Source organism: Herbaspirillum sp. BH-1 (assembly GCF_002870055.1).
In the GTDB taxonomy this organism is placed as follows: domain Bacteria; phylum Pseudomonadota; class Gammaproteobacteria; order Burkholderiales; family Burkholderiaceae_D; genus Herbaspirillum; species Herbaspirillum frisingense.
The window spans coordinates 1-228,012 of record NZ_PKOI01000007.1 but is presented as its reverse complement, the minus strand read 5'-3'; the positions used below and the strand labels follow the sequence as shown (position 1 = coordinate 228,012).

Below are 228,012 nucleotides of genomic sequence, written 5' to 3'. Positions count from 1 at the left end.
CGCCGCCGATGCCGCCCGTACGCCGATCCCGGGCAGCCAGGCCGCACTGAACCGCAACCTGGCCGCCTTCAATACCCAGATCGATTCCATTTCCAGCAGCGTGTCCACTGCCAAGGCGTCCATTGGTGCGCGCCAGAATGAACTGGACAATCTCGATGCCGCCGGTGAAGTCAACAAGGAAAACTACACCCAGACCATCAACAATCTGCTGGGTCGCAACCTGTCCGACACCAGCGAGCTCATCAGTGACCTGACGCTCAAGCAGACCTACCTGTCGGCGGCGCAGAAGGTGTTCGTCACCACCAGCGGCCTGACCCTGCTGAACTACCTGAAGTAATTTCTGATGCAGACCGTCTGCCTTCGGCAGCGGTCCCCAAGCAAAAGAAAGGCGAACCCGCGGGTTCGCCTTTTTTGCTTTGGCGCTGCGCTTGCTACTGCGCTGGCGGCATGGCGGGTGGGGTTGCCCTGGCGTCGCCGCCCAGAGCCTGGTACAGCGTCATCTGGTTCTTGAGCTGGTTCAGCCGCGTCTGGGCCAGTGAAGTCTCGGCGGTACGCCGTTTGTCCTGCTGATCCAGCCAGGCCTGCAAGGTGACCGAACCGGCGCGGTAACGCAGCTCGAACAGTCGCTCGGCGGCCTGCGCCACTTCCAGGTTACGTACCAGCAGGGCCTGCTGATTGGCATATTGCTGGCGTGCCGCGAGGGCATTTTCGACATCGCTGAAGGCCGAATACAGGGTCTGGCGGAAGTTGGTGACGGCGCTGTCATAGTCGGCCTGCGAGACGCCGACCTTGAGCTTCATCTGCGTCTGCTGCAGGAAGGGCAGGGTCAGTTGGGCGCCCAGCGTAGCGATCGGATTCTGTACCAGACGCAGCAGGGCGTCACTGCTGGTGCCAAGCGTGCCGGTGAGGTTCAATTGCGGATAGAAGCCCAGTCGTGTGAGGTCCACATTGGCCAGCGCGCTGCGCAGGCGCAGCTCGGCCGCGCGCAGGTCCGGTCGGCGCCCCAGCAGGTCGGCCGGCAGTCCGGCTTCAAGCGCCGGCAGTGGCTGCTCAGGCAGGCTGGGCGGAAGCGTAAAGACCTGTCCGGGCGGGCTGTCGAAAAGAATCGCCAGGGCGTTGTCGTTTTCCACCCGCTGCCGTATCAGGTCGGTATAGCTGGACTGCTGGCTCAGCAGGTTCTGCTGCGCCGTCAGCACTTCCAGCGAAGAGACGGCGCCGGCGCCGTATTGCGTGTTGACCAGTTCCAGCGTCTTGCGGGCGTAAGCTATGCTCTGCTCGGCAGTGCGGATGCGCTGGTTCAGGAAGGCGCCGGTCCAGTAGAGGTTGGCGGTGGTGCCGACCATGGTCAGCGCGGTGGCGGCGCGATCCTGTTCGGTCGCCAGGGCCTCCCAGCGGGCTGCGTCATAGTTGGCGCCCAGGCGGCCCCAGAGATCCACTTCATAAGACAGGGTGATCGAATTCTGGCTTTGGCGCGTGGTCGAGCGGTTGTTGCCGCTCAGGGGCTTGCTGGCGCTGCTGCCGAGCTGCCCGCCGAGCGCCGGGACGAAGGCATCGTCAGCCAGGCCGGCCAACAGTTGGGCGCGTCGTACCTTGATGGTGGCGGCAGCCAGATTATTGTTCTTGCGCAGGACTTCATCGATCAGGCGCGTCAGTTCGGCATCGCCGAAACCTTGCCACCAGCGCTGGGCATCGACCGTGCCGGCCGCAGGCGCCTGCTGCCAGGCCGGCGGCGCCTGGGTCACCGGCGGCGCATAGGGTGTGCGCGTCAGGGAACTGCAGCCGCCCAGCAGGGCCAGTGCCAGCAGCAGGGGAAGTGGGGAGGGAAGAGGCTTGGACATGGCTATGGAATCATTCGCGTGCAAGGGCATCCACCGGGTTCAGGCGCGCCGCATTGCGCGCCGGCAGGAAGCCGAACACCACGCCGATCAGGGTGGAGCAGGCAAAGGCGCTGACGATGGAGGCGGTGGAATAGATCATCCGGAAGCTGCTGACGAAGTGCGCGAAGATGGCGCCGAAGGACAGCGCCAGCAAGACCCCCAGCAGCCCGCCGGCCAGGCAGACCAGCACCGCCTCGATCAGGAACTGCTGCATGATGTCGCTCTGGCGTGCGCCTACCGCCATGCGCACGCCGATCTCGCGGGTGCGCTCGGTGACCGACACCAGCATGATGTTCATCACCCCGATGCCGCCCACCACCAGCGAGATCAGCGCGATCATCGACACCAGCAGGGTGAGGGTGGCAGTGGCCTTTTCGATGGTCTGGCGGATGCTGTCGGTGTTGAAGATGTAGAAGTCCTTGGTACGGTGACGCAGCGTCATCAGGCGCGTGATGCCTTCCTCGGCGGCGGCACTGGGGACGTTGTCGCTGACCCGCACGGTGATGCCGCTCAGATAGCGTTGCCCGATCACCCGGCTCATCGCCGTGGTGTAGGGCACCCAGACATTGAGCGCACTGTTGTTGCCGAACCCGTTCTCGCGCTTTTGCGTCACACCGATCACGCGGCAGGGCACGCTGCCCAGGAAGATCACTTCGCCCAGGGCATTGCCCCCGTTGGGGAAGAGCTTCTTGTAGGTATTGGCATCGATCACCACTTCCTGCGCATAGCGGCGGATGCTTTCGCCGTTGAAGCCCATGCCCTGCGCCATCTTCAAGCCGCGCACGCGGAAATACTGCTCACCCACGCCGTTGATGGTGGCGGTCACCGAGATGTTGCCGTAGCGCGCCGAGGAGGCCGTGGCCACGCTGGGAGTGACGCTGTCGACAAAGTTCTGCTCGGCCAGGGCGGCGGCATCGGCCGGGGTGAGGGTGCGGATGGCGGCCGACTTCATGTCGCCGAAGTCGGTGCCGGGGAAGATGTCGATGGTATTGGTGCCCATGGCACTGATGTCGGAGAGGATCTGCTCGCGCGAGCCACTGCCCAGTGCCACCACCGAGACCACCGAGGCAATGCCGATGATGATGCCCAGCATGGTCAGGAAGCTGCGCAGGCGGTGCGCATTCATGGCCAGCAGTGACATGCGCAGCGCCTCGCCCAGACGGTCCAGCGTGGCGCGCCAGGGGCTGGCCTGCTGCTGGCGGTCGCTGCGTTGGCGGGAGGGGCTGGCGCTGTCGGTGGGCGTGGTGGCATCGGTCCCGGCCGGCAGATTGCGGCGGTCGGCGATGATCACGCCATCCTTGATCTCGATGATGCGCTGGGCATTGCTGGCCACCTGCATATCGTGGGTGACGATGATGATGGTGTGGCCTTCGGCATGCAGTTCCTTGAGGATGTTCATCACCTCGTGACCGCTGTGGCTGTCCAGGGCGCCGGTGGGTTCGTCGGCGAGGATGACGTCGCCGCCATTCATCAAGGCGCGCGCAATGGACACGCGCTGCTGCTGACCACCCGACAATTGCCCCGGCTTGTGGTGGCTGCGTTCGGCCAGGCCCAGGCGGGCCAGCAGTTGCGCGGCACGCTGGCGTCGTTGCGCCGGGTCCAGGCCGGCATAGACCGAGGGCACTTCGACGTTGGAGGTGGCGTCCAGGTCCGAGAGCAGGTGGTAGCGCTGGAAGATGAAGCCGAAATGCTCGCGCCGCAATTGCGCCAGTTCGTCGGCATCGAGCTTGCCGGTCTCGCGCCCGGCCACCAGGTAGCTGCCGGCACTGGGCTTGTCCAGGCAGCCGAGGATGTTCATCAGGGTCGACTTGCCGGAGCCGGAGGCGCCGACGATGGCCACCAGCTCGCCGGCCTCGATGTCGAGGTTGACGTCATTGAGCACGGTGATGCTGTCGTCACCGGCCGGGAAATCGCGGCGCAGGCCGCGCAGCTGCAGCAAGGCTGTGGTCATGGCGGCCTTACATGCGCGGCGGCGGACCGCGGCGTTCGCTGCTGTTGCTGCTGTCGGTGGCGCCGGCCACGGCGGTGCCGGTCACGACACGCTCACCGGCCTTCAGGCCCTCGGTGATCTGTACCTGGGCATTGGTGTTGATGCCGATCTTGACGCGCCGATCATGCGCCAGGCCCTGTTCATCGAGTACGCGCACGAGGTAGCTGCCCTGGGCATCCTTCTCGCCCAGCGCGGTCGAGGGCACCAGCACGGCGTTCTTTGCTTCGGACAGGACGATGTTGACCTGGGTGGTCATGGAGATGCGCAACTTGCCTTCGGGATTGGGCACGTCCAGCAAGCCGTTGTAGTAGATCGCCGTGGACGTGGCGCTGGAGCTGCTGGTGCTCAGACTGCTGGTGGAGGTCTCGTCCTGCAGGATGGAGTCCGGTGCCGGCTCGATGGCACGCAGGGTGGTGCGGTAGCGGTGATCGGGGTCGCCCAGGATGGTGAAGTACACCGGCAGGCCCGGCTTGACGCGGACCACGTCGGCTTCGGAGATCTGCGCCTTGACGGTGACCGTATCCATGCGCGCCACCTTGATGATGGTCGGCGTGGACTGGTTGGCGTTCACGGTCTGTCCTTCCTGCGCCACGATGGCCACCACTTCGCCGTCGATGGGGGCGGTGATGCGGGTATAGCCCAGGTTGACGCGGGCATTGTCCACCTTGATGGCGCCATCCCTGATCTGCGCCTGCAGGCCGGTGATGTCGGCGCGGGTGGCATTGAGGGTGGCTTCGGCGGTCTCGAAGTTCTCGCGCGAGCTGGCGTCACCGGCCAGCATCGTCTTCTGGCGTTCGTAGGCCAGCTGCGCCTGCTTCAGGGAGGCTTCCTTGGAGCGCAGCTGGGCCTGCAGGTTCTGCAGCGTGAATTCGCTGCTGGCCAGGCTATTTGCCTGGGTCATGGAATCGATCTCGGCCACCAGCTGGCCCCTCTTGACGCGCTCGCCCAGCACCACCTTGAGCGACTTGATCTGACCCGAGACCTGGGCGCCGACGCTGACCTGCTTGTAGGCCTTGACGGTGCCGCTGGCCAGTACCACGTCCTGGATATCGGCCACGGTGGCAGTGGCGCTCAGGTAGGTGGGCGGGGGCGGTGGTGTGAGCATGCGATGGACGATGTAGCCGCCCGCGAGCAGCACGGCGAGGGTCAGGACGATGATCTTGGGACGGCGAAGAGTGGCAATATTCATGCGAAAAATGGACGCGCTGTAGTCAGTACCGGATAGCCGCCAGTGTGTGGCAAGGCGGGCCGCCGGATCGTCAGAAGAAGTAAATGTGGAGCCATCGCGCACTGGCGATCACCCCGCTCGAAGCTAAGTCGCCTGCTCACGGTTTGGGCAATGCATTGACCGGCGGCACGCTACCCAGCAGGCGTACCATCTCGATGCCATCCGAGAGAAGACGTTGCAGAGGGGTGAGCATGTAGGGCAGGGCAAAGGCGATCAAGATGAAACCCGCCAGCATGGTAATCGAAAAACCGATCCCGAACAGGTTCAATTGGGGCGCGGCGCGGGTCAGGATGCCCAGCGCGAAGTTGGTGATCAGCAGGGCGATCAGCAGTGGCAGCGACAATTGCACGCCCATGCTGAACACCTTGGCGCCCCACAGGGCAAGCTGGTGGAAGCCCTCGGTGGTGATCGGCTGACCGGTGATGGGCAGGGTGTGGAAGCTTTCGGCCATCACCTGCAGCAGCAGCAGGTGGCCGTTCAGGCTCAGGAAGACCATGGTGGCCAACAGCGACAGGACCTGGCTGATGACGGCCGTGCGGCCCTGGCTCTGGGGATCGAAGAAGGCGGCAAAGGACAGGCCCATGGTGGAACTGGTCAGTTCGCCGGCCGCTTCGACGGCGGCAAACACCACCCGCATGGCAAGGCCCATGGACAGGCCGATCAGCAACTGCTGCAGCAGGATCAGGAGGCCGGTCATCGACATCGGGTCGATCGCCGGTGGCACCGGCACGTCCGGTGCCAGCACCGCGCCGATGGCGATACCCAGCAGGACCTTCACCAGCATCGGCACGCTGGCGCTGCCGAAAGGCGGTGCAATGGACAGCAGCCCGAGGATGCGGGTGGTCGGCCAGATGAACATGGCGACCCAGGCGTAGAGTTGCTGGCTGGAGAAGGTGAGCATGAATCAGGAGTTGCCGGACACGCGGTCCTGCAAGCGCGCTACTGGACCATGGCGGGAATGCCGGTGAGCATGTTGTGCATGTAGTCCATGATGATGCTCAGCATCCAGGGACCGGCGATGATCATGGCCAGGAACACGCCCACCAGTTTGGGAATGAAGGCCAGGGTCTGTTCGTTGATCTGGGTGGCAGCCTGGAAGATGCTCACCAGCAGCCCGATGGCCAGTGCCGTGAGCAGCATCGGCGCGGCGATCAGGAGGGTGACTTCGATGGCCTGGCGGCCCATGGTCATGACGGTTTCGGGAGTCATTGTCGGTCCTTGCCGGCGGCTAGTAGAAACTCTGGGCCAGAGACCCGATCAACAACTGCCATCCATCCACCAGCACGAACAGCATCAGCTTGAAGGGCAACGAGACGATGGCCGGCGACATCATCATCATGCCCATCGACATCAGGATACTGGCCACCACCATGTCGATGATGAGGAAGGGGATGAAGATGGCAAAACCGATCTGGAAGGCCGTCTTCAATTCGCTGGTAACAAAGGCCGGTACCAGCAGGCGCAGCGGCACGTCTTCCGGTCCCTGCAGGGCCGGGCCGCGCGAGAGCTTGACGTACAGCGCCAGGTCGGACTGGCGGGTCTGCTTGAGCATGAATTCCTTGAGCGGGGCGGCACCCTTGTCGAGCGCCTCCATCATCTGGATCCGGTTTTCCGCGAAGGGCTGGTAGGCCTCGGTATAGATACGGTCGAACACCGGGCTCATGACGAAGAAGGTCAGGAACAGCGACAGGCCGATCAGCACCTGGGTGGGTGGCGTCGATTGCGTACCCAGCGCCTGGCGCAGCAGCGACAGCACGATCACGATGCGCGTGAAGCAGGTCATCATCAGCAACGCCGCCGGAATGAACGACAGCGAAGTGAGCAACAGCATGGTCTGGATCGGCAGCGAATAATTCGTGCCACCGCCCGGCGCGGGCATGCTGTTCAATGCGGGGATGCCTTGCTGGGCAGAGGCGGCCAGCGGCAGGCAGATCAGTGCCAGCCACCAGTAGCGGCTGCGCAGCAGCGTGGCCGCGCGCGCGGCCAGGATACGGAGGAGGCCTTGCGGCTTAGCTTGTGCTGCCATCATTACCTGGGCGACTGCCGTTGCCGGCGCCGCCATTACGTTTGTCCATGGTGTGCTTGAGCCAGGTGGCGAAGGCCGGTGCCCCGGTCTGGCTGCTCTGCTGCGCCGTCAGTTCCTGGCGCGGCAGGGTGGCCAGGGCGTTCACGCGTCCCGGCGCCACGCCGACCACGATCCACTGTTCGCCGACTTCGATGACCATCACGCGTTCGCGGCTCCCCACCGATACGCCACCGACCACCTTGGCGGCGGCATTGCCGCTCAGGGTCTGGCTCAGTCCGAAGCGCTTCAGGAGCCAGGCGATGCCCGCCATCACGGCCAGGACTGCCACCAGGCCGAAGAGCATCGTGAAGATGCTGCCGCCGGACGAGGGCAGGGCGCTGCCGGTGACGGCAGGGATGGTGGCAGCAGGAGCGGTTGCGACGGGAGCGGTGCTGGTCGCAGTGGCAGCGGCGGGGGCGTTGTCAGCCCAGGCCTGGGCGCAGGCGACCAGCGTGCCACCGATGAGAAGCCGGGCAGACACAAGGCCCGCCCGGTGCTGATGCAATCTGCCCGACGAGCGTGTGGCAGGTGAGGCGGGGGATGCAGCGGAAATGCGTTTCATCAAACTCAAGCCGTCCTGCCTAGCGGTTGAGCTTGCGGATGCGTTCGGCGGGCGTGATGATGTCGGTCAGGCGGATACCGAACTTGTCGTTCACCACCACCACTTCGCCCTGGGCGATCAGGCAGCCGTTGACCAGCACGTCCATCGGTTCGCCGGCCATGCCGTCCAGTTCCACCACCGAGCCCTGTGCCAGTTGCAGCAGGTTCTTGATGGCGATCTTGGTGCGACCCAGTTCCACGGTCAACTGAACCGGGATATCGAGGATGAAGTCGATATCGTTGGGGGTGTTGGTCTTGATGTCCTGGGCACTCAGGTCTTTGAAGACGGTGGCGGCAGCCGGTGCGGCCGTGATGCCCTTCTCGTCTTCCATCTGACCTTTTTTCTGTTCTTCTTCGGCCTGGGTCTGCTCGGCCATGGCCGCGCCCCACGGATCGTCTTCCGCCGCGCCTGCGCCTGCTACGTTCTCATCAGCCATTACTAATCTCCTTGAAAGCTTTCCGGTGTTTCTTGATGGGTGATGGACAGCAGTTTTTCCACGCGCAAGGCGTATTGACCATTGAACTGGCCATAGCTGCATTCCATCACCGGCACGCCATCGACCTGCGCCTCGACGGTCTCGTTGGTCTGCAGCGGGATCACGTCACCCACCTGCATGTGGAGCAGGTCGGTAAAGTTGACGCGGGCGGTGCCAAAATTGACGATCAGTTCGACTTCGGCGGTCTGGATCTGCTGCTTCATCAGGCGGATCCAGCGCTTGTCGACTTCCAGTGCCTCACCCTGCATGCTGCTGGTGAGGCGGTCACGCACCGGCTCGATCATCGAGTAGGGCGTGCAGATATGGATTTCACCGGACACCGGTCCCAGTTCAACGGTGAAGGTGGTGGAAACCACCACTTCGTTGGGGGTGGCGATGTTGGCGAACTGGGTGTTCATTTCCGAGCGGATGAACTCGAACTCGATCGGATAGATCGGTTCCCACGACTTGGAGTAGGTCTCAAACGTAATTTCGAGCACGCGCATGATGATGCGTTGCTCGGTGGGCGTGAATTCGCGGCCTTCGATGCGGGTGTGGAAGCGGCCATCGCCACCGAACATGTTGTCCACCAGCATGAACACGAACTGCGGGTCGAACACCACCAGACCGATGCCCCGGAAGGGCTTGATGTGGACCAGGTTCAGGTTGGTCGGCACCACCAGGTTGCGGATGAATTCGCTGTACTTGGACACCTTCACCGGACCGACCGAAATCTCGGCGGTACGGTGGATGAAGTTGAACAAGCCGATGCGGAACAGCCGGGCGAAGCGCTCGTTGATGATTTCGAGCGTGGGCATACGCCCGCGCACGATGCGTTCCTGCGTGGCCAGGTTGTAGGTACGTACCGTACCAGGAGCTTCTTCGACGATTTTTTCTTCGTCTTCGTCTCCCGTCACACCCTTCAAGAGGGCATCGACTTCTTCCTGTGATAGAAAATGCTCGGCCATGGTCGAAAATCTCTGACTGCGATGCGGTGTTACTGCTGTTGGATCACGAACGAGGTGTAGAACACGTCGGTGATCTGCGGACCCTTGCCCTTGCCGGAGAACGGTTCGCCCAGTTGGTCGATGATCTCGTCGGTGAGCTTGCGCTTGCCTTCACTGGTGAGCAGTTCGGACGCCTTCTTGCTGGACAATACCATCAGCAGTCGGCTGCGCACCTGGGGCATGTAAAGCTTCAGGGCTTCGGCGGTCTGGCCGTCCGGCACCTGCAGGGTCATCGCCACTTGCAGATACTGGTCGCCGCTTTCCTGCTGCAGGTTGACCACGAAGGGTTCGATGACCACGAAGGTCGGTGCCTTGGCCTCGGACTTTTCCTCGGCATGCTCCTCGCCCTTCTTGCCCTTGCCGCCCATCATGAAGAAGGCTGCGGCACCACCGATGACCAGTACCAGCACGGCACCGATGATGATGAACAGCATCTTCTTGCTGGATTTGGCCGGTGCTGCGTCTGCTTCAGCGCCCTTGGCAGGTGCTTTTCCTTTTGTTGCCATCTACTAGTCCTTTCAGTTCGTCTGCGCACAATGCGAGGATATCTGCTTATCGGCAAGGAAATCCCATTGTTGAGCCCTGCGCAAACGAAATTGCATTTTTTGTAAGCGTGACCGAAGCGGCGTGCCTCAGGCGAAGGTGTCTACCAGGCCCAGGCCGCTGGTGGTGGCGGTCGTGGTGGTGGCGTTGACGGCCAGTTCGCCTTCCTGATCCTTGCCGAAGCTGCCCGAGGCAGTTGCAGAGCGGCCCTGCTGCTGGCCGGTGTTGCCCTGCTGCTGATTGGGCATGCCGGTATTGACGGTCGCCTGACCCAGCTGGATGCCAGCCTGGTCCATCATTTCGCGCAGCTTGGGCATGGCCGCTTCCAGCGCCTGTTTCACTTCGGGCTGGGCGGTGATGAAGGTGGCGTCGGCCTGCTGGTTGTGCACATTCAGGACCACCTGCATGGGACCCAGGTCGGGCGGGTTCAGGCTCAGGGAAGCGCTTTGCATACCGGCGCTGACCATCCACGTGATCTTGCTGCCCACGGCCTGGTCCCAGCCGGCGCTGCCGACATTGGGCTGGACCTTGTCGGTGTAGCTGGCGAAGACGGCTTGCGGTTGGCTGGTGGCCAGGGTCTGTTGAATGACAGGCACGACGATCGGGGCCGGTGTCGTTTGCGGCAGGTCCTGCTTGGCGGTCGTCACGGCTTCGGCGGTGACCTTGCCAGTCTGGGCGCGAGCAGCAGCCAAGGCGCTGGCATCTTCCTTGGGAGCGGCCTTGGTGTCGCCGCCCAGGTCCAGGGCCGGCTTGTCGCTCTTGCCATTCTTGGCACTTTCCTGGCCCAACGGATTGGCTTCGGTCCCGCCGGCGTTGCGGCTCAGGTCGCGGCCTTCCTGCTTGAGCTTGTTGGCGGCCAGGGCGTCCTGCAGGCCGGCCAGGTCGATCTTGCCTTGTTTGCCGTCCGCCATCAGGGCTTGCTGGTCGGCCAGTGACAGCGTGGCGCCGCCACGCCTGGATTGGGCCAGCAGATCGGCCTCGGTGTTCTCGCTCTTGCCTTCGCCGACGGGCTTGACGGCGTTCTGGGCGATGTTGGCCACCAGCGCCAGCAGCTCGGCGGAGGCGGCAGTGGTGGTGTCGTCGCTGTCCTCGTCCTTTTCCTTGCTCTGGTCGGCAACGTCCTGCTTCGACTCGGTCTTGGTGGCAGCTGTCTGCTTGGCGGCGTCATTCTGTGCGGCCTGGTTGGTCGCGGCCGGTGGTTGCGGAGCTTGCGGCTTGGCTTGCGACTGCTGTTCCTGGTTGCGCGAGTTCACCTGGCTGCTGAGCACCTGGTTGAAGGGGGCGTCGGCCGTGAAGCTGTCGGCCGGGTTGCCGGAACGCGAACCGGTGGCGGCTTGCGAGCCGGTAATGACGTTCAACAGCGGCAGGGAAGTGTTCATGGTGGTGGCCTGTCGGTTACTTGCTACTCGGTGCTCTGCGTGCTCTTTGCGTTGCGGTCGTCGTCGGGTATTGCTTGCCTGTCATCCGTCCGATCAGCGCTTGTAGAAGCTGATGCGTGCGGCGTGCTCATCCATGGACTTCTGGTCGCGCTTGCTTTCCTTGCGCATTTCCTTGTCCCGGGCACGCGTGGCCAGGGTGTCGTAGGACATGCGCTTGCGCTCGCAGGCCTGCCAGGCGGCGCGCGCCTCGGCTACGCGCTGCTGGCTGCTCTGTACCACGTCCTGCTGGCCGTCGATGGCGTTGTCGATCTTCTCCAGGAACAACTGGAAGTTGCGATAGGCCAGCGCGGTCAAGCCATTGGTCAGGGTTTCCTGGAAACGGGCCGCGTAGTCGTCGCGGTACTGCTGCAGGATGCCCAGCTTCTGCTGTGCTTCTTCACTCACGCGAATAGCCCGGCCGAGGCGTTTGGTCGCATCGTCGGTCTCTTTGGTCGCCAATTCGATCAGCGTATCAAGTGCGGAGGGAGTAGCCATGATCGCTCCGATTATATTTTTGGCCCTGCCCGCTCAATCACCCGAATAGAGCGGTAAGTTGCCTCAAGCTCTCTGATACATCGGCCTGCTCATGGATACCTTGCTGCAAAAAGGCTTCCATTCTTGGCAATAAGGCAATGGCTTCGTCCAGAATGGGGTCGCTGCCGGCCGCGTAGGCGCCCACGCTGATGAGGTCGCGGTTACGCTGGAAGCGTGAGTACAACTGCTTCAAGTGGCGGGAGCGGCGCTGGTGATCGGCATCGGTGATGCTGTGCATGGCGCGGCTGATGGATTGCTCGATATCGATGGCCGGGTAGTGGCCGGCTTCGGCCAGTTGGCGGTTGAGCACGATGTGGCCGTCCAGGATGGCGCGGGCGGCATCGGCGATGGGGTCCTGCTGGTCATCGCCTTCGGTCAGCACGGTGTAGAAGGCGGTGATGGAGCCGCCGCCTTCGTCGCCATTGCCGGCGCGTTCCACCAGTGCCGGCAGCTTGGCGAACACGGAGGGCGGATAGCCTTTGGTGGCAGGGGGTTCGCCGATGGCCAGGGCGATCTCGCGCTGGGCCATGGCATAGCGGGTGAGCGAATCCATGATCAGCAGCACATCCTTGCCCTGGTCGCGGAAATACTCGGCAATCGAGGTGCAATAGGCCGCGCCCTGCAGGCGCATCAGCGGCGGGGTATCGGCGGGGGCGGCCACCACCACCGAACGTGCCAGGCCTTCCGGTCCCAGGATCTGTTCAATGAATTCCTTGACTTCGCGGCCGCGTTCCCCGATCAATCCGACCACGATCACATCGGCGCTGGTATAGCGCGCCATCATGCCCAGCAGCACGCTCTTGCCCACGCCTGAGCCGGCGAACAGGCCCATGCGCTGGCCACGGCCGACGGTGAGCATGGTGTTGATGGCGCGAATGCCGGTGTCGAGGATGTCGCGGATGGGTGCGCGTCCCAGCGGATTGGCGGCACGTACGCCCAGGGGCGCGGAGCTTTCAGTGTGCAGCGGGCCGAGATTGTCCAGCGGGCGGCCGGCGCCATCGAGCACGCGGCCCAGCAGTTCGTCGCCGACCGGCAGGCGCCGGCTGTGTTCGTCGATGCGGCGCGGGGTAAAGCTGATGGGGCCGGTGCGCGGGGGCGGGCGTACGGGTTCGACGGGGTAGACGCGGGTGCCGGGAACGATGCCTTCGACGTCACTCTGCGGCATCAGGAAGAGGCGATCGTCCTGGAAGCCGACGACTTCTGCCTCGATCATGGTGCCATTGGGCAGGGGCACGTTGCAGGGGCTGCCCACTGGCAGCTTCAGTCCGACCGCTTCCATCACCAGCCCGGCGACGCGGGTGATGCGGCCGGCGGTCATGGTCGGCTCGGCCATGGCAACCAGGCTGCGACAGTTGTGCAGATAGGCTTGCCACAGGCTGCTATGGGATGGCATCGGGGAGTTCATGCGGGGCTCCCGTTCAGGTCGGTATCACTTGTAAAACGTCATTCCAGCCAGTCGAGCTGCTTGGACAGCGATTCGCCCAGCCGCTTCCAGCGGGTCTCGGTGGTGGCATCTATCTGGTTGGTGCGGGTTTCGACGCGGCAACCGCCGCGGTCCATCTGGGCATCTTCGTCGATCTTCCAGCCTTGCTGGGCCAGCTCGGCACCCATGTGCTCGCGCACCAGGGCGGCGTCTTCCGGGTGCAGGGTCAGGCTGGCCGGCAGTTGCAGCACCGGCAGGGCGTGGATAGCGGCGCTGACGGTGGGCAGGACCAGCTCCGGGCGTGCGCGCAGGGCGGTCTTGAGCATGGATTTGGCCAGGTCCAGCGCCAGGTCCAGCATTTCGGGAGCCATGCGTTCGCTGCACTGGGAGACTTCTGTGCTGAAGTTGACCGCGATCTGGCGGAAGTGCTGGATGACTTCGTTGATTTCCTGCTGACCTTGCTGCAGACCGGCCATGTAGCCTTCCGAGCGACCGGCCTGCAGGCCATGCTGGCGACCTTCGGCGAAGCCTTCCTGGCGCGCTGCTTCGCGGATGGCGTCGAGCTGTTCGGCCGTCAGTTGCGGCACCGGTGGCGGTTCTTCGAGGAATTCTTCCTCTACCGGCAGCGGTTCGGGCTCCGGTTCGGGTTCGTCGTGGAAGGACGCCAGCTCCCAGCGCTGGTAGGGCGTCATCTCTTCCTTGGGAATGATCTTTGCACGCATGGCTTCTTTGACTCCTCAGGCCGGCATGCCGACAGCAAACTGCACGATGGGCATCAAGCGCATCAGATGAACGCGTCCTCGCCCTTGGCGCCCAGGACGATCTGGCCTTCGTCGGCCAGGCGGCGCACGATCTGCAGGATGGCCTTCTGCTGGGCATCCACTTCGGACAGGCGCACCGGTCCCTTGGATTCCAGGTCTTCCTTCATCATCTCGGCCGCACGTTGCGACATGTTGGCGAAGATCTTGTCGCGCAGGCCTTGCGAGGCACCCTTCAGGGCCACGATCAGCGACTCGGACTGGACTTCGCGCAGCAGCAGCTGGATGCCGCGGCCGTCGATGTCGATGATGTTCTCGAAGACGAACATCTCGTCCATGATCTTCTGCGCCATGTCCTCGTCGTAGGAGCGCAGGTTGTTCATCACCGAGGTCTCGTTCTCGCCGGACATGAAGTTGAGGATCTCGGCCGCGGTACGGATACCGCCCATCTGTTGCTTCTTCAGGCTTTCGTTGCCGGTCAGCAGCTTGGTCAGCACATCATTGAGTTCGCGCAACGCGGCTGGCTGCACGCCGTCCAGGGTTGCAATACGAAGGATGACATCGTTGCGCAAACGTTCCGTGAAATTGTTGATGATGCCGCAGGCATGGTCGCGCTCCAGGTGAACCAGGATGGTGGCGATGATCTGCGGGTGCTCGTTGCGGATGAGTTCGGCCACCGACTGGGCGTCCATCCACTTGAGGCTTTCGATACCGGAAGCGTCGCGGCCACCCAGGATGCGGTTGAGCAGGGAGGTGGCCTTGTCGTCGCCCAGGGCCTTGGTCAGGACGCTACGGATGTACTCGTCCGAATCCAGACCCAGCGAAGAGGCCTGGCCGGTCTCGGCCACGAAGGCTTCCAGCACTTCATTGATTTCCTCGAAGCTGACGTTGCGCAGGGCCGACATAGCCGCGCCCAGCTTCTGGACCTCTTTCGGGCCCAGGTACTTCATGACTTCGGCGGCCTCATCCTCGCCCAGGGCGAGCATGAGGATGGCACCTTTCTGAACGCCGTCGTTACTCATTGTTCACCCATGACTTGATGATGCTTGCCACCAGCTTCGGATCGTTCTTGGCCCACTGCTTGGCGGTTTCGAGGTTGGCCTTGTAGGCCGCGCGTTCGTCGATCTCGGGCTCGCCGGAGAGGTTGACGATGGCATCCGGATCGTCCGGATCGAAGCCGGCGGCAACCGCTGCGGCTGCTGCGGCGGCTTCGGCCTCGGCCTTTTCCTTGGCCAGGCGTTCGCGCTCTTCCCGGCCGGAGAGCTTCCAGACGATGGGGCGCAGTACGCGGAAGTAGAGGAACAGCAGGACTGCGGCCACCAGCACGTACTTGCCGATTTCCTTGGCCAGCTCGATCATGCCCGGCTGCTTCCAGAGCGGCACTTCCGGTTCCATGTCGGTGCTGAACTGGGTGTTGACCACGTTGAGCGAGTCGCCTCGGTCCTTGTTGTAGCCCATGGCTTCACGGACCAGGTCGGTGATCTGGTTGCGTTCGGCTTCGGTCAGCGGACGCATCACGATCTTGCCGGTGTTGTCCATGGTGCGCTTGTAGTTCACCACCACGGCCACCGTCAGGCGACGCACGCCACCCATGGGTTGCTGGGTGTAGCGCACGGTCTTGTCGACCTCGTAGTTGATGGTCTCGTCCTTGCGCGAATTGCCGCTGGCCGTGGGGGTGGGCGCTGCGCCATTGGGCGTGGCGGCGGTACCGTTCTGGTTGGCAGCACCATTGGCAACGGCCGGATTGACGATAGGCGCGGTGGCCGGAGCCGGCGGCTGGTTGGTCAGTGCGCCCGGGACGCCTGAGGTGCCGGAGGTCGCGCTATTGGCTTCGCTGCTCTGCTTGCTGCGAACGGCGGCGGTGTCCCTGGTCTGGTTGGGCTTGTAGGCTTCAGAAGCCTGTTCGGTACGGGAGAAGTCGACGTCGGCGGTCGCTTCGGCACGCACGTTGCCATTGCCGACGATGGGCGCGATGATCGATTCGACACGTTTGACGATGTCCTGCTGCAGGTCCTGGACATACTTCAGCTGCGTTGGGTCCAGGGTATTGGTCTGCGTCTGCTTGGTGGTGTCGGAGAGCAGGTTGCCGTTCTGGTCGACGATGGTGACCGACTTGGGAGACAGTTCGGGGACGCTGCTGGCCACCAGGTGGACGATGGCGCTGACCTGTTGCTGATCGAGGTAGCGGCCGGGATAGAGGCTCAAGACGACCGAAGCGGTGGGTTTCTGCTGGTCGCGCACAAAGACCGAGGCCTTGGGCAAGGCCAGGTGCACGCGAGCAGTCTGTACCGATGACAGGGATTGTACCGAGCGCGCCAATTCGCCTTCGAGGGCGCGCTGGAAGTTGACCTGTTCCAGGAACTGGGAGATGCCCAGCTTCTGGTTTTCCATCAGTTCGAAGCCGACATTGCCGCCCTTGGGCAGGCCTTGCGCGGCCAGCTTCAGGCGGGCGTCATGCACCATGTTCTCGGGCACCAGAATGGCCGTGCCGCCCTCGGAATACTTGTAGGGCACGTTCATCTGCTGCAGCGAGGCCACGATGGCGCCGCCGTCGCGGTCATTGAAGTTGGAGAACAGGACGCGATACTCGACCTTCTGGCTCCACAGCCAGATACCGGCCATCAGCGCCAGGGTGGCAGCTGCGGCGATGATGAGCAGGATGCGTTTGCCTTGCGGCGAGCGGGCGTAGCCAACCATGCCTCCCTGGGCGGGTTGCCCCTGGGGCATGCCCTCAGCGTTGCTGAGGTCGCCCGTGGTATTGGTTTCGCCGGTCATCGTGCCGTCGGCTGCTACCGCCATGATTTCCCCTCTGGCGTCCCCGCGATTGCCAGCTTGATAAAGACTTTATTCACTGCCTACCTTTGTGAGGTTTTTTGCTCAGTGTGGATTGTCCGTTGGAAGCGGGAATTTGATCGCCCGAACAGAATGGCAAATTCCCCGCTTATTGGTGCGATTTGTCAATGCGGCAGTGTTAAGGTGCTGCTGTAGATGGCAGGGGTGCGTGCTGCGCTCCCGTAAGGCCTGCAAGATGAACTCAAGGGGTGGGAAATGGCAATCGAAAGCGTGATTGATACCAGCAAGATCGAGGCGATGGTGGCCCAGCTGAAGGCGGCTGCGGCGCGGGCGCAGGGTGTGACCGACCCGGTCCAGAGCAGCCTGAAGGCGGAAAAGCCGGCGCAGCGCGTGGATTTTGCCGATGTGCTCAAGGGCGCGATCGATCAGGTCAACAGTTCCCAGCAGACTGCGGCCAAGATGTCGCAAGCCTTCGCTATGGGGGATGATAGCGTGAACCTTTCGGATGTGATGATTGCTTCACAGAAGGCAAGTATTTCTTTCCAGACAAGTATTCAGGTGCGCAACAAGCTGGTCTCGGCCTACCGCGACATCATGACCATGCAGCTGTGATCGATTCGCCCTGATGTTGCTTCGGCGCAGCGATTGCCGGGCCGTGGCGGTACGCTCTGCATGCAAAGACACCCCGAAACCGGTCGATCCGGTCTCGGGGTGTCTTGTTTTGTGCGGGGATGACTGTTGGGAGCGGGGTTGCAGGGCAGCCCCGTCCGGCCTTACATCATGCCGGAAGCCTTGGCGTTCTGTTCGCGTTCCAGCTTGGTGATGAAGCGCTGGATCGCCGCCAGTACGGTGCGGGGAATGTCCACGAACTGGCAGCCGAAGCGGTTGACCACCTTGCCGTTGGTCATCTTGAATTCCTTGCAGTCGCGCACCTGCAGCTTTACCGAGACCAGGGTGTTGTCACCCAGTTCCAGTTGGCAATCTTCGTAGATCACGCCCGGTGTGGCGGGGAGGATCTTCTTTTCATCGGTAATGCCCACGCCACCTGCGCTGATGTTGTTGAGCAGGGTGATCACCGTGGCGAAGGAGCCATCGGCCTGGGTGATGCGGAAGGTGCAGCGCAGCGGCTTGGCGATCGGCGTCGGGATACGGAAATACTCGCGACGTTGCAGGCGAACCAGGCTTTCCGGAATGTCGACCTTGAGGGCAGGGCGATTCTGGTATTCGATCTGGGTGGCGCCGTCGACAGCGAAGGTGATGCGGATGCTGTTGTACAGAGCTTCGAAATTGATGCGCTTGCTGGCAACGATGCTCTCATTGAGCATGGCGCTGGGCGCGGCATCGATGATCAGGGAATCCTCATCGGCATCGACTTCGAGGATGGAGGTGATCACGGACTCGGAGCCACCCTTGATCAGCAGGCTCAGGAGCTGGTTCTTTTCCATCATGCTGGTCAGCAGGGCGATGATTTCCCGCCGTGAATGAACCCGGTAGGGACTGTCGTCGTCGATCTCGTCGTGATTTGCCATCTATCTGTGCGTCTTTTGCGTCTTGTGCGTCTGAAATCAGCGAGTGGGCTCGCTTTCCCCGGGGAAATTATTGGAATAATTTAACCCATTATCATACATCACAGACTCACTTAATTGCATATTTTCAATACGATATAGCCACGCAAGCAGTTCGGCCACGGTGCGGTAGAGAGCGGGGGGGATCTGCTGGTCCAGTTCGACCTGCATCAGCAGGGAAACCAGTTCCTTGGATTCGTGCACGTAGACGCCACTCTCCTTGGCCCGCGCGATGATGGCTTCGGCCACCAGACCACGGCCCTTGGCCACGACCTGAGGCGCCCCCTGGCTGGCATTGTAGGCCAGCGCGACGGCGTTTTGCAGCGGGATATTAGGTTTCTCCATCGGCTTGCTTGACGGTGAGGGAGTCGAGGGAGGTGCCTGCGGCTGCCATGGCATTGGCAAACAGGCCGCTATGGCCACGCAGGGCGGCCGCGGCAGCTTCGTTGTCGGCCTTGACTTGTACGTGGATCTGCTGTCCGATCAGGCGGATCGAGGCGGAAACGCTGCCCAACTGGGCGAAGTTGAAGCGCACGACGCTGTGCCAGGTCGGGGCCGAGGCGTCGTCGTCGCGTCCGCCAGGGGCGGACTGGTCATGTTCCTGGCCGATTTCCCATTCCATCTGCTGCCCCGGCCAGACTTGCCCGTGCCAGACGACGCGTTGCTGCTCCAGGGCGTTGAGTTGCAGGTTGATTAACTGTCCGAGTTGGTTCTGGGCGGGATCACTCTGGCTCAGCAGATTGATGTCGCCGCCTTTCTGGGCAGCCACCTGGGCCTGCGGTTCCTTCATCAGTTCTTCGGCGGGGCGCTGGCCGGCGGCCCATGCCGAGACGTGGGATTCGTAGAAAACGCCGCTGTAGGCGATGGCGTCCTTGAGGGCGCCTGCCATCTGTTCAGTGGGGACATTGGGCTTGGTCAGCAGCGGGGCAGCTGCACTGACGTGATCGGCCATGTCGCCTTGCTGGGAGGCCTGCAGCAGGCTGCCGATGAGGCGGCCGGCATTGCTGAGCGTGGTCGTGGTGCTGGAGGGGGCGCCTGAATCTCCCTGGCCGGGGCCCTTGGCACGGGCGTCCGCGGGGACTTCCTCGTTCTGCCCGATCTGGCCGGCGCCGCTCTCGTCGCGGGTGACGAACTGCAAGGACTTCAGGTCCTTCTGCATGGCGCGGCCGGCATTGCTTAGCGCCACCGAGGCACTGTCTTCGTCGGAGCGGATGCTGCCTTCGTTGACCGAGAACGTGGGACGAGGGTCCTTCGAGACCAGGGTGAGGATCAGCGAATCGCCGACCTTGGCATTGTTGGGCAATACCATGCGCGCGGCCGTATTGGCAATGCGCACCAGGAAAGTGCCGTCGCTGAAGTTGGAGAGGATGCGGCCAGACATCTGCTGGCCAATGGCAATCTGGGCCAGGCGGCTGAAGGCCTCCTGGCGGGTATCGGCAACCGAGACGACGGCGGTAGCCGCGTCAACTGCATGGACAGGCTGGACGGCGCTGGCGATATCGGCCCGCGGCAGCATGTTCAACTACCCATGCCGTAGGTATTGAGCAGCTTCTGTTCGGTCTGGTTGCTTTGGATGAGCGCCGACAGTTTGCGCAATCCCGGTTCGGTCAGGTTGCGGATGTGGCGATCGTCTTCGAGGATCTTCTTGATGATATCGACCTTGCGGTTGCGCAAGGCCTCAGGCAGGGAGACGTGGTCCTCGCAATTGCGCAGGTTGGCGATGTGCTTGCCGCATTGCGCTTCCAGCCCGGCCAGCAGGTCCCAGTCTGCTGCCCGCGCGGCAGCCAGCATTTCGTCAGTCAATTGCGAAATCGACTCGTAAATGGCGATGACTTCGTCACCGTTCATATCAGTCAGGCCTTTGCGAAGCTGGGTTGGGAATGATCCTGGACAACTGCCATTTGCGGTGCGGACTGCACGGTGTTGGGGCCAATCTGTTCCCACGCCGAACGGATGTCATTGAGCAAACCGTGGATCTCATCGAGGATGGCAGGATTGTTGGTGGCATTGGCTTCGAACAGGCGTCGGCTCATGTACTCGTACAGCGAATCCAGGTTCAACGCCAGTTCGCCGCCGACTTCCTTGTTGAGGCTGGCGCGCAGACCGTTGTCGACGATCAGGATGGCCTTGGTGATGGATTCACCCTTGTCCTTGATATTGCCTTCGCCCATGTGCTTCTTGCCCAGCGCAATGGCAACCAGTGCGCCATCGAAGAGCATGGTGATGAGCTTGTGCGGGCTGGCGGCGACCACGCCGGTTTCCACCCCGATATTGGCGTAGGCGTTGGCCCCGCGTTTCATGCTTCCGAACATGACGTTCTCCTATGTTCGCGGATTCAGACTCAACTGCTCTTGGCCAGACTGGCCAGTTGCTGGGTCAGGTAGCTTTGCGTGGATTGCATGCTGGCCAGCGTGATGTTGAGCTGGTTGAACTGGTTGGTGTAGGCATCTTTCATGTTGGACAAACGGGTCTGCACTGCGGTCTGGCGATCCTGGTTGATCTTCAGGCTGGCCTGCAGGCCGTTGGTCTTGGTGGCGATGATGCCGGTGTCACTCAACAGGTTCGTCATCAGCGTCGTCAACTTGGTGACGATACCATTTTTGGAGGACGTGGTGTTGGTCGTATCCGGGTCGGTGCCGGCAAACAGGTTGGCGATGCCGGCAAAATTGTTGGTGGCCGCGGTCGACAATTTGGTGGCGTCCAGTGCCAGCGTGCCGTCCTTCTGGAACCCGATGCCGATGTCGGAAAGCGTGTTGATGCCATTGCCACCGTCCACCGAGGAGAACAGGGTGTTGCGCAACTGGGTCAAGATGGTCTGAACCGACGACTCGCTGGCCAGGGGGGCCGAGGTATTGGCCTGGCCCAGTGTGGTCGAAGGCGTCTGCGCGGTCATGCTGGCGATCGCCTTGGCCAGGGTATTGTAGGCGGAGACGAACGTGTTGGCCGCACTGGTCAGGCCGGTGGTGTCGTTGCTGATGTTGAGCGTGAAATCGTCTGCCGAGGTGGTGACCTTGGAGAGATTCAGGGTCACACCCGAAATCACGTTTTCCACCTTGTTGCTGGGACTGGTGACCGTCACGCCGTCGATGGACAGCTTGGCGTCCTGCGCCTTGAGCAACTGTCCCATGCCGCTGACGCTGAGACCCGAATAATCACCACTGCCCGCGAGGGAAATGGCAGCCGTGGCGTTCGCGGCGTTCGGCGTCAGTACCAGGCGGCTATTGGTGCCGTCGTTGGTGATGGAGGCGGTCACGCCGGCACCCGCACCATTGATGGCGGTCATGACCTGAGTCAGGTCGATGTCGCCACTGCCATTGGCCGTCGGGTTGATGGCGATGGTGCTGTCCCCCACTTTCAGGTTCAGCGTACCAGTGGTATAGAGCTGGCTATTGCTGACATTGGGGGTAGTGACCGTACCGCTCGGATCCGAATTGAATACGGCAAAGTCCGCGGTGCCGGTGACCTTGATGGTATTGGTGGCGCCGCTGTCCTTGGCGGTGAGCACCAGGTGGTCGTTAGTGCCGTCGCTGACGATGGTGGCGTTCACGCCGGCATCGCTGCTGTTGATGGCATCGCGAATGCCGGCCAGACTATTGGTGGACGGCTTGATGATGGTCGTCGAGCCGGTGCCGGTCTTGATGGCCAGCAGACCATTTTCAAACGTGCTGCCCGGGGTGATGCTGGCCGAGCTGAGCTTGGCGGTCTGCGCCAGTTGCGTCACGCCAACCGAATAGGTGCCCGAGGCAGCCTTGGTCGCATCGCGCGGCGCCTGGATCTGGGTGGTGGTGCTGGGCGTCGAGCTCGATGGATCGTAGGCGAAGCGGGACAGGCTGTTGTTGGCAGTGACCTTGATGGTATTGGCAGTGCCGCCGGTATTCGATTCCAGCACCAGGTGATCGCCACTGCCATCGGTGACGATGGAGGCAGTAACGCCAGCCTTGGAGGCATTGATGGCGTCGCGAACGCCTGCCAGGGTGGAGTTGGCCTTGAGCGTGATAAAGGTGGGCGAGTTGGTGCCGATCTTGATCGCCAGCGAGTCGCCAGCACTGAAGGTGGTGCCGCTGGTGACGCCCTCGGATTTGATCTTCTGCGCCAGGATCTTGGTCGAATCGTCGCTGTTGACGTCGGCGGTGAACGGATCGGTGGTCAGGTTGCTACCGGTGCCGGCATTGCTGACGCTGCTTTTCTGGGAGCTGAAGCTGGCTGCACTGAGCCCCGTGATGGCCGACTGATAGGTCGACAGCGCGCTCTTGAGGCTGCCGTACGCCGAGATCAGGGTGTTGTAGCTGCTGGCCTGGGTGGTCAGCGGAGTCAGTTGAGACTGGCTTTCCGCCGAGATCAGCTGGCTGACCAGGGTCGCGACGTCAAGCGGGCCTGCCGAGGTGGAGATAGTGCCGGTGGAAGTGGCCATGGTTCAACTCCTGAATCTTTGCGTAAGGCACAGCGCTTTAGGGGGGGGGCTGCGCGCGCGGTCAACAGGAGAGTGGCTCTCAAGTACGGCGTCGGTGCAGGAGGGACGCTGTGCGGGTGTTATGCGAATCCATTATGAACTGGGGTAGCCGAACCCGTCATGCGCCATGAATGATCATGGGCGCACGCGGTCTTTCGAGCCACTGCAGTTCGTACCAGACTCAACTTCAAATCAGACCTTGTGGTTGATCAACAGGCCTTGCATCTTGTCGATGGACTTGGCGATGGAGATCGCTTCTTCGCTGGGAATCTGGCGGATCACGGTGTCGGTCGCGGTATCCACGACTTTGACGATGGTGCGGCCGGTCTCTTCGTCCTTGGAGAAGTTCAGTGCCGAGGCGCTGGTCTTGGCGAAGTCGTTGAGTTTGCCGACGGCATCGTTGACATCGCTTTCCGTCGCGCGACGTGCTTCCGAAGTCGCTGCCGGGGCAACGGTCGATACCACGGGATCGGGCTTGACAGCGCTTTGCGGCAAGGCATACGCCGTACCGGAATCGCCAGCAGCTGTGATATTAAGTGGGGCAATCGACATGTTACTACTCCCTTCCTTAAAGGAACGTGCGGAGAATAAGGCCTATCCTCCGCACGTCATCCTACCTAGCTATCAGGCTTATTTCAACAGCGACAGGACTTGCTGCGGTGCCGAGTTGGCCTGCGACAGCATCGCGTTACCAGCCTGTTGCAGGATCTGCGCACGGGTCAGGTTGGCAGTTTCTGCAGCGTAGTCGGTATCCATGATACGGCTACGGGACGAGGTGATGTTCTCGCTCGACACTTGCAGGTTGCTGATGACGGCGCTGAAGCGGTTCTGAACGGCACCGAACTCTGCACGCTTGGACGAGATCAGGCTGATGGCCTTGTCCAGGTTGGTGATTGCCTTCTGTGCATCGCTTTGTGCGGACGGAGCAGCAACAGCCTTGTCCAGGGCCAGCTTGGCGCTGTCCACGGCCTTCTGCAGGGTCACTGCCGAAGAAGCCAGGGCGCTGGCGGTCAGGGTCGAGCCGGTAGCGAACAGGTTGTCCAGCTTGGCCTTGGCCGAGGTGTAGGTGGTTTGGGCAGTGCTCACACCGGAGGTGTCGCCCAGACCGATCAGACCCTTGGCGCTGGTGCCGATGACGTCGGCCATGGTCTTGTTGTTCGACAGGTCATCCAGGGTGATGGTGATCTGGTCGTTCAGCTTGTTGTCCTGGACGTTGGCGCCGACCTGGAACGACAGGGTCAGGGAAGCCGAAACGTTGGCCGAGCTGGAGCCCACGCCAGCCGATGCACCTTGGCCGGAGCCGGTGAACAGGTTCTGGCCGTTGAAGCTGGTGCCGTTGAGCACGCGGAACACTTCTTCCGACAGTTGCTTGTATTCGTCGTTCAGGGTCTTGCGGTCTTGCGCGCTGTTGGTGCCGTTCGAAGCTTGAACAGCCAGTTCACGCATACGCTGCAGGTTGTCGGTCACGGTGGACAGAGCGCCTTCAGCGGTCTGGGCCATCGAGATGCCGTCGTTGGCGTTACGTTGTGCAACTGCCAGACCCTTGATCTGGGAGTTCATGCGGTCGGCGATGGCCAGGCCGGCGGCGTCGTCCTTTGCGCTGTTGACGCGCAGACCGGAGGACAGACGTTGGATCGAGGTGTTGAGCGACGACTGCGACGAATTCAGATTGCGTTGCGTGTTCAGCGACGCAATGTTGGTATTGATGACTGATGCCATGTTAATTCTCCTAAGATTTGAGACCGATGATCCGAGTTTCAGTGCTTAACTTTGGTCTTCTACCCATGAGCCCCAGGCGTTTCAACCTCTGTTGATTGCTTTATCGGGCAGTCTTGGAAAAAGTTTAGGGCTTTCGCGAAAAAAATCTCTTTCAAGGCTTTCCGAACTAAAACTGCGTGCTTTGAAACTGCAAGCAAATCCTTTTTCGACGCCGATCGAGAAAACTTTAGGGAAATCTTTGTTGAAACCAAGAAATTTTCGCTCCATTGAAAAAGCCGCTCGGTGCAAGCGGCTTTTTCGGAAGGGGTGAGGGAGGGCCAGAGTCCTATTGCTGCACCTTTTCTTGTTGCAATCTGATTAACTCTTCTGCGATGCGCTTCATCACGGAGTCCCAGTCGCTGAAGGCAGGCTGGCGGAACAGGCGCATGCTCGGATACCAGGGCGAATCGTCGCGGTTCTGCAGCCAGCGCCAGTCCGGGATGTGCGGGAGCAGTACCCAGGTGGGGTGGCCCATGGCACCAGCCAGGTGCACCACCGAAGTATCCACGCTGATGACCAGGTCCAGGTTGTGGATCGCTGCGGCGGTATCGGCAAAGTCTGCGCATTGGTCACCCAGATTGTGGGCTGACCGGTCGGCGGGCAGATTCTTCAGGTCTTCCAGGGGCTTGCCCTTTTGCAGGGAGTAGAACTCGATCTTCGGGAGTCCGAACAATTGCTTGAAAGTGTCAAGGGGGATCGAACGGTGCCGATCATTGCCGTGCTCCGGATTGCCGCCCCATACCACACCGACACGTAGATGCTGTTCCGATGTTGTTATTGCGGCAATTTTCTGGCGCCATTCTTCTGCCAGCAAGGGATCGGCTGCCAGGTAGCTGGGGAAGGAGGGGATGTCTTCCACGGTATCGGTGCCTAGCGCATAGGGCAGGCTCATCATCACGTAGGCGCAGTCGCAGGGTGGCAGCGGGTCGCTTTCCCGGATCAGGGTGACTTCTGGCGTGAACGACTGGAACAGCCGATACAGCGGATTCTTCACGTGCACCGCCACCCGGGCGCCGCGGTCCATGACCAGGCGTGCATAGCGCAGAAACTGGATGCTGTCGCCAAAGCCCTGTTCGTGCATCAGGAGTATGAATTTGCCTTCCAGCGAACTCTTGCCATCCCATTTGGGGATGATCTCGAACAGTTTGTGGATGAGCTTGTAGACGTAGGCGCGCTCGCGGGTTTCCAGGCGACTCTCGTGACATTCCCAGCCTTCCTTGAGGTCGCCGTGCAACAGCAGGCTCAGGGCCAGGTTGTGCTTGGCGGTGGAATAGTTGGGACGCAATTCGAGCGCCTTGCGGAAGATCTCCACCGCCTCATGGGTGTCGCCATGGTCGTGCTTGATGGCGCCGATGTTGTTGTAGATGAGGGCTTGCTTGGGATTCAGTTCCAGCGCCTTGTTGAACATGCGCATGGCATCGTCGAAGCGATCTTCGGCGGAAAAGTAGCTGGCACCCAGCTTGAGATAGCTGTTGGAGTCCTTGGGGGCGATGTCGATGACGCGCAGCAGGTGTTCGTGGGCTTCGGTGACCTTGTTCAGTTTCAGGTAGGTATCGGCAATCTTGTTGTGCGCGTAGGTATCTTCCGGGTCCAGAAGGATTGCTGTCTTGTGGGACTCCAGGGCTTCCTTGTACATCTCCATGGCATGGAAGGCTTCGCCCAGGGCGGTGTGCGAAGGGGCGAAGTTGATCTGCAGTTCCAGTGACTTGAGGATGGTTGCGACCGCCTCGTCATAGCGCTTCGCTTCCACCAGTGCCCGCCCCAGATGGGAGAGCGGGCCGGGGGCCTCTGGCTCGCGCTTGACCGCATCCTCGAAGTAGGCGATCGAGGCATCCGGGTCGTTCTTTTCATGCAAGGCATTGGCCAGGCCGACGCGGGCCGTCCGGCTTTCCTTGTCGACTTCGATGGCGCGTTCATAGATCCTGATGGCTTCATCGATGCGATCCTGTGCCAGGAGTGCGGCTGCCAGGTTGCTCAGATACTCGGCATTCTCCGGATCAGCCGCGATGGTCTTGCGAAGATAGTGTTCGGCATCGGCGTGCAGGCCCTCCTGCATGGCGATGAGTCCGCGTGCATGGTTGGCGAACACCAGGGTGGGAGCGCGCCCCAGCACGGCAGTACACAGGGCCTTTGCTTCATCAACCTTGCGATTATCCAGAAGATCCAGGCATTTGCGGACATCCAGCAGGTCTTGCAGATGGGACTGGGTGGCGGCCTGGGCCTGGTTACCGTGCTTGTTGCTGCTCTTGCGCGTCGACATCGAAAGGGATCCTCTTGGTTGGGCGCATGCTTTGCGCCGGACATAGCTGTCCACCAGAAATAATATGCGCAAGGACCGGATGCCGAAGAGGCGAATAGAAAGCAAAAAACCTTCGTTTTAGACGAAGGTTCCTTGGGAGGGGGATCGGCGCGGTGGTGGGCGCCGATGCATCGGGAGCGGCAGGCTTGCTCCCTGCTGGTTTAATGCCAGCTGCGCAACAACCCGACGGCAAGCCCTTCAAGAGCAAACTGGTCGGCGTCCGGCTTGACGATGATGGGTTCGAATTCCGGATTTTCCGGGAAGAGCGTGATGACCGAGCCGGTCTTCTGGTAGCGCTTGACGGTGACCTCGTCGGCCAGTCGCGCCACCACGATCTGCCCGTTGCGCGCCTGGTCGGTCTTGCGGACCGCCAGCAGATCGCCATCGAGAATGCCGGCGTCGCGCATGGACATGCCGCGCACCTTCAACAGGTAATCGGGCTTGCTGGGGAACATCGCCGGATCGACCTGGTAGGTCTTCTCGACATGCTCCTGCGCCAGGATGGGCGAGCCGGCAGCCACGCGACCGATCAGGGGCAGGCTCAACTGCATCAGGGCGGGGTGGGGCAGGGCCATCTGGCGGGCGATGCCGCTTGATGCGGGTACGCCGGATTCACGCAGGCGGATGCCGCGGGAGGTGCCAGGGGATATTTCGATGGCGCCCTTGCGGGCCAGTGCCTGCAGGTGCTCTTCAGCGGCATTGGCGGAGCGGAAGCCAAGCTCGGCAGCGATCTCGGCGCGCGTGGGAGGGAAGCCGGTGTTCTCGATGGCGTTCTTGATCAGGTTCAGGATCTGTTCCTGGCGCGCGGTCAGTTTGAGCATGGGGTAGGCCTTTCTCTGGGGGAAGGCTGTTTGGATGAACAGTCTGTATTTTTATACAGGTGCAATCCTTGTGTCAACGGCAACATGCACTTTCTGGTGCTGCAAGAACGGTTTTTCCTGTCTATATATAAATAGATGAAATATCTTGTGCGGCCTATCTGCCCAGTGCGATGGCTCCGCCTGTGTCTACCTGACCTCGCCAGCGATAGTCGACATTGCTGTTATGCCAGAAACCTTGTATGATCTTGGGTTTTCCTCTTCCCACACCCGTCTTGACGCCGGGGTGGGCGTCTTCAATAAGTCCATAAGGAGTCTACATGCGTCATTATGAAATCGTATTTATCGTCCACCCGGACCAAAGCGAGCAAGTGCCGGCGATGATCGAGCGTTACAAGGGCATCGTCACCACCCGCGGCGGCAAGGTTCACCGTGTCGAAGATTGGGGCCGTCGTCAACTGGCCTACCAGATCCAGAAGCTGGCCAAGGCTCACTATGTCTGCCTGAACATCGAAGTCGACAGCGAAACGCTGGCCGAGATCGAAACCGGCTTCAAGTTCAACGACGCCGTCCTGCGCCACCTGACCGTCAAGATGAAGAAGGCCGAAACCGGTCCTTCCCCCATCCTGAAGGCAGTGCAGAAGGAAGACGCGGCCAAGAGCCGTACCGAAGCACCGGCAGCCTGATTGCGCTGCGATTCATAGCGGAGAGTGAACCAGCTTCAAGTCATCGCCAGTCTGGCCGAACGTGATGTATTGCGTTATACGCCGGCCGGTATTCCGATCGTGACTGCCAGGTTGCAGCATCAGTCGGAGCAGATGGAAGCTGGCATGCGTCGCCAGGTCGAATTCGAGATCGCGGCGATGGCAGCAGGAGAAATCTCCGGCGCGCTCAACAAGGCTGCGCTGGGTGAAGTCTTCCGCTTCACCGGCTTTCTGGCCCGCAGGAATCGCAACAGCAAGAGCGTCGTGTTTCATATCGTTGATTTTGGCGCTGTCCCGTCGGAAGACTGACGCGAGGCGGCGCTAAAAAGACCTTACCCAATTTTTAGATACAGGAGCCAAATCATGGCATTCGGTAAAAAGTTCGATAAAAGCAAGCTGAAAAACAAGCGTCAACAGCAAAACCCGCTGTTCAAGCGCAAGAAATTCTGCCGTTTCACCGCCGCTGGCGTTGAACAGGTCGATTACAAGGACGTGGACACCCTGAAGGACTTCGTCCAGGAAAACGGCAAGATCATGCCGGCACGCCTGACCGGTACCAAGGCCCACTACCAGCGTCAAGTTGACACCGCCATCAAGCGCGCGCGTTACCTGGCCCTGCTGCCGTACACCGATCTGCACAACGCGTAATCTGCGCCGAGAAATAGGAGAAAAACATGCAAGTCATTCTGTTGGAAAAAATCGTTAATCTCGGCGGTCTGGGTGATGTCGTGCGCGTCAAGGACGGTTTCGCACGTAACTTCCTGATCCCGCAACGCAAGGCCCGTCGTGCTACCGACGCTGCCATCGCCGAATTCGAAGCCAAGCGCGCCGATCTGGAAAAGGCCGCTGCCGAGAAGCTGGCTGCTGCTCAAGCACAAGGCGAAAAGCTGACTGGTGCCACCGTGGAAGTGTCGCAGAAGGCCGGCGTTGACGGTCGTCTGTTCGGTTCCGTGACCAACTTCGACATCGCTGAAGCCCTGGGCAAGAAGGGTTTCGCCGTGGAAAAGTCGCAAGTGCGTATGCCCAACGGCCCGCTGAAGATCGTTGGCGAACACCCTGTGTCGGTTGCTCTGCACACCGATGTGGTGGTCGACGTCACCATCGCTGTGAAGGGCGAGCAAGCGTAATTCGCCTGTTTGCTGCAATTCGTTTTGCAATAGAAAAGCCGGGTTCGCCTGGCTTTTTTATTGTCATTTTGCTTCGGTTCTTCCTGCCGGGAAAGCCTGTTGGCCTACCCTCCGCCGCGGATCGAACCTTGCATCTGTTCCTTGCCAGGGCCATGCGCTGCAAAAACGTCCACCTGAACCAACGGCTTCACATCAGCAGGTTATAATGCGCGCCATGAAAGAATCGTCCCGCGGCAATCCTGAATTTTTCCGCGGCCAGAAGGAGTCTTCCGATCCCCAGATCGATGCACTCCGCGTGCCGCCACACTCCATCGAGGCCGAGCAATCGGTGCTGGGCGGCCTGCTGCTGGACAACGCAGCCTGGGACCGCATCGCAGATTTCGTCAGCGCGGAAGACTTCTACCGCTACGACCACCGCATCATCTTCGAGCACATCGTCAAGCTCATCAACAGCACCAAGCCGGCGGACGTGATCACGGTCTATGAGGCCATGTCCACCAGTGGCAAGGCCGAGGAAGTCGGTGGCCTGGTCTATCTGAACGCGCTGGCACAGAACACGCCGTCGGCGGCCAATATCCGCCGCTACGCCGAGATCGTGCGTGACCGCGGCATCCTGCGCAAGCTGATCACGGTGGCCGACGAAATCTCCGGCAATGCCTTCAATCCGCAGGGCAAGGACGTCAAGTCCATGCTCGACGAAGCCGAATCGAAGATCTTCGCCATCGCCGAAGAGGGCTCGCGCGGCTCGCAGGGCTTCATGGAAATCCAGCCGCTGCTGACCCAGGTGGTGGAGCGTATCGACGAACTCTACAACCGCGACAACACCAGCGACATCACCGGCGTGCCCACCGGCTTCATGGACCTGGACAAGATGACCTCCGGCCTGCAACCGGGCGACCTGATCATCGTCGCCGGTCGTCCCTCCATGGGTAAGACGGCGTTCTCGATCAACATCGGCGAACACGTGGCGATCGAATCCGGCCTGCCGGTGGCGGTGTTTTCCATGGAAATGGGCGGCGCCCAGCTGGCCATGCGTATGCTGGGCTCGGTCGGTCGTCTGGACCAGCACCGCCTGCGTACCGGTCGCCTGCTGGACGAGGACTGGCCGCGCCTGACGCACGCCATCCAGAAGATGAACGATGCCCAGTTCTACATCGACGAAACGCCGGCGCTGTCGCCCATCGAATTGCGCGCACGCTCGCGTCGCCTGGCGCGCCAGTGCGGCAAGCTGGGCCTGATCATCATCGACTACCTGCAGCTGATGTCGGGTAACGGTGGCAGTTCCTCGGAAAACCGCGCCTCCGAAATCTCGGAAATCTCGCGTAGCCTGAAGGGCCTGGCCAAGGAGCTCAACTGCCCGGTGATTGCACTGTCGCAGCTGAACCGCTCGCTGGAACAGCGCCCCAACAAGCGCCCGGTGATGTCTGACTTGCGCGAATCCGGCGCCATCGAGCAGGATGCCGACGTCATTTTGTTCATTTACCGGGATGAAGTTTACAATCCGGACTCGCCCGACAAGGGCACTGCGGAAATCATTATCGGCAAGCAGCGTAATGGCCCCATTGGCAGCATTCGCCTGTCTTTCCTGGGGATGTATACCAAGTACGACAACTATATCGGGAATCTGGCGCAGCCCTACGGCGGCGACTGAACGGTTGGGGTGGCGGGCAGCGATGGCCGTCACTGCACGAGGATCACGGGCGGCGCATGGCCGCTCGTGTCATGTAAGGCGGATGGCTCCCGAGGCCGTCCGTGCAGGACCGGCAGGGCGGGATTCCGGCTTCCAAGGGGGCAAGCCGCAGGCCGGTTCGAAACGGCGCCCGATACGGGCGCTAACCATTGATGAGAGAGAAAAATGTTTGGACGATTGATGCCGACGGAAGGCAAATTCTTTGACCTTTTCAATCAGCATGCAGAGCTGGCGGTCAAGTGCGCGAAGGAAATGGTGGCGCTGATGACCAATTTCGATGACCTCGAAATCCGCGTGCACGCCATTGAAGCCGTCGAAAAGGAGGCCGACAAGATCACGCACAATACCATCGATCTGCTGCACAAGACCTTCATCACGCCGCTGGACCGTGATGACATCCACCAGCTGATCACCCGCATGGACGACATCCTGGACCTGCTGGAAGACGCTGCCCAGACCATCTCCCTGTACGACATCAAGGCCATCACGCCCGAAGCCAAGCGCCTGGCTGAACTGTGCCTGTCCTGTGCGGAAAAGGTGCAGGCGGCCGTCGGCCTGCTGTCGAACATGGACAATTCGCGCCAGATCCTGGCCATCTGCCAGGAAATCGACCGCCTGGAATCCGACGCCGACCACGTCATGCGCGCGGCCATGTCCAAGCTGTTCCGCGACGAGCCGGATGTGCGCACGCTCATCAAGCTCAAGGCCATCTACGAAATCCTGGAAACCGTCACCGATCGCTGCGAAGACGTGGCCAACATCATCGAAGGCATCATCGTCGAAAACGCCTGATCCCCGGCGTAGCGGCGATTCCTCCGGGGAACGCCGCTGGCTTCACACAACGGTTTCCCCATGCAAACAATCCAAATCAGCTTACATATCCTCGCGCTGTTGATCGTCCTGGCGCTGCTGTTCGACTTCATGAACGGCTTCCACGACGCCGCCAACGCGATCGCCACCGTGGTCTCCACCGGTGTGTTGCGTCCGCAGACGGCCGTGGCCATGGCGGCCTTCTTCAATCTGGCCGCGGTGTTCGTGTTCCACCAGCTGCACGTGGCCGCCTCGGTCGGCAAGGGCACCATCGAGCCGGCCATCGTCGACCAGTACGTCATCTTCGGTGCCCTGATCGGCGCCATCTTCTGGAACCTGGTGACCTGGTACTACGGTATTCCGTCCTCGTCCTCGCATGCCCTGATCGGTGGCCTGGTCGGTGCGGCCGTGGCCAAGGCCGGCACCGGCGCCCTGATCTCGGCGGGCTTGCTCAAGACGATCCTCTTCATCGTCCTGTCACCCTTGCTGGGCCTGGTATTCGGCTCGTTGATGATGCTCATGGTGTCGTGGATATTCTTCCGCTCTACGCCGCGCAAGATCGATGGCTGGTTCCGGCGGCTGCAGTTGCTGTCGGCCTCCATGTACAGCCTGGGCCATGGCGGCAACGATGCGCAGAAGACCATCGGCATCATCTGGATGCTGTTGATCGCCTCGGGCTATTCCTCGCCGGAAGCGCCGCCGATGTGGGTCATCATTTCCTGCTACTGCGCCATCAGCCTGGGGACCTTGTTCGGTGGCTGGCGCATCGTCAAGACCATGGGCCAGAAGATCACCAAGTTGAAGCCGGTCGGTGGCTTCTGTGCCGAAACCGGCGGTGCCATCACCTTGTTCATCGCAACCGCCCTGGGTATCCCGGTCTCCACCACCCACACCATCACAGGCGCCATCGTCGGCGTGGGCGCGGCACAGAAGATGTCGGCCGTGCGTTGGGGCGTGGCCAGCAACATCGTCTGGGCCTGGATCTTCACCATCCCGGCTTCGGCCTTCGTGGCCGCGATCGCCTGGTGGATCGGGGTGCACGTGCTGTAATCCATTCTGGTTCGCGTCCGCGGCGGTTGCCGGCGCGGGCGTCCAAAAGCAAAAAGCCACGTTACCGTGGCTTTTTGCTTTTCTGCGGAAGAAAACTGCTTACAGCACGTCGCTGGCGTGATCAGCCAGGCGGGAACGTTCGCCCCGCGCCAGAGTGACGTGGCCGCTGTGCGCCCAGCCCTTGAAGCGGTCGACCACATAGGTCAGGCCGCTGGAGCCTTCGGTCAGGTAGGGCGTGTCGATCTGGGCGATGTTACCCAGGCAGACGATCTTGGTGCCCGGACCCGCACGCGTGACCAGCGTCTTCATCTGTTTGGGCGTGAGGTTCTGCGCTTCATCGATGATCAAGAACTTGTTCACGAACGTACGGCCGCGCATGAAGTTCAACGACTTGATCTTGATACGCGAGCGGATCAGGTCCTGGGTCGCTGCCCGGCCCCATTCGCCGGCGTCGCCGTCAGACTTGTTGAGCACTTCGAGGTTGTCGTCGAAGGCGCCCATCCAGGGGCCCATCTTTTCTTCCTCGGTCCCTGGCAGGAAACCGATGTCTTCGCCGACCGGCACCGTCACGCGAGTGACGATGATTTCGTTGTAGAGCTTGGTTTCCAGCACCTGCGCCAGGCCAGAGGCCAGTGCCAGCAGGGTCTTGCCGGTACCGGCCTGACCCAGCAGGGTGACGAAGTCGCACTCCGGGTTCATCAGCAGGTTCAGCGCGAAGTTCTGCTCGCGGTTGCGGGCGGTGATGCCCCAGACGCTGTTCTTGGCGTGGCCGAAGTCGCGCAGGGTCTGCAGTACCGCCGTCTTGCCGTTGATCTGCGACACCTGGCCATAGAAGGCCGGTTCGCCGTTCTTGGGCTCGATGAAGACGAACTGGTTGACCAGCAGCGATGGCACGTAGGGACCGGTGACGCGGTAGTAGGTATAGCTGCTGCCATGGCGGCTTTCCTGCCACGACTCCATGCCCTTGCCGTGCTTGTTCCAGAAGTCGTCCGGCAGTTGCTGGATGCCCGAGTACAGCAGGTCGGTATCTTCCAGCACGTGGTCGTTGAAGTAGTCTTCGGCGGGCAGGCCAATGGCACGCGCCTTCAGGCGCATGTTGATGTCCTTGGACACCAGCACCACCGGACGCTCCGGATACTGCTGGTCCAGCGCCCGGACCACGCCCAGGATCTGGTTGTCGGCCTTGCCCTCGGGCAGACCTTCCGGCAGGGCGGCATTCTGCAGCTTGGTCTGGAAGTACAGGCGGCCCTTGGCATCCTTGTTGCCCAGCTTGGAGAGCGGAATGCCCAGGTCGATGGCGTCCTCGGCGATGTCGGACACCAGCGCATCCAGCGAGCGCGAGATCTGGCGCGCATTGCGGGCGACTTCGGACATGCCCTTCTTGTGGTTGTCCAGCTCCTCCAGCGTCACCATGGGCAGGTAGATGTCGTGTTCCTCGAAGCGGAACAGCGAGGTCGGATCGTGCATCAGCACGTTGGTATCCAGCACGAACAGCTTGGACTTGCCCAGCTTGTCAGCCACGCGGCTGGTGGGCGACTTGGGACGGACTTCGGCGCTCTTGGGCGCGGCTTTCGGTTTTTCGGCGACAGCAGCGGTCTTGCCGGTGATGCGCGCACGGGGTGCTGCGACCTTGGCATCGGCGACGGCGGGAGCGGCTACGGCGACTTCTTGTGGTGCGACAGCGGGAGCGGACGTTTCAACGAGAGTGATGTTCGGTTTGACAGGCTTGTTGCGATCGGCCTTGGGATAGTCCTCGGGAGACAGCATCGAAGCTGGTTTGCTCGGCATTTTGGGCAGGGGCATCAGGACCTCGGAAGTGGATGAAGAAAACTCCGCTTTGTCAGAGCGAACAGGTGAAGCAGAACAGCGAACAGCAAAGGGAAGCAGGGTGAAGCTGCGGGGCCGAGAAGTCTAATGAAACCCTTGCCGGGCAAGCTGGCAAACGGGTGCGCAAGGGCTTGATTAGAGGTGGCGGCAAATCGAAAAGTAAAAAAGCCGTTTCGGCAGGCCTGAGGCCTAAACCTGAAACGGCTTCCAGCAAACGTTTTTCTGTTTGAATTCAATGGCTTGTATCGTTTGACCGCATTTTTGTCGAACGCGTCGGAAACGCTTGCCAGACGGATCCTTCGCTGCCGGAACCAGCTGCCTTTTGGGCAACACGACAGTCGCGGCAGCGAATATCGTTCAGTTCAGGCAAGGGTGTTGATGAAGGCCAGTACCTCATCCACGTGGGCAGGAACCTTCACTCCACGCCATTCTTTCACCACTTTACCTGCGCCGTCAATCACAAACGTGCTGCGTTCCACGCCGCGAACCTGCTTGCCATACATGTTTTTCATCTTCATGACATCGAACATGGTGCACAGGGTTTCATCGGGGTCGGAGATCAGCTCGAAAGGCATGCCCAGCTTGCCTTTGAAGTTTTCATGCGACTTCAGGCTGTCGCGGCTGATACCGAAGATTTCGGTGTTGGCGGCCTGGAATTGCGGGTGCAGGTCACGGAACTGCATGCCCTCGGTGGTACAGCCCGGGGTGTTGTCCTTGGGATAGAAATACAGCACCAGGTTCTTGCCCCGGTAATCGGCCAGGTTGAAAGTCTTGCCACTGGTCATGGCGGCCGAGAACTCCGGCACGGTCTTGTTCAGGATGGATGGTCGGTCTGTCAAAATGGCGCCCCGTAGGTGAAGTCTTGTTGGTGGAAGTGATGCCGGCCAGAAGCTCGATCTGTTGCCGGGATTACATGGCCTGAACGATCATCTCGCCCGAACGCCCGGGCAATTCGCCCCAGCTGATCGGCAGGATGGGCAGGACGTCGTTGCGGATACTGTCGTAGTAGTCACCCATGGAGACCAGTTCGTATCCCTGGGCGCGCCAGCCTGCCAGCAATCGTTCGAAAATGGGGGCGAGTTTCTGCCCTTCAAGTTCGGCGTGCAAGGTGAAGACATGGTCACGCGGCTCCCTGGTCAACTGCAGCAGGAAATCGGCGGCGTTGCCCGCATCGATCAGCTTGCCGCCGATCTCGCGTCCCAGGATTTCGTCCAGCGTGGGCAGGGTGGTCGGCAATTGCACGCAGGACAGCGGCTTGCCGAATGCCGAGAGCCGATGCGGGCCGGCGTCCTGGTCGGCCAGGCGGCCATCCGCGCGCAGTTGCGAGCGACCGTCGGAGGAGTAGGCCATGCCGAACTGGTCCAGCTGCACGAAGGCATGGTCGTTCATCTGCCAGCCGGCGGCGCCGTGGGTACGCGGCGCCTCGCCGAAGATCTCGCGGTAACGGGCATGGGACTGGTGCATGGTCTCGACCGTCCACTGGGCATCGGCGGTGCGCACATCGTCCTGCCAGACGCGGTGGTCCCAGGTGTGGATGCCGCATTCGAAGCCGGCATCACGCGCCTGGCGCATGAAGCCGGCGCAGGTCTTGCCGATGTCGGGTGCCGGCAGCAGGGTGCCGTACATCAGGGTCTTGATGCCATAGTGCTCCACCACCGAGGTGCGCGACACCTTGCTGAAGAAGCCGGGACGGAAGATCTGCTTGAGCGCCCAGCCGGTGTGGTCGGGGCCCAGCGAGAACAGGAAGGTGGCGCCGGCGCCATGGCGGCGCAATTGCGCGATCAGGTTGGGGACGCCGACGCGGGTGCCGCGATAGGTGTCGGCGTCGATCTTGAGAGTGAGTTTGGGCAATTCGCTGAACCGGGAATGGGTAATGGCCGTGTCGCGCCATGGTGTGGGGCAGGCTCTGGAAGAAGACGCCAACGCCCGCCGACAAGTTGCGAGACTAGCATTGTGCGGCCGATAGAACAATATGCAGCGATGCAGCAAAATGGGGCAAACAGGCTGCAGATCGGCTCATGATGATGGTCTCTGTGACGGTTTCACGCCGGAAAAAACAAAACCGCGCCAGAAGCGCGGTTTTGCGGGCCGTGGCGGGATGGAAATCAGTCCATCAGGGCACGGGCTTCGGCGACCTGGCTGCGGTAGGCGTCGAAGATGTTGCGCAGGGTGTCGGCCATGGTGGTCTTGGGTGCCCAGTTCAGTTCTTCGCAGGTATTGGTGATCTTGGGGACGCGGTTCTGCACGTCCTGGTAACCCTTGCCGTAGTAGGCAGCGGAGGTGGTCTCGACCAGTTGCACCTGCTTGGCAGTGTCGGCGTATTCCGGATACTCCGCAGCCAGCTTCAACATCATGTCGGCCAGGTCCTTGATGGAGTAGTTGTTGACCGGGTTGCCGATGTTGTAGATCTTGCCCGTAGCCACGCCGCCTTCGTTGGCGATGATCTTCATCAGCGCGTCGATACCGTCATCGATATAGGTGAAGGCGCGCTTCTGCAGGCCGCCGTCGACCAGGGAGATGTTCTCGCCGCGCACGATGTGGCCAAAGAACTGGGTCACCACGCGGGACGAGCCTTCCTTGGGGGTATGGATCGAGTCCAGGCCGGCGCCGATCCAGTTGAACGGGCGGAACAGGGTGAAGTTCAGGCCGGCTTCCATGCCGTAGCCCCAGATCACGCGGTCCATCAGCTGCTTGGCGCAGGAGTAGATCCAGCGCGGCTTGTTGATCGGGCCGCAGATCAGCTCGGACTCTTCCGGATCGAATTCCTCGTCGTGGCACATGCCATAGACTTCCGAGGTCGAGGGGAAGACCAGGTGCTTCTTGTACTTGGCGGCCGAACGCACGATCGGCAGGTTGGCTTCGAAGTCCAGCTCGAACACGCGCAGCGGGGCGTTGACGTAGGTCGACGGGGTGGCGATGGCCACCAGCGGCAGGATCACGTCACACTTCTTGACGTGGTATTCCACCCATTCCTGGTTGATGGTGATGTCGCCCTCGAAGAAGTGCATGCGCGACTTGTAGGCCTCGTTTTCCAGAATGTCGGTGATACGGTCGGTCATCATGTCCATGCCATAGACGTGCCAGTCCGTGGTTTCCAGGATGCGCTTGGACAGGTGGTGGCCGATGAAGCCGTTGACGCCGAGAATGAGGACTTTTTTCATAATGTTGAGAGCTAGTGAATGGCCGGACTTCAGGAGGCCATGTATTTCAGGTAATTGTTGAGTGAAGCATCCTGATCATTGATCTGGATGCCCAGGATCTGGAGGAAGTTGCCATCGCCACAACGGGCGTACAACTTGCCGCCTTCGAAGAACTTGTCCTGCATGCCATGGGCCCGCTGCAGCGCAGGGTGGGCCGATGGCGGAACCAGCCGGGTTCTCGTGACCGTAATTTTATCACCCGCGATTTCCTCGAAGGCGCCGGGGTAGGGCGGCGCCACCGCGCGCACCAGATTATGGACTTCGCGGGCGGTGCGGCGCCAGTCGATGCGGCCATCCTCGGGCTTGCGGCCGCTGAAGTAGCTGCCCTTGGACAGATCGTTGGGCAGCTGCGGCGTGCGACCCGCCAGCATGGCCGGCAGGGCAGTCCACAGGGTCATCTCGGCGGCCACCACGACCTTGCCGAAGACTTCGTGCGCCGTGTCGTCGGGCAGGATGGGCACGGCCGTCTGGGCCACGATGCTGCCGGCGTCGGGCTTGACGGTCATCTCATGCAGGGTGGCGCCGGTCTCGGTCTCGCCATGCAGCACCGCCCAGTTGATCGGCACGCGGCCGCGGTACTTGGGCAACAGCGAGCCGTGCATGTTGTAGGCGCCACGCCGGGCGGTCGCCAGCACTTCCACAGGTAACATGTGGCGGTAATAGAAACTGAAGATAAAGTCAGGCTGCGCCGCCTGCACCTGGGCCAGCAATTGCGGCGACTTGGGGTCGGTCGGAGTGATGCAGGTGATGCCGTGCTCACGGCAGACCCCGGCCACGGAGCCGAACCAGATGTTCTCGGCGGCATTGTCTTCGTGCGTGACCACCAGCGAAACCTGCACGCCACGGGCGAGCAAGACTTTCAGGCAGCGCACCCCCACGTCATGGTAGGCGAATACGACGGCGTTCATAGGGCTTGCTTGTCTTCCGAAGAGGATTGCTCGAGGATGGCCTGCACCACGTAGCGGGGGCGCGCGCGCACCTGCATGTAGATGCGGCCGATGTATTCACCCAGCAGGCCGATCGAGAACAGGATCACGCCCATCAGGAAGAAGGTGATGGCGAACAGCGTGAAGACGCCGCCCACTTCCGCGCCGATCAGCAGGCGGCGCAGTACGATCAGGATGAACAGCGCCGCCGAGGCGAAGGACAGGCCGATACCCAGCAGCGAGAAGAACTGCAGCGGCACCAGCGAAAAACCGGTCACCAGGTCGAAATTGAGGCGGAGCAGGCTGTAGAAGGAGTATTTCGATTCCCCGGCCGAGCGCTCTTCATGCTCCACCACGATCTCGGTCGGATTGCGCGAGAAGGTGTAGGCCAGGGCCGGCACGAAAGTATTCACCTCGCTGCAGCGGTTGACCAGGTCGATGACGTTGCGGCCATAGGCGCGCAGCATATTGCCCTGGTCGGTCATCTTGATGCGGGTGATCTTCTCGCGCAGGCGGTTCATGGCCTTGGAGGCATAGGTGCGCCAGGCCGAATCCTGGCGCTTGCGGCGGATCGAGCCCACGTAGTCGTAGCCCTCGCGCATCTTGGCGACCAGGTTGCCGATCTCCTCGGGGGGATTCTGCAGGTCGGCGTCCAGCGTCACCACCACATCACCCCGGGTCGCCTCGAAACCGGCCATGATGGCCATGTGCTGACCGTAGTTGCCATTGAAGAGCACCACCCGCGTGACGTCCGGACGCAGCCGATACTGTTCGGCCAGGATGCCGGCCGAGCGGTCGCGGCTGCCATCGTTGACGAAGATGACTTCATAGCTGTAGCCCAGCGCGTCCAGCGCCGGGTAGAGGCGCTCGAACAGTTTGGAGAGCCCGGATTCCTCGTTGTAAACCGGGATGACGACGGACAGTTCTGGTTTCATCAAATATCGAATGCTGGAAATGCAGGTACTGAAATAAATCAAAGGCCCGATGCGCTGCGACAGTAGCGGTCGCAGCGTTCAGGCCAGCGTGTTGCACAGGTGACGAATTGCGTTGGCTGCAAATTGTGAAAATGCAAATAAATCGAATTATGCCGAAATTTTCGAACAATTCCGCAAAAATCAGCCAAGCACCGATTTTACCGTTTCAACCGCGCGCACAACGTCCTCTTTACGCATGACATTGAACATCGGCAGGGAAACGATGCGCTGGCCGACGCGTTCGGCCACCGGGAACATGCCTTCCTTGAAGCCGCGTTCACGGTAGAGCTTGAGCAGGTGAATGGCCGGGTAGTGGTAGCCGATGCCGACCTGCTTTTCCATCATCTTTTCCATGAAGGCAGCACGGGTAATGCGTTCCGGCAGCACCAGCTGGAACATGTGCCAGTTCGAGTTCTCGAAGTCGGCCACCGGCAGCTGGGCACCATAGTTGGCCTCGAAGTCGCTGCCGAAGCAGGCGAAGTAATGGCGTGCCAGCTCCTTGCGGTGGGCGGTCACTGCGTCGATATGGGCAAACTGGCCCAGGCCGATGGCGGCATTCACATCGGTCAGGTTGTACTTGCCGCCCAGCACGTCCACTTCCAGCCCGTCGAAACCGCTGCGGGTGACGCCCTGCAGGCGGTACTTCTCGGCCAGGCGCGCTTCGTCGGCATTGTTGAGCACCAGGAAGCCGCCTTCGGCGCTGGTGATGTTCTTGTTGGCCTGCAGGCTGAAGGAGACAAAGTCGCCGAACGAGCCGATGCGCTTGCCATTCCAGGTCGAACCCAGCGCCTGGGCGGCGTCTTCCACCACACGCAGCTTGTGCTTGGCGGCAATCGCATACAGGCGGTCCATGTCCACCGGCAGGCCGGACAGATAGACCGGGATGATCGCCTTGGTGCGCGGCGTGATGGCTGCGTCCAGGCGGTCCAGGTCGATATTGCGGGTGATCGGATCGATGTCGGCGAATACTGGCGTGGCACCGGTTTCCAGGATCACGTTGGCCGTCGCCACCCAGGAGATGGGGGTGGTGATGACTTCGTCACCGGGGCCGATGCCGGCGATGCGCAGCGCGATTTCCATCGTGCAGGTGCCGGAATTGAAGGTGCGCACGATGCGCCCGCCCAGGTATTCCGACAGCGCCTTTTCGAACGCCTGGACCTTGGGGCCGCTGGTGATCCAGCCCGAGCGCAGTACCTCGCCGACGGCGGCGATCGTGGCTTCATCGATGGTGGGTTTGGCGAAAGGCAGGAATGGCAGCGAAGGCAGGCTCATGGTGGAATCCGGTCAGACGATATTCAGGATGGGAGGGCCGCGCGGCGCTGGCGGGCGCCGCGCGGCGACCCGGTATTGTAAATCAGCTTCGGGTCAGCAAGACCACGCCGACAATGATCACGCCGATGGCCAGCAGGCGCTGCATGGAAATGGCCTCGCCCAGGAAATACCACGCGCCGATGGCGTTGATGATGTAACCCAGGGACAGCAGCGGATAGGCGATGGTCACGTCCACCCGCGACAGGCCGATGATCCACACGCCCACCGAGATCACGTAGCAGGACAGGCCGCCGATGATGGGTAGTTGGGTGGCCAGCTTCAGACCGGTGGAAAACCAGTTGTCCGCGGTCAGGTGGATCGCGCCCACGGCATTGGTACCGGCCTTGAGCAGGAGTTGCGCTACTGCGTTCAGGCAGATGCCGACAAAGATGAAGCCAAATGTCGCCAGGTTCATTTGCCGGCCTTTTTCTCGCCGTTGGCATGGGCAGCGGCAGGAGTGGACGCAGGCGGCGGATCATTGGCCACGATGACGCGGCGCGGATCCTGGCCGATCAGGCGCATGGGCAGTTTGCGTTCAACCAGTTGCTTGTAGATGGTCGGGTCGATGATGGCGATGTCCTTCTTGCCGGCCGCATTGTCGGCCACCCATTGGGCCACGAAGGCGTCCACCGTCGGCAGCCACAGCTGCGGTTCCTGTTTCAGGCCGAACTCCATTTCGTCGGCGTGCTGCACCAGGGTCATGGTGCGACGCAGGTAGAAGGGCAGGGCCTGTTCATAGCGGCCGACCAGGTAGATCGGGGTTTCCGGCTTGAGCTCGGCCTGCAGCGCCGGCACATAGTCGACGCCGGCCGAATAGCGGCCTTGCGGGTCATGCCCCAGCAGCAGCAACTGTCCGGCCACGAAGGCGGTCGCCGCCAGCGAGGTGACGGCCCAGTCCTTGTGCTGGCGGGCCAGGCGAATGGCGGCAATGCCGCCGACGAAGAAGATCAGCGCCGCGGCGTAGAGATAGGGTACGTGGGCTTCCACCAGCGGCAGCGAGTAGGCATCCTTGGCCATCGACGGCACGCGCGGGATGAAGGCCAGCGCCACTGCAGCGGGCAAGGCCACCAGCGAACCGGCCCAGGCCAGCGCCTTGTAATCGGCTTCTTCCAGGTAGCAGGCGATCAGCAGTGCCAGCGCGGGGAAGATCGGCAGCACATAGGAGGGCAGCTTGGAGTCCGAAATGCTGAAGAACACGAAGATGAACACCGCCCACACCAGCAACAGCCGCTTGGGCTGGAAGCGACCGCCGTTGAGGCTGTTGTAGCCCGCCGTATCGCGTTGTTCGCGGGTGCCTTTCCACAGACTCTGGAAGAACACGCCCAGCCACGGGATGATGCCCAGCACCAGGATGGGGATGAAGTAATACCACGGGCCGGTGCGGCTATGGATCTTGCTGGTGAAGCGCTGGAAGTGCTCGTGGATGAAGAAGAACTGCGGGAATTCCGGGTTGCGCAGCGACACCGCCACGAACCAGGGCGTGCAGATGGCAAAGAACAGGATCAGGCCCTTGACCAGATGCAAGCGCTTCCAGATCGCCCAGTCGCGGGCGAAGAAGGTGTAGAGCACCAGCACCGCACCCGGCAGCACGATGCCGATCAGCCCCTTGGACAGCACCGCCAGGGCCATGCCGGCCCAGCACAGCAGCATCCAGTTGCGCTGGCCCTCGCGGGAGGCGCCGTCGCGCTGGGCCATCAGCAGGGCACACAGGGCGATGGTCATCATGCCCGACAGGCCCATGTCCAGCGTATTGATATGGCCCATGCCGGCCCAGAAGAAGCTCGACGCCAGCACCAGCGCGGCATAGAAGCCCACGCGGCCGTTGAAGACGCGGCTGCCGGTGTAGCCGGCCAGACCGATGCCGAGCAGGCCGCACAGGCCCGTCCACAGGCGTGCCTGCCATTCACCCAGGCCGAACAGCTCGAAGGTGATGGCATTCATCCAGGTCTGCAGCGGCGGTTTTTCGAAATACTTGATGCCGTTCAGGCGGGTGGTGATCCAGTCCTGCGTGGCCACCATTTCGCGTGCCATCTCGGCGTAGCGGCCTTCATCGGTGGGCACCAGGACGCGAGCGCCCAGCATCCAGAACCAGACCAGCAGGAAGAGGATAAGCAGCGTCCAGACGAACGCCTTGGATTTGTACAGTTCGCGCATTGACAGCGGTTCCTTGTTGCGTGTTCTTGGGTTTCTTGTCGCGGCAAGTGCCGGTTCAGGCTTGCGGCGCGATGATCAGCGCCAGTGCCACCTTGCGTCCCTCGGCCATGAGGATGTTGTAGGTGCGGCAGGCGGCCTGGTTGTCCATGCATTCCACACCGATGCGGCGCGCCGTGAGTACGGTGGTCAGCTTGGGGTGGACGAAGCGCTGGCGCTCGCCGGTACCCAGGATGACCACGTCGGGCGCGGTGGCGTCGATCTGGTCGAAATGCTGCGGGGTGAGCGCCTCGAAGCTGTTCACCGGCCAGGGTACCGGCTCGGTTTCGGGCAGCACCAGCAAGCTGTTGGTGAAACGGATGGCATTGAGCTCGACACCGTCCTCATCGTAGGCGGTGACGGTCTGGTATTGCTTGGTCTCGGTCGTGTGGAGCTTCATCGCAGGATGGGCAGGATGGGTTGCAGGCGCCCGGTCCGGGCAGACGGCCGGGCCGGGATGTCATGGCGACATGCATCGCGGCAACGTGGTCGTAAAGTGCGCCATTGTAGCCGTTTCCGACCCCGGCGCACGCCTATTTGATTGATAAAATGCTTAGCTTTGGGCAAAATGGCCGGTTACCGGCGGGCCCTTGGGGCGCCGTCACCGGCTTCTTTGCAGGTGCTTTACATTGCACTGCAGCGGGCAGGAACATGCAGGAAAATGACGGCAAGCGTGGTAATGGAGAGGACCGCGAGGCAAAGGTTCCGGTACCGCCATGCAAGCCGAGAGACCCGATGAGATCCGATGGGGGCCAGGCTGGCCGAACCCTGCGAAACGATTAGAGGAAGAGCTGTGCGACCGATTCAGAAATCCAAGAAGCTGGCAGATGTGTGTTACGACATTCGGGGTCCCGTGCTGGAAAAGGCGCGTCAGATGGAGGAAGAGGGCCACAAGATCATCAAGCTCAACATCGGCAACCTCGCCGCCTTCGGCTTCGATGCGCCCGACGAGATCGTACAGGACATGATCCGCAACATGGGCAATGCCTCCGGCTATACCGACTCCAAGGGCCTGTTCGCCCCGCGCAAGTCGGTCATGCACTACACCCAGCAAAAGAAGATCGAAGGCGTCACCATCGATGACATCTACCTCGGCAATGGCGCCTCCGAGCTGATCGTCATGAGCGTCAACGCGCTGCTCAACACCGGCGACGAAGTGCTGGTGCCGTCCCCCGACTACCCGCTGTGGACCGCGGCCGTGAGCCTCTCCGGCGGCACCCCGGTGCATTACGTCTGCGACGAGCAGCAAGGCTGGCAGCCCGATATCGCCGACATCAAGAAGAAGATCACCCCCAACACCAAGGCCATCGTCGTCATCAACCCCAACAACCCGACCGGCGCGCTCTATTCGGTCGAGGTGCTCAAGGAAATCATCGAACTGGCACGTCAGCACCAGCTGATCATCCTGGCCGACGAGATCTACGACAAGGTGCTCTACGACGGCAACACCCACACCTCGCTGGCGTCGCTGGCCGACGATGTGCTGTTCATCACCTTCAACGGCCTGTCCAAGAACTATCGTTCCTGCGGCTATCGTGCCGGCTGGATGGTGGTCTCGGGCGAGAAGAAGCATGCCCGCGACTATATCGAAGGCCTCAACATGCTGGCCTCGATGCGCCTGTGCGCCAATGCGCCGGGCCAGTTCGCGATCCAGACCGCGCTGGGCGGCTACCAGAGCATCAATGACCTGGTCGGCCCCAACGGCCGCCTGACCAAGCAGCGCGACCTGGCGCACAAGCTCCTGACCGACATCCCGGGCGTGACCTGCGTGAAGCCCAAGTCGGCGCTGTACATGTTCCCGCGCCTGGACCCGGAGATCTATCCGATCAAGGATGACCAGGAATTCGCCTACGAACTGCTGGCCGAGGAAAAGGTGTTGATCGTGCAAGGCACCGGCTTCAACTGCCCCACGCCGGACCACTTCCGCGTGGTGTTCCTGCCCAATACCGACGACCTGACCGAATCCATGGGCCGCATCGCCCATTTCCTGGAGGGCTATCGTCGCCGCCACGGCACCGCCTGACCGTTTCTGCAGTAACCCGTCCTGCCCGCTGATGCGGACCAGGCGGTCTTTTTCATCAACCACGAAGACAATATGAAATCCATCAAAGTAGGTTTGCTCGGCATCGGCACCGTGGGTTCCGGTACTTTCAATGTTCTCAAGCGCAACCAGGAAGAGATTGCGCGCCGTGCAGGCCGGGGCATTGAAATTACCATGGTCGCCGCTCGCAATACTGCCCGCGCGACCGAACTGACCCGTGGCGAAGTCAAGGTCGTCAACGACGGCAACCTGGTGGTGAACGATCCCGAGATCGATATCGTCGTCGAACTGATCGGCGGCTACGACACCGCCCGCGACCTGGTGCTCAAGGCGATCGCCAACGGCAAGCACGTGGTCACGGCCAACAAGGCCCTGATCGCCACGCATGGCAACGAGATCTTCAAGGCCGCGCAGGAAAAGGGCGTCATGGTGGCCTTCGAGGCGGCCGTGGCCGGTGGCATTCCCATCATCAAGGCACTGCGTGAGGGCCTCACCGCCAACCGTATCCAGTGGGTGGCCGGCATCATCAACGGCACCACCAACTTCATCCTCTCCGAGATGCGCGACAAGGGGCTGGACTTCGACGTGGTCCTGAAGGAAGCGCAGCGCCTGGGCTATGCCGAGGCCGATCCGACCTTCGACATCGAAGGCGTGGACGCAGCCCACAAGCTGACCATCATGGCCTCGATCGCCTTCGGCATCCCGGTGCAGTTCGACAAGGCCCACGTGGAAGGCATCACCAAGCTGCAGGCCAGCGACATCACCTATGCCGAAAAGCTGGGCTACCGCATCAAGCTGCTGGGCATCACGCGCCAGACCGAGAAGGGCATCGAACTGCGCGTGCACCCGACGCTGATCCCGGCCTCGCGCCTGATCGCCAATGTCGAGGGTGCCATGAACGCCGTGGTGGTGCGGGGCGACGCCGTCGGCGAAGCCCTGTACTACGGCAAGGGTGCCGGTTCCGAGCCGACCGCCTCGGCCGTGATCGCCGACCTGGTCGACATCACCCGCCTGGCCACGGCCGATCCGGAACACCATGTGCCTTCGCTGGCTTTCCAGCTCAATGCCATGGCCGATACCCCGGTGCTGCCCATGAGCGAAGTGGTGACCAGCTACTACCTGCGCATCCGCGTGGCCGACCAGGCTGGCGTGCTGGCCGATGTCACCCGCATCCTGGCCGATTCGACCATCTCCATTGACGCCATGCTGCAGAAGGAGCCGGGCGAAGGTGAACAGCAGACCGACATCATCATGCTGACCCACCAGACCCAGGAAAAGAACATCGAGGCCGCCATCGCCAAGATCGAAGCCCTGTCCACCGTCGTGGGCAAGGTCACCAAGATCCGCCTGGAAGAGCTGAGCTGATCCCCGGCCGGTCAAGTCTGGCCGCCAACGAAAATCGGAGCCCGCGGGCTCCGATTTTTTTACGTCGGCTGGGCGGACCGCCGCGCCGGGCGATGGCCGTCCTGCTGTGTCCTACTTCGTCAGTTCGAAGCTGCACACCGCCTGCAGCATGGCGTCACCCACCGACATCGGCTTGGGCTTGACGAAGTCCATGCCCTTGAGCGCGTCCGAATGGTCACGCTTGTCGCCCTTGCCATCGTTCTCGGCAAAGATGATCTCGCGCACCAGCTTCATGGTGCCGGCCTTGCAGTTGTACTGGTGCAGGTCCTTGTAGGACTTCAGCGTCGGAAAGCTCTTGTCGCCATTGTTGGGACGCGCCTCCTTGAAGTTCCACAGCGACCAGGCCTCGCGCACGCCGCCGGACTCGACGATGGAGTCGGTATCGACCAGCAGTTCGGACTGGTCGGTGCCGCCCAGCGATTGCCAGTTCTCGGCGTGGGCCGGCAGACTCGCCAGGAGGGCCGCGAACAGGCCGGTCGTTGCGAGCAGGGTCTTGGTCTTGTGATTCATGCCGTTTTCCATCCTTGTTGAGTTTGAATAGGTCTTTGACGTCGCCAGCGTGCAAACATTCCGCCAATCCGGCGCTGCACACGAAGTGGCGCAGCATAGCCCGGCCATGGCCGGCTTTCAAGGGTGGTAACGTTTTATTTCAGCTTGGTGATGTTGCTGAGCAATAGTCGTGCGCGGCGCAGCTTTGCCCGGAGTGCGGCAGGGATTTCACGGTCTGGCCCCTGCTGCGCTTTTGTAGTGCGCCTTCTGGCCTTATAATCCAGGGCTTTCCTGCCAATTCATCCTCCAGCCGCCTGCCGGCGCTTCCTATCGACATGCAATACGTCTCCACTCGCGGTCACGCTGCAACTCCTTCCTTCTCCGAAATCCTGCTGGGCGGCCTGGCCCCGGACGGCGGCCTGTACCTGCCGGCGCAGTATCCGCAGGTGAGCGGCGCCGAGCTCGACCAGTGGCGCAAGCTGCCCTACGCCGACCTGGCCTTCGAGGTGCTGCGCAAGTTCGCCACCGATATCCCCGAAGCCGATCTCAAGGCGCTGGCGCACAAGACCTATACCGCCGACGTCTATCGCAACACCCGCGCCGGCGAGGATGCCGCCCAGATCACCCCGCTGCGCACGCTGGAAGAGCGCGACGGCAACAAGCTGGTACTGCAAAGCCTGTCCAACGGCCCCACGCTGGCCTTCAAGGACATGGCCATGCAACTGCTGGGCAACCTGTTCGAGTATGCCCTGGCCAAGCAGGGGGCCGAGCTCAATATCGTCGGCGCCACCTCCGGTGACACCGGCAGCGCCGCCGAATACGCCATGCGTGGCAAGAAGGGCATCCGCGTCTTCATGCTGTCCCCGCACAAGAAGATGAGCGCCTTCCAGACCGCGCAGATGTTCAGCCTGCAAGACCCCAACATCTTCAACCTGGCCGTCGAAGGCGTCTTCGACGACTGCCAGGACATCGTCAAGGCCATCTCCAATGATCTGGAATACAAGGCCGCCAAGAAGATCGGCACCGTCAATTCGATCAACTGGGCGCGCGTGGTGGCACAGGTGGTGTACTACTTCCGTGGCTACCTGGCCGCGACCACCAGCAACGAACAGAAGGTCTCCTTCACCGTCCCCTCGGGCAACTTCGGCAATATCTGCGCCGGCCACATCGCCCGCATGATGGGCCTGCCCATCGACAAGCTGGTGGTGGCCACCAACGAGAACGACGTGCTCGACGAGTTCTTCCGCACCGGCGTGTACCGCGTGCGCAAGTCCGCCGAGACCTATCACACCAGCAGCCCCAGCATGGACATCAGCAAGGCCTCCAACTTCGAGCGCTTCGTCTATGACCTGCTGGGTCGTGACAGCGCCCGCGTCAAGACCCTGTTCCACAAGGTCGAGACCGCCGGTGGCTTCGACCTGACCGGCAAGCCCGGCAGCGACGGCGATGAATTCGCCAGCGTGATCAAGTACGGTTTCGCCTCCGGCAAGTCGTCCCACGCCGACCGCCTGGACACCATCCGCTTTGCCGAAAAGACCTATGGCATCACGGTCGATACCCACACTGCCGACGGCATCAAGGTGGCGCGCGAAAACCTCACCCCGGGCGTGACCATGATCGTGCTGGAGACCGCCTTGCCGGCCAAGTTCAACGAGACCATCCGCGAAGCCCTGGGCCGCGACGCCGACCGTCCGGCCGGCTTCGAGAACATCGAGGCACTGCCGCAGCGCTTCGAGGTCATGCCGGCCGACGCCGCCCGTGTGAAGGCCTTCGTGGCCGAGCACACCGGCCTGTAAGCACCGTCGGTTCTGCCCGATCACGCCGTCCGCGCCATCGGCCCGGGCGGCGTTTTTCATGGGCCGCAGAGGGGCGGTGATTGCATTAGAATGTCGGGTCGCTGTGTTGACCGGAATTGACCAGAAAACAACGCAACTCCCGCATTCCATCCCTCAGGCCCGCCATGCAATCCACGCCCGCTCCCATTCCAGACTCCCCGGCCAAGCCCGCCCGCGCGCCCATGCAAAGTGTCGCCCAGGCGCTCGACACCCTGCTCGATGCGGCCGTGCCGGTCACCGGCAGCCAGACCATCGCCACCCTGGACGCCTGCGACCGCGTGCTGGCCGCCCCCGTGCAGGCCCACATCAACGTGCCTGGCATGGACAATTCACAGATGGACGGCTATGCCGTGCGCGCTGCCGATTGCGCCTCCGGCCAGGCGCGCCTGCGGGTGTCGCAGCGCATTCCCGCCGGTCACGTCGGCCAGCCGCTGGAAGCCGGCACGGCCGCCCGCATCTTCACCGGCGCCATGCTGCCCGAGGGCGCAGACGCCATCGTCATGCAGGAAGCCTGCGAGGTGGACGGTGAGCAGGTCGTGATCCGCCATGTGCCGACCAGCGGCGAATGGGTGCGCTATATCGGCGAAGACATCCGCCAGGGCAGCACCATCCTCGACGCCGGCACCCGTCTGCGTCCGCAGGAACTGGGGCTGGCGGCTTCGGTCGGCCAGGCCGAACTGGAGGTACTGCGCCGGGTACGGGTGGCGGTGTTCTTCACCGGCGACGAACTGACCATGCCCGGCGAGCCCCTCAAGCCCGGTGCCATCTACAACTCCAACCGCTTCCTCCTGCGTGGCCTGCTGCAAAAACTGGGTTGCGCCGTCAGCGACTACGGCATCGTTCCCGACAACCTGGCCGCCACCCGCCAGACCCTGCGCGAAGCCGCCCGTGAACATGACCTCATCATCACCAGCGGCGGTGTTTCCGTGGGCGAGGAAGACCACGTCAAGCCGGCCGTGGAAGCGGAAGGGCGCATCAACATGTGGCAGATCGCCATGAAACCCGGCAAGCCCCTGGCCTTCGGTCAGGTGCGGCGCGGAGAAGAGGGCGCGGGTGAAGCTTTCTTCATGGGCTTGCCCGGTAATCCTGTCTCTTCCTTCGTCACCTTCCTGCTGTTCGTACGACCTTTCCTGCTGCGTCTGCAGGGCCTGCCACGCGCTGCCGTGCTGCCGCAGCCAGTGAGCATGCGTGCTGACTTCGACTGGCCCCGCGCCGACCGCCGCCAGGAATTCCTGCGCGTGCGCCGCAATGTCCAGGGCGGACTGGATCTCTTCCCCAGCCAGGGCTCGGCCGTGCTGACCTCGACCGCCTGGGCCGACGGCCTGATCGACAACCCGCCCGGACAGACCATCGCCGCCGGTGACATGGTGCAGTTCCTGGCCTTCGATCATCTGCTCAACTGAACCACCAAGGAATTTCCCTTCATGAAAATCGAACTCCGTTTCTTCGCCAGCGTGCGCGAAGCCCTGCAGACCTCGCAGGAAATCATCGAGCTGCCGGACAGCGTCAAGACCGTCGGCGACGTGCGCGCCTTCCTGATGGGGCGGGGCGGCATCTGGGCCGAGGTGCTGGGGCCGGAAAAGAATCTGCGCATGGCCTATGACCATGACATGACCGAGGCCGATACCGAGATTGCCGAGGGCGGCGAAGTGGCCTTCTTCCCGCCGGTCACCGGTGGCTGACATGGGCACCCGTCGGGATCCCTCGGTCGGCACGATTGCGCACTACAGCAGCAATGCTCAGAGCTTTCGCGAAGGCACCTGGGATCATGACGTCAGCCAGAACATGGCGGCCTTGCTGGAGGCCTTGCGGACCAGAGCCGGCCAGGCCGGGCAGGGACCCTTCACGATTCTGGACTTCGGCTGTGGCCCGGGACGCGACCTGATCGAATTCACCCGGCGCGGCCATGTCGCCGTCGGGCTGGACGGCACGGCCGAGTTTGTCGAGATGGCGCGTGCGGCCAGTGGCTGCGAGGTCTGGCACCAGGACTTCCTGCAGCTGGACCTGCCGCCGCAACGCTTCGACGGCATCTTCGCCAATGCCTCGCTGTTCCATGTGCCTTCGGCTGCACTGCCGAGCGTGCTCTCCCGATTGCACGCCAGCCTCAAGCCGGGCGGCATCCTCTTCAGTTCCAATCCCCGCGGGGAAGACCTGGAAGGCTGGAGCGGTCCGCGCTATGGCGTCTGGCACAGCCTGGAGGGCTGGCGCCGTTACCTGCTGCCAGCAGGATTCGTTGAATTGCGGCATTATTACCGCCCTGACGGTTTGCCGCGTGAGCAGCAGCCGTGGTTGGCCAGCGTCTGGCAAAAGACGGAAGACCCGCGTTAAGCGGGCAAGCCCACAACATTCGGAATCCGGATTCTTTGGGAGGAGACCAGTCATGCGCCAAACATGCCTGCGGAGAGATGTAGAAGACATCGTCCATCGATGCGCATTCATCCACACCTAAGAAGGAACCATCTTGATTTCGACCCATCTGGCCGCCTGGGCGGCCCAGGACACGCAGTTGCTGCTGGTCACGCTGGCGGCATTGATCGCCATCGTGGTGCTGATCAGCTTCCTGTCCATCGCACCCTTCCTGTCCATCCTCATCGGCACCTTCATCGCCGGCATCGGTGCCGGCCTGCCGCTGGAAGACATCGCCAAGGCCTTCAGCAAGGGCGCTGGCAGCCTGTTGGGCGAGGCCGGCATCATTATCGCCCTGGGCGCCATGCTGGGCGCGCTCATGGCCGAGTCCGGCGCGGCCGACCGCATCGTCAATACCCTGCTGCGCTATGCGCGCGGCAGCATCATTCCCTGGATGATGGCGCTGGTGGCCCTGGTGGTCGGCCTGCCGCTGTTCTTCGAGGTCGGGCTGGTGATGATGGCGCCGATCATCTTCGTCATGGCACGCCGTTCGCAGTTGCCCATCATGCGTGTGGCCATTCCCGCGCTGGCCGGCATGACCACGCTGCACGCGCTCTTGCCACCGCACCCCGGCCCCTTGATTGCCGTGTCGGCCCTGCATGCCGATCTCGGTACCACCATGCTGCTGGGCTTCATTGTCGCCATTCCGGCGGTCATCATTGCTGGCCCGCTGTATGGCAACTTCCTGGCACCGCGCCTGAACCTGGCCGAACCGGACCAGATCGGCAAGCTCTTCAGTGCCCGTGAAGGGCAGTCGCAGCCGGGCTTCGTCGCCTCGCTGGTGACCATCCTGCTGCCGGTGGCGCTGATGCTGGGCCGTACCGTGGCGCGCATCTGGGTCACGCCCAAGACCGAGTTGTTTGAGATGCTCAACTTCTTCGGCGAACCCATCATCGCCCTGACCGTCACGGTGCTGTTTGCCGTGGTGGTGCTGGGCTGGGGCCAGGGCAGCAGCCGCTTCGAGGTGGGTGCCACGCTGCGCCGCGCCTTGCCGCCCATCGCCGGCCTGTTGCTGACCATCGGCGCTGGTGGCGGCCTCAAGCAGACCCTGCTGGCCGCCGGCATCAGCGACACCATCACCAAGATCGCCACCGGCACCCACATGCCGCTGATCCTCCTGGCCTGGATCATCGCCGTGGCACTGCGCCAGGCCACCGGTTCGGCCACCGTCGCCACGACCGCCACCGCCGGCATCGTCGCGCCTCTGGTGGCGGGTCTGTCGGCGACCCACAATTCGCTGATGGCCCTGGCCATCGGTGCCGGTTCGGTGTTCTTCTGCCACGTCAATGACGCCGGCTTCTGGATGGTCAAGGAATACTTCGGCCTGAACCTCAAGCAGACCCTGGCGACCTGGTCGGTGATCCAGACCCTGGTCTCGGTGATCGGCCTGGGCATGACGCTGCTGCTGTGGGGGCTGATCGTCTGATCGTCTGATCCACGTGTGCTCGCGGGCAGGGCTGCGCTGGTAGAATCGCAGCCCTGCCTTTCACTTTCCGTCCAGCCATGCCTGTCCGCGTCCAGACCGCCGATTTCGATCTCTCCGCTGAAGTGGCGCAACTGCGCCTGTCCAATCCCCGCGTAGGGGCGGTGGTGAGCTTCGTGGGCACGGTGCGCGATCTCAACGAGGGCGCGGCCGTCTCGGCCATGGAGCTGGAACACTATCCGGTCATGACCGAGCGCGCCCTGGAGCAGATCGTGGAACAGGCCAAGGCGCGCTGGCCCATCTTCGATGCGCTGGTGATCCATCGCATCGGGCCCATGCAGCCGCTGGAGCAGATCGTGCTGGTGGCCGTCACCTCGCCCCATCGCGGCGAAGCCTTCTCAGCCTGCGAATTCATCATGGATTACCTCAAGACCCAGGCGCCGTTCTGGAAGAAGGAACAGACGCCGGACGGCGCCCGCTGGGTCGATGCACGAGAGAGCGACGACACGGCACTGAGCAAGTGGAAACAATAAGGCGTCCTGCCTCGGGAGCTTGATCCCGGTGCCGGCCGCCAAGGGCGATCACAGGGGGAAACCGTCTTGCCACTGAAGTTTCAAATTCCACGTTTACCACGCATGCCGCGCATTCCCGGTCTGCCGACCACGGCGACCGCGCCATTCTGCCCGTCCGAAGTGGCGGGCTCGGTGGCTGTGCCGGCCGGTGCCTCGGTCTGGCAAAAGCTGCGCATCTACGTCGGCCCGGGCCTGCTGGTGTCGATCGGCTACATGGACCCGGGCAACTGGGCCACGTCCATCCAGGCCGGTTCGCAGTTCGGCTACCAGCTGCTGTTCGTGGTGATGCTCTCCAGCCTGGCCGCCATCGTGCTGCAATGCCTGTGCGCGCGCCTGGGCATCGCCACCGGCAAGGATCTGGCGGTGCATTCACGCGAACATTACCCGCCCGCCGTGGGCAAGGGCATGTGGGTGCTGGCCGAACTCTCCATCATCGCCTGCGACCTGGCCGAAGTGCTGGGCTGCGCGCTGGCCTTCAACCTGCTGCTGGGCGTATCGCTGCCGGTGGGCGTGCTGCTGACCGCGCTCGATACCCTGATCGTGCTGGGACTGAAGGGCAGGGGATTCCGCCAGGTGGAGGCCATCATCCTCGGACTGGTCATCACGATCGCCGCCTGCCTGCTGGGACAACTGGCCTTCGTCAAGGCCGACTGGCATGAGGTGATGCAAGGCTTCGTTCCCTCGCTGCAGGCCATCTCCAGCCGCGAGCCGCTGTATCTGGCCATCGGCATCATCGGCGCCACCGTGATGCCGCACAATCTCTACCTGCATTCTTCCATCGTGCAGACCCGCAGCGTGCGGCGCGATCCGGCCTCCCTGCTGGAGGCGGTGCGCTACACCCGGGTCGATACCACGATTTCGCTGCTGATCGCCATGGTCATCAACGCCACCATCCTGATCCTGGCCGCCACCGCCTTCCACAAGAGCGGCAATACCCAGGTCGCCGAGCTGGATGAGGCCTACCATCTGCTGGACCCCATCACCGGCTCGGCCATGGCGGCCATCCTGTTCGGCGTGGGCCTGTTCGCGTCCGGCCAGAGCTCGACCTTCACCGGCACCATCGCCGGCCAGGTCATCATGGAAGGCTTCCTGAAGCTGAAGATTCCCTGCTGGCAGCGCCGCGTCATCACCCGCGCCCTGGCGCTGGTGCCGGCGCTGATCGGCGTGCTTACCCTGGGGCCGCATTCGGTGGGCAAGCTGCTGGTGGCCAGCCAGGTGGTGCTGTCGCTGCAATTGCCCTTTGCCATGTATCCGCTGATCCGCCTGACCAGCCGAGCCGACCTGATGGGCGAGCTGGTCAACCGCTGGTGGGTCAGTGCCACGGCGTGGCTGCTGTTCGTGGCGATCTCGGCGGCCAACGTTTGGTTGGTGTGGCAGGTGTTTGCCACCTGAATACGGCTTTTTGCACATCAAACTATCATGTTTGTCCTGGATTTTATGGATATTGATGATAGTATGATGTGTATATGAAGACTTCCTGCACCCTGCAACTACATATCGACGGCACCTGGCGCGACGCGGCCGCGTTGTCCCTGACCGGCCCGGTAGAGCAGGGCATGGCGGCCTCGTCCTTCCTGGCCTATGAGGCGGCGCATGTGGTGGACTACCAGGATAGGCGCGATGCGGCTGCGGTGTCGGTCAATGTGCCGGTGAGCTTCGACGCTTTGCAAGAAAGCCGGTGGCCGGCTTTTCTGATCGATCTGTTGCCGCAGGGCTATGGTCGTGGCGAATTGCTGCGCCAGCTTGGCCTGGACGAGCGCGCCGAGGCCAGTGCCGACTGGCCGCTGCTCTGCGCCGGGGCTGGCAATCCCATCGGGAACATGCGCGTGCTCGAAGCCTGGCAATGGGCCCAGCAACGCAGCGGGCCGCTGTTGCGCGGATTCGGCATCGATGAAATCGCCGCGCGTTCGGAAGACTTCAGCGAATACCTGGCCCAACACGGATTGTTCCTGGCCGGTTCCTCAGGGGTGCAGGGGGAATGGCCGAAGATTCTGTTGACGCGCGCGCGCGACGGCCTGTTCTACCTTGACCACGCCTTGCCCGATGAACTGGCCGAACGCCACTACATCGTCAAGTTCGGGCGTGGCCCCGATCCTGATCTGGCCAACATCCTGCGACTGGAAGCCCCTTACATGCAGTTGGCCGCCAGCCTCGGCCTGAAGGTCCACGAGGCGCTGGAACTGCATGGCAAGGCCTTGTTCATCCCGCGTTTCGACCGGGAGCTGCGCCACGGCCGGGTGGTGCGTCATGCGCAGGAAAGCATCGCCTCGCTATGCGGGGTCACCGGCTTTGCCGCGACCCCGTCGCACAATGCCGCCTGTGCCCGGCTGGGCCAGGTCGCCACCGATCCAATGGGGGAGGTCATCGAATACCTCAAGCGCGACATCGCCAACATCGTCTTGCGCAACCGCGACAACCATGCCCGCAACACTGCCATCCGGCGCGACGCGCAGGGGCAGATCGGGCTCACGCCGCTGTTCGACTTCGCGCCCATGTGGTTGCATCCGGATGGCATCGCCCGCCGCATGCGCTGGGAGCACGATGACGGCGGTTCGCCGCAGTGGGCCAGCGCGATCGCGCAGGCCTGCGACGCGGCCCGACTGGAGGCAGCACCGGTGCGGGCGGCTGTGCGCGAGATGGCACAGCCGCTGGCGGGACTGCTGGAGCGCGCCCGCGATCTGCGCATCGACGCACAATTCCTCGACCCATTGACCACCACGCTGGCCCAGGTCCGTACCCAGCTGGAGGCGCTTTGAATGGACAAGCGTTTCAAGCCGCTCACTGCCATCGAGCAATTGGAAGAACGGCGTGCGCTGTTCGACGAACTGGCCGCCGATCCGACCCTGCCCATTCCCGCCGTGATCCGCAAGATCCGCACCACCTTGCGCCTGACCATTGCCGAATACGCCAAGCTGTGCGGCGTATCTGCCCGCACCTTGCAGGATATCGAACGCGGTGAGTCCAGCCCCACGCTGGCCACCGCCGACAAGCTGCTCAAGCCGGTCGGCATGAGCGTGGGTGCGGTGGCGCGCAAGCGCACATGAAAAAGGCGGCCTGATTGTGCATCAAGGCCGCCTTCCCGCTATCTCAGGCTGGTTCAGTTGCGCGCTGCCGTCTGCGACTTGCCGCTCCCCGGCTCCAAGACCACCGTGCAAGTCAGCCCCGAGGCCAGCAGTACATGTTCCGGCACCTTGTCGAGCTGGATGCGCACCGGGATGCGCTGCGCCAGCCGCACCCAGTTGAAGGTCGGGTTCACATCGGCGGTCAGTTCGCGGCTTTGCGGATTGTCGCGGTCGTAGATGCCGCGAGCGATGCTGTCGACGTGGCCTTCCAGGGTGGCGCCGTTGATCAGCTGGATCTTGGCGCGGTCACCGATGGACAGCAGCGGCAGCTTGGTTTCCTCGAAATAGGCATAGACCCAGAAGGAGTGGCTGTCGATCAGCGCGATCTTGGCCGCGCCGGCAGCCGCATAGTCGCCGCGACGCACGGCCAGGTTGGTCACATAGCCATCCACCGGGGAGAACACCTTGGTGCGCTCCAGGTTCAGCCTGGCCGTATCGCGCTGTGACAGGGCCGCCTGGTATTGCGCCTGGGCGCCTTGCAGTTGGGCCTGGGCGGCTTCCACCTGGGCTTGCGAGGCGGTGACCTGGCTGCCGGCATCTTCGCGGGCTTCCCGCGACACCACCAGCGCATCTACGTCGGCCCGGCGGCGGGCCTGGGCGCGGCGCATGGCCAGGTCGGCGCGGCGTGCCTCGACCTCGGCACGGCGCACATCCAGATCTGCCTTGCGCGCGGTGACGGCGGCCTCGGCCTGTTGCAGCGCCAGCGTGTAGCGGGCCGGGTCGATTTCCATCAGCAGGTCGCCCTTCTTGACCAGCTGGTTGTCACGCACCGGCAGGGCCACCACCTGGCCGGAGACGTCCGGCGCGACGTTGACCACTTCGGCGCGCACCCGGCCGTCGCGGGTCCAGGGGGAATGCATGTAGTGCTGCCACAGGCTCCAGGCGAGCAGGATGGCCAAGAGGAAAATGGCCGAAGTGACGAGGACGCGGAAAATCGATTTGACCGACATGGTGAACTACTCCTGATTGTTTCTTTATCTTTTCTGAAGTGATGGGTTTGGCGCAGAAGGCGGTAAAGCCGATGTCCGCTAGCGATACACGAACAGCCCCAGTAAGGCCGCCAGGCAGACGAACAGGCTCACGCGGAACAGCGCCGGGTGCCAGGTCAGTTCGTAGAAGCCCAGCCGCACCAGGACGCGGTCCGCGGCCATGGCCAGGACGGCGGCCAGCACGGCCAGCAGCAGGACCGTTGGAATGTAGGCGTCGAAGAAGGAAATCTCACGTGGCATGGCGTTCTCCGGAAGCGGGGTTGGCACCGGCGCGCATGGTATGCAGCGGCGATTGCTGATCGAGCAGGGCGGTGCGGATGAAGTGCAGGTAACTCAGGGTGCGTTGCAGGCGATGACGTTCGCTGCGTTCGCGGTAATGCGGGCCGATGGCGGTCTGGACTTCGACGATGGTGGCGTCATTGGCGTCCAGCGCCGTCTGCAGGGTCGCCGCCGACGGCCGGGCGAACAGGGCCGGGATGGCTTCACGCAGGCGGTTCAGTGCGGCATAGGCGGAGGGCGGCAGCAGGTCCGGGGTTTCGGTGCGGATGCCGTGCAGTTCGGTACGCAGTTCGATGATGGCGTGGCCCACTTCCAGGGTGGCGAACATCCAGCCCAGCGCCTTCTGGCGCAGGACCGGGCGACTGCTGGTGAGGATCGTGATCTGGTGCATCAGGTCGCGGGTGCCGCTTTCGAACTTCAGCGCCAGGCGGCCCAGCTTGCCGAAACAGGCGTCCACCACCTGCTTGCGCAATTGCTTTTCCAGCACGCGCACGGTCCAGTCGGTGGTCGGCGGCAGCAGCAGCATGAAGGCCACGGCCGTCACCAGCAAGGACACCACCAGCGCCACCGATTCGTTCAGGTAGCCGGCCGCGTTGAAGTGGGCGAAGTTGTCCGGTACCGCCAGGAAGGGAAAGAAGATGCAGATACCCAGGCCGTAACCTGCCCATTTGGGTTTCGTGGTCAGCCAGACGGCCAGCATCAGTACCGGCATGAGCGCGCTGGCCAGCATCCAGTAGCCATCCAGGCGCGGCAGGATGTGGAAGGTGTAGACATAGCCGGCCACGGCGGCGAAGAGCACGCCGATGGCGACCGTGCGCGTGGCCTTGGCCGGGTCGGGGGCGGCCGAGGTGATGGCGCAGAAAGCCGCCGCGTTGAGCACGGCCACGTCGCCGCTGGGCCAGCCACTGGCGATCCAGAACCCGGCCAGGCACAGCATCACGATGGCGGCGCGGGCACCGGCGATCAATGCCGTGGTCATGCTGGTCTTGGGGGCATAGGAATGCTCCCATTGCTCGCGCTCGTGGTGGCGCTGGTTCAGCGAGGCATAGGTCAGGGTGTAGGCATGCAGTTCTTCGACCACGCGGTACAGAAGTTCAGATGCCGTATCGAAATCCAGCATGGCGCTGTCGCTGTCGCACTGTTCGGCCAGCGTGCCACGGGTCGCGCGCACGCGGCGCGGCAGCTCGCGCTTGAAGGCGTCCAGCTTGAGGGCGGCGTCGGCGGCATCCACTGCACTCATCACCGGTTCGCCGCTGGCGCGGGTCAGCAAGGGCTGCACCTCGCGGAAATAGGGCGAGATGGCGGCGATGACCACTTGCGCATCGGGCGCGGGATTGGCGTGCAGCCGGTTCATCAGCTGGTGCAGCGCGTGGACGCGGGTGGACAGTGCCATGAATTCACTGTTCATGCGGCTCAGGCGGCCGCTGCGCAGGCGCACTTCCGGGTCTTCGAAGATGGCCGAGCTGCGCATGGCTTCCAGGCCGATGATGTCGCCCACGAAGCGGGCATTGGTGGCTTCCAGCTGCTTGCGGTCGTTGCTGCCGCCCAGGGTAGCGCTGATCAGGTCGACGAAGGCGGTAAAGCGGCCACGGATGATGCGCACCAGGCCCGGTGCGCTGGCCTGCGGAAACACCAGCGCACTGACCAGGCCCACGCAGACGATGCCGACCATGATCTCGGACACCCGTGTCATCACAGAATCGAAGGTAATGGCCGGATGCAGTGCGGCCGGCAGCCCGATCAGCGCCACCGTATAGCCGGACAGCACGAAGCCGTACGAGCGGAAGTTGCGATTGTGCGCCGAGCCCACCGTGCACAGGCCGATCCACAGGGCCGAGGCCAGCAGGAACAGTTCCGGCGTCTGCGCGAACAGACCCACGAAGACCACCACGGCGGCTGAGCCGACCAGGGTGCCGATGACCCGGTAGAAGCTCTTGGCCAGGATCATCCCGCTTTGCGGCTGCATGACGATGAAGACCGTGATCAGCGCCGAGCGCGGCGACTCCAGGTCCAGCCCGTAGCCGATGCCCAGCGCCAGCAGGCCAGCGAAGACCATCTTGAACACATAGACCCAGGTTGGGGCATCACTGCGCCACCAGTCGCGGGCAGCCTCGTGCAGTTGCGCCTTGAGCGACAGGGCGGGTGTGGTGGGCGTGGGTGTGCCGGGGGTGCTCATTGCGCGGCCACCTGCTCATCAGGCTCAGTGCCATTGTCCATGCCACCGCCCAGCGCAGTCTGCAGCGCCGCATAGGCTGCCAGGCGCTGGGCCTGCAATTGCTGCACGATCTGCTGCTGGCGCAGCCATTGGGTCTGGGTGTGCAGGATGTTGAGGTAATCGGTCAGGCCGCGCTGGTAGGCACGGGTGGCGATATCCACGTTCTTTTGCGCGGCTTGCACCGATTGCTGTGCCTGCTCCTGCTGGCGGGCCACCGATTGCAATGTCACCACCTGGTCGGAAATACCCTTCAGGGCTAGTGAGAGCAGGGCGTTGTAGTGCTCCACCTCGATGTCATAGCCGGCGCTGGCCGCACCCAGTTGGCCACGCAGGCGGCCACCCTCGAAGATGGGCAGGGAGATGGCCGGGCCGTAGGTGGTCTGGAGATTGGGGGCGGACAGGAAGGAGAACAAGCCGCCACCGGCGGCGGCCGGGCCGATGCCGGCCAGCAGGTTGATGTTGGGGTAGAAGGCGGCCTTGGCCACGGCGATGCCCTTGCCGGCGGCCTCCACGCGCCAGCGGGCGGCGCTGATGTCCGGGCGGCGGCCCACCAGGTCGGCCGGCAGTGCGCTGGGCAGGCCGATGGCGGCCTGCAGCTGCAGGGTGGGGCGGGTGATGCCGTCGGCGGCACCGGGGCCTGCGCCCAGCAGGGCGGCCAGCTGGTTGCGGATCAGAGCGATGCTCTCTTGCAGGGCTTCGATCTGGCGCCGGGTTTCCGGCAGCGGGGCTTCGGCCTGGGTGATCTCAAGCTGGGTGCCGAGGCCACCCTTGAAACGACGATGGGCCAGGTCGAGGATCTTCTGTTCTTCCTTCAGCATGGCTTCGGTGTTGTCCAGCAGGCCGTATTGCAGCGCCAACTGCACATAGGTACGCACCACATTGCCTTCCAGATCGAGCTGGGCGGCGCGGGCGTCGGCCGCCACGGCATGCATTTCGTCCTCGGCACGCAGGGTGGCGTTCTTGTTGCGATCCCAGAGGTCGACGTTATAGGACAGGCCCAGGGTGGCGGTGTTGTTCCAGGTCAGCTTGTCGCGGAAGGTGGCGCCGTAATAGACGTTATCGGACCAGTCCTTGCGGCCGACCGCCACATCCAGCTGGGCGCTGGGCAGCTCGCCGGCGTGGGTGGCCACGGCCAGCGAGCGCGCCTGGCGCACGCGGGCGGCGGCCACCGCCATGCTGGGGTTGCCGGCCACGGCGCGGCTGACCAGTTGGTCCAGCTGCGCATCGCCATAGACCTGCCACCAGGCGCGTTGCGGCCAGCCGGCCTCGCTGCCGGCCTGGCGGATGGCCTGGCCGGCGTCCAGCACGGCGACGTCGCGCACGTGTGCTTGCGGCTGGATGCCGCCCTGATCGGCGCAACCGGCCAGGGCCGCTGCGATTGTCAGCGCCAGTGCAACGACCTTCAGGTCTGGCAGCTTGGGGATGGCGATATGTGTCATGGGATTGCCCGGAATTATGCAAATATCAGAAGTTATGTATTGTATTTTGTAATTATTTCCAAAAAAATCCGCTATTCAGCAATTCTTTATCTCGTATTTGGCAATAATGATTGCTCCGTTTTGGGTAACAATGCTGTCATCCGGTGTTGTGCCTGCTGGCGCGACACCTGTCTATTGATAGGAACAAGATGGATACCCTGCAAAACATGCGCGTCTTCGCGCGCGTGGTCGAGGCCGGCAGCTTTACGCAGGCGGCCCAGCAGATGGCCCTGACCACCGCCCATGTCTCCCGCGCCGTGGCCGATCTGGAGCGCCATCTGCGCACCCGCCTGTTGAACCGCACCACGCGTCGCATTGCCCTGACCGAGGCGGGCGAGCGCTATCTGCTGCGTTGTCAGCAGATCATGGCATACGTTGACGAAGCTGAGGCAGAAGCCGGCGCGGCCTATGTCCGCCCCTCGGGCCGGCTGCGCATCCACGCCATGACCAGTTTCGGCCAGCGCTACGTGATTCCCTCCATCTCCGGTTACCAGAAGCGCTATCCGGACGTGGCGGTGGAGCTGACGCTGGCCCAACGCATACCCGACATGCTGGAAGAGGGTTATGACGTCTCCCTGGTGCTGGCGCGGGAGTTGCCCGATTCCGGCCTGATCTACCGACAGCTGGGGACCACCTTCAGCATGCTGTGCGCCTCGCCAGCATACCTGGACAAGTACGGCGCGCCCCAGCAGCCGGCGGACCTGCTCAATCACGTCTGCCTGCAACTGGTGAGCCCGATCTCGCCGCTGGACGAATGGGTCCTGGAAGGACCGGACGGCGGCGCCGTCATAGCGGTCAAGAGCAATTTCCAGGTGAATGTGGCCGAAGCCATGCTTACCGCGATTCGCGAAGGCATGGGCATCGGCGTGCTGCCCATCTATTCGGCGGTGGACGCCTTGCGTACCGGCAGCATCGTGCGCGTGCTGCCACAGCACCGCCTGCAGAACATGGGCGTGTATGCGTTGTATCCTTCGCGCCAGTACCTGGATGCCAAGATCAGCACCTGGGTAGACTGGATGCATGTGACCGTCGACAAGACCCTGGAAGAAGACCATCAGGCGCTGGAGCGCCTGGGCAGCCTGCGGGAAGAAATGCAGGGGCTGGGGACGCGCTGACACTGGAAACGACAAGGCCCGATGGGGCAGGCAAGGGGAACGATGATGGGATGGCTGGCAGTGGGACTCGGAGCGACGCTGGGCGCCTGGCTGCGCTGGCGCATCTCGGTGGTGTGGAATATCTCCGGCCACTTCGTGCCGCTGGGCACGCTGGCGGCCAATTGGCTCGGCGCCTACGTGATCGGTTTCCTGGTGGCCTATTTCGAGCAGCATCCCGGCTTGTCGCCCGAATGGCGCCTGTTCGCGGTGACCGGCTTCCTGGGTGGCCTGACCACCTTTTCCACGTTTTCCGCCGAGGCCATGATCCTCTTGCAGCGGGGCGATTACCTGTGGGCCATCGGCCATTCGGCGCTGCACCTGCTGGGCTCCATCGTGCTGTGTGTTGCCGGGTTTGCAAGCTACCGGGCATTGGCGGGCTGACGATGATCAGCGAACTGATGCAGATCAAAACAGGCGGCATGATCATTGCTTGAAAATCAAAGCGCAGGCCCAACTTTCATCTCATTGAAAAATTGGAGCGAACCATGCGTCTCGACAAACTCACCACAAAATTGCAGGAAGCGCTGGCCGATGCGCAATCCCAGGCAGTCGGCCACGACAATCAATACATCGAACCCGTTCACCTGATCCTGGCCTTGCTGGGCCAGGATGACGGCGGCGCACGCTCGCTGCTGCAGCGTGCCGGGGTCAACGTGAACGGCCTGAATACCGCCTTGCAGGCGGCCGTCAAGCGCCTGCCGCAAGTCTCCGGCAACGGCGGCGAAGTGCAGGTCGGACGCGAACTGGTGGCCCTGCTGAACCTGGCCGACAAGGAAGCGCAAAAGCATGGCGACCAGTTCGTCGCCAGCGAAATGGTGCTGCTGGGCCTGGCCGACGACAAGTCCGACGCCGGTCGCGCCGCCCGTGAAAACGGCCTCACCCGCAAGTCGCTGGAAGCGGCCATCCAGGCCGTGCGCGGCGGCGCTTCGGTGTCCTCGCAGCAGGACGAAGGCCAGCGTGAAGCCCTCAAGAAATACACCCTGGACCTGACCGAGCGTGCCCGTGCCGGCAAGCTTGATCCGGTGATCGGCCGCGACGACGAAATCCGCCGCGCCATCCAGGTGCTGCAACGGCGCAGCAAGAACAACCCCGTACTCATCGGCGAACCGGGCGTGGGCAAGACCGCCATCGTCGAAGGCCTGGCCCAGCGCATCGTCAACGGCGAAGTGCCGGACAGCCTGAAGTCCAAGCGCGTGCTGTCGCTGGACATGGCGGCCCTGCTGGCTGGTGCCAAGTATCGCGGTGAATTTGAGGAGCGCCTGAAGGCGGTCTTGAAGGAAATCGCCCAGGATGAAGGCCAGACCATCGTCTTCATCGATGAGCTGCACACCATGGTGGGCGCCGGCAAGGCCGAAGGCGCCATGGATGCCGGCAACATGTTGAAGCCGGCCCTGGCACGTGGCGAGCTGCATTGCGTGGGTGCCACCACGCTGGATGAGTACCGCCAGTACATCGAGAAGGACGCCGCCCTGGAGCGCCGCTTCCAGAAGATCCTGGTGGATGAGCCCAGCGTGGAAGCCACCATTGCCATCCTGCGCGGGCTGCAGGAAAAGTACGAGGTGCACCATGGCGTCGATATCACCGACCCGGCCATCGTGGCTGCGGCCGAGCTGTCGCACCGCTATATCACCGACCGCTTCCTGCCGGACAAGGCCATCGACCTGATCGACGAGGCCGCCTCCAAGATCAAGATCGAAATCGATTCCAAGCCGGAAGTGATGGACAAGCTCGACCGTCGCCTGATCCAGCTGAAGATCGAGCGCGAAGCCGTCAAGCGTGAAAAGGACGAGGCTTCGCAGAAGCGCCTGCAACTGATCGAGGAAGAAATCGAAAAGCTGGAGCGCGAGTACGCCGACCTGGAAGAAATCTGGAAGGCCGAGAAGTCGACCGCCCAGGGTGGTCAGCAGTTGAAGGAAGAAATCGAGAAGGTGCGCCTGCAGATGGAAGAGGCCACCCGCAAGAGTGACTGGCAGAAGGTCTCGGAGCTGAAGTACGGCAAGCTGGCCGAGCTGGAAGCTGCGCTGGAGGTGCAGAACAAGAAGGACGCGGCCGGTGCCACCACCGAGAAGCCCAAGCTGGTGCGCACCCAGGTGGGCGCCGAGGAAATTGCCGAGATCGTGGCCCGCGCCACCGGTATCCCGGTGTCGCGCATGATGCAGGGCGAACGCGAAAAACTGCTGCACATGGAAGACGTGCTGCATGAACGCGTGGTGGGCCAGGAAGAAGCCATCGTGGCCGTTTCCGACGCCATCCGCCGCTCGCGTGCCGGCCTGGGAGATCCCAGCAAGCCTTACGGTTCCTTCATGTTCCTGGGCCCCACCGGCGTGGGCAAGACCGAGCTGTGCAAGGCGCTGGCGTCCTACCTGTTCGATACCGAGGAGGCGATGATCCGCATCGACATGAGCGAGTTCATGGAGAAGCATTCCGTGGCCCGTCTGATCGGCGCGCCGCCGGGTTATGTCGGCTATGAAGAAGGCGGCTACCTGACCGAGGCGGTGCGGCGCAAGCCCTACAGCGTGATCCTGCTCGACGAAATCGAGAAGGCGCACCCGGATGTCTTCAACGTGCTGTTGCAGGTGCTGGACGACGGTCGCATGACCGATGGCCAGGGCCGTACCGTGGACTTCAAGAACACTGTGATCGTGATGACCTCCAACCTGGGTTCGCACCGTATCCAGAGCATGGAAGACAGCGACCCGGCGCTGGTGAAGCTGGCCGTGATGGCCGAGGTGCGCACGCACTTCCGTCCGGAGTTCATCAACCGGGTGGACGAGATCGTGGTCTTCCACGCGCTGGACGCCAAGAACATCGGCGCCATCGCCAAGATCCAGTTGCGCATCCTGGAGCAGCGCCTGGCCAAGCTGGAAATCGGACTGCAGATCAGCGAAGCCGGCCTGCAGAAGATCGCCGAAGCCGGTTTCGATCCGGTCTATGGTGCTCGGCCGCTCAAGCGCGCCATCCAGCAGGAGATCGAGAATCCGCTGTCCAAGGAAATCCTGGCCGGCAGGTTCGGTCCCAAGGACGTGGTGCATGTGGATGTGGAGAACGGCCAACTGGCGTTCAGCAAGTAACTGCCCGGGAGCAAGGGTGGCAGGGAGGCAGGCGGTAGGGCGCCGATCTGCCGTCGGGTCGACCGGAGCAGGAAGTGGTCCGAAGCATAAAAGGCGGCGAGAACATGTTTTCATGTCTTGCCGCTTTTTTATGCATCCGGGCGGGCGATTTGATTCACTTCATCGGCACGCTACTGCACATCCGTTCCCGAAAGTTGTAATACATTTAATTTAGTTGGTGCTTTTGCTACACTCCACGTCCAGCGCGCTTCCTGGGCGGATCGGCCACCGCTTTTTCTTTCGCCGCATTGCAAAAAACGCTCACCAAGACGGCGCAAAATGTGATATTTACCTTCATCAAGGGGAGTGCGCCACACGACAAAAACAGGTGCGCCATCGATCGAGGCCACGGCCTCATCTGCAATCGCCGGGAAGGGTTTTGCTTGCCCGGCAGCAAGGAATTCATGGTCATATCGGGAACACGCGGTCAAGGCAGCAAGAGCACATGGGGGCGATTCTGAAGCAATCGTCTCTGCAGCGGCTATTCATCCTGCCGTTTATTTTCCTCATGGTCTGCCTGGTGCTGACCATCGGCTGGTTCCTGTATCGCGCCGGCGACGATGCCACCGAGGTGCTGGCACGCAATGCCTTGACCGAAGTGATGGGTCGGGTCTCCCAGGGCATCGACCGCCAGACCATGGGCGCACGCGAAAGCCTGAACGTGGTGGCACCCGCGCCGGTGCCGCCGGCGGAGGCGGGCCAGCAGCCGGCGACGCTGCCGTTTCCCAAGACCCGCAAGGAGCTCGAAGAGCGGCTCTGGCTGGCCAATTCGCTGTTCGACGACCCCAGCTACGTCTATTTCGGTGGGGTTGACGGCAGCTTCCTGGGCATCAAGCAGGAGCAGATCAACGTCTTCATGTACAGCGTGCGCGAGCCGGGCGAGAAGAACTACGTCTATTACCTGCGCGGCCCCGGCACCGAGATGAAGCTCGCCGCCGTGCAGGACTACGAACCGCGCAAGCGGCCCTGGTATGTGCAGGCGGTCCAGCAGGGGCGCGAGACCTGGTCGCCGGTGTATGCCGATTACCGCCGGCCCAATGTGGTGGGCATCAACCTGTCCAAGCCCATCTTCGATACCGATGGCACGCTTTTGGGCGTGGCCAACAGCAGCATTGGCCTGCAGCAGCTGTCCACCCTGTTGCGCCAGCTTCCCTTGAGCCCGCATGGCGCGGCCTTCGTGACCGAGCTCAAGGGTGACATCGTGGCCACCTCGCTGGACGAGTCGATCTACCAGTCCAACGACCAGGGCTCGGACCTGTTGCGCCTGAATGCCGGACACAGCAAGTCGCCGCTGGTGCAGCAGGCCTTCGAGGAAGTGCGGCGCTACCTGAGCATCCACAACCCGGAGCCGGGAAAGCTGGTGCTGCTGGGTTCGCGCAGCGAGGGCAGCAAGATCGAAGTGGCCTTCCGCCTGCACCATGACCAGGCCGGGCTGGACTGGCTGGCCATCAGCGCTGCGCCGCGCTCGGACTTCCTGGGTTCGGTCACCAGCGGCGTCTACCAGACCCTGCTGCTGGGCCTGCTGGCAGTGTGCCTGACCTTCGTGATCGGTTTCCTGCTGCTGCGCTGGGTGCTGCGCGACATCCGCAAGCTCACGCTGGCGGCCAAGAGCATCGGCAATGGCAGCCCGTTCCCCGCGCTCAACATCGATCGCAACGACGAGATCGGCCAGCTGGCGCTGAGTTTCGTGGAAATGGAGCGCAACCTGCGCACTGACCGCCTCACCAATGTGTTGAACCGTGATTCCCTGATCGCGCAGATCGACTTCCGTCGCCGCAACAGCTCCGAAGCCAATCCGCTGCACTTCGCCTTGCTCTTCATCGACCTCGACCGCTTCAAGGCCGTCAACGACGAGTATGGCCACGACGAAGGCGACAAGGTCTTGATCGCCATTGCCGAACGACTGCAGCACAGCTTGCGGCATGATGATTCGGTGGCGCGTTTCGGCGGCGACGAATTCGTGGTCTACCTGCATGGCGTGACCGACATCGAAGTGGCCCGCAGCATCGCCGACAAGATCCGCCACGCCGTCAACAAGCCCATCGAGGGGCGTGATGGGCAGCAGTACACGGTGGATGCGTCGGTGGGCGTATCGCTCTATCCGGTCGATGGCCTGGATGTGGAGACCTTGCTGCGGGTGGCCGATTCTCGTATGTTCGATCAGAAGCGCCTGCACCGCATCCTGTCGGTATAGGTCCGTCCCCGAGGCCATCCCGGCCCCGCCCATTCAGACCATGAGGAGACCTTGATGTCCTTTGCCACCTGCGACCTGTGCGATGCCAATGAAGACAAGCTGGCCAGCGGTACCCTGCACGTACTGCCTCCCATCTTTGCCTCCTTCGGGCGCAGGCAGACCTTCAGCGGTCCGGCCAGGACCCTGAAGGTGTTCGAGGACAACGTGCTGGTCCGCGCCACGCTGGAGACGCCGGGCAATGGCCAGGTGCTGGTGGTCGATGGCGGTGGCAGCCTGCGCTGCGCACTGGTGGGTGGCAACCTGGCGCAACTGGCACAGGACAATGGCTGGACTGGCATCCTGGTCAATGGTTGTGTGCGCGACGCGGCTGAACTCAATGCCTGCGACGTCGGCATCCGCGCCCTGGCCACCCACCCCCAGCGCAGCTTCCGCAAGGGGGCAGGGGATGCCGACATCAAGGTTGGCATCGCCGGCGTAGCGGTCCATCCGGGCGACTGGATCTATGCCGACGTGGACGGCGTGCTGGTGGCGCGTACGCCGCTCTGAACAGACTCATCCAGACGCTTCCTCCTCCCGCCGTACAGAGACACTACCTGGACAAAAGCCCGCAGATGCGGGCTTTTGTCTTGTGCGCGACCTGGATGACGTTCAGGGCGTCAGTCCGGTACCTTGCGCAATTCCTTGTCGATGGCCGCCGTCTGCGCCACGATTTCCTTGAGGTCCTGATTGAGCTGGTGACTGCGGCGACGCAGGTTGGCCCAGCCCGACCAGGCGCTCGCTTCGGCCGGGATGGGTGCCGGCGTGACCGGACCTATCAGCTCGATCTTGCCGGACAGGGCCTTGTCTTCCGGTGCTTCCGGCGAGACCACCACGGCGCCGCCGCGTTTTCTCGGCTTGGGCGCCAGCAGGCGCTGCGCTTCGGCCAGGTGTTCGCTGGCCTCCAGGTAGGTGTCTTCGATGAGCTTGCTGATGGCGGCCTGCGGCAGATGTTCCTGCTGGCGCCGCAGCATCAGGCGCAGCGCCGCGATATGCGCCGCCACCAGGTAGTTCTGCACGATGAAGCGGTTCAGTTCACGCACCGCCCGTTGCTTGGTGGCCGGCTCGTCCATCATGCGCACCAGCGCCGAGATCAGGGCCGCCAGGCTGTCCATGAAGCCCTTGCGACAGACCCGATAGAAGAAATCGTCCTGCACCTTCCCTTCGAGCATGTCGCGGCTGGCGGTCAGGTAGCGCTGGCTGGCCTTGAGCACGTTGCGCAGCAGCTTGGGCAGGTCGCGGTATTCCCAGGCCGGCAGCACATAGGAGAACACGGTGGCGATGAGCACGCCGATGATGGTGTCGATCAGGCGTTCGCCGATCACGCCCTGGTGGCCGGCCGGCACCAGCAGGTTCAGCAGCATCAGGATCTGTACCGAGGCGGCGATGGCGGTATAGCGATACTTGATGTAGGTGAAAGCCGGTGCCGCCACGCTGGCCGCGAACAGCACCGCCAGCTGGCCCAGCGGATTGTGGACGAAGCGCAGGATCAGCATGGTGATCAGGCAGCCAATGACGGTGCCGATCAGGCGGTCCGCCATGCGTTGCTTGGTGGCGCTGAAGTTGGGTTTGAGGATGATGACGATGGTCAGCACGATCCAGTAGCCGTGCGACATGTAGGGCAGGTGGCTGGCGATCCAAAGGCCCGTGGTCACGGCCAGTGCGACCCGGATGGCGAAGCGGAAGATCGGCGACTGCCAGCGCAGGTTCACCAGCAGCATGTTGAACTTGAACTTCTGCTGGGTCAGGAAGGGGGTCATGTCCGAGCCCGGCAGGATGGGCAGCGGGTCCACCGGATTGCGGGTGGCCTGGTGCACCTGGCCGATCAGTTCGATGATGTCGCGGATCTTGTTGTAGGTCACGCGCAGGATGGTCAGGGCTTCTTCGGAGGCTTGCCGGGGGCCGGGCAGGGCCAGCTCCTGCATCTCGAACTGCACCGCGCGCAGCTCGGCCTTGTAGTTCACGCTCGGCTCGGAGGCCTTCTTGCGGGTGACCGCGTAGGCGATCGATTCGATGTCCTGGGCGGCCTTGGTGGCCAGGTCGCGCAGGAAGACCATGACATCGCTGTCGCCGAAGTGCTGGCGCAGGAAGGCGTAGTCGGCGTGGGTGGAGAGCACCTGCTCATAGAGCTCCAGCATGGACAGGTGCACCTGCACCAGCAGGCCATCCTGCTTGGTATGCAAGTCCCGCAGGATTAGGTCGCGCGAGGCCTGCTGCTTGTCGGCCACCACGATCTGCTGGCGCACCAGCTGGTTGAACTGGCCCGCCAGGTCATGCTTGACGTCGTAGAAGTCGGCCTTGATGCGCAGGTAGCGTGCCAGTTCGAACAGCGCCTCGGCCAGCACCTGCTGCTTGATGCGGCGGCGCAGGAACCACGACACCGTCATCGAATAGGCCAGGTAGCCCAGCCCGCCGCCCAGGAACAGCACGGCGTGCAGGAAAGCGTCCGAGATCGGCACCTGGTTTTCCATCGACAGGGTCATCACCATGAGCGCGGCGAACTGCAGCGGCATGGTCTTCTTGCCATAGACCACCATCATGCTGGCGAAGAAGCTCACCACCACCATCATCGCGCTGACCAGCCAGGGCACCGGGGCGCACAGGCTGATGATCAGCATCACCACCGTACAGAGCAGCACGCCGGCCAGCATTTCGTTGAACTTGTGGCGCAGCGGGCTGGGCAGGTCCATCAGGCTGGTACACAGCGCACCCAGGAAGACCGTCATGGTGGTGGGCATGTCGGCCACGTTGAACACCAGCAGGGTCAGGCCGACCACCCCGATCGCGATCCGCACACCCGTATAGAAATAATGACTGAAGAGGAAGGTGCGAATGTCCAGGGCGTAGTGCATGTAGACAGGGCGGCGTGATATCGCCGTTTCATGAGTTAGGTGCTTATTCTCTGCCTTCTTGTTTGTTTAAACAACCAGAGAGGACAGGTGCGGGTGATGTGGATATGAACGATGAGGACGCAAGAGGTTTCACATTGCCCCGTTTTTACGATACGAAATCTTCATTTCGCAATATGAAAAGTGCGGGTGCGCTGCATCAAATGGCCTTTTCATTCTCCGGATTTTCGTTCCGCATCGCAAAATCGTGATCGTAAGCCATTGAATTTATTGGTATAAAAATTTTACAGATATCTTATATAAGACATTGTTGCTCTGCTCCCGCAGGCCTACTATGAAGTCATGGAATTCGCGATTTCATCCAGTTTCTAGCCACTTCATCATTGACCAAAAGGAGATCCACATGAGCACACGTGAACAGCAAATCCAGGCCCTGGAACGCGACTGGGCAGAGAACCCGCGCTGGAAGGGCATCAAGCGCAACTACAGCGCCGCCGATGTGGTCCGCCTGCGTGGTTCGCTGCAGATCGAGCACACCCTGGCCAAGCGCGGTGCCGACAAGCTGTGGAACCTGGTGCACAACGAGCCCTTCGTCAACGCCCTGGGCGCACTGACCGGCAATCAGGCCATGCAGCAGGTCAAGGCCGGCCTGAAGGCGATCTACCTGTCCGGCTGGCAAGTGGCCGGCGACGCCAACCTGGCCGGTGAAATGTATCCCGACCAGTCCCTGTATCCGGCCAACTCGGTGCCAATGGTGGTCAAGCGCATCAACAATACCTTCGCCCGCGCCGACCAGATCCAGTGGTCCGAAGGCCGTGACGACATCGACTTCTTCGCGCCCATCGTGGCCGATGCGGAAGCCGGTTTCGGTGGCGTGTTGAATGCCTTCGAACTGATGAAGTCGATGATCGAGGCCGGTGCGGCCGGCGTGCACTTCGAAGACCAGCTGGCCTCGGTGAAGAAGTGTGGCCACATGGGCGGCAAGGTGCTGGTGCCGACCCGCGAAGCCTGCGAAAAGCTCAATGCAGCACGCCTGGCGGCTGACGTGATGGGCACCAAGACCCTGGTGATCGCCCGTACCGATGCCGAAGCGGCCGACCTCTTGACCTCGGACGTGGATGCCAACGACAAGGCCTTCCTCTCTGGTGAGCGCACTGTCGAAGGCTTCTTCAAGACGCACCCGGGCATCGACCAGGCGATCTCGCGTGGCCTGGCCTATGCGGAATATGCCGACATGGTCTGGTGCGAAACCGGCAAGCCCGATCTGGCCTTCGCCAAGACCTTCGCCGAAGCCATCCACGCCAAGTTCCCGGGCAAGCTGCTGGCCTACAACTGCTCGCCGTCCTTCAACTGGAAGAAGAACCTGGACGACGCCACCATCGCCAAGTTCCAGCGCGAGCTGGGCGCCATGGGCTACAAGTTCCAGTTCATCACGCTGGCTGGTTTCCATGCGCTGAACTACTCGATGTTCAACCTGGCCCACGGCTATGCCCGCAACCAGATGTCGGCCTTCGTGGAGCTGCAGGAAGCCGAATTCGCCGCCGCCTCCAAGGGCTTCACTGCGGTCAAGCACCAGCGCGAAGTCGGTACCGGCTACTTCGACGCGGTGACCCAGGCGATCCAGCAGGGCCAGTCGTCCACCACTGCGCTGCATGGTTCGACCGAAGATGAACAATTCTTCGACGACAAGGCCAAGAAGGCGGCCTGATCCGCGCGTGCAATGGTTTGAGTGTGAATGTGTGATGTAGCGCCGGCCCGCATCCTTGCGCGGGCTGGCGGGGTGATCCCCGAACTTGCGACCGTACCTCAAAAGGGTGCGGTTTTTTTTCGTCTGTAGTTTTCGTCTGTAGTCTGGGCTGTCCCGGGAGGCGTCAAGCCGCCCGCAAGCGGCCGTCGCGCACTTCGAAGACCGTCTGGCCCAGGGCCTCGACATCGGCCGGATCGTGGGTGATCAGCAGCATCGGCACCTGCAGGCGGGTCTGCAGGTCGGCCAGTTCCTGGCGCATGCGCTGGCGCAGGGACAGGTCCAGGGCCGAGAAGGGCTCGTCCAGCAACAGCATGTCGGGCTCGGCCACCAGGGCGCGCGCCAGGGCCACCCGCTGGCGCTGGCCACCGGAGATCTGCGCCGGATGGCTGTGGGCGATGGCTTCCAGTTCGAAAGCCTGCAGCCACTTCATCACGGCCGGGTGCTGGGCCGGGCGGCGTGTGTTGAAGCTGCCCAGGGTCAGGCCGAAGGCGATGTTCTGCGCCACCGTCAGGTGCGGGAAGAGGGCGTAGTCCTGGAACAGGTAGGCCACATTGCGCTCCTGCACGCGCAGGTCGATACCTTGCGCGGCGTCGAACAGCACCCGGCCATGCACGCGGATATGGCCGCTGTCGGGACGCATCAGGCCTGCAATGGCCTTGAGCGTGAGGCTCTTGCCCGAGCCGGAGGGACCGTAGAGCACGATGCGCTGGCTGTCGGAAGCCAGGGCGATATCGAGCTCGAAGACACGATCAGCGGCACGCAGTTGTTTCTGGATCTGGAGGTCGATGCTCACGGCAGGCAGGGACAGGTAAAAGGGATCAACCGCGACAGTCTAGCGAATCTGCAGCTGCGAGCGGTCCGGCACCAGTCGTCCGGCCAGCATCAGCAACACCACGCAGGTGATCGAGGTAATCACCACCAGCAAGGTGGCTGCGCCGTCGTCGCCGGCCTGGACTGCCTCGTAGATGGCCACCGACAGGGTCTGCGTGCGGCCCGGCAGGTTGCCCGCCACCATCAGGGTGGCGCCGAATTCACCGAGGGCGCGGGCAAATGCCAGCAGCACACCAGCGGTGATGCCGCGCGTAGCCAGCGGCAGGCTGACGCGAAAGAACACGCCGGCCTCGGAGACGCCCAGCACGCGGGCCGCGTTTTCCAGTTGATGGTCCACGCTCTCGAAGGCGGCCCGGGCCGCTTTCAATACCAGCGGGAAGGCCACCACGGTGGAGGCCAGTACCGCGCCTTGCCAGGTGAAGACCAGTTGGATGCCCAGGCTCTCCAGCCAGGCGCCGAAGGTGCCACGGCGGCCGAACAAGACCAGCAGGTAATAGCCCAATACGGTAGGCGGCAGCACCAGGGGCAGGGTCAGGACCGAATCGATGAAGTCACGCAGCGGCGAGCGCCAGCGCGACAGCCCATAGGCGGCGGCCACGCCCAGGACCAGATTGAGCAGGGTTGCCAGTCCCGCGACCTTCAGCGACAGCAGCAACGGCGTCCAGACCGGATGCATCAGGCGACCTTGGGGTTCAGGGCTTCAGGAAGCCGTAGCGCGCCAGGACGGTCTGCCCGTTCGGCGAGAGCACGTAGGCCACGAACTGCGCGGCCAGTTCCTGTTGCCGGCTGCCGGAGGTGATGGCGATGGGATAGGTGGCCGGCGTGTCTGAAGGAATGCGGATGGCCACCTTGACCTTGTCCGGCATCACTGCGGCATCGGTGGCGAAGACGAAGCCGGCATCGACTTCGCCACGGGCCACGTAATCCAGGCTGGTGCGCACGTTCTCGGCCATCACCCCCTTGGCCTGGACCTGCGACCACAGGCCGGCCTGTTCCAGCGCGCCCTTGGTGTAGCGGCCGAAGGGCACCGATGCCGGGTTGCCGAGGGCGATGCGCTGATAGTCCGGCCGGGTCAGGTCGGCCAGCGTGGCCGGCTGGTGCCGGGCGTCATGCGGCACGATGACCACGATCTGGTTGGCGGCGAAGTTCTTGCGGGTGGCCGGGTTGACGGCCTTTTCCGCCACCGCCTTGTCCATGGCGGTCTGGTCGGCGGAGGCAAATACGTCAGCCGGGGCGCCGCGCACGATCTGTTGCATCAGTACGTCCGAGGCACCGAAGTTGCTGATGACCTTCACACCGGGATGCTGTTGTTCGAAGGACTGTGCCAGCTCCTTGAAGGCATTGGTCAGGCTGGCGGCTGCGGACACCACGAGATCGGTGGCCTGGGCGGCGCCGGCGGAGAACACCAGCGTGGCGGCGAAGGCGGCGCCGATGGCGGCCTTGAGACGGGTTTTCTTCAGCATCGGCAATCCTGGAAATGAGAACAAGGGAGCAGGGCGGGTGAGTGGCGAAATATACGTAAGGATATAACGAACGTCAACCGCCCGCTCTGCATTGGCCGCACGTACAAGGCCCTTGTACAATCACGCGCATGAATGATGCCAAGACCTTGAGAGTGCGCGTGATGCAGGGCCAGACCATTGCCTTCGGGCCGGGCAAGGCCGATCTGCTGCAGGCGATCGCACAGACCGGATCGATCTCCGGCGCGGCCCGGGAGATGGACATGTCCTATCGGCGTGCCTGGCTGCTGGTGGAGGAAATGAACCGCTGCTTCGCCAGCCCGCTGGTGGCCACTGCGACCGGCGGCGCCCGTGGCGGTGGTGCGGCGGTGACCGAGCTGGGGCAGGAGGTGCTGGCACGCTACCGTCGCATGCAGAAGAAGGCGGCGGCCAGCATTGCGGGCGAATTGCGGCAGTTGCAGGCGTTGATGCGGCCGGCCGACGAGCAAATAGCGGAAGACCAGAGGCAAGGGCAGGACAGCGACCATGCATGAACTCTGGATCAAGTACCGGCTGCGGGTACTGAATGCCTGTCGTGTGTCCGAAAGCCATTCCATGCTGCTGTGGGGCGCGCTGGCCGGTTTCGTCGGCGCCCTGGCCACCATCGCCTTTCGCGAATGCATCGCGCTGCTGCAGATATGGCTGACCGGACATGACGGGAGCTTCGTCGACATCGCCAAGGGCTTGCCCTGGCATGTGCGTATCCTGCTGCCGACCTGCGGCGGCGTGATTGCCGGCCTGTTCCTGGTCTGGGCCAAGCGTACCCCGGCCGGCAATGGCGGCGACTACATGGAGGCGGTGGCCATCGGCGATGGCGCCATTCCGGTGCGCAATACGCTCTTGCGCAGCATCTCCTCGCTGGCGTCGATTGCTTCCGGTGGCTCCATCGGCCGCGAAGGTCCGATGGTGCAGTTGTCGGCCCTGTGCGCGTCGCTGGTGGGCAAGTTCTCGCACTTTCCTTCTTCGCGCTTGCGGCTGCTGGTGGCCTGCGGGGCGGCGGCCGGCATCACCTCGGCCTATAACGCGCCGATTGCAGGGGCTTTCTTCATCACCGAGATCGTGCTCGGTTCGCTGGTCATGGAGAGCTTCGGCCCGGTGGTGGTGGCCTCCGTGGTGGCCAACATCACCATGCGCGAATTGCCGGGTTACCGGGCGGCCTACGAAATGCCGTACTTCCCCGAGATCGGTGGCTGGGAAGTGCTGCTGTTCCTGGTGCTGGGCGTGCTGGCCGGCATCCTGGCACCGCAGTTCCTGCGCGTGCTGGAGCTGGGCAAGCAGGGCTTCGGCAAGTTCCGCCTGCCGCTGCCGGTGCGGCTGGGCGTGGGTGGACTCTTGGTCGGACTGATCTCCATCGAGGTGCCCGAGGTCTGGGGCAATGGCTACAGCCTGGTCAATTCGCTGCTGCATACGACCTGGCTGTGGCAGGCGGTGTTGATGGTGCTGGTGATCAAGGTCCTGGCCACGGCCATCACGGTCGGCTCGGGGGCGGTCGGGGGGATCTTCACGCCTACGCTGTTCGTGGGGGCGGCGGTCGGCTATCTGTTCGGCGATACGGCCCAGGCTTTGCTGCCGTTCCACATGTCGCAACCCTTCGCCTATGCGATGGTGGGCATGGGGGCGTTCCTGGCGGCGGCGTCCTATGCGCCGTTGATGGCGATCCTGATGATCTTCGAGATGACCTTGAGCTACCAGGTGGTGCTGCCGCTGATGCTGTCCTGCGTGGTCGCCTATGTGGTGGCGCGCAGCACGGACGGCCGCTCGATGTACGAGATCACCCTGAAACGCCATCGCGACAACGAAGAACGCCTGCGGCTGCGCGGCACCCACATGCGCGCCCTGATCCGGCCGGCCGAGACCGTGCTGCAGGAACAGGCCAGCCTGGAAGAGATCAGTGCCCTGTTCCTGAAGTACCCGGTGAAGTACGTCTACATCGTGGACGAACAGCAGCGTTACCTTGGGGTGGTGGCGTTGCAGGACATCACTTCCTGGCTGCTGGACAAGAAGGAAGCGGCAGGCCGGGTAGCTCGCGATTTCCTGCGGCCGCATTTCCTGCACGAGGTGACGCCCGACATGTCCCTGGGCGAGGCCTTGCAACTGTTCCTTGACCATCAGGGTGAGCGCCTGCCGGTAATCGCCAGCGCCGAAGACCCGCGCCTGCTGGGGGTGGTCTTCAAGACCTCCCTGCTGGATGCGTATTTCCGGCTGGACCGTGCCGGTAACTAAGGGCGTCGCGCGCACTGCCGGGTGCCGGACTCGCATCCCGGGCCGGCGCCGGGGCCAGCGGCCGGGCCGCATCACCCGGCGCTGCGGGCATGTCTTCTTTGTAACAATGGCGGATTAGTCCGACAACTGCTCACGTATCCTTGATAAAATGCATGAGCTTTTCCTCTTTTCGGTGGCCCACCCAGTGACCCGCGTCGGTCCGTGCCGCCACCCGCTATCAACCCCATCCAAGAAGTGAATTTTCCATGCTGAGTTATCGCCACGCTTTTCACGCCGGCAACCACGCCGATGTCCTGAAGCACATGGTGATCATCCAGTTGATGCGCTATCTCGGGCAGAAAGAGACTGCCTACATGGTCATCGACACCCATGCCGGCGCGGGCGTCTACGCGCTGGATGGAGATTACGCCAGCAAGAACGCCGAATATGAAACCGGCATCGCCAAGCTGTGGGACCGCAAGGACCTGCCAGCGGCGGTGCAGGAATACGTCGATGTGGTCAAGTCGCTCAACCCGAGCGGCAAGATGCGCTATTACCCCGGTTCTCCCTATTGCGCCGAGAAGATCATGCGCGAGCAGGATCGCTTGCGTCTGTTCGAATTGCATCCCAGCGAAGTGAAGGTGCTGACGGATAATTTCCGCAAGCTGGAGGCGCATGCCGCCGCCCAGGGCCAGCGTCCGGCAGCGCGCGGCAAGCGCGTGATGGTGCATCGGGGCGATGGCTTCGACGCCCTGAAGGCGCTCTTGCCGCCGCCCTCGCGTCGTGCCCTGGTGCTGATCGACCCGCCCTACGAAGACAAGCGTGACTACAGCCACGTAGCCCAGGTGCTCACGGATGCGCTCACGCGTTTTCCGGGTGGCACCTATGCCGTGTGGTATCCGGTCCTGCATCGCAATGAATCGCGCCAGTTGCCCGAGCGCTTGAAGCGCCTGGGTGCCAAGAGCTGGCTCAATGTCACGCTGGCCATCCACGGCCCGGCACCGGATGGCTTTGGCCTGCATAACAGCGGCATGTTCATCCTCAATCCGCCGTGGACGCTGGAAGCCACGCTGAAGGAAGTCATGCCCTACCTGATCGAGGTGCTGGGCGTGGATGACAGCGCGGAATATGTTCTGGAGTCGGGAGAACTCTGATGACGGGGGCTCCTGGCGTTGTGAATATTTGTGATTTTGTCGTCGAGGGTAGTCTCGCTGTCGCCGATATCGTGAGAAATCGGCTTACAATAGTGAGATTGCCACACGTCAAGAATTGCAACGCGAGGGGTTAGTAAAAGAACAACCATGTCAGACCAGTCCGCCGACCCATCCGCCTTGCCCCCGCACGCGCAACACCCTCATCACGCCCTGGATTTCTTCCTGGCCCGTCAGCCCATCCTGAGCCGCGAGCAGGACCTGATCGGCTACGAACTGCTGTTTCGCAGTGCGGCCTTTGGTCCGGCCAACGTCAAGGATGACGTGACGGCGACGGCGGCGGTGATTGCCCATGCCTCCGAGCTGGGCTTGTCCAATGTGATCGGTAACCTGCATGGCTTCATCAATGTCGATGCGGCCGTGCTGATGAGCGACTTCATCTATTTCCTGCCCTCCGACAAGGTGGTGCTGGAAATCCTGGAGACGGTACGCGTGACACCGGAACTGGTGGCGCGCGTGCGCGAGCTGACCAAGGCCGGTTATGTGTTCGCGCTGGATGACGTGGTGGCCGAGTCGGAAGAGATCGAAGAACTGCTGCCGCTGGTGAAGATCATCAAGATCGACGTGATGGAAGTCGATCCCAGCAAGCTGCTCAAGCTGTCGGTGCACTTCAAGCGCGCCCAGAAAGAGCTGCTGGCCGAGAAGGTCGAGACCCTGCAGCAGTTCAATGACTGCATGACCTTCGGCTTCGATTACTTCCAGGGCTATTACTTCGCCAAGCCGATGATCCTCCAGGGCAAGAAGCTGGAGGCCTCGAAGATGATCATCATGCACCTGCTCACGCTGCTGGTGCGCAATGTCGACAATGCCGAGATCGTGCGCTTCATCAAGCGTGACGTGGCGCTGAGCCTGACCCTGCTGAGGCTGGTCAATACCCCGGTGTACGGCTTCCAGAAGTTCATCGATTCGCTGGGCCAGGCCCTGATCGTGCTGGGTCGCCGGCAGTTGAAGCGCTGGCTGCAGATCCTGCTCTTCGCCAATACCGAGAAGGACCGTGCCCACGCCATGTCGCCGCTGATGATCCTGGCGGCCACGCGCGGCAAGATGCTGGAACTCATTACGGTGAAGATCCGCCCGGGGCGCCGCAAGATGTCGGAGATGGCGTTCACGGTGGGCATCATGTCGCTGGTCGATGCCCTGTTCGGGATGAGCATGGAAACGGTGCTGCGCCAGATCACCGTCAGTACCGAGATCCGGGAGGCGCTGCTGCGTCGCAGCGGCTTCTACGGCCTGGCCTTGCGTCTGGTGGAGTGCACCGAGCAACGGGCGCCGGATCAGGCCGAGATGCAGTACCTGCTGGATGAACTGCAACTGTCGGCCGATGATTTCTTTGCCGCTGAAAAGCATGCCTTCGAGTGGGGCAACAGCATTTCCAACAACAATATCGGCCAGCATGCCACGATGCAGATGTCGCCGCCGCCGGACGGCTACATCGATGACGATGATGACGACTGATCCTGCCCGGCCCGGGTGGCGATGAATCTGCAAACAAGACTGCTACGGCGGCCTTGTTTCATTTGCGCTCGACTTTTTGCAGCATTCTCTGCAACGGTTTTCAACACTAGCGGCTGCGCATGCGGGCCACCAGCTTGCGCAGCAGGCGCATCAGGCGCGCCAGCGGGGAGCGCGGCGACCGGGCCATGCGCGCCCGCACAAGCGACTTCACATCTGCCACACGTTGCCTGCACAACTGTACTAGCCGCTTTGCCTGTTGCCAGCCTGCAGTGGCCTGCAGCTGCGCGGTCAGCCTGGCCTTCACCGCGAGCAACTGATCGTGGTAGCGCTGGAACCAGGCCAGTGACAGCAGGCTGCGGCGCGTCAGGGCATAGATGCGCGCGACCAGCGCGGTCCCCAATACCTTGGCCGCGAGCACGATGGCCAGGCCCAGCGTCGGATGCCCGTGCGTGATCGAGAGCAGCGCCAGCAGCTTGACCGGCAGCAGCAGCAGGGTAGGTGCCAGGAAGATCAGCAGCGCCACATAGGGCGGGCGCCGTTCCACCCAGTGTTGCAGCCGCACCAGCCAGGGCCAGTCGGGAATGCGCGCCAGCAGCGCCTGGGTGGCGTCCCATAGCCATTCTTCCAGCATCAGCAGCAGGGCCGCGGTATAGATCAGCGGCGCCAGCAGCCGGCGGCGCCAGCGCCCCGGGCGCTGCGGAGGCACGGAGTGGGGCGGCGGTGTCGGCGGTGGGGATGCGGTCATGCGGACTTCAGAGTGCGCGCGCCTTGATCAGGGACAGCCAGCGGTCGCCCCATTTGACATCGCTCATGCAGGAGGCATAGCCGGTCACGGTGCGGGCGGCCCGTTCCAGCAACTGGATGTCGGCTTCGTGCTGGCGCGCCACATGCGGGTCTTCCAGGAACAGCACGCGACGGCACTGGCGCTCCAGGATCAGTTCGGCAATCTGCGCGTCGCCGCCCAGCGGGCCGGACAGGAAGGGGCGCACCCAGTTGCGGCCGGCATCTCCCTTGATCTTCATGGCCAGCTGGTTGAGCAGGCCGCCGGTGGTGCCGGTGGCGCAGCGGAAGGCGAAGCGGTCCAGCACCTCGAAGTGCTTCTCGGCCAGTTCCAGCATGCGCGACTTCATGGCGTCGTGGGCGATCAGGGCGATGCCTTCCTGCTCCAGGTGGAAGCGCTCATCCAGGAAGCTGTCCGGCGCGGCACCATTGGCGATGGCTTCCAGTTCGAACCACTCCTGGGCGCCGGCCAGCGTCGACAGGAAGGGCTTGCCATGGATGACGCACTGGCGCTTCAGGGCCACCGCCTCGGGGAAGGTGGAGGAGGGGTCGACCGGATCGACCAGATAGATCACGGCGTCCAGCGTGCGCTCGGGGTCGGGATCGACCGTGCGCGAGACCAGCTTCATCAGGCCACCTTGCCGACCGTAGGGGAAACGCACCAGATGCGGGTAGCCGGGCAGCAGGTTCATCTGGCCGATGGCGTCGAGCGTGCGGCCGACCACGATCAGTTCGGGTTGCAGGCTTTCGATGCGATGGCCTGAGCCGGTGAGCAACTGCACCAGGGCGGAATCGGTAGCGTCCTGATGAGCGCGGTTGGCGATGAGACCGATACGATAGCGAGGGGCGATGGAGGACATGAGGTCGCGGAAGCAGTGGAGTGGTAAGCCTGTGACCAGGCGGGAAGGCAGATTATCGCCGAGTGCGGGCCAAAGGGCGAGCCTTGCCGTTGCCGGACAGGGTCGCGGGCCGGGCGCACGCCCAGCACACTGATGCAAGGATTAATCGTCCCAACTGTACCGTTGCGAGCCCACGCATGCGGCTACAATAAGAACGAACCTGCATACCCATCCATTCGCACATGAACAAGGCATTTGTAAAAGAATCCGACGGCGCCGACGACGATGACGAGATCGCCTTGCCGGCCATCCCGGCCGGGGCCAAGAACTACATGACGCCCCAGGGCCATCAGCGCATCAAGGATGAGCTGCTGCACCTGATCGACGAGGAGCGTCCGGAGGTGGTGCGCGTGGTCTCCTGGGCCGCCTCCAATGGCGACCGCTCCGAGAACGGTGACTATCTCTACGGCAAGAAGCGCCTGCGCGAGATCGACCGGCGCATCCGCTTCCTCACCAAGCGGCTGGACAATGCCGAGGTGGTCGATCCCTCGGTGCATCACGGCAGCGACCAGATCTTCTTCGGAGCCACGGTGCATTACGAAAACCAGCGCGGCGAAGAACATACGGTGACCATCGTCGGCATCGACGAGCTCGATCCGCTCAAGGGCCGCATCAGCTGGATTTCGCCCGTGGCGCGGGCGCTGACCAAGGCGCGCGAAGGGGATGAGGTGGTGCTGCAGACTCCTTCGGGCGTGGAGCAGCTGACCATCCTCGATGTCACCTATCCGCCGCCGCAGCCGCAGTAGGCGCGCCGGCTCACCACCCGTTTTCGCCGCGGCCCGGCCTGACTTGCAGGCCGGCCGGCGGTTAGTCTGTCGCCGACAAGCGCGACCGGCGCACAGCATTGCAATCATCCACGAGAAAGTCCCATGTCCATCGTTTTTGCCAGCCTGAACCACCCGCAGCGCGTCGTCCTGGCTGCCGAGGTGCATTCGCGCCCCTTCCTGCAGCTGACACGTTCGGAAACGCTCACCCACCTGGCCGTCTATGTGCGCGAAGAAGGCAATGGCGGTCGCCATGCCAGCGCCCAGCATGCGCTGCTGGATGACCTGTGCGCCCATTTCGGCGTGGTCGCCCCGGGTGGCGAGGCCAAGCACTTCTATCACGACTTCGGCCGCTTCCGGCTGAAGTGGGAGTGCCACACCGAGTTCGCCACCTATACCTTCGCCCAGGCCCATGAGGAGCCGCTCTCCACCGACCAGGCCTTCGCCCGCGCGCCGCTGGCGCACATCCCCCAGCAGTGGCAGCTCTCGCTCAAGGGCAAGCTGATGGTGGCCGCGCATGTGGTGGTGGAGCCCGGTGACGATGACCCGGCTGCGACCGCACGCCAGATGCAGCGCATCTTCGAAGGCAAGCTGATGAGTTCCAGCAAGGTCTTGCAGGGCGGGGAAATCTGGACCGATTTCCAGATCCAGTCGGATGGATTTTCGCGTTTCGTGGTGCGCGACATCGGCCTGCGCGAGCTGCAAGGCGGGCGCCTGGCCCAGCGCATCCTGGAAATCGAGACCTATCGCATGATGGCCTTGCTGGGCTTGCCGCACGCCCAGCAATCCGGCCCGCTGCTCAACCAGATCGAGGGCGACCTGGCGGCGCTGACGGCGGCCATGGTGCAATCCGAGCAGTCCACCGCCGGCACGCCGGAGGAACAGGCCGAAGATGAGCGCGTGCTGCGCAAGATCACCGGTCTGGCGGCACGCATCGAAAAGCTCTCGCTGGAGAACAGCTACCGCTTCTCGGCCTCGCAGGCCTATTTCCGGCTGGTGCAGGCGCGCATCGAGGAATTGCGCGAGCAGCGCATCGAAGGCGTGCCAACCATCGGTGAATTCATGGAGCGTCGGCTGGCGCCGGCCATGAACACCTGCCAGGCCATCGCCCGCCGCCAGGAAGCCCTGGCCGAGCGCATCGCCCATACCAACGACCTCTTGCGTACCCGGATCGGCATCGTGCAGGAGCGCCAGAACCGTCAGATCCTGGAATCCATGAATGCCCGCGCCGCCCAGCAACTGAAGCTGCAGCAGGCGGTGGAGGGCCTGTCGGTGGCAGCCATCTCGTATTACGTGATCGGTCTGCTGGGGTATGCCGGCAAGGCGGCCAAGGCGGCGGGCCTGCCCATCAATCCGGACCTGGCCACCGGCCTGGTGGTGCCGGTGGTGGCGGCCTGCGTCTGGCTGGGCTTGCGGCGCATGCACAAGGGGCTGGGCAGCCACTGAGCCTGACACGGAACACGGCAAACGGGGCGCACCGCTGTTGGCGGTGCGCCCCGTTCACATGGGCAGCGCGAGAGCGGGCAAGCCCGCTGGCGCGATCAGACGGTGGCGTTGATCTTCGCTTCGGCGCCGGCGACGGCTTGCTTGGCGGCCTCTTCACCCATGGAGACGCCTTCGGCGATCACCAGTTCGACATCGGTGATGCCGATGAAGCCCAGGGCGCCCTTGAGGTACTTGCCCTGGAAGTCCAGTGCTTCCATCGGACCTTCGGAATACTTGCCGCCACGGGACAGGATGATGACGGCCTTCTTGCCGGTGACCAGGCCGACCGGGCCGGTTTCGCCGTACTTGAAGGTGCGGCCGGCGCGGAAGACGTGGTCGATCCAGGCCTTCAGGGTCGAGGGCGGTGCGAAGTTGTACATCGGCACGCCGATGACGATGGTGTCGGCGGCCAGCAGCTCATCGACCAGGGCGTCGGATTGCTTGATCACGTCGGCTTGCTCGGCGCTGCGGGCATCGGCCGGGGTGAAATAGGCTCCCATCAAGGATTCGCTCAGGTGCGGCAGGGTGTTGGCGGCCAGGTCGCGATGAACGACCTTGCCGCCGGGGTTCTTGGCCTGCCATTGCTGGGCGAAGGAGGCGGTCAGCTGGCGCGAGATGGAACCGCCGGTACGGGCGCTGGAGTCGATATGCAGCAGGGTGCTCATGGTCATTCCTTTACATTGTTCGGTTGGCATCGCCTCGACAGGAAGGCGTTTGCATTGGGATGAACAATACCCAGTTTTCATTTCCTCCAATAGATGCGAGAATCGCATTTCACTGATCCAGTTTTGGAAGTAATGGGATCGAGACGGACATAGAGGAAGAAGGCCATCGCCATGCTAGACCTGAACGACATCTGGCTGTTCGTGCATGTGGTGCGTGCCGGCAGCTTTGCCGCCGCCGGCCGCAAGCTGTCCATGCCACCCAATACCATCAGCCGGCGCCTGCAGACCCTGGAGGCCAACATGGGCGTGCGCCTGCTGCAACGCTCCACGCGTCAGCTCAACATGACTGCGGCGGGTCGGGAATTCTTCGAACGCTGCGCGCCCGGCCTGGAAGACATCGAACACGCCAGCGTCAGCCTGACCGAGAGCCAGGGCGAGCCGACCGGTAGCCTGCGGGTGGCGGCGCCGGTGGATTTCTTCGACAATTTTTCGATCGAGTGGATGCATGAGTTCATGCATCTCTATCCCAAGGTGCAGCTGGAGTTCGTGCTCAACGATGGCCGCGCCGACCTGATTGCCGAGGGCATCGATCTGGCCTTCCGCGGCGGGGTATTGCCCGATTCCAGCCTGGTGGCCAGAAAACTGGTGCAAAGCCATCTGGCGCTCATTGCCAGCCCGCGTTACCTGGAGCGGCAGGGTACGCCGCAGGCCCTGGCGGACCTGGTCGCCCACGCCTGTCTGGCGACCTCGCAGGCGCCCCAGCACACGGTCTGGAAGCTGGAGGGGCCACATGGTCCCGAGAGTGTGCGGGTGGTGCCGCGCCTGTGCGTCAATACCGCCCAGGGCCAGCTGCGGGCCGCGCGGGCCGGGCTAGGGATTGCCTTGTTGCCGACCATGCTGGCCTCGGAAGACCTGCGCAATGGCACCCTGGTGAACATCCTGCCGGATTACCAGCGCGACACCATGGGCTTCTATGCGGTCTATGTGCACCGCCGCCAGTTGCCCAGTGCAGTCAGTGCCCTCATCGAATTCTTCGCCGACAAGCTGGAACGTGGCATCGCCGACAAGGGCGCGCAGGCCTGCCAGCGCCTTCTGGAAGCAGAAGCGCAGGTCGGCCTGGTGCAGGAGAAGGCGGTCGCCTGAGTGGCCCTGGATGTTCACCCGAAGGCCCCAAATGAAGAACGCCCGCGATTGCGGGCGTTCTTCATGGCGTCATCTCATGGCATCACCGGCATCAGCCCCGGTCGCGCAGGATACGCGCGACGCTGTCGATCTTGCGGATGCCGCGCATGATGCGCGCCAGGTGGACCCGGTCCTCGACCTGGATGGTGAAGCGCAGGTATTTCATCGAGGCATTGCCACCTTCGTCGTCCATGGCCACCGAGACGATATTGGCGTCCGATTCGCCGATCTCGGCCGCGATGCGCGCCAGCGTGCCGCGCTCGTTGTGGATCAGGATGGTGATGCGGCAATCGAAGCGGCGGTTCAGGTCGTGGCCCCAGACCAGCTCGATCCAGCGTTCCGGTTCCTTCTCGTGCAGGCGCTTGGCGGTCTCGCATTCCTGGGTATGCACGATCAGGGTCTGGTCCGGTCGCAGGTAGCCAGTCAGGCGGTCGCCCGGGATCGGCATGCAACAGGAGGACAACTGCGCCGATGCGCCTTCGCTGCCGGTGATGACCACCGGGTCGGGCTTGTTGGGCAGCATATGGCCTTCCGGATCCAGCTGCGGCACGCTCACCCCGGTATCCATCATGGTCATGATGTGACGTGCCACCAGCGGCGCCATGCGGGTGCCGATGCCGATCTCGGCATACAGGTCGTCCATGGTCTTAGCGCTGGATTCGTTGAGCAGGCGCTCGACGATGTGGGACGGCAGTTCCGGGTCGATACCCAGGGTGTGCAGGGCATTACCCAGCAGGCGCCGGCCGACCGCTTGCGACTCGACCTTGTTGGCCGTGCGCAGGCGATGGCGGATTGCCGAGCGGGCCTTGCCGGTGCGTACATAGCCCAGCCAGTTGGGGCTGGGGCGCGAGGTCGGCGAGGTGATGATCTCGACGATGTCGCCGTTGTGCAGCTCGGAACGCAGCGGCGCCGGTTCGTGATTGATGATGGCCGAGGTGGTCTGGTCGCCGATGTCGGTGTGGATGCTGTACGCAAAGTCCAGCGCCGTGGCGCCACGGGGCAGGGCGATGATCTTGGACTTGGGCGTGAAGACGTAGACCGAATCGGGGAACAGGTCGACCTTGACGTGTTCCAGGAACTCGGCCGAGTCGCCGGTCTGCTTCTGGATGTCCAGCAGCGATTGCAGCCACGCGTGGGTGCGCTGCTGCAGGTCAGTCAGGCTGCCCTCGTCATCCTTGTACAGCCAGTGCGCGGCCACGCCGGACTCGGCCACGCGGTGCATTTCGGTGGTGCGGATCTGGAACTCGACCGGCGTGCCGTAGGGGCCGATCAGGGTGGTATGCAGCGACTGGTAGCCATTCAGCTTGGGAATGGCGATGTAATCCTTGAACTTGCCCGGCATGGGCTTGAACAGCGAGTGCAGGGTGCCCAGCGCCACATAGCAGTTGGCAAAGCTGTCCACCACCACCCGGAAACCATAGACGTCCAGCACCTGCGAAAACGTCAGGTGCTTGTTGCGCATCTTGCGGTAGATGCCGTAGAGGGTCTTTTCGCGGCCGTCGACCTGGGCCGGGATGCCGGCGGCGATCAGGGTCGAGGTGACCGATTCCATGATCTTGGTGACGACTTCCCGCCGGTTGCCGCGCGCAGCCTTGACGGCCTTGGAGAGCGTGCGGTGGCGCAGCGGGTAGAGGTGCGAGAAGGACAGTTCCTGCAGCTCGCGGTAGATGTTGTTCAGGCCCAGGCGGTGCGCGATGGGCACATAGACTTCCATGGTCTCGCGCGAGATGCGGCGCTTCTTCTCGGGCGGCATGGAGCCCAGCGTGCGCATGTTGTGCAGGCGGTCGGCCAGCTTGACCAGGATCACCCGCACGTCGCGGGCCATGGCCAGCAGCATCTTGCGGAAGTTCTCGGCCTGCGCCTCGACCTGGCTCTGGAATTCGATCTTGTCCAGCTTGGACAAGCCATCCACCAGGGAGGCCACGGAGGCGCCGAAGCGTTCGATCAGCTCTTCCTTCTTGACGCCCTGGTCTTCCATCACATCGTGCAGGAAGGCCGCCATCATGGCCTGGGCGTCCAGTTTCCATTCGGCACAGATCTCGGCCACCGCCAGCGGGTGCGAGATGTAGGGTTCGCCCGACTTGCGCATCTGGCCCAGGTGCATCTCATCGGCGAAGCGATAGGCTTCCTTGACCTTCTTCAGTTCGGAAGGGGTCAGGTACTCTTCGAGCTTGGGGATCAGATGCGCAAAAGTCGCCACGCCGCTGTGGGCAGCGGCGGGGGCGACTTCGTTGGGAGGTGCGGTGCGACCGGAACCGGTGGCACGTTTGGGGCTAGGAGCGGCTGATAAGGTGGAGTCGGTAGTGGTGAGGCTCATACTTGTCCGTTATCAGCTTCATGGACGGACCAGGATCAGGCCGGAACCTTCTTCAGCATTTCCACGCCGACCTTGCCCGCTGCGATTTCACGCAGGGCGGTCACGGTCGGCTTGTCCTTGGCTTCCACCTTGGGGGTGTGGCCTTGCAGCAGCTGGCGGGCGCGGTAGGTGGCCGACAGGGTCAACTGGAAACGGTTGGGGATCTGCTTGAGGCAATCTTCGATGGTGATGCGGGCCATGTAAAACTCCTGAATGACGGTCTTGCGTGTGGATGGATCGGTCCGGCGCCCTGACAGGCTCAGCTCGCGTGGATGCCCAGCTGTGTGAACAGGTAGGCGTTGCGGGCGGCTTGTTGCGGGAATCGGCAGCGGGCTGCCTGGACAATGGCCGTCAACTCGGATAAAGCGACGGCAAACTCTTGATTGATAATAACATATTCGAACTCCGGGGAGTGCGCGATTTCGCCGCCAGCAGCCAGGATGCGGCGGGTGATGACGTGCGGTTCGTCCTGTCCGCGCTTCTTCAGACGCTCTTCCAGCGCCGCGATCGACGGCGGCAGGATGAAGATGCCGATGGCATTGGGAAACTGCTTCTTGACCTGCTGCGCGCCTTGCCAGTCGATTTCCAGCAGCACATCGGTGCCGTTGGCGATCTGGTCGGCGATCATCAGGCGCGAGGTGCCGTAGTAGTTGCCGTGGACTTCGGCCCATTCGAGGAATTCGCCCTCGGCCTGGCGCTTCAGGAAATCCTCCGCGTCCGTGAAATAGTATTCACGGCCGTGTTCTTCGCCCGGGCGCGGGGCGCGGGTGGTGTAGGAGATGGACAGCTTGATGGCCGGCTCCTGCTTCAACAGGGCGTTGACCAGGGTCGATTTGCCGGCGCCGGAGGGCGCAACCACCATGAAGAGGCTGCCGGAAGTGGGTTTTTGGACGGGCATGGGGTCCTCGCTGAAAATGTCGTGAATATCTTGAATATCGTGAATCTCTGCCCGACAGGTCGGGCAATGCTGGCGCCTGGGCTTACTCCAGATTCTGCACCTGCTCGCGCATCTGGTCGATCAGCAGCTTGAGCTCCATGGAAGCGTCGGCCAGTTCCTTGACGGCAGCCTTGGAGCCCACGGTGTTGGCCTCGCGGTTGAGTTCCTGCATCATGAAATCCAGACGCTTGCCGACCTGCCCACCCTTCTTCAGGATGTGGCGGGTTTCGCCCAAGTGGGCCGACAGGCGCGCCAGTTCTTCGGCGATGTCGATGCGGATGCCGTAGAGCGTCACTTCCTGGCGGATGCGTTCCAGCGATTCCTCACGGGTGGCCACCGGCGCGGCGCCGTTCTGCGTCTGCAGGGCCAGGCCCAGGGCTTCGGTCATGCGTTCGGTGGCCTTTTGCTGGAATTGCTCGACCAGTTGCGGCACCAGCGGGGTGATGCGGGCCACGATGGCTTCCATTGCGTCGACCCGCGCCAGGATCACCGCCTGCAGCGCCGCGCCTTCACGGGCACGGCTGTCGACGAAGGCGTCCAGGGTCTGTTGCAGGGTCGACAGGATGTCGGCCTGCAGGGTTTCCTGGCTGATCTCGGCTTCTTCCATGACACCCGGCCAGCGCAGCAGTTCGTTGACCGACAGCGGCGCTGCATCCGGGAATTGCGCACGCAGCTGGTCTTGCAGGTTGGCCAGTTGCGCCACCACATTGGTGTTGAGCGCCTGGCTGTTGCCGCTGGCCACCTTGCGGCCGAAGGACAGGCGGCATTCCACCTTGCCGCGCACCAGGCGGCCCATGATGGCCTCGCGCAGCATGGGTTCGACTGCGCGCAGGTCGTCGTTGATGCGGAATTGCAGGTCCAGGAAGCGCGAATTCACGCTCTTCATTTCCAGGGTGACCGTGCCGGCGGTGGTTTCACGGGTGGTGACGGCGTAGCCGGTCATGCTGTAGATGGTCAAGGTCGGGGCTCCATAAGCGGGCGCGGCGCCGGGTAGGGCGCGCTGACAGGTCGGGTTGCGGGCGGTGCGGGCAGTTGCGGGGCAAACTCGGCTGCTGCCGCGACGGCAGTCTTGCTGATCCATTACAATGCCGGACTTGAACGTTCCGGCAGCGCCTGTGCGGTCTGCCCGGGATGTCGCCCGGTCGGAGCCCGCATTTTAATGAAGATTGGCGGCGCCGCGCTATCAAAAACATCAAAATGAGCGGTTTTGGCGGTCATCGACCGGCCCGGCACCCGGTTGCCGCCGTCGATTTCCATCCACCCGCACCGCTACCTGCTTAGCCAAGACCCAACAAACCTAGACAAGGATCATCATGACAGCTTCCCATCGCCCCAGCGGCCGTAGCGTTTCGCAGTTGCGCGAGGTTCGCCTGACCCGCCAGTACACCAAGCATGCCGAAGGATCGGTGCTGATCGAGTTCGGTGACACCCGCGTACTGTGCACCGCCTCGATCGAAGAAAGGGTGCCGGGCTTCCTCAAGGGCAAGGGTCAAGGCTGGCTCACCGCTGAATACGGCATGCTGCCCCGTTCCACCCACACCCGCATGGACCGCGAAGCCGCCAAGGGCAAGCAGTCCGGCCGCACCCAGGAAATCCAGCGGCTGATCGGGCGCGCCCTGCGCGCCGCCTTCGATCTGGAGGCCTTCGGCGAGCGCACCCTGCAACTGGACTGCGACGTCCTGCAAGCCGATGGCGGTACCCGTACCGCGGCCATCACCGGCGCCATGGTGGCGGCCTACGATGCGTTCTCGGTGCTGCAGGGGCGTGGCCTGATCGAGACCATTCCGGTCAAGCAGTTCGTGGCGGCGATCTCGGTCGGTGTCTATCGCGGCGTGCCGGTGCTGGACCTGGATTACCTGGAGGATTCGGACTGCGATACCGACATGAACGTGGTCATGACCGATGCCGGCCACTTCGTCGAGGTGCAGGGTACGGCTGAAGGTGCGGCCTTCGACCGGGCCACCCTGAACAGCCTGCTGGACCTGGCCCAGCAAGGTATTGCCACCCTCAACGGTCTGCAGAAGCAGGCCCTGGGCCTGTAAGTCGATCAGCCCACCGGCCAGCGCTGCACCATCGGGCGGCCCGGGGCAAATCGCATTACAATGCGGCCTACACAAGACACAGGGGAAAACGCCATGTTGCAGCCAGGACATGGCGTTTTTCATTATTGCGACTCCTGCCACCCATTCGGACCAAGCATGCACACCAAGCAAAAGATCGTCATGGCGTCGAACAACGCCGGCAAACTGAAGGAATTCGCCAGCCTGCTGGGCGACATTGGCCTGGACGTGCGTCCACAGGGCGAGTTCAACGTCCCCGAAGCGGAAGAGCCTTTCGGTACCTTCGTCGAAAACGCCCTGACCAAGGCCCGCCATGCGGCGCGCCTGACCGGGCTGCCGGCACTGGCCGACGACTCCGGCGTCTGCGTCAATGCCCTGGGCGGGGCGCCCGGCGTCTATTCGGCGCGCTATGCCGGCGAACCCAAGTCCGACGCCAACAACAACGCCAAGCTCATCGCCGACCTGGCGGCCCATGCCGACAAGTCGGCCTATTACTACTGCGTGCTGGTCTATGTGCGCCATGCCGACGATCCGCAACCGGTCATCGCCGACGGCGTCTGGAAGGGCGAAATCATCGCCCAGGCGCGCGGGGAGGGCGGTTTTGGCTACGATCCGTATTTCCTCTTGCCTGAACTGGGCAAGACTGCAGCCGAGCTGAGCCACGCCGAGAAGAACGCCGTCTCCCATCGCGGCCAGGCCCTGCGCGCATTGATCGAGAAGTTGAAATGATCCCCATCAAACCGGTTCCGGCTGACATTCCCGCCGGCCAGGCCAGCGCCGGCCCGGCGCAGGCGGCGCTGGCTTTCCTCAAGCCCGGCAGCCTGCAACTGACGGCCTTGCCGCCGCTATCCCTGTATGTGCATTTTCCGTGGTGCGTGCGCAAGTGCCCGTATTGCGACTTCAATTCGCACGAGGTCAAGGGCAGCTTCCCCGAGCAGGATTATCTGGACGCGCTGCGCCTGGACCTGGAGCAGGCCCTGCCGCTGATCTGGGGCCGCAAGATCAATACCATCTTCATCGGGGGCGGCACGCCCAGCCTGCTGTCGGCGGCCGGTCTGGACCGCCTGTTGTCGGACCTGCGCACCTTGCTGCCTTTCGACGCCGACATCGAGATCACGATGGAGGCCAATCCCGGCACCTTCGAAGCCGACAAATTCCGCTCCTACCGGGAAAGTGGCATCAACCGGCTCTCCGTCGGCATCCAGAGCTTCAATGCGCAGCATCTGGAAGCACTGGGGCGTATCCATGACGGTGACCAGGCGCGCAAGGCGGTGGAGATCGCCCATGCCAATTTCGACAATTTCAATCTCGACCTGATGTATGCCTTGCCGCGCCAGACACTGGCCGAGGCGCAGGCCGACATCAGTACGGCACTCGCGTTTGCCCCGCCGCATCTGTCGCTCTACCACCTGACGCTGGAGCCCAACACGCTCTTTGCGCGTTTCCCGCCGGCAGTACCCGATGAGGATGCCAGTGCGGACATGCAGGACATGATCGCAACGCTGACCAGTGCTGACGGCTACGCCAATTACGAGGTCTCTGCCTATGCCCAACCGGGTCGGCGCGCCCGGCACAATCTTAACTATTGGCAATTCGGGGACTACCTGGGCATCGGTGCCGGCGCACATTCCAAGCTGTCCTTCCCGCATCGCATCGTGCGCCAGATGCGCTACAAGCATCCGCAGGCCTATCTGGAGCAGACCCGCGCCGGCCGGCCGATCCAGGAGGAGGCCGAAATCGGCCGCGACGCGCTGGGTTTCGAGTTCATGCTCAATGCCCTGCGCCTGACCGAGGGTTTTTCGCCCAACCTGTTCGCCGAGCGCACCGGGATGAGCCTGAACCAGGTCGGCAAGCAGCTCGACCTGGCCGAGCGAAAGGGCATGTTGTATCGCGATCACGCGGTGATCCGGCCCACCGATCTGGGGCGCCGTTTCCTGAATGACCTGCAGGAAATCTTCCTGTCAGGATAAAGCTGGTTGCAAGCTTGCTTTTATCGGGTATATTTAGAAAAAATTTAATTTTAATTAAGTATTCTGCTGGGAAACTTATTTAGAGTTTTTCGACACCCAAGAGCGTTTCGGCAGGCTACGGAGCGCGCCACGATAAAAATATGGCTGTTCAGGATAAAAGCGTTTCGTTTCCACTCGTGTTTTTGCAGCCCGTTGCCGACGTTCATCACGTCTGGACGGCGCTGTCGCTGCATATCTCGCCGGCGGTCGAAGACGGCAGCGCCTTGCTGTCGAGATTGTTCAACGAGTTCGACCTGCATGACGCCCTGGGTGGCCTGACCTGCATCATCCCGGTGCGCGACCCGGCGATCTTTGCGCCGGAGTTCAAGCACGAGATTCCCCAGGGCCAACTGGCACTGCGCGTGCCGGTCGAGCATTGCGTGGACCCCGGCAAGATCGATGCGCTGGACTGGCTCTACAGCCGCGGCTTTGCCATCATCGCTGACGGTTTGCCGGCGCAGGGGGCCAGCGTGTTTCCGTTCGTGGAATCGGTGGCGCTGGATGCCAGCATCGGCAACCTGCCCGAAACCACCCAGTGGCTGCACCGCCTGCGCGGACCCCACCTGGCCGAGAACGTGGCCGATGCCCTGCAGTTCGATAGCTGCCGGGTGGAGGGTTTCCGCTGGTTCTCGGGCGAATATGCCCTGCATCCCGACAGCCGCCTGTCGCAAAAGAATTCGATTTCCCGCGCGCGCCTGCTGAAGTTGCTGGAACTGGTGGCGCGCGACGCCGATGCCAATGAACTGGAATCCCTGCTCAAGCAGGACCCGGCGCTGTCCTACCAACTCTTCAAGCTGGTGAGTTCGGCCGCGTTCGGCTTCTCCGCCCACATCACCAATTTCACCCAGGCCATCAACCTGCTGGGGCGTCGTCAGTTGCAGCGCTGGTTGCAGCTGTTGCTATATGCGCGCTTCCCCGGCGACGAATCGGCCAATCCGCTGCTGCCACGGGCGGCAGCCCGTGCAGCCATGATGGAGGCGATGGCGCAGCGGGTGGAGTGCACGCCCGAGGAACTGGACCGGGCTTTCATCACCGGCATGTTCTCGCTGCTGGATATCCTCCTGGGCATGCCGCTCAACGACATCATCGAGCCCTTGAAGCTGCCGGTGGACATCTGCAATGCGCTGGTCTATCGCAGCGGCCGGCTGGGCAAGCTGCTGGACGTGGTGGAACGCTCCGAAGATGGCCGCATCCCCTTGCGTCATGTGGACCTGGACGCCGCCGGTCTGGACGCTGAGGTGTATTGCCGCTGTCTGATCCAGGCCTTCAGCTGGGCCACACGCGTCAGTACCGAGGCGTGATTACGATGATCTCCTCCGTGGGTAGTGACGATCTGGCATGCTGTTCGGCATTGCTGGACGCCATGCAAAACCTGCACGGCATGGCATTGCATGCCGCGCTGGGAGGAATCGCATCGGGTTTCCTCAAGCGCCCCGGCGGACGCTACGTGATCGGCATGCCGGCAGAGGCCGGTAACGGCCTATGCCAGCCGGTGGCGCATGAAGAGGCGCAGTTCGGCTATTTCGTTTTTCCTTCCCTGACGCGGCCCTATACCGAGCTCGAGCGCAACCGGCTGGCGATGCTGGGCGCCTTCCTTGGCCGCCTGATGCAACGCCGCGCCGAAACGGAGAAGCGGGCCCGCTCCCTGGATCAGATCGAAGCCAAGCTGGAACAGCAGGCGCAGATCCTGCACCAGATGCACGAATCGGTGATCACGATGGACCCGGCCGGCTTCATCACCAGCTGGAACCGTGGCGCTGAGCAATTGTTCGGCTATACCGCCCTGGAAGCCATCGGCCGCAACGTGCTCTTCCTCTACGAGGACGAGGAAGAAGAGGATTCGCTGCACGACGTATTCCTGGAGCAGGGTGGTCGCGAGATGGAGGTGCGGCGCCGCAAGAAGTCCGGGGAGGTATTCTGGGCCAGCCTTTCGCTGTCGGTCATGCGCGACCAGAGCGGGCATCCGATCGGCCTGATCGGCTACCTGAGCGACATCACCGAACGCAAGAACGCCGAAAAGCTGATTCATCACCTGGCCTACTACGACGCCCTGACCGGCTTGCCCAATCGCACGCTGCTTACCCGCACCGTGGATCAGGCGCTGATGGAAGCCCAGCATGAAAACATGCACGGTTGCGTCATGTTCATCGACCTGAACCGCTTCAAGCCGATCAACGACACCCTGGGTCACGTCGCCGGCGACATGCTGCTGGTGGAAGTGGCCATCCGCCTGCGCCGCGCCTTGCGCGAGCAGGACGTGGTGGCACGCCTGGGTGCCGACGAATTCGCGGTGGCCCTGTTCGATATCGACAAGGATTACCACCCCGGTTTCGTCGCCCAGAAGCTGCTGGCGGTGTTCGACGATCCCTTCTTCATCGATGGCCATGAATTGCGCGTGGGCGCCAGCATCGGCGTGAGCATGTACCCGGAGGATGCCAGCGACACCGAGACCCTGCTGCGCCTGGCCGACATCGCCATGTACCGCGCCAAGCAGGGCGGGGACAACAACGAAGGCGGCTACGTCTACTACAGCGAAGAGATGAACCGCAACACGCTGGACCTGTTGCGCATCGAGACCGGTCTGCTGCATGCCTTCGAATACAACGAACTGCTGTTGTACTACCAGCCCAAGGTGGACATGAACACCCTGGCCATCACCGGGGCCGAAGCACTGGTGCGCTGGCAGCATCCGGAGCGCGGCCTGCTGCTGCCGGGCGAGTTCATCCCCATTGCCGAGGAGACCGGCCTGATCGTCCAGCTCAGCGACTGGGTGCTGGATGCCGTGTGCCGGCAGGCGCGGGCCTGGAAGGAAGCCGGTATGGCGCCGATCCGCATCGCCCTGAACGTGACGGCGCGCGAATTCACCCGTTCGCTGCCCGACCGCGTGCGCGCTGCACTGAGCCGCCACATGCTCAGCGGCGACTGGCTGGAGCTGGAAATCACCGAGAGCATGCTGATGCATAGCACCGATCGCGTCATTTCCATCATGGAAAAGATCTGCAGCCTGGGTATCACGATCTCCCTGGACGATTTCGGGACTGGCTATTCCAGCCTGTCCTACCTGAAGCGTTTCCCCATCAATACCCTCAAGATCGACCGCTCCTTCACCATGGGCATCCCGGACGATACCAACGACTGTGCCATCGCCAGCGCCATCATCGGTATCGCCAAGCAATTGCGCCACAAGGTCATCGCCGAAGGGGTGGAAACCGAAAAGCAGTTCAACTTCCTGCGCGAAGCCGGTTGCAACGAGTTGCAGGGCTATATCTTCTCGCGACCGATTCCGGCCGTGGATTTCCATGCGATGCTGCTGGAAGGGCGTAAGCTCAAGGTGGCGCTCGATGCTGCCGATACGGGTGAGGGCAGCGAAACCGGCAACACGCCGCACGCCTGAGTCCGCGGTCAGGACGGCGACACCGGTCGTCATGCGGTCCTGCCGGCGTGTTGTAGAGCAATTCAGCTTTGATTTTCGATGTTTTCCGGGATAAAAATCTCGAACTTCGTCCAGTTCTGGCGGCGAGAATCCGTCACTCCCACCGCTGCGCTTGCGGACGACCTATCCTCCATCCTTTTCATTTGCGGAAGGAAACAAGCATGAAACGACACATCGCAGCATTGGCCATGATGGCCTGTGGAACCGCCCTGGCTGCCTCCCCGGCGGCGATCAAGGTGCCGATGAACCTGGTCGATGCCAATGGCGTGGCCGCCGCCGTGGGTGAGGTGACCATCAGCGAGACTCCCTACGGTCTGCTGTTCACGCCGGCCATCAGCGGCCTGCCGGGCGGGCAGCACGGTTTCCACGTGCATCAGAATGCATCCTGCGCACCGCTGGAAAAAGACGGCAAGATGGAACCGGCCCTGGCTGCAGGTGGTCACTGGGACCCGCAAAAGACCGGCAAGCATGAGGGCCCGTATGGTGAGGGGCACCTGGGCGATTTGCCGGCACTCTACGTGAATGCCGCCGGCAAGGCCGAGTACCCGGTCCTGGCGCCGCGCATCAAGACACTGGCCGAGGTCCGTGGCCATGCCCTGATGATCCACGTGGGCGGCGATAACCATGCCGACCATCCTGCGCCGCTGGGTGGAGGCGGGGTGCGGCTGGCCTGCGGCATCATCCAGTAAGCAGAGCGCTCAGATCAAGGCGTAGACGGCCACCGCCGCCGCCACGTCAATGGCAAGTACCAGCGCGCCGCCCAGGCGGCGCTGCATGTACGCACCGAGCGCCCAGAATCCGGCCAGCAGGGCGGTGCTGATCGCCAGCAGATGCAGGTAGGGTTGTTCGTCTGCCTGCCACAGCAACACCGAGGCCGCCGCCAACAAACCCACGAACTGCAATCCTGAAAGCCACTGCCGCACGCGTGGCAGCTGGACGTCGTAACGGCGACGCGCAGCCTCAAGGTCGAATGGCGGGTACGGTTCCATCCCTGCAGGGCGCCAGCCTGGTGCCTTGAACCAGATCTTCAACTTGTCCTGCCAGCGCGGCATCGTTGCTGCGCTGTGCAATAGCTGCCAGTAGCCGGACAGGACAGCCCACAGCGGATCCCAGCTATTGAGGGGTGTACGGGTGCCGTAGACCACCTTCTCCTTTTCCTCGGCAAAGGTGCCGAACATGCGGTCCCAGATCACCAGCATGCCGCCGTAGTTCTTGTCCAGGTATTGCTCGTTGACCGCATGATGTACCCGGTGATTGGAGGGCGAGGAAAACACGCGATCGAACCAGCCCAGCTTGCCGATGTGCTCGGTGTGGATCCAGAATTGGTAGGTCAGGACGACCAGGCCGGCGATGCCGAATTGTTCGGGCTCCACGCCGAGGATCGCCATGGGCAGGTAGAACACCCAGCCAAGCAGCGCCACGGTGCTTTCCTGACGCAGCGCAGTGGAGAGATTGAAGTCCTGGCTCTGATGATGCACAGAGTGCGCCGCCCAGCCCAAAGCGTTCTCATGGCCGAAGCGGTGCAGCCAGTAATCGAAAAAATCAAACAGCAAGATAGCCGCGATCCAGCCGAACGCGCCTTGCCAGAAGCGCGCCGCCGGGAAGATGGCCACGGCACGATAGGTGAGCGAATACAGCCCGACCTGGAACAACTGGGTGAGCAGCGCCACCAACTGGCTGATGACTCCTTGCGACATGCTCGCCAGGACATCGGGCAGACGGTAGGTATTGCGGCCGCGAACGTAGCCATAGGTGAATTCCGCCACGATCAACAGCAGGAAGACGGGAATGATGTAGACAATGATTTTTTCCATGGCGGATATTATGCCGCGATGCACAAAACACTGTCTGACAGTACCCTGACGTTTGCGTCCAGCCAGGCAGACGCCGAGCGCCAGAATCTCCTGTTTGCCGTCCATGCTGCGACAAATCAGCAGGTGCCCCGGGGAGGGGTCGCAATGTCGATGAAGCAATAAAAAAGCCCCTGTAAAAACAGGGGCTTAGTAATGCTTGGCGGAGACGGAGGGATTCGAACCCTCGATACAGGTTTAAGCCCGTATGCTTCCTTAGCAGGGAAGTGCCTTCGACCACTCGGCCACGTCTCCACACTGAAGGCTGTTATCGCATTGCTGCGTTGCCTCAGCGAAGACCGAGATAATATCTTCTCATTTGCATCCGGTCAACAGTCGTCTTGCAAATAATCACTGTTTTTTACCGGTGCGGTCTTCGCTATTGCGGGTAGTGCAGATGATGCAAATTACTTGGCGCTGTCCAGGTCGAAAGCCTTGTGCAGGGCGCGCACGGCCAGTTCCATGTACTTCTCGTCGATCAGCACCGAGATCTTGATTTCGGAGGTGGAAATCATCTGGATGTTGACGCCTTCTTCGGACAGGGTGCGGAACATCTGCGAGGCGATACCCACGTGGCTGCGCATGCCCACGCCGACCACCGAGACCTTGGAGACCTTGGTGTCGCCGTTGATGGCGGCCGCGCCGATGTGCGCCTTCACGCTGCTGTTCAACACTTCCACGGCCTTGGCGTACTCCGCGCGCGGAACGGTGAAGGTGAAGTCGGTCTTGCCTTCCACCGACTGGTTCTGGATGATCATGTCCACTTCGATGTTGGCATCGGCCACCGGGCCCAGGATCTGGTAGGCGATGCCCGGACGATCCGGTACGCCCAGCACGGTGATCTTGGCTTCGTCGCGGCTGAAGGCGATGCCGGTGATGGTTGCTTGTTCCATGTTCTTGTCTTCCTCAAACGAAATCAGGGTGCCGGAGGCGGCTTCTTCGGCCAGCGGCGTGAGCGGGTCGGTCAGAGACGACAGCACGCGGGTCGGCATCTTGTAGTTGCCGGCGAATTCCACCGAGCGGATCTGCAGGACCTTGGAGCCCAGGGAGGCCATTTCCAGCATCTCTTCGAAGGTCACGGTCTTGAGGCGGCGGGCGTCGCTGACCACGCGCGGGTCGGTGGTATAGACGCCGTCGACGTCGGTGTAGATCAGGCATTCGGCCGCCTTGATGGCCGCAGCCACCGCAACTGCGGAGGTGTCCGAGCCGCCACGACCCAGGGTGGTGATGTTGCCGTCGGCGTCCACGCCCTGGAAGCCGGTGATCATGACGATCTTGCCGGCATTGAGGTCCTTGCGGACCTTGGCGTCATCGATGGAACGGATGCGCGCCTTGGTGAAGGCCGAGTCGGTCTTGATCGGCACTTGCCAGCCGGCATAGGACACGGCCTGCTTGCCCAGGGCCTGCAGGGCGATGGCCAGCAGGGCGACCGATACCTGCTCGCCGGTAGAGGCCAGCATATCCAGTTCGCGACCGTCGGGCTGGGCCATGATTTCCTTGGCCATGCCCAGCAGACGGTTGGTTTCACCAGACATCGCCGAAGGCACGACGACGATCTGATGGCCTGCGTCGTGCCATTTGGCAACGCGCTTTGCGACATTCTGGATGCGCTCGATCGAGCCCATCGAAGTGCCGCCGTATTTGTGAACGTATAAAGCCATAGGGGGATAAAAAAAGGTGGCCCGACTTTGACAAGAAACCCTTAGCTAGGCCGGAAGGAACAAACCCTTGACTTTACATGCGGCGCGCCAAAATCTCAAGGGAAAGCTGGGTCTGGCTTGCGTTTGCACCAGGCCGGGATGGCAATTGAGGCATGTCGCGCCGCAGCAGAAATGAGCATGGGCGGGCCGCCGCATGCATGAATCTGGAGACTCACGGCATGGGAATGCGTACTCCATGCGTTAAATTCGGCTGAAGCAGGAAAAGGGTGGGAGGATGCGGGGGCGATTCAGGAGAGGCGGGACGTGGGGCAGGAATGATTGATTGGCGCACCAGCTGTCATGCGCCCGGTAACGACTGGCGGCATGGCAGGTGGTGCTGCGGTACTGTGAAGCATCGGTACTGCGGGTGAAGCTTTGCGGCGACGGCGGACCTGATTTCCACGACGGGCGGTTCGGACGCTATCGGGGCACTCATTCGCGTTCATTGATGATCAAACGCGGGGGATGCACCGTGCGGAACACTGCCTGTGCGGAATCGGTCAATGCATCGACCGGGTGCGGAGTCTGTCGATCAGGCGCCGCTGTACAGGTTTTGCGCTGCGTTGTTGGCTTGTTGCACCTGGCTTTCGACTTCCTGGCGGCTCAGCTTGGAGGGCGCTTGGCGCAGCACCGGGTACTCGTTGCGCGAGACGATCTCATGGTTGGCCTGGGCGCGTTGCAGTTCAGCCTTCACGTCAGCGCGGGTCTGGGTGGAATGGAACGGGGTTTCCGGCGGATACGGAGCTTCGGCCATGGCGGCACCGGCGGCGGCCAGCAGGGAGGCGGCAACGACAATATTCTTGATGTTCATGATAGGGTCCTCTGTTTGGTAAGTGGGTGGAACTACATTGCCCAGATGCCGGCGAGTAAGGCACTCTCCTTGTGGGAAAGCCCACTCGTGGGCCAGCTGGAGCAGGCGGTCGGGGCAGATGCTGCGTTGCGCTAACCGATGACTGAAGTGTAAATATTGCGAAGCCAAAGAAAAATAGGTCTAATCGGAATTTACTATTTCTCTTTATGGAACAATCGGGGACTTGAAAAATGGATCGTCTGCAATCAATGCGGGTGTTTGCCAAGGTGGTGGAGCAGGGCAGTTTTGTGCGCGCCGCCGAGTTGCTGGAAATTTCCAACGCCGTGGCGACGCGTTTCATTGCCGATCTCGAGGCGCATCTCGGTACGCGTCTGCTCAATCGTTCCACGCGCAGGCTGTCGCTGACCGAGGCGGGGCAGGCCTATCTGGAGCGGGTGCGCATGATCCTGGGTGAGATCGATGACGCCGAAGCGCTGGTGTCGCTGGAGACCAAGCGTCCTGCGGGCACCCTGGCGATCTACGCCAATGCCGGTTTCGGGCAGTCGCAACTGGGCGAGCTGCTGGCAGGCTACGCCCAGGCATTTCCGGACGTGGCGCTGGATATCAATCTGTCCGACCGCTCCATCGATCTGGTGGAGGAGGGTATCGACATCGGATTTTTCAGCAGTCTGCAGAAATTCGACGCCAGCATGATCGTGCGCCAGCTCGGCGTGGCGCGGGTGGTCCTGTGCGCGTCGCCGGTATATCTGGAGCGCGCTGGTGCCCCGGAGCAACCGGAAGACCTGTCGCGTCATAGTTGCCTGAATTTTTCGCATGAATATCTGCGTCATCACTGGCACGTCAATACCGAGGCGGGGGTCCTGGATGTGCCCATCGTAAGCAAGGCGGTGTCCAACAGTGGCGTGCTGCTGCGCGACCTGGCCCTGGCCGGGATGGGCATCGTCCTGCGGCCGTCCTACTCGCTGGGGGATGATCTGCGCTGCGGCAAGCTGGTGCAGGTGCTGCCTGGCTTCGACATGGGGCAGGTGGTGATTTCCATGGTCTATCCGAGCCGCCGCCTGCTCTCGGCCAAGGTGCGCAGCTTCGCCGATTTCATCAGCGCGCGCTTCCCCCATCCGGAGAGCGATCCCTGGCTGACCTGAAACAGTAGGGGATGGGCTTCAGCCGATGACGTCGGCGAGCTTGTCCAGCAGGCTGCACTCCTGCTGCCAGGTACGGCGCTCGGCGCTGCTGGCGGCTTCGCGCTGCAGTTCGGCGTCGCTCTTGTCGACCTGTGCCAGCAGGATGCGCTCGGCCAGCCGGGTGTCGGGCTCCATGGGGCCAAAGAAGGCCACGGTGGCGCCGCGTTCGATCAATAAGGTCGGGAAGTTGTCGATATCGAGGTCCCCAACGAGGTCAGCCTGGTCTTCGATGTCGATCCAGGTGAAGTGGTGTTGAGGATAGCGTTCGGCCCACGCCTGGAAGGCGGCCTCGTATTCGCGGCAACTGCCGCACCAGTTGGCGCACAGGCAGGCAACGACCCACGTGTCGTTGCGCAGCGCCTCGGCGAGATGGCGGCGGTTGGTCTGGTCAAGTTTCTGATAGGACATGGCGTGGCTATTTTACTCGCTTCATGTGCCGTTGTTTTGCGCCGCCGCATGAAGCTGCCGGAAGCTGCCGGAACGCGGCAAAGGAACCGAACAATTGCTCACCTCACGGTAAAATAGCGGGATGTCCACGATTCTTGCTATTGAAACTTCCACCGAGCTGGCCTCGGCCGCCTTGTTGCACCGGGGCGAATTGATCTCGCGCCAGTCGGCCGGCACGCAGACGCACTCCGATGCCATCCTCCCCATGATCCAGCAACTGCTGGCCGACGCCGGCCTGACACTGGCCCAGTGCGATGCCCTGGCCTTCGGCGTCGGCCCGGGCTCGTTCACCGGCGTGCGCACCGCGTGCGGCGTGGTGCAGGGATTGTCCTTCGGCTGTGACCGGCCGGTGGTGCCGGTGGTCACGCTGGAGGCCGCAGCCCAGGCCTGTCGTGCTCTGGACGAGAGTGCCACCGAGGTGCTGGCCATCCTGGACGCCCGCATGGGTGAAGTCTACTGGGCGCGTTACCGGGCGCGCCCCGAGGGTGGCTGGGAGGTGCTGGCCGAACCCACCCTGGCAGCGGCCGACCAGGTGCGCACCGAGGGACGCCCCACCGCCTGTGGCAATGGCTTATCGGTCTATGCGGCCTATTTCACGCCGCAACTCTGTGCCAGCCAGTTCGTGGCGGCGCATCCACAAGCCATGCCGCACGCGCGTCAGGTGGCCCAGTTGGGCCAGGTCTATTTCGGCCAGGGACGCGGATTGCCGGCGCAGGAGGCGCAACCGCTCTACCTGCGCAACAAGGTGGCCCTGACCACCGCCGAGCGCGAACTGCGCGACGCTGCCAAGGGCGCTGCATGAGTGCAGGGGTCTTGCCGCTGTCGGCGCTCTCACATCCGCAGCTGGGCCACCTGCAATTCGTCCCCATGGGTGCGGGTGACCTGGATGCGGTCGTGCAGATCGAAGACGCCGTGTATTCCCACCCGTGGAGCCGTGGCAACTTCCAGGATTCGCTCTACAGCGGCTACCAGGCGCAGACCCTGCGCGACGCCAGTGGCCTGCTGCTTGGCTATTTCCTGGTCATGCTGGCCGTGGATGAGGCCCACCTGCTCAACATCAGCGTGGCGGCCGCGTATCAGCACCAGGGACTGGGGCGCATGTTGCTGGATCAGGCCACTGCGGTGGCCCGCCAGCAGCAGATGCGGACCATGCTGCTGGAAGTGCGTGAATCAAATACGCATGCGGCCAAGGTCTACCGTCGTTATGGATTCACGGAAATCGGCCGCCGCAAGAATTACTATCCCGCCGCCAACCAGACCCGGGAAGGGGCTATCGTCATGAGCCTGCCTTTATGAGTGAAGAAATGAAACAAGATCCCGGCTTCGGTTCCTCCCTGGCCCTGCTCGATGCACTGGGGATCGGCCCGGTATGGGTGAGGCGCGAACTGGCCGTGGAAGAAGCGGTGGAAGCGTTCGCAGCGCAAGATGCGGTCGCGCCGCCGGAAGTCGCCTCTGCCGCCCAGCGCCAAGTCCCTGTGCCGCCACCGGCGGCCCCGGCCGTCGTTCCCGTTGCCCGGGCGCCGGTGACCAGTGATGCGGCAGCGACGCCACCTGCCGCTGCGCCCTCCGTTCCGGCACCGAGCGCGCCGCGTGTGCGTGCGCCGGTCGATGAGGACGGTGGTCCTCCGTCCTGGCTGGATGACATGGATTTCGCCACGTCGATGGAACCCATGCCCATCCCGGATGGCGACGAGGAAGAGGATACCCCCGCCGTCGATCCGGTGATCGCCGGGATCAAGTCCATGGACTGGCCACAGCTGAAGCAGCAGGTATCCGAATGCCGCCGCTGCGGGCTGTGCAACGGGCGCAAGAATACCGTCTTCGGCGTCGGTGACGAAAAGGCCAAATGGCTCTTCATCGGTGAGGGGCCGGGGCGCAACGAGGATATCCAGGGCGAGCCCTTCGTCGGACCTGCCGGCAAGCTGCTGGACAACATGTTGCTGGCCATGGGCGTCAAGCGGGGTGCCAACGCCTACATCGCCAACATCGTCAAATGCCGGCCGACCGATGACAATGGTCGCGACCGACCGCCTTCGCCGCAAGAGGTGGCGGCCTGCCTGCCTTATCTGCAACGCCAGATCGAACTGATCCAGCCCACCGTGCTGGTGGCGCTGGGCAAGACGGCGGCACTCTCGCTGCTGGGGCTGGACCCGGCCACGCCGGTCTCGCGCCTGCGCGGCAGCGTGCATCGCTATCAGGACCTGCCGCTGGTGGTGACCTATCACCCGGCCTATCTGCTGCGTACGCTCAACGACAAGAGCAAGGCCTGGGCCGACCTGTGCCTGGCCATGAGCACCTACCAGGCTTAGGCAGGCGCAACGATGCACACCGGCGCCGCCCTGGGGACGCAGCTCGCCACGCATCAGGCCCGCTTTCACCAGCGCTGGCCCGAGCTGCGTGACCCGCACGTGCGGGCATTGGCCTGGTTGCTCTATGCCCCGGACCTGCTGGCGGCCGATGCAGCCTGCTGGGAGGGCCGCATTGCGACCCTGGGGCCGGTCTCACCCGCCGTGGCGGGCTGGCTGCACGACCTGCAATACGATCCCGTCCTCAACGCCGAGCTGCATGCCGAGATGGCCCGGCAGCCGTCTGCGCGCCTGGGCCGCTATGCCGAGAAACTGTTCGGCTTCTACCTGCGCCAGTATGACCGGCTGGTCGCCGCCAATTTGCAGGTACGCAACCAGGGGCCGACGCGCGAGACGCTGGGAGAGTTCGACTTCCTGGTGAGTTCGCCGGAGGCGGATGAGCAGGGCGGAGTCGTGCATTGGGAATTCGCGACCAAGTTCTATCTGCTGCAGGCACGCGATGCCTGTCAGGCCGATGCCTTCGTCGGTCCCAACCTGGCCGATTCCCTGGGGCGCAAGATGCGCAAGATCATGCAGCAGCAATTGAAGCTGTCGATCCACCCGGCGGCCCAGGCGGTGTTGCCGGCGCCGGTGGTGGCGGCCCGTGCATTGGTGAAGGGCTGGCTGTTCTATCGGCACGATGAAGCACTGGTGCTGCCGGCGGCGATGGGAATCGCACCGGATCACTGTCGGGGTTTCTGGGGGGACGTGCAGTTCCTGAGGGAGCGCGACGATGTGGCAGACCGCTATGTGCTGCTGCCGCGCCTGTCCTGGCTGGCGCCGGCAAGGCTGCCGCTGGGTGAAGGACTGACGCTGGCGCAGTTGCTGTTGCGCCTGGAAAACCTGTTCCAGGCTGACGACAGCCCGGTCATGGTGGCCCGTTGTCGCCCGTGCGAATCCATGGCGCTGGAGCTGCTGGAAACGGCGCGGGGTTTTATCGTACCGCCGCAGTGGGAGCAGCGTGCCGCCGCAATCCAGCAGCACGCCATCGTTCAGGTCTGATTCAGGTCTGAATCGGCTGCAGTGCAGCTTCAGACTCAGTGGTGGGGATGCTTGTCCTCGCCGATCAGGGCCAGGGAATCATGCTCGCGCTGGTTGGCCGCATGACGGCGCATGATCAGGTACATGATGCCGGCCACGAAGGTGCCGAAGATGATGATGACGGTATTCACATCCAGGTTCATGCGCACCATGAAGGCATACAGCACCAGCATGGTCAGCACCGAGAGGTTTTCGTTGAAGTTCTGGACGGCGATCGAATGGCCAGCGCTCATCAGCACGTGGCCCCGGTGCTGCAGCAGGGCATTCATCGGCACCACGAAGTAACCCGACAGTGCTCCCACGATCACCAGCAGCGGATAGGCGACCCAGACCGAGGTGGTGGTGGTCATCAGCATGACCACGATGCCCATGATGATGCCCAGCGGCATGACGGTCAGTGATTTCTTCAGCGGCACGAAGCGGGCGGCGCCCATTGCACCCAGTGCCACGCCCACGGCGACGATCCCTTGCAGGATGGCTGCCTTGTCCAGCGGCATGTGCAGCGACTTCTCGGCCCATTTCAGGACGATGAACTGCAGGGTCGCGCCGGCCCCCCAAAACAGCGTGGTCACGGCCAGCGAAATCTGGCCCAGCTTGTCCTTCCAGAGGGTGGTGAAGCAACCGGCGAAGTCGACGATAAGACGGATGGGATTGCGTTGCTGGTGTTCGTAGCGGGCGCCGGTGTCGGGAATGTAGAAATTGAACAGCGCGGCGATGACGTAGATGCCGGAGATGATGCACAGTGCCGCTTCGGTGGGGGTGTCGATGGGGAGGTCGACCATCGGGAAATCGAAGCTGAGGATCACCGCGGAAATCTTGGGGTTGACCAGCGCTCCACCCAGGACCGTGCCCATGATGATGGAGCCCACCGTCAACCCTTCGATCCAGCCGTTGGCGGCGACCAGTTTCTCAGGCGGTAGCAATTCGGTGAGGATGCCGTACTTGGCCGGCGAATAGGCCGCCGCGCCGAAGCCCACCACCGCGTAGGCCAGCAGCGGATGGACGGTGAAGAACATGAGTGAACAGCCGACGATCTTGATCATGTTGGTGATCAACATGACCTTGCCTTTCGGGAAGGCGTCGGCAAAGGCGCCCACGAAAGCTGCTAGCAGCACGTAGGAAAGCACGAAGAACAGCTTCAGCAGCGGGGTCATCCACGCTGGCGAATGCATTTCGGCAAGTAGGGCGATGGCGGCGATCAGCAGCGCGTTATCGGCGAGCGACGAAAAGAACTGCGCCGCCATGATGGTATAGAAACCGCGATTCATCCCTGTCCAAGATGTATAACAAATGATGTCCGGCTAGCTTTATACCATGAAACCATGAGCTCTCCGTCATAAGTCAAACCAGAAAGATGTTCGTCCGGTAAAATGCCCGCTTGTTCCGCGCCAGGCAAAAACTTCCGGGCCAAGCGCGAGAAGCAGGCCCCTGGCGGGCCTGTCACCTCGCCGCATGCGTTGCCTGTCATTTGCCCACCGTCATCAGCCTACCCCGACATCATGCCAAGACCGATCGTTGCCTCCATCAGCCTTTCCGCTCTTCAACACAATCTGGCCGTTGCCCGCGCCCATGCTCCCGCAGCCAAGGTCTGGGGTGTCGTGAAGGCCAATGGCTATGGTCACGGACTGGAGCGCGTCATGCGCGGATTTGCAGCCGCCGATGGCCTGGCACTGGTGGAACCCGACTACGCAGTGCGCCTGCGCGAACTCGGCTGGACCAAGCCCATCCTGCTGCTGGAAGGCTTTTTCGATGCCGATGACCTGCCGGTGCTGGCGCGTCACGACATCCAGTTCGCCGTCCACTGCGAAGAACAGATCACCTTGCTGGAGGCCTACGCGGGTGGAGCCGACTGGCATGTCCACCTGAAGATGAACAGCGGCATGAACCGTCTGGGTTTCCAGCCCGACGTCTTTCGCGCTGCCTATGCACGCCTGCAGAAGATCGCCGGGGTGCGCAGCATCACCATGATGACCCACTTCGCCAATGCCGACGACGCTGGTAACCCGGCGCTGCCGCTGAAGGAACAGGTGCGGCGCTTCCAGGCCGCCACGGAGGGCCTGGCTGGTGCCAGGAGCCTGTGCAATTCGGCGGCCGACCTGATGCATGGCGAACTCGCGCATGACTGGATCCGGCCGGGCGTCATGCTCTATGGCGGTAGCCCGGGTGGCGGCACGGCGGCCGATTTCGGACTGCGCGCAGCCATGACGCTGGAAAGCCGGATCATCGGCGTACAGGATGTCCAGCCGGGCGAGGCAGTCGGCTACGGCAGCCGCTTCGTGGCCGACAAGCCGATGAGGCTGGGGGTGGTGGCCTGCGGTTATGCCGACGGCTATCCGCGCCACGCACCCACGGGTACACCGATACTGGTCGATGGCGTGAAGACGACCACTGTGGGCCGGGTATCGATGGATATGCTGGAAGTCGACCTGACCGCTATCCCCGGTGCAGGCGTGGGCAGCCATGTCGAGCTGTGGGGGCAAGGCCTGCCCATCGACGAGGTGGCGTTTTCTGCGGGCACCATCGGTTACGAGTTGATGTGCGCGCTGGCCCCACGCGTGGCCGTGCGCGAAGTGGAGTAAGCCGGGAATAGACCGGAAAAAGACCGGAAAAAGCCGAGACGGATGCCCGGGACGCAATAAGGAACAGCAAGGCGACAATGGCGAAGCCCAAGACCAACTACACCTGCACGGAATGCGGCGGGATCAGCAACAAATGGGCCGGCCAGTGCCCGGCCTGCGGACAGTGGAACACCCTGGTCGAGACCCTGGTGGAGCCGGCCGGTGGCAACCGTTATTCCTCGACGCCGCAAAGCCTGGCACAGACCGCCCCGGTGCTCAGCCTGGCCGACATCGAGGCCATCGACGTGCCACGTTTCGGCACTGGTATCGAGGAATTCGACCGGGTGCTGGGCGGCGGCCTGGTGCCGGGTGGGGTGGCCCTGATCGGTGGCGATCCCGGCATCGGCAAGTCGACCCTGCTGCTGCAGGCACTGGCCAATATTTCCAAGCTGAAGAAGGTGCTCTACGTCAGCGGTGAAGAATCCGGCTCGCAGATTGCCCTGCGCGCCAAGCGGCTGGCGGTGGATGCGCGCGAACTGCAACTGCAGGCCGAGATCCAGCTCGAAAAGATCCTCGCCACCCTGGCCGAACACAAGCCGGAAGTGGCCGTGATCGACTCCATCCAGACCGTGTATTCGGACGCGCTGACGTCGGCGCCGGGCTCGGTGGCGCAGGTGCGCGAATGCGCGGCGCAGTTGACGCGGGTTGCCAAGACCTCCGGCATCACCATCATCATGGTTGGCCACGTGACCAAGGAAGGTGCACTGGCCGGCCCCCGCGTGCTGGAACACATCGTGGATACGGTGCTGTATTTCGAAGGCGATACCCATTCCAGTTTCCGCCTGGTGCGCGCCTTCAAGAATCGCTTCGGCGCGGTCAACGAACTGGGTGTGTTCGCGATGACGGAAAAGGGCTTGAAGGGCGTATCCAACCCGTCCGCCCTGTTCCTCTCCCAGCACGAGAACCAGGTCCCTGGCTCCTGCGTCATGGTGACCCAGGAAGGTACACGTCCACTATTGGTGGAGATCCAGGCCCTGGTCGACAGTTCGCATGTGCCCAACGCCCGCCGTCTCTCGGTGGGCCTGGAGCAGAACCGGCTGGCCATGTTGCTGGCCGTGCTGCATCGTCATGCGGGCGTTGCAGCGTTTGACCAGGATGTGTTCATCAATGCTGTGGGTGGCGTGAAGATTACTGAGCCCGCGGCCGATCTGGCAGTGCTGTTGGCGATCAATTCATCGATGCGCAACAAACCCCTGCCACGGGGCCTGGTGGTCTTTGGCGAGGTAGGGCTGGCCGGCGAAATCCGTCCGGCACCGCGCGGTCAGGAACGCTTGCGCGAGGCCGCCAAGCTGGGCTTTTCGATCGCCGTCATTCCCAAGGCCAACGCACCCAAGCAGCCTATCGAGGGCTTGAAGGTGATTGCGGTGGAACGCATCGACGATGCCCTGCAGAAGGCACGCGAGATCGACGATCTGGCGGCCTGAGTCGCTTGCCCAGGCCGATAAGGCAGCGTTCAACGCGAAATATCGAAGGTCACGATGACCTGGTTGACTTCGCCCTTGACCGGCGCTTCGCCGGTGCGCGTGCTGCCGCGTACGCCGTAGTAGAGCTGGAAAGGCAGGTTGGCATCGCGCCCGTTGAAGAAGTCGGTGCTGCCGCTGTCGGCATGGCTGACGTCCCAGCACAGGGCGGCATCCTTCCAGCAGAGACGGGCTTCAAAGCCGGCCGGCTTGCGCGCTACGGTGTAGCGCCAGCTGACCTTGCTGATGGTGGCGCCCGGCGGGATCTGACCCACCACCTTGAACTGCGTGAGGTAGTCGGCATTGCGGGCGCGGATGTCGGGACCCGCTTCGTCCGATGCGTAGGCGCCGCTGGGGCCATTCCTGGCGGTGGTCGGTGCTACGGGTGAGGGTGCTGCCGGCGTGACGGGCGATACGATGATGATGGGGCGGCGGTTTTCCGTGCCGCCCTGCGGCAGGCTCAGGTTGCGATCGGCATAGCTCTGGGCCGGTGCCAGGGCAGGGAGCAGGGCGCTACCGGCCAGCAGCATCATGCTGGCCAGCCCGGCGCGCTCACGCATGGCGACGATGCCCCTTCAGCGGCAGCGTGATCTGCACCAGCAGGCCGCCACGGGTTTCTTCATGACCCTTCAAGTTCAGCTTGCCATTGTGCTTGAGCACGATGCGGTTGACGATCGCCAGGCCCAGTCCGGAACCGTTGGCCTGTCCGCGCGCGGTATCGAGCCGCGTAAACGGGCGCAGCAGGCGCTCGCATTCATTCTCCGGCACGCCCGGGCCATGATCGAACACGTCCACCACCACGTGATGTCCTTCGATGCGACTGCGCAGATGGATCTCCGCGCAATCGGTGCCCGGCGTCTTGCCGTAGCGGCGGGCATTTTCCACCAGGTTGCTGAAGACCCGCGCCAGCTCGGTGCCATTGCCGGCGACTTCGGTGGCCGGGGTGATCTGGGTGGTGATCTTCACGTCGGACAGCCGGCCGGAGTTGCTGGCAACGTCCTCCAGCAGGCTGGCCAGGTCGATGGTTTCCAGATTGCTGGTGTCGAAAGGTTTGGCGTAGTCCAGGAACTGCCCGATGATGCTATCCATCTGCGCCAGATCCGAATGCATGCCGTCGCGCGATTCATCGGAGAGGTTGGCCATCTCCACTTCCAGCTGCATGCGCGCCAGCGGGGTGCGCAGGTCGTGCGAGATGCCGGCCAGGATCAGGGCGCGGTCGGATTCGATGCGATTGAGGTCGGCCACCATCTGGTTGAAGCTGCGGTTGGCTTCCTCGATCTCGGTCGGTCCGGACTCGGGCAGCGGCTCCGGTTGCCGCCCCTTGGCGATGGCGCGGGCCGCAGCCGTCAGGCGCGCCAGCGGCTGGTTGATCAGGGTCGAGATGAAGACCGCGCCGATCAGCGACAGGAACAGTGCAATCGAGCCCCAGCCCAGCCATTGCAGGCTGGAGGTGCGGTCCAGGCGGCCGCGGTCGAGCATCAGCCAGTACTGGTCGTCATCGATGTTGAAGCTGATCCAGAACCCTTCGACGTCGTTCACGCTGGAGGCGAAGGTGGTGTTCTCATCCAGCGACTGACGCACGTAGTACTCCAGTTCGGGGACGATGGGCGTGTCTTCCGGTGGGACGATGCGGTCGGTCTTTTCCAGCGGATAGATGCGGATACCTTCATTGCTGGCCAGGTCGAACAGGAGTTCGCGTCGCATCTCCGGCGCCGAGTGGGTCAGCGCAGCGCGGGTGATGGTCACGACCGAGACGATCTGGGCGGCCAGCTGCTCCGCACGCGGGCCGCGTTCGACCATACGGAAACTGGCCACCCAGGCCACCATGCTGGCGGTGATCAGGAAGGTCAGGAGGAAGAAGGTACGCCAGAACAGGCCGTTGCTGAACCATCCTGATTGGGGTCGGGCTTTCATCGGCAAACGGCCTGCAGGTCAGGGGTGAAGCGGGCGATCAGCGCGGTTTCCCTTCCGGGATGAAGACATAGCCCAAGCCCCAGACGGTCTGGATGTACAAGGGATTGGCCGGATCCGGCTCGATCAGCTTGCGCAGGCGCGAAATCTGCACGTCCAGGCTGCGATCGAAGACTTCATATTCACGGCCGCGTGCCATTTCCATCAGCTTTTCACGCGACAGCGGCTGGCGGGCGTTACGGGCAAAGACCTTCAGTACCGAGAATTCGCCGGTGGTGAGGGAAATCGTTTCGCCGTTCTTTTTCAGGGTACGGGTACCCAGGTCAAGGATGAAATCGCCAAATTCGAAGGTTTCCGGCGTCTCCGAAGGCGCGCCGGGCAGTTCGTCCGGGCCCTTGCGGCGCAGCACCGCGTTGATGCGGGCCACCAGCTCACGCGGATTGAACGGTTTGGGCAGGTAGTCATCCGCACCCATTTCCAGGCCGATGATGCGGTCCACGTCCTCGCCCTTGGCGGTGAGCATGATGATCGGGGTCTGGTCGCCGGCGCCGCGCAGGCGGCGGCAGATCGCCAGGCCATCTTCGCCGGGCAGCATCAGGTCCAGCACCAGCAGGTCATAGCGCTCACGGATCCAGAGCTTGTTCATGGCCTGGGCGTTTTCGGCCGTGACCACGTTGAAACCCTGTTCGGTCAGATAGCGACGCAGCAGGTCGCGCAGGCGGATATCGTCATCCACCACCAATACTTTGAATTGATTGGCGGATGTTGTCGTATTACTATTGTTGCCAGTAGTTGTATTCATGTTGCCTATGGTAGCGTCTTGGCGATTTTGAGCAAGTCAGGGCGGATGATCCATTACAAACTGTTACATACCTTACCTTAATCATCTTATACCATCGCGGCCTGCGGCCTACACTGGAATCAGGCAAGAAAGCCATGTCGTCAGGGCTTTCCCTTTTGATTCTCTGTCCTCGGAAAATACGCACATTATGAAGATTGCAGTCGTCAACAAGCTATGTCTGGCAGTGATGCTGGCGCTCGGTGTGGGAGCGGCCGCGTCGGCAGCCCCACCACAGGGTGGCCGGCCGATGCCGGGGCAGCCGGGCGACTTCCGTCAGCACGCGGGTGATTTCAACCCGCAGGATCACCGCAACCAGATCGCCAGCGATCAGGATCAGCGCCGCAACGGCAAGCTCAGCGCCGATGAACGGCGTGAACTGCGGCGCCAGATCAACGAAGTCGGTCAGGACATCTACCGCGTCAAACGCTAGCGCTGATTACTGTTTCATGGATGTCGTCGGCGCGGAAAGATTCCCGCCCCGATCCAGAAATGCGAAAAGCCCGGATGCACAACATTCGGGCTTTTTCACGTTCACTAACGGCAGTGATGGCTGCGTCTGCGCAAGGTCTTGCTCGACCTATATCTGGTGCGCCTTGCCCAATTTCTTTTCAAGGCGATGCTGCAAGGCCTCGAAACACAGGCTGAGCACCCAGTAGATCGCCGCTGCCGCCAGATAGAGCGGTAGCGGGCGGAAGGTCACGGCAATCACTTCCTTGGTGGCCAGCATCAGTTCCGTGACGGTAATGACGGAAACCAGCGAGGTATCCTTGATCAGGCTGATCAGGGTATTGCTCATCGAAGGCACGGCGATGCGCACCGCCTGCGGCACGATGATGTAGCGCAAGGTCTGGAAATAGGTCAGCCCCACGCTGTAGGAGGCGTTCCACTGGCCACGGGTGACACCCAGGATGGCACCGCGCAGGCTTTCCGACAGGTAAGCCCCGGCGTTCAGGCTCAGGGTCAGGACGCCGGCCGTCAGCGGCGAGAACTCGATACCGATCCCCGGCAGGCCGTAATACACCACGAAGATCTGCACCAGCAAGGGCGTGCCGCGCATCATGCTGACGTAGAGCGCAGCCGGCCAGTGGATCGGACGCCAGGGAACGATGCGCGCCACGGCCAGCACGAAACCCAGCACCAGTCCGCCCACCATCGACGCCAGTGCAAAAAGCAGGGTATAGCCCACGCCCTTGGCCAGGGTGGGGGCGGCTTGCTGTAGCAGTTCCAGGATTTCCATAGGCATTCGATATAAAAAATTATCCCCGCAATGCGGGGATAAGTCGGTCCGCCCGGTCAGTGCCGGGCGGCATGGAGCGCCGGTGAGCGCGCCTTATTGTGCTTTCGGCGCCTGGCTCACGTCAATGCCGAACCACTTCTCGGAAGCGGCCTTGAAGCTGCCGTCGGCCTTGATGTCGGCCAGGGCCTTGTTCAGCGCGGCCTTGAATTCCGGGTTGCCCTTGCGGAAGGGGATGCCGATCTTGTCGACCGTGCCAATGGGACTGCCGGCCTTCAAGGGCAGGTTGGTCGACTTCAGGATGTAGCCGACCAGCAGGCTGTCATTCAGGGCAGCATCGATGCGACCGGCGGCCAGGTCAGCCAGGTATTCCGGCGAGCCCGGATAGGTGCGCACGTCGATGCCCGGCACGGCCTTGGCCTTCTGTTCGAAGTTGGTGCCCTGGCCCAGGCCGAGCTTCTTGCCCTTCAGGTCTTCCAGATTCTTGAATTCGCGCTTTTCATCCTTGCGCACGATCAACTGTGCGCTGGAGAGGGTGTAGGGATCGGAAAAGTCGAAGGCCTTCTGGCGTTCGTCGGTAATACCCACCTGGTTGATGATGACGTCATACTTGCCGGCGCCCAAGCCCGCCAGAATGCCGCTCCATTCGGTGGTGGTGAAGACGGGTTTCACGCCCAGCTTGGCCGCCAGCAGCTTGGCCACGTCGACCTCGAAGCCGGTCAGCTCGCCGGTCTTGGCGTCCTTGAAGTTGAACGGCGGGTAATTGCCTTCCAGCGCCACTTTCAGGGTGCCGCTGCTCTTGACCGATTGCAGCAGGTCAGCTGCGGAAACGCTCAGGGAAGAGGCCAGCAGTGCAGCGCCAACGCCAGCCAGCAGCCATTGCTTGATGTTCTTGTTCATTTGTTGATTTCCTTTCGAAAACAATCGCCACGAAAACGCAGCCAGGTCGCCATGATGCCTTCGTTTTGCCGAACTGCAAGGGCAGGCTTAAGACTTTGATGTAGAAAGCTTATGCCGGCCCCCAGCCAGGCGGCATCAGGCCTGCAGTTGCTCCAGCGCTTCCTGCTGCTCCAGCCACTCGTTCTCCAGCTGTTCCAGCTCCTTGCTGCAATAGGCCTGGTCGGTGATGAGCGTCTTCAGTTCTTCCTTGTTGGCCGCATCGTAGATATCGGCACTTCCCAGCCGCGCATCGATGTCAGCCTTGCGCGCATTGAGCTTGGCGATCTGTTCATCCAGCCGCTTGATGCGCGTCTCAATGGGCTTCTTCAGCGCCGACATCTTCTGGCGCTGCTCGGCTTCCAGTCGCTTCTGCTCCTTGCGGTCCACGGTGCTGGCCGACGAAGCGGCGTCCGCCACCTGGCTGGCCGTGGGCAGGGGCGCTGCGGCAGCCGCATCATTGCGTGCGGCCAGCTTGGTCTTGAAGAGCCAGTCCTTGTAGTCGTCCAGGTCGCCGTCGAAGTCTTGCAGCTTGCCCTCGGCCACGATCAGGAACTGGTCGGTGGTGGCACGCAACAGGTGCCGATCGTGGGACACCAGGACCAGCGTGCCTTCGAACTGCGCCAGGGCCATGGTCAAGGCTTCACGGGTTTCCAGGTCAAGGTGGTTGGTCGGTTCGTCCAGCAGCAGGAGGTTGGGGCGCTGCCAGACGATCAGGGCCAGGGCCAGCCTGGCTTTTTCGCCACCCGAGAAGGGCGCGATGGAGGACGATGCCATGGTGCCGTTGAAGTTGAAGCTGCCCAGGAAGTTGCGCAACTCCTGCTCGCGCACATCCGGCGCCAGTCGCGTCAGGTGCCACAGCGGCGATTCGTCATGGCGCAGCATCTCCACCTGGTGCTGGGCGAAGTAACCGATCACCAGCCCCTTGCCCAGGCGGGCCGTGCCCGACAGCGGATCGATCTCGCCTGCCACCGTCTTGATCAGCGTGGACTTGCCGGCGCCGTTGACGCCCAACAGGCCGATGCGCTGGCCGTTCTGCAGCGAAAAGTCGATGCCATGCACGATGATCTTGTCTTCATCCGGCGCGCCGTTCTTGCCCTCGATGTGATAGCCGGCATTGACCTTTTCCATCACCAGCAGCGGGTTGGGTGCCGACAGCGGTTCGCGGAACTCGAAGGAGAATTCGGCCGCCGCCCGCAGCGGTGCCAGCTCTTCCATCTTGGAGAGCGCCTTCATGCGGCTCTGCGCCTGGCGCGCCTTGGTAGCCTTGGCCTTGAAGCGGTCGATGAAGGATTGCAGGTGGGCGCGCTGGCGCTGCTGCTTCTCGATCATGCCGGCCATCAGCTCCAGCTGCGCCGAGCGCTGGCGCTCGAAGGCGCTGTAGTTGCCGGAATAACGCTTGAGCTTGCGATCATCGATATGGACGATGACATTGACCACGCCATCCAGGAAATCGCGATCGTGGGAAATGATCAGCAGGGTGCCCGGGTAGCGCTTCAACCAGTCTTCCAGCCAGATGATGGCATCCAGGTCCAGGTGGTTGGTCGGTTCATCCAGCAGCAGCAGGTCGGACGGGCACATCAGCGCCTGTGCCAGGTTCAGGCGCATGCGCCAGCCGCCCGAGAAGCTGGCCACCGGCCGCGCCATCTGCTCCAGCGAAAAGCCCAGGCCCAGCAGCAACTGCTCGGCACGCGAGCGCACCGTATAGGCGTCGGCATCGGCCAGGGCGGTGTGCAGTTCGGCGATGTGGTTGCCGTCGTGCTTGTCATCGGGCTGCGCTTCGGCGCGGGCCAGATCGGCTTCCAGCTGGCGCAGGTGGGCGTCGCCATCGATGGCGTATTCGATGGCCGGACGGTCCAGCGCCGGCGTTTCCTGCGCCACGTAGGCCATACGCCAGCGTGCCGGGAAATCGATATTGCCCTGGTCCGCGTGCAGTTCGCCACGCAGCATGGCGAACAGGCTGGACTTGCCGGCGCCATTGGCGCCGATCAGGCCGATCTTGTCGCCCGGGTTGAGCGTCAGGTCGACATTCTCCAGCAGCGGCTTGACGCCGCGCTGGAGGGAGACTTGCTGGAAACGGATCATCGGTGATTCACAATCAGTGGAACGCGGTGGAGCAGGGCGGGCCTGGCAGTTCAGCCCAGTTGCAGTTGTTCGGCCGTGACCAGGAACACCATGTCGTCACCGGCGCTGGTGGTCAGCCAGGTCAGTTCCAGTTCCGGGAAGGCGGCTTCGGCAAAGGCGCGTTCGTTACCGATCTCGACCACCAGCACGCCTTCGGGCGTGAGACGTTCAGCGGCGCCAGCGACGATCTTGCGCACCAGGTCCATGCCATCTTCGCCGCCGGCCAGCGCCAGTTGCGGCTCGCGCAGGTATTCCTGCGGCAGCTTGGCCATGGAACCGGAATTCACATACGGCGGATTACTGATGATCAGGTCGTACTTGCGGGCCGGCAGTTGGGTGTAGAGGTCCGACTCGACCAGGTTGATGCGCTCCTGCAGCTGGTACTCGTCCACGTTCTTGCGCGCCACCGCCAGGGCATCAGCGGAGATGTCGACGGCATCGATCTGCGCATGGGGGAAGGCATCGGCCAGCAAGACCGGCAGGCAGCCCGAACCGGTACACAGGTCCAGCGCATTCACGATGGCTTCCGGGTCCTGGATCCACGGCGAGAAATGCTGCGGAATCAGTTCGGCGATGAAGGAACGCGGCACGATCACGCGCTCATCGACGTAGAAGCGATAGGCGCCCAGCCAGGCTTCATTGGTGATGTAGGCGGCCGGTACGCGGTCCTTGCTGCGGCGTTCGATCACGCGCATGACGGAGGCAATTTCCTCGGGCAGCAGACGCGCATCGAGGAAGGGATCGAGCTGGTCCAGCGGCAGCTTCAGCGTATGCAGGATCAGGTAGGCTGCCTCGTCCAGCGCATTGCTGCTGCCGTGACCGAAGAACAGTTGCTCGGTGTTGAAACGGGTCACGGCGTAGCGCAGCAGGTCGCGCACGGTGGAGAAATTGTTGGGGGTCATGATGTTCTCTTCAATGCTGCGGCACTCAGGCCAGCAGGTTTTCCAGCGTCTTGCGGTAGATGTTCTTCAGGGGATCGATGTAGCGCACTTCGATGTGCTCGTCGATCTTGTGGATGCTGTCGTTGGGCGGACCGAATTCGATCACCTGCGGGCAGATCTGGGCGATGAAGCGGCCATCCGAGGTGCCGCCGGTGGTCGACAGTTCGGTCTCCAGGCCGGTCTCGTCCTTGATCGCCTTGGCCAGCGCATCCGACAGGTCGCCGCGCGGTGTCAGGAAGGGCAGGCCGCCGACTGTCCACTTCAGGTCGTATTCCAGGCCATGCTTGTCCAGGATGGCGTGCACGCGCTGCTGCAGGCCCTCCACGGTGCTGGCGGTGGAGAAGCGGAAGTTGAAGTCGATCACCACTTCACCCGGGATCACATTGGAGGCACCGGTGCCGCCATGGATGTTGGAGACCTGCCAGGACGTCGGCAGGTAGTATTCATTGCCCGCATCCCACTGTTCGGCGACCAGCTCGGCCAGCGCCGGCGCGGCCTGGTGAATGGGGTTGCGCGCCAGTTGCGGATAGGCGATGTGGCCCTGGATGCCCTTGACGGTCAGCTTGCCCGACATGGTGCCGCGGCGGCCGTTCTTGATCATGTCGCCCAGGGTCTTGGCCGAGGTCGGCTCGCCCACGATGCAGTAGTCCAGTTGCTCGCCGCGTGCCTTCAGGGCATTGCAGACCACCACGGTGCCGTCGATGGCCGGGCCTTCTTCATCGCTGGTGATGAGAAAACCGATCGAACCCTTGTGATCCGGGTGCGCTGCGGTGAACTCTTCGCAGGCCACCACCATGGCGGCGATCGAGGTCTTCATGTCGGAGGCGCCACGGCCATACAGGCGGCCCTCGCGCAGGGTCGGCTGGAACGGATGCGACTGCCACTTCTCCAGCGGGCCGGTCGGTACCACGTCGGTGTGGCCGGCGAAGACCACCAGCGGCTGGGCTGTTCCCTTGCGCGCCCACAGGTTGGTGACGTCACCGGACTGGATGGTCTCGCAGACGAAGCCCAGGGGCGCGAGCAACTCCGCCAGCCGCGCCTGGCAGCCTTTGTCTTCAGGGGTGACGGAAGAAAGGGACATCAATTCCTGGGTCAGGGCCAGCGTCTTGCTCATGATCATTTCTCGAAAATGTGTTGATACTGATCGGCCTTGAAGCCGACGTGATACTGCTTGCCGTCGAAGAGCACCGGGCGCTTCACCACCGAGGGGTTTTCCACCATCAGGGCGACTGCGGCAGCGTCATCGGTGATGGCGGCCTTGCGTTCGTCGGGCAGGGCGCGCCAGGTGGTCCCCTTGCGGTTGACCAGCACGTCGCGCTCCACGTCCTTCAACCAGGCTTGCACCTGGGCGGGCTCCAGGCCGGCCTTCTTGAAATCGTGGAAGTGGAAGGCGATCCCTTGCTCGTCCAGCCACACGCGGGCCTTCTTGACGGTGTCGCAGTTGGGGATGCCGTAGAGGGTGATCTTGTCGCTCATGCTCGTTCTCGCGCTTTGCAATGGGGGCCACTAGAACACGACGCCGCGCCGGTGTACGAGACGACCGGCGCGGCGCGTGGTGTTGCAGGACTTCAAGGAAGCCGCAAGGCGGGATTACTCGCCGCGCAGCAGTTCGTTGATGGAAGTCTTGGAACGGGTCTGGGCATCGACCTTCTTGACGATGATCGCGGCGTACAGGCTGTACTTGCCATCCTTGGAGGGCAGATTGCCCGGCACCACCACGGAACCGGCCGGCACGCGGCCGTAATGCACTTCACCGGTTTCGCGGTCATAGATCTTGGTCGATTGGCCGATGTACACGCCCATGGACAGCACCGAGTTTTCTTCGATGATGACGCCTTCGACCACTTCCGAACGGGCACCGATGAAGCAATTGTCTTCGATGATGACCGGACCGGCCTGCACCGGCTCCAGCACGCCGCCGATGCCGACACCGCCGGACAGGTGAACGTTCTTGCCGATCTGCGCAGCCGAGCCGACGGTGGCCCAGGTGTCGACCATCGTGCCTTCATCGACATAGGCGCCGATGTTGACGTAGGACGGCATCAGCACCACGTTGCGGCCGATGAAGGAACCGTGACGGGCCACAGCAGGCGGCACCACGCGGAAGCCACCCTTGGCGAAATCTTCGGCGGTGTAGTTGGCGAACTTGGTGGGCACCTTGTCGTAGAACTGCGGGTAGCCGGTTCCGGCCGACATCGGCACGTTGTCTTCCAGGCGGAAGGACAGCAGGATGGCCTTCTTCACCCATTGGTTGACTTCCCACTGGCCGACGCCTTGACGGTTGGCGACGCGCAGGGTGCCATCGTTCAGGCCTGCGATCACTTCGGCGACTGCATTGCGGATGTCGGCCGGAGCGCTCTTGGGGGACAGGCTGGCGCGGTCTTCCCACGCCTGATCGATGATTTGCTGAATGGACTGTGTCATGTTGGTATCTATGAACGGTTGGGTGAAAGGGGTATTGGTCTCGCTTGTCGGCGGGCTTTTAGCCCTGGCCGGCGAGTTTCCTGGTAAAGGCGACGATGCGTTGCGCCGCCTCCAGGCATTCCTCGACTTCGGCCACCAGGGCCATGCGGATGCGGCCGGCGCCAGGGTTGACGCCATGCGCCTCGCGCGCCAGGTAGCTGCCGGGCAGCACCGTGACATTATATTCGGCGTACAGGCGACGGGCGAATTCGGTGTCGCTGATGGCGACCAGCTTGTCAACCTTCGCCCAGAGGTAGAAGGCGGCGTCGGGCAGGGCCACGTCCAGCACTTCCTGCAGGAGCGGGGTGACCTGCGAGAACTTGGTGACGTACTTGGCGATGTTGTCCTGGACATGGGTCTCGTCCTTCCAGGCCTCTACCGACGCTGCCTGGATCACCGGGCTCATGGCGCCGCCATGATAGGTGCGGTAGAGCAGGAATTTCTTCAGGATCGCCGCATCACCGGCCACGAAGCCCGAGCGCATGCCCGGCACGTTGGAGCGCTTTGACAGGCTGGAAAACGCGATCAGGTTGCGGTAGTCGCGGCCCAGCTTGCGGGCGGCTTCCAGGCCACCCAGCGGCGGCTCCTGCTTGAAGTAGATTTCGGAATAGCACTCGTCGGAGGCAATCACGAAGCCATAGCGATCCGACAGGGCGAACAGCTCCTTCCAGTCTTCCAGCGTCAGCACCGCGCCCGTGGGGTTGCCGGGCGAGCAGACGAAGAGCAGTTGCACGCGCTCCCACACCTCTTGCGGCACCTGACTGAAGTCCGGTGCAAAGTTGCGCGCCGGGTCGGAATTGACGAAGTACGGCTGGGCCCCGGCCAGGTAGGTCGAGCCTTCGTAGATCTGGTAGAACGGGTTGGGGCACATCACCAGCGCGCCAGGCCTGGTGGGGTCGATCACGGTCTGCGTCAGCGAGAACAGCGCCTCGCGCGAACCATTGACCGGCAGGATTTCGGTGGCCGGATCAGGGCGCAGGATGCCATAGCGATTCTGCAGCCAGTCGGCAATCGCACCGCGCAGGGCGTCGCTGCCCAGCGTGGCCGGGTAGGAAGCCAGGCCGGCCAGGTTGTCGGTCAGCGCGCGCTTGATGAATTCCGGCGTCGGATGCTTGGGCTCGCCGATACCCAGGCTGATCGGACGATAGGCCGGATCGGGCGTGATGCCGGCGAAGAGCTTCTTGAGCTTTTCGAAGGGATAGGGCTGCAGTTGGTCGAGTAGGGGATTCACGTCGCTGGGGCTGGAGTAAAGCTGCCCGGGCCGGCAACTGGCCGGATCATCAGCGAGAACGCGATCATCAGGCAGGAAGGACGGCCACGGCAAAGGGCTGGGAAAGCTTGCGATTATACCGTCATTGCCGCGCCGATGGTCGCCTGGCGAATTGATACGATGACATGCATGAGAGACAAGAGCTCGGGTTGCCGGCAAGCGGGCTGCGCAGGTGTTCAGTCCATGTCGCAGCCACGTTATGAAATGTGCAATCCCGAAAATCAGGCCTGCGTAGCGGGTGTATTCAGTGGATTGTCAGCAAGCTTTCGGGGGTATTGTGGGCGCTCGCCAAAACTGGCCAGCTCACAAGGCTGGCACTGAACCCCGGAGAACAAGAATGAAAAGCCTAAAGGCGCAGCTACTGTCTGCGCTGGTCGTGATGTGGGTAGGACTGTTGCTGCTGGCCGCCTGGTCGGCCTTCAGCGCCCGTGAAAACATGATGGACGAACGCAAGGATGGTCTGCGCCGCGTGGTGGAGGCCGCCAATGGGGTGGTCAACAGCTATGTGGCCGATGTCGCCGCCGGCAAGCTCTCCAAGGAAGAGGCGCAGAAAAGCGCGCTGGAGCGCATCGGCGCCATGCGTTACGACGGCGACAACTACCTGTTCATCTTCGATTCCCGCCCGGTGGTGTTGATGTTGCCCTCCAACAAGGCCATGATCGGCAAGAACGTGGCCGATCGCAAGGATTCCGAGGGCAAGGCCTACTACGTCGAGATGATGAAGGTCGGCCAGGAAAAGCAGCAGGGCTTCGTCCAGTACATGGGCCGCCTGCCCGGTACCGATGACAGCAACCGCACCCCCAAGATGAGCTATGTCGTGCATAACAAGACCTGGGACTGGTTCATCGTCACCGGCGTGTTCCTGAGCGACGTACAGGCACAGTTCCGCAGCGACCTGCTCAGGCTGATGGGCATCCTGCTGGTGGTGGGGGTGGTGGTGTCGGTGATGATGCTGGCCATCATCCGCCGCATCACCGGCAGCCTGGGCGGCGAGCCGGCCTATGCGGTGGCCATCGCCACCCGCATCGCCAACGGCGACCTGACCGTGAAGGTCGATACCCGGCCCGGTGACCAGCGCAGCCTGCTCTACGAGATGGCCACCATGCGCGAACGCCTGGCCGGGGTGATCAAGGGCATCCGCCAGGGCACCGATGCCATCGACGTCGGTGCGCACGAGATCGCGGCCGGCAACCTGGACTTGTCTTCGCGTACCGAAGAACAGGCTGGTTCACTGGCGACTACTGCTTCCAACATGGATTCGCTGACCGCCACCGTCAAGCAGAACGCCGACAACGCCCGCCAGGCCGGGCAACTGGCCAACAACGCTTCGGAAATCGCCCAGCGCGGGGGCGAGGTGGTGGGTCAGGTAGTGCAGACCATGGAAGGGATTACTGAAAGTTCGCGCAAGATTTCGGACATCATCGGCGTCATCGATGGCATTGCCTTCCAGACCAATATCCTGGCCCTGAATGCCGCGGTCGAGGCGGCCCGGGCCGGCGAGCAGGGCCGCGGCTTTGCGGTGGTGGCCTCCGAGGTGCGCTCGCTGGCCCAGCGTAGCGCCCAGGCCGCCAAGGAAATCAAGGCCCTGATCGAGGATTCGGTGCAGCGCGTGGGCAGTGGCTCCGACCAGGTGGCCCGCGCCGGTGAAACCATGGGCGAGGTGGTCTCGGCGGTGCATCGCCTGACCGATATCGTCAGTGAAATCTCGGCCGCTTCCGAAGAGCAGCGCCGCGGCATCGAACAGGTCAACCTGGCCATTGGCGAGATGGACCAGGTGACCCAGCAGAATGCGGCGCTGGTCGAGGAAGCCGCCGCCGCAGCCGGCTCGCTGGAAGAGCAGGCGCGACGCCTGAAGGCGGCCGTGGCCACCTTCCAGGTCGAAGGCGAGGCCTCCGCCGTGGAGGCGGCTGCGCGCCCGGCCCCGGCAATGGCGGCCAAGCCGGCGTCTGCGCCGTCCTTCAAGCCCGCCCCGAAGAAGCTGACGCCGAAGGCGGCCGCTTCGGCGAACCCGGCGGCCCCCGCCAAGGCAGCCGCACTAGCCATACCGGCGGCCAAGCCGGCCGCTGCCGCGAAGAAGCCGGCGCCCGCCGGCGATGACGGGGACTGGGAAACCTTCTGATCCTTGCTGCCGCCGTAGATAGCGCTTGACGCTGTGCCGATGCAAGTCGGCACAGCGTTTTTCATTGGGCGGGAGCAGGGCGGTGACAGCGCCGGCCAGGGCTCGGGCGAGGGCCGTTTTTGGCCGTGGCGGGGGCTGGCGATGTTATGATACCGGCCTTCCCGGAAGCAAAATTCCCGCTTTCCCTCAATTGTTCTAATTTGTCGATAACGTGCGTCTAACTTCCATCAAATTATCTGGATTCAAGTCCTTCGTCGAGCCTACGCATTTCCAGGTTCCGGGGCAGCTGGTAGGCGTGGTCGGACCCAACGGCTGCGGCAAATCCAATATCATCGACGCCGTGCGCTGGGTGCTGGGCGAGTCCAAGGCCTCCGAGCTGCGCGGCGAGTCGATGCAGGACGTCATCTTCAACGGCTCCACCCACCGCAAGCCGGCCGGACGCGCCTCGGTCGAACTGGTGTTCGACAATTCCGCCGGCAAGGCTGCCGGCCAGTGGGGGCAATACGCCGAGATCGCCGTCAAGCGCACCCTGACCCGCGACGGTACCTCGTCCTACTACATCAACAACCAGTCGGTGCGTCGCCGCGACATCCAGGACATCTTCCTCGGTACCGGCCTGGGCCCGCGTGCCTACGCCATCATCGGCCAGGGCATGATCTCGCGCATCATCGAAGCGCGCCCCGAAGAGCTGCGCATCTTCCTGGAAGAAGCCGCTGGCGTGTCCAAGTACAAGGAACGCCGCCGCGAGACCGAGAACCGCCTGCACGATACCACCGAAAACCTGACCCGCCTGGAAGACATCCTGCGCGAGCTCAACGCCAACCTGGAAAAGCTGGAAGCCCAGGCCGCCGTGGCCAAGAAATTCCATGAGCTGCAGAACGACCAGGAAGAAAAGCAGAAGCTGCTGTGGCTGCTGCGCAAGAACGAAGCCAAGGCCGAGCAGGAAAAGTTCTTCAAGGAAATCGAACGCGCCCAGATCGACCTGGAAGAGCAGACCGCCAAGCTGCGCCACGTCGAGACCGAACTGGAGCACATGCGCCAGGCCCACTACGGTGCCGGCGACCGCCTGCACCAGGCGCAGGGTCACCTGTACCAGACCAACTCCGAGATCGGCAGCCTGGAAGCGCAGATCAAGTTCGTCATCGAATCGCGCAACCGCCTGCAGGCCCAGTTGAACTCCCTGGGCGCGCAGCGTGACCAGTGGCAGCGCCAGGGCACGCAGCAGCAGGAAGAACTGGCCGAGGCCGAAATCCAGCTGGAAGAATTCGGCATGCGCGTGGAGCAGGCCCAGCACGCCGTGCAGGACAGCAGCGACCGCCTGCCCTCGCTGGAAGCCGCCTGGCGCGAGTCGCAGCTGAAGACCACCGAATCGCGCGGCAAGATCATGCAGGTGCAGCAGCAGATCGAGCTGCAATCGACGCACCAGCGCAATGCCTCCAACATCCTCTCCGGCCTGGCGGTGCGCCGCGAGCGGCTGATGCAGGAAAAGAACGGCATGGCCCTGCCCGACGAGACGCACCTGTCCAACCTGCGCATGCAGCTGGAAGAGAAGCAGGCCTCGCTGGAAGAGGCCAGCATGTATCTGGAAGAGGCGCAGGAGCAGTTGCCGCGCCTGGAAGAAGAGCGTCGCACCGCCCAGGAACTGGTGAGCAAGGAAACCTCGGCCAACGCCCAGCTGGAAGCACGCCTGAGCGCCCTGAAGCAGTTGCAGGAAAGCGTGCAGGCGCAGGGCAAGGTCCAGCCCTGGCTGGAAAAGCACGGCCTGGCCGAACTGCCGCGCCTGTGGCAGAAGCTGCACATCGAATCCGGCTGGGAAACCGCGCTGGAAGCGGTGCTGCGCGAGCGCATGTCGGCCCTGGAAATGTCCAACCTGGACTGGGCCAAGGCCTTCTTCAGCGATGCACCGCCGGCCAAGCTGGCGCTGTACGCCCCCAATGCCGGGCTGGCCCAGCCGGAAGCGCAGCCGGTCGCCGGCCTGAAGCCCTTCGTGGGCCTGCTGCAGCTGAACGATCCGGGCCTGCGCGCCCTGATGAACGACTGGCTCAACCACATCTACATCGCCGACGACACGGCTACCGCCTTTGCCGAACGTTCGAAGCTGCCGCTGGGTGGTCTCTTCGTGACTCGTCAGGGCCATGTGGTGAGCAATTCCAGCGTGCGCTTCTATGCCTCCGATTCGGAGCAGGACGGCATGCTGGCGCGCCAGCAGGAAATCGAGAACATCACCAAGCAGCAGCGTGCCCAGTCCATGCTGGCCGAGGAAGCCAAGGGCCGTGCCGTGCGCGCCGAGGCGGCCTTGTCGGGTGCTTCGCAGCGTCTGCAGGAGCTGCGCCAGCGCGTCAATTCGCTGACCCAGTCGGCGCATAGCCTGCAGATCGAGGTAATGAAGCTGGCCGAGGTGCAGGAGCGCTTCAACCAGCGCAGCACCCAGATCGCCACCGACCTGGAAGAAATCGGCATGCAGGAAGCCGAACAGCAGCAGGTCCAGGCCGAATCCGAAGCGCGCTTCGAGGAACTCGATATCGAACTGGCCGAGCTGCAGGAGCAGCACGAAAACGGCCAGACCGATTACCTGAACAAGGAGCAGCAGCTCAACGACGCGCGGACCCGCCTGCGCGAGCTGGAGCGTGCGGCCCAGGAGACCGAGTTCGCCGAAAAGTCCCATCGCAACAAGATCGAGGAATTGAAGCGCGGTATCGCCACCGCCCTGGAACAGGCGGCGCAATTGTTCGCCAGCATGCAGCAAGGCTCGCTGGAGCTGGAAAGCCTGGACGACCAGGCCGCCCAGGCCGGCCTGCAGGAATTGCTGGACCGTCGCAGCGAGCAGGAACGCGCACTGGCCGATGCCCGTCACGAACTGGACCAGCTGTCCCAGCAATTGCGCTCGCATGAAGAAAGCCGCATGCAGGCCGAACGCAGCCTGCAGCCGCAGCGCGACCGCATCACCGAACTGCAGCTGAAGGAACAGGCCGCGCGCCTGAACCAGGAGCAGTTCTCCGAAGCCCTGGCCCAGACCCAGGCCGACGAGGCCGCGCTGTCGGAGAAACTGACCAGCGACATGCGCCCGTCCTACCTGCAAGGCGAAGTGACCCGCCTGACCAATGCCATCGCGGCACTGGGCGCGGTCAACCTGGCCGCGCTGGATGAACTGGCCACGGCTTCCGAGCGCAAGCACTTCCTGGATGCGCAGCATGCCGATCTGAACGAAGCCATTACCACCCTGCAGGATGCGATCCACAAGATCGACATGGAAACCCGCGACCTGCTGCAGGACACCTTTGACAAGGTCAACCACCACTTCTCGGAGCTGTTCCCGGTGCTCTTCGGCGGCGGCCAGGCCAAGCTCATCATGACTGGCGACGAGATCCTGGATTCCGGCGTGCAGGTCATGGCGCAGCCGCCGGGCAAGAAGAACGCCACCATCCACCTGCTCTCGGGTGGCGAGAAGGCGCTGACGGCGACCGCCCTGGTGTTTTCCATGTTCCAGCTGAACCCGGCGCCGTTCTGCTTGCTCGACGAGGTCGACGCGCCGCTGGACGATGCCAATACCGAACGCTTCGCCAACATGGTCAAGCGCATGTCGGACCATACCCAGTTCCTGTTCATCTCCCACAACAAGATCGCCATGGAAATGGCGCAGCAGCTGATCGGGGTGACCATGCAGGAGCAGGGCGTGTCGCGCATCGTGGCGGTGGACATGGAGTCGGCCGCCAACTTCTCCAGCGCCGAGCAGGCGGCCTGATGTCGGGTGCGGGATGCCTTTTGCTGGCAGTGCCAAGGTCTTTGTCGGCTTGACAAGCAGGGGGCGCGACCGTACCCTGAAAAACTTGTCGACCGGCCCGGTCCGGGCGTCTGCCCAGCCGGTGTCGGGTCGGCGCTGCGTTTGCCGCAGCGTTCGCAGTAGCTTCGATTCTCGGCCCCCACGGGCCATGGAAAAATAACAATATCTTGACCGCGATCTTGCCGTACTCCTTCTGTCCGACGCGCCCGATGTCCGCCTGCCTGGCCGACGCCGATGGCGGCGCAGCAATGCCGAGCGTGGCAGCGACGGACGCGCATGTACCGGCGGCCGCGGTCGGCCTTCTTGGATTGATAGGATTCGGATTTCTTCGATGAGCAGCTTCTCCCAGCCGACCATGCCCTGCGGCGCCCATGATGGCGCCCCCCAGCCAGATAGCCTGAAAGGTCGTGCAGCATGATGATGGATCTCCAGACCAGCCTGATCATTCTCGGCGGCGTCTTCGTCGTCGGTGTCATCTCCTACAACAAATGGCAGGAACACAAGGCGCGCAAGACCGTCGAGCGCGCCTTCTCTTCGTCCCATGACGATGTGCTGATGTCGCCGGATGAGCCCTCGGCCATTGAACCGGTGTTCGCCGCGCCGCAGGGCGAGCGTGCCGCTGCCGGCCCCTCGGCCCTGGCCGAGGAAACGACCGAGCGCACCGAGCCCTCCCTCTACGATATTCCCGAGCGCAGGCCCGTGCCGGCGCCGGTGAAGGCTTACCAGGACCAGGCCGAGTTCGAGCCGCGTGAACCCTTCCTGGGCGAGCCGCCGGCCGGCGAGCTGCCCCGCGCCGCCGACGAGGCGGTGCTGGACGAGGCCCTGGCCCAAGCCCCGCAATCGACCGTGGCCCAGGTCATCGCCGGTGCCGAAGACCAGTTCGAAGCCGCGCCCGCCTTCACGCCGCCGCCCGAAATGCAGGCGCGCCTGGCGCCGCGCCGCGAACTGCCGGTCGATGAACTCATCGACTGCAACATCCCCATCGCCCTGGACAACCCCCTGCGCGGCGACAAGCTGCTGCCGCTGTTGCAGAACCTGCGCCATGTCGGCAACAAGCCGGTGCACTTCATCGGCCGCACCGCCGAAGGCGACTGGGAAGCCGTGGCCCATGGCGGCATCTACACCGCGTTGCTGGCCGGTGCGCAGCTGGCCAACCGCAGCAACGCCCTCAACGAAATCGAATACTCGGAACTGGTCATGCGCCTGCGTGACCTGACCGATTCGCTCTCGGGCGAACCGGAACTGCCGGACATGCCTGACGTGATCCGGACCGCCCAGGCGCTGCACCAGTTCATCGCCGACCATGATGTCCAGCTGTCGGTGAACGTGCGCTCGCAAGGTGCGCCGTGGAGCCTGGCGACGCTGCTGGCGGCGCTGACCCGTCAGGGCTTCGACCGTCGCACCGAAGGCTTCCTGGTGATGCAGGACGGTGAGGGCGAGGTACTCTTTGCACTCTCCACCAATGCCACGCCGACCGACGAGACCACCGACCGCCTGACGCTGCTGCTGGATGTGCCGCGGGTGTCGCCGGCACGTGACGGCTATGGCGCCCTGGTGGCCTGCGCCCGTTCGCTGGCCCAGCGCCTGGGTGGCGTGATCGTCGACGACAGCGACCAGCCCCTTTCCGATGAAGCCCTGGCCGATATCGCCGAACAGGTCGCCGCCTTCTACAGCGCCATGGAATCGGCCGAGATCGCAGCCGGCTCCACCCGTGCCTTGCGCCTGTTCAGCTAAGGCCCCGTTCCTACTCCTCCACGATGCAAGCAGATCTGTTTTCCGCCGGCCGGCCCCCGCAAGGGGCGCCGGACTGGCTGGTGCGCGCCTTCGCGCTGCGCGCCGACCTGAATCGCCACAATCACAGCTATTACGTGCTGGACCAGCCGAGCATTCCGGATGCCGAATATGACCGGCTGTTCCAGGAACTGCAGGCGCTGGAAACCGCCCACCCCGAACTGCTCACCCCTGACTCGCCCACCCAGCGCGTCGGGGCAGGCCCCTTGCCGCAATTCGAGCCGGTGCGCCATGAAGTGCCGATGCTGTCGCTGGGCAATGGCTTTTCCGATGAGGATATCGAAGCCTTCGATAAGCGGGTGCGCGACGGGCTGGAAAGCCTGCAGGAAGTGCGCTATGCCACCGAACTGAAGTTCGACGGCCTGGCCATCAGCCTGCGTTACGAAAACGGCGTGCTGGTCCAGGCTGCCACGCGGGGCGACGGCACGACCGGCGAAAACGTCACCGCCAACATCCGCACCGTGCGCGCCATTCCCCTGCGCTTGCATGGCGAACAGGTACCGCAGGTGATCGACGTGCGCGGCGAAGTGCTGATGTACAAGAGCGATTTCGCCCGCCTGAACCAGCGTCAGCGCGATGCCGGGCAGAAGGAGTTTGCCAACCCCCGCAATGCCGCTGCCGGCAGCCTGCGCCAGCTGGATTCGCGCATTACCGCCCAGCGCACGCTGCGCTTCTTCGCCTATGGCATCGGCGTGCTGGAAGGTGCCGAGATGCCGGCTTCGCATTCGGCACTGCTGGACTGGTACCAGGAACTGGGCCTGCCGGTGTGCAAGGAGCGCGCCGTGGTCACGGGTGCGGCCGGGCTGCTGGATTTCTTCCGCGGCATCGGCGCCAAGCGCGAGAGCCTGCCCTACGAGATCGACGGCGTGGTCTACAAGGTAGACCGGCTGGATCAGCAAAAATACCTGGGCTTTGTTTCGCGCGCGCCGCGCTTTGCGCTGGCCCATAAATTCCCGGCGCAGGAAGCGCTGACGGTGGTGCAGGACATCGAGGTGCAGGTCGGCCGCACCGGTGCCATCACGCCGGTGGCCCGACTCAATCCGGTCTTCGTGGGCGGCGTCACCGTCACCAATGCCACCCTGCATAACGAGGACGAGGTACGCCGTAAAGACATCCAGATCGGCGACACCGTCATCGTGCGGCGTGCCGGCGACGTGATCCCGGAAGTGGTCGCCTATGTGCCCGAGAAGCGTCCGGCCGACGCCCGTGCCTTCGTCATGCCCACGGCCTGCCCGGTGTGCGGCTCGCCCATCGTGCGTGCCGAGGACGAGGCGGTGGCGCGTTGCTCCGGGGGCTGGCTCAAGTGTGCTGCCCAGCGCAAGGGCGGCCTGCAGCACTTTGCCTCGCGTCGCGCCATGGATATCGAGGGACTGGGCGAGCAACTGGTCGAACAACTGGTTGATCGCAAGGTAGTCAACACCCCGGCTGACCTCTATCGGCTGGGCCTGTCGGCACTGTCCGAACTGGACCGCATGGCTGAGAAATCGGCACAGAACGTGCTGGACGCGCTGCAGAAGTCCAAGACCACCACGCTGGCGCGCTTCATCTATGCACTGGGCATCCGCCACGTGGGCGAGGCCACAGCCAAGGAGCTGGCACGCCATTTCGGCGGCATCGACAAGCTGCTGGTGGCCAGCGAAGAGCAATTGCTGGAAGTGGCCGACATCGGCCCGGTGGTGGCCAGTTCGCTGCGCGCCTTCTTCAGTGATCCGCTCAACGTGGAACTGGTCGAGCAATTGCGTGCAGTCGGCGTACACTGGCCCGAAAGTGCAGGTGTGGAGGCCGGCGCCAAGCACCTGGCCGGCAAGACCTTCGTGTTGACCGGCAGCCTGCCCAATCTCTCCCGCGACCAGGCTTCGCAGTTGATCGAGGCGGCCGGCGGCAAGGTGTCGGGCTCGGTGTCCAAGAAGACCAGCTACGTGGTGGCCGGCGCCGACGCCGGCAGCAAGCTGGCCAAGGCCGAGGAGCTGGGGTTGACCATCCTGGACGAGGACGCCCTGAAGGCATTGTGTGCAGGCGAGGGCGGTGCGGGCGATGCGGACAGTGAAGGTGGCGACGCTGACAACGCTGACAACCCGGCGTAATTACCTTGTCTTTTTATTCATATACAATGCGCCACCATGACATTCCCGTTCAGTCGGGGCTGCTCTGCCAAAGCAGACGATAACGCACTACCAAGACCTATTCCTACCTCGGAGTCATGATGATCAAGAAGATCAAGAAAGCCGTCTTTCCCGTCGCCGGTCTCGGCAGCCGCTTCCTGCCCGCCACCAAGGCGCAACCCAAGGAAATGCTGCCCATCGTCGACAAGCCGCTGATCCATTACGCTGTCGAAGAAGCGGTGGCCGCCGGCATCACCGAGATGGTGTTCATCACCGGCCGCAACAAGCGCGCCATCGAAGACCACTTCGACAAGGCCTATGAGCTGGAAAGCGAACTGGAAGCGGCCGGCAAGAAGAAGCTGCTGGAAATCGTCCAGAACGTGGTACCCAAGAACGTCAATTGCATCTTCATCCGCCAGTCCGAACCGCTGGGCCTGGGCCACGCCGTGCTGTGTGCGCGTCCGGTGGTGGGCGAGGAACCGTTCGCGGTGCTGCTGGCCGATGACTTCATGGACACCGACGACGGTGTCAAGCCGGTGCTGGCACAGATGACCGACATCTATGCCCGCGAAGGCATGAGCATGCTGGCGGTGCAGGAAGTGCCCAAGAGCGAAACGCGCCAATATGGCATCGTCAGCGCTACGCCTTACCAGCCCGACCTCGAGCGCGTCAATGCCATCGTCGAGAAGCCGGCACCGGAAGAGGCGCCGTCCACGCTGGCGGTGGTGGGTCGCTATGTGCTCAACAGCCGCATCTTCCACTACCTGGAAAACATCCCGCGCGGTGCCGGCGGCGAAATCCAGCTGACCGACGGCATCGCCAAGCTGATGCAGGCCGAGTCGGTACTGGCCTATCGCTATCAGGGGCAGCGCTATGATTGCGGTTCCAAGCTGGGTTACCTGAAGGCCATGGTGGCCATGGGCCTGAAGCATCCGGAAACCGGCCCGGCCTTTTCCGAGTACCTGCAGGAAGTGGCGAACAAGCAGCGCTGAAGATGAGCTCGCATGGTGCGACCATGATGATGCCCTGATGTGCTCACACCCTGATGCCCGGCCCGACCGGGCGTCTTTCATGGAGAAAATGAATGGCGATACGCGAGATTCTCAAGATGGGTGACCCGCGCCTGCTGCGCCAGGCGCAGCCGGTGACCAAGTTCGGCACGCCCGAGCTGGCGCGGCTGGTCGATGACATGTTCGAGACCATGCGCGCCGTCAACGGTGCGGGACTGGCGGCGCCCCAGATCGGTATCGATCTGCAGCTGGTGATCTTCGGCTTCGGCCACAACCAGCGCTATCCGGACGCCCCGGCCGTGCCCGAGACGGTACTGATCAACCCCGTCCTGACACCCCTGTCCGACCAGGAAGAGGAGGGCTGGGAGGGCTGCCTGTCGGTGCCCGGCATGCGCGGCGTGGTACCGCGCTGGAGCCGTCTGCGCTACAAGGGCGTGGACCAGAACGGCAACCTGATCGACCGCACCGTGGAGGGCTTCCACGCCCGCGTGGTACAGCACGAGTGCGACCATCTGCAGGGCATCCTGTACCCGATGCGCATTCGCGACTTCCGCCAGTTCGGCTTTACCGAAGTGCTGTTCCCCGAACTGGACCCCAATCAGGACGACTGAGTCCCGGTCTTGCGCTTGAGGCGGTCGTAAAAAAAGCATCCCGGCACGGCGCCGGGATGCTTTTTCGCTTTTTGCATCACCCGCCAGGCGGGTGTACGGTCGCGGTCAGTGGCTTTCTTTCACGCGGGCGTCGATGTGCGCCAGCGCCTCTTCCACCTGGTCGATCAGGATCAGGCACAGGTCACCCGGCTGCAGCGACGCCAGGGCGGTATCGATGGCGATGAATTCGCCGTCGATTTCCTTGATGTCGCTGGTGCGGCTGGCCTTTTCCAGACCCTGGCGCAGCAGGGCGATCACTTCTCCATCTTCACGGCCACGCTGGCACTGGTCCTGATACAGCACCACCTCGTCGAAGGCATCGCCCAGCAGTTCGGTCTGGCGGGTGATGTCGACATCGCGCCGGTCACCGGCACCGCTGATGACCACCGAACGGCGCTTGGCGGGCATGCTGTCGACAGCCTTGATCAGGGCCTGGATGGCGTCCGGATTGTGGCCGTAGTCGGCGATCAGGGTGGCGCCCTTGTAATCGAACAGGTTGAAGCGGCCCGGTGCGGTGCCGCTGTCGCTGATGAAGCTGGCCAGGGCGCCGGTGATCTGCTCCCAGTCCAGGTTCAGGGCCCATGCCGCGCCGACCGAAGCCATCACGTTCTCGACCTGGAAGCCGATGGCGCCGGCACGGGTCAGGGGGATGCCGGCGAGCTTCAGGCGTTTTTCGAAGCTGCCCTGGGCGGCCACGATGGCGTCGCCATCGCGATAGACGATGCGATGGCCCTGGGCGCGATGGGTGGCCATGATGGGGTGGCTGGGATCGAGCGCGAAGAAGGTCACCGAACCGGGACAGGAAGCGGCCATCTTGGCCACCATCGGATCGGCGGCGTTGAGCACGGCCGTGCCGGTCGGTGCGACGTTCTCGACGATGACGCGCTTGACCACGGCCAGGTCTTCCACGGTGCTGATGTAGGACAGGCCCAGGTGGTCGCCCATGCCGATGTTGGTGACTACGGCCACGGCGCAGCGATCAAAGCCCAGGCCTTCACGCAGCACGCCGCCACGTGCGGTTTCCAGCACGGCCGCATCGACTTCCGGGTGGAACAGCACGTTGCGGGCGCTGCGCGGGCCGCTGCAGTCGCCGGTATCGGTACGCAGGCCGTCAATGTAGACGCCATCGGTATTGGTCATGCCCACGCGCAGGCCGGTCTTGGCCAGCAGATGGGTGATCAGACGCACGGTGGTGGTCTTGCCGTTGGTGCCGGCTACGGCGACCACGGGGATGCGGCCGTCGTCGCCGTCGTCGTACATGGTCGAGACGATGGCTTCGCCGACATCGCGCGCCTTGCCGTAGGAGGGCGAGAGGTGCATGCGCAGGCCTGGCGCGGCATTGACTTCGACGATGCCGCCGCCTTGCTCTTCCAGCGACATGTGTACCGAGTTGCAGACCACGTCCACCCCGCAGATGTCCAGGCCCACCATCTGGGCCGCCGCAATGGCGCGTGCCGCCACGTCGGGATGGACGTCGTCGGTGACATCGGTGGCAGTGCCGCCGGTGGACAGGTTGGCGTTGTTGCGCAGGACCACGCGTACTCCCTGGGCGGGGATGGATTCGGGTTCCAGGTTCTGGCCCGACAGCACCAGCAGGGCGATGTCGTCCAGGCGGATCTTGGTCAGCGAGGTGGCGTGGCCATCGCCGCGCAGCGGGTCGGCGTTGACCTGGTCGATCAGCTGGCGGATGGTGTGCACGCCATCGCCGATAACTTGCGGCGGGTCGCGGCGGGCGGCCGCCACCAGGGTCTTGCCGATCACCAGCAGGCGGAAGTCGTGGCCGGGCAGGTAGCGCTCGACGATCACTTCATCGCTGATCAGGGCGGCGTTGTTGAAGGCACGGGTGATCTGTTCCGGGGTGCTGATGTTGACGGCCACACCCTTGCCCTGGTTGCCGTCCAGCGGTTTGATGACCACGGCCGAACCGATTTCCTCGGCCGCCTTGAGCGCGTCTTCGGCCGTGGTGACCACGCGGCCGTTGGGCACCGGCACACCAGCGGCGTGCAGCAGCATCTTGGTCAGGTCCTTGTCCTGGGCGATGGATTCGGCAATGGCGCTGGTGTTGCTGGTCTCGGCGGCCTGGATGCGCTTCTGACGGCTACCCCAGCCGAACTGCACCATGCTGCCCTGGGTCAGGCGGCGATAGGGAATGCCACGCTTGATGGCGGCATTGACGATGGAGCCGGTGGAAGGACCCAGGCGGACATCTTCGTCCAGCTCGCGGATGCGGGTGAGCGCGGCGGTCAGGTCGAAGGGCGCATCAGCCTGGGCCGCCTGCACCAGTTCCAGCGCCAGGTCGAAGGCCAGGCGGCCGACTTCCTCTTCGCTGTATTCCACCACCACCTGGTAGATGCCGGTCTCGACGGTGGACACCGTGCGGCTGAAGGTCACCGGACAGCCGGCCTGCGATTGCAGGGCCAGGGCCGCGGCGGCCAGCGCGTGGGCCATCGACACCACCTGCTTGCCGCCATCGGGTTCGAGGAAGCCGATCTGCGGGAAGCGGGCGCGCAGGCGCAGTTCGAAGCCGGGCATGTCGTCGATGACGCGCTCGTGTTCCGGGCAGGAAACGATGGCTTCGATGGCAGTGTGTCTGCTCCAGAGATTGGGGCCGCGCAGGGCGCGAATGCGGGATACGTCCATGGACAAGTTTTCCTAGGTGTCTCTTGATCTTGAATCTGTCTGTCTTGCAGTGCGGATGCAGTCCAAGCCGATGGCTCAGGCCACCTGGCTCTTGAACTTCAGGCCTTGCTCTTCGGCCCGTTCGGTACCGAAGAGCTCGATGCCGGCGCGGATCACCTCGGGGCTGATGCCCAGCGCCCAGGCTGCGCCCACGGCGGCCAGCACGTTCTCGACCTGGTAGGCGACGGCGCCGTTTTCGGTCAGCGGAATGGCATCCACCGAGCTGACCTTGCATTCGCGTTCACCGTCGGCCTGGATCAGGTCGCCATCGCGCAGGAACACGGCGCGGCCACCTTCCTTCAGATGGCCGGCCAGCAGTTCGGAGGCCGGATCGGTGCCGAAGAAGATCACCTCGCCATCGCACAGCTGGGCCATGTCCGCCACCAGCGGATCGTCGGCATTGAGCACGGCCGCGCCGTCCGGCAGGACCAGGTCCACCTGGGTGCGCTTGACCTTGGTGGCGATCTGTTCGGCATTCTCGATGTAGAACTCGGGCAGGCTGTCGTTGGGGTCGATGTTGGCGACCACGCCCACCAGGCAGCGGTCATAGGCCAGGCCTTCGGCCAGGATGGCGGCGCTGCCGTTCTCGAACACGGCGGCTTCCACCGCACGGTTCAACAACACGCGGTGCGCGGCATCCCAGTTGGCACGGTTGCCACGCTCGATCTGGCGTTCGGCGAAATACAGGCCATCGCCGCAGGCCAGGCCCACATGCTTGCCCGAGAGGTGAACGATGCGTGCGATCAGGCGCGAAATGGTGGTCTTGCCGTGGGTGCCGGTGACGCCGACGATGGGAATGCGGCCGTTTTCTTCCGGGCCGAAGAGGTTGTCGATGATGGCTTCGCCGACCGGACGCGGCTTGCCGTCGGAGGGCTTCAAGTGCATCAGCAGGCCGGGGCCGGCGTTGACTTCGACGATGGCACCGCCCTGGTCGGCCAGCGGGCGCGAGATGTCTTCAGCCACGATGTCCACGCCGGCGATGTCCAGGCCGACGATGCGTGCGGCCAGCGAGGCGGCGGCGGCCACGCTGGGGTGGACCAGGTCGGTGATGTCGGAAGAGACGTTGCCGTTGCGTAGCAGCAGGATGCGGCGGCCGGCGGCGGGGACCGACTCGGTGGTCAGGCCCTGGCGCTGCAGTTCCAGCGCGGCGGCCGGTTCGCGTTCCAGCAGCACCGGGTCCAGCAGGTGTTCTTCCAGCAGGCCGCGACGCGGGTCGCGGTTCAGTTCGTCCAGCAGGTCCTGGACGGTGGACTTGCCATCGCCGACGATGAAGATGGGTTCGCCACGGGCAGCGGCGGCCAGCTTGCCACCGACGATCAGCAGGCGGTGTTCCAGGCCCGGCACGAAGCGCTCGACCAGCACGCCGCTGCCTTCTTCCAGCGCGACCTTGTAGGCGGTCTCGATTTCCTCGCGGGTGTTCAGGTCGATGAAGACGCCACGGCCATGGTTGGCGTCGCAGGGCTTGACCACCACCGGCAGGCCGATGTCCTGGGCGGCCTCCCAGGCGTCTTCCGGGCTTTCCACCAGCCGACCTTCAGGGACCGGCACGCCGCAGGTCTCCAGCAGCGACTTGGTCAGGTCCTTGTCGCGCGAAATGCCTTCGGCAATGGCGCTGGTCTGGTCGGATTCGGCGGTCCAGATGCGACGCGACTTGCAGCCGTGGCCCAGTTGCACCAGGTTGCCTTCGGACAGGCGGATGGTGGGGATGCGGCGCTCGTCGGCGGCGTCCACGATGCAGGCGGTGCTGGGACCCAGGCACAGGCGGTCGACCATGCGGCGCAGCTTGGAGAGGGTGCCGTCGAGGTCGTAGGGACGGTCTTCGATGGCGGCCATCACCAGATCGCGGGCGGCGAAGAGGGCGGCGCGGGTGACGGTCTCATGGCGGGCGCGCACCACCACCTTGTAGACGCCGCGCACATTGGTTTCGCGGGCCTTGCCGAAGCCGCCGGGCAGGCCGGCCAGGTTCTGCAGTTCCAGGGTGACGTGTTCCAGGATGTGACCGGGCCAGGTGCCCTCGTGCAGGCGACGCACGAAGCCGCCGCGCTCTTCATAGCTGCAGCGGTGTTCGATCAGGGTCGGCAGCCAGGTGGTCAGGCGGTCCGGGAAGCCGGGAATGGTGTTGGAGGGGCAGTCTTCCAGTTCGCCGATATCGATCCACACTTCGAGAGCGGAACGGTAAGTCCAGATGTTCGGACCCTTGAGGTTCAGGAAACGGAGGAATTCGATATTTTTCATGTGTGGTTGGTGTGCCGCTGTGTTGGCCTAAGCCTGGATTGCCGAAGCTGCTGAAATTCTGAAATGCTGGAGCTTGTCCGTTTTGCCCGTGCTGCCTGTACTGCAGATGCATTTGTCGCCGCCCTCATGTGAAGCCCGGCGCAGACCGGTCAGCACTCTGTCAGAATAACGCATGGTTCACTAACGCGCAGGGCGGCGTTTGGTTTACTGGATACGACAGAACGACCCAGGATTTTCTTGTAGGGAAGAACGCTGGCGGCCTGGCCCCGATCCGGGAGACCGCTCAAATGGGCGCAGAAAGGGCATAAAAGTCATCTGTAGGCTGATGCAGGGGGATGGGAAGTGAACGATATTGTCGCAGACTGTTTCTCCCCGTGGCACGCCCGGCGCAAAAAACGCGGTGTTCAGGCGCTCCCGGCATTCGCATTCGACGGGAAAGTGGCACTGAATCTCTGCTCTGGTGCACCGTTTTACCGGTTCTCGCGTTATCGGGTGAAGCTTGTCGCCTATCCGGGGTGCGCGACGCAGGCAGGGGCTGCGGGACGCTGCGCTATAATCGCGCGCTGCTCGCCGCTGAGGCGTTGCAAGCGGTCCGGCGCGACCTGCTCATCCATAAAACAATAGCCAAACTGCTCACTTCGGGCCTCAACGTTGCCGTTACATGACTACTGACTCACATCCTTCCGCGACCGCCAGCCTGCCCGAGCGCTGGCAAACGGAAACTGCTGCCCGCCTGGCGCCCGGCGAAGCCGTGCTGGCCTGGCTGGAGCTGGACCTGGACGCCCAGCTGCAATTCTCCCGCTCATTGGTGCTGGCGACCGAACGCCGCCTGCTCTCCAGCTCTGCCGACGGTCGCGTCTGGCAGGAATGGACCTACGGGGCCGATCTGCAAATGAAGCACCACGACCACGCCGGCGTGGGCACGCTGGAACTGTGCGACGGCACCGGCCGCCTGGCGGCCTGGCGCTACACGCTGGCGCAGAACCCGCAGGCGCTGCGTCTGATCAAGTTGTTCGAGCAGCAACGCGACCTGCTGGCCTCGGGCGTGCAGGTCGAGGAAGAGGGCGACGTCTGCCCGACCTGCAAGGCAGTCCTGCCGGAAGGCCAGGAAACCTGTGCCATCTGCCCCGAGACCAAGGAGGCGCCGCCGTCCACCTGGGCGCTGTTCCGCCTCTCGCGTTTTGCCAAGCCCTACAAGGGGTCGCTGCTGCTGGGCTTCCTGCTGACGCTGGCCTCGACGGCGGCCACGCTGGTGCCGCCCTACATGACCATGCCGTTGATGGACAACGTGCTGATCCCGTTCCAGAACGGCACGCCCATCGATACCCATCTGGCCACGCTCTATCTGTCAGGCCTGCTGGGCGCGGCGCTGCTGGCCTGGGGCCTGGGCTGGGCGCGCACCTACATCCTGGCGCTGGTGTCCGAGCGCATCGGCGCCGACCTGCGCACCACCACCTATGCGCACCTGCTGCGGCTGTCGCAGGAATATTTCGGTGGCAAGCGGACCGGTGACCTGATGGCCCGCATCGGCTCCGAGACCGACCGCATCTGCGTCTTCCTTTCGCTGCACCTGCTGGACTTCGCCATTGATGTGCTGATGATCATCATGACGGCGGCCATCCTGATCTCCATCAACCCCTGGCTGGCGCTGGTGACCCTGTTGCCGCTGCCCTTCATCGCCTGGATGATCCATGTGGTGCGCGACCGTCTGCGCCACGGCTTCGAGAAGATCGACCGCATCTGGTCGGAGGTGACCAACGTGCTGGCCGATACCATCCCCGGCATCCGCGTGGTCAAGGCCTTCGCCCAGGAAAAGCGGGAAGTGGCGCGCTTTCGCGAGGCCAACCGTCACAACCTGATGGTCAATGACCGGGTCAACAAGATCTGGTCGCTGTTTACGCCGACCGTCACCTTCCTGACCGAAGTGGGTCTGCTGGTGGTATGGGTGTTCGGTATCTGGCAGGTCTCCAGCAACCAGATCACGGTGGGTGTGCTGACGGCCTTCCTGGCCTACATCAGTCGCTTCTACACGCGCCTGGATTCGATGAGCCGCATCGTGTCGGTCACCCAGAAGGCGGCCGCCGGCGCCAAGCGCATCTTCGACATCCTGGATCACGTCTCCAGCGTGCCGGAACCGGCCAACCCGGTGCACCTGGAGAAGGTGCAGGGTGCCATCGAAGTACGCAATATCGGCTTCCGCTACGGCAACCGCGCGGTGATCCGCAACATGAGCCTGTCGATTGCTCCGGGCGAGATGATCGGCCTGGTCGGACACAGCGGTTCGGGCAAGTCGACCATGGTCAACCTGATCTGCCGCTTCTACGATGTCTCCGAAGGAGCGATCCGCATCGATGGCGTGGACATCCGTTCGCTGCCGATTTCCGAATACCGCCGCAACATCGGACTGGTGCTGCAGGAGCCTTTCCTGTTCTTCGGCACGATTGCGGAGAACATCGCCTACGGCAAGCCCGAGGCCACCCGCGAGGAAATCATCGCTGCCGCCCGTGCCGCCCATGCCCACGAATTCATCCTGCGCCTGCCGCAGGGTTACGACTCGCTGGTCGGCGAACGCGGGCAGGCGCTGTCGGGCGGCGAGCGCCAGCGCATCTCGATTGCGCGGGCGCTGCTGATCGATCCGCGCATCCTGATCCTGGATGAGGCCACTTCCTCGGTCGATACCACCACCGAAAAGGAAATCCAGAAAGCCCTGGACAACCTGGTGCAGGGGCGTACCACGATCGCCATTGCCCACCGCCTGTCCACGCTGCGCAAGGCCGACCGTCTGGTGGTGCTGGATCGCGGCCAGGTGGTCGAGGTCGGCAACCATGAAGAACTGATGGCCCGCGAAGGGCATTACTACAAGCTCTACCAGGCGCAGGCGCGCAACCCGGACGGGGATGCCGAGGTGTCGGTGAGCGACGATGAGAAGGGCGATTGAAGCCATGACGACCACCACTATTGCCCAGCCGTCCTGGCAACTGCAACGCAACAGCTTCGGCCGCCTGGTGCTCACCGATGTCGATGGTGTCGCCCATGAGAACGTGATTCCGGTGCGTGCATTTCCGGTGTCGGCGCCGGATCACGGTCTGTCGCTGGTCAGCAGCGATGGCCATGAACTGGCCTGGATCGATACGCTGGATGAGCTCGCCGGAAACGCGCGCAAGCTGATCGAGGAAGAGCTGGCCAGCCGCGAATTCATGCCCGAGATCGAGCGTATCGTCAGCGTCTCGACCTTCGCCACGCCCAGCGACTGGACCGTACAGACCACCCGTGGCACCACGACCTTCACTCTCAAGGGGGAGGAGGATATCCGTCGTCTCGCGGCACCGGCGCTCCTGATCGCCGACAGCCATGGCATCCAGTTCCTGATCCGCGACCAGAAGGCGCTGGACAAGCCCAGCCGCAAGATCCTGGATCGTTTCCTCTGATCCCTTTTCCTTGTTCTGCTGGAAAAAGCAACGGCCCTGATGTTGAGTCAGGGCCGTTCTCGTTTGCGGGTAGTGATCTGAACTTCTAGAACTTTTCGTCAGGTCGCAGGTAGCGCCATTGCCCCACCGGCAGGTCGCCCAGCTTGACGCCGCCAATGCGCACGCGTTTCAGGCCGATCACCTTCAATCCCACCATGTCGCACATGCGGCGGATCTGGCGCTTCTTGCCTTCGCGCAGGGTGAAGCGCAACTGGTCTTCGTTCTGCCAGGCCACCTTGGCCGGACGCAGCGGCTTGCCGTCCATGATCAGGCCGTGGTTCAGCCGCTTGAGATCGGATTCGGGCAGCTTGCCGGGGCGGGTGTATTGCACCCGCACCAGATATTCCTTGTCGACCGCCGAATCTTCGCCGATCAGTTGCTTGGCGATGCGGCCGTCCTGGGTCAGCACCAGCAGACCGACGGAGTCGATGTCCAGTCGCCCGGCCGGTACCAGGCTCTTCAGCTGGCGCGGATGGTAGCGCATGTCGGTCTGGTCTTCGACCCAGCGGGATTGCTCGTTGACCAGCACCACGGCGGGCTTGTAGCCGTCCTCGGCCTGGCCGCTGACATAGCCCATGGGCTTGTTGAGGAGGATCGTCACGCGCTGCGCCTGTTCGGCGCTGGCCTGGCGTTCCACGGTCACCTTCTGGTGCGGCAACACCTTGCTGCCCAGCACCGATACCACCACGCCATCGACCCGCACCCAGCCCTTTTCTATCCATTCGTCGGCCTCGCGGCGCGAGCACAGGCCGAGTTCGGACATGCGTTTGGAAAGTCGTACGGGTTCAGTCATGGGAATTGCCTTGCGAAAAACGGGGAGCCGGCCAGCGGCGAGGGTGAGATTGTAAGGCCGACAGGGCCGGCGCGCCAGACTGGCGGCGGCCCTGCCGGTACGGGCGAGGTCAGATGCGCAGGGTCTGCAGCAGTTCGGTTTCCAGCAGGATCTGGTTGCGCGGCTGGGACAGCCCGGGGCCGTCGATCAGGAACACGTCTTCCACCCGTTCGCCCAGGGTCATCACCTTGGCGGTGTGCAGGTTGATCCGGTACTTGGCCAGCACGTTGGAGATCGAATACAGCAGGCCGGCGCGGTCATTGGCCGAGACCGACAGCAGGTAGTACTGACCGCGTTCGTCCGGGCGCAGGTCCACCGAGGGATTGACCGGGAAGGTGCGCGACAGCCGCGACAGGCGGGCCTTGGAAGGGGGCGGCAGCGGCTGCTCCGACTGCAGCAGGGCGCCCAGTTCGTGTTCGATCAGGTTGATGATGTCGCGGTAGTTCTTGGCGAACACCGGGGCATTGATCAGGAAGGCATCCAGCGCGTAGTTGTTGCGGGTGGTGTGGATCTTGGCGTCGAAGATGCTGAAGCTTTTTTCATCAAAGTAGCTGCAGATGCGCGCGAACAGGTCGGGGCGGTCGGGCGTGTAGACCGCCACCTGCACGCCTTCGCCGATGGGCGCCAGGCGGCAGCGCACCAGCGGCACTCCGGTATCGACCTTGTCGTAGAAACAGCGCGTCTGCCAGGCGATGTCGGAGGCGTCGTGGCGCAGGAAGTAGGCCACATCCAGCTGCTTCCAGAGCTGTTCGTGGGCGTCGGCCGGCAGACCATAGAGGCGCAGCGTCTTGATGGCTTCCTGCTGGGTGTTCTTGAGCTCGCGGTCGGCCGAGGGTGCTTCGCCGCCCAGCACGCGCAGGGTCATGCGGTAGAGGTCTTCCAGCAGCTTGCCCTTCCAGGCGTTCCATACCTTCGGGCTGGTGCCGCGGATGTCGGCCACGGTCAGCAGGTAGAGCGCGGTCAGGTGGCGCTCGTCCTTGACCAGCTGGGCGAAGGCGGTGATGACGTCGGGGTCCGACATGTCCTGCTTCTGCGCCACATGCGACATGGCCAGGTGCTGTTCGACGAGGAACACGATGAGCTCGGTATTCTCTTCGGAGATGCCATGCTGCAGGCAGAAGGCCCGCGCATCAGCCATGCCCAGCTTGGAGTGGTCACCGCCGCGCCCCTTGGCGATGTCGTGGAACAGGGCGGCGACGTACAGCACCCAGGGCTGGCCGAAGTTGGCCATCAGCTGGCTGCAGAAGGGGTATTCGTGGGCATGCTCGCTCATGGTGAAGCGGCGTACGTTGCGCACCACCATCAGGATGTGCTGATCCACCGTGTAGACGTGGAACAGGTCGTGCTGCATCTGTCCGACGATCTGGCGGAAATTGGGCAGGTAGCGACCCAGCACGCTGGTGGCGTTCATCCCCCGCAGGGCATGGGTGATGCCGCGCCTGCTCTGGATGATCTGCATGAACAGGCGATGGTTGTGCGGATCGTTGCGGAAGGCATTGTCGATCTTGAAGCGCGCATGCCACAGCGCGCGCATGGTACGGGCCGACATGTCCTTGAGCTCGGGATGCTCGGAGAGCACCAGGAACACCTCCAGCATGGCCGAGGGGGTGTCTTCGAAGACCTTGTCGTGGGCGATGTCGAGGAAGCCATTGACCTCGTTGAAACGCTCGTTGATCTGGCGTGGCACCGCCTGCTGCGGGAACAGGTGGGCCTCGATGTTCTGCAGCAGGATGGTGTTCAACTGGGTCACCGCCTTGGCGGCCCAGTAGTAGCGCTGCATCAGGTATTCGCTGGCGCGGCGGGTATCGGTGGTCTTGAAGCCGAAGGTTTCGGCCAGTTGGGTCTGGATATCGAACACCAGCCGGTCTTCGCGGCGGTCGGTGAGGATGTGCAGACGGATGCGGATATCCTTGAAGGCGCGTTCCTTCTGGCGCAACTGGCGCGCCTCGGTGGAGGTCAGCATGCCGTGTTCGGCCAGTTCGCCCCAGGAATTGCCCAGGCCGGCTGCCTTGGCCACCCACAGGATCACCTGCAGGTCGCGCAGCCCGCCGGGGCTTTCCTTGCAGTTGGGTTCCAGGCTGTAGGGGGTATCTTCATATTTCACGTGGCGCTGGCGCATTTCCAGGGTCTTGGCCTGAAAGAAGGTCAGCGGGTCGAGCGCGGCGTGGTAGCGCTCCTGCAGGCGCTTGAAGAGGGCCCGGTTGCCGGTGACCAGGCGCGCTTCCAGCAGGCTGGTCTGGACCGTGATGTCGGCCGCCGATTCGTCCAGGCATTCGTCGATGGTGCGTATGCTGTGGCCGATTTCCAGGCCGATGTCCCAGAACAGTTGCACCAGCGATTCCAGCTTTTCCTTCTTGGCGGCGTCCGGTGCCTGGTCCAGCAGGATCAGTACATCCACGTCCGAATGCGGGAACAGTTCGCCACGGCCATAGCCGCCCACGGCCACCAGCGCGGCATTGCCGGACATGCCCAGTTCTTCCCAGGCCTTGGTCAGCGCTTCATCGACATTGCGGCGCAATTGCGCCAGCAGTTGCTCGGTCTTGTGATTGGACTGGAACACATCGATGGCTTGCTGGCGCGCGGCCTTGAGCTGTTTCTTGAGCGTGATGGCGAGAGTGGGCATCGGTGGATTCGATCAAAGGAGGCAGGGCGCCGGGGTAGCGCCAACAACGGACGGGGCCGCATCCCCATGCGGCCCCGAGCCCTTAGCAGGTTTCATGCCGGAAACTGCGGGCGGGGCAGGTGGCGTCACCGTTGCTTGCCCCGCCATCATTCGCTCAGGCCGCGGCAGCGACCTGGTTCTGAATGAAGGCCGGCGGCGCCGGCATGCCGGGCGAGACGGTCAGCACTTCGAAACCGGTCTCGGTGACCAGGACGGTGTGTTCCCACTGCGCCGACAGGCTGCGGTCCTTGGTCTTGATGGTCCAGCCGTCGCCCATCTCGCGGATTTCGCGGCGGCCGGCGTTGATCATGGGTTCGACGGTGAAGATCATGCCGGCTTCCAGCTTTTCCAGGGTGCCGGGGCGGCCATAGTGCAGCACCTGCGGCTCTTCGTGGAAGACCTTGCCGATGCCGTGGCCGCAGAACTCGCGCACCACACTATAGCCGGCCTTTTCGGCGTGCTGCTGGATGACGTGGCCGATGTCGCCCAGATGGGCGCCCGGCTTGATCTTGGCGATGCCCAGCCACATGCATTCGTAGGTGATCTCGGTGAGTCGGCGCGCCAGGATGGAAGGCTCGCCCAGGAAGAACATGCGGCTGGTGTCGCCGTGGTAGCCGTCCTTGATGATGGTGACGTCGATGTTGAGCACGTCGCCGTTCTTCATGACCTTGTCGCCGGGGATGCCGTGGCAGATCACGTCATTGAGCGAGGTGCAGATGGCCTTGGGGTAGGGGGTGTAGCCGGGAGGGCAGTAATTGAGCGGGGCCGGGATGCTGCCTTGTACATTGGTCATGTACTCGTGGCAGAGGCGGTCGATCTCGCCGGTGGTGACGCCGGGCTTCACGAAGGGGGTGATGTAGTCCAGCACCTCGGCGGCCAGGCGGCCGGCCACGCGCATGCCTTCGATGTCTTCGGCGGTCTTGATGGTGATATTGCCCATGATGAATCGCAATTCGCTAGAAAATCGTCAAGTCGGGATTATAGACGACGGGGGTATTTTCTGTTTTGCCGGCCATGGCAGCAGGTCAGATAGCAATTTGATGTGCTACTTGAACAAAAGGGCAGGGTCGAGTAGAATGCCGGGCTGATCTGAAACCACAGGTCGGTTGCTGGAATCGGTGTGCGGAATGAATCTTCATATCTTTTTGGCAATATGTGTTGTAAATCTTTTTGAAACGCGAATCCGTTCGCTAAAAGGGTGTCTGGCTGCATGAGCCGGATGACCGAGCGGATTCCAGACCTAACCCTGGAGAAATTCATGTCCGTTACCATGCGCGAAATGCTGGAAGCCGGTGTCCACTTCGGTCACCAAACCCGCTTCTGGAACCCCAAGATGGCCCCCTTCATCTTCGGCCACCGCAACAAGATTCACATCGTCAACCTGGAAAAGACCCTGGGCATGTACCAGGAGGCGCAGAAGTACGTGCGTCAACTGTCGTCCAACCGCGGCACCATCCTGTTCGTCGGCACCAAGCGCCAAGCGCGCGAAATCCTGTCGGCCGAAGCACAACGTGCTGGCGTGCCTTACGTCGATCAGCGCTGGCTGGGCGGCATGCTGACCAACTTCAAGACCATCAAGACCTCGATCAAGCGTCTGAAGGACATGGAAGCAGCAGTCGAAGACGGTTCCGTCGAGAAGCTGTCCAAGAAGGAAGCCCTGCTGTTCAGCCGTGAACAGGAAAAGCTGCAGAAGGCCATCGGCGGCATCAAGGACATGGGTGGCATTCCTGACGCCATCTTCGTCATCGACGTCGGCTACCACAAGGGCGCCATCACCGAAGCCGCCAAGCTGGGCATCCCGGTCATCGGCGTGGTCGATACCAACCACTCGCCCGAAGGCGTCACCTACGTGATCCCGGGTAACGACGACTCCGCCAAGGCAATCGCACTGTACGCCCGCGGCATGGCTGACGCCGTGCTGGAAGGCCGTGCCAACGCCGTCAACGACGTGGTCGAAGCAGTCAAGGGCGATGAATTCGTCGAGGTCGAGCAGGCTTGATTCTGCTCTTCCGGTAGTACGGTAGTACAAAAAGGGGTGACAGCGGGTAGTGACGCAGTGGCCCCTTTTTTTTGATTCAATTTTCGAGTTTCGGGCATGCCGCAGGATGCGGGATGCCTCCAAGTCAGGAGAATAGTATGGCGGCAATTACCGCAGCAATGGTGGGCGATCTGCGCGCGAAGACCGACGCGCCGATGATGGAATGCAAGAAGGCGCTGACCGAAGCCGGTGGCGACATGGCCAAGGCGGAAGAGATTCTGCGCGTCAAGCTGGGCAGCAAGGCTTCCAAGGCTTCTTCCCGTATCACCGCCGAAGGCGTGATCTCGACCTACATCGCCGGCAACGTCGGCGCGCTGGTCGAAGTGAACTGCGAAACCGACTTCGTGACCAAGAACGACGAGTTCATCGGTCTGGTCGAAGCCGCTGCCAAGCTGGTGGTCGAGCAGAACCCGGCTGACGTGGCTGCCCTGGGCGCCTGCAAGCTGGCCGACGGCAAGACCCTGGAAGAACTGCGTACCGAACTGATCGGCCGCATCGGCGAGAACATGTCGTTCCGTCGCTTCCAGCGTTTCGAAACCAGCGGCAAGCTGGCTTCCTACCTGCACGGTACCCGTATCGGCGTGATCGTCGAGTTCGACGGTGCCGACGAGCAAGTGGGCAAGGACGTGGCCATGCACATCGCCGCCATGAAGCCGGTCGCCCTGTCGGCCGAGCAAGTGCCGGCCGACCTGATCGAGAAGGAACGCTCGGTCGCCGCCCTGAAGGCTGCCGAATCCGGCAAGCCGGCCGAGATCGTCGCCAAGATGGTGGACGGTTCGGTGCAGAAGTACCTGAAGGAAGTCTCCCTGTTCAACCAGGCTTTCGTGAAGAACGACAAGCAAAGCGTCGAACAGATGCTCAAGGCCGCCAATGCGACCGTCAAGTCGTTCGCCATGTACGTGGTGGGTGAAGGCATCGAGAAGAAGCAGGACGACTTCGCCGCCGAAGTGGCTGCGCAAGTGGCTGCAGCGAAACAAGCTCAGTAAGCGTTGCAAGAAAAACGGGCCGAGAGGCCCGTTTTTTTAAGCCGGTCCCCGGGAACTTTCGGAGAAGGCTGCATCTATCCTCTGGGTCGGCTGCCGGGTGATCCGATGGCAGGTGCGGTGGACAGGGTGCAAGTAGCAATGGCAACAGCATGGAAGCAATGGCAGTCGTAGTGGCAATAGAGTAGGGCGCAGCAGTAACCCCCTCATGCGTTCGGGCTACATCCAGATGACGAAATCGCGCCGTTTCGTCGGGTGACAGCGAGTGCCGACGCGTCAACAAGCAATTCAACATCGGAAAGAACACGGAGCCCTGCAATGACAACACCTGCTTATAAGCGCGTACTCCTCAAACTCTCCGGCGAAGCACTGATGGGCGACGACGCCTACGGTATCAATCGCGCGACCATCGAACGCATGGTCGCGGATGTAGCAGAAATCAGCAAACTGGGCGTGGAACTGGCCATCGTGATCGGTGGCGGCAACATCTTCCGCGGCGTGGCGCCGGGCGCCCAGGGCATGGATCGTGCGACCGCCGACTACATGGGCATGCTGGCCACCGTCATGAACTCGCTGGCCCTGGCCGACGCGATGCGTCAGGCTGGCCTGACAGCCCGCGTGATGTCCGCCATCGGCATCGAACAGGTGGTCGAGCCCTATGTGCGCCCGAAGGCGCTGCAATACCTGGAAGAGGGCAAGATCGTGGTCTTCGCTGCCGGTACCGGCAACCCCTTCTTCACCACCGATACCGCCGCCGCCCTGCGTGGCTCGGAAATCGGCGCCCAGATCGTGCTCAAGGCCACCAAGGTCGATGGCGTCTATACCGCCGACCCGAAGAAGGACCCGGCCGCGACCCGCTACCAGTCGATTTCCTTCGACGAAGCCATCGCCAAGCATCTGCAGGTGATGGACGCGACCGCCTTCGCGCTTTGCCGTGACCAGAAGCTGCCGATCAAGGTGTTTTCCATCGTCAAGCCGGGCGCGCTCAAGAGCGTGGTCATGGGTGACGACGAGGGTACCCTGGTCCACGTCTGAGCCGTATTGCGGAACAGAAACCGGCCGCAGGCCGGTCATTCCCGTTTACAATGCCCCTCTTTCAGGCATTTGCCATCAAGAAAAGCCAAGTTATTGCACCAAGTTAGGAGAGCAGCATGAGTGTCGCTGACGTCAAGAAAAATACTGAACAGAAGATGGGTAAGTCCATCGAGACCCTGAAAGCCAACCTGGCCAAGGTCCGTACCGGCCGCGCCCATACCGGCCTGCTGGACCAGGTGATGGTCGATTACTACGGTTCGCCGACCGGCCTGTCGCAGGTCGCCAACCTGACCCTGATCGACGCCCGCACCATCGGTGTGCAGCCGTACGAGAAGAAGATGGTCGCTGCCGTCGAGAAGGCCATCCGGGAAGCCGACCTGGGCCTGAACCCGGCCACCCACGGCGAACTGATCCGCGTGCCGATGCCGCCGCTGACCGAAGAGCGCCGCAAGGAAATGGTCAAGCTGGTCAAGAGCGAAGCCGAAGATGCCAAGATCGCGGTGCGCAACATCCGTCGCGAAGGCAACGAAGGTCTGAAGAAGCTGGTCAAGGACAAGGTCGCCTCGGAAGATGACGAGCGTCGTGGCCAGGACGAAATCCAGAAGCTGACCGACAAGTTCGTCGCCGAAATCGACAAGCTGGTGGGCGACAAGGAAAAGGAAGTGATGACCGTGTAGGTCGTCCGGCAGGCCCATGCGCGACCGTGCAGACGGTCGCGCTGCACGAGAAGTCAAAGACAGCACATGTGCGGGCGCGCAGCGGGGAGCAATTCGGGTGGGGCAGGGCGTGGGCGGCTGGTTTGTCAAAGCGCCCGGCTGCCGTTACCATGAGGCGCTGCACCGCTCCCCATGCACCGAAATGCACTAAATTATTTTCATGAAGCATCAAAGCTCAACTCTTGCGGTTCCGGATTCTTCCGCGGTTCCGCGCCATGTTGCCATCATCATGGACGGCAACGGTCGTTGGGCGACCAAGCGTTTCCTGCCGCGCGTGGCGGGGCATGCCAAGGGGGTGGACGCAGTACGTTCCATCGTCGAGGCCAGTGCCGAACGCGGCATCGAATTCCTGACCCTGTTTGCCTTCAGTTCCGAGAACTGGCGTCGCCCGGCCGATGAAGTGTCGGTATTGATGCGGCTGTTCATGACCGTGCTGGAGCGTGAAGTGGGCAAGATGGCCAATAACGGCATCCGCCTCAAGATCGTCGGCGACATGAGCCGTTTCGATCCCAAGCTGCAGGAGATGGCCGCCAAGGCTGAGGCCCAGACGGCCGGCAATAGCCGTCTGACCCTGACCGTCTGCGCCAATTACGGTGGCCGCTGGGATGTCATGCAGGCGGTCTCGCGCATGGTCAAGGACAAGCCGGGTGTATCCGATTACACCGAAGAAGAACTGGCGCCCTACCTGGCCATGGCCTATGCCCCGGAGCCGGACCTGTTCATCCGCACCGGCGGTGAACAGCGCATTTCCAATTTCCTGCTGTGGCAACTGGCCTACAGCGAACTGTATTTCACCGAGACCTTCTGGCCCGACTTCGATGCCAAGGCGCTGGATGTGGCGATCGGGTCCTATCAACAACGCGAGCGCCGCTTCGGGCGCACCAGTGCCCAGGTGCTGGACCAGAAAAAGGCTTCCTGATGCTCAAGACGCGTGTCATCACGGCGTTGATTTTGCTGGCAATCCTGTTGCCGATCCTGTATTTCGGCTATTTCCCGGCCTTTGCCATGGCTGCGCTGGTGTTTTTCGCCGCCGGCGCCTGGGAATGTTTCCGCCTCTTCAAGAGCCCGCGTCCGACCTTGTGGGCCGTCGTGTGGACGCTGGTCTTCTGTGTGATCCTGTTCTTCAGCGGCCTGCCCAGCGTGCGTCCGCTCTACGTGCTGTGCGTGCTGTTGTGGGCATTGCGGTTCGTGCCAGCCCTGGGGCTGGGCCTGCCCAAGGTCGAGGCCTTCGGCAATCGCCTGCTCAATGCGACCTATATGCTGTCCATCCTCGGCTGCTTCGTGGCCATCGTGGATCTGTTCCAGCGTTCGCCGCTGTATCTGCTGTCGGTGATGGCGGTGGTGTGGGTGGCTGACATCGGCGCCTATTTCGCCGGCAAGGGTTTCGGTCGCCACAAGCTGGCGCCGACCATTTCTCCGGGCAAGTCCTGGGAAGGCGCCATCGGTGGCTGGCTGGCGGTGCTGGTGATTTCGGCCGCCGTGGCCATGTCCATGAGCGCGGGCGAGACCTTCCAGTTTCACCTCTTCAATCGTTGGGGCTGGGCCGGTTTTGTCGGGGCCTTGAGCCTGATGGTGGTGGCCAGCGTGGTGGGCGATCTCTTCGAGTCGCAGCTCAAGCGGCGCGCCGGCATGAAGGACAGCAGCAACCTGCTTCCTGGTCATGGCGGCGTCCTCGACCGCATTGATGCACTCATCCCGGTGCTGCCCCTGGCGGCGCTGGTCGACCTCTGGCTGGCGGCTGCCTGAGCCGCCGCTTTCCTTCTGGAAATTCCATGCAGTCCATCAGCATTCTCGGTTCCACCGGCTCCATCGGCGTGTCCACGCTGGATGTGGTCGCCCGTCATCCGGACCGTTACCGCGTCCATGCCCTGAGTGCGCATGCGCGCGTGGCCGAACTGGCCGAGCAATGCCAGCGTTTTCGTCCGCAAGTGGCCGTGGTCGGTTCGGCCGAGGCGGCCGCCGAGTTGCAGAAGCTCTTGCGTGCAGCCGATCTGCAGACCGAAGTGGCCTATGGACCGCAGGCCCTGTGCGATATCGCCGCCGCCGATGGTTGCGACATGGTCATGGCCGCCATCGTGGGCGCTGCCGGCCTGGCATCGACGCTGGCCGCCGCTCGTGCCGGCAAGAAGATATTGCTGGCCAACAAGGAAGCCCTGGTCATCTCCGGCCAGTTGCTGATGGACACGGTGGCTGCCCATGGTGCCAGCCTGCTGCCCATCGATAGCGAGCACAACGCCATTTTCCAGTGCCTGCCGGCGGACTATTCCCGCTCGATGTCGGCGCACGGCGTCGAGAAGATCCTGCTGACCGCCTCCGGCGGGCCCTTCCTGAATCGCGATGTCAGCACGCTGGACCAGGTGACCGTGGAAGAAGCGGTGGCGCATCCCAAGTGGGTGATGGGGCGCAAGATCTCGGTGGATTCGGCCACCATGATGAACAAGGGCCTGGAAGTGATCGAGGCGCACTGGCTCTTTGGTGCGCCGGCCGACAAGATCGAGGTGGTGATCCACCCTCAAAGCGTGATCCATTCCATGGTGTCCTATGCCGACGGCTCGGTGCTGGCACAGTTGGGCAACCCCGACATGCGCACCCCGATTGCCAATGCGCTGGCCTATCCGGAGCGGATCGCCTCCGGCGTGGCCCCGCTGGACCTGGCGCAGATCGCGCAGCTGTCCTTCTCGGCGCCTGATTATCGGCGCTTTCCCTGCCTGAAACTGGCGTATGATGCCCTGCGAGCCGGTGGCACACTGGCGGCCATCCTCAATGCCGCCAACGAAGTTGCCGTGCAGGCCTTCCTGGACCGCCGCATCGGCTTCGGGAAGATCGCTCTCCTGATCCAAGAGGTCATGTCCGCCATCCCCAACCGCCAAGCCGACGATATCGCCGCCTTGCTGGAGCAGGACCGGCAGGCACGCACCCACGCCGAGGCCCTGATTTCACGATGACACTGCTGCATACCCTGATCGCTTTCTTTGTCGCCCTGGGCAGCCTGGTGGTGGTGCACGAACTGGGCCATTACCTGGTCGCCCGCTGGTGTGGGGTCAAGGTACTGCGTTTCTCGGTGGGTATGGGGCGGGTGATCTGGTCGCGACGTTTCGGGCGTGATCAGACCGAGTGGGCGCTGTCGATCCTGCCGCTGGGCGGTTACGTCAAGATGCTCGATGCCCGGGAGCAACCACTGGAAGACATCCCCGAAGCCGATCTCAAACGCGAATTCACCCGGCAGTCGGTATGGCGCCGCATCGCCATCGTGGCGGCGGGGCCGATTGCCAATTTCCTGCTGGCCATCGTCCTGTTCGCCGGGCTCTACATGCATGGCGTACCCGAGCCGGTGCCGGTGCTGCGCGCCGCGGCCGAGCAAAGTGCGGCCTACCAGGCCGGCCTGCGCGCCGGTGACCGCATCACCGCCATCAATGGCGCACCGGTGCAGGTCTGGTCGGAGGTGCGCTGGAAGCTGATGCAGCTGGTGCTGGAGAAGGCCGATGCCCGTGTGGATGTGGAGCGTCCCAATCCGAATGGCAGTGGCAAGCTGCTCAACAGTGTGACACTGCGTCTGGCCGGGATCGACAGCAATGAGCTGGAAGGCGATTTCCTGGGCAAGCTGGGCCTGGCCCTGGCGCGTCCACCGGCCGTGCTGGGCAAGATCATGGAGGGGCCGGCCAAGGTGGCCGGGCTGCGGAGCGGTGACCGCATCACCGCCATCGACGCGGTCCCGGTCCAGGATGGCCTGGCCTTTGTCGAAAAGGTCCGTGAATCGGCCGGCAAGTCGCTGCTGCTGGAAGGCGTGCGCGGCGGCAACCGCTTCGAGGTACGCGTGACCCCGGAGGCGGTGGAAGAAGGCGACAGCGGCAAGCGCATCGGTCGCATCAAGGTGGAAGTGCCGCTGGCACCGGAGATGGCCACCGTCAGTGATGGCCCGCTGACCGCCTTGGCCAAGGGCGCACAGCGTACCTGGGATACCAGCGCGATGACCGTCAAGATGATCGGCAAGATGATCGTCGGCCAGGTTTCGCTGAAGAACATCACCGGCCCCATCACCATCGCCGACTACGCCGGGCAGACCGCGCGCGTGGGTCTGGTCAGCTATCTGAGCTTCCTGGCCTTCATCAGCATCAGCCTCGGCGTGATGAATCTCTTGCCAATCCCGGTTCTAGATGGCGGTCATTTGCTGTATTATGCGCTGGAGATTTTGACAGGACGGCCCGTTTCCGAACGGTTTGGGGAAATCGCGCAGCGTGCCGGCCTGGGTTTACTGATGGCGCTGATGCTCGTTGCCGCATTCAACGATATCGTGCGGCTGATGTTCCAAGGATGAATCCGGCCTGATGCCGGCCCCGGCGATACCAGCGGCGGGGCGGCGCGAAAGACCGGATTTTTTACATTTGCCGGCCAAGCCCGATGGCAGTTGTTAAGCAATTGGCAATGGATCTGGGATCCGTTTCCAATTCCTTACCAGCATCTTGTCAGGCAGTGTCACGGCGAAAAACTGTTGATGAACGATAGATGAAATTACACCCTGCGCAACATCCCATCCCGACCTTCTCCCGTCGCCTGATCGCCGCAGCCGCCTTTGCCCTGTGCTCCAGCCAGGCCATGGCGGTCACGCCCTTCGTGGTCAAGGATATCCGCGTCGAAGGCATCCAGCGTACCGAGGCCGGCACGGTCTTCAGCTACCTGCCGGTGCGCGTGGGCGACACGTTCAACGATGAAAAGGCCACTGCTGCCATCAAGGCGCTGTATGCCACCGGCTTCTTCCGCGATGTGCGCATCGAGGCCGAAGGCGACGTGCTGGTGGTGCAGGTGGTCGAACGTCCGGCCATCGCCAGCGTCGATTTCTCCGGCATCAAGGAGTTCGACAAGGAACAGCTGACCAAGGCCCTGAAGGAAATTGGCGTGGCCGAGTCGCGCATCTTCGACCGCTCCCAGGTCGATCGTGCCGAGCAGGAATTGAAGCGCCAGTACCTGTCGCGCGGCCTGTACGGCGCCAAGGTGTCCACCACCGTCACCCCGGTCGAGCGTAATCGCGTGGCGATTACCTTCTCGGTGGACGAAGGTGAAGTTTCCCGCATCAAGCAGATCAATTTCGTCGGCAACAAGGTGTTCTCCGACAGCACCCTGCGTGACCAGATCAAGCTGACCACCCCGGGCTGGTTCACCTGGTACACCAAGGCCGACCAGTATTCCAAGGAAAAGCTGCAGGGCGACATCGAGACCCTGCGCTCGTACTACCTGGATCGCGGCTACCTGGAAATGCAGGTCGAATCGACCCAGGTGTCGATCACGCCCGACAAGAAGGACATCTACATCACCGTCAACATCAAGGAAGGCGAGAAGTACACCGTCTCCGGCGTCAAGCTTGAAGGCGAGATGTTCGGCATGGAGCCGGAACTGTCCAAGCTGGTGCAACTGAAGCCGGGCGACGTCTATTCCGGCGCCAAGCTCACCGACAGCACCAAGAAGATCGGCGAGCGCCTGGGCAACTTCGGCTATGCCTTCGCCAACGTCAACGCCAACCCCAATGTCGATCGCGAAAAGAAGGAAGTCGCCTTCACCATCATGGTCGACCCGGGCAAGCGCGTCTACGTGCGTCACGTCAACATCGCCGGCAACACCAAGACCCGCGATGAGGTGATCCGCCGCGAATTCCGCCAGTTCGAGGATTCCTGGTACGACGGTGAAAAGATCAAGCTCTCGCGCGACCGCGTGGACCGTCTGGGCTACTTCAAGGAAGTCACCGTCGATACGCCGGAAGTGCCGGGTACCAGCGACCAGGTGGACCTCAACATGAAGGTCGAGGAAAAGCCGACCGGCAACATCATGGTCGGCGCCGGCTTCTCGCAGTCCGACAAGCTCAGCCTGACCGGCTCGATCTCGCAGGAAAACGCCTTCGGTAGCGGTAATACCGTGGGTATCGACATCAACACCAGCTCGCGCTATCGCACGATCTCGCTGTCGACCACCAATCCGTATTTCACCGATGACGGCATCAGCCGCACCTATGAAATCTACCTGCGCACGATCCGCCCCTCGGTCTATACGACCGGTGACTATCGCGTCAAGACGCTGGGTGGCAGCATCAAGTTCGGCGTGCCGTTCTCGGAACTGGATCGCGTCTTCTTCGGTATCGGCGTGGAAAACACCAACGTCAGCACCGACAGCACCAGCCCCTCGCTGTACCGGCAGTATGTGCGCGACTTCGGCGGCGCCGGCGCTGCGGGTTGCGATGTGACCGACGTCTCCTCGGGGGCAACGTGCGGTATCGGCAGCGCCCGTACCACCAGCATCCCGCTGACGGTGGCGTGGCAGCGTGACGGCCGCGACTCGGCCCTGGTCCCGACGTCCGGCCGCTATCAGCGCGCCAACCTGGAAGTCTCGTACCTTGGTACCCTGAAGTACTACCGTGCCAGCTATCAGCACCAGTACTTCCAGCCCTTCTTCAGCAAGGCCGTGACCCTGGCCCTGAATGGCGAAGTCGACTACGGCCGCGGCATTGGCAGCAAGCCTTATCCGGTGTTCAAGAACTACTATGCCGGCGGTATCGGCACCGTGCGCGGCTACGAAGCGTCTTCGCTGGGTTCGCTGAAGGACCAGTACGGCGACTCCATGGGTGGCGCCTCGCGTCTGTACGGCAACGCCGAGTTGCAGTTCCCGTTCCCGGGTTCGGGCCAGGACCGTACGCTGCGCTGGTTCACCTTCTTTGACGGCGGCAACGTCTTCGCTGACGGTCAGAACATCAAGCTGAACGACCTGCGTTATTCGGCCGGTGTGGGTATCAGCTGGGTGTCACCAATCGGCCCTCTGAAGCTCAGCTTCGGTAAGCCATTGAACCTGAAGACGGGTGACAAGTCTCAAACCTTCCAGTTCCAACTGGGTACCGGCTTCTAAAGCGGTCATCATTGATTCGTAATACGGAGAGTAATCTTGAAGTTCATGACCAAATCGTTCCTGTCCCTGCAGACCATCGTGATGGCTGCCTGCCTGTTGAGCTTTGCCCCTGCCCATGCGCAGGAGAGCTCGAAAATCGCCTTCGTCAGCACCGAGCGCATCTTCCGCGAAGCCGCTCCGGCCAAGGCTGCCCAAGCCAAGCTGGAAGCCGAATTCGCCAAGCGCGACCGTGAGCTGCAAGACATGGCCGCCCGTCTGAAGGCCCAGTCCGACAAGCTGGACAAGGACGCTGCCGTGCTGTCCGATTCCGACCGCGCCAAGCGCCAGCGTGACCTGTCCGATCTGGACAAGGAATTCCAGCGCAAGCAGCGCGAGTTCCGTGAAGACCTGAACCAGCGCCGCAACGAAGAACTGGCGGTTGTGCTGGAGCGTACCAACAAGGTGATCCGCCAGATCGCCGATGCCGAGAAGTACGACATCGTGTTCCAGGAAGCCGTCTACGCCAGCAAGCGTATCGACATCACCGACAAGGTGCTCAAGGAACTGGCCAAGTAATTGCATTACCGCCGTGCGGGCGCGGGGCAGCATCGCCCCGGCGCCCGCATGTCGCTTCAGGGGCCGCCATGCAGGCGGCTTTCGTTTTATCGTCATTCCAGGCAACGCCTGTCATTCGGAAAGCCAAGATGAGTATTCGACTGGAGCAATTGGTCGAGCGCTTGGGCGGGCAGTTGAAGGGTGAAGCGAACATCGCAGTCCAGGGCATCGCGCCATTGGACGCCGCAGGTTCCAGCCACATCACCTTCCTCTCCAATCCCAAATTCCGCGCACAAGCCGACCAGACCCAGGCTGCGGCGCTGATCCTGTCCGAGGCCGACGACGCCCAGGTACAGGCTTATGCCGGTGCCCGCATCGTCACCCGTAATCCCTACGCCTATTTCGCCCGTGCTGCGCAGATGTTCCAGGCCCTGGCCGAGGTGCTGCCTCCGGCCGGCATCCACCCCAGCGCCGTGGTCGATCCTGCTGCCAGCGTGGCGCCGGATGCCGTGATTGGCCCGCTGGTGGTGATCGAAGCCGGCGCCGTCATCGGCCCGCGTGCCCGCATCGATGCCGGCAGTTTCATCGGGCAGCACGCCAGCGTTGGCGAGGATACCCATTTCCACGCCCGTGCCACCTTGCACTACGGCTGCGAAATCGGCGCCCGTGGCATCGTCCATTCCGGCGCCGTGATTGGCGCGGATGGGTTCGGTTTCGCCAATGAGGCCGGCCAGTGGATCAAGATTCCCCAGGTGGGCCGCGTGATGATCGGCGACGACGTCGAAATCGGCGCCAATACCACCATCGACCGTGGTGCGCTGGCCGACACTGTGATCGAGGAGGGCGTCAAGCTCGACAACCAGATCCAGATCGCCCACAACTGCCACATCGGCGCGCATACCGCCATTGCGGCCTGCGCCGGCATCGCCGGCAGCGCCCGCATCGGCAAGTATTGCTCCATCGGTGGCGCAGCCATGATCCATGGTCACATCACCATCGTGGACAAGGTCCACGTCTCGGCCGGCACCCTGGCCCTGCGTTCCATCCTGGAGCCAGGCCAGTACACCGGCTTCTATCCCATCACCGAACACCGCGACTGGGAAAAATCGGCGGCATTAGTGCGCAATCTGGGCACGATGCGTGAGAAAATCCGGGCGTTGGAAAAATCGCTCAAAACGTTGACACAAGAACAAGCGGGCCAAGCCCCGCTTTCAGAGAATCAAGAAGAGAATGAATAGCCTCGACATCAATCAAATCAAACAGTACCTGCCGCACCGTTACCCGCTGCTGCTGGTCGATCGCGTGCTGAACTGGGAGAGCGGCAAGACCATCACCGCGATCAAGAACGTGACCGTGAATGAAGAATTCTTCAATGGTCACTTCCCGCACAAGCCGGTGATGCCGGGCGTGCTGATGATCGAGGCGCTGGCCCAGACGGCTGCACTGCTGTCCTTCCTGACCGAAGGCCGCAAGCCGGACGAAAACACCGTGGTCTATTTCGTGGGCATCGACAATGCACGCTTCAAGCGTCCGGTGGAGCCGGGCGACCAGTTGAAGATGGAAGTCGAGATCACCCGTCGCGCGCGCGGCATCTGGAAGTACCGCGCCGTGGCCACCGTCGATGGTCAGGTGGCAGTCGAAGGCGACCTCATGTGCACCATGCGCAGCGCCGCCGACGCCAGCCAGAGCGCCTGACCCGGCCGGCCTGACGGCAGGCTGCAAGGCAGGCCCGGCGGCGATCGGCAAGGTCGCGCCGGGCCTGATTCATTGTGCATGTTGCGCATCTGCAATGTGCACATCCAGCGAACCCAAGCGAAGCACAGGATATGTCCAAGATCCATCCAAGCGCAGTGATTGCCCCCGGAGCACAGATCGACGAGTCGGTCGAGATCGGCGCCTATGCCGTCATCGGCCCTGATGTGCGCATCGGTGCCGGCACCCGCATCGGTCCGCACGTGGTCATCGAAGGCCACACCAGCATCGGTCGGGACAACGAGATTTTCCAGTTCGCCTCCATCGGCGCGGCGCCGCAGGACAAGAAGTATGCCGGCGAGCCCACCACGGTGGAGATCGGTGACCGCAACACCATCCGCGAATTCGTCACCTTCAACCGTGGCACCGTCCAGGATGCCGGCGCCACCCGCATCGGCAACGACAACTGGATCATGGCCTACGTCCACCTGGCCCACGATTGCCAGCTGGGCAACAACATCATCCTGGCCAACAATGCCACGCTGGCAGGTCACGTTCACCTGGGCGATTATGTCTTCCTCGGTGGGTTTACCACCGTGCACCAGTTCTGCCACATCGGCGCGCATGCCATGACTGCCTTCACTGCCGCAGTCAGCCAGGACGTGCCGCCCTTCGTGACGGCTGCCGGCAACCGCGCCGTCCCCGCCGGCATCAATAGCGAAGGCCTCAAGCGCCGTGGCTTCAGCAGCGAGCAGATCATGGAGATCAAGCGCGCCTACAAGTTGATCTATCGTGCCAACCTGCCGCTGGAGCAGGCCAAGCAGGAACTGGCGCAGATGGAGGCCAAGTCCGCCGATGCTGCCCAGTACATTCGCATGTTGCGCGAGTTCATCGAGGCTTCGGCCCGTGGCATCATCCGCTGACATCACGCGGCGCCAGTCGATTGCGCTGGTCGCCGGGGAGAGTTCAGGCGACCTGCTCGGCAGCCGCCTGCTGGCCGGCGTGCGCGAACGCCTGCCGCAGGCGCGTCTGCATGGTATCGGCGGCGAGCACATGGCCGCGCAAGGCTTCACCAGCCACTGGCCGATGGACAAGCTGACCGTGCGTGGCCTGTTCGAGGTGATTCCGCGCTATCGCGAGATCAAGGGCATCCAGGAAGCGCTGCGCGACAAGTTGCTGGCCGACCGGCCGGACGCCTTCGTCGGCGTCGATTACCCGGGATTCAACCTGGGCCTGGAAGAACAGCTCAAGAAGGCCGGTATCCCGACCATCCATTTCATCGGGCCGCAGATCTGGGCCTGGCGGGGCTGGCGCATCAAGAAGATCCAGCGTGCGGTATCGCACATGCTGGTCATCTTCCCCTTCGAGGAAAGCATCTACCGCAAGGCCGGCGTGCCGGTGACCTATGTCGGCCATCCGCTGGCCGAGGTGATTCCGCTGCAACCGGATACCGCCGGCGCCCGCCAGCGCCTGGGTCTGACCGGTCCCGGGCGGGTGGTAGCCATCCTGCCGGGCAGCCGCATGAGCGAGCTCAAGCAGAATAGTGAAGGCTTCCTGGCGGCGGCGCGCCTGCTCAGGCAGCGTGACCCACAATTGCAGTTCGTCACGCCCATGGCCGGCGATCACCAGATGGCATTCTTCCAGGAACAGATTCGCCAGGGTGGCTATGAAGACCTGGACATCCAGGTCATCCGTGGCCAGTCGCACAGCGCCATGGAAGCCTCGGATGCGGTGCTGGTGGCCTCCGGTACGGCCTCGCTGGAAGTGGCGCTGTACAAGAAGCCGATGGTGATCTCCTACAAGGTCAACTGGGCCTCTTACCAGATCATGCGTCACATGGCCTACCAGCCCTGGGTCGGTCTGCCCAATATCCTGGCCCGGGACTTCCTGGTGCCGGAACTGCTGCAGCATCAGGCGACCCCGACCGCGCTGGCCGACGCCATGTGGCATCAGCTGGAAGACCACGCGCACCAGCAGCGCCTGCTGCGGCGCTTTGCCGACATGCACCATGCGCTGCTGCGCGATACCAGCCGCGAGAGTGCCAATGCCGTGTGCGAGGTCATCGGCGCCCGTCGCCGCTGACCTCGGCAGCGACGGTCCGTTATCAAGTTTGAAGAAGGAAAATCCCATGCCCAAGCTGGCGCCGCAGACAATGGCATTGTTCGACGACCACACCGGAGAGATCATCTGCGGCGTTGACGAGGCGGGCCGCGGGCCGCTGGCCGGTCCGGTGTTCGCGGCCGCCGTGATCCTCGACCCGGCGCGCCCGGTCAAGGGCCTGCGCGACTCCAAGAAACTCAGCGAAGCCGCCCGCGATGGGTTGGCGCTGGAGATCAAGGAATGCGCGCTGGCCTGGTCCATCGCCTCCTGCACCGAGCAGGAAATCGACGAACTCAACATCCTGCAGGCCAGCATGCTGGCCATGCGGCGTGCGGTGGAAGCACTCTCCACCTTGCCCACGCTGGCGCTGATCGACGGCAATCGCTGCCCGGTGATGAGCATCCGCTCCGAAGCCATCATCAAGGGGGATGACAAGGTGCCCTCGATCTCGGCTGCCTCCATCCTGGCCAAGACCGCGCGCGATGCGGCACTGATGGTCTTGCACGACGCCTATCCGCATTACGGCTTTGACCGTCACAAGGGTTATCCGACCTCCTTGCATCTGGAGATGCTGCGCCTGCACGGCGTGTCGCCGGTGCACCGCCGCTCCTACGCTCCGGTCAAGGCCCTGCTGGCGGGCCAGGTCGTGTCAGGCCCGGCCGTCATGCTGGCGTAGGGAGGGCGCATGAAACTGATTACTTCGAAAGACAATCCGCTCTTCAAGGATCTGAAACAGCTGGCCTCCAGCAGCCAGGCGCGCCGCCGCGCCGGCCAGAGCCTGCTGGACGGCGTGCACCTGGCCCAGGCCTGGCTGCAGTATCGCGATGCGCCACAGCTCTGCGTGGTGGCAGAGGGCGCCCAGTACCATCCCGAGGTCGCACCCATCCTGGCCCGGAGTGAAGCGCTGGGAGCCCAGTGCCTGGTGCTGGCCGACAAGCTGTATGACGCCATCAGCACCGTCGAAAACGGCGTCGGGCTGTTCCTGCTGGTGATGACCCCACAGGCGGTCGCGCCCCAATCGCTGCGGGATTCGGCAGTATTGCTGGATGGTCTGCAAGACCCCGGCAACCTGGGTTCCATCTTGCGCAGCGCCGCCGCGGCCGGGGTGACGCAGGTGTTCTGTTCCCCCGGCACGGCGGCAGCCTGGTCGCCCAAGGTCTTGCGCGCCGGCATGGGCGCGCATTTCGTGCTGGATATCTTCGAGAATGTGGACCTGGTCGCCTTGTGCGCAGCCAGCCGCATTCCGTTGCTGGCCACCAGCTCGCACGCCGCGCAGACCATCTACGACTGCGACCTCTCAGGCCCTGTGGCCTGGTTGCTGGGGCATGAAGGGCAGGGGGTCTCGCCGGCCTTGCAGGAGGCCGCAACGCAAGAAGTGGTGATCCCGCATCTGGGGCAGATGGAGTCGCTCAACGTGGCCGCTGCGGCGGCCGTTTGCCTGTTCGAACAACTGCGCCAGCGCACGCTGGGGCGCTGAGAGGGCATCATGGCGACGACGGCGGTCACGACGGCGTTTCCTCCCCCGGACCTGGCCGCCCTGGCGGCCTACTTCCTTGGGCAATGGCAGTTCGATCGCACCATCTGGGAAGGCAGCGAGACGCCGCAGGCTACGGCCGTCGGCACCTTCGATTTCATTTCGGGCGAAGTGCCGGGCCAGTTGCTCTACCGCGAACGTGGCCAACTGCGCATGCTGGCAGGGGCACTGGGGCGCCCCATCCTGTTTTCCCGTCTCTTCGATTACCGTTTCGGCGCCGACCGGGTCGCGGTGCTGTTCGCCGACGGCGAGCGCGTCGGCCAGTCTTATCAGTCTTATTTGCTGCGTGGAAATATGTTGGTTCCGGCCGCCGACCACCTCTGCGGCCCGGATTGCTACAACGCCGCCTACACCCTCGATACTGAAGATTCCTTCACCATGGAAACCTTCATCAGCGGCCCCAAAAAGCGCACCCGCGTGCTGACCGTGGCCCGTCGCTGCGGGCCTGAGGTCGGGCCCGAGGTCAGCGCGTCTCCAGCTTGATTTCCTGCAGGATGGTGGCAGCGATTTCCTCGATGGACTTGGTGGTGGAGGACATCCAGCGGATGCCCTCGCGCCGCATCATCTTCTCGGCCTCATTGATTTCATAGCGGCAATTTTCCAGCGCGGCGTACTTGCTGCCCGGACGGCGCTCATTGCGCACTTCCGACAGGCGTTCAGGCGCGATGGTCAGGCCAAAGATCTTTTTCTTGTGCATCACCAGGCCGCTGGGCAGCTTTTCGCGCTCGAAGTCTTCTGGAATCAAGGGGTAGTTGGCGCACTTGATGCCGAACTGCATGGCCAGATACAGGCTGGTCGGGGTCTTGCCTGAGCGCGAGACGCCCACCAGGATCACGTCGGCTTCAGAGAGGTTCTTGTTGGACTGGCCGTCATCATGCGCCAGCGAGAAATTGATGGCCTCGATGCGATTGCGGTATTCCTCGGAATCAGTGGTGTTGTGGCTGCGGCCGATGGTGTGGGTGGACTTCATCTCCAGCTCCTGCTCCAGCGGCTCCACGAACGTCTGGAACAGGTCCATGTGCATGGCTTTGGCGCGGCGGATCACCGAGGACAGCTCCGACTTGACCAGGGTGGAAAAGACGATCGGCAGCTTGCCGTCGACCTGATAGGCCTCGTTGATCTTGCGGGTGGCGTCGTGGGCCTTGTCCAGGGTATCGATGAAGGGCAGGCGGATCTGCTTGAAGCGCAACTCGAACTGGCTCAGCACCGAATGCCCGAAGGTTTCTGCGGTGATCCCGGTGCCGTCGGAAACAAAGAAAACGGTGCGGTTGGCGGCCAGGACGGGCGAAGGATGCGGGATCGGCATGGGGTCGAGCATGGTCTGATTATCTTGTCTTTTGGAAAATTGAAAAAAAGTTTGGTGCTACGAACAAAAATGATTTCACGCGGTACAATGCCTAGCAATATTTCGAGAAGCCCATCCTGATGACCGTCATTCGCCTGCGCAATTCGACCGAGTTCCTGATGATGTTTGCATTGGCAAACGTCCTCGGTGCCTGCGCGCGTCTGTTCATGTCCCTGGGCTCTTCCTCGACACCGCACCTGCTGCCGCAACCGTCGCAGAATAACAAAAATAAACCGACCCATGCCGCGCCCGCGAAGATTTCTTATCATCAAGCTAGGGGTAGTCATGTCCAACGCAGTAAACACCCAGGGGGCGGTATACGTAGCCTCCTTTGAAACTCTTCGCATGACGGACGTCGAGTCCGTCGGTGGCAAAAACGCATCGCTGGGAGAAATGATTTCCCAGCTGGCCGGCGCTGGTGTGCGCGTGCCGGGCGGTTTCGCCACAACTGCGCAAGCTTTCCGCGATTTCCTGGAACACAGTGCCGATGGTGGCCCGACGCTGGCCGCCCGTATCGCCAAGCGCCTCGAAGGTCTGGATATCGATGACGTGCGTTCGCTGGCGCAAGCCGGCGCCGAGATCCGTCAATGGATCATCGACACGCCATTCCAGCCGCGCCTGGACCAGGAGATCCGTGCCTTCTACGACAAGCTGGTGGCCGATTCGACCGCCGAGATGTCGTTTGCCGTGCGCTCCTCCGCGACCGCCGAAGACCTGCCCGACGCCTCCTTTGCCGGTCAGCAGGAGACCTTCCTGAACGTGGTCGGCATCGACAACGTTCTGGAAGCGATGAAGCACGTCTTCGCCTCGCTCTACAATGACCGCGCCATCTCGTATCGCGTCCACAAGGGCTTCACCCACGCTGAAGTGGCGCTGTCGGCCGGCGTGCAACGCATGATCCGCTCCGACGTGGGCGCGGCCGGCGTGATGTTCACCATCGACACCGAATCGGGCTTCAAGGATGTGGTCTTCATCACCTCCAGCTATGGCCTGGGTGAGACCGTGGTGCAGGGCGCCGTCAACCCGGACGAGTACTACGTCCACAAGCCCATGCTGGAACTGGGCAAGCAGCCCGTGATCCGCCGCAACCTGGGTTCCAAGCTGATCAAGATGGAGTTCACCGGTGAAGCCAAGGCCGGCCGCTCGGTCAAGACCGTGGACGTGCCGGTGGAGCTGCGCAACCGCTATTCCCTGACCGACGCCGAAGTGGTGGAACTGGCCAAGTACGCCACCATCATCGAAAAGCACTACCAGCGTCCGATGGACATCGAGTGGGGCAAGGACGGTCGTGACGGCAAGCTCTACATCCTGCAGGCTCGCCCGGAAACCGTGAAGTCGCAGCAAAAGGCCACCGACGCCCAGCAGCGCTTCAAGCTGAAGAGCTCCGGTACCGTGCTGGCCACCGGCCGTGCCATCGGCCAGAAGATCGGCGCCGGTCCGGTGCGCGTGATCACCGATCCGGCGGAAATGGAACGCGTGCAGCCCGGCGACGTGCTGGTGGCCGACATGACCGATCCCAACTGGGAACCGGTGATGAAGCGTGCCTCGGCCATCGTCACCAACCGTGGCGGTCGTACCTGCCACGCCGCCATCATCGCCCGTGAACTGGGCGTGCCGGCGGTGGTCGGTTGCGGTGACGCGACCGACGTGCTCAAGGATGGCACCCTGGTGACCGTGTCCTGCGCCGAAGGCGACGAAGGCAAGATCTACGACGGCCTGCTGGAAACCGAAGTGACCGAAGTGGCCCGTGGCGAACTGCCGCCGATCCCGCTGAAGGTGATGATGAACGTGGGTAACCCGCAACTGGCCTTCGACTTCCAGTCGATCCCCAACGGCGGTGTCGGCCTGGCGCGTCTGGAATTCATCATCAACAACAACATCGGCGTGCACCCCAAGGCCATCCTGGAATACCCGAACATCGACGCCGACCTGAAGAAGGCCGTGGAGTCCGTGGCCCGTGGTCATGCCTCGCCCAAGGCCTTCTACGTGGACAAGCTGGCCGAAGGCATCGCCACCATCGCCGCGGCCTTCTGGCCCAAGCCGGTGATCGTGCGCCTGTCGGACTTCAAGTCCAACGAGTACAAGAAGCTGATCGGCGGTTCGCGCTACGAGCCGGACGAAGAAAACCCGATGCTGGGCTTCCGCGGTGCAGCCCGTTATCTGGCGCATGACTTCGCCGAAGCCTTCCAGATGGAGTGCCAGGCCATGAAGCGCGTACGCGAAGACATGGGCCTGACCAACGTCGAGGTGATGGTGCCCTTCGTGCGTACACTGGGCCAGGCGGAAAAGGTCATCGGCCTGCTGGGCAAGTATGGTTTGAAGCGCGGCGAAAACGGCCTGCGCGTCATCATGATGTGCGAAGTGCCGTCCAACGCCATCCTGGCCGAGCAGTTCCTGGAACACTTCGACGGCTTCTCCATCGGTTCCAACGACCTGACCCAGCTGACCCTGGGCCTGGACCGCGATTCCGGCATGGAGCTGCTGGCAGCTGACTTCGACGAGCGCGACCCGGCGGTGCAGGCCCTGCTGACCAAGGTCATCGCCACCTGCCGCGAGAAGGGCAAGTACGTCGGTATCTGCGGTCAGGGCCCTTCGGACCATCCGGACTTCGCCGAATGGCTGATGGACCAGGGCATCGAGTCGATCTCGCTGAACCCGGATACCGTCATCGATACCTGGCAGCAGCTGGCCAAGAAGTGATGATGAGGTAAGCCTCACTGACCACTACTGACCAACAACTGACGTTGATCGTTGAAAGAAGTGAAAGGCGCGGACAGAAATGTCCGCGCCTTTGTTTTTGTGTTCTCAAGCTGCGGTAGACTTGGCGCGTTTGCTATTAACTGACGAGGTGGGGTGATGAGCGACTGGGCGATCTGGTGGGCGCTGGCAGGTGGGCTGCTGGCCGCAGAACTATTCACCGGGACCTTCTATCTGCTGATGATTGCACTGGGCCTGGCCGCCGGCGGCATCGTTGCATGGGGTGGCGTGCCACTGGAGTGGCAACTGCTGGTGGCGGCCATCGTGGGCGTGGCGGCGGTGCTCGCGCTGCGCCGCAGCCGCTACGGCCGCCTGCGCCAGGGCAATGCCAACGACGATCCCAACCTGCTGCTCGATATCGGCCAGAGCGTCGAGGTACCCACCTGGCAGGCACAGGGCAGCCAATACATCGCCCGCGTCCCCTACCGCGGTGCGCAGTGGGATGTCGAACTGCTGCCCGGGCACCATGCCTTGCCCGGCCCCTACGTCATCCGCGAAATACGCGGCAGCCGCCTGCTGGTGGCGCCGCGCTGATCCATCCCCCCTCAAGTTCCAAGGAGAGTTCCATGCTGGGCAGCGTCACTCTGGTCATTTTCTTCCTCGCCATCGTCTTCGTCGTGCAGACGGTCAAGGTGGTCCCGCAACAGCACGCCTGGGTGGTGGAGCGCCTGGGCAAGTACCACGCCACGCTGGCGCCGGGCCTCAACATCGTGGTGCCTTTCATCGATCGCGTGGCCTACAAGCACATCCTCAAGGAAATCCCGCTGGACGTGCCGCCGCAGGTCTGCATCACCCGCGACAATACGCAGCTGCAGGTCGACGGCATCCTGTACTTCCAGATCACCGATCCGATGCGGGCCTCCTATGGTTCGTCCAACTACATTGCCGCCATCACCCAGCTGGCGCAGACCACGTTGCGCTCGGTGATCGGCAAGATGGAACTGGACAAGACCTTCGAGGAACGCGATCACATCAACACCGCCATCGTCAGCGCCATCGACGAATCGGCCGAGAACTGGGGCGTGAAGGTGCTGCGCTATGAAATCAAGGACCTGACCCCGCCCAAGGAAATCTTGCACGCCATGCAGGCCCAGATCACTGCCGAACGCGAAAAGCGCGCGCTGATCGCTGCCTCCGAAGGGCGCAAGCAGGAGCAGATCAATATCGCCACCGGTGAGCGTGAAGCTGCCATCGCCCGTTCCGAAGGCGAGAAGCAGGCCTCGATCAATCGCGCCGAAGGTCAGGCTGCGGCCATCCTTGCCATCGCCGAAGCCAGTGCCGAGGCGATCCGCAAGACGGCTGCGGCAATCCAGCAACCGGGTGGTTCGGACGCTGTCAACCTGAAGGTGGCGGAGCAGTATGTCGACGCCTTCGGCAAGCTGGCCAAGACCAACAATTCCATCATCGTGCCGGCCAATCTGTCCGATATGAGCGGCCTGATCGCATCGGCACTGCAAGTGGTGAAGCAACAGAAATAGAAATCGCCCATGAACTTCGCGTCTTTTCGTATCGCCTTGCCACGGCCAGCCCGGTTCGTGCTGACGGCCGTCTTGTTGTCGGCCGCCTCCGCCACCCACGCGCAGCAACAGGATGATGCGCTGGCCGCCCGCGTGGATGCCCGCATGGAGCAGATACTCGCCCGTTATCCGGTTCCCGGGGCCAGCATCGCCATCGCTTATCAGGGCCGGCTGGTGTACCAACGCGGCTATGGCATGGCGCTCACCGAAAGCAATACCCCGGTCACGCCCCAGACGCGTCTTCGCATCGGCAGCATTTCCAAGGCGGTGACGGCGGTGGCGGTGCTGAGGCTGTTCCAGAACGAGTTGCCGCAGGTGCTGGATCACCCGGTCTTCGGCCCGCAAGGTCTGTTGCCCGATGCGGCCTATCCGGATTTCGCCCAGCCGCTGGACCAGCGCGTGCTCCGGATCACCTTGCGCCAGCTGCTGCAACACACCAGCGGCTGGGGTGGCAGCGACTACGACCCGCAATACGACCTGGTCAATATCGCCCGCGCACGCCAGGTCCCGGCGCCGGCCTCGGCACGCGACGTGATCGCCTACGTGCTCAAGCAGCTTCTACTGGATGCTGCACCGGGCACTGAATTCTTCTACAGTAATTTCGCCTATAACGTGCTGGGTCGCATCATCGAGCACAAGACCGGGCAGCCCTATGAGCAGGCGGTGCAGGCATTGGTGTTCGGCCCGGCCGGGATCGATGATGCGGTGATCGCCGGGGATCGTCGCAACGAGCGCGCTGCAGGGGAGGCGGGCTATTACGACGACCCGCGCTGGCCCGCCGTGACCGACCGCGATGGCAGCGCGGCGACGTGTCCGGAATCCTATTGCGCCTATCATTTCAGGAGCATGGACGCCACCGCCGGCTGGGTGACCACGGCAGCCGACCTGGTGCGCCTGGTCGATGCGGTTCAGGGGCGCGGCAGCCCCGCATTGCTCAAGCCCGAAACGCTGGCCCTGATGAAGCAGCGCGATCCCAGGCTGGCAGAAAACAACTATGGCCTGGGCTGGGTGGTGACCCGTACCAACGGCATGGAAATCCTCTCCCACAGCGGCGCCCTGACCACCGGCAGCTACGCCTATCTGCAGTCGCGAGCCGATGGCTGGTCGTGGGCGGTGCTGATGAACCGCTTGCCAATTCCCTATCCGGCCGAACAGGGCGTGCAGGAACTGCAGGCCTTCCAGGTCGCGGTGCAACGCGGATTGATGACGACCATCGTCGATCCCGAACTGCAGGCCCTAGCACACTGACAGCTGCGGGCGGATCGCTGCCAGCCGGTAGCCAGCCATCAGGCCTCCACAGTCTCTCCCCGTGCCGGTTCGTCGGCCATGAAGGGCAGGGTGATGTCCACCCGCAAGCCGCCATCCGGCCGATTCGCAGCGCGGATGCTGCCTTGATGGGCTTCCACGATACGTCGCGCAATCGACAGCCCCAGGCCGTGCCCGGCGCTGTTGCTCTTGGTGCGGCTGCTGCGGAAGAACAGCTCGAAGATGCTGTTCATCTCTTCCTCCGGCACACCCGGCCCACGGTCGAGAATGGACAGGTGCAGCAGCTTGCCAACCTCGTCGATCTCGGCCACGACCTGCACCGTGGTGGCTGGTGCGGTGTGCTTGATGGCATTGCGCAGCACGTTTTCGATGGCGCGATAGAGCAGCTCCGGATTGCCCTGCACCTGCACCCGGCAGGCGATCTGGCTTTCCACCTGCTTGCCCAGGGTCTCGGCCTCGAAGTTGGCGTCGCTGATCATGTCCCCCAGCATGGGCTGGATGGCGATGGCTTCTTCCATCGAACCTGGGACGTTGGCTTCCAGTCTCGACAGCGTCAACAGTTCCCCCACCAGCTTGTCCATGCGCACGCTCTCGCGTTCGATGCGTTCCAGGGTCAGTTCCAGCTTGTCACGGTCCTGTACCCGCGCCAGGCCGATGGCCATCTGCAGGCGCGCAATCGGCGAGCGCAATTCGTGCGAGACGTCATGCAGCAGGCGACGCTGGCTTTCCATCAGGGTGCGCAGCTTGGCGGTCATGGCGTCGAAATCGCGACCGAGGTCGGCCAATTCGTCGTTGCGCGCGCTCATCACCGGCTCCAGTTCCAGATCCAGGTTGCCATTGGCGGCCTGGTTGAAGGCGTTCTTGAGGTGGCGAATCGGATGCGAGAAATACCAGGCCAGCAACAGGGCAAAGACCAGGCTGGCCACCAGCGCCACGGCCAGCGGCATGGTCGGGAAGAACAGCGGCTTGGGTCCGCGTTCCTTCATGTAGCGGGGTTCGCGACCGGGCATGCCGCCGGGGCCAGGGCCGGGAGGTGGCGCAAACTCATCGTTGGGCGCCGGAATGAACATCAGGTAGCTATGGCCGTTGGTGGCCTTGACCAGTTCCACCGAGCGTCGCTCGCGCTCGGTCGTCAACAGGTGCCGCGCCTCTTCCACCAGCTTGGGTGGCACTTCGCGACCCATCAGGTCCTTGTTCTCTTCATCCACCGCATACAACTGCAGGCGATGCGGGCGTCCTTCGTTGATCAGGCTGCGCAGCGCTTCCGGCCCGCCGAACTGCAGCGTGGCCGCTGCCGAGCGGATCATGAACGAGGCCGGCGGACTGAGGTCGATTTCCGAATTGCGGTTGCTGCGTTCCAGGTTTTCTATCCAGAACAGCACGCCCACGCCGAAGGTGGCGGTAATCTGGGCGATCGCGATGAAGAAGAAGAACTTCCAGAAAAGCCGGCCCACTTTATTCCTTGATGAACTGGTAGCCGAGGCGATAGACGGTCTGGATGCAGCTCTTGTCGCTGCCCAGGGCGGCGATCTTCTGGCGGATGCTGGAAAGGTGGACGTCGATGTTGCGATCGAAGCGCGCCAGCGGGCGGCCCAGGCCCTGCTCCGACAGGGTCTGCTTGCTGACCGGCTTGCCGGCATTGCGGGCCAGCACTTCCAGCAGGTTGAATTCGCTGCTGGTCAATTCCAGCGGCCGGCTGTTCCAGGTGGCGCGACGCTGTTCCGGCCACATCGACAGCGCGCCCACGGCCAGCGGCGAATAGGGCGTCTGTTCGCTGCTCTCGGCAGAAGCGCGGCGCAGGATGGCGCGGATGCGGGCGGCAATTTCGCGTGGTGTGCAAGGCTTGGGCACGTAGTCGTCGGCGCCCAGTTCCAGGCCGATGATGCGGTCGGTGTCATCGCCCTTGGCGGTCAGCATCACCACCGGCATGCTGCTCTTGGCGCGGATGCGGCGCAGGGTATCGACGCCGTTCAGGCGCGGCATCATCACATCCAGCACCGCGATGGCGTACTGGCCGGTGAGCGCCTCGGCGGCCCCGGCTTCGCCATCGTAGGCGACGTTGACTTCGAATTTTTCCTGCTCCAGGTATTCCTTGAGCATATCGACGAGCTCCACGTCATCGTCGATCAAAAGTACTTTAGACATCGCTGCATTCCATTCTCGAATTGCCCTGCCTCCAGGCCGCAGGGCGTCGGCAGCCCGTAATATGCCGTAAAAGGTTTTGCAGGAGTGTTTCCAGCCGTCTTTACAATTGCATCTTTACATTCATTTACCGCGTGCCGGTGAACCTTCGCGACAGGGTATGGCGCCCATCCTTCCTTGACCGATTTTTTCACCACCCGCTGGCAGGCCGCGCCAGGCTTGACTTGCGGCAATGGCCCGCGCTGCGCCTGTTGACAGAACTTTACTCCGCTTTACGCCTTCCGGTTCAACTTAACAGGTCTTGATGACCGATACTGTTGACACTGACAAGGGAGCGGCGCAAGGGGCGTCGCGCACAATAAAAGGGGAGTGTCATGGCCATCAGCAGCGTTGGTTCCAGCAATTTCAGCCTGTCCGATCTGTCCGCGCTCAGCGGCACCAGCGGTTTTTCCACCAGCGCCACGCAGCGCATGGATGTGCCACCGCCACCACCGCCGCGTGGCGACAAGGGGGGAGGGCTGATCGGCGCGCTCAAGGATATTCTCGCCTCGCTAGGCGTGGCGCTTGATGCGACCGCCAGCAGCGCCACGACGACCAGCGCTTCCACCTCGGCCAGCACGACCTCTTCAAGCAGCAGCCTTTCGGCTTCGAATGTCGATTCCAAGCTCGATGCCTTCCTGCAGGAACTCATGGCGGCCCTCAAAGGCCAGGACAATCCCCCACCGGGACCGCCGCCGGCACTTTCGTCGTCTTCTGACGCCAGTTCCTCCAGCAGCGTGTCGGCCTCCAGCGAGGTCGACGGCACCACCAGCTCCAGCAGCACCAGCAGTGCCAGCAGCACGGCCACCGACACCACGGCGCGCTCCTACTCGCCAGCGGGCAGGCCTCCGCCGCCCGGCGGTGGGCTGGAGGCCGACCTCAACAGCCTGATCTCCAGTCTTTCCTCCGGCAGCAGCGATAGCGGTGATGGCACGAGCTCTTCACTGGAAAGTGCCTTCAGCAACCTGCTCAGTTCCCTGGGCGCATCGTCGACCACCACGTCGCTTTCCAGCTTCCTGCAAAACCTGCAGAGCAAGCTGGCAGCAGGCAAGACCACGGGCAACCTGATCGATACCACGGCGTGATCCGGCGGCGGCGTCACGAGCCGGCGGCGTGATAAGCTGCCGGCCATGATTTCTCCCGACCCCGCCAAACTGGCAAGCATCATGGGCCTGATGTGCGAGGCCATCGCCCTGCGTGGCGCCCAGCAGCCTGCTGCAGCCGTGGCCGTGCTGGACCAGGCGCTGGCGCTGGACCCCGGCTTCCTGCCATTGCACATGCAGCGTGCCGATCTGCTGGTGGAAATGGGTGACCTGGCCGGCGCGATCGCCGCCTACGAAGCCTGCCTGGATCTGGTGCCGGACTACCACGACGCGCGCGTCGCCCATCGCGCAGTGATGGTGCAATGGGCTGACACGCTGGCAGCCGCCCAAGGGCCGGAAGAGAGGCCCGACACTGAGCGCGCCGCCACGTTGGCGCGCCTTTACTACAAGCTGGCGCAGCCACAACGGGCATTGGCCGCCCTTGCTCCTGCTCTGCCGCTGGCCACCCTGGACCACCAGGCCTTGCACGCCGATATCCTGCTTCTGTTGAACCGCCACGAAGAGGCGCTGCATTGCTATTCGGAAGCCCCCGACAGTGACGACGCCACCCGCGCCCTGATTGCCTTCAATCGCGCCGACATCTTGCGCCGCATGGGCCGCATCGATGAAGCGCAAGCCGCCTATGAAGAGGCTCTACGCTGGCATGCCGATTTCCCGCAGGCCCAGGTGGGTCGCGCCCACATGCTGCTGACGCGGCATGACTATGCACGGGGATGGCCAGCCCATGAAGCCCGTTTCGCGATAGCCGAACTGGCCCGGCAGGGCATTAGCAGCCCGAGCCCGCGCTGGCAGCCAGGCCAGGATGTACAGGGAAAGCGAGTGCTCTTGTGGGCCGAACAGGGGCAGGGCGATTGCCTGCAATTTTCCCGCTATATCCCGCTGGTCGCACAGCGTGCAGCGCAGGTGACGCTCTGCGCCCCCGCAGCGTTGTTGGCGGTGCTCGCCCCCTCCTTGCCCGGGGTGGACTGCGTGTCCCACGCACATGAAGCGCCGCCCCATGATTGCCATGCCTCGCTGCTGAGCCTGCCGTTGTTGCTTGCGGTGCCTGATCCTCGCCAGGGACCGCAGCCGCCTTATCTTTTTGCCGATCCTGGGCGCGTAGCGCAGTGGCAGCAGCAACTGTCGTTGCTGGATGGCGCTGGGCCGCGCCGTCCGCGTATTGGCCTGGCCTGGGCCGGACGGCAGTACGCCACCACGCATCCCAGCCGCGACGTGCCACTGGCCGCCTTGCTGCCGTTCTTGGACCTGCCGGCCGACTTCATCAGCCTGCAGGTGGAAATTCCCCTGGCCGACCAGGCCCTGCATCAGGAAATGGCGGGCCGGCTGCACAGCTTGCCCTTGGCGGACTGGGCCGATACCGCAGCGCTGGCCTGCGCGCTGGACCTGGTGATCAGTGTCGATACTGCCGTCATACACCTGGCCGGTGCCCTGGGCCTGCCCTGTTTTTTGCCGCAACGACTGGAAGGCGAGTGGCGCTGGGGCGTGGAGGGGGACTCCAGTCCCTGGTATCCCTCGGTCCGACTGTTCCGCCAGCAGGAGCGCGGGCAATGGGCGCCGGTGGTGGCCGGGATGGTGGCGGCTTGCCGCGAGAAGTTCGCCGGCTGGTCGTAACGGCGGACATGAAAAACGGCTGCCCTGGGCAGCCGTGGTCGCAGTGGAAGAGGGTAGAGCGGGATCAGCGACGATTCTGCTTCATGGCCGCCTGGATTTCACGCTGGCTGTCACGCTGCTTTTCGGTCTCGCGCTTGTCGTGCTGCTTCTTGCCCTTGGCCAGGCCGATGTCGCATTTGACCCGGCCCTTGCTGTAATGCAGGTTCAGTGGCACCAGCGTATAGCCGGAGCGCTCTACCTTGCCGATCAGTTTGCTGATCTCCGCCGCATTGAGCAGCAGCTTGCGGGTACGGGTCGTTTCCGGATGCACGTGGGTGGAGGTGCTGGTCAGCGCACTGATGTGGCAGCCGAACAGGTAGACCTCGCCATTGCGCACGATCACGTAGGCTTCCTTCAATTGCACGCGGCCGGCGCGGATCGATTTGACTTCCCAACCTTGCAAGACGAGACCTGCTTCGAATCGCTCTTCGATGAAGTAATCGAAAAAGGCCTTTTTGTTATCAATAATGCTCATCTAAATAAAAATTCGTCTCGTCGGTTAAAATTGTGCCTTTGCGATTTTATCAAACGGATCACCCTCGATGGCAGTCGTTCACAAAACCGTCCTGATCAACTATAGCGCGGAGCAGATGTTCAACCTGGTCGACAAGGTTGAGGATTACCCTGAATTCCTGCCCTGGTGTGGCGGTGTCGAGGTGTCTGAACGCAGTGACGATAGTCTCACGGCCAAGCTCAAGATCAACTACCACGGCCTGAAACAGTCCTTCAGCACCCACAATACCAATGTGCGCCCCACCAGCATGACCATGCGCCTGGTGGAAGGCCCGTTCAAGCATTTCGAAGGTCGCTGGAGCTTCAAGCCGCTGCGCGAGGATGCCTGCAAGATCGAGTTCGACATGGAATATGAATTTTCCAGCCGCATCCTGGAGGGCGTGATCGGCCCGGTCTTCAGCATGATCGCCAACAGCTTCGTCGATTCCTTCTGCAAGCGGGCCGAACAGATATATGGCTGAAGCAGCCCCTTTGCAAGTCCAGCTCTGCTACGCCGCGCCCGGACTGCAGATTCTCAGGGATCTTGAGGTGGCCCCGGGTTGCACTATCCAGCAAGCCATCCTCGACAGCGGCCTGCTGCGCGAACAGCCGGCCATCGACCTGTCGACCTGCAAGGTCGGCATCTTCGGCAAGGCCAGGCCGCTGGATACCCCGCTGCGCGAACATGACCGCATCGAAATCTACCGTCCCCTGATCGCCGACCCCAAGCAATCCCGCCGACGCCGGGCAGCGCACCAGGAACGCGGGCAGGGCGCGTAAACCAGCCGGGCTTGCTGGCTTGTCGGCTTGCCAGCAAGCCCGGAATATCCGGCATTTTTACGACGCCCGGAGGCAGAAACGCAAGCAGAGCAAGACGCGCGATCGAGTTTTCTGTATAATTCGCTTTTGCGCCTATAGGAAACACTATGCGTCTTCTCCAAAAAGCACTCACGTTCGATGATGTGCTGCTCGTTCCGGCCTTCTCGGACATCCTCCCCAAAGATACTTCCCTGACCACGCGCCTGACGCGCAACATCTCGCTGAACATCCCGCTGGTGTCGGCTGCGATGGATACCGTCACCGAAGCACGCCTGGCCATTGCCATGGCGCAAGAAGGCGGGATCGGCATCATCCACAAGAACCTGACGCCCAAGGAACAGGCGCGCGAGGTTTCCAAGGTCAAGCGTTTCGAGTCCGGCGTGGTCCGCGACCCGATCACCATCCCTCCCACCATGAAGATCCGCGACGTGATCGCGCTGTCCAAGCAGCACGGCATTTCCGGTTTCCCGGTGGTTGAAGGCAAGGCACTGGTGGGCATCATCACCAACCGCGACCTGCGTTTCGAGCGAGAGCTGGACGCCGAAGTCCGCGCCAAGATGACCCCGCGCGACAAGCTGGTCTACGTCAAGGAAAACGGTTCCAGTGCAGATCCCGAAGAAGCCAAGCGCCTGATGAACAAGCACCGCCTGGAGCGCGTGATGGTCGTCAACGATGCCTTCGAGCTGCGCGGCCTGATCACCGTCAAGGACATCGAAAAATCCACCGAACACCCCTTCGCCTGCAAGGACGAACACGGCAAGCTGCGCGTGGGCGCCGCCGTCGGCGTGGGTCCGGACAATGACGAGCGCATCGAGCTGCTGGTCGCTGCCGGCGTGGACGTGATCGTGGTCGACACCGCCCACGGCCACTCCGCTGGCGTGTTGAACCGCGTCAAGTGGGTCAAGACCCGCTACCCGCACGTGGAAGTCATCGGCGGCAACATCGCCACCGCCGCCGCTGCCAAGGCACTGGTCGAACATGGCGCCGACGCCGTCAAGGTCGGCATCGGCCCTGGCTCCATCTGCACCACCCGTATCGTCGCTGGTGTGGGCGTGCCTCAGATCTCCGCCATCGCCAACGTCGCCGACGCCCTGAAGGGGACCGGCGTACCGGTGATCGCCGACGGTGGCATCCGCTTCTCCGGCGACGTCGCCAAGGCGCTGGCCGCCGGGGCGTCCGCCGTGATGATGGGCAGCATGTTCGCCGGCACCGAAGAAGCCCCCGGTGAAGTGATCCTGTACCAGGGCCGCAGCTACAAGTCCTACCGTGGCATGGGTTCGCTGGGTGCCATGGCCGACGGCTCGGCCGACCGTTACTTCCAGGACGGCGACAACACCGCCGACAAGTTCGTACCGGAAGGCATCGAAGGCCGCGTCGCCTACAAGGGCTCGGTGGTCGCCATCCTGTATCAGCTGGTGGGCGGCGTGCGCTCCTCCATGGGTTACTGCGGTTGCGGTTCCATCGACGACTTCCGCGAACGCGCCGAATTCGTCGAGATCACCTCGGCCGGCATGCGCGAATCGCACGTCCACGACGTGCAGATCACCAAGGAAGCCCCGAACTACCGCGCCGAGTAATTTTCGATGCGGCCACAGCCCGACAGTCCACCGGCATTGCGCCAGGCTGTCGGGCTGTTGAATTTTTCAGCAGTCCATTTTCAACGTAGCTAACGTAGCCAGACCTCATTGCCCATGTCCACGCATTCGCATTCGAAAATCCTGATCCTCGACTTCGGTTCCCAGGTGACCCAGCTCATCGCTCGCCGCGTGCGCGAAGCCGGTGTGTTTTCCGAGGTATTCCCGCATGATGTGACCGACGAATTCGTGCGCAACTACGGCGCGGCCGGCGTCATCCTCTCCGGTGGCCCCAACAGCGTCACCGAAGGCGACACCCCGCGCGTACCGCAATCGGTATTCGAACTGGGCGTGCCGGTCCTGGGCATCTGCTACGGCATGCAGGCCATGGCCGAGCAGCTGGGCGGCAAGGTCGAGAACGGTCACCTGCGTGAATTCGGCTACGCCGAAGTGCGCGCCCACGGCCACACCAAGCTGCTGGAAAACATCAGCGACTTCACCAATGCCCAGGGCCACGGCATGTTGAAGGTCTGGATGAGCCACGGCGACAAGGTCAACGACATGCCGGCCGGCTTCAAGCTCATGGCCTCCACCGGCAACTGCCCCATCGCCGGCATGGCCGACGAAGAACGTCGCTTCTACGGCGTGCAGTTCCACCCCGAAGTCACCCACACCGTGCAGGGCAAGGCCATGCTGGCGCGCTTCGTGCACGAGATCTGCGGCTGCCAGTCGGACTGGAACATGCCGGACTACATCTCCGAAGCCGTCGAGATGATCCGCCAGCAGGTCGGCAGCGATGAAGTCATCCTGGGCCTCTCCGGTGGCGTGGACAGCAGCGTGGCTGCGGCCCTGATCCACCGCGCCATCGGCGACCAACTGACCTGTGTCTTCGTCGACCACGGCCTGCTGCGCCTGGACGAAGGCAAGATGGTCATGGAGATGTTCGGCAAGAACCTGGGCGTGAAGGTGATCCACGTGGACGCCACCGCCCAGTTCATGGGCCACCTGGCTGGCGTCACCGATCCCGAAGCCAAGCGCAAGATCATCGGCCGCGAGTTCGTCGAAGTGTTCCAGGCCGAATCGGCCAAGCTGACCAGCGCCAAGTGGCTGGCCCAGGGCACCATCTACCCGGACGTGATCGAAAGCGCCGGCAAGGGCAAGAAGACCGCCCACACCATCAAGAGCCACCACAACGTCGGCGGCCTGCCGGAAACCCTGAACCTGAAGCTGCTGGAACCCCTGCGCGAACTGTTCAAGGACGAAGTCCGCGAACTGGGCGTGGCCCTGGGCCTGCCGCCGGAAATGGTCTACCGCCACCCGTTCCCCGGCCCGGGCCTGGGCGTGCGTATCCTGGGTGAAGTCAAGAAGGAATACGCCGACCTGCTGCGCCGCGCTGACGCAATCTTCATCGAGGAACTGCGCAATACGAAGGATGACGACGGCCAGAGCTGGTACGACAAGACCAGCCAGGCCTTCGCCGTGTTCCTGCCGGTGAAGTCGGTGGGCGTGATGGGCGACGGCCGTACCTATGAATACGTCGTGGCCCTGCGCGCCGTGCAGACCCAGGACTTCATGACCGCCCACTGGGCGCACCTGCCGCATGAACTGCTGGGACGCGTGTCCAACCGCATCATCAATGAAGTGCGCGGCCTGAACCGGGTGGTGTACGACATTTCGGGGAAGCCGCCAGCGACCATCGAGTGGGAGTGATTTTGTAAGGGTACTTGAGGAAAAAAAGGGAGCGTGCAGCTCCCTTTTTCAATTCGGAAGATGTTCCTGATCCAATCGTGAGGGGCGGCGCGCAACCACGGGTACGTGATCACGCTCAGAAGCCGCTCACCTGCGCCGTCGATCCGGCCCACGCTAGCGCAGCAGCGCCACGTTACGGTCAATCTGCTGCTGGATGGTGCGCAGCGTGTCAGGTCTGACCGCACCGGGATGAAGTTCTTCACCCAAGCTTGCAAACCGGCGCGCCACGTCGCAAATCCTGTCGATGAGATCGCTGGCCACATCCTCCGCGACCTCGGCTTCGGCGGCCAGTCGCAGCATCTCCGCGCGCGAAATCGTCAATGCTTCCCCCATCACGTCCATCTGGTGGTATCCCTGCGGCCCCTCGCAAAAGGTGATGTCGTAGGCCGGCGCCAGTTTCCACCGGCCATCCGCAGACATGAGATAGGCAAAGTTCTTGGGGTGATCGTCTCTGTTGTGGAACGCAACATTGAACACGGCGCGCGTATAGGCCAGCGCCATTTCTCGGACATCGTTGGTACACAAGCGCGTGGCACGCATGAAATTGACGTAGTCGAGCGCACCGGGCGTGCGGTAATCCGCACCCGTGAAGGCGGCCAGGCTTTGCATGGGGACCCGCATCCCGTCCACGCGATCAAAGCGCTTGCTGGCGAAAGCGGCCATGGCATCCGGTAAAGTGAAATAGTGTGTGTCGGGCGTGTCGATGCCACATAAGCGCAGGCAATGTGCATAGACCATCTCGATGGCGCAGACTTCGGGATGCTCGTCGCGCGCCGGGAATTTCACCAGCCAGGCTTCGAAACCCGGTGTGGCAACCGTCGTCATGGCACCGCTACGGGGATCGCGATAGACCAGGGCCTTCGGTCTCGCGCCCTGCGGTGAGCCGCCCACCGACAGCAAGGCCTGCAGGAATTGCCCCCCGTCGCCGTGCAGCACATCCTGAACCTCGATGGCCAACTGTTCCAGCGGAATATGCGAAACCGGCGCTTTCCCCTCGGGTGCCACCGGTTCGAAACTCATCGCACCCATGGCGTTGCGACCGATATAGGCCAGTCGCTCCAGTGGGCCGATGCGTGCCGTGGTGAGACCATGCCGGCGGAACAGGCGGTCCATCAGCAGCATGCCCCAGCCGTCGGGGAGGGCGTCATAGACCGGTCCGGGCAGGCCTAGCTGATGGGTGGGAAAGTCGCGACGTAGCGCCGGCCCCTTCAGGGGCAAGGTGTGGGAAGACAGTTCCAGGCCACGTTGCCTGGCTTCGTTGCTGTATTCGAAGGCGATCTGTGGCCGCCCCGTCAGGAGGGTGGTTGAGATCAGCCGGCCCCAGCGCCAGCGCTCGCCCCAGCCTTCGTAGTAGACGTCGACTTGCTCAGGCATGATCGGACTTTCTCCGGGTACGTTGACGGCGGGCGCTTTGCTCGTACCGGAGAATATCCTCGATGCTGTCCAGCCTGGGCAGGAAGAGGGCTTCCAGCTCCTTGATCCTGCCAAGGGCCATGGCCACCCGGACGATGTTCTCGAATCCGACGTTGCGGCCTGCTTCCAGGTTGGACACCGTATTGACGCCGATGCCGGCGCGCCCGGCCAGGTCTGATTGCGTCATTGCCTGCGCCAGCCGCTCCGTGCGCAAGCGTTCGCAGAGCCGCTTGACCACTTCATCAGGTTTGCTGAGATTTAAATCCAACATGATGGGGCTTATCAGAATTAATGCCGGTTAATACCCAAAATTATAGATTTATCCCTGTTGAGCGGCAAGCTTATTAATTATCCTTGATTGTGTTTTAAGTGGTGGTTTGAGCGTTAAAACACGTTTTATCGGATTTAAGGTGGTAATGGAGAGCGGCTTGCATCGTCTCAAGCGCCGCCGCGCTCGACGATCACATAGTGCTTGCGCATCGGCTCCACCACCTCGAACACGCCCTTGAAACCCGCCGGGATCACCATGGCATCGCCAGGGCCGGCTTCGGCAGCCTTTCCTTGCTCATCAATGACGCGGCAGCGACCTTCCAGCACGTAGAAATATTCATCTTTGGTCGGTGCAAAGGCAATGCGCCAGCTGCCTTTTTCGCAGGCCCAGATGCCGGCGTTCATGTCGCCGCTGGCGCTGGTGAAGTGGTTCCAGGTGGTGCGCAGGGGATTGCCTTCCAGGCGGCGCTCTTCGACGGGGTGGTCATGTTCGGGAGCGGGGGAGCCGAGGCGGAATTGGGTGATGGCGGTCATGGAATGGGCCTGCAATTTTAAGGAAAAGGACGCAAAAGGAGGAAAAAGGGGATAAGGCGGGCGGTCGATCAAAGGGCAGCAGTGTACCAGCAGCGTGCTACTGCCGCGCTGGCCGGCACCAAGTCCGCCCACCCCGGTCACACCGTGCATGAACAGGATCGAGGAGGCAGGCATGGGCAAGATCTGGATCGGTATCTCCGGCTGGCGTTACGCGCCCTGGCGCGGCAGTTTCTACCCCAAGGGGTTGCGCCAGGATGACGAGCTGGGCTATGCCTCGCGCATGCTGCCGAGCATCGAGCTCAACGGTTCCTTCTATGCCCTGCAGCGGCCGGAAAGCTATCAGCGCTGGTATGAGTCCACACCACCCGGCTTCGTCTTCAGCCACAAGGGCAATCGCTTCATCACCCATACCCGTCGGCTGAAGGATATCGATGGCGCCCTGGCCAATGTCTTCGCCTCCGGCGTATTCAACCTGAAGGAAAAACTAGGCCCTTTCCTGTGGCAGTTCCCGCCCAGTTTCAGTTATGAGCCGGAGGCCCTGGAGCACTTCCTGAGCCTGCTGCCGCACGATACCGAAGCCGCACAGAAGCTGGCCCGTGGACATGAGCCGCGCATGGAGGGCAGGGTGCAGCTGGAAATCGACAGGAAACGCAAGCTGCGCCATGGCATGGAAATCCGCCATGACAGCTTCGTTGACGAGTCCTTCATCAAGCTGCTGCGCAAGTACAAGGTCGCGCTGGTGGTGGCCGATGCGCCCAAGAAATGGCCCTACCAGGAAGATGTGACGGCTGATTTCATGTATCTGCGCCTGCACGGTGACAAGCGCCTCTACCAGAGCGGTTACAGCGATGAGGCCATCGACGCCTGGGCCGAACGCATCCGGGCCTGGGCCGGGGGCGGTCAGCCGGCGCAGGGGCCGCGCATTGCGTCTGGTGCGCCACGGCAGCGCGCCAGTCGTGATATCTATTGCTATTTCGATAACGATATAAAGGTCAAGGCGCCGTTCGACGCCCGGCGCCTGATTGAACGCCTGGGTCTGAAACTGGACCTGCCCGAGCCCGGCGAACCCCTGGAATGGCGCAAGTGATCAGTTTCGTGGACTGAAAACTGACAAATCCGAACTGCTTCCATATAATAATGATTCTCATTATTAAAAATCATGCTCATGGAAGCCCGGTTACTCGACAGGCAGGAAAGCGATGCATTGCAAAGGATGTACAGCGGCCATCACGGCTGGCTGCTGCAATGGCTGCAACGCAAGCTGGGTAACCGTGGCGACGCGGCCGATCTGGTGCAGGACACCTATATCCGGGTGGCGACAGGGCGCAGCATGCCGAACCCGGAGCAGGCGCGCCCCTATCTGGTCCAGATCGCCAAGCACCTGATGATCGACCTGCATCGCCGTCGCAAGCTGGAGGCAGCCTATCTGGAGGCCCTGGCAGCCTTGCCCGAAGCCCATGCGCCATCCCATGAAGACACCCTCATCGTGCAGCAGACCCTGGCCGCCATCGATGCCGCGCTGGAAGGTCTGCCGCCGAAGGTGCGGGAAACCTTCTTCATGTCGCAATTCGACGGCATGACATATAGCGCTATCGCCGCGTCCTTGGGCATCGCCGTTGCCACTGTTCGCAAGCATATGCTCACGGCCACCCGGGCCTGCTTCCTCGCCATGCAGCAGTGCGGCGAACCCGTCTGCGCATGCTGAGCGCCGCGACTCCGCACCCGGACGCCGCGGATGATGTCACCGGAGACGCCCTGGACCAGGCCTTGCAATGGTTCGTGATCCTGGCCTCCGGTGAAGTCACCCCCGCGCAGCGACAGGCCTTCGCCACCTGGCTGGTGGCCAACCCGGCCCATGCCCGGCAGTGGGAAGCGGTGAGCCGCTTCCAGGGCATGCTGCAGGGCATGCCGTCGCAGGCGGCGGGCCAGGCCTTGCGCGGCCGTGGCGCCCGAGGCCCCCGCGGCCCTGTCCGGACGAGCCGACGTCAGGTGCTGGCCTTGCTGCTGGTCGCCGGCACCGGGGCGCTGTGCTACGACCGCCGCCACGCCTACCTGGCGCTGACCGCCGATCAGCGCAGTGCCATCGGTGAACGGCGCGAGATGTTGCTGCCCGATGGCAGCAGACTGGTGCTTGATAGCGATAGCGCTGTCGATATCCGCTTCGCCGATGGGCTGCGGCGGCTGGTGCTGCGACGCGGTGCCATCATGGTCGAGACCGCCCACCTGGCAGCCTGGGCGGAGCAGCCCTTTTATGTGGATACGGCCCAGGGGCGGGTACAGGCTTTGGGGACACGCTTCGTAGTGCGCCAGGAAGCGTCGCCCGGATGGCGCCAGGCCGGCCGCAGTCGGGTCGAGGTGATGGCAGGTGCGGTCCGCATCACCCCGGCACGCAACGCCGTGGGGAGCGCGCTGGTCGGGCAGGGGCAGCAGGCGGTTTTCGACGATGTCACAGTGGGCGCGGTCGCTGCGCTCGATCCGAATGCGCAGGCCTGGACCCAGGGCATGCTGATCGCCCGCGAGCGGCCCCTGGGCGATCTGCTGGCCGAGCTGGGGCGTTATCGGCCGGGCCTGTTGCAGGTTGATGATGCGGTGGCGCAGATCCCGGTCAATGGCGTCTTCCCGCTGGAAGATACCGATCGCGTGCTGGCGGCGCTGGAGCATGCCTTCCCGATTCGCATCCAGCGTCACACGCGCTACTGGACCCGGGTGGTCGCTGCCGTGCAGAAAAAATCCGGCCAGCCATAGCACTTTTGGATTCTCGTTCGTAAAGCAGATGAAGACCTTCACTTTTCATCGCTAACGAGGATAACAATAATGCGCCATCAGTCGCTTCGTTCTACCGCCACCACCCATCGCGCCCACGGCACCACCGGTGCAACCCGTCCGCTCAGGGCGCTGTCCACCACCGCCCATGTCCTGATGGCAGGCAGCCTGCTGCTGGCCGGTGCCGCGCTGGTCATGCCGGCCAGTGCGGCCACACCGGTGGCGGCCGAGCAGAGTCTGCCGTTGTCCATTCCTGCCGGTCCGCTGGACCAGTCCTTGAACCGCCTGGCCGCCAGTGCGCATCGCCTGCTGGTGGTCGATCCGGCATTGCTGCGCGGCAGGCAGGCGCCGGCCGTGGAAGGCAATCTGCCGGTGAGTCGCGCGCTGGAACAGTTGTTGTCCGGAAGCGGCCTGGTGGCGGATCAACGCGAGGATGGCAGCATTCACGTACGCAAGTTGCCGGCGCAGTCCTCCAGCCTGCCGGCCCTGACCGTGGTGGCCACCAGCGCTGCCGATCCGGGTGCCGGCCTGCAGCGTCCGGCCAGCAGTGGCGCGCTGGGATCGCGCTCGCTGCTGGAGACGCCGTTTTCCATCACCGTGGTGGACAAGGACGATATCCAGGAGCGCCAGGTCACTACCGTGGAGCAGGCCTTTCGCTATGACCCGTCGGTGACCTCGGCCAGCGGCGAATACGGGCGCGGGTCCTCGCTGCTGGTGCGCGGCCTGGGCATCGATGATACCAACGGTTTCAAGATGGATGGCCTGGCCCTGCCGGGCTGGGGCAACGACCTGTTGCCCATGGAAGTGTTCGAGCGGGTGGAGCTGCTCAAGGGGCTGTCGGGCTTCATGTATGGCTTCGGCTCGCCGGGCGGGATCATGAACTATGTGCTCAAGCGGCCCACCGACGAGAATCTGTTTGCCGTCGATGTCGGTTACAAGACCGGCTCGCTGTTCTCCAAGCACATCGACATTGGCGGTCGCGCCGGCGACGACCAGCGCCTGGGCTACCGGATCAACCTGGTGCAGGAGCAGGGCGGCACCTACTTCAAGGGCGGCTCGCTGGATCGTACCGTGGCCTCGCTGGCCACCGACCTCAGGCTGACCCAGGACCTCAAGCTCAGTTTCGATACCGTCTATGCCCGTCGCAAGTCCAATGGCAATGCCTTCTGGGGCATGAGCCTGTCCAGCGGCCTGGACCTGCCGACGGCCATCGATCCGCGCACCCGCCAGCAACCTGAAGGGGCCTATTTCAGCAATGAAAACATCGTCGTGAGCACCGGCCTGGAATGGCAGCTCAATCCGGACTGGAAATCCAGCTTCAACTATCGCTACGCCCGTGAAGACGTGGATTACGTCTATGGCGACATCAGCATCAACGATGCGCTGGGTAATAGCAGCACGCAGGTCTATGGCGGACTCTACAGCTTCCAGTATCAGCAGCTGCAGGCCATGCTGGAGGGCAAGCTCAAGACTGGCGCGATCGGTCATCAACTGGTCTTCGGCGCCAGCCGTCAGCAATACGAGGTGCTCTCCGACCGCGCCTCGACCAGTACGGCCGTGGGTAGCGGCAACATCTACCGCGATTCGCTGCTCAGCGTGGGCAGCATCAGCAACGCCGGCCATTCCCAATACCGGGGTTCGGAGATCGTGCAGAACGCACTCTTCGCCAGCGATACCCTGAGCCTGGGCGAGCAGTGGTCGCTCATCGGCGGGCTGCGCTACACCCGCTTCGACCAGCGTGGTTACAACCGGATTGGTGTGCAGACGACGACCTACCAGCGTTCCCCGGTCACGCCCACGGTGGCGCTGATGTTCAAGCCCCTGGCCGGCCTGACCACCTATGTCAGCTATGTCGAAGCGCTGGAGCGCGGTGGCACGGCGGGCGATACCACGGCCAATGCCGGCGAGGTCATGCCGCCCTTGAAGAGCAAGCAGATCGAGGCCGGCGTGAAGGTCGAGCAGGCCAACTGGAGCGCAACGGCGGCGGTGTTCCGCATGCAGCGGGCGGCGGAGTATGTCAACGCGGCCAATACGCTGGTGCAGGATGGCGAGACCCGCTACCAGGGCCTGGACCTGTCCGGTCGCTATGCGCTCACCCCGGCACTGAACCTGGAGGGCGGCCTCATGTGGCTGGACGCCAAGTACCAGAGCGATTCCGCCGACCTGGCTGGCAAGCAGGTGGTGGGCGCACCGCGCATGCAGGCCACCGCCGGTGTGCGGTACCGCGTCGCGGGTGTGGCCGGCCTCAGCATGAACGGCGGCCTGCGCCATGTCGGCCGCTCCAAGCTCGACACCGGCGCCCCCCAGCGTGAGTTGAGCGCCTACACCGTCATGGACGTCGGCGCCGTCTATCGCACCCGCTTGAGCGGCAAGGACGTCACCTTCAATGCCCAGGTACAGAACCTGGCCGACCGCCGCTACTGGGTCTACAACGGCGACAGCTACATCTTCGCCGGTGCACCGCGCACCCTGAGCCTGAACGCGCGCGTGGAGTTCTGAGAGCAAGGCTTGCCGGATCGCGCCATTGGCCGGTCCGGCTTTTTTGTGGCAAGCAAGGAGATCGGGTGAGCAGGGGCAAGTCAAGACGTGGATGGGGCGCGGGCATGACGCTGGCCGCACTGGCATCACTGGCAGCGGTGCTGGGCGTATTGGCCTGGTCGTGGGCGCAGGCGGGGCCGGAATACGATACGGTCGCGGTGACACGGGGTGATGTGGAAGCCAGCGTGGTGGCGGTCGGCAAGCTGCAGCCACGGCGTTTCGTCGATGTCGGCGCGCAGGTGTCCGGGCAGATCCAGCACCTGCATGTGCAGCCCGGCGATACGGTCAAGAAGGGCCAGTTGCTGGTCGAGATCGATCCGAGCGTGCAAAAGGCGACGGTCGACGCCGGGCGTGCCGCCCTTAGCGGGCTGCGTGCGCAACTGGCCGAGCAGCAGGCCCAGCATGCCTTGACACTGCGCCAGGCCCAGCGCCAGCGGGCGCTGGACGCCGGTGGCGCCACCCGTACCGAGGACGTCGATATCGCCGAAGCCGCATTGGCCCAGGCCGCTGCCCGCGTGGCCCACATCCAGGCCCAGATCACGCAGAACGTCGCCACGGTACAGGCCGACGAAGTGCGGCTGGGCTATACCCGCATCTATGCGCCCATGGATGGCACAGTGGTCAACGTCGAGGCCCGCGAAGGCCAGACCCTCAATGCCACCTACCAGACGCCCGCCATCCTGCGCATAGCGGACTTGTCCGTGATGACGGTGTGGACCGAGGTGTCCGAAGCCGAAGTGCGCAAGGTGCGGGCCGGCATGCCGGTCTATTTCTCGACCCTCGGCGGCGACCAGCGACGCTGGCAGGCGCAGGTACGGCAGGTGCTGCCGGCGCCCAGCGGCGAGGGCAAGAGCCTGGACAGCGCATTGGCGCCCTCCAGCAACAAGGTGGTGGTCTACATGGCCCTGTTCGACGTCGATAACCGCGATGGCGCCCTGATGCCGCAGATGACGGCGCAGGTCCATTTCGTCGTGGCGGCGGCACGTGACGTGCTGGTGGTGCCGTTGGCCGCCGTGCGCAAGGACAAGGAGCGCCTGCTGGCACGGATACGGCTGCCCGATGGGCGTATCGAGGAGCGTGAACTGCGGGCGGGCGTGCGCAACCGGATCAGCGTGGAAGTGCAGCAGGGTGTGCAGGCAGGTGAACAGATCGTCATTGCAGAGAAACCGGGCCGGCGCGGTCTGCCGAGGTTCCAGCTGTGATGGCGGCCGCGACCGCCGCTGCCCTGATTGAACTGCGCGACCTGCGCAAGGACTATGGCGGCCAGGATGGCAGCCCTGCGGTACAGGTGCTGCGCGGGGTGGACCTGCAGATACGGCAGGGTGAATTTGTCGCCATCGTGGGTGCTTCCGGCTCGGGCAAGTCCACCTTGATGAACATCCTCGGTTGCCTGGACCGTCCCAGCGCTGGCCAGTATCTGTTCAACGGCAGCGACGTCGCCGCCTTCGATGCCGACCGCCTGGCCTGGCTGCGGCGCGAGGCCTTCGGCTTCGTCTTCCAGGGCTATCACCTCATTCCCACCGAATCCGCCTGCGAAAACGTGGAACTGCCGGCCATCTACGCCGGCCTGCCCGAACCGCAGCGACGGCAACGGGCGGCGGCGCTATTGGCGCGGCTGGGGCTGGCGCAGCGCCTGGACAACCGGCCGCACCAGCTCTCCGGCGGCCAGCAGCAGCGGGTGTCGATCGCCCGCGCCCTGATGAACGGCGGCCGCATCATCCTGGCCGATGAGCCCACCGGGGCGCTGGACAGCCAGAGCGGCGCCGAGGTGATGCAGTTGTTCCATGAACTGGCCGATGCCGGCCACACCATCATCCTCATCACCCATGATCGTGAGGTGGCCGCTCAGGCCAGGCGTGTCATCGAGGTGCGAGATGGCAGCATCATCGGCGACAGCGGCGCGGCCCCGGATGCACCTGCACAGGCCATGCCCGATCTCCGCGAGGCCGCCGCCAGCCAGCCACCGGCGCGCCGCTGGCGCGACGAATTGCGCGAGGCGGCGCGGGCTGCCTGGCGGGTGATGTGGGTCAACCGCTTTCGCACCGCGCTGACCTTGCTGGGCATCGTCATCGGCGTGGCCTCGGTGATCGTGATGATGGCCATCGGCCTGGGCACGCGCCAGCAGGTGGTGGCGCAACTGGGACGCTTCGGCTCCAACCTGATGTACATGGCCGCCATCGGCGAGAGTTCGCGCATCCCGGGGCGCAGCATCACCCTGCAAGACCTGGAGGCGGTGGCCGACCTGCCCAACATTACCCATGTCCTGCCCAACGTGACGGGCAACAAGGTGGTGCGCCATGGCAATCAGGATATCCAGACCTATGTGCGCGGCACCGGCGCCGGTCTGCCCGAGGTCCAGACCTGGCCGCTGGCGCGGGGCGCCTTCTTCACGGCCGAGGACGAACGCGAACTGGCCTCGGTGGCGGTGCTGGGCTACCGGCTGGCGCGCGAGCTGATGCCGGAGGTACCGGACCCGGTGGGGCAGATGGTGTTGATCGGCAATTCGCCGTTCCAGGTGATCGGCGTGATGAGCGAGAAGGGCGCCCTCAGTGGGGACCGGGACGAAGACAACCTGTTGCTCATGCCTTTTTCCACGGCCGGGGCCAAGGTCTTCGGCCAGCGCGAGCCGACCTATACGGTCATGGCGGTGGCCGACGTCGGTCGCATCCAGGACACCCAGCAGCAACTGGAAGCCCTGCTGCTGGAGCGGCATGGTATCCGCGACTTCAGCATCGGCAATGCCGCCGCCTCCATCGCCGCCGAAGCCAGCACGCGCGACACCATGACCATGATGCTGTCGCTGGTGGCGGCGGTCTCGCTGCTGGTGGGCGGCATCGGCGTGATGAACGTGATGCTGATGACGGTGCGCGAGCGCACCCGTGAGATCGGCATCCGCCTGGCCACCGGTGCTAGGCAGCGTGACATCCTGCGCCAGTTTCTCACCGAGGCGGTATTGGTGACGCTTGTGGGCGGTGCCGCCGGCGTGGGTCTGGGCGTGGCGGTGGGGCTGGCGCTGATGGCGGCCGGGGTGCCGCTGATCTTTTCGCTGACCGCCATGCTGGCGGCCTTCGGCTGCGCCGTGCTGACCGGGCTGCTGTTCGGCTACATGCCGGCGCGGCGGGCGGCGAGGCTGGATCCGGTGGTGGCGCTGAGCACGGCCTGAGCTGCTTGCGGGGCGGCAAACGCATGCGGGCCGGTGGGGAGCGGCTATAATGAGGGCCTCCGTTAAAAATGTCGCTCCAACCAGGCGTCAGCATGGCAGCCGGCCCCGGCCAGCCTGCCCAGTTTCTGCGGTCCGCCCGCTCCGATATCGTGACCTACAGCATCAAAGAAATCTTCTATACCTTGCAAGGCGAGGGCGCGCACGCCGGTCGTCCGGCCGTCTTTTGCCGTTTTTCCGGCTGCAACCTGTGGACCGGGCGCGAGGAAGACCGCAGCCGCGCCATCTGCCAGTTCTGCGACACCGACTTCGTCGGCACCGATGGCGAGAACGGCGGCAAGTTCAAGAGCGCTGGCGAACTGGCGGCGATGATCGACAGCCTCTGGCCGGCTAGCTATGCGGCCAGCAAGTACGTGGTCTTTACCGGTGGTGAACCGCTGCTGCAGCTGGATGCCGCCCTGATCGAGGCGATGCATGCGGTGGGCTTCGAAATCGCCATCGAGACCAACGGCACCATTGCCGTGCCGGACGGGGTGGACTGGATCTGCGTCAGCCCCAAGATGGGGGCCGAGCTGAAGGTGCTGCGCGGCAGCGAGCTGAAGGTGGTGGTGCCGCAGGCCGGCCAGCCGCTGGCGGAGTATGAAAAGCTGGATTTCCAGCACTTCCTGCTGCAGCCCATGGATGGGCCGCAGGCGGCCGCCAATACCCGCATGGCCATCGACATGGTCAAGCACAATCCCAAGTGGAAGCTGAGCATCCAGACCCACAAGCTGCTCAATATTCCCTGAGCGATTTTGCTTTTTTCTTCATGCGGCGCTGCGCCGCGTGATTACAATGACCTCATCCCGGCCCGCTGCGCGCAAGCTGCGGCGGGCTTCCTTGAAGAAACATTCATGCTGACCATTACCCGCAAACTCGAATTCGACGCCGGCCACCGTATCCCGGACCACAAGAGCCAGTGCCGCAACCTGCACGGCCACCGCTATACGCTGGAAATCACCCTGACGGGCGCCGTCATCGATATCGAGGGCAATTCCGACAACGGCATGATCATGGACTTCTCCGACATCAAATCCCTGGCCAAGGAACACCTGGTCGATGTCTGGGACCATGCCTTCCTGGTCTATGACAAGGACGCGCCGGTGCGCGACTTCCTGGCCAGCCTGCCGGGCCACAAGACGGTGGTCATCGGCAGCATTCCCACCGTTGAAAACCTGGCCCGCGAAGCCTTCGCCATCCTCAAGGCGGCCTACAAGGACCGTTATGGCACCGGCCTGCATCTGCAAAAGCTGGTGCTGCATGAAACGCCCAATTGCTGGGCCGAGATCACGGCCGACTGATGGACGCTTCGCTTCCGCTCGAGGCGACTACGCCGTCGACAGCACCGACGCCATTGGCGGCAACCGAAGCCGACCTGCGCCACATGCGCGCCGCGCTCGACCAGGCCAACAACGCCTGGGCGCTGGGCGAGGTGCCGGTAGGCGCGGTGGTGGTCAAGGATGGGGTGGTCATCGCGACCGGCTTCAACCAGCCCATCGGCAAGCATGATCCGACGGCGCATGCCGAGATCATGGCCCTGCGCCGCGCCGCCGAAAAGCTGGGCAACTACCGGCTGCCCGGCTGCGAGCTGTACGTGACGCTGGAGCCCTGTGTCATGTGCTCTGGCGCCATGATGCATGCGCGCCTGGCGCGGGTGGTGTATGGCGCGGCTGATCCCAAGACCGGGGCCTGCGGTTCGGTGGTGAACCTGTTCGAGCAGGAAAAACTGAACCATCACACCGAACTGCTGGGTGGCGTGATGGCTGAGGAATGCGGGCAGTTATTGAAAGAATTCTTCGCCATGCGGCGCGAACAGGTGAAGCAACAACGCCTGCAGTCGACGTCCGCTGAAGGTGAACAACAAGGTGGAGCAGCATGACAGCAGGGCGCGAACTTCTCGACGGACTGGTGCCGGCTGGCACCGGCGTGGCCATCGTGGCCCCCTGCGGCCATGCCGGGCTGGACCCGGAGGGCGTGCAGCGTGGCGTGGCCCTGCTGGAGTCGCTGGGCTGCCGGGTGCGCAACTTCTATGACCACGCCCACCGCTATCAGCGCTTTGGCGCCACCGACGAACAGCGCGCCGCGCAGTTGATGGAAGCGGCCGCCGATCCCGACATTGACGTGATCCTGGGGCTGCGCGGTTCCTACGGCATGAGCCGCATCCTGCCGGTGCTGGATATTCCGGCCCTGGCCGCCAGCGGCAAGCTGCTGGTGGGTTACAGCGATTTCACGGCGCTGCAGTGCGTCCTGCTGGACCAGTGCGGTCACGCCGGCTTCCAGGGCCCGATGCTCTGCGGCGACTTCGGCGCCCTGGCCCCCAACTGGCCGGCGCTGGCGACCTTCTGGCGCACCCTGAGCTCGCCGCAGGTGGTGGTGCGCAACTACCAGGGGGAGAGCGATCCCGGGCGTCCCGCCATTGGCGACCGCCATACCGATCCGCTCAGCCCGGATGTGCGCTGCGAGGGCAGGCTATGGGGGGGCAACCTGGCCATGGTGGCGCACATGGTGGGCCATCCGCGCTTCCCCAGGATGGACGGCGGCATTCTGTTTCTGGAAGATGTGAATGAACATCCCTTCCGCGTCGAACGCATGATCCTGCAACTGGAGCAGGCCGGTGTGCTGGCGCGACAGCAGGCCATCGTGCTGGGTGATTTTTCCGGTTACCGGCTGGCCGAGATCGACAACGGCTACGATTTCACGGCGATGCTGGCCTTCCTGCGCCAGCGCATTGCCACTCCCATCGTCACCGGGCTGCCCTTCGGGCATGTGCGCGACCTGGTCACGCTGCCGCTGGGTGCCCATGCGGTGCTGGACGCGCAGGGCGCGCAAGGCTTCACGCTGACCCTGTCGGATTACCCGTTCTTGCCTCTGCGCCGGGCCTGACGCCGAGGGGGAGCAGGTGCGGGCAGGGTGCTTATTGCTCCTTGACCTCGACCTTCACCGCATCCTTTTCGACGGTGATCTTGCCGGGTTCGAAGCGTTTGCCATTCATCTGCATCTGTTCTGGCGTGAAGGTATAGAGCGCGTAGTCGCGCAGGAACTGGTCGGCAGCGGCGTTACCCAGCGCGGTCAGCTGCTGCGCATACTGCGGCGGCAGGTCGGTGCTGTCGACCTTGTCCACCTTGGGGGCGTCCAGGCGCAGCGAGCGGGTGGCCGGGTCGTACTTGAAGGCGCTGCTCAGTGTTAGTACCGCATTGACCGGGCGCTGCAGCAGCAGCGGGTTGGCAATCTGCGCATCGACCACAGTGTTCATGCGGTTTTCGCCCGGCAACATGCCCAGGCGCGGATTGCTCAAGGTGACGTCGAAGATGTCCATGTAGCGCAGCTTGCGCGGAAATTGTGGCGCGATGGCGCTTTGCAGTTGCTGGCGGGACACGGTGTATTCGTTGGTCCAGATGTTGTAGCCGGTCTCGGCGGCCAGGGCGTGGCCCATGGCCAGGGTGGAGAGCATCAGGGTGGCCGCAAGGGCCGGGGTGGCTTGCTTCATGCTTGCAGTTTCCAGAGTGACAAAGTGGGTAGAGCCTCATCCTGGGGCTAAAAATCCCGCGCAATTGTAAGTCGCAGACAGTCAAAGCGGGTTTGGGAATGGCTGTTTGACAAGTTTCGCGCACTCGCCAGCGGCCGCAGGCAAGCCGTGGCGGGCGCGCAGTGGTAAAATCCGCCGTTTCGCGTGCCGCGGCTGTGGCCTGGACTGGCGCACGCAAGTTACATTTTTGAAAAGGTTTTCGCAGTGCTATCCACCGCAAACATCACCATGCAGTTCGGCGCCAAGCCGTTGTTCGAGAATATTTCCGTCAAGTTCGGCGATGGCAATCGCTATGGCCTGATCGGCGCCAATGGCTGCGGCAAGTCCACCTTCATGAAGATCCTGGGTGGCGATCTGGAACCATCGGGCGGCAACGTCAGCCTGGACGTCAACGAACGCCTGGGTAAATTGCGCCAGGACCAGTTCGCCTACGAAGAGATGCGCGTGCTGGACGTGGTCATGATGGGCCACGTCGAGATGTGGGATGCCATGTCCGAGCGCGACGCCATCTATGCCAACCCGGATGCCACCGACGACGACTACATGAAGGCGGCCGACCTGGAAGCCCGCTTTGCCGAATTCGACGGCTATACCGCCGAAGCGCGTGCCGGCGAACTGCTGCTGGGCGTGGGCGTGCCTATCGAACAGCACAACGGTCCCATGAGCAACGTCGCCCCCGGCTGGAAGCTGCGCGTGCTGCTGGCGCAGGCGCTGTTCTCCAACCCCGATATCCTGCTGCTGGACGAACCGACCAACAACCTGGACATCAACACCATCCGCTGGCTGGAAGACGTGCTCAACGAGCGCAATTCCACCATGATCATCATTTCCCACGATCGCCACTTCCTGAACCAGGTCTGCACCCACATGGCCGACATGGACTATGGCACCCTGAAGATCTACCCCGGCAACTACGACGAGTACATGCTGGCCTCCTCCCAGGCACGCGCCCAGCAACTGGCTGTGAACGCCAAGGCCAAGGAAAAGGTCGCCGAACTGCAGGACTTCGTGCGCCGCTTCTCGGCCAACAAGTCCAAGGCCCGCCAGGCGACTTCGCGTGCCAAGCAGATCGACAAGATCAAGGTCGAGGACATCAAGCCGTCTTCCCGCGTGAATCCCTTCGTGCGCTTCGAAGGCGAGAAGAAGCTGCACCGCCTGGCCGTGGAAACCCAGGGCATCACCAAGACCTACGACCGCGACATCTTCAAGAACTTCAGCATCATGGTCGAAGCCGGCGAGAAGATCGCCATCATCGGCGCCAACGGTGCCGGTAAGACCACGCTGTTGCGCAGCATCGGCGGCGACGTCACCGGCCTGCATCCCGATTCCGGCCAGGTGAAGTGGGCCGAGAACGCCAACGTGGGCTACATGCCGCAGGATCCGACCGAGGAATTCGCTGCCGGCGAGACCCTGACCGACTGGATGGGCAAGTGGACCCAGGAAGGCGACGACGACCAGGCCGTGCGCGGCATCCTGGGTCGTCTGCTGTTCTCCGGCGACGACGTCAAGAAGTCCGTGAAGGTGCTCTCCGGTGGCGAAAAGGGCCGCATGATGTACGGCAAGCTGATGCTGGGCCGCCATAACGTGCTGCTGATGGACGAACCGACCAACCACATGGACATGGAGTCCATCGAGTCGCTTAACATCGCGCTGGAAAAGTATGCCGGCACGCTGATCTTCGTCTCGCATGACCGCGAATTCGTGTCGTCGCTGGCCACCCGCATCCTCGAAGTGAAGGACGGCCAGGTGATCGACTTCCGTGGCAATTACGAAGACTACCTGGCCAGCCAGGGCATCGAATAACCCCTCATCGCAAAGCATTGTTGACCGCCATGCAAGCAACAGCAACCAAGGTCGTCGAGTTCGAGCGACCGCAAATGGAGACCGGCGGCAGTTGTACCGCCAATGCGTGGGCCAAGGTACCGGCCACGCCCAGCCCCGAGGAACGCGCGCAGCTGAAAGCGCGCATCCGCCAACTGCTCAAGGAAAAGCAGGCGGTGCTGGTGGCGCACTACTACGTCGATGGAGACCTGCAGGACCTGGCCGAGGAAACCGGCGGCTGCGTCTCCGATTCGCTGGAAATGGCGCGTTTCGGCCGTGATCACGCCGCCCAGACCCTGGTGGTGGCCGGCGTGCGCTTCATGGGCGAGACCGCCAAGATCCTGAGCCCGGAAAAGCGCATCCTCATGCCCGACCTGGAGGCGACCTGTTCGCTGGACCTGGGTTGCCCGGCCGACGAATTTGCTGCCTTCTGCGACCAGCACCCGGACCGCACCGTGGTGGTCTATGCCAATACCAGTGCGGCTGTGAAGGCCAGGGCCGACTGGATGGTGACCTCCGGCATCGGCCTGGAGATCGTCCAGCACCTGCACGCGCAGGGCAAGAAGATCCTGTGGGCACCCGACAAGCACCTGGGCAGCTACATCCAGAAGCAGACCGGCGCCGACATGCTGCTGTGGCAGGGTTCCTGCCTGGTGCACGACGAATTCAAGGGCGTGGAACTGGAGCTGATGCGCGCCGAACACCCCGATGCGCTGGTGCTGGTGCACCCCGAGTCGCCCGAGGCCGTGGTAGCCCAGGCCGACGTGATCGGTTCAACCTCGCAACTGATCGCCGCCGTGCAAGCGTCTGACGCCCCGGCCTTCATCGTCGCCACCGACAACGGCATCCTGCACAAGATGCGCGCCGCCGCCCCCGGCAAGCGTTTCATCGACGCCCCCACGGCCGGCAACAGCGCTACCTGCAAGAGTTGCGCGCATTGCCCGTGGATGGCCATGAACGGCTTGCAGAATCTGCTGCACGTGCTGGAAACCGGCGCCAACGAAATCCATGTCGATCCCGCCGTGGGCCAGCAGGCCGTGGTCTGCATCGATCGCATGCTGGACTTCGCCGCCCAGCGCAAGGCCAAGGTCCGCCCGTCGGCGCGCCTTGAAGATGAACAGCAACTGTTTGCAGGAATCGGCCCCGCATGACTCTCCACGCCCTCAAATCCGCGTCCTCGGCCTCCACCGTCGCCGCCAGCAATCTGCGCAATCCCTTCGCGCCCTTCGATCCGGCACTGCATGCGGCCTTCGACGCCAACGTCAACCAGGCCATCGCCGAAGACGTCGGTGACTGCGACTACACCGGCCTGCTGGTGCCGGAGAGCGAGTTCGTCAAGGCCCGCGTGATCGTGCGCGAAGCCGCCGTGCTGTGCGGTGCGCCCTGGTTCGAAGCCGTCATGACCCGCCTTGATCCGCGTCTGCAGGTCAGCTGGCGCTACGCCGAAGGGGAGATGATGACGGCCGACAGCGAGGTCTGCACCATCGAAGGCCCGGCCCGTGCCTTGCTGACCGCCGAGCGCGGTGCGCTGAACTTCCTGCAGCTGCTTTCGGGCGTTGCCAGCGCCACCCGCCGTTACGTGGAGGTGGTGCAGGGTACAGCTGCGTCCATCCTGGATACCCGCAAGACCCTGCCGGGCCTGCGCCTGGCGCAGAAGTACGCGGTGCGCGTCGGTGGCGGCGCCAACCAGCGCCTGGCGCTGTACGATGGCATCCTGATCAAGGAAAACCACATCGCCGCCGCCGGTGGCATCACGGCCGCCGTGGCCGCTGCCATCAAGCTCAATGCCGGTGTCACCATCCAGGTCGAGGTGGAGAACCTGCAGGAGCTGGAGGAAGCGCTGCAGGCCGGCGCGCAATCCATCCTGCTGGACAATTTCTCGCTGGAGCTGATGCGAGAGGCCGTGGCCATCACTGCCGGACGCGCCTTGCTGGAGGCTTCCGGCGGCATCAACATGCAGACCGTGCGTGCCATTGCCGAGACGGGCGTGGACCGCATTTCCATCGGCAGCCTGACCAAGGATATCCAGGCCACCGACTTTTCCCTGCGCGTGGTCGGCTGACGCTGTCCGTACGCTGGAACGACAAGGCCCGCCGGGGAAACCCGGCGGGCCTTGTCGCTTGATGTCCCTACCTCTTTGTCACGCCGGCAAGCCGGTGCGAGGCAGGACGCTGGCGCATCATTGCCGCCCGGGCAGGATGGTCGGCGTGGCCCGGGGCAGCGTGCGCGGATAGTCCTGGCTGAAGTGCAGTCCCCGGCTTTCCTTGCGCATCAGTGCGCTGGAGACGATCAACTGCGCCACGTCCACCAGGTTGCGCAGTTCCAGCAGATCGCGCGAGACGCGGAAGTTGGCGTAATACTCGTCGATCTCTTCCTTGAGCAGGCGGATGCGATGCTGGGCGCGCTCCAGGCGCTTGTCGGTGCGCACGATGCTCACATAGTTCCACATGAAGCGACGCAGTTCGTCCCAGTTGTGGGCGATGACGACTTCCTCGTCGGCATCGGTGACACGGCTTTCATCCCAGCCCGGCAGGTCGGCCACGCGCCAGGTGCCAGCGGCCAGTTCGCGCTCGATGTCCGCAGCCGCGGCGCGTCCCAGCACCACGCACTCCAGCAGCGAATTGCTGGCCAGCCGGTTGGCGCCGTGCAAGCCCGTATAGGCGGTCTCGCCCACGGCGTACAGCCCGGGCAGGTCGGTGCGACCGGCCATGTCGGTCACCACGCCGCCGCAGGTGTAGTGGGCGGCCGGCACCACCGGGATCGGCTGGCGCGTGATGTCGATGCCGAACTCCAGGCAGCGCGCCTGGATGGTCGGGAAGTGCTCGGCGATGAAGGCCGGGCTCTGGTGGCTGATGTCCAGGTCCACATGGTCCAGGCCGCGCTTCTTCATCTCGAAGTCAATGGCGCGGGCCACGATGTCGCGCGGCGCCAGCTCGGCCCGGGCATCGTGCTCGGGCATGAAGCGCTGGCCGGCGGCCGCACCGGCCGAGGCCGGCAGCTTGAGCAGGGCGCCTTCGCCGCGCAGCGCCTCGCTGATGAGGAAGGACTTGGCATAGGGGTGATACAGGCAGGTCGGATGGAACTGGATGAATTCCATGTTGGCCACCCGGCAGCCAGCGCGCCAGGCCATGGCAATGCCGTCACCGGTGGCCGAATCCGGATTGGAGGTGTACAGATAGACCTTGCCCGCACCCCCGGTGGCCAGCACGGTGCGTCCGGCGGCGATGGCCAGCACCCGGCCGCTCTGGCTGTCCTGCACATGCACGCCCAGGCAACGTGGCTCGGCCTCGCGATCGCGCTTGCCGGCGTGGATCAGGTCGATGGCGCAGTGGTGTTCCAGCAGGGTGATGTTGGGGTGGGCGCGCACGCGCTGTTCCAGCGTCACCTGCACCGCATGCCCGGTGGCATCGGCGGCGTGGATGATGCGGCGCTGGCTGTGGCCGCCCTCGCGGGTCAGGTGGTAGCCCAGCTCGGCGCTGTCGTCGCGGGTGAAGGGTACGCCCTGGGCGATCAGCCATTCGATGGCCTGGCGACCTTGTTCGACGATGGCGCGGGTGGCGCCTTCGTCACACAGGCCGGCGCCGGCCACCAGCGTGTCCTCGATGTGCTGGGCGTGGCTGTCGCCGGAATCCAGCACGGCGGCGATGCCGCCTTGCGCCCAGTTGCTGGCGCCGTCCAGCAGTTCGCCCTTGGAGACGACCACGACCTGATACTTTTCGGCAAGATGGAGAGCTACGGAGAGACCGGCCAGACCGCTGCCGATGATGGCGACATCGCACTTCATGATCGTGAGCAAAGCTGCTGTTGTGGAGGGAGGCGACGATTATAACCAGAGCCGACGGGCATATTGTTTATATCGTTTCCCCGCCGCGTTGCCGGCCCCAAAACAAAACGGGCTCCGATGCAACTCGGAGCCCGTCGGCCAGATCGTTTGCGATCCTTATTCCGGGATCACCGGCTTGACCTTGGCTGCGGCCTGCTTGGCGCGGATGCGGGCGGTTTCCACATTGTCGGCGGCGGCCAGGGCCACGCCCATGCGGCGACGGGCGAAGGACTCGGGCTTGCCGAACAGACGGATATCGGCGCCGGGGATGCGCAGTGCCTCGGCTACGCCGTCGAAGGCGATGCCACGGGCTTCATGCTGGCCGTAGATGACGGCCGATGCACCCGGAGTGCGCAGGGCGGTATTGACCGGCAGGCCAAGGATGGCCTTGGCATGCAGTTCGAACTCGCTCTGCACCTGGCTGACCATGGTGACCATGCCGGTGTCGTGCGGACGCGGGCTGACTTCGGAGAACCAGACCATGTCGCCCTTGACGAACAGTTCCACCCCGAACAGACCCAGGCCGCCCAGGTTCTCGGTGACCTTGCGGGCGATGTCGCGGGCCTTCTCCAGCGCGGCGCCCGGCATCGGGTGCGGCTGCCAGGATTCGACATAGTCGCCCTTGACCTGCACGTGACCGATGGGGTCGCAGAAGCTGGTGATGGTCTCGCCGTTTTCGTTGAGCGAGCGCACCGTCAGAAGCGTGATTTCGTAGTCGAAGTCGATGAAGCCTTCCACGATCACGCGACCGGAGTCCACGCGGCCGCCGGCGGCGGCGTAGTTCCAGGCGCCTTCGATCTCGTCGGCGCTGTCGATCTTGGACTGGCCCTTGCCGGAGGAGGACATGACCGGCTTGATCACGCACGGATAGCCGATCTGGTCGATGGCGGCCTTGAGCTCGTCGAGGCTGTCGGCGAAGCGATAGGGCGAGGTCGCCAGGCTCAGTGTTTCACCGGCCAGACGGCGGATGCCCTCGCGGTTCATGGTCAGCCAGGCGGCGCGGGCGGTCGGGATGACACGGGCGCGGCCGGCTTCTTCCAGCTTGACCAGGGTTTCGGTGGCGATGGCCTCGATCTCGGGCACGATCAGGTCCGGCTGCTCCTGCTCGATCAGGGCGGCCAGGGCTGCGCCGTCGGTCATGTTAATCACGTGGGCGCGATGCGCGACCTGATGGCCGGGCGCGTTTTCATAACGGTCAACGGCGATCACTTCCACGCCCAGGCGTTGCAGGGCAATGATGACTTCCTTGCCCAGTTCGCCGGAGCCCAGCAGCATGACCTTGGTGGCGGAAGGAGAAAGCGGCGTGCCGAGTCGAGTTGGTTTTTTCATAATGGGGGGAGAGTATCAGCAGGGAGCTGATGCAGTGCGAGAATGAATCACGGGCGGACGATACCAAATCTTGCCGGCTTTGGACAGTCGCAATGTACGCTGTTTCGGGCGAAGTAATCGGTGAAAACTTGCCTATTTTTCCCTGGGGTAATTTATGACCAACAAAGGTTCTCCGCATCGCTCCAACGTCGCTCTAATGTCACCTAACTGCAGCCAAAACAGCGCTCTTTCTTTCTTCTCGTGTTACGAGAATTTCCAGATGATTCTCAATGCTACAGTTCCATCCCCAGCATCACCCCCGACAACGCCTTCCCATGCGCATCCAGCGCCAATGAGCGCGTCACGCCGCCGCCCAGTGCGCGCTGCATCACGAAATTGAGCGCCCCCAGCTGCGGCAAGGCGTAGCGCACCACTTCTCCCCGCACGACCCCTGCAAAATGCGCCCGTACCCGCTCGACGGTCAGTTCGCGTTCCAGCAGGGCATAGTCTTCGATGCGGTAGGCAATCACCGAGATATTGGAAATGTCGCCCTTGTCCCCGGCGCGCGAATGGGCGATGTCTCTGAGTTGCATGTCAGACCTCCTCGATATGAACGGATGGGTGCACCAGGCTGCGCGGCAGCAGCAGCGATAGCACGGCAATGACCTCGCGGGCGGCCTTGGTCGCGCCACCGCCACCGGCCGGGCCATTGGTGTAGAGGGTTTCGACCTCGTTGCCGATGCGTACCGCTTCCTTCATGCTGGCCGTGCGTCCGGCCACGCGCAGGCGCACTTCCTGTGGCTCTGGCGCATGGGCCGCCGACGCCATCTGCGCGCTGCTGATGGCGTTCACGCCGATCAGGTCCAGGCGCAGCTCGTCGGTCTGCACGCCGGTCAGCGCCAGGCGCTCGCGTACGATATCGGCGGCCAGCTGGGCGCGGGCTTGCGCTCCCGGTCCGGCATAGGAAATCTGGCCCTCGCCGATGAAGCTGTCGCGGTAGCCCAGCGTGGTCTTCAGTGTTTCCGGGCGCGCGCGGCCACGGCCGCCGGTGACGGCGACGCGGTCAGGGCCGATTTCGGTGATCTGCACCTGCGAGAAATCGGCGATCACGTCCGGCGTGTAGTAGGCACTCGGATCATGGATTTCATAGAGCAGTTGTTCCTTGCAGGTCTGCGCCGTCACCTGGCCACCGGAGCCGGCGACCTTGGTGATGACGGCACTGCCGTCGGCGCTGATCTCGCCGATGGGAAATCCCAATCGCGCCAGTCCGGCCACATCCTTCCTGCCAGGATCGGCAAAGTAGCCACCCGTGATCTGGCCTGCGCATTCCAGCAGATGGCCGACCAAGGTGCCCTGGCCCAGCTTGTCCCAGTCATCGGCGGCCCAGCCGAATTCGTACACCAATGGCGCCAGCACCAGTGCCGGATCGGCCACCCGGCCGGTGACGATCACGTCGGCGCCGGCTTGCAGGGCTTCCAGGATGGGGGCCACGCCCAGGTAGGCATTGGCCGAGATGAGGCGATCTCCCAGGGATGCCACCGGCTGGCCATTGTCCTCGATGCGGAAGTCGCCGGCCTGCACCGCCTCCAGCACGTCGTCGCCGATGACGGCGGCGACCTTCAGCTGCGTCAGACCCAGCTCGCGGGCGATCTCGCGGATGCGTCGGGCTGCGGCCTGCGGATTGGCCGCACCCATGTTGGTGATGATGCGTACGCCCTGGTCGGCGCAGGTCTTGAGCACGGCATACATGCGCTCGGCCAGCAGTGGATCGTAGCCCTTGGTCGGGTCGGCCAGCCGCGCCTGCTGGCCGATGGCGATGGTGCGCTCGGCCAGGCATTCGAAGATCAGGTAGTCCAGCTGTCCCTGTTCGGCCAGCTCGGCCGCCGGTTCGATACGGTCGCCCGAGTAGCCGGCACCGGCGCCGATGCGCACGACGCGTTGCGGATCATGGGTCATGCAATTCTCCAAAAAACGTTTCTTTCCCGGGGCCGGTCGCTGGCTCAGAACAGCGGGAACAGGCCCAGCACCACGCAGGCGATGGTCATCACCACCGAGGCGCCGAACAGGAAGGGAATGGTGTACTTCTGGTGGTCCGCCAGTTCGATCCCGGCAAGGCCGCACACCAGGAAGGTGGCCGGGGTCAGGGGGCTGACCGGGAAACCGGTGGTCATCTGACCCAGCAGCGCCGCCTGCGCCACCTGGATGGTCGGTACGCCCAGCATGTGGCTGACCTCGGCGATCACCGGCAGCACGCCGAAATAGAAGGAATCCGGGTCGAACAGCAGCGACAACGGCATCGACAGCAGGCCCAGCACCACCGGAATATGGCCGGCCATGTCGGGCGGCACCAGGCCGACGGCCGTCTTGGCCATGGCGGTCAGCATGCCCGACTTGGTCATGATGCCGGTGAACACGCCAGCGGCGAAGAGGATGCTGGCCATCAGCAGCGCCGCCTTGGCATGGGCATCGATGCGCTCGCGCTGCATGGTGACGTCGCGGTAGTTGATCATCAGGGCCAGTACCACGCCGATCATGAACATCACCACCGGATCGACCTTGCCGCTGATCATCACGCCCAGCACGAACACGGTGAGCACGATGTTGGCCCAGAAATTCTGCGGCCGGCGGATCTTCATTTGCGCCTCGCTCAGCTCATGCTGCTGCACGAAGTCCACCGTGGATCCCTTGCCCAGGCCGAGGCGACGTTCTTCCTTCAGGCCCAGCAGGTAGGAGGCGATGAAGACAAAGGCCAGCCCCACCAGCTGCACCGGCACCAGCGGCGTGAAGATGTCCGACACCGGGATATGCAGCGCCGCCGAGGCGCGGATCATCGGCCCGGTCCAGGGCAGGAAGTTCACCCCGGCCGCCAGCGAGGCCACGCAGGCCAGGATGCGCTTGTCGATGCCCAGCCGGTTGTACAGCGGCAGCATGGCCGGGATGGTGATCAGGAAGGTCACCGCGCCCGAGCCGTCCAGGTGGATCAGCAGCGCCAGCAGGGCGGTACCCGGCACGATGCGCGTGGGCCGGCTGCCCACCGTCTTGAGGATGCGACTGATGATGGGGTCCAGCATGCCGGCATCGGTGACGATGCCGAAGAACAGGATCGCAAACACGAACATGCCCGCCACCGGCGCAATGGCGGTCACGCCCTGGACGATGAACTTCGAGGTCTGCAGACCGAAGCCACCGATCAGCGCGGCGATGATGGGAATGGCGATCAGCGCCACCAGCGGCGACATCTTCTTGGTGAGGATGGCGGTGAACAAGGATACGATCGTGACAAAGCCTAGCAGCGCTAACATGCGTGTCTCCGGTGTTTGGTTTGATGTTCTTGTGTTGTCATCACTTCCAACGCGCCGGATCATTGTTGTGTACTGAGGCTGCGGGAGGTGAGCAGGGCGAGTGTAGGTGGCGGTCGATTTTGTTGTAAAGTCGCTTTTTTCGATTGATTGACCGGTTTTTCAGGATAATGGCCGGCCCACCTTCGCCATGCAAACCAATATCTCCACGCGATTGCTGCAGGCCTTCCTGGCCCTGGTCGACTGCCGCCATTTCGGCCATGCGGCCGAGCGCTGCCATGTCTCGCAATCCGCCTTCAGCGCCATGATCCAGAAGCTGGAAGCCGCCGCCGGAGCGCGGCTGTTCGAGCGCGATACCCGCAATGTGACCCTGACGCCGGAAGGTGAACTGTTCGTGCAGGTGGCGCGCCAGCTGGTGCACGACATCGAGGCCGCCTTCGCCGACATGAGCGACTACGTGGCGCGCCGCAAGGGCCGGGTGGCCATCGCCGCCTTGCCGTCGCTGGCGGCGGGCTGGCTGCCGCCGGTGTTGGCGCAGTACCGGCGTCGCTATCCGGGGGTGATGCTGGAGCTGTTCGACGCCATTTCAGACCACTGCCTGGACCTGCTGCGCCAGGGCAAGGCCGATATCGCACTGACCGCGCCGGGACCGAACCTGCTGGAGTTCGATACCCGCCCGCTGTACAGCGATCCGTTCTATCTGGTCTGTCGACGCGACCACAAGCTGGCCGGCAAGCGCCGCATCAAGGTAGCGCAACTGGCCGGCTGCGAGATGATCCACCTGGCCCGTTCCACCAGCGTGCGCCAGCACCTGGACGCAGCCCTGCGCCCGGGCGCGGTGATCCATACCGGACTGGAAGTGGAGCACCTGGCCACCGTGGCCGCCCTCATCGAAAGCGGTCTGGGCGTGAGCGTGGTGCCGGAGCTGACCTTGTTCCAGTTCCGCCTGCCGGAGCTGGTGGCCATCCCGCTGGATGCCCCCGACCTGGTGCGGCCCTTGCTGATCGTCACGCCCAAGGGGCGCAGCCTGTCGATTGCGGCACAGGGCTTGATGGAACTAGTGGAAGAGAAGGCAGGTCGGGCGAACGCGGCCAGCGCGGTGAACACGCCAAGGACGGCGCTGCCCAAAAGAAAAGCCCCGCGACAGGGCGCGGGGCGTTAGAGCGGGTATGTGTTGCGGTCAGTCGTGGATGTTGTTGTGCACGGTTTCCTTGACGAACAGCAGGCCGATGACCACGGTGACAAGCGCGATCACGATCGGATACCACAGACCGTAGTAGATGTCGCCCTTGAAGGCCACCAGCGCGAAGGAGGTGGTCGGCAGCAGGCCGCCAAACCAGCCGTTACCGATGTGGTAGGGCATGGACATGGAGGTGTAGCGGATGCGGGTCGGGAACATTTCCACCAGGGCGGCGGCGATCGGGCCGTAGACCATGGTCACGTACAGCACCAGGATGAACAGCAGCAGCAGGACCATGGGCTTGTTCATCTGCTCCGGATCAGCCTTGCTCGGGTAGCCGGCAGCCTTGATGTCGTCAGCCAGTTCCTTGGACAGTTGCTTGTCCTTGGCGGCCGCGTCATCCTTGGACAGGCCGTTGGCCTCATAGGAGGTGATGACGCGATCGCCGATCTTGACGGTGGCCACCGAGCCCGGTGCGCCTGCCACGTTCTGGTAGTTCACCGAAGCGGCCGACAGCTTGGCCTTCACGATGTCGCAGGACGAGGTGAACTTCTTGGTACCGGTCGGGTTGAACTGGAACTGGCAGCTGGCCGGGTCGGCGGTCACGATCACCGGCGACTTTTGCAGAGCCGATTCCAGCGCCGGGTTGGCGAAGTGGGTCAGGCCGTTGAAGATCGGGAAGTAGGTGACGGCAGCGATCAGGCAACCCCCCAGGATGATGGGCTTGCGGCCGATCTTGTCCGACAGCGAACCGAAGAACAGGAAGAACGGCGTCGCCAGCAGCAGGGCGGCAGCGATCAGGATGTTGGCGGTGGGACCATCGACCTTCAGGGTCTGGGTCAGGAAGAACAGGGCATAGAACTGACCCGTGTACCACACCACGGCCTGGCCGGCGGTCAGGCCCACCAGCGCCAGGATGACCAGCTTCAGGTTCTTCCACTGGCCGAAGGCTTCGGTCAGCGGAGCCTTGGAGGTCTTGCCCTCAGCCTTCATCTTCAGGAAGGCCGGCGACTCGTTCATGGACATGCGGATCCACACCGAGATGGCCAGCAGCAGGATGGAGACCAGGAAGGGAATGCGCCAGCCCCAGTCGGCGAAGGCGGCTTCACCCACGGCGGTACGCACGCCCAGGATCACCAGCAGGGACAGGAACAGGCCCATCGTGGCGGTGGTCTGGATCCAGGCGGTGAAGGCGCCGCGACGGCCTTCCGGCGCGTGTTCGGCCACGTAGGTAGCCGCACCGCCATACTCGCCGCCCAGTGCCAGACCCTGGAGGATGCGCAGGATGATCAGGATGATCGGGGCGGTGATGCCGATGGAGTTGTAGTTGGGCAGCACGCCGACGATGAAGGTCGATGCGCCCATGATCAAGATGGTCACCAGGAAGGTGTACTTGCGACCCACCAGGTCACCCAGGCGGCCGAACACCAGCGCGCCGAAGGGGCGCACGATGAAGCCCGCGGCAAAGGCCAGCAGCGCGAAGATGAAGGCGGTGTTGGGATCGGTGCCGGCGAAGAACTGCTTGGCGATGATGGCTGCGAGCGAGCCGTAGAGGTAGAAGTCATACCATTCGAAAACGGTGCCTAGCGACGAGGCGAAGATGACTTTCTTCTCCTCCGGTGTGATGCCGCGCGCAGTCGTGTTGACTGATGCTGTGGTCATGTTTGTCTCCTTGGTTTTAATTGATATTGCTACTGCATGGATGCCTGCGGTACCCGGGGTACGGACCCTGCGATGCAACAGGTGCAACAGATGCAACAGATGGTCGAATGGGGCGTTATGCAAGAACGCACCGGAGACAGCATGAAGATTCCTCCCTCGCCTTCCCCGTCAGACACAAACCGCGATATTGGCTTCGCATTGCTTGCGTAAGGACCCACTTGTCCATGCCGGGAGTGTGCGACGTCAAACTTACGCAAGACTTGCTCCAAACTTACACAAGCTTACAGCGCAGAACACCGATTTCTGGTTGCGCTGCAGCAGGCAAAGTGGCCTCTGGCAAGGCTTTGCAGGGCTGGGAGTGGCTATTGCGATGCAGCGACGATGTCAGGGGGGTCGCATCTGCCCAGGTAAGGGGTGAAGTTTTTTCTGTCAGGAACAGGCAGAAAAACCTGAAGCGAACGTCAGGGCAGGTGGAGCGGGAAGGGAAGCGGACGAGAACGCGGGGAAGGATGGCGGGCCGGTCGAAGACCGGTGGCGCGGCAGCGAGGCCGCCGCGCCGGAGAGGGATGCCGAGGGTGAAACGATCAGGCCAGCGCCGTCGCCGGTGCCGGCTGGGCAGTGGGTGTGGGCAGGCTGTCGCCTTCCAGCAAAGCCTTGACCACGCGCTCGCCCAGACCCAGGCCCACGCTCATGCCGATGCCGGTGTGCATCAGTACCACCGAGGTGTGGGCATCGATGGGCAGGGCCGAGAACGGTCCCGGTCCCTTGCTGCCGTAGACGCCTTGCCAGCGCTCGATCACCTTGACCCGGGTGGCCAGGGTGTGTTCCACCAGGCCCAGCATCAACTCATCGATCTCTTCGCTGTTGAAGGGTGGCGAATCGCTGCCGTAGTGATGCGAATCGCCCACGATCAGTTCCTGATACGGCGTGGGGCTGACCAGCAGGTGGATGCCGTGCTTGTTGAGTAGGGGCGCATTGGCCTCGATCTCGGCATGCACGGCACGCGCGGTCGGCAGGTCCGAGAAGGCGCCATAGTGGGTGCAGGACAGCCCGGTCAGCACCGCATGGGTCAGTGGCAGCGGCTCTTCGGTCTTCAGGCGCAGCATCTGCAGGCGGCACTGCTTCAGGTTCATCGGCTGCAGGCGATCGGCGAACAGGGTCAGGTAGTCGTGGCCCGAACAGACCACCACGCGCTCGGCGCGGAATTCGCCGGCCGTGGTAGACAGGCGGCCATCGGCCGTGCCATGCACCAGGGTATTGAAGCGGAAATGCACGCCCTGCGAGTGCAGGTAGGCTACCAGCGCCGGCATCGCCTCGCGGGAATACAGTTGCAGGTCTTCGGTGCCATGCAGGGCCGAACGGTGATGGCGGAAGCGGCCGTTGTAGAGGGCGTTGAGCTTGTCTCCCTCCAGCAGCGAGGCGCGGTAGTCGTACTGGCGGGCGCGCACCATCATGAATTCCTGCAGCACATCGTGCTCGGCTTCACTGCGGGCAAACAGCAGGGTGCCGGCTTCGCGGGCGCTGAAGTGGGCGCGCGCGGCCAGGTGCAGCCAGATGGCGCGGCTTTCACGCGCCAGGTCGAGCATGATGCCGGGCGGCTGGCCGGTCACCAGGCCCATGCCGAAGTTGCGCACGGAAGCGCCCAGCGGGGTGCTGGTGCGTTCGAACACGGCCACCTTGAGGCCGCGCTTGACGGCCGCATAGGCATGCGCCAGGCCGAGGATGCCGGAACCGACCACGGCCAGGTCGAAATGTTGCGGATCGTGTTCTGAGGGGGGTTGCGTCATGGGGAATGCTCCATCGGATACGTTTGCGAGATGTCGTGTTGCCTGTTGTGGCCGGACGCTCTGACGGCGCCCTGTGATCCTCTCCGCGCGCCGTCGCAGGCGGGCTGCGACGGCGGGGTGCTACCTAGGTCTTAGGCCTCAAGGCTTGAGGCCTTGTTGCGGCGTACTTGTTGCAGCGTACTTATTGCTTCTTTTCCGACTTGCTTTCGTAGCGCTTGCTCCACTCGGTCAGGATGCGGTCGCGCTGGGTGCTGGCCCAGGTGAAGTCGTTCTTGATCAGGCGCTTTTCGTAGTCGGCCGGCAGCAGTTCGTCCGGCTTGGCCACGCCCGGGATGGCGACCACGGCGAAGTTCTTTTCATACAGGGCCATGGCTTCCTTGCTGGCGGAGAAATCGGCCAGCTTCTTGGCTGCTTCCAGGTGCTTGCTGCCCTTGACGATGGCGGTGGCTTCGATGTCCCAGCCCAGGCCTTCGGCCGGCAGGATCACGTCGATGGGCGCGCCTTCCTTCTTGGTCTTCACGGCGCGGTACTCAAAGGCGATACCGATCGGGAATTCACCAGTGGCCGCCTGCTTGCAGGGCTTGGAGCCGGAGTGGGTGTACTGGCCGATGTTCTTGTGCAGGGCGTCCATGTAGGCCCAGCCCTTGTCTTCGCCCATCATCTGCAGCCAGGCCGAGACGTCCAGGTAGCCGGTGCCGGAGGACGCCGGATTGGGCATGACGATCTTGCCGGCATAGACCGGCTTGGTCAGGTCGGCCCAGGAAGTGGGCTTGGGCAGGCCCTGCTTTTGGGCTTCCACGGTGTTGAAGCAGATGGCCGAGGCCCACACGTCCATGCCGACCCAGGCCGGCGGATTGGCGGCGCTGCGGTACTTGCCGTCGATGGCCGACAGGCCTTGCGGTGCGTACGGGGTCAGCATGCCTTCCTTGTCCAGCAGGGCCAGGCTGGTGGCGGCCAGGCCCCAGATCACATCGGCCTGCGGGTTGGCCTTTTCAGCCAGCAGCTTGGCGGTGACGATGCCGGTGGAGTCGCGCACCCACTTGATTTCGATGTCCGGGTTGACCTTCTGGAAGGCGGCCTGGTAGGCCTTGATTTGATCGGCTTCGAGGGCGGTGTAGACGGTCAGCGTGGTGGCCGCGTGCACGGCCGGTGCCGCCAACAGCATGCCGGCGCCGATCACCGATGCGAGCAGGGAAAACAGCTTGGTTTTTTTCATGATGGCCTTCGTCTGTGAATGGCTAGGTTGAAAAAGCGTCGGAAACGCGAGGGTAAAAAAGTGCGAGGGTAAAAGCGGACAAGGGGAGAACCCGGTCAGTGGGCGCGTCCACGACGCCAGGCCTGGGCACGCGCCAGCCAGCGGCTGCCGGCCAGGTGCATCAGCAGCGCGGCGGCGGCCGAGGTCAGCAGGATCAGGGTGGACATGGCGGCGGCTGGGCCGACATCGCCGGCATCATCCATGTTCAGCACCGCCACCGAGGCCAGTACGGTGTCCGGGCGGTACAGGAAGATCACTGCGGACACCGTCGTCATCGAGGAGACGAACAGGTAGCGGAAGATCTCCAGCATCTGCGGCAGGCACAGCGGCACGGTGACCCGGATAAAGGTCTTCAGCAGCGGCACCTTCAGCGACAGCGAGGCCGCCTCGAATTCCGGATCGAGCTGCTTGAGGGCGGTGACGGCCGTGAGGTGGGCCGTGGTGTAGAAGTGCACGATGGAGCAGAGCACCAGCAAGCTCATCGTCCCGTACAGGAAGTTGAACGGATTGGCCGGATGGTTGAAGAACAGCAGGCTGCCCAGGCCCAGCACCAGTCCCGGCACCGCCATCGGCAGGAAGCACAGCATGCGCAGCAGCGCGGATAGCGGCGCCTGGCCCCGGGTCTTTTCCATCAGCCAGGCGCCGCTGAAGATCACCACGGTGCCGACCACGCTGGTGCCGCAGGCCAGTTTCAGGCTGTTGAAATAGGCCAGCCAGCCACCGCCATCCATGTTGTCGAAGTCGTAGTGCTGCAGCGTCAGTTGCAGGTTGTAGGGCCACAGCTTGACCAGCGAGGCGCCCATGGCCACCACGATCATCATCAGGATGGCGGCGGCGATCAAGGCCACCGCCAGCAGGTTCACGCCGTCACGCCGCCAGTCGGGGCGCGGCACATAGACTTCCGAGCGGCTGCTCATGTTGGCGCGCTGGCGGCGCTGCAGCCAGCCGTCCAGGGCGAAGGTCAGCAGGGCCGGCACCAGCAGCAGCAAGCCGATCAGCGCACCGCGCCCGAACTGCTGCTGGCCGACCACCGCCTTGTAGGCTTCCACCGCCAGCACGCTGTAGGCGCCGCCGGTGATCTTGGGCACGCCGAAGTCGGTGATGGTGAGCGTGAAGACCAGACACAGCGCGCCGAAGATGCCATAGCGCGTGGCCGGCAGGGTGACCGTGCGGAAGATGCGCCAGCGCGAGGCGTCCATGGCATGGGCGGCGTCGTAGAGGCGTCCGTCGGCCTGCGACAGGGCCGACAGGAGAATCATCATGGCATGCGGAAAGGTGTAGAACACTTCACCCAGCAAGATGCCCCAGAAGCCATAGATGCTACCGTCCATCCATTCCTTGAACAGCCCCTGGTTGCCAAACAGGTAGATCAGCGCGATGCCCGGCAGCAGTGACGGCGCCAGCAGCGGCAACAGGCCGATCCCGCGCCACAGGCCCTTGAAGGGGATGCCCGTACGCTGCAGGGCATAGGCGAAGACATAGGCCAGCGGCACCGTGACCACGGCGGTCATGGCCGAGACCCAGAGGCTGCGCCCCAGCATGGGCAGGAAATTGATGTTGGCGAAGAGTGCCATCAGCGGCGCCGCACCGGCCCAGCTGCCATCGGGCTGCAGCACCGCCTGCGCCAGGATGAAGAGCAACGGCCCACCCAGGCCGATCAGCAGCACGGCCAGTAATAGCCATTTCAGTCCGGCCAGCAGGCCCTGGCTGCGATCGACCGTGCTCATGGGCAGGGCCGGGGCGGGCTGTACGGATGGTTCGATCGCCATGGCGGACGAAGAAAGGGAGGAGGGCAGGCTCATCGCAGATTCAGGCAAACACCTGCAGGGCCTGGCGCGGCAGGGCCACCCATAGGCCGTCGTTGGCGGGCAGGGCGGCCAGGCGTTCATGGGCCTGGTCGCTCACATCGGCCAGCAGGGTCTGGCCGGGCAGCGCGTCGGCAGCCAGTGCCAGGCGGTAGCGGTTACCCAGATAGATGCGGTCGGTCACCCGCGCCTGGAAACGGTTGGCGGTGGCGTCGGTGGCAAACAGTTCGACCGATTCCGGGCGGCAGAACAGGCGGCCGCTGGGCAGTTCCGCTTCCTCGGCCTGAATTTCCAGGCGCAGCGCTCCCACCGCGACCTGTGAGCCGGAGATGCGGGTAAAGGGCAGCCAGTTGGCATGGCCGATGAAGTCGGCCACGAAGGGCGTGGCCGGGCGCCGGTAGATCTCGGCCGGCGTGCCGAACTGTTCGATGCGACCGTGCTGCATCACGGCGATGCGGTCGGCCATGACCATGGCTTCTTCCTGATCGTGGGTGACCATCAGGGTGGTGATGCCGAACTGCTTTTGCAGGCGGCGGATTTCCAGTTGCAGGTGTTCGCGCACCTGGGCATCCAGGGCCGACAGCGGTTCGTCCAGCAGCAGCAGGGACGGCGACGGCGCCAGTGCGCGGGCCAGTGCCACACGCTGTTGCTGCCCGCCGGAGAGCTGGCCGGGATACTTGGCCTGGCTGCCGCCCAGGCCGACCATGTCCAGCATGGCCGCGACCCGATCCCGGCGTGCCTCACGCTTCATGCCGGTGAGGCCGTAGGCGACGTTATCGGCCACCGTCAGGTTGGGAAACAGGGCATAGGACTGGAACAGGATGCCGTAATCGCGCGCCTGGGGCGGCAAGTGGGAGATATCGCGTCCGCCGGCGTGGAGCTGGCCGGCGTCCTGGCGTTCCAGCCCGGCGATGGTGCGCAGCAGGGTGGTCTTGCCGCATCCGGACGGCCCCAGCAGGCAGACCATCTCGCCACGACGCACTTCCAGCGATACCCGATCCAGCGCGATGAAGGCGCCGAAGCGCTTTTCGATGCCCTGCACGGTCAGGAAGCCGGTCTCGCTGTGTTCCTGCGGGTCCTGGCAGGGCGGCAGCGCCAGCGCGGCGGAAGAAGGATTGTGCATCATCTCGGAAGTGGTCTCGCTAGCTCGCGTTGTTGCCCAAACGCAGCGCCCGTGCGGAGTTGCGGGGCGCAGCCGGGGGTGGAAGGCATGCGGATGGTACGGTGAAAATATGACTGCTGGATGACACCCCCTGCTGCAATAGCGGACCAGAATCCTTGCTATAGATTGAAGCTATGGATGCCCGCCCGCACTCCCGGGAGCAGGGAATCGGCACGGCGATTTGCGGTCCAATCCTTCATTGACGAGCGGCATTGAGTGAATCAAGATCGTTCATCTGAGAGGAGACCAGAATGAATACATGCACCAGGCCGGCGCGGCTGCCGACCTCGCCCCGGCAGTTGGTCAGGCGCTTGGCCATCTCGGGCGTGGGCGTGGCGGCCATGCTGGCCGCCTGCTCGGCCCCGGAAAGTACCCAGGAAACCCGTGACGAGCTGGCGCGCACCCTCATCGAGCAAAAGAAGACCACCGAAGACGGTACCTCTACCGCGACCACCGTGGATGGCTACAAGGTCGACCTGGCCAAGCGCATTTCCCAGGTCAACTTCACCAGTGTCTATGTGGAAAGGCCGCAGGCGCTGCTGCGCTCGGTGATCGTGATCAAGTACATCGTCGATGGGGATGGCAATCTGGTCAAAAGTGAAATCCTGCGCAGCAATCGCGACAAGCACGCCGAAGCCAGCGCCCTGGGCAGCCTGAAGACGGCCGCACCCTTTCCCAAACCGCCACCGGCGCTGTTGAAGCAGGGTCGTATCGAACTGTCGGAGAGTTGGCTGTTCAATAATGACGGCCGTTTCCAGCTGCGCAGCGTGGCCTTGGCCCAGATGGACCGCTAGGGGGCGGCAGGGCCGCAAAGATGCCTCAGGGCATTGGCATGTGTATAATGTCGCGCGAGCACGACGGTGTGCGTTGTGCGTCCCGGGCCCAAGGGCCTGCGCCGGATCAGGGCGAACGCGAGTTCGCCCTTTTTATTATCCGCGGACGCCCGGCGGCAGTCCTCGCTGACCTTCATTGACCAGATCGTTTATTGATTGGCTATTCATGTTTGATTTCATTCGTACTCACCAGCGCCTGATGCAGTTCCTGCTGCTGCTGTTCATCTTCCCGTCGTTCGCCTTCTTCGGCCTGGAGGGCTACAGCCGCCTGACCGACGACAGCGGCGTGGCCAAGGTGGCCGGCCAGACCATCACCAAGGAAGAATGGGACGCCGCGCACCGCCAGCAACTGGAGCGCATGCGCCAGGTGTACGGCAACCAGTTCGATAGCAAGATCTTCGATAGCCCGCAGGCGCGTCGCGCCATCCTGGACAACCTGATCGCCCAGCGCGCCCTGGGCGCCGAAGTGGTGGCCAACAAGCTGGTGGTGCCGGACCAGGTGCTGCAGCAGAGCATCCTGCAGATCCCCGGCCTGACCAAGCCGGACGGCAGCTTCGACAATGAACAGTATCGCGTGCTGCTGGCCGCCCAGGGCATGACGCCCAAGGGCTACGAAGCCGGCCTGCGCCGTGAAATGGCCGTGCAGCAGTTGAACGCCGCCATCCAGAGCACCGCCTTCGCGCCCCGGACCGTGGCCGAGAACCTGTCGAACCTGAACGATCAGGAACGCACGGTGCAGATGCTCAACTTCAAGCCGGACAGCTATGCCGCCCAGGTCAAGGTGAGCGACGACATGCTCAAGGCCTACTATGACAAGAACGGCGCCCGCTTCGAGACCCCGGAGCAGGCCGACATCGAATACGTGGTGCTGGACGCTGCCGCCGTGGCCGCCCAGGCTGCCGTCACCGACGACGACATCAAGGCTTACTACGAGCAGAACCAGAAGCAGTACGCTACCGAAGAACAGCGTCGTGCCAGCCACATCCTGATCACCGTCAAGAAGGACGCGCCGGCAGCCGAGAAGGCCGCTGCCAAGGCCAAGGCCGAAGGCCTGGTGGTGCAACTGCGCAAGAACCCGGGCGACTTCGCCAAGCTGGCCAAGGCCAACTCGCAGGACCCCGGTTCGGCTGAAAACGGTGGCGACCTGGGCTACTTTGCCAAGGGCGCCATGGTCAAACCCTTCGAAGATGCCGCCTTCAGCCTCAAGCAGGGTGAGATCAGCGATCCGGTGGAATCCGACTTCGGCTATCACGTGATCGAAGTGACCGGCATCAAGCCGGCCGCCGTCAAGCCGCTGGAATCGGTCAAGGCCGAGATCGGCGCCGAGATCAAGAAGCAGATCGCCGCCAAGAAGTATTCGGAAATGGCCGACCAGTTCAACAACCTGGTCTATGAAAACGGCGACAGCCTCAAGGCCGTCTCCGACAAGCTCAAGCTGAAGATCCAGACCGCCACCGGCGTGACCCGTGCGCCCAACCCGGCCGCTGGCCCGCTGCCGTACAACAATGCCAAGTTCCTGACGGCGTTGTTTACCGACGACGTGATCAAGGCCAAGCACAATACCGAAGCCGTGCAGACTGCCCCCAATACCCTGGTGGCCGGCCGCATGACCAGCTACAAGCCGGTGGCCAAGCGTCCGTTCGAGGAGGTCAAGGCCGATGTGCAAAAGGCCGTGCTGCAGCAGGAAGAACAGGCACTGGCGGTCAAGGCCGGCCAGGAACGCCTGGCACAGCTGCAGGCCAAGGATGACGCCACCGGTTTCAGCGATGCCAAGGTGGTCTCGCGCGTGAAATCCGACGGCTGGACCCAGGAAGCCTTCAATGCCGTCATGAAGGCCGATACCGCCAAGCTGCCGGCCTACGTCGGCGCCGAGACGCAGGGCCTGGGTTACCAGATCTACCGCGTCACCAAGGTGGAACAACCCAAGACCGTCGACACCGCCCGCCGCAAGGCCGAGCAGGAACAGATCGTGGCCGCCTTGTCGCAACAGGAAGCCCTGGCTTACCTGGACTACCTGCGCGAGAAGGCCAAGACCAAGCTGCTCAAGGGGGCCGCTGCAGTCAGCGCGGATGACGCCGCTAAGTAAGCTGGCGTGACCCGCGACGGGGCATGCGCGCACCGGGATCGTGAATCGGCGCGCAGCCCCGCCCAGTTCAGGGGAGTTGTCGGCATGTCTGCCACAATTTACTAAAATATTTACCGAGGCCGCTTTTCCAGCGGCCTTTTTTGTTTCATCATGGACACCGGCGCAGCCTGCATGCGGGATGTACAGGAGGGGGATGCACAAAAGAGCAGGGTTCGGGGATGGACCTTTTTCTGTTTTTGTCCCTCGGGATTTGGTCGGATCTTGTCAATCCTGGTCAGTCCCGGTCAGTTTTCACTCAGCAAGAAAATGCACATATTGTGCTGATGAAGTGAAAATAATGTCATCCGCATGCCATCTTGCGCCGTTTTTGGAATAAACGGCTGCCGTAAAGTTGTCGCTGCCTCCAGTCGAAGTTCGAAGGCATCGCTCGGTGTATTTCCCACAAGGAATGCTTCCGATGCCATGTTTTGCCCTGAATACCGACCACGTTTTTATGCCTGCCCCAGTCCTGATCATCCAAACCGGCGATGCCAATCCTGCCCTCAAGACCAACTATGGTGGTTATGCCGACCAGATAGGTTGCGCCGCCGGTCTGTGCCACACCGAAATCGAAGTCGTCACCGTCTATGAAGGGGAGCGCCCGTCCTGCCCGCGCAGCTACCGGGCCGTCTTCATCACCGGTTCGCCGGCCATGGTGACCGACAAGGAAGACTGGAGCGAGCGCACCGCCGAATGGATCCGCGACGCCGCCGACCTGGATACGCCGATGTTCGGCATCTGCTACGGCCACCAGCTGCTGACCCATGCCTTCGGCGGTGAAGTCGGCTACAACCCGGCCGGCCGGGCCGCTGGCACCATGCACGTGGAAACGCTGGAATGCTGCCGTCAGGATGAATTGCTGGGCGTGCTGCCGGAGGCCTTCCCGGCGCACATGCTGCACATGCAGTCGGTGCTGCGGCCGCCCAAGGACGCCATCGTCATGGCCCGTTCGCCGATGGACCCGCACCACGTGATCAAGCACAAGCACAACGTCTACTCGACCCAGTTCCACCCGGAATTTTCGCCCGAGTTCGTGCGCGCCCACCTGCGCTACTACACCGACATCTACCGCGGCTGCGGCATCGACGCCCAGGCCCTGTGCGAAAAGGTCAGTGCAACCCCGCAATCGACCGGGCTGCTGCGCCGTTTCCTGGACCTGTACGCGCGCCATTGAGGTGTAGCTGTCCGGTCTTCTCCTGGATGAACGAAGCCCCTGGCGCCAGTGACGGCGGCAGGGGCTTCGGCTTTCAGGGCGGGGGATTTACTTCTTGCCCAGCAGCGGCTTCAGGTGTGGCCAGACATTGTCCAGCAGCCTGGGCTGGGCTTGTTCATTGGGGTGGATGCGGTCAGCCTGGAACAGCGACAGGTCGGCGGCAATGCCCTCGAAGAAGAACGGTACCAGCGCCACCTTGTTGGCCTTGGCCAGGTCCTGGTACATCGCGGCGAAACGGCGCGTGTAGTCCGGGCCGTAATTGGGCGGAATCTGCATGCCGATCAGCAGCACCTTGGCCTTTTGTTGGCGGGCCAGGTCGATCATGGCCTGCAGGTTGTCCTGGCTGGTCTTGAGCGGCAGGCCGCGCAGCGCGTCGTTGGCGCCCAGTTCGATCACCAGGATTTCCGGCTCGTGCTGCGCCATCAGCGCCGGCAGGCGATTGCGCCCGCCGATGGTGGTGTCGCCGCTGATGCTGGCATTGACCACCCGCAGTTCCGATTTGTCCTGCTGCAGCCGTTGCTGCAACAGCCCGGTCCAGCCGGTGCCGCGTTGCAGGCCATATTCGGCCGACAGGCTGTCACCGAGCACGAGCAGGTTTTTTGGGGCAGAATAAGCGCTCGCCGTCGCCAGCACCAGGGCGACGCCCGCCAGTAGCCGCAGCAGCCAGTCCAGTACGCTGGCGCGCGCCGCGCCCCTCCCGGCCCCCCTTGCCTGATTGCCCTGCATGCCTGCTTCCCTTCCCGATACTGATACCGATACCGCACAATCCGCCGTCGTTGCAGCCATTGAAGTCCTTCAGTTATCCAAACATGTTGCCGATGTCGCCGCGCCCGGTGGGCGTTTGACTATCTTAAGCGACATCGATTTTACCGTGGCCGCCGGTACCACGGTGGCCATCGTCGGCGCCTCCGGCTCCGGCAAGTCCACCTTGCTGGGCCTGCTGGCTGGACTGGATACCCCCAGCGAAGGTTCCGTGCGGCTCGATGGCGAAGACATCTACGCCCTCGATGAAGATGGCCGGGCGTTGCTGCGCAAGCGCAAGCTGGGCTTCGTGTTCCAGTCATTCCAGTTGCTCGGGCACTTGAACGCCCTGGAAAACGTGATGCTGCCGCTGGAGCTGCGTGGCGACGGCCAGGCCCGCGCCAAGGCCGAGCAGATGCTGGGCCGGGTCGGCCTGGGCAGCCGCCTGAAGCACTATCCCAAGTACCTCTCCGGGGGCGAGCAGCAGCGCGTGGCCCTGGCCCGCGCCTTCGTCACCGAACCGCCGCTGCTGTTCGCCGACGAGCCCACCGGCAGCCTGGATGCGGCCACCGGTGAATCGGTCATCCAGTTGATGTTTGAACTGAACCGCGAACGCGGTTCCACCCTGGTGCTGGTCACCCACGACAACGGCATCGCCGCGCGCTGTGAGCGCACCCTGACCATCGCGGCCGGACGCCTGCTCTGAACCTGCTCAGACCGCTTCCATCGGATCGGCCGGCGGCAGCGGATGGGCGCGCTTGTGCTCGATATAGGCGATGCCGATCCCGCTGGCGCAGATGATGGCGATGCCCAGCACCGTGATGCTGTCGGGGAATTGCCCGAACACCAGCCAGCCCATGCCCGAGGCCGAGATGATCTGGGCATAGAAGAAGGGCGTCAGCACCGAGGCTTCGGTATGCCGGTAGGCGGTGTTCTGCAGGAAGTGGCCGATGGTGCTGGTAATGCCGGTAGAGACCAGAATCGCCAGTTCGATGGCTGTCGGCGTATGGGCGCTCCAGAAGAAAGGCACCATCAGCGTCGACAGCACGCTGCCCACCAGCGCCCCGTAGAACAACGTCACCATGGGATTGTCGGCCTGGCTGGCCTTACGGTTGAGGATGGACATGAATGCCATCGTCAGCGCCGACACCAGCCCCAGCGCCACCCCGTGTGGCGGAATGTCGCCACTGGGGCGGATCACGATCAACATGCCCGTAAAACCCACCAGCACCGCGATCCAGCGCGAGAGATAGCTGCGTTCGCCCAGCAGCCAGGGGGAGATCGCCAGCACGATCAAGGGTGCGCAGAAATTCATCGCCGTCCCTTCAGCCAGCGGCACGATCTTCAGGACCGAAAAGAAGATCAGCGTCGACGCCAGCAGCAGCGCACCGCGCCCCAGTTGCAGGCCGAGCCGGTTGGAGCGCAGGATGCTGCGCCCGTGCCGGCGCTGGTACAGCGGCGCCAGGGTCACGGCCATGAACAGCAGATTGATGGTGTAGCGCATCCAGGCAATCATCACCACGTGGTAGCCGGCCAGGGCCAGCAGCTTGCCGGCGGTATCCAGCAGCGACAGCGTCCACAGCCCGGCGATGAGAAACAGGATGCCCAGTTTATGGCTGGGGGCGATGCGGGGATGCGGCAGGACGGCGCTGGACATGGTCTCGGATGATCTGGTTGAACACCGCCCGGATGGCGGGAATGAATTCGCTTGCGGTCAGCCCCACCGGGCCCAGCCCTGCACCCACCAGCTGGTCGGCGGCGGCGCCGTGGATCCAGGTGGCGGCCAGGGCGGCGGCGCGGGTCGGCCAGCCTTGCGCCAGCAGCGCACCACACAGGCCCGAGAGCACGTCGCCGGTGCCAGCAGTGGAAAGGGCCGGGTTGCCGCTGGGGTTGATGAGGATTTCGCCATCGGGGAAGGCGATCACCGTCCCCGCGCCCTTGAGCACGGTGATGGCGTTGAACTGGCGGGCCAGCAGGCGCGCTGCCTGCGGACGGTCCTGCTGGATCTGCTGGGTGCTGCTGTCGAGCAGGCGGGCCGCTTCCAGCGGGTGGGGCGTGATGATGCTGGTGATCTCGGCACCGGCCTGGTGGCGTCGGTGCAGCTTGTGCTGCAGGGACGGTTCGGCCGAGATCAGGTTCAGGGCATCGGCATCGATGACGATGTCGGCCTCGCTGTCCAGCGCGCGCGCCAGGATGTCATGGGCATGGCGCGAGGTACCCATGCCGGGGCCGATCACCAGCGCCGCGCTGGCGCCGAACTCGACCCGGTCGGCCAGGCGGAACATCAGTTCCGGGTGCTTGTCGTCATAGGCCGGACCTTCGTCGACGAAGGCCACATAGACCCGCCCGGCACCGCTGAAGGCCGCCGTGCGCGCAGCCAGCACCGGCGCACCGGCCATGCCGCGTGCACCACCCACCACGATGACATCGCCATAGCTGCCCTTGTGGCTGTTGTTGGCACGCGGCTTGAGCGCGGTGGCGAAGCATTGTGGTCCGTTGAGGAAGGCGCGGGCTGGCGGGAAATGGCTATCGTCGATCTCCAGCGGTTCCAGCACGATATGGCCGCTATGGTCGCTGCCGTCACAGGTGTGCAGACCTGGCTTGTCGGAGATGAAGGTAATGGTATGGGTGGCCTGCACGGCCAGCCCCTCACGTCCGCCGACGATGCTGCCGGTATCGGCATTCAGGCCGCTGGGGACATCGATGGACAGCACCGGACAGCGCAGGCTGTTGATGTAGTCGATGATGGGTCGGAGCCTGGGACCGGGTGGGCGCGTCAGGCCGATGCCGAACAGGCCGTCGATCACCAGGGCCCAGGACTGGGCGCGCAAGGCGGTGTCGCTCAGATCGTCGATGAACTGGATTTCGGCTTCGCGCACGCGGGCCAGTGCGCGCCGCGCATCTTCCGGCTGGCGGCTTTCGTCGGCATGCAACTGCACGCTGACTTCGATCCCCGCTTCTTCGAGCAGGCAGGCCGCCTCCAGCGCGTCGCCGCCATTGTTGCCGGGGCCGGCCAGCACCAGCACCGCCGGCGAGGAGACCGTGGCCGAGCACAGCAACTGCTGCGCCTGCTCGGCAATGGCGGCGCCAGCGCGTTGCATCAGGGTGTAAGGGGGCAGGGCGGACAGGGCCTCTTGTTCGACTTGGCGGATCTCGGCAACGGAGTGGAGCGCGCTCATGATCGTGGTCGCTGGTGCATTCGTTGGACAGCTGGATGGATGAAGTGAAGCTCAGGCAGGGCGCAGCAGTGCCACGAAGGGCAGCTTGCGTCGGCCGTCAGGCAGGATGCCGGCGCAACGGTGTCGATTTTAAGTGAATTAGGGGCTTGGCGCAGAACCGTCTCAGATGAAATAAATCGGCGCGCTCAAATGAGGCCCGGTCGTCGTGACTGATGCGCTGGCCAGAGCATCGTAAAAAACGGGCTTGATGGCTGGATCTGGGGTGGGTGACTCTGTGTCATGCCTTGCTGCAGAGGATGGCTTGGCTGGGGTTGCAAAAGGTTGCAAAGGGTTGCATAGTGATGCACGGTAAACCCCTGATATCAAGGAGCTGACATGGCAATTGCAATGAAACTTTCGGATGAGCTGGTCGATATGGCGAAGCCTCGCGCAGCCGCTGAACACCGCTCTGTGCCAAAGCAGATTGAATACTGGGCGCGTCTGGGCAAGGCCGTCGAAGACAATCCCGATCTGCCGGTTCAGTTCATCAAAAGCACCTTGGTGGCGGTGGCGGAGGCTGATGCCGGCCAACTTTCCGAATATCGCTTTGGGGTGTGATGGTGTTGAGCATTCTCGGCACCCCCTCGTTTGATCGTGTCGTCAAGAGACTGCACGCGAGAGACAAAAAGGTGGTTGACCAGGCCGTCATGGCGATTGCCACCGATCCAGCCATCGGCGTAGAAAAAAAGGGCGATCTGGCAGGGGTATTCGTCTACAAGTTCAAGATCAACAAGCAAGAAACCTTGCTGGCGTATCGCTTGCAGCCGAACAAGAAGAGCCCGCAGGAAGTGGTATTGCTGAGCCTCGGCTCGCATGAAAATTTCTACGACGCCATGAAGCGCTAAAAAGCGCTAAACCTCGTTCTGGCGCGGTCAGCCCAGCAGATCGCGCGGCAGCAGTCCGTCGGTCGGGATTTCCGGTTCCTCGCCGGCCATCAGGTCGCTCAGCAGGCGTGCCGAGCCCACCGTGGCGGCCCAGCCCGTGGCGCCGTGACCGACGTTGACGAAGACATTGCCCTGCCGCGTCGGACCCAGTACCGGCAGGCCATGCGGCAGCAGGGCCATGGTATTGCTCCAGAAATGGGCCTGGTTGTAGTTGGCGGCATTGGGGTAGTAGTCACCGGCGATCTTGAGCAGGTTGCGCAGGGCCTTGGGCGGCAGCGTCTGCGAGGGCGGTACGAAGCCCAGCAGGCCACTGATGCGGATGCGTCCGCCCAGTCGTGTCATGGCAACCTTGTAGCTGTCGTCGTAGAGCGCCATGCTGGGCGCATCGTCCGGATTCTTGACCGGCACCAGCGCCGAATAGCTTTGCAGCGCCCGCAAAGGGAGCACCGTGTCCAGCGGCTGCAGCAACCGGGCGCTGGACATGCCGGCGGCTACCACCACGGCGTCGACCTGCATGTGCGAGGCCAGGTGGGGTGACTCCAGCAGCAAGGACACGCGGCCGCCGAAGTCGGCGCTCAAGGTCCGGACGGTGGAATCGAAATGGAAGCTCACCCCCAGCTCCTGCGCGGCATTACGCATCTGCTTGGCAAACAGCACGCAATTGCCGGCCATGTCGTCGGGATAGTAGAGCGCGCCGGCCAGCTTGGCTTCCGAGGAAAAGGCCGGCTCCAGGGTGCGGATCGCCGCCGCATCCAGGGCCTGGTGCTTGAACTCGCATTGCCGGGCGGCTTCCTGCAGGTGGGGCATGCGCGCCGCCTCGGCCGGCTGGCGGAACAGGTGCAGCACACCGTTGCCGTTTTCGTGCTCCATGTTGTGGTGCGCCTGCAATTGCAGGGTCAGGCCCTGGCCGTAGGCCGACAGGCGCGACAGTCGCAGCTTGTTCTCGGCGAACTCGTGCTGTTGGGCCTGGCGCGTCTGGCGCATCCAGCGGCGCCGGCCGAAGTCGGCACCCGGAGCCAGCAGCACCCGTGGCTCATCCTGGAAACGGCAGGCAAAGGTGGCCATGGCGCCCGGCAGGGTCAGGGGCATGGCGGCCCCCGGCGCCAGCAGGCCGGAGTCGCCGAAGGTGGCTTCCTCGGCCACGTGCGCGCGGCGCTCGATGACGGCCACCTGATAGCCCTTGGCGGCCAGGAAGTAGGCGCTGCAAATCCCTGAAAGTCCCCCGCCGATGACGGCGATCTGTCGATGTGTGCTGTTCACTCTGTTCGTCTTGGAAGCGGCCGGGCCGCTGTGGTCATGGTCATCGGTTCTGCATGCTGGTGTGCCGCGGGCTGCCTGCCGCGCCACGTGGCCTGATCGCGCAGTGGCTGCAGGCCGTTTCCGATGCGGGCCGAATGATACCGCGAAATTTCCTTGTCGTTCGGATATTGCCGCAAAGCCACATTCTGGCCATCACCATAGGACAATCTGCTCACTTCCCAGGACAACGCACGGCACCGGGCGACCGATGACACGGATGTCCCCAGATGTCCCCATGGGCAGCCGACGAGACCCGGGAGGTCGTCGGCTAGCGCAGCCAACTGCTCGCTTTGCCTGGGACGGGGACCGGCGTCCACTGTATAATGCCGGCTCTGCCAGCAAACGCGCGCACGATCCATCAGTCCGCCGTACCCGAAACTGCACGTTTTTACCTAGTGCGGTGCAACATCCGAGGGTGCGGCCGGTGTCGGTGGACCGGTCCCTGCCGCGATGCTGCGACGGTTTTCCCGATTCAAGCTAACTGCCTCGACCTCGCCATGCTGATCCTGCCGGGCTCCAATGCCCTTTCCGCTTTCCGTACCCAACGCCTTTTGACCCAATTGCAAGCAGTGGACGCCGCCATTACCGGCGTATCCGGCCGCTACCTGCACTTCGTCGATGCTCAGCAGGCATTGACCCAGGAGGATGAGGCACGCCTGAACGGCCTGCTGACCTACGGCGATCCCTTCAACGGCAGCGACGAGGGCGATGCCTTCGTGGTGATCCCGCGTTTCGGCACCATTTCGCCGTGGGCCAGCAAGGCCACCGACATCGTGCGCAACTGCGGCATGAGCCACATCCACCGGGTCGAGCGCGGCATCATCTTCCGCGTACAGGTCAAGACCGGTCTGCTGGGCGGCGCCAAGAAGCTCAACGAAGCCAGCCTGCCGGCCGTGGCCGCGCTGCTGCATGACCGCATGACCGAGGCCGTGCTGCGCGATCCGCAGGAAGCGGCCGGCCTGTTCTCCGAACTGCAGGCCCGTCCGCTGGAGAGCGTGGATGTCATCGGCGGTGGCCGTGCCGCCCTGGAAGCAGCCAATACCGAACTGGGCCTGGCCCTGTCGGATGACGAGATCGATTACCTGGTGGCGGCCTTCACCAAGGCGCAGCGCAATCCGACCGATGTCGAACTGATGATGTTCGCCCAGGCCAACAGCGAGCACTGCCGCCACAAGATCTTCAATGCCGACTGGACCATCGACGGCCAGGTGCAGGACAAGTCCCTGTTCGGCATGATCCGCAACACCCACCAGCTGGCGCCCAAGGGCACCGTGGTGGCGTATTCGGACAATTCTTCCGTCATCGAGGGCGCCAGCATCTCGCGCTTCTACCAGCGCGGCGCCACCAAGGGCAACGTCTACGAAGCTTCGGAAGAGCTGACCCACATCCTGATGAAGGTGGAAACCCACAACCACCCGACCGCGATCTCGCCGTTCCCTGGTGCCTCCACCGGTGCCGGCGGTGAAATCCGCGACGAAGGCGCGACCGGCCGTGGCGCCAAGCCCAAGGCCGGCCTGACCGGTTTCACCGTCTCCAACCTGATGGTGACCCACGCCGTGCAGCCCTGGGAAAACGCCCGTGACGTGGCCCAGCCGGCTGCCGAGCGCGACGCCCACGCCCAGGGTGGTATCTACGGCAAGCCCGAGCGCATCGCCTCGCCGCTGCAGATCATGATCGACGGCCCGCTGGGTGGCGCGGCCTTCAATAATGAATTCGGCCGTCCCAACCTGGGCGGCTACTTCCGTACCTACGAACAGAACGTGGGCGGCCAGGTGATGGGTTACCACAAGCCCATCATGATCGCCGGCGGCATGGGCAACATCTCGGCCAAACACACCAGGAAGAACGACCTGCCGGTGGGCAGCCTGCTGATCCAGCTGGGTGGCCCCGGCATGCGCATCGGCATGGGCGGCGGCGCCGCCTCCTCGATGGCCACCGGCGTGAACACCGCCGACCTGGACTTCGACTCGGTCCAGCGTGGCAACCCGGAAATGGAGCGTCGCGCCCAGGAAGTCATCAACGCCTGCTGGGCGCTGGGTGACGAGAACCCCATCCAGTCCATCCACGACGTGGGTGCGGGCGGCCTGTCCAACGCCTTCCCGGAAATCACCAACGACGCCAAGCGCGGCGCTCTGTTCGACCTGCGCAAGGTACCGCTGGAAGAAAGCGGCCTGGCTCCGCGCGAGATCTGGAGCAACGAGTCCCAGGAACGCTACGTGCTGGCCATCCTGCCGGAACACCTGGATCTCTTCAAATACCTGTGCGAGCGCGAGCGCGCGCCCTTCGCCGTGGTCGGTACCGCCACCGAAGAGCGCCAGTTGAAGGTGATCGACCCCGAACACAACAACAGCCCCGTGGACATGCCCATGGACGTGCTGCTGGGCAAGCCACCCAAGATGCACCGCGATGTGCAGCACGTCGAGAAGCAACTGCCGCCGGTGGACCTGACCGGCATGGACCTGGTGGAAGTGGCCCAGCGCGTGCTGCGCCTGCCGGCCGTGGCCGACAAGTCCTTCCTGATCACCATCGGTGACCGTAGCGTGGGCGCCATGACCGTGCGTGACCAGATGGTCGGTCCCTGGCAGGTGCCGGTGGCTGACGTGGCCGTGACCGCCATGGGCCTGGAAGGTTATCGCGGCGAGGCCATGGCCATGGGCGAGCGCACTCCGCTGGCCGTGATCGACGCCCCGGCCTCGGGCCGTATGGCTGTCGGCGAAGCCATCACCAACATCGCCGCCGCCCCGATCGCCGAGATCGGCGACATCAAGTTGTCGGCCAACTGGATGGCAGCCTGCGGCCAGCCCGGCCAGGATGCCGCCCTGTTCGACACCGTCAAGGCCGTCGGCATGGAGCTGTGCCCGGCGCTGGGCGTGTCCATCCCCGTGGGCAAGGACTCGCTGTCCATGCGCAGCACCTGGAGCGACGAAGAGGGCGCCAAGTCGGTGACCTCGCCGGTGTCGCTGATCGTCTCCTCGTTCGCCCCGGTGACCGATGTGCGCCGCGTGCTCACGCCGCAGCTGCGCAAGGACAAGGGCGAGACCGTCCTGATCCTGATCGACCTGGGCCGCGGCAAGAACCGCATGGGCGCCTCGGCCCTGACGCAAGTCATGCAGCAGATCGGCAACGAGACCCCGGACGTGGATAGCGCCGAAGACCTCAAGGCCTTCTTCAACGCCATCCAGCAACTGAATTCGGAAGACCGCCTGTTGGCCTACCACGACCGTTCCGACGGCGGCCTGTACGGCACCCTGGTGGAAATGGCCTTTGCCGGCCACACCGGCATCTCGGTCAACCTGGATATCCTGACCATGGAAGCCGGGCACGCCGCCGACTGGGGCGATTCCAAGAACTGGACCACGCAAGTGGCCGAGCGCCGCAATGAACTGACCCTGCGCGCGCTGTTCAGCGAAGAACTGGGTGCCGTGATCCAGGTCCCGGCGGAACAGAAGTCGGACGTCATGAACGTGCTGCGCAGCTACAACCTGGGCGCCTGCAGCCATATCATCGGCAAGCCCAATGACCGCGACGTGGTCGAGTTCATGCGCGACGCCAAGAACATCTACAGCCAGCCGCGTGCCGAGCTGCACCGCACCTGGAGCGAGACCAGCTGGCGCATCGCCCGCCTGCGCGACAACCCGGCCTGTGCCGATGCCGAATACGAGCGCCTGCTGGACGCCGCCGACCCCGGCATGACGCCCAAGCTGAGCTTCGACCCGCAGGAAGACATCGCCGCACCCTACCTGTCGCTGGGGGCTGCTGCCCGTCCCAAGGTCGCCATCCTGCGCGAGCAGGGCGTGAACTCGCACATCGAGACCGCCTATGCCATGCACAAGGCCGGCTTCACCGCCGTGGACGTGCACATGAGCGACCTGATCGCCAACCGCGCCAAGCTGGATGACTTCAAGGGCTTCATCGCCGTCGGCGGCTTCTCCTATGGTGACGTGCTGGGTGCCGGCGAAGGCTGGGCCAAGACCATCCTGTTCAATGCCCAGCTGGCCGAGCAGTTCTCGCGCTTCTTCCAGCGCCAGGACACCTTCTCGCTGGGGATCTGCAACGGCTGCCAGATGATGAGCAACCTGAAGTCCATGATCCCGGGTGCCGAAGCCTGGCCCAAGTTCACCCGCAACAAGTCCGAGCAGTTCGAGGCGCGTTTCGTGATGGTGGAAGTGGCCGATTCGCCGTCCATCTTCATGCAGGGCATGGCCGGCACCCAGGCGCCGATCGCCACCGCCCACGGCGAAGGTTTTGCCGACTTCTCGCAGACCGGCGACATCGACAAGGCCATCATCGCCATGCGCTACGTCGACCATCGCGGCGCCGCCACCGAAGCCTATCCGTTCAACCCGAACGGCTCGCCCCAGGGCATCACCTCGGTGACCACCCCGGACGGCCGCTTCACGGTCCTGATGCCGCACGCCGAACGCGTGTTCCGCACCGTGACCCAGTCCTGGCACCCGGATACCTGGGGCGAGGATTCGCCGTGGATGCGCATGTTCCGTAATGCGCGCAAGTGGGTGAATTAATATTTCTCAGCAATGCTGAGAAAAGAGAAGTCCACTCTGGTATAGAGCCGCAAGAAGAAACCCCATGTTTTCGGACATTGAACTGACCCCATAAAGTTGGACGGTCAATAGCCGGTTAAGGCCTCAAGGACTGAGTTCTGTATTGCACAGGGCTCAGTCCTTTTAATTTGCTCTTGATGCGGTGGTGGTTGTAGTAGTGCATGTACTTGCGTAACTCGATCTGTAACTGCTCGATGCTGGAGAAGCGAGTCAGGTAAAAACACTCCGACTTGAGCGTGCCGAAGAAGCTTTCCATGGCCGCATTATCCAGGCAATTCCCTCTGCGCGACATGCTCTGCGTAATGCCGTTTTCGGCCAAGGTGCGCCGGTAAGCGTGCATCTGATATTGCCATCCCTGATCCGAGTGCAGCATGGGGCGATGTGGCCCTTTCAAGGTCGAGATGGCCTTCTTGAGCATGCCGTCGACCATCTGGAACTGGGGTGAACGACTCGTCTGATACGACACGATCTCGCCGTTGTACAAGTCCATGACAGGCGACAGATAGAGCTTCTCTCCACCGACTTTGAATTCAGTGACATCCGTTACCCACTTCTCTCCGAACCGCTCTGCCTTGAATTTTCTTTGAAGCAAGTTCTCGACCTGTGCGTGCCCAGGGCCGCGATACGACCTGTATTTCTTCGGCCTCACCACCGACTTCAAGCCCAATTGGCTCATCAGGCGCTGCACCGTCTTGTGATTGATCAGTTGGCCGGCCTGCTTGAGCGTGTCCGTAACACGGCGGTAGCCATACCTGCCTTTATGCCGATCATAGATCTTGCGGATGCGCGATTTCACGGC

General features: G+C 63.3%; 203 protein-coding genes and 1 tRNA gene (1 of these 204 only partly in view). 104 read left to right on the top strand and 100 right to left on the bottom strand.

What is annotated here, in order from left to right; translation table 11 throughout:
- Positions 1-337 carry the 3' end of a flagellar hook-associated protein FlgL gene (flgL, locus tag HBH1_RS12295; RefSeq protein WP_102662976.1) on the top strand. 791 nt of this gene lie to the left of the window's left edge, so only the last 337 of its 1,128 coding nucleotides appear in the window; its start codon lies off the left edge, out of view; its stop codon occupies positions 335-337.
- A gap of 94 nt (positions 338-431) precedes the next feature.
- Here flgL and HBH1_RS12290 read toward each other — a convergent pair whose 3' ends face one another.
- The 16 genes from HBH1_RS12290 to fliF form a co-directional block, all read right to left on the bottom strand.
- Positions 432-1,838, bottom strand: a complete 1,407-nt coding sequence (locus HBH1_RS12290; RefSeq protein WP_102662975.1) for an efflux transporter outer membrane subunit — start codon at positions 1,836-1,838, stop codon at positions 432-434.
- Between the two features lie 10 nt (positions 1,839-1,848).
- Positions 1,849-3,828 carry a MacB family efflux pump subunit gene (locus HBH1_RS12285; RefSeq protein WP_102662974.1) on the bottom strand — a complete coding sequence of 660 codons (1,980 nt, stop codon included), beginning with the start codon at positions 3,826-3,828 and terminating at the stop codon, positions 1,849-1,851.
- Between the two features lie 7 nt (positions 3,829-3,835).
- Positions 3,836-5,056 (bottom strand): efflux RND transporter periplasmic adaptor subunit, encoded by a 1,221-nt coding sequence (locus HBH1_RS12280; protein WP_102662973.1) that lies wholly within the window; start codon positions 5,054-5,056, stop codon positions 3,836-3,838.
- A 136-nt stretch (positions 5,057-5,192) separates the two neighbouring features.
- The gene (gene fliR, locus HBH1_RS12275; RefSeq protein WP_102662972.1) at positions 5,193-5,996 is read right to left on the bottom strand and encodes a flagellar biosynthetic protein FliR; all 804 of its coding nucleotides are present in this window, start codon (positions 5,994-5,996) and stop codon (positions 5,193-5,195) included.
- A 38-nt stretch (positions 5,997-6,034) separates the two neighbouring features.
- Positions 6,035-6,304, bottom strand: a complete 270-nt coding sequence (gene fliQ, locus HBH1_RS12270; RefSeq protein ID WP_006462668.1) for a flagellar biosynthesis protein FliQ — start codon at positions 6,302-6,304, stop codon at positions 6,035-6,037.
- A 19-nt stretch (positions 6,305-6,323) separates the two neighbouring features.
- Complete coding sequence (gene fliP, locus HBH1_RS12265; protein WP_006462667.1) at positions 6,324-7,121, bottom strand: flagellar type III secretion system pore protein FliP; 798 nt, start codon at positions 7,119-7,121, stop codon at positions 6,324-6,326.
- A complete protein-coding gene (gene fliO, locus HBH1_RS12260) occupies positions 7,105-7,641 on the bottom strand; it encodes a flagellar biosynthetic protein FliO (protein WP_233207593.1) in 537 nt (178 codons plus the stop codon). The genes fliP and fliO overlap by 17 nt, the downstream gene beginning before the upstream one ends.
- A 100-nt stretch (positions 7,642-7,741) precedes the next feature.
- Positions 7,742-8,197 carry a flagellar motor switch protein FliN gene (gene fliN, locus HBH1_RS12255; RefSeq protein ID WP_006462664.1) on the bottom strand — a complete coding sequence of 152 codons (456 nt, stop codon included), beginning with the start codon at positions 8,195-8,197 and terminating at the stop codon, positions 7,742-7,744.
- A 2-nt stretch (positions 8,198-8,199) separates the two neighbouring features.
- On the bottom strand, positions 8,200-9,204 hold the full coding sequence (gene fliM / locus HBH1_RS12250; protein WP_039874831.1) for a flagellar motor switch protein FliM: 1,005 nt from the start codon (positions 9,202-9,204) through the stop codon (positions 8,200-8,202).
- Between the two features lie 29 nt (positions 9,205-9,233).
- A complete protein-coding gene (gene fliL / locus HBH1_RS12245; protein WP_102662971.1) occupies positions 9,234-9,749 on the bottom strand; it encodes a flagellar basal body-associated protein FliL in 516 nt (171 codons plus the stop codon).
- A 126-nt stretch (positions 9,750-9,875) separates the two neighbouring features.
- The gene (locus HBH1_RS12240; RefSeq protein WP_102662970.1) at positions 9,876-11,165 is read right to left on the bottom strand and encodes a flagellar hook-length control protein FliK; all 1,290 of its coding nucleotides are present in this window, start codon (positions 11,163-11,165) and stop codon (positions 9,876-9,878) included.
- Between the two features lie 93 nt (positions 11,166-11,258).
- A complete protein-coding gene (gene fliJ, locus HBH1_RS12235; protein WP_102662969.1) occupies positions 11,259-11,699 on the bottom strand; it encodes a flagellar export protein FliJ in 441 nt (146 codons plus the stop codon).
- A gap of 37 nt (positions 11,700-11,736) precedes the next feature.
- On the bottom strand, positions 11,737-13,143 hold the full coding sequence (fliI, locus tag HBH1_RS12230) for a flagellar protein export ATPase FliI (RefSeq protein ID WP_102662968.1): 1,407 nt from the start codon (positions 13,141-13,143) through the stop codon (positions 11,737-11,739).
- Positions 13,144-13,181: 38 nt separating this feature from the next.
- Complete coding sequence (gene fliH / locus HBH1_RS12225; protein WP_102662967.1) at positions 13,182-13,883, bottom strand: flagellar assembly protein FliH; 702 nt, start codon at positions 13,881-13,883, stop codon at positions 13,182-13,184.
- Between the two features lie 62 nt (positions 13,884-13,945).
- On the bottom strand, positions 13,946-14,941 hold the full coding sequence (fliG, locus tag HBH1_RS12220; protein ID WP_006462657.1) for a flagellar motor switch protein FliG: 996 nt from the start codon (positions 14,939-14,941) through the stop codon (positions 13,946-13,948).
- Positions 14,934-16,718 carry a flagellar basal-body MS-ring/collar protein FliF gene (gene fliF / locus HBH1_RS12215; RefSeq protein WP_102662966.1) on the bottom strand — a complete coding sequence of 595 codons (1,785 nt, stop codon included), beginning with the start codon at positions 16,716-16,718 and terminating at the stop codon, positions 14,934-14,936. The genes fliG and fliF overlap by 8 nt, the downstream gene beginning before the upstream one ends.
- A gap of 249 nt (positions 16,719-16,967) precedes the next feature.
- Between fliF and fliE the strand changes: the two genes are divergently transcribed.
- The gene (gene fliE, locus HBH1_RS12210; protein WP_006462655.1) at positions 16,968-17,324 is read left to right on the top strand and encodes a flagellar hook-basal body complex protein FliE; all 357 of its coding nucleotides are present in this window, start codon (positions 16,968-16,970) and stop codon (positions 17,322-17,324) included.
- A 161-nt stretch (positions 17,325-17,485) separates the two neighbouring features.
- Here fliE and HBH1_RS12205 read toward each other — a convergent pair whose 3' ends face one another.
- From HBH1_RS12205 to lexA, 10 genes are all read right to left on the bottom strand, one after another.
- Entirely contained in the window at positions 17,486-18,241 is a 756-nt protein-coding gene (locus tag HBH1_RS12205) for a flagellar brake protein (RefSeq protein WP_102662965.1), read from the bottom strand.
- A gap of 36 nt (positions 18,242-18,277) precedes the next feature.
- Complete coding sequence (locus HBH1_RS12200; protein WP_102662964.1) at positions 18,278-18,622, bottom strand: EscU/YscU/HrcU family type III secretion system export apparatus switch protein; 345 nt, start codon at positions 18,620-18,622, stop codon at positions 18,278-18,280.
- Positions 18,609-19,793: a flagellar hook-length control protein FliK gene (locus tag HBH1_RS12195; protein ID WP_102662963.1), complete on the bottom strand. Its 1,185-nt coding sequence runs from the start codon at positions 19,791-19,793 to the stop codon at positions 18,609-18,611. The genes HBH1_RS12200 and HBH1_RS12195 overlap by 14 nt, the downstream gene beginning before the upstream one ends.
- A 2-nt stretch (positions 19,794-19,795) precedes the next feature.
- On the bottom strand, positions 19,796-20,125 hold the full coding sequence (locus HBH1_RS12190; RefSeq protein ID WP_006462651.1) for a flagellar protein FliT: 330 nt from the start codon (positions 20,123-20,125) through the stop codon (positions 19,796-19,798).
- 5 nt (positions 20,126-20,130) lie between these two features.
- Positions 20,131-20,589, bottom strand: a complete 459-nt coding sequence (fliS, locus tag HBH1_RS12185) for a flagellar export chaperone FliS (protein WP_006462650.1) — start codon at positions 20,587-20,589, stop codon at positions 20,131-20,133.
- A gap of 29 nt (positions 20,590-20,618) precedes the next feature.
- Positions 20,619-22,688: a flagellar filament capping protein FliD gene (gene fliD, locus HBH1_RS12180; RefSeq protein WP_102662962.1), complete on the bottom strand. Its 2,070-nt coding sequence runs from the start codon at positions 22,686-22,688 to the stop codon at positions 20,619-20,621.
- 231 nt (positions 22,689-22,919) lie between these two features.
- Positions 22,920-23,279, bottom strand: coding sequence for a flagellar protein FlaG (locus HBH1_RS12175; RefSeq protein WP_039874823.1), 360 nt, complete (start codon positions 23,277-23,279; stop codon positions 22,920-22,922).
- A 78-nt stretch (positions 23,280-23,357) separates the two neighbouring features.
- The gene (locus tag HBH1_RS12170) at positions 23,358-24,446 is read right to left on the bottom strand and encodes a flagellin N-terminal helical domain-containing protein (RefSeq protein WP_102662961.1); all 1,089 of its coding nucleotides are present in this window, start codon (positions 24,444-24,446) and stop codon (positions 23,358-23,360) included.
- Positions 24,447-24,771: 325 nt separating this feature from the next.
- On the bottom strand, positions 24,772-26,745 hold the full coding sequence (locus HBH1_RS12165; RefSeq protein ID WP_102662960.1) for a tetratricopeptide repeat protein: 1,974 nt from the start codon (positions 26,743-26,745) through the stop codon (positions 24,772-24,774).
- A gap of 200 nt (positions 26,746-26,945) precedes the next feature.
- Entirely contained in the window at positions 26,946-27,605 is a 660-nt protein-coding gene (gene lexA, locus HBH1_RS12160) for a transcriptional repressor LexA (RefSeq protein ID WP_006462646.1), read from the bottom strand.
- 317 nt (positions 27,606-27,922) lie between these two features.
- Here lexA and rpsF point away from each other — a divergent pair, with 317 nt between their 5' ends.
- The 7 genes from rpsF (at position 27,923) to HBH1_RS12125 (ending at position 32,983) form a co-directional block, all read left to right on the top strand.
- Positions 27,923-28,288, top strand: coding sequence for a 30S ribosomal protein S6 (gene rpsF / locus HBH1_RS12155; RefSeq protein WP_006462645.1), 366 nt, complete (start codon positions 27,923-27,925; stop codon positions 28,286-28,288).
- Between the two features lie 24 nt (positions 28,289-28,312).
- Positions 28,313-28,615 (top strand): primosomal replication protein N, encoded by a 303-nt coding sequence (gene priB / locus HBH1_RS12150; protein WP_006462644.1) that lies wholly within the window; start codon positions 28,313-28,315, stop codon positions 28,613-28,615.
- Positions 28,616-28,669: 54 nt separating this feature from the next.
- A complete protein-coding gene (gene rpsR / locus HBH1_RS12145) occupies positions 28,670-28,954 on the top strand; it encodes a 30S ribosomal protein S18 (protein WP_006462643.1) in 285 nt (94 codons plus the stop codon).
- Between the two features lie 26 nt (positions 28,955-28,980).
- A complete protein-coding gene (gene rplI / locus HBH1_RS12140) occupies positions 28,981-29,433 on the top strand; it encodes a 50S ribosomal protein L9 (RefSeq protein ID WP_006462642.1) in 453 nt (150 codons plus the stop codon).
- 205 nt (positions 29,434-29,638) lie between these two features.
- On the top strand, positions 29,639-31,084 hold the full coding sequence (locus tag HBH1_RS12135; protein ID WP_006462641.1) for a replicative DNA helicase: 1,446 nt from the start codon (positions 29,639-29,641) through the stop codon (positions 31,082-31,084).
- 204 nt (positions 31,085-31,288) lie between these two features.
- Positions 31,289-31,915 (top strand): DUF47 domain-containing protein, encoded by a 627-nt coding sequence (locus tag HBH1_RS12130; RefSeq protein ID WP_102662959.1) that lies wholly within the window; start codon positions 31,289-31,291, stop codon positions 31,913-31,915.
- A gap of 60 nt (positions 31,916-31,975) precedes the next feature.
- A complete protein-coding gene (locus tag HBH1_RS12125) occupies positions 31,976-32,983 on the top strand; it encodes an inorganic phosphate transporter (protein ID WP_006462639.1) in 1,008 nt (335 codons plus the stop codon).
- Between the two features lie 99 nt (positions 32,984-33,082).
- Here the strand turns inward: HBH1_RS12125 and HBH1_RS12120 are convergent, their stop codons facing one another.
- From HBH1_RS12120 to HBH1_RS12075, 10 genes are all read right to left on the bottom strand, one after another.
- Positions 33,083-34,750, bottom strand: coding sequence for a PhoH family protein (locus HBH1_RS12120; protein WP_102662958.1), 1,668 nt, complete (start codon positions 34,748-34,750; stop codon positions 33,083-33,085).
- A gap of 422 nt (positions 34,751-35,172) precedes the next feature.
- On the bottom strand, positions 35,173-35,649 hold the full coding sequence (locus tag HBH1_RS12115; protein WP_102662957.1) for a peroxiredoxin: 477 nt from the start codon (positions 35,647-35,649) through the stop codon (positions 35,173-35,175).
- A 70-nt stretch (positions 35,650-35,719) separates the two neighbouring features.
- Positions 35,720-36,661 (bottom strand): polysaccharide deacetylase family protein, encoded by a 942-nt coding sequence (locus HBH1_RS12110; RefSeq protein WP_102662956.1) that lies wholly within the window; start codon positions 36,659-36,661, stop codon positions 35,720-35,722.
- A 254-nt stretch (positions 36,662-36,915) separates the two neighbouring features.
- On the bottom strand, positions 36,916-37,971 hold the full coding sequence (locus HBH1_RS12105) for a bifunctional UDP-4-keto-pentose/UDP-xylose synthase (RefSeq protein ID WP_006462634.1): 1,056 nt from the start codon (positions 37,969-37,971) through the stop codon (positions 36,916-36,918).
- Between the two features lie 29 nt (positions 37,972-38,000).
- A complete protein-coding gene (locus tag HBH1_RS12100; protein ID WP_102662955.1) occupies positions 38,001-38,918 on the bottom strand; it encodes a formyltransferase in 918 nt (305 codons plus the stop codon).
- The gene (locus HBH1_RS12095) at positions 38,915-39,871 is read right to left on the bottom strand and encodes a glycosyltransferase (protein WP_102662954.1); all 957 of its coding nucleotides are present in this window, start codon (positions 39,869-39,871) and stop codon (positions 38,915-38,917) included. Before HBH1_RS12095 ends, HBH1_RS12100 begins: the two co-directional genes overlap by 4 nt.
- Before the next feature lie 180 nt (positions 39,872-40,051).
- The gene (locus HBH1_RS12090; protein WP_102662953.1) at positions 40,052-41,182 is read right to left on the bottom strand and encodes a DegT/DnrJ/EryC1/StrS family aminotransferase; all 1,131 of its coding nucleotides are present in this window, start codon (positions 41,180-41,182) and stop codon (positions 40,052-40,054) included.
- A gap of 82 nt (positions 41,183-41,264) precedes the next feature.
- On the bottom strand, positions 41,265-41,636 hold the full coding sequence (locus tag HBH1_RS12085) for an EamA family transporter (protein ID WP_006462630.1): 372 nt from the start codon (positions 41,634-41,636) through the stop codon (positions 41,265-41,267).
- Positions 41,633-43,375: a glycosyltransferase family 39 protein gene (locus tag HBH1_RS12080; protein ID WP_102662952.1), complete on the bottom strand. Its 1,743-nt coding sequence runs from the start codon at positions 43,373-43,375 to the stop codon at positions 41,633-41,635. Before HBH1_RS12080 ends, HBH1_RS12085 begins: the two co-directional genes overlap by 4 nt.
- A gap of 55 nt (positions 43,376-43,430) precedes the next feature.
- Positions 43,431-43,811: an Mth938-like domain-containing protein gene (locus HBH1_RS12075; RefSeq protein ID WP_102662951.1), complete on the bottom strand. Its 381-nt coding sequence runs from the start codon at positions 43,809-43,811 to the stop codon at positions 43,431-43,433.
- 393 nt (positions 43,812-44,204) lie between these two features.
- On the opposite strand from HBH1_RS12075, the gene HBH1_RS12070 reads away from it, so the two are divergent.
- Positions 44,205-45,434 carry a pyridoxal phosphate-dependent aminotransferase gene (locus HBH1_RS12070; protein WP_006462627.1) on the top strand — a complete coding sequence of 410 codons (1,230 nt, stop codon included), beginning with the start codon at positions 44,205-44,207 and terminating at the stop codon, positions 45,432-45,434.
- 72 nt (positions 45,435-45,506) lie between these two features.
- A complete protein-coding gene (locus HBH1_RS12065; RefSeq protein WP_006462626.1) occupies positions 45,507-46,817 on the top strand; it encodes a homoserine dehydrogenase in 1,311 nt (436 codons plus the stop codon).
- Positions 46,818-46,928: 111 nt separating this feature from the next.
- On the opposite strand, the gene HBH1_RS12060 is transcribed toward HBH1_RS12065, so the two are convergent.
- A complete protein-coding gene (locus HBH1_RS12060; RefSeq protein WP_102662950.1) occupies positions 46,929-47,366 on the bottom strand; it encodes a surface-adhesin E family protein in 438 nt (145 codons plus the stop codon).
- Between the two features lie 314 nt (positions 47,367-47,680).
- Here HBH1_RS12060 and thrC point away from each other — a divergent pair, with 314 nt between their 5' ends.
- The 9 genes from thrC to HBH1_RS12015 all read left to right on the top strand — a co-directional run bounded on the left by thrC (position 47,681) and on the right by HBH1_RS12015 (position 56,625).
- Positions 47,681-49,141 (top strand): threonine synthase, encoded by a 1,461-nt coding sequence (thrC, locus tag HBH1_RS12055; RefSeq protein WP_102662949.1) that lies wholly within the window; start codon positions 47,681-47,683, stop codon positions 49,139-49,141.
- A 221-nt stretch (positions 49,142-49,362) separates the two neighbouring features.
- Entirely contained in the window at positions 49,363-50,583 is a 1,221-nt protein-coding gene (gene glp, locus HBH1_RS12050) for a molybdopterin molybdotransferase MoeA (protein ID WP_233207592.1), read from the top strand.
- Positions 50,584-50,604: 21 nt separating this feature from the next.
- The gene (gene moaD, locus HBH1_RS12045; protein ID WP_006462622.1) at positions 50,605-50,862 is read left to right on the top strand and encodes a molybdopterin converting factor subunit 1; all 258 of its coding nucleotides are present in this window, start codon (positions 50,605-50,607) and stop codon (positions 50,860-50,862) included.
- 1 nt (position 50,863) lies between these two features.
- Entirely contained in the window at positions 50,864-51,508 is a 645-nt protein-coding gene (locus tag HBH1_RS12040; RefSeq protein ID WP_102662947.1) for a class I SAM-dependent methyltransferase, read from the top strand.
- A gap of 133 nt (positions 51,509-51,641) precedes the next feature.
- Positions 51,642-53,012 (top strand): GntT/GntP/DsdX family permease, encoded by a 1,371-nt coding sequence (locus HBH1_RS12035; protein WP_102662946.1) that lies wholly within the window; start codon positions 51,642-51,644, stop codon positions 53,010-53,012.
- A 77-nt stretch (positions 53,013-53,089) separates the two neighbouring features.
- Complete coding sequence (gene moaE / locus HBH1_RS12030; RefSeq protein ID WP_102662945.1) at positions 53,090-53,542, top strand: molybdopterin synthase catalytic subunit MoaE; 453 nt, start codon at positions 53,090-53,092, stop codon at positions 53,540-53,542.
- A 102-nt stretch (positions 53,543-53,644) separates the two neighbouring features.
- Entirely contained in the window at positions 53,645-54,973 is a 1,329-nt protein-coding gene (locus HBH1_RS12025; protein ID WP_102662944.1) for an Nramp family divalent metal transporter, read from the top strand.
- A gap of 74 nt (positions 54,974-55,047) precedes the next feature.
- On the top strand, positions 55,048-56,337 hold the full coding sequence (locus HBH1_RS12020) for a type II toxin-antitoxin system HipA family toxin (RefSeq protein ID WP_102662943.1): 1,290 nt from the start codon (positions 55,048-55,050) through the stop codon (positions 56,335-56,337).
- Entirely contained in the window at positions 56,338-56,625 is a 288-nt protein-coding gene (locus HBH1_RS12015; RefSeq protein WP_077237075.1) for a helix-turn-helix transcriptional regulator, read from the top strand.
- A gap of 53 nt (positions 56,626-56,678) precedes the next feature.
- Here HBH1_RS12015 and HBH1_RS12010 read toward each other — a convergent pair whose 3' ends face one another.
- The 4 genes from HBH1_RS12010 to HBH1_RS11995 form a co-directional block, all read right to left on the bottom strand.
- On the bottom strand, positions 56,679-57,653 hold the full coding sequence (locus tag HBH1_RS12010) for an HlyD family secretion protein (RefSeq protein WP_102662942.1): 975 nt from the start codon (positions 57,651-57,653) through the stop codon (positions 56,679-56,681).
- A gap of 78 nt (positions 57,654-57,731) precedes the next feature.
- Positions 57,732-57,932, bottom strand: coding sequence for a DUF1656 domain-containing protein (locus HBH1_RS12005; protein ID WP_077237077.1), 201 nt, complete (start codon positions 57,930-57,932; stop codon positions 57,732-57,734).
- Entirely contained in the window at positions 57,922-60,147 is a 2,226-nt protein-coding gene (locus HBH1_RS12000) for an FUSC family protein (protein WP_102662941.1), read from the bottom strand. The genes HBH1_RS12005 and HBH1_RS12000 overlap by 11 nt, the downstream gene beginning before the upstream one ends.
- A complete protein-coding gene (locus tag HBH1_RS11995; RefSeq protein WP_102662940.1) occupies positions 60,144-61,625 on the bottom strand; it encodes an efflux transporter outer membrane subunit in 1,482 nt (493 codons plus the stop codon). The genes HBH1_RS12000 and HBH1_RS11995 overlap by 4 nt, the downstream gene beginning before the upstream one ends.
- Before the next feature lie 188 nt (positions 61,626-61,813).
- Between HBH1_RS11995 and HBH1_RS11990 the strand changes: the two genes are divergently transcribed.
- The 3 genes from HBH1_RS11990 to clpB all read left to right on the top strand — a co-directional run bounded on the left by HBH1_RS11990 (position 61,814) and on the right by clpB (position 65,889).
- Entirely contained in the window at positions 61,814-62,779 is a 966-nt protein-coding gene (locus HBH1_RS11990; protein WP_102662939.1) for a LysR family transcriptional regulator, read from the top strand.
- A gap of 45 nt (positions 62,780-62,824) precedes the next feature.
- Positions 62,825-63,199, top strand: coding sequence for a fluoride efflux transporter CrcB (gene crcB / locus HBH1_RS11985; protein WP_102663003.1), 375 nt, complete (start codon positions 62,825-62,827; stop codon positions 63,197-63,199).
- A 104-nt stretch (positions 63,200-63,303) separates the two neighbouring features.
- Positions 63,304-65,889, top strand: coding sequence for an ATP-dependent chaperone ClpB (clpB, locus tag HBH1_RS11980; protein WP_102662938.1), 2,586 nt, complete (start codon positions 63,304-63,306; stop codon positions 65,887-65,889).
- A gap of 170 nt (positions 65,890-66,059) precedes the next feature.
- Here the strand turns inward: clpB and HBH1_RS24905 are convergent, their stop codons facing one another.
- Entirely contained in the window at positions 66,060-66,278 is a 219-nt protein-coding gene (locus HBH1_RS24905; protein WP_146012849.1) for a hypothetical protein, read from the bottom strand.
- 95 nt (positions 66,279-66,373) lie between these two features.
- Here HBH1_RS24905 and HBH1_RS11975 point away from each other — a divergent pair, with 95 nt between their 5' ends.
- Both HBH1_RS11975 and rraA read left to right on the top strand, forming a co-directional pair.
- Positions 66,374-68,122 carry a diguanylate cyclase gene (locus tag HBH1_RS11975; RefSeq protein WP_102662937.1) on the top strand — a complete coding sequence of 583 codons (1,749 nt, stop codon included), beginning with the start codon at positions 66,374-66,376 and terminating at the stop codon, positions 68,120-68,122.
- Between the two features lie 54 nt (positions 68,123-68,176).
- On the top strand, positions 68,177-68,668 hold the full coding sequence (gene rraA, locus HBH1_RS11970; RefSeq protein WP_102662936.1) for a ribonuclease E activity regulator RraA: 492 nt from the start codon (positions 68,177-68,179) through the stop codon (positions 68,666-68,668).
- A gap of 110 nt (positions 68,669-68,778) precedes the next feature.
- Here the strand turns inward: rraA and HBH1_RS11965 are convergent, their stop codons facing one another.
- A complete protein-coding gene (locus HBH1_RS11965) occupies positions 68,779-71,010 on the bottom strand; it encodes an FUSC family membrane protein (protein ID WP_102662935.1) in 2,232 nt (743 codons plus the stop codon).
- Between the two features lie 400 nt (positions 71,011-71,410).
- On the opposite strand from HBH1_RS11965, the gene aceA reads away from it, so the two are divergent.
- Positions 71,411-72,715: an isocitrate lyase gene (aceA, locus tag HBH1_RS11960; RefSeq protein ID WP_102662934.1), complete on the top strand. Its 1,305-nt coding sequence runs from the start codon at positions 71,411-71,413 to the stop codon at positions 72,713-72,715.
- Positions 72,716-72,878: 163 nt separating this feature from the next.
- Here aceA and HBH1_RS11955 read toward each other — a convergent pair whose 3' ends face one another.
- Genes HBH1_RS11955 through modA form a run of 3 tightly spaced genes read right to left on the bottom strand, consistent with a single transcriptional unit; the run spans position 72,879 to position 75,048 of the window.
- The gene (locus HBH1_RS11955; RefSeq protein WP_102662933.1) at positions 72,879-73,547 is read right to left on the bottom strand and encodes a sulfate/molybdate ABC transporter ATP-binding protein; all 669 of its coding nucleotides are present in this window, start codon (positions 73,545-73,547) and stop codon (positions 72,879-72,881) included.
- A 39-nt stretch (positions 73,548-73,586) separates the two neighbouring features.
- Entirely contained in the window at positions 73,587-74,261 is a 675-nt protein-coding gene (gene modB / locus HBH1_RS11950) for a molybdate ABC transporter permease subunit (protein WP_006462603.1), read from the bottom strand.
- Between the two features lie 16 nt (positions 74,262-74,277).
- Positions 74,278-75,048: a molybdate ABC transporter substrate-binding protein gene (gene modA, locus HBH1_RS11945; RefSeq protein ID WP_102662932.1), complete on the bottom strand. Its 771-nt coding sequence runs from the start codon at positions 75,046-75,048 to the stop codon at positions 74,278-74,280.
- Positions 75,049-75,176: 128 nt separating this feature from the next.
- On the opposite strand from modA, the gene HBH1_RS11940 reads away from it, so the two are divergent.
- From HBH1_RS11940 to HBH1_RS11925, 4 genes are all read left to right on the top strand, one after another.
- Entirely contained in the window at positions 75,177-75,578 is a 402-nt protein-coding gene (locus tag HBH1_RS11940; RefSeq protein ID WP_102662931.1) for a winged helix-turn-helix domain-containing protein, read from the top strand.
- Positions 75,571-77,307, top strand: a complete 1,737-nt coding sequence (locus HBH1_RS11935) for a ClcB-like voltage-gated chloride channel protein (RefSeq protein WP_102662930.1) — start codon at positions 75,571-75,573, stop codon at positions 77,305-77,307. The genes HBH1_RS11940 and HBH1_RS11935 overlap by 8 nt, the downstream gene beginning before the upstream one ends.
- Positions 77,308-77,552: 245 nt before the next feature.
- Complete coding sequence (locus HBH1_RS11930; protein WP_006462599.1) at positions 77,553-78,440, top strand: 23S rRNA (adenine(2030)-N(6))-methyltransferase RlmJ; 888 nt, start codon at positions 77,553-77,555, stop codon at positions 78,438-78,440.
- A gap of 147 nt (positions 78,441-78,587) precedes the next feature.
- Positions 78,588-79,952 (top strand): EAL and HDOD domain-containing protein, encoded by a 1,365-nt coding sequence (locus HBH1_RS11925; protein ID WP_102662929.1) that lies wholly within the window; start codon positions 78,588-78,590, stop codon positions 79,950-79,952.
- 106 nt (positions 79,953-80,058) lie between these two features.
- Here the strand turns inward: HBH1_RS11925 and HBH1_RS11920 are convergent, their stop codons facing one another.
- A complete protein-coding gene (locus HBH1_RS11920; RefSeq protein ID WP_102662928.1) occupies positions 80,059-80,697 on the bottom strand; it encodes a hypothetical protein in 639 nt (212 codons plus the stop codon).
- A 7-nt stretch (positions 80,698-80,704) separates the two neighbouring features.
- Positions 80,705-81,592 carry a methylglyoxal synthase gene (locus tag HBH1_RS11915; RefSeq protein WP_102662927.1) on the bottom strand — a complete coding sequence of 296 codons (888 nt, stop codon included), beginning with the start codon at positions 81,590-81,592 and terminating at the stop codon, positions 80,705-80,707.
- A gap of 221 nt (positions 81,593-81,813) precedes the next feature.
- Here HBH1_RS11915 and greB point away from each other — a divergent pair, with 221 nt between their 5' ends.
- Together greB and HBH1_RS11905 are read left to right on the top strand one after the other, a co-directional pair.
- Positions 81,814-82,377, top strand: a complete 564-nt coding sequence (gene greB, locus HBH1_RS11910) for a transcription elongation factor GreB (protein WP_006462595.1) — start codon at positions 81,814-81,816, stop codon at positions 82,375-82,377.
- 123 nt (positions 82,378-82,500) lie between these two features.
- Positions 82,501-83,841 (top strand): DUF3422 family protein, encoded by a 1,341-nt coding sequence (locus HBH1_RS11905; RefSeq protein WP_102662926.1) that lies wholly within the window; start codon positions 82,501-82,503, stop codon positions 83,839-83,841.
- Positions 83,842-83,936: 95 nt separating this feature from the next.
- On the opposite strand, the gene HBH1_RS11900 is transcribed toward HBH1_RS11905, so the two are convergent.
- Positions 83,937-84,545: an FMN-dependent NADH-azoreductase gene (locus HBH1_RS11900; protein ID WP_102662925.1), complete on the bottom strand. Its 609-nt coding sequence runs from the start codon at positions 84,543-84,545 to the stop codon at positions 83,937-83,939.
- Positions 84,546-84,716: 171 nt separating this feature from the next.
- Here HBH1_RS11900 and HBH1_RS11895 point away from each other — a divergent pair, with 171 nt between their 5' ends.
- Positions 84,717-85,688 (top strand): LysR family transcriptional regulator, encoded by a 972-nt coding sequence (locus HBH1_RS11895; protein WP_102662924.1) that lies wholly within the window; start codon positions 84,717-84,719, stop codon positions 85,686-85,688.
- A 91-nt stretch (positions 85,689-85,779) separates the two neighbouring features.
- Here HBH1_RS11895 and HBH1_RS11890 read toward each other — a convergent pair whose 3' ends face one another.
- The 5 genes from HBH1_RS11890 to HBH1_RS25090 form a co-directional block, all read right to left on the bottom strand.
- Complete coding sequence (locus HBH1_RS11890; RefSeq protein ID WP_006462591.1) at positions 85,780-88,044, bottom strand: RelA/SpoT family protein; 2,265 nt, start codon at positions 88,042-88,044, stop codon at positions 85,780-85,782.
- Between the two features lie 35 nt (positions 88,045-88,079).
- The gene (gene rpoZ / locus HBH1_RS11885) at positions 88,080-88,283 is read right to left on the bottom strand and encodes a DNA-directed RNA polymerase subunit omega (RefSeq protein ID WP_006462590.1); all 204 of its coding nucleotides are present in this window, start codon (positions 88,281-88,283) and stop codon (positions 88,080-88,082) included.
- Positions 88,284-88,342: 59 nt separating this feature from the next.
- Positions 88,343-88,981 carry a guanylate kinase gene (gene gmk, locus HBH1_RS11880; RefSeq protein ID WP_102662923.1) on the bottom strand — a complete coding sequence of 213 codons (639 nt, stop codon included), beginning with the start codon at positions 88,979-88,981 and terminating at the stop codon, positions 88,343-88,345.
- A gap of 82 nt (positions 88,982-89,063) precedes the next feature.
- Complete coding sequence (locus HBH1_RS11875; RefSeq protein WP_102662922.1) at positions 89,064-89,978, bottom strand: YicC/YloC family endoribonuclease; 915 nt, start codon at positions 89,976-89,978, stop codon at positions 89,064-89,066.
- 122 nt (positions 89,979-90,100) lie between these two features.
- Positions 90,101-90,277 carry a hypothetical protein gene (locus HBH1_RS25090; RefSeq protein WP_158243294.1) on the bottom strand — a complete coding sequence of 59 codons (177 nt, stop codon included), beginning with the start codon at positions 90,275-90,277 and terminating at the stop codon, positions 90,101-90,103.
- Positions 90,278-90,333: 56 nt separating this feature from the next.
- On the opposite strand from HBH1_RS25090, the gene rph reads away from it, so the two are divergent.
- The 6 genes from rph (at position 90,334) to sodC (ending at position 97,211) form a co-directional block, all read left to right on the top strand.
- The gene (gene rph, locus HBH1_RS11870) at positions 90,334-91,062 is read left to right on the top strand and encodes a ribonuclease PH (protein WP_006462587.1); all 729 of its coding nucleotides are present in this window, start codon (positions 90,334-90,336) and stop codon (positions 91,060-91,062) included.
- A 156-nt stretch (positions 91,063-91,218) separates the two neighbouring features.
- Complete coding sequence (gene rdgB, locus HBH1_RS11865) at positions 91,219-91,809, top strand: RdgB/HAM1 family non-canonical purine NTP pyrophosphatase (protein ID WP_102662921.1); 591 nt, start codon at positions 91,219-91,221, stop codon at positions 91,807-91,809.
- The gene (gene hemW / locus HBH1_RS11860) at positions 91,806-93,050 is read left to right on the top strand and encodes a radical SAM family heme chaperone HemW (RefSeq protein ID WP_102662920.1); all 1,245 of its coding nucleotides are present in this window, start codon (positions 91,806-91,808) and stop codon (positions 93,048-93,050) included. The genes rdgB and hemW overlap by 4 nt, the downstream gene beginning before the upstream one ends.
- 140 nt (positions 93,051-93,190) lie before the next feature.
- Complete coding sequence (locus HBH1_RS11855) at positions 93,191-94,390, top strand: EAL and HDOD domain-containing protein (RefSeq protein WP_102662919.1); 1,200 nt, start codon at positions 93,191-93,193, stop codon at positions 94,388-94,390.
- Between the two features lie 5 nt (positions 94,391-94,395).
- Positions 94,396-96,483: a putative bifunctional diguanylate cyclase/phosphodiesterase gene (locus tag HBH1_RS11850; protein WP_006462583.1), complete on the top strand. Its 2,088-nt coding sequence runs from the start codon at positions 94,396-94,398 to the stop codon at positions 96,481-96,483.
- 200 nt (positions 96,484-96,683) lie between these two features.
- Positions 96,684-97,211 carry a superoxide dismutase family protein gene (sodC, locus tag HBH1_RS11845; RefSeq protein WP_102662918.1) on the top strand — a complete coding sequence of 176 codons (528 nt, stop codon included), beginning with the start codon at positions 96,684-96,686 and terminating at the stop codon, positions 97,209-97,211.
- 9 nt (positions 97,212-97,220) lie between these two features.
- Here the strand turns inward: sodC and HBH1_RS11840 are convergent, their stop codons facing one another.
- From HBH1_RS11840 to HBH1_RS11825, 4 genes are all read right to left on the bottom strand, one after another.
- Entirely contained in the window at positions 97,221-98,336 is a 1,116-nt protein-coding gene (locus HBH1_RS11840) for a sterol desaturase family protein (protein WP_102662917.1), read from the bottom strand.
- 197 nt (positions 98,337-98,533) lie between these two features.
- Positions 98,534-98,627, bottom strand: a tRNA-Ser gene (locus HBH1_RS11835).
- A 152-nt stretch (positions 98,628-98,779) separates the two neighbouring features.
- Complete coding sequence (locus HBH1_RS11830; RefSeq protein WP_006462578.1) at positions 98,780-100,033, bottom strand: aspartate kinase; 1,254 nt, start codon at positions 100,031-100,033, stop codon at positions 98,780-98,782.
- A gap of 571 nt (positions 100,034-100,604) precedes the next feature.
- Positions 100,605-100,883, bottom strand: a complete 279-nt coding sequence (locus HBH1_RS11825) for a DUF4148 domain-containing protein (protein WP_077237099.1) — start codon at positions 100,881-100,883, stop codon at positions 100,605-100,607.
- Between the two features lie 230 nt (positions 100,884-101,113).
- Between HBH1_RS11825 and HBH1_RS11820 the strand changes: the two genes are divergently transcribed.
- Positions 101,114-102,025 (top strand): LysR family transcriptional regulator, encoded by a 912-nt coding sequence (locus tag HBH1_RS11820; RefSeq protein WP_102662916.1) that lies wholly within the window; start codon positions 101,114-101,116, stop codon positions 102,023-102,025.
- A gap of 18 nt (positions 102,026-102,043) precedes the next feature.
- On the opposite strand, the gene HBH1_RS11815 is transcribed toward HBH1_RS11820, so the two are convergent.
- Positions 102,044-102,472: a thioredoxin family protein gene (locus HBH1_RS11815; protein ID WP_006462575.1), complete on the bottom strand. Its 429-nt coding sequence runs from the start codon at positions 102,470-102,472 to the stop codon at positions 102,044-102,046.
- 121 nt (positions 102,473-102,593) lie between these two features.
- Here HBH1_RS11815 and tsaB point away from each other — a divergent pair, with 121 nt between their 5' ends.
- Genes tsaB through HBH1_RS11795 form a run of 4 tightly spaced genes read left to right on the top strand, consistent with a single transcriptional unit; the run spans position 102,594 to position 105,858 of the window.
- On the top strand, positions 102,594-103,313 hold the full coding sequence (tsaB, locus tag HBH1_RS11810; RefSeq protein ID WP_102662915.1) for a tRNA (adenosine(37)-N6)-threonylcarbamoyltransferase complex dimerization subunit type 1 TsaB: 720 nt from the start codon (positions 102,594-102,596) through the stop codon (positions 103,311-103,313).
- Positions 103,310-103,807, top strand: a complete 498-nt coding sequence (rimI, locus tag HBH1_RS11805; protein ID WP_102662914.1) for a ribosomal protein S18-alanine N-acetyltransferase — start codon at positions 103,310-103,312, stop codon at positions 103,805-103,807. The genes tsaB and rimI overlap by 4 nt, the downstream gene beginning before the upstream one ends.
- Complete coding sequence (locus HBH1_RS11800; protein ID WP_102662913.1) at positions 103,804-104,820, top strand: uracil-DNA glycosylase; 1,017 nt, start codon at positions 103,804-103,806, stop codon at positions 104,818-104,820. Before rimI ends, HBH1_RS11800 begins: the two co-directional genes overlap by 4 nt.
- A gap of 12 nt (positions 104,821-104,832) precedes the next feature.
- Positions 104,833-105,858, top strand: coding sequence for a DUF1853 family protein (locus HBH1_RS11795; RefSeq protein ID WP_102662912.1), 1,026 nt, complete (start codon positions 104,833-104,835; stop codon positions 105,856-105,858).
- 35 nt (positions 105,859-105,893) lie between these two features.
- Here HBH1_RS11795 and lplT read toward each other — a convergent pair whose 3' ends face one another.
- Positions 105,894-107,165 (bottom strand): lysophospholipid transporter LplT, encoded by a 1,272-nt coding sequence (lplT, locus tag HBH1_RS11790; protein ID WP_102662911.1) that lies wholly within the window; start codon positions 107,163-107,165, stop codon positions 105,894-105,896.
- Positions 107,166-107,396: 231 nt separating this feature from the next.
- On the opposite strand from lplT, the gene alr reads away from it, so the two are divergent.
- Positions 107,397-108,476, top strand: a complete 1,080-nt coding sequence (gene alr, locus HBH1_RS11785) for an alanine racemase (protein ID WP_102662910.1) — start codon at positions 107,397-107,399, stop codon at positions 108,474-108,476.
- 77 nt (positions 108,477-108,553) lie between these two features.
- On the top strand, positions 108,554-109,939 hold the full coding sequence (radA, locus tag HBH1_RS11780; RefSeq protein ID WP_102662909.1) for a DNA repair protein RadA: 1,386 nt from the start codon (positions 108,554-108,556) through the stop codon (positions 109,937-109,939).
- A 29-nt stretch (positions 109,940-109,968) separates the two neighbouring features.
- Here radA and HBH1_RS11775 read toward each other — a convergent pair whose 3' ends face one another.
- The 3 genes from HBH1_RS11775 to ompR are packed head-to-tail and all read right to left on the bottom strand — an operon-like array spanning position 109,969 to position 112,688.
- Positions 109,969-110,535 (bottom strand): flagellar protein FlhE, encoded by a 567-nt coding sequence (locus HBH1_RS11775; protein WP_199181572.1) that lies wholly within the window; start codon positions 110,533-110,535, stop codon positions 109,969-109,971.
- Positions 110,528-111,889, bottom strand: coding sequence for a sensor histidine kinase (locus HBH1_RS11770; protein WP_199181571.1), 1,362 nt, complete (start codon positions 111,887-111,889; stop codon positions 110,528-110,530). Before HBH1_RS11770 ends, HBH1_RS11775 begins: the two co-directional genes overlap by 8 nt.
- Positions 111,890-111,926: 37 nt before the next feature.
- Positions 111,927-112,688, bottom strand: a complete 762-nt coding sequence (gene ompR, locus HBH1_RS11765) for an osmolarity response regulator transcription factor OmpR (RefSeq protein ID WP_039874787.1) — start codon at positions 112,686-112,688, stop codon at positions 111,927-111,929.
- A gap of 187 nt (positions 112,689-112,875) precedes the next feature.
- On the opposite strand from ompR, the gene HBH1_RS11760 reads away from it, so the two are divergent.
- Complete coding sequence (locus HBH1_RS11760) at positions 112,876-113,157, top strand: hypothetical protein (protein ID WP_006462564.1); 282 nt, start codon at positions 112,876-112,878, stop codon at positions 113,155-113,157.
- A gap of 147 nt (positions 113,158-113,304) precedes the next feature.
- Here HBH1_RS11760 and HBH1_RS11755 read toward each other — a convergent pair whose 3' ends face one another.
- The 8 genes from HBH1_RS11755 to dapC form a co-directional block, all read right to left on the bottom strand.
- Complete coding sequence (locus HBH1_RS11755) at positions 113,305-113,964, bottom strand: amino acid ABC transporter permease (protein WP_199181570.1); 660 nt, start codon at positions 113,962-113,964, stop codon at positions 113,305-113,307.
- 93 nt (positions 113,965-114,057) lie between these two features.
- The gene (locus HBH1_RS11750) at positions 114,058-114,861 is read right to left on the bottom strand and encodes a cystine ABC transporter substrate-binding protein (protein WP_102662906.1); all 804 of its coding nucleotides are present in this window, start codon (positions 114,859-114,861) and stop codon (positions 114,058-114,060) included.
- 135 nt (positions 114,862-114,996) lie between these two features.
- Positions 114,997-116,982, bottom strand: coding sequence for an ATP-binding cassette domain-containing protein (locus HBH1_RS11745; RefSeq protein WP_102662905.1), 1,986 nt, complete (start codon positions 116,980-116,982; stop codon positions 114,997-114,999).
- A 50-nt stretch (positions 116,983-117,032) separates the two neighbouring features.
- Positions 117,033-117,923, bottom strand: a complete 891-nt coding sequence (gene prmB / locus HBH1_RS11740) for a 50S ribosomal protein L3 N(5)-glutamine methyltransferase (protein ID WP_102662904.1) — start codon at positions 117,921-117,923, stop codon at positions 117,033-117,035.
- Between the two features lie 25 nt (positions 117,924-117,948).
- Positions 117,949-119,076: a succinyl-diaminopimelate desuccinylase gene (dapE, locus tag HBH1_RS11735; protein ID WP_102663001.1), complete on the bottom strand. Its 1,128-nt coding sequence runs from the start codon at positions 119,074-119,076 to the stop codon at positions 117,949-117,951.
- Between the two features lie 2 nt (positions 119,077-119,078).
- Positions 119,079-119,438: an ArsC family reductase gene (locus tag HBH1_RS11730; protein WP_102662903.1), complete on the bottom strand. Its 360-nt coding sequence runs from the start codon at positions 119,436-119,438 to the stop codon at positions 119,079-119,081.
- A 114-nt stretch (positions 119,439-119,552) separates the two neighbouring features.
- Complete coding sequence (dapD, locus tag HBH1_RS11725; RefSeq protein WP_006462557.1) at positions 119,553-120,386, bottom strand: 2,3,4,5-tetrahydropyridine-2,6-dicarboxylate N-succinyltransferase; 834 nt, start codon at positions 120,384-120,386, stop codon at positions 119,553-119,555.
- 58 nt (positions 120,387-120,444) lie between these two features.
- Positions 120,445-121,656 carry a succinyldiaminopimelate transaminase gene (gene dapC, locus HBH1_RS11720; RefSeq protein ID WP_102662902.1) on the bottom strand — a complete coding sequence of 404 codons (1,212 nt, stop codon included), beginning with the start codon at positions 121,654-121,656 and terminating at the stop codon, positions 120,445-120,447.
- A 376-nt stretch (positions 121,657-122,032) separates the two neighbouring features.
- Between dapC and HBH1_RS11715 the strand changes: the two genes are divergently transcribed.
- The 6 genes from HBH1_RS11715 to def all read left to right on the top strand — a co-directional run bounded on the left by HBH1_RS11715 (position 122,033) and on the right by def (position 133,109).
- Positions 122,033-123,814, top strand: a complete 1,782-nt coding sequence (locus HBH1_RS11715; protein WP_102662901.1) for a methyl-accepting chemotaxis protein — start codon at positions 122,033-122,035, stop codon at positions 123,812-123,814.
- 211 nt (positions 123,815-124,025) lie between these two features.
- Complete coding sequence (gene smc, locus HBH1_RS11710) at positions 124,026-127,556, top strand: chromosome segregation protein SMC (protein WP_102662900.1); 3,531 nt, start codon at positions 124,026-124,028, stop codon at positions 127,554-127,556.
- 453 nt (positions 127,557-128,009) lie between these two features.
- Positions 128,010-129,329, top strand: a complete 1,320-nt coding sequence (locus tag HBH1_RS11705) for a cell division protein ZipA C-terminal FtsZ-binding domain-containing protein (protein WP_102662899.1) — start codon at positions 128,010-128,012, stop codon at positions 129,327-129,329.
- 23 nt (positions 129,330-129,352) lie between these two features.
- Positions 129,353-131,470, top strand: coding sequence for an NAD-dependent DNA ligase LigA (gene ligA, locus HBH1_RS11700; RefSeq protein WP_102662898.1), 2,118 nt, complete (start codon positions 129,353-129,355; stop codon positions 131,468-131,470).
- 119 nt (positions 131,471-131,589) lie between these two features.
- The gene (gene galU, locus HBH1_RS11695; RefSeq protein ID WP_102662897.1) at positions 131,590-132,480 is read left to right on the top strand and encodes a UTP--glucose-1-phosphate uridylyltransferase GalU; all 891 of its coding nucleotides are present in this window, start codon (positions 131,590-131,592) and stop codon (positions 132,478-132,480) included.
- Between the two features lie 92 nt (positions 132,481-132,572).
- Positions 132,573-133,109 carry a peptide deformylase gene (gene def / locus HBH1_RS11690; protein ID WP_102662896.1) on the top strand — a complete coding sequence of 179 codons (537 nt, stop codon included), beginning with the start codon at positions 132,573-132,575 and terminating at the stop codon, positions 133,107-133,109.
- Positions 133,110-133,214: 105 nt separating this feature from the next.
- Here the strand turns inward: def and cphA (HBH1_RS11685) are convergent, their stop codons facing one another.
- Positions 133,215-135,788: a cyanophycin synthetase gene (gene cphA, locus HBH1_RS11685; RefSeq protein WP_102662895.1), complete on the bottom strand. Its 2,574-nt coding sequence runs from the start codon at positions 135,786-135,788 to the stop codon at positions 133,215-133,217.
- A gap of 75 nt (positions 135,789-135,863) precedes the next feature.
- The gene (gene cphA, locus HBH1_RS11680) at positions 135,864-138,062 is read right to left on the bottom strand and encodes a cyanophycin synthetase (protein WP_102662894.1); all 2,199 of its coding nucleotides are present in this window, start codon (positions 138,060-138,062) and stop codon (positions 135,864-135,866) included.
- A gap of 661 nt (positions 138,063-138,723) precedes the next feature.
- Here cphA (HBH1_RS11680) and HBH1_RS11675 point away from each other — a divergent pair.
- Both HBH1_RS11675 and HBH1_RS11670 read left to right on the top strand, forming a co-directional pair.
- Entirely contained in the window at positions 138,724-141,000 is a 2,277-nt protein-coding gene (locus tag HBH1_RS11675; RefSeq protein WP_102662893.1) for a cyanophycin metabolism-associated ABC transporter, read from the top strand.
- Positions 141,001-141,004: 4 nt separating this feature from the next.
- Positions 141,005-141,490, top strand: coding sequence for a cyanophycin metabolism-associated DUF1854 family protein (locus HBH1_RS11670; protein ID WP_102662892.1), 486 nt, complete (start codon positions 141,005-141,007; stop codon positions 141,488-141,490).
- 85 nt (positions 141,491-141,575) lie between these two features.
- On the opposite strand, the gene HBH1_RS11665 is transcribed toward HBH1_RS11670, so the two are convergent.
- From HBH1_RS11665 to map, 3 genes are all read right to left on the bottom strand, one after another.
- Complete coding sequence (locus tag HBH1_RS11665) at positions 141,576-142,322, bottom strand: pseudouridine synthase (protein WP_039874775.1); 747 nt, start codon at positions 142,320-142,322, stop codon at positions 141,576-141,578.
- Between the two features lie 109 nt (positions 142,323-142,431).
- A complete protein-coding gene (locus HBH1_RS11660; RefSeq protein ID WP_102662891.1) occupies positions 142,432-144,984 on the bottom strand; it encodes a [protein-PII] uridylyltransferase in 2,553 nt (850 codons plus the stop codon).
- Positions 144,985-145,138: 154 nt separating this feature from the next.
- Positions 145,139-145,963 (bottom strand): type I methionyl aminopeptidase, encoded by an 825-nt coding sequence (gene map, locus HBH1_RS11655; protein WP_102662890.1) that lies wholly within the window; start codon positions 145,961-145,963, stop codon positions 145,139-145,141.
- A gap of 318 nt (positions 145,964-146,281) precedes the next feature.
- Between map and rpsB the strand changes: the two genes are divergently transcribed.
- The 17 genes from rpsB to HBH1_RS11570 all read left to right on the top strand — a co-directional run bounded on the left by rpsB (position 146,282) and on the right by HBH1_RS11570 (position 163,023).
- Positions 146,282-147,022, top strand: coding sequence for a 30S ribosomal protein S2 (rpsB, locus tag HBH1_RS11650; RefSeq protein ID WP_102662889.1), 741 nt, complete (start codon positions 146,282-146,284; stop codon positions 147,020-147,022).
- Between the two features lie 137 nt (positions 147,023-147,159).
- A complete protein-coding gene (tsf, locus tag HBH1_RS11645; protein WP_102662888.1) occupies positions 147,160-148,047 on the top strand; it encodes a translation elongation factor Ts in 888 nt (295 codons plus the stop codon).
- A gap of 315 nt (positions 148,048-148,362) precedes the next feature.
- Complete coding sequence (gene pyrH / locus HBH1_RS11640; RefSeq protein ID WP_006462540.1) at positions 148,363-149,079, top strand: UMP kinase; 717 nt, start codon at positions 148,363-148,365, stop codon at positions 149,077-149,079.
- A gap of 116 nt (positions 149,080-149,195) precedes the next feature.
- Positions 149,196-149,756 (top strand): ribosome recycling factor, encoded by a 561-nt coding sequence (gene frr / locus HBH1_RS11635; protein ID WP_006462539.1) that lies wholly within the window; start codon positions 149,196-149,198, stop codon positions 149,754-149,756.
- Between the two features lie 199 nt (positions 149,757-149,955).
- Positions 149,956-150,714, top strand: coding sequence for a polyprenyl diphosphate synthase (uppS, locus tag HBH1_RS11630; RefSeq protein WP_077237119.1), 759 nt, complete (start codon positions 149,956-149,958; stop codon positions 150,712-150,714).
- Entirely contained in the window at positions 150,714-151,541 is an 828-nt protein-coding gene (locus HBH1_RS11625) for a phosphatidate cytidylyltransferase (RefSeq protein ID WP_102662887.1), read from the top strand. Before uppS ends, HBH1_RS11625 begins: the two co-directional genes overlap by 1 nt.
- A 26-nt stretch (positions 151,542-151,567) precedes the next feature.
- Complete coding sequence (ispC, locus tag HBH1_RS11620) at positions 151,568-152,740, top strand: 1-deoxy-D-xylulose-5-phosphate reductoisomerase (protein WP_102662886.1); 1,173 nt, start codon at positions 151,568-151,570, stop codon at positions 152,738-152,740.
- Positions 152,737-154,110 (top strand): RIP metalloprotease RseP, encoded by a 1,374-nt coding sequence (gene rseP, locus HBH1_RS11615; protein WP_102662885.1) that lies wholly within the window; start codon positions 152,737-152,739, stop codon positions 154,108-154,110. The genes ispC and rseP overlap by 4 nt, the downstream gene beginning before the upstream one ends.
- A 188-nt stretch (positions 154,111-154,298) precedes the next feature.
- Positions 154,299-156,680: an outer membrane protein assembly factor BamA gene (gene bamA / locus HBH1_RS11610; protein ID WP_006462534.1), complete on the top strand. Its 2,382-nt coding sequence runs from the start codon at positions 154,299-154,301 to the stop codon at positions 156,678-156,680.
- Positions 156,681-156,725: 45 nt separating this feature from the next.
- Positions 156,726-157,235 (top strand): OmpH/Skp family outer membrane protein, encoded by a 510-nt coding sequence (locus tag HBH1_RS11605; protein WP_233207591.1) that lies wholly within the window; start codon positions 156,726-156,728, stop codon positions 157,233-157,235.
- A 128-nt stretch (positions 157,236-157,363) separates the two neighbouring features.
- Entirely contained in the window at positions 157,364-158,452 is a 1,089-nt protein-coding gene (gene lpxD / locus HBH1_RS11600) for a UDP-3-O-(3-hydroxymyristoyl)glucosamine N-acyltransferase (RefSeq protein WP_102662884.1), read from the top strand.
- Complete coding sequence (gene fabZ, locus HBH1_RS11595) at positions 158,445-158,909, top strand: 3-hydroxyacyl-ACP dehydratase FabZ (RefSeq protein WP_006462531.1); 465 nt, start codon at positions 158,445-158,447, stop codon at positions 158,907-158,909. Before lpxD ends, fabZ begins: the two co-directional genes overlap by 8 nt.
- Positions 158,910-159,040: 131 nt before the next feature.
- Complete coding sequence (gene lpxA, locus HBH1_RS11590) at positions 159,041-159,829, top strand: acyl-ACP--UDP-N-acetylglucosamine O-acyltransferase (protein ID WP_006462530.1); 789 nt, start codon at positions 159,041-159,043, stop codon at positions 159,827-159,829.
- Positions 159,813-160,988 carry a lipid-A-disaccharide synthase gene (gene lpxB, locus HBH1_RS11585; protein WP_102662883.1) on the top strand — a complete coding sequence of 392 codons (1,176 nt, stop codon included), beginning with the start codon at positions 159,813-159,815 and terminating at the stop codon, positions 160,986-160,988. Before lpxA ends, lpxB begins: the two co-directional genes overlap by 17 nt.
- A 46-nt stretch (positions 160,989-161,034) precedes the next feature.
- On the top strand, positions 161,035-161,682 hold the full coding sequence (gene rnhB, locus HBH1_RS11580) for a ribonuclease HII (protein WP_102662882.1): 648 nt from the start codon (positions 161,035-161,037) through the stop codon (positions 161,680-161,682).
- Positions 161,683-161,691: 9 nt separating this feature from the next.
- On the top strand, positions 161,692-162,483 hold the full coding sequence (locus HBH1_RS11575; protein WP_102662881.1) for a TrmH family RNA methyltransferase: 792 nt from the start codon (positions 161,692-161,694) through the stop codon (positions 162,481-162,483).
- Positions 162,484-162,492: 9 nt separating this feature from the next.
- Complete coding sequence (locus HBH1_RS11570) at positions 162,493-163,023, top strand: DUF6314 family protein (protein WP_102662880.1); 531 nt, start codon at positions 162,493-162,495, stop codon at positions 163,021-163,023.
- On the opposite strand, the gene HBH1_RS11565 is transcribed toward HBH1_RS11570, so the two are convergent.
- Positions 163,004-163,858, bottom strand: a complete 855-nt coding sequence (locus HBH1_RS11565) for a posphoenolpyruvate synthetase regulatory kinase/phosphorylase PpsR (RefSeq protein WP_006462525.1) — start codon at positions 163,856-163,858, stop codon at positions 163,004-163,006. The genes HBH1_RS11570 and HBH1_RS11565 overlap by 20 nt on opposite strands.
- Positions 163,859-163,965: 107 nt before the next feature.
- Here HBH1_RS11565 and HBH1_RS11560 point away from each other — a divergent pair, with 107 nt between their 5' ends.
- The 5 genes from HBH1_RS11560 (at position 163,966) to HBH1_RS11540 (ending at position 169,407) form a co-directional block, all read left to right on the top strand.
- Positions 163,966-164,220 carry a hypothetical protein gene (locus HBH1_RS11560; RefSeq protein ID WP_233207590.1) on the top strand — a complete coding sequence of 85 codons (255 nt, stop codon included), beginning with the start codon at positions 163,966-163,968 and terminating at the stop codon, positions 164,218-164,220.
- A 10-nt stretch (positions 164,221-164,230) separates the two neighbouring features.
- Positions 164,231-166,585, top strand: coding sequence for a phosphoenolpyruvate synthase (ppsA, locus tag HBH1_RS11555; RefSeq protein WP_233207589.1), 2,355 nt, complete (start codon positions 164,231-164,233; stop codon positions 166,583-166,585).
- A 156-nt stretch (positions 166,586-166,741) separates the two neighbouring features.
- Positions 166,742-167,176 carry an NfeD family protein gene (locus tag HBH1_RS11550; RefSeq protein WP_102662878.1) on the top strand — a complete coding sequence of 145 codons (435 nt, stop codon included), beginning with the start codon at positions 166,742-166,744 and terminating at the stop codon, positions 167,174-167,176.
- Between the two features lie 32 nt (positions 167,177-167,208).
- Positions 167,209-168,120, top strand: coding sequence for an SPFH domain-containing protein (locus tag HBH1_RS11545; protein WP_102662877.1), 912 nt, complete (start codon positions 167,209-167,211; stop codon positions 168,118-168,120).
- Between the two features lie 9 nt (positions 168,121-168,129).
- The gene (locus HBH1_RS11540; RefSeq protein WP_199181569.1) at positions 168,130-169,407 is read left to right on the top strand and encodes a serine hydrolase domain-containing protein; all 1,278 of its coding nucleotides are present in this window, start codon (positions 168,130-168,132) and stop codon (positions 169,405-169,407) included.
- Positions 169,408-169,445: 38 nt separating this feature from the next.
- Here the strand turns inward: HBH1_RS11540 and HBH1_RS11535 are convergent, their stop codons facing one another.
- Both HBH1_RS11535 and HBH1_RS11530 read right to left on the bottom strand, forming a co-directional pair.
- Positions 169,446-170,879, bottom strand: a complete 1,434-nt coding sequence (locus tag HBH1_RS11535) for an ATP-binding protein (protein WP_102662876.1) — start codon at positions 170,877-170,879, stop codon at positions 169,446-169,448.
- A gap of 1 nt (position 170,880) precedes the next feature.
- Positions 170,881-171,570 carry a response regulator transcription factor gene (locus tag HBH1_RS11530; RefSeq protein WP_039877189.1) on the bottom strand — a complete coding sequence of 230 codons (690 nt, stop codon included), beginning with the start codon at positions 171,568-171,570 and terminating at the stop codon, positions 170,881-170,883.
- A gap of 371 nt (positions 171,571-171,941) precedes the next feature.
- Between HBH1_RS11530 and HBH1_RS11525 the strand changes: the two genes are divergently transcribed.
- Complete coding sequence (locus HBH1_RS11525; protein ID WP_102662875.1) at positions 171,942-172,691, top strand: hypothetical protein; 750 nt, start codon at positions 171,942-171,944, stop codon at positions 172,689-172,691.
- A 45-nt stretch (positions 172,692-172,736) separates the two neighbouring features.
- Complete coding sequence (locus HBH1_RS11520; RefSeq protein ID WP_102662874.1) at positions 172,737-174,320, top strand: tetratricopeptide repeat protein; 1,584 nt, start codon at positions 172,737-172,739, stop codon at positions 174,318-174,320.
- A gap of 64 nt (positions 174,321-174,384) precedes the next feature.
- Here HBH1_RS11520 and smpB read toward each other — a convergent pair whose 3' ends face one another.
- Positions 174,385-174,834, bottom strand: coding sequence for an SsrA-binding protein SmpB (smpB, locus tag HBH1_RS11515; RefSeq protein WP_006465562.1), 450 nt, complete (start codon positions 174,832-174,834; stop codon positions 174,385-174,387).
- Between the two features lie 67 nt (positions 174,835-174,901).
- On the opposite strand from smpB, the gene HBH1_RS11510 reads away from it, so the two are divergent.
- From HBH1_RS11510 to guaA, 4 genes are all read left to right on the top strand, one after another.
- On the top strand, positions 174,902-175,333 hold the full coding sequence (locus HBH1_RS11510; protein WP_006465561.1) for a type II toxin-antitoxin system RatA family toxin: 432 nt from the start codon (positions 174,902-174,904) through the stop codon (positions 175,331-175,333).
- Entirely contained in the window at positions 175,326-175,631 is a 306-nt protein-coding gene (locus HBH1_RS11505) for an RnfH family protein (protein WP_102662873.1), read from the top strand. Before HBH1_RS11510 ends, HBH1_RS11505 begins: the two co-directional genes overlap by 8 nt.
- Before the next feature lie 146 nt (positions 175,632-175,777).
- Positions 175,778-177,247 (top strand): IMP dehydrogenase, encoded by a 1,470-nt coding sequence (gene guaB / locus HBH1_RS11500; RefSeq protein WP_006465559.1) that lies wholly within the window; start codon positions 175,778-175,780, stop codon positions 177,245-177,247.
- Positions 177,248-177,361: 114 nt separating this feature from the next.
- Positions 177,362-178,954 carry a glutamine-hydrolyzing GMP synthase gene (gene guaA / locus HBH1_RS11495; RefSeq protein ID WP_006465558.1) on the top strand — a complete coding sequence of 531 codons (1,593 nt, stop codon included), beginning with the start codon at positions 177,362-177,364 and terminating at the stop codon, positions 178,952-178,954.
- Between the two features lie 153 nt (positions 178,955-179,107).
- On the opposite strand, the gene HBH1_RS11490 is transcribed toward guaA, so the two are convergent.
- The 3 genes from HBH1_RS11490 to HBH1_RS11480 all read right to left on the bottom strand — a co-directional run bounded on the left by HBH1_RS11490 (position 179,108) and on the right by HBH1_RS11480 (position 181,210).
- A complete protein-coding gene (locus tag HBH1_RS11490; protein WP_102662872.1) occupies positions 179,108-180,367 on the bottom strand; it encodes a type II toxin-antitoxin system HipA family toxin in 1,260 nt (419 codons plus the stop codon).
- On the bottom strand, positions 180,360-180,677 hold the full coding sequence (locus HBH1_RS11485; RefSeq protein ID WP_102662871.1) for a helix-turn-helix domain-containing protein: 318 nt from the start codon (positions 180,675-180,677) through the stop codon (positions 180,360-180,362). Before HBH1_RS11485 ends, HBH1_RS11490 begins: the two co-directional genes overlap by 8 nt.
- 167 nt (positions 180,678-180,844) lie before the next feature.
- On the bottom strand, positions 180,845-181,210 hold the full coding sequence (locus HBH1_RS11480) for a cupin domain-containing protein (RefSeq protein ID WP_102662870.1): 366 nt from the start codon (positions 181,208-181,210) through the stop codon (positions 180,845-180,847).
- Between the two features lie 172 nt (positions 181,211-181,382).
- Between HBH1_RS11480 and HBH1_RS11475 the strand changes: the two genes are divergently transcribed.
- The 10 genes from HBH1_RS11475 (at position 181,383) to ldcA (ending at position 192,593) form a co-directional block, all read left to right on the top strand.
- A complete protein-coding gene (locus tag HBH1_RS11475) occupies positions 181,383-182,297 on the top strand; it encodes a DUF72 domain-containing protein (protein ID WP_102662869.1) in 915 nt (304 codons plus the stop codon).
- 117 nt (positions 182,298-182,414) lie between these two features.
- Positions 182,415-182,915 (top strand): sigma-70 family RNA polymerase sigma factor, encoded by a 501-nt coding sequence (locus HBH1_RS11470; RefSeq protein ID WP_369878615.1) that lies wholly within the window; start codon positions 182,415-182,417, stop codon positions 182,913-182,915.
- Entirely contained in the window at positions 182,909-183,955 is a 1,047-nt protein-coding gene (locus HBH1_RS11465) for a FecR domain-containing protein (protein ID WP_102662867.1), read from the top strand. The genes HBH1_RS11470 and HBH1_RS11465 overlap by 7 nt, the downstream gene beginning before the upstream one ends.
- A 69-nt stretch (positions 183,956-184,024) precedes the next feature.
- The gene (locus HBH1_RS11460) at positions 184,025-186,472 is read left to right on the top strand and encodes a TonB-dependent siderophore receptor (RefSeq protein ID WP_102662866.1); all 2,448 of its coding nucleotides are present in this window, start codon (positions 184,025-184,027) and stop codon (positions 186,470-186,472) included.
- A gap of 104 nt (positions 186,473-186,576) precedes the next feature.
- A complete protein-coding gene (locus HBH1_RS11455; RefSeq protein ID WP_102662865.1) occupies positions 186,577-187,713 on the top strand; it encodes an efflux RND transporter periplasmic adaptor subunit in 1,137 nt (378 codons plus the stop codon).
- Positions 187,713-189,674: a MacB family efflux pump subunit gene (locus HBH1_RS11450; RefSeq protein ID WP_102662864.1), complete on the top strand. Its 1,962-nt coding sequence runs from the start codon at positions 187,713-187,715 to the stop codon at positions 189,672-189,674. The genes HBH1_RS11455 and HBH1_RS11450 overlap by 1 nt, the downstream gene beginning before the upstream one ends.
- A gap of 149 nt (positions 189,675-189,823) precedes the next feature.
- Entirely contained in the window at positions 189,824-190,459 is a 636-nt protein-coding gene (gene queE, locus HBH1_RS11445; RefSeq protein ID WP_102662999.1) for a 7-carboxy-7-deazaguanine synthase, read from the top strand.
- 105 nt (positions 190,460-190,564) lie between these two features.
- Entirely contained in the window at positions 190,565-191,011 is a 447-nt protein-coding gene (gene queD / locus HBH1_RS11440) for a 6-carboxytetrahydropterin synthase QueD (protein ID WP_006712655.1), read from the top strand.
- Positions 191,011-191,589, top strand: a complete 579-nt coding sequence (gene tadA / locus HBH1_RS11435; RefSeq protein ID WP_338073376.1) for a tRNA adenosine(34) deaminase TadA — start codon at positions 191,011-191,013, stop codon at positions 191,587-191,589. The genes queD and tadA overlap by 1 nt, the downstream gene beginning before the upstream one ends.
- Positions 191,586-192,593, top strand: coding sequence for a muramoyltetrapeptide carboxypeptidase (gene ldcA, locus HBH1_RS11430; protein WP_102662863.1), 1,008 nt, complete (start codon positions 191,586-191,588; stop codon positions 192,591-192,593). The genes tadA and ldcA overlap by 4 nt, the downstream gene beginning before the upstream one ends.
- A gap of 31 nt (positions 192,594-192,624) precedes the next feature.
- Here ldcA and HBH1_RS11425 read toward each other — a convergent pair whose 3' ends face one another.
- Positions 192,625-193,197: a DUF1439 domain-containing protein gene (locus tag HBH1_RS11425; RefSeq protein ID WP_102662862.1), complete on the bottom strand. Its 573-nt coding sequence runs from the start codon at positions 193,195-193,197 to the stop codon at positions 192,625-192,627.
- A gap of 243 nt (positions 193,198-193,440) precedes the next feature.
- Between HBH1_RS11425 and HBH1_RS11420 the strand changes: the two genes are divergently transcribed.
- Genes HBH1_RS11420 through nadC form a run of 3 tightly spaced genes read left to right on the top strand, consistent with a single transcriptional unit; the run spans position 193,441 to position 197,119 of the window.
- Positions 193,441-195,039 (top strand): ABC-F family ATPase, encoded by a 1,599-nt coding sequence (locus HBH1_RS11420; RefSeq protein WP_006712651.1) that lies wholly within the window; start codon positions 193,441-193,443, stop codon positions 195,037-195,039.
- Positions 195,040-195,068: 29 nt separating this feature from the next.
- Positions 195,069-196,208, top strand: coding sequence for a quinolinate synthase NadA (gene nadA, locus HBH1_RS11415; RefSeq protein ID WP_102662997.1), 1,140 nt, complete (start codon positions 195,069-195,071; stop codon positions 196,206-196,208).
- Positions 196,205-197,119, top strand: coding sequence for a carboxylating nicotinate-nucleotide diphosphorylase (gene nadC / locus HBH1_RS11410; protein WP_102662861.1), 915 nt, complete (start codon positions 196,205-196,207; stop codon positions 197,117-197,119). The genes nadA and nadC overlap by 4 nt, the downstream gene beginning before the upstream one ends.
- Before the next feature lie 117 nt (positions 197,120-197,236).
- Here nadC and nadB read toward each other — a convergent pair whose 3' ends face one another.
- From nadB to HBH1_RS11385, 5 genes are all read right to left on the bottom strand, one after another.
- Entirely contained in the window at positions 197,237-198,841 is a 1,605-nt protein-coding gene (gene nadB, locus HBH1_RS11405) for an L-aspartate oxidase (protein WP_102662860.1), read from the bottom strand.
- Positions 198,842-198,997: 156 nt separating this feature from the next.
- The gene (purT, locus tag HBH1_RS11400; RefSeq protein ID WP_102662859.1) at positions 198,998-200,209 is read right to left on the bottom strand and encodes a formate-dependent phosphoribosylglycinamide formyltransferase; all 1,212 of its coding nucleotides are present in this window, start codon (positions 200,207-200,209) and stop codon (positions 198,998-199,000) included.
- Between the two features lie 272 nt (positions 200,210-200,481).
- On the bottom strand, positions 200,482-200,781 hold the full coding sequence (locus HBH1_RS11395) for an AtuA-related protein (protein WP_102662858.1): 300 nt from the start codon (positions 200,779-200,781) through the stop codon (positions 200,482-200,484).
- Position 200,782: 1 nt separating this feature from the next.
- On the bottom strand, positions 200,783-202,144 hold the full coding sequence (locus tag HBH1_RS11390) for an acyclic terpene utilization AtuA family protein (RefSeq protein ID WP_102662857.1): 1,362 nt from the start codon (positions 202,142-202,144) through the stop codon (positions 200,783-200,785).
- Positions 202,145-202,188: 44 nt separating this feature from the next.
- The gene (locus HBH1_RS11385; RefSeq protein ID WP_102662856.1) at positions 202,189-203,490 is read right to left on the bottom strand and encodes a CitMHS family transporter; all 1,302 of its coding nucleotides are present in this window, start codon (positions 203,488-203,490) and stop codon (positions 202,189-202,191) included.
- Between the two features lie 187 nt (positions 203,491-203,677).
- Between HBH1_RS11385 and HBH1_RS11380 the strand changes: the two genes are divergently transcribed.
- Entirely contained in the window at positions 203,678-204,649 is a 972-nt protein-coding gene (locus tag HBH1_RS11380; RefSeq protein ID WP_102662855.1) for a LysR family transcriptional regulator, read from the top strand.
- Between the two features lie 18 nt (positions 204,650-204,667).
- Here the strand turns inward: HBH1_RS11380 and HBH1_RS11375 are convergent, their stop codons facing one another.
- The 5 genes from HBH1_RS11375 to HBH1_RS11355 all read right to left on the bottom strand — a co-directional run bounded on the left by HBH1_RS11375 (position 204,668) and on the right by HBH1_RS11355 (position 212,302).
- Complete coding sequence (locus HBH1_RS11375; protein ID WP_102662854.1) at positions 204,668-206,329, bottom strand: MFS transporter; 1,662 nt, start codon at positions 206,327-206,329, stop codon at positions 204,668-204,670.
- A 584-nt stretch (positions 206,330-206,913) separates the two neighbouring features.
- Positions 206,914-208,116 (bottom strand): TIGR03364 family FAD-dependent oxidoreductase, encoded by a 1,203-nt coding sequence (locus HBH1_RS11370; protein ID WP_102662853.1) that lies wholly within the window; start codon positions 208,114-208,116, stop codon positions 206,914-206,916.
- 181 nt (positions 208,117-208,297) lie between these two features.
- The gene (locus tag HBH1_RS11365) at positions 208,298-209,281 is read right to left on the bottom strand and encodes a putative 2-aminoethylphosphonate ABC transporter substrate-binding protein (protein WP_369878616.1); all 984 of its coding nucleotides are present in this window, start codon (positions 209,279-209,281) and stop codon (positions 208,298-208,300) included.
- Positions 209,282-209,427: 146 nt separating this feature from the next.
- The gene (locus HBH1_RS11360; RefSeq protein WP_102662851.1) at positions 209,428-211,173 is read right to left on the bottom strand and encodes a putative 2-aminoethylphosphonate ABC transporter permease subunit; all 1,746 of its coding nucleotides are present in this window, start codon (positions 211,171-211,173) and stop codon (positions 209,428-209,430) included.
- A 7-nt stretch (positions 211,174-211,180) separates the two neighbouring features.
- Positions 211,181-212,302: a putative 2-aminoethylphosphonate ABC transporter ATP-binding protein gene (locus HBH1_RS11355; protein ID WP_233207588.1), complete on the bottom strand. Its 1,122-nt coding sequence runs from the start codon at positions 212,300-212,302 to the stop codon at positions 211,181-211,183.
- A gap of 287 nt (positions 212,303-212,589) precedes the next feature.
- Here HBH1_RS11355 and HBH1_RS11350 point away from each other — a divergent pair, with 287 nt between their 5' ends.
- Positions 212,590-213,132 (top strand): hypothetical protein, encoded by a 543-nt coding sequence (locus tag HBH1_RS11350; protein ID WP_102662850.1) that lies wholly within the window; start codon positions 212,590-212,592, stop codon positions 213,130-213,132.
- Positions 213,133-213,337: 205 nt separating this feature from the next.
- Positions 213,338-215,257 (top strand): SurA N-terminal domain-containing protein, encoded by a 1,920-nt coding sequence (locus HBH1_RS11345; RefSeq protein ID WP_102662849.1) that lies wholly within the window; start codon positions 213,338-213,340, stop codon positions 215,255-215,257.
- A gap of 284 nt (positions 215,258-215,541) precedes the next feature.
- On the opposite strand, the gene HBH1_RS24900 is transcribed toward HBH1_RS11345, so the two are convergent.
- Positions 215,542-215,721: a hypothetical protein gene (locus HBH1_RS24900; protein ID WP_146012848.1), complete on the bottom strand. Its 180-nt coding sequence runs from the start codon at positions 215,719-215,721 to the stop codon at positions 215,542-215,544.
- 29 nt (positions 215,722-215,750) lie between these two features.
- Here HBH1_RS24900 and HBH1_RS11340 point away from each other — a divergent pair, with 29 nt between their 5' ends.
- On the top strand, positions 215,751-216,470 hold the full coding sequence (locus HBH1_RS11340; protein ID WP_039876277.1) for a glutamine amidotransferase: 720 nt from the start codon (positions 215,751-215,753) through the stop codon (positions 216,468-216,470).
- Between the two features lie 87 nt (positions 216,471-216,557).
- On the opposite strand, the gene HBH1_RS11335 is transcribed toward HBH1_RS11340, so the two are convergent.
- A complete protein-coding gene (locus tag HBH1_RS11335) occupies positions 216,558-217,235 on the bottom strand; it encodes an arylesterase (RefSeq protein ID WP_304441878.1) in 678 nt (225 codons plus the stop codon).
- Here HBH1_RS11335 and HBH1_RS11330 point away from each other — a divergent pair.
- Positions 217,234-217,956, top strand: a complete 723-nt coding sequence (locus tag HBH1_RS11330; protein WP_039876274.1) for an ABC transporter ATP-binding protein — start codon at positions 217,234-217,236, stop codon at positions 217,954-217,956. The two genes, HBH1_RS11335 and HBH1_RS11330, sit on opposite strands and share 2 nt — an antisense overlap.
- 6 nt (positions 217,957-217,962) lie before the next feature.
- Here HBH1_RS11330 and HBH1_RS11325 read toward each other — a convergent pair whose 3' ends face one another.
- Both HBH1_RS11325 and HBH1_RS11320 read right to left on the bottom strand, forming a co-directional pair.
- Positions 217,963-218,907, bottom strand: a complete 945-nt coding sequence (locus HBH1_RS11325) for a DMT family transporter (protein WP_102662848.1) — start codon at positions 218,905-218,907, stop codon at positions 217,963-217,965.
- Entirely contained in the window at positions 218,861-220,429 is a 1,569-nt protein-coding gene (locus HBH1_RS11320; RefSeq protein ID WP_102662847.1) for an NAD(P)H-hydrate dehydratase, read from the bottom strand. The genes HBH1_RS11325 and HBH1_RS11320 overlap by 47 nt, the downstream gene beginning before the upstream one ends.
- A gap of 375 nt (positions 220,430-220,804) precedes the next feature.
- Between HBH1_RS11320 and HBH1_RS11315 the strand changes: the two genes are divergently transcribed.
- Together HBH1_RS11315 and HBH1_RS11310 are read left to right on the top strand one after the other, a co-directional pair.
- Positions 220,805-221,026, top strand: a complete 222-nt coding sequence (locus tag HBH1_RS11315) for a TA system antitoxin ParD family protein (protein ID WP_039876271.1) — start codon at positions 220,805-220,807, stop codon at positions 221,024-221,026.
- Positions 221,026-221,313, top strand: coding sequence for a type II toxin-antitoxin system RelE/ParE family toxin (locus HBH1_RS11310; protein ID WP_199181568.1), 288 nt, complete (start codon positions 221,026-221,028; stop codon positions 221,311-221,313). The genes HBH1_RS11315 and HBH1_RS11310 overlap by 1 nt, the downstream gene beginning before the upstream one ends.
- Positions 221,314-221,340: 27 nt before the next feature.
- Here the strand turns inward: HBH1_RS11310 and HBH1_RS11305 are convergent, their stop codons facing one another.
- Complete coding sequence (locus HBH1_RS11305) at positions 221,341-222,612, bottom strand: FAD-dependent oxidoreductase (protein WP_102662846.1); 1,272 nt, start codon at positions 222,610-222,612, stop codon at positions 221,341-221,343.
- Positions 222,613-223,148: 536 nt separating this feature from the next.
- On the opposite strand from HBH1_RS11305, the gene purL reads away from it, so the two are divergent.
- The gene (gene purL / locus HBH1_RS11300; RefSeq protein ID WP_102662845.1) at positions 223,149-227,174 is read left to right on the top strand and encodes a phosphoribosylformylglycinamidine synthase; all 4,026 of its coding nucleotides are present in this window, start codon (positions 223,149-223,151) and stop codon (positions 227,172-227,174) included.
- A 115-nt stretch (positions 227,175-227,289) separates the two neighbouring features.
- Here purL and HBH1_RS11295 read toward each other — a convergent pair.
- The coding region (locus HBH1_RS11295) for an IS3 family transposase (protein WP_146012847.1) at positions 227,290-228,012 on the bottom strand (723 nt) is incomplete at its 5' end.

Excerpts from the sequence above, each read along its gene's own strand:
- HBH1_RS12290 (WP_102662975.1), bottom strand. The coding sequence starts at position 1,838 with ATGTCCAAGCCTCTTCCCTCCCCACTTCCCCTGCTGCTGGCACTGGCC.
- HBH1_RS12285 (WP_102662974.1), bottom strand. The coding sequence starts at position 3,828 with ATGACCACAGCCTTGCTGCAGCTGCGCGGCCTGCGCCGCGATTTCCCG.
- HBH1_RS12280 (WP_102662973.1), bottom strand. The coding sequence starts at position 5,056 with ATGAATATTGCCACTCTTCGCCGTCCCAAGATCATCGTCCTGACCCTC.
- fliR (WP_102662972.1), bottom strand. The coding sequence starts at position 5,996 with ATGCTCACCTTCTCCAGCCAGCAACTCTACGCCTGGGTCGCCATGTTC.
- fliQ (WP_006462668.1), bottom strand. The coding sequence starts at position 6,304 with ATGACTCCCGAAACCGTCATGACCATGGGCCGCCAGGCCATCGAAGTC.
- fliP (WP_006462667.1), bottom strand. The coding sequence starts at position 7,121 with ATGGCAGCACAAGCTAAGCCGCAAGGCCTCCTCCGTATCCTGGCCGCG.
- fliN (WP_006462664.1), bottom strand. The coding sequence starts at position 8,197 with ATGGCTGATGAGAACGTAGCAGGCGCAGGCGCGGCGGAAGACGATCCG.
- fliM (WP_039874831.1), bottom strand. The coding sequence starts at position 9,204 with ATGGCCGAGCATTTTCTATCACAGGAAGAAGTCGATGCCCTCTTGAAG.
- fliL (WP_102662971.1), bottom strand. The coding sequence starts at position 9,749 with ATGGCAACAAAAGGAAAAGCACCTGCCAAGGGCGCTGAAGCAGACGCA.
- HBH1_RS12240 (WP_102662970.1), bottom strand. The coding sequence starts at position 11,165 with ATGAACACTTCCCTGCCGCTGTTGAACGTCATTACCGGCTCGCAAGCC.
- fliJ (WP_102662969.1), bottom strand. The coding sequence starts at position 11,699 with ATGGCTACTCCCTCCGCACTTGATACGCTGATCGAATTGGCGACCAAA.
- fliI (WP_102662968.1), bottom strand. The coding sequence starts at position 13,143 with ATGAACTCCCCGATGCCATCCCATAGCAGCCTGTGGCAAGCCTATCTG.
- fliH (WP_102662967.1), bottom strand. The coding sequence starts at position 13,883 with ATGCGTGCAAAGATCATTCCCAAGGAAGAGATGACGCCCTACCAGCGC.
- fliG (WP_006462657.1), bottom strand. The coding sequence starts at position 14,941 with ATGAGTAACGACGGCGTTCAGAAAGGTGCCATCCTCATGCTCGCCCTG.
- fliF (WP_102662966.1), bottom strand. The coding sequence starts at position 16,718 with ATGGCGGTAGCAGCCGACGGCACGATGACCGGCGAAACCAATACCACG.
- fliE (WP_006462655.1), top strand. The coding sequence starts at position 16,968 with ATGGCAATCGAAAGCGTGATTGATACCAGCAAGATCGAGGCGATGGTG.
- HBH1_RS12205 (WP_102662965.1), bottom strand. The coding sequence starts at position 18,241 with ATGGCAAATCACGACGAGATCGACGACGACAGTCCCTACCGGGTTCAT.
- HBH1_RS12200 (WP_102662964.1), bottom strand. The coding sequence starts at position 18,622 with ATGGAGAAACCTAATATCCCGCTGCAAAACGCCGTCGCGCTGGCCTAC.
- HBH1_RS12195 (WP_102662963.1), bottom strand. The coding sequence starts at position 19,793 with ATGCTGCCGCGGGCCGATATCGCCAGCGCCGTCCAGCCTGTCCATGCA.
- HBH1_RS12190 (WP_006462651.1), bottom strand. The coding sequence starts at position 20,125 with ATGAACGGTGACGAAGTCATCGCCATTTACGAGTCGATTTCGCAATTG.
- fliS (WP_006462650.1), bottom strand. The coding sequence starts at position 20,589 with ATGTTCGGAAGCATGAAACGCGGGGCCAACGCCTACGCCAATATCGGG.
- fliD (WP_102662962.1), bottom strand. The coding sequence starts at position 22,688 with ATGGCCACTTCCACCGGCACTATCTCCACCTCGGCAGGCCCGCTTGAC.
- HBH1_RS12175 (WP_039874823.1), bottom strand. The coding sequence starts at position 23,279 with ATGTCGATTGCCCCACTTAATATCACAGCTGCTGGCGATTCCGGTACG.
- HBH1_RS12170 (WP_102662961.1), bottom strand. The coding sequence starts at position 24,446 with ATGGCATCAGTCATCAATACCAACATTGCGTCGCTGAACACGCAACGC.
- HBH1_RS12165 (WP_102662960.1), bottom strand. The coding sequence starts at position 26,745 with ATGTCGACGCGCAAGAGCAGCAACAAGCACGGTAACCAGGCCCAGGCC.
- lexA (WP_006462646.1), bottom strand. The coding sequence starts at position 27,605 with ATGCTCAAACTGACCGCGCGCCAGGAACAGATCCTGAACCTGATCAAG.
- rpsF (WP_006462645.1), top strand. The coding sequence starts at position 27,923 with ATGCGTCATTATGAAATCGTATTTATCGTCCACCCGGACCAAAGCGAG.
- rpsR (WP_006462643.1), top strand. The coding sequence starts at position 28,670 with ATGGCATTCGGTAAAAAGTTCGATAAAAGCAAGCTGAAAAACAAGCGT.
- rplI (WP_006462642.1), top strand. The coding sequence starts at position 28,981 with ATGCAAGTCATTCTGTTGGAAAAAATCGTTAATCTCGGCGGTCTGGGT.
- HBH1_RS12135 (WP_006462641.1), top strand. The coding sequence starts at position 29,639 with ATGCGCGCCATGAAAGAATCGTCCCGCGGCAATCCTGAATTTTTCCGC.
- HBH1_RS12130 (WP_102662959.1), top strand. The coding sequence starts at position 31,289 with ATGTTTGGACGATTGATGCCGACGGAAGGCAAATTCTTTGACCTTTTC.
- HBH1_RS12125 (WP_006462639.1), top strand. The coding sequence starts at position 31,976 with ATGCAAACAATCCAAATCAGCTTACATATCCTCGCGCTGTTGATCGTC.
- HBH1_RS12120 (WP_102662958.1), bottom strand. The coding sequence starts at position 34,750 with ATGCTGTCTCCCGAGGACTATCCCAAGGCCGATCGCAACAAGCCTGTC.
- HBH1_RS12105 (WP_006462634.1), bottom strand. The coding sequence starts at position 37,971 with ATGAAAAAAGTCCTCATTCTCGGCGTCAACGGCTTCATCGGCCACCAC.
- HBH1_RS12100 (WP_102662955.1), bottom strand. The coding sequence starts at position 38,918 with ATGAACGCCGTCGTATTCGCCTACCATGACGTGGGGGTGCGCTGCCTG.
- HBH1_RS12095 (WP_102662954.1), bottom strand. The coding sequence starts at position 39,871 with ATGAAACCAGAACTGTCCGTCGTCATCCCGGTTTACAACGAGGAATCC.
- HBH1_RS12090 (WP_102662953.1), bottom strand. The coding sequence starts at position 41,182 with ATGAGCCTGCCTTCGCTGCCATTCCTGCCTTTCGCCAAACCCACCATC.
- HBH1_RS12085 (WP_006462630.1), bottom strand. The coding sequence starts at position 41,636 with ATGAACCTGGCGACATTTGGCTTCATCTTTGTCGGCATCTGCCTGAAC.
- HBH1_RS12080 (WP_102662952.1), bottom strand. The coding sequence starts at position 43,375 with ATGCGCGAACTGTACAAATCCAAGGCGTTCGTCTGGACGCTGCTTATC.
- HBH1_RS12075 (WP_102662951.1), bottom strand. The coding sequence starts at position 43,811 with ATGAAGCTCCACACGACCGAGACCAAGCAATACCAGACCGTCACCGCC.
- HBH1_RS12065 (WP_006462626.1), top strand. The coding sequence starts at position 45,507 with ATGAAATCCATCAAAGTAGGTTTGCTCGGCATCGGCACCGTGGGTTCC.
- HBH1_RS12060 (WP_102662950.1), bottom strand. The coding sequence starts at position 47,366 with ATGAATCACAAGACCAAGACCCTGCTCGCAACGACCGGCCTGTTCGCG.
- thrC (WP_102662949.1), top strand. The coding sequence starts at position 47,681 with ATGCAATACGTCTCCACTCGCGGTCACGCTGCAACTCCTTCCTTCTCC.
- glp (WP_233207592.1), top strand. The coding sequence starts at position 49,363 with ATGCAAAGTGTCGCCCAGGCGCTCGACACCCTGCTCGATGCGGCCGTG.
- moaD (WP_006462622.1), top strand. The coding sequence starts at position 50,605 with ATGAAAATCGAACTCCGTTTCTTCGCCAGCGTGCGCGAAGCCCTGCAG.
- HBH1_RS12040 (WP_102662947.1), top strand. The coding sequence starts at position 50,864 with ATGGGCACCCGTCGGGATCCCTCGGTCGGCACGATTGCGCACTACAGC.
- moaE (WP_102662945.1), top strand. The coding sequence starts at position 53,090 with ATGCCTGTCCGCGTCCAGACCGCCGATTTCGATCTCTCCGCTGAAGTG.
- HBH1_RS12025 (WP_102662944.1), top strand. The coding sequence starts at position 53,645 with ATGCCGCGCATTCCCGGTCTGCCGACCACGGCGACCGCGCCATTCTGC.
- HBH1_RS12020 (WP_102662943.1), top strand. The coding sequence starts at position 55,048 with ATGAAGACTTCCTGCACCCTGCAACTACATATCGACGGCACCTGGCGC.
- HBH1_RS12015 (WP_077237075.1), top strand. The coding sequence starts at position 56,338 with ATGGACAAGCGTTTCAAGCCGCTCACTGCCATCGAGCAATTGGAAGAA.
- HBH1_RS12010 (WP_102662942.1), bottom strand. The coding sequence starts at position 57,653 with ATGTCGGTCAAATCGATTTTCCGCGTCCTCGTCACTTCGGCCATTTTC.
- HBH1_RS12005 (WP_077237077.1), bottom strand. The coding sequence starts at position 57,932 with ATGCCACGTGAGATTTCCTTCTTCGACGCCTACATTCCAACGGTCCTG.
- HBH1_RS12000 (WP_102662941.1), bottom strand. The coding sequence starts at position 60,147 with ATGAGCACCCCCGGCACACCCACGCCCACCACACCCGCCCTGTCGCTC.
- HBH1_RS11995 (WP_102662940.1), bottom strand. The coding sequence starts at position 61,625 with ATGACACATATCGCCATCCCCAAGCTGCCAGACCTGAAGGTCGTTGCA.
- HBH1_RS11990 (WP_102662939.1), top strand. The coding sequence starts at position 61,814 with ATGGATACCCTGCAAAACATGCGCGTCTTCGCGCGCGTGGTCGAGGCC.
- crcB (WP_102663003.1), top strand. The coding sequence starts at position 62,825 with ATGGGATGGCTGGCAGTGGGACTCGGAGCGACGCTGGGCGCCTGGCTG.
- clpB (WP_102662938.1), top strand. The coding sequence starts at position 63,304 with ATGCGTCTCGACAAACTCACCACAAAATTGCAGGAAGCGCTGGCCGAT.
- HBH1_RS11975 (WP_102662937.1), top strand. The coding sequence starts at position 66,374 with ATGGGGGCGATTCTGAAGCAATCGTCTCTGCAGCGGCTATTCATCCTG.
- rraA (WP_102662936.1), top strand. The coding sequence starts at position 68,177 with ATGTCCTTTGCCACCTGCGACCTGTGCGATGCCAATGAAGACAAGCTG.
- HBH1_RS11965 (WP_102662935.1), bottom strand. The coding sequence starts at position 71,010 with ATGCACTACGCCCTGGACATTCGCACCTTCCTCTTCAGTCATTATTTC.
- aceA (WP_102662934.1), top strand. The coding sequence starts at position 71,411 with ATGAGCACACGTGAACAGCAAATCCAGGCCCTGGAACGCGACTGGGCA.
- modB (WP_006462603.1), bottom strand. The coding sequence starts at position 74,261 with ATGCATCCGGTCTGGACGCCGTTGCTGCTGTCGCTGAAGGTCGCGGGA.
- modA (WP_102662932.1), bottom strand. The coding sequence starts at position 75,048 with ATGCTGAAGAAAACCCGTCTCAAGGCCGCCATCGGCGCCGCCTTCGCC.
- HBH1_RS11940 (WP_102662931.1), top strand. The coding sequence starts at position 75,177 with ATGAATGATGCCAAGACCTTGAGAGTGCGCGTGATGCAGGGCCAGACC.
- HBH1_RS11935 (WP_102662930.1), top strand. The coding sequence starts at position 75,571 with ATGCATGAACTCTGGATCAAGTACCGGCTGCGGGTACTGAATGCCTGT.
- HBH1_RS11930 (WP_006462599.1), top strand. The coding sequence starts at position 77,553 with ATGCTGAGTTATCGCCACGCTTTTCACGCCGGCAACCACGCCGATGTC.
- HBH1_RS11925 (WP_102662929.1), top strand. The coding sequence starts at position 78,588 with ATGTCAGACCAGTCCGCCGACCCATCCGCCTTGCCCCCGCACGCGCAA.
- HBH1_RS11920 (WP_102662928.1), bottom strand. The coding sequence starts at position 80,697 with ATGACCGCATCCCCACCGCCGACACCGCCGCCCCACTCCGTGCCTCCG.
- HBH1_RS11915 (WP_102662927.1), bottom strand. The coding sequence starts at position 81,592 with ATGTCCTCCATCGCCCCTCGCTATCGTATCGGTCTCATCGCCAACCGC.
- greB (WP_006462595.1), top strand. The coding sequence starts at position 81,814 with ATGAACAAGGCATTTGTAAAAGAATCCGACGGCGCCGACGACGATGAC.
- HBH1_RS11905 (WP_102662926.1), top strand. The coding sequence starts at position 82,501 with ATGTCCATCGTTTTTGCCAGCCTGAACCACCCGCAGCGCGTCGTCCTG.
- HBH1_RS11900 (WP_102662925.1), bottom strand. The coding sequence starts at position 84,545 with ATGAGCACCCTGCTGCATATCGACTCCAGCGCCCGTACCGGCGGTTCC.
- HBH1_RS11895 (WP_102662924.1), top strand. The coding sequence starts at position 84,717 with ATGCTAGACCTGAACGACATCTGGCTGTTCGTGCATGTGGTGCGTGCC.
- HBH1_RS11890 (WP_006462591.1), bottom strand. The coding sequence starts at position 88,044 with ATGAGCCTCACCACTACCGACTCCACCTTATCAGCCGCTCCTAGCCCC.
- rpoZ (WP_006462590.1), bottom strand. The coding sequence starts at position 88,283 with ATGGCCCGCATCACCATCGAAGATTGCCTCAAGCAGATCCCCAACCGT.
- gmk (WP_102662923.1), bottom strand. The coding sequence starts at position 88,981 with ATGCCCGTCCAAAAACCCACTTCCGGCAGCCTCTTCATGGTGGTTGCG.
- HBH1_RS25090 (WP_158243294.1), bottom strand. The coding sequence starts at position 90,277 with ATGGAAATCGACGGCGGCAACCGGGTGCCGGGCCGGTCGATGACCGCC.
- rph (WP_006462587.1), top strand. The coding sequence starts at position 90,334 with ATGACAGCTTCCCATCGCCCCAGCGGCCGTAGCGTTTCGCAGTTGCGC.
- rdgB (WP_102662921.1), top strand. The coding sequence starts at position 91,219 with ATGCACACCAAGCAAAAGATCGTCATGGCGTCGAACAACGCCGGCAAA.
- hemW (WP_102662920.1), top strand. The coding sequence starts at position 91,806 with ATGATCCCCATCAAACCGGTTCCGGCTGACATTCCCGCCGGCCAGGCC.
- HBH1_RS11855 (WP_102662919.1), top strand. The coding sequence starts at position 93,191 with ATGGCTGTTCAGGATAAAAGCGTTTCGTTTCCACTCGTGTTTTTGCAG.
- HBH1_RS11850 (WP_006462583.1), top strand. The coding sequence starts at position 94,396 with ATGATCTCCTCCGTGGGTAGTGACGATCTGGCATGCTGTTCGGCATTG.
- sodC (WP_102662918.1), top strand. The coding sequence starts at position 96,684 with ATGAAACGACACATCGCAGCATTGGCCATGATGGCCTGTGGAACCGCC.
- HBH1_RS11840 (WP_102662917.1), bottom strand. The coding sequence starts at position 98,336 with ATGGAAAAAATCATTGTCTACATCATTCCCGTCTTCCTGCTGTTGATC.
- HBH1_RS11830 (WP_006462578.1), bottom strand. The coding sequence starts at position 100,033 with ATGGCTTTATACGTTCACAAATACGGCGGCACTTCGATGGGCTCGATC.
- HBH1_RS11825 (WP_077237099.1), bottom strand. The coding sequence starts at position 100,883 with ATGAACATCAAGAATATTGTCGTTGCCGCCTCCCTGCTGGCCGCCGCC.
- HBH1_RS11820 (WP_102662916.1), top strand. The coding sequence starts at position 101,114 with ATGGATCGTCTGCAATCAATGCGGGTGTTTGCCAAGGTGGTGGAGCAG.
- HBH1_RS11815 (WP_006462575.1), bottom strand. The coding sequence starts at position 102,472 with ATGTCCTATCAGAAACTTGACCAGACCAACCGCCGCCATCTCGCCGAG.
- tsaB (WP_102662915.1), top strand. The coding sequence starts at position 102,594 with ATGTCCACGATTCTTGCTATTGAAACTTCCACCGAGCTGGCCTCGGCC.
- rimI (WP_102662914.1), top strand. The coding sequence starts at position 103,310 with ATGAGTGCAGGGGTCTTGCCGCTGTCGGCGCTCTCACATCCGCAGCTG.
- HBH1_RS11800 (WP_102662913.1), top strand. The coding sequence starts at position 103,804 with ATGAGTGAAGAAATGAAACAAGATCCCGGCTTCGGTTCCTCCCTGGCC.
- HBH1_RS11795 (WP_102662912.1), top strand. The coding sequence starts at position 104,833 with ATGCACACCGGCGCCGCCCTGGGGACGCAGCTCGCCACGCATCAGGCC.
- lplT (WP_102662911.1), bottom strand. The coding sequence starts at position 107,165 with ATGAATCGCGGTTTCTATACCATCATGGCGGCGCAGTTCTTTTCGTCG.
- alr (WP_102662910.1), top strand. The coding sequence starts at position 107,397 with ATGCCAAGACCGATCGTTGCCTCCATCAGCCTTTCCGCTCTTCAACAC.
- radA (WP_102662909.1), top strand. The coding sequence starts at position 108,554 with ATGGCGAAGCCCAAGACCAACTACACCTGCACGGAATGCGGCGGGATC.
- HBH1_RS11775 (WP_199181572.1), bottom strand. The coding sequence starts at position 110,535 with ATGCGTGAGCGCGCCGGGCTGGCCAGCATGATGCTGCTGGCCGGTAGC.
- HBH1_RS11770 (WP_199181571.1), bottom strand. The coding sequence starts at position 111,889 with ATGAAAGCCCGACCCCAATCAGGATGGTTCAGCAACGGCCTGTTCTGG.
- ompR (WP_039874787.1), bottom strand. The coding sequence starts at position 112,688 with ATGAATACAACTACTGGCAACAATAGTAATACGACAACATCCGCCAAT.
- HBH1_RS11760 (WP_006462564.1), top strand. The coding sequence starts at position 112,876 with ATGAAGATTGCAGTCGTCAACAAGCTATGTCTGGCAGTGATGCTGGCG.
- HBH1_RS11755 (WP_199181570.1), bottom strand. The coding sequence starts at position 113,964 with ATGGAAATCCTGGAACTGCTACAGCAAGCCGCCCCCACCCTGGCCAAG.
- HBH1_RS11750 (WP_102662906.1), bottom strand. The coding sequence starts at position 114,861 with ATGAACAAGAACATCAAGCAATGGCTGCTGGCTGGCGTTGGCGCTGCA.
- HBH1_RS11745 (WP_102662905.1), bottom strand. The coding sequence starts at position 116,982 with ATGATCCGTTTCCAGCAAGTCTCCCTCCAGCGCGGCGTCAAGCCGCTG.
- prmB (WP_102662904.1), bottom strand. The coding sequence starts at position 117,923 with ATGACCCCCAACAATTTCTCCACCGTGCGCGACCTGCTGCGCTACGCC.
- dapE (WP_102663001.1), bottom strand. The coding sequence starts at position 119,076 with ATGAGCAAGACGCTGGCCCTGACCCAGGAATTGATGTCCCTTTCTTCC.
- HBH1_RS11730 (WP_102662903.1), bottom strand. The coding sequence starts at position 119,438 with ATGAGCGACAAGATCACCCTCTACGGCATCCCCAACTGCGACACCGTC.
- dapD (WP_006462557.1), bottom strand. The coding sequence starts at position 120,386 with ATGACACAGTCCATTCAGCAAATCATCGATCAGGCGTGGGAAGACCGC.
- HBH1_RS11715 (WP_102662901.1), top strand. The coding sequence starts at position 122,033 with ATGAAAAGCCTAAAGGCGCAGCTACTGTCTGCGCTGGTCGTGATGTGG.
- HBH1_RS11705 (WP_102662899.1), top strand. The coding sequence starts at position 128,010 with ATGATGATGGATCTCCAGACCAGCCTGATCATTCTCGGCGGCGTCTTC.
- ligA (WP_102662898.1), top strand. The coding sequence starts at position 129,353 with ATGCAAGCAGATCTGTTTTCCGCCGGCCGGCCCCCGCAAGGGGCGCCG.
- galU (WP_102662897.1), top strand. The coding sequence starts at position 131,590 with ATGATCAAGAAGATCAAGAAAGCCGTCTTTCCCGTCGCCGGTCTCGGC.
- def (WP_102662896.1), top strand. The coding sequence starts at position 132,573 with ATGGCGATACGCGAGATTCTCAAGATGGGTGACCCGCGCCTGCTGCGC.
- cphA (WP_102662895.1), bottom strand. The coding sequence starts at position 135,788 with ATGGACGTATCCCGCATTCGCGCCCTGCGCGGCCCCAATCTCTGGAGC.
- cphA (WP_102662894.1), bottom strand. The coding sequence starts at position 138,062 with ATGAAAAATATCGAATTCCTCCGTTTCCTGAACCTCAAGGGTCCGAAC.
- HBH1_RS11675 (WP_102662893.1), top strand. The coding sequence starts at position 138,724 with ATGACTACTGACTCACATCCTTCCGCGACCGCCAGCCTGCCCGAGCGC.
- HBH1_RS11670 (WP_102662892.1), top strand. The coding sequence starts at position 141,005 with ATGACGACCACCACTATTGCCCAGCCGTCCTGGCAACTGCAACGCAAC.
- HBH1_RS11665 (WP_039874775.1), bottom strand. The coding sequence starts at position 142,322 with ATGACTGAACCCGTACGACTTTCCAAACGCATGTCCGAACTCGGCCTG.
- HBH1_RS11660 (WP_102662891.1), bottom strand. The coding sequence starts at position 144,984 with ATGCCCACTCTCGCCATCACGCTCAAGAAACAGCTCAAGGCCGCGCGC.
- map (WP_102662890.1), bottom strand. The coding sequence starts at position 145,963 with ATGGGCAATATCACCATCAAGACCGCCGAAGACATCGAAGGCATGCGC.
- rpsB (WP_102662889.1), top strand. The coding sequence starts at position 146,282 with ATGTCCGTTACCATGCGCGAAATGCTGGAAGCCGGTGTCCACTTCGGT.
- tsf (WP_102662888.1), top strand. The coding sequence starts at position 147,160 with ATGGCGGCAATTACCGCAGCAATGGTGGGCGATCTGCGCGCGAAGACC.
- pyrH (WP_006462540.1), top strand. The coding sequence starts at position 148,363 with ATGACAACACCTGCTTATAAGCGCGTACTCCTCAAACTCTCCGGCGAA.
- frr (WP_006462539.1), top strand. The coding sequence starts at position 149,196 with ATGAGTGTCGCTGACGTCAAGAAAAATACTGAACAGAAGATGGGTAAG.
- uppS (WP_077237119.1), top strand. The coding sequence starts at position 149,956 with ATGAAGCATCAAAGCTCAACTCTTGCGGTTCCGGATTCTTCCGCGGTT.
- HBH1_RS11625 (WP_102662887.1), top strand. The coding sequence starts at position 150,714 with ATGCTCAAGACGCGTGTCATCACGGCGTTGATTTTGCTGGCAATCCTG.
- ispC (WP_102662886.1), top strand. The coding sequence starts at position 151,568 with ATGCAGTCCATCAGCATTCTCGGTTCCACCGGCTCCATCGGCGTGTCC.
- rseP (WP_102662885.1), top strand. The coding sequence starts at position 152,737 with ATGACACTGCTGCATACCCTGATCGCTTTCTTTGTCGCCCTGGGCAGC.
- bamA (WP_006462534.1), top strand. The coding sequence starts at position 154,299 with ATGAAATTACACCCTGCGCAACATCCCATCCCGACCTTCTCCCGTCGC.
- HBH1_RS11605 (WP_233207591.1), top strand. The coding sequence starts at position 156,726 with ATGACCAAATCGTTCCTGTCCCTGCAGACCATCGTGATGGCTGCCTGC.
- lpxD (WP_102662884.1), top strand. The coding sequence starts at position 157,364 with ATGAGTATTCGACTGGAGCAATTGGTCGAGCGCTTGGGCGGGCAGTTG.
- fabZ (WP_006462531.1), top strand. The coding sequence starts at position 158,445 with ATGAATAGCCTCGACATCAATCAAATCAAACAGTACCTGCCGCACCGT.
- lpxA (WP_006462530.1), top strand. The coding sequence starts at position 159,041 with ATGTCCAAGATCCATCCAAGCGCAGTGATTGCCCCCGGAGCACAGATC.
- rnhB (WP_102662882.1), top strand. The coding sequence starts at position 161,035 with ATGCCCAAGCTGGCGCCGCAGACAATGGCATTGTTCGACGACCACACC.
- HBH1_RS11575 (WP_102662881.1), top strand. The coding sequence starts at position 161,692 with ATGAAACTGATTACTTCGAAAGACAATCCGCTCTTCAAGGATCTGAAA.
- HBH1_RS11570 (WP_102662880.1), top strand. The coding sequence starts at position 162,493 with ATGGCGACGACGGCGGTCACGACGGCGTTTCCTCCCCCGGACCTGGCC.
- HBH1_RS11565 (WP_006462525.1), bottom strand. The coding sequence starts at position 163,858 with ATGCTCGACCCCATGCCGATCCCGCATCCTTCGCCCGTCCTGGCCGCC.
- HBH1_RS11560 (WP_233207590.1), top strand. The coding sequence starts at position 163,966 with ATGACCGTCATTCGCCTGCGCAATTCGACCGAGTTCCTGATGATGTTT.
- ppsA (WP_233207589.1), top strand. The coding sequence starts at position 164,231 with ATGACGGACGTCGAGTCCGTCGGTGGCAAAAACGCATCGCTGGGAGAA.
- HBH1_RS11550 (WP_102662878.1), top strand. The coding sequence starts at position 166,742 with ATGAGCGACTGGGCGATCTGGTGGGCGCTGGCAGGTGGGCTGCTGGCC.
- HBH1_RS11545 (WP_102662877.1), top strand. The coding sequence starts at position 167,209 with ATGCTGGGCAGCGTCACTCTGGTCATTTTCTTCCTCGCCATCGTCTTC.
- HBH1_RS11540 (WP_199181569.1), top strand. The coding sequence starts at position 168,130 with ATGAACTTCGCGTCTTTTCGTATCGCCTTGCCACGGCCAGCCCGGTTC.
- HBH1_RS11530 (WP_039877189.1), bottom strand. The coding sequence starts at position 171,570 with ATGTCTAAAGTACTTTTGATCGACGATGACGTGGAGCTCGTCGATATG.
- HBH1_RS11525 (WP_102662875.1), top strand. The coding sequence starts at position 171,942 with ATGGCCATCAGCAGCGTTGGTTCCAGCAATTTCAGCCTGTCCGATCTG.
- HBH1_RS11520 (WP_102662874.1), top strand. The coding sequence starts at position 172,737 with ATGATTTCTCCCGACCCCGCCAAACTGGCAAGCATCATGGGCCTGATG.
- smpB (WP_006465562.1), bottom strand. The coding sequence starts at position 174,834 with ATGAGCATTATTGATAACAAAAAGGCCTTTTTCGATTACTTCATCGAA.
- HBH1_RS11510 (WP_006465561.1), top strand. The coding sequence starts at position 174,902 with ATGGCAGTCGTTCACAAAACCGTCCTGATCAACTATAGCGCGGAGCAG.
- HBH1_RS11505 (WP_102662873.1), top strand. The coding sequence starts at position 175,326 with ATGGCTGAAGCAGCCCCTTTGCAAGTCCAGCTCTGCTACGCCGCGCCC.
- guaB (WP_006465559.1), top strand. The coding sequence starts at position 175,778 with ATGCGTCTTCTCCAAAAAGCACTCACGTTCGATGATGTGCTGCTCGTT.
- guaA (WP_006465558.1), top strand. The coding sequence starts at position 177,362 with ATGTCCACGCATTCGCATTCGAAAATCCTGATCCTCGACTTCGGTTCC.
- HBH1_RS11490 (WP_102662872.1), bottom strand. The coding sequence starts at position 180,367 with ATGCCTGAGCAAGTCGACGTCTACTACGAAGGCTGGGGCGAGCGCTGG.
- HBH1_RS11485 (WP_102662871.1), bottom strand. The coding sequence starts at position 180,677 with ATGTTGGATTTAAATCTCAGCAAACCTGATGAAGTGGTCAAGCGGCTC.
- HBH1_RS11480 (WP_102662870.1), bottom strand. The coding sequence starts at position 181,210 with ATGACCGCCATCACCCAATTCCGCCTCGGCTCCCCCGCTCCCGAACAT.
- HBH1_RS11475 (WP_102662869.1), top strand. The coding sequence starts at position 181,383 with ATGGGCAAGATCTGGATCGGTATCTCCGGCTGGCGTTACGCGCCCTGG.
- HBH1_RS11465 (WP_102662867.1), top strand. The coding sequence starts at position 182,909 with ATGCTGAGCGCCGCGACTCCGCACCCGGACGCCGCGGATGATGTCACC.
- HBH1_RS11460 (WP_102662866.1), top strand. The coding sequence starts at position 184,025 with ATGCGCCATCAGTCGCTTCGTTCTACCGCCACCACCCATCGCGCCCAC.
- HBH1_RS11455 (WP_102662865.1), top strand. The coding sequence starts at position 186,577 with ATGACGCTGGCCGCACTGGCATCACTGGCAGCGGTGCTGGGCGTATTG.
- HBH1_RS11450 (WP_102662864.1), top strand. The coding sequence starts at position 187,713 with ATGGCGGCCGCGACCGCCGCTGCCCTGATTGAACTGCGCGACCTGCGC.
- queD (WP_006712655.1), top strand. The coding sequence starts at position 190,565 with ATGCTGACCATTACCCGCAAACTCGAATTCGACGCCGGCCACCGTATC.
- tadA (WP_338073376.1), top strand. The coding sequence starts at position 191,011 with ATGGACGCTTCGCTTCCGCTCGAGGCGACTACGCCGTCGACAGCACCG.
- ldcA (WP_102662863.1), top strand. The coding sequence starts at position 191,586 with ATGACAGCAGGGCGCGAACTTCTCGACGGACTGGTGCCGGCTGGCACC.
- HBH1_RS11425 (WP_102662862.1), bottom strand. The coding sequence starts at position 193,197 with ATGAAGCAAGCCACCCCGGCCCTTGCGGCCACCCTGATGCTCTCCACC.
- nadA (WP_102662997.1), top strand. The coding sequence starts at position 195,069 with ATGCAAGCAACAGCAACCAAGGTCGTCGAGTTCGAGCGACCGCAAATG.
- nadC (WP_102662861.1), top strand. The coding sequence starts at position 196,205 with ATGACTCTCCACGCCCTCAAATCCGCGTCCTCGGCCTCCACCGTCGCC.
- nadB (WP_102662860.1), bottom strand. The coding sequence starts at position 198,841 with ATGAAGTGCGATGTCGCCATCATCGGCAGCGGTCTGGCCGGTCTCTCC.
- purT (WP_102662859.1), bottom strand. The coding sequence starts at position 200,209 with ATGAAAAAACCAACTCGACTCGGCACGCCGCTTTCTCCTTCCGCCACC.
- HBH1_RS11395 (WP_102662858.1), bottom strand. The coding sequence starts at position 200,781 with ATGCAACTCAGAGACATCGCCCATTCGCGCGCCGGGGACAAGGGCGAC.
- HBH1_RS11390 (WP_102662857.1), bottom strand. The coding sequence starts at position 202,144 with ATGACCCATGATCCGCAACGCGTCGTGCGCATCGGCGCCGGTGCCGGC.
- HBH1_RS11385 (WP_102662856.1), bottom strand. The coding sequence starts at position 203,490 with ATGTTAGCGCTGCTAGGCTTTGTCACGATCGTATCCTTGTTCACCGCC.
- HBH1_RS11380 (WP_102662855.1), top strand. The coding sequence starts at position 203,678 with ATGCAAACCAATATCTCCACGCGATTGCTGCAGGCCTTCCTGGCCCTG.
- HBH1_RS11375 (WP_102662854.1), bottom strand. The coding sequence starts at position 206,329 with ATGACCACAGCATCAGTCAACACGACTGCGCGCGGCATCACACCGGAG.
- HBH1_RS11370 (WP_102662853.1), bottom strand. The coding sequence starts at position 208,116 with ATGACGCAACCCCCCTCAGAACACGATCCGCAACATTTCGACCTGGCC.
- HBH1_RS11365 (WP_369878616.1), bottom strand. The coding sequence starts at position 209,281 with ATGCTGTTGGCGGCACCGGCCGTGCACGCGGCCACCACGCTGACCGTC.
- HBH1_RS11360 (WP_102662851.1), bottom strand. The coding sequence starts at position 211,173 with ATGAGCCTGCCCTCCTCCCTTTCTTCGTCCGCCATGGCGATCGAACCA.
- HBH1_RS11355 (WP_233207588.1), bottom strand. The coding sequence starts at position 212,302 with ATGATGCACAATCCTTCTTCCGCCGCGCTGGCGCTGCCGCCCTGCCAG.
- HBH1_RS11350 (WP_102662850.1), top strand. The coding sequence starts at position 212,590 with ATGAATACATGCACCAGGCCGGCGCGGCTGCCGACCTCGCCCCGGCAG.
- HBH1_RS11345 (WP_102662849.1), top strand. The coding sequence starts at position 213,338 with ATGTTTGATTTCATTCGTACTCACCAGCGCCTGATGCAGTTCCTGCTG.
- HBH1_RS24900 (WP_146012848.1), bottom strand. The coding sequence starts at position 215,721 with ATGGCATCGGAAGCATTCCTTGTGGGAAATACACCGAGCGATGCCTTC.
- HBH1_RS11340 (WP_039876277.1), top strand. The coding sequence starts at position 215,751 with ATGCCTGCCCCAGTCCTGATCATCCAAACCGGCGATGCCAATCCTGCC.
- HBH1_RS11330 (WP_039876274.1), top strand. The coding sequence starts at position 217,234 with ATGCCTGCTTCCCTTCCCGATACTGATACCGATACCGCACAATCCGCC.
- HBH1_RS11335 (WP_304441878.1), bottom strand. The coding sequence starts at position 217,235 with ATGCAGGGCAATCAGGCAAGGGGGGCCGGGAGGGGCGCGGCGCGCGCC.
- HBH1_RS11325 (WP_102662848.1), bottom strand. The coding sequence starts at position 218,907 with ATGTCCAGCGCCGTCCTGCCGCATCCCCGCATCGCCCCCAGCCATAAA.
- HBH1_RS11320 (WP_102662847.1), bottom strand. The coding sequence starts at position 220,429 with ATGAGCGCGCTCCACTCCGTTGCCGAGATCCGCCAAGTCGAACAAGAG.
- HBH1_RS11315 (WP_039876271.1), top strand. The coding sequence starts at position 220,805 with ATGGCAATTGCAATGAAACTTTCGGATGAGCTGGTCGATATGGCGAAG.
- HBH1_RS11310 (WP_199181568.1), top strand. The coding sequence starts at position 221,026 with ATGGTGTTGAGCATTCTCGGCACCCCCTCGTTTGATCGTGTCGTCAAG.
- purL (WP_102662845.1), top strand. The coding sequence starts at position 223,149 with ATGCTGATCCTGCCGGGCTCCAATGCCCTTTCCGCTTTCCGTACCCAA.